Origin of the sequence: Microvirga sp. RSM25 (genome assembly GCF_044784385.1) — a bacterium.
GTDB classification, from domain to species: Bacteria; Pseudomonadota; Alphaproteobacteria; order Rhizobiales; family Beijerinckiaceae; genus Microvirga; species Microvirga tunisiensis.
The window spans coordinates 3,357,414-3,588,099 of sequence record NZ_CP173039.1; the positions used below are offsets into that span (position 1 = coordinate 3,357,414).

The 230,686-nt window shown below is 62.5% G+C and carries 198 protein-coding genes, 1 tRNA gene, 1 other RNA gene and 18 pseudogenes (2 of these 218 only partly in view); 97 read left to right on the forward strand and 121 right to left on the reverse strand.

All coding sequences use genetic code 11. The annotated features are described in order from the left end of the window. The 6 genes and pseudogenes from dapE to ffs all read right to left on the reverse strand — a co-directional run. Positions 1-188 carry the beginning of a succinyl-diaminopimelate desuccinylase gene (gene dapE, locus ACD578_RS16030; RefSeq protein ID WP_404286506.1) on the reverse strand. The gene continues 970 nt to the left of window position 1, outside the view, so only the first 188 of its 1,158 coding nucleotides appear in the window; the start codon lies at positions 186-188; its stop codon lies off the left edge, out of view. 4 nt (positions 189-192) lie between these two features. Then, positions 193-1,034: pseudogene (gene dapD / locus ACD578_RS16035) on the reverse strand (2,3,4,5-tetrahydropyridine-2,6-dicarboxylate N-succinyltransferase). A 312-nt stretch (positions 1,035-1,346) separates the two neighbouring features. After that, positions 1,347-1,952, reverse strand: coding sequence for a recombination mediator RecR (recR, locus tag ACD578_RS16040; protein ID WP_404286508.1), 606 nt, complete (start codon positions 1,950-1,952; stop codon positions 1,347-1,349). Positions 1,953-2,020: 68 nt separating this feature from the next. Next, the gene (locus ACD578_RS16045; protein WP_152713581.1) at positions 2,021-2,341 is read right to left on the reverse strand and encodes a YbaB/EbfC family nucleoid-associated protein; all 321 of its coding nucleotides are present in this window, start codon (positions 2,339-2,341) and stop codon (positions 2,021-2,023) included. Between the two features lie 200 nt (positions 2,342-2,541). Continuing rightward, a pseudogene (locus tag ACD578_RS16050) lies at positions 2,542-4,191 on the reverse strand (DNA polymerase III subunit gamma/tau); the annotation flags it as partial. Positions 4,192-4,218: 27 nt separating this feature from the next. Then, positions 4,219-4,317, reverse strand: an RNA gene (ffs, locus tag ACD578_RS16055) — signal recognition particle sRNA small type. Positions 4,318-4,470: 153 nt separating this feature from the next. Between ffs and ACD578_RS16060 the strand changes: the two genes are divergently transcribed. Both ACD578_RS16060 and nudC read left to right on the forward strand, forming a co-directional pair. After that, positions 4,471-4,881, forward strand: coding sequence for an HIT domain-containing protein (locus ACD578_RS16060; RefSeq protein WP_404286510.1), 411 nt, complete (start codon positions 4,471-4,473; stop codon positions 4,879-4,881). A gap of 4 nt (positions 4,882-4,885) precedes the next feature. Beyond that, positions 4,886-5,788, forward strand: coding sequence for an NAD(+) diphosphatase (gene nudC, locus ACD578_RS16065; RefSeq protein WP_404286512.1), 903 nt, complete (start codon positions 4,886-4,888; stop codon positions 5,786-5,788). A 1,062-nt stretch (positions 5,789-6,850) separates the two neighbouring features. Here nudC and ACD578_RS16070 read toward each other — a convergent pair. From ACD578_RS16070 to ACD578_RS16080, 3 genes are all read right to left on the reverse strand, one after another. Then, complete coding sequence (locus ACD578_RS16070) at positions 6,851-7,387, reverse strand: GNAT family N-acetyltransferase (protein ID WP_404286514.1); 537 nt, start codon at positions 7,385-7,387, stop codon at positions 6,851-6,853. Further along, positions 7,384-8,238, reverse strand: coding sequence for a prephenate dehydratase (locus ACD578_RS16075; protein ID WP_404286516.1), 855 nt, complete (start codon positions 8,236-8,238; stop codon positions 7,384-7,386). Before ACD578_RS16075 ends, ACD578_RS16070 begins: the two co-directional genes overlap by 4 nt. Before the next feature lie 65 nt (positions 8,239-8,303). Continuing rightward, positions 8,304-9,092: a 3-deoxy-manno-octulosonate cytidylyltransferase gene (locus ACD578_RS16080; RefSeq protein WP_404286518.1), complete on the reverse strand. Its 789-nt coding sequence runs from the start codon at positions 9,090-9,092 to the stop codon at positions 8,304-8,306. 276 nt (positions 9,093-9,368) lie between these two features. Here ACD578_RS16080 and ACD578_RS16085 point away from each other — a divergent pair, with 276 nt between their 5' ends. From ACD578_RS16085 to ACD578_RS16155, 15 genes and pseudogenes are all read left to right on the forward strand, one after another. Then, complete coding sequence (locus ACD578_RS16085) at positions 9,369-9,911, forward strand: c-type cytochrome (protein ID WP_404286520.1); 543 nt, start codon at positions 9,369-9,371, stop codon at positions 9,909-9,911. Between the two features lie 155 nt (positions 9,912-10,066). After that, positions 10,067-11,911, forward strand: coding sequence for an extracellular solute-binding protein (locus tag ACD578_RS16090; protein WP_404286522.1), 1,845 nt, complete (start codon positions 10,067-10,069; stop codon positions 11,909-11,911). Further along, complete coding sequence (locus ACD578_RS16095) at positions 11,908-13,770, forward strand: extracellular solute-binding protein (RefSeq protein ID WP_404286524.1); 1,863 nt, start codon at positions 11,908-11,910, stop codon at positions 13,768-13,770. The genes ACD578_RS16090 and ACD578_RS16095 overlap by 4 nt, the downstream gene beginning before the upstream one ends. 61 nt (positions 13,771-13,831) lie before the next feature. Beyond that, on the forward strand, positions 13,832-14,941 hold the full coding sequence (locus tag ACD578_RS16100) for a microcin C ABC transporter permease YejB (protein WP_404286526.1): 1,110 nt from the start codon (positions 13,832-13,834) through the stop codon (positions 14,939-14,941). Between the two features lies 1 nt (position 14,942). Then, a complete protein-coding gene (locus ACD578_RS16105) occupies positions 14,943-16,106 on the forward strand; it encodes an ABC transporter permease (protein WP_404286528.1) in 1,164 nt (387 codons plus the stop codon). Next, positions 16,103-17,730: pseudogene (locus ACD578_RS16110) on the forward strand (ABC transporter ATP-binding protein). Before ACD578_RS16105 ends, ACD578_RS16110 begins: the two are co-directional and overlap by 4 nt. 17 nt (positions 17,731-17,747) lie before the next feature. Further along, positions 17,748-18,731 (forward strand): cation diffusion facilitator family transporter, encoded by a 984-nt coding sequence (locus ACD578_RS16115; protein WP_404293898.1) that lies wholly within the window; start codon positions 17,748-17,750, stop codon positions 18,729-18,731. Positions 18,732-18,799: 68 nt separating this feature from the next. Next, positions 18,800-20,020 carry a phosphopentomutase gene (locus tag ACD578_RS16120; protein WP_404286530.1) on the forward strand — a complete coding sequence of 407 codons (1,221 nt, stop codon included), beginning with the start codon at positions 18,800-18,802 and terminating at the stop codon, positions 20,018-20,020. 257 nt (positions 20,021-20,277) lie between these two features. Further along, a complete protein-coding gene (locus tag ACD578_RS16125) occupies positions 20,278-21,540 on the forward strand; it encodes a GTP cyclohydrolase II (RefSeq protein ID WP_404286532.1) in 1,263 nt (420 codons plus the stop codon). A 235-nt stretch (positions 21,541-21,775) separates the two neighbouring features. Then, positions 21,776-23,029 (forward strand): URC4/urg3 family protein, encoded by a 1,254-nt coding sequence (locus tag ACD578_RS16130; RefSeq protein ID WP_404286534.1) that lies wholly within the window; start codon positions 21,776-21,778, stop codon positions 23,027-23,029. 36 nt (positions 23,030-23,065) lie between these two features. Then, positions 23,066-23,695 (forward strand): uracil phosphoribosyltransferase, encoded by a 630-nt coding sequence (upp, locus tag ACD578_RS16135; RefSeq protein ID WP_152711058.1) that lies wholly within the window; start codon positions 23,066-23,068, stop codon positions 23,693-23,695. Positions 23,696-23,742: 47 nt separating this feature from the next. Beyond that, positions 23,743-24,645: a 2-dehydro-3-deoxygalactonokinase gene (locus ACD578_RS16140; RefSeq protein WP_404286536.1), complete on the forward strand. Its 903-nt coding sequence runs from the start codon at positions 23,743-23,745 to the stop codon at positions 24,643-24,645. A gap of 247 nt (positions 24,646-24,892) precedes the next feature. After that, a complete protein-coding gene (locus ACD578_RS16145; RefSeq protein ID WP_404286538.1) occupies positions 24,893-26,275 on the forward strand; it encodes a leucyl aminopeptidase family protein in 1,383 nt (460 codons plus the stop codon). A gap of 185 nt (positions 26,276-26,460) precedes the next feature. Continuing rightward, positions 26,461-26,808, forward strand: coding sequence for a MarR family transcriptional regulator (locus tag ACD578_RS16150; protein WP_404286540.1), 348 nt, complete (start codon positions 26,461-26,463; stop codon positions 26,806-26,808). Then, positions 26,805-27,655: pseudogene (locus tag ACD578_RS16155) on the forward strand (NlpC/P60 family protein). The gene ACD578_RS16150 and the pseudogene ACD578_RS16155 overlap by 4 nt, the downstream one beginning before the upstream one ends. Before the next feature lie 234 nt (positions 27,656-27,889). Here ACD578_RS16155 and ACD578_RS16160 read toward each other — a convergent pair. From ACD578_RS16160 to ACD578_RS16205, 10 genes and pseudogenes are all read right to left on the reverse strand, one after another. Further along, entirely contained in the window at positions 27,890-28,831 is a 942-nt protein-coding gene (locus ACD578_RS16160; RefSeq protein ID WP_404286542.1) for a 2-hydroxyacid dehydrogenase, read from the reverse strand. After that, positions 28,828-30,150, reverse strand: a complete 1,323-nt coding sequence (deoA, locus tag ACD578_RS16165) for a thymidine phosphorylase (RefSeq protein WP_404286544.1) — start codon at positions 30,148-30,150, stop codon at positions 28,828-28,830. Before deoA ends, ACD578_RS16160 begins: the two co-directional genes overlap by 4 nt. A gap of 1 nt (position 30,151) precedes the next feature. Beyond that, positions 30,152-30,913 carry a deoxyribose-phosphate aldolase gene (gene deoC / locus ACD578_RS16170; protein ID WP_404286546.1) on the reverse strand — a complete coding sequence of 254 codons (762 nt, stop codon included), beginning with the start codon at positions 30,911-30,913 and terminating at the stop codon, positions 30,152-30,154. Then, positions 30,906-31,727: a purine-nucleoside phosphorylase gene (locus tag ACD578_RS16175; RefSeq protein ID WP_404286548.1), complete on the reverse strand. Its 822-nt coding sequence runs from the start codon at positions 31,725-31,727 to the stop codon at positions 30,906-30,908. Before ACD578_RS16175 ends, deoC begins: the two co-directional genes overlap by 8 nt. A 56-nt stretch (positions 31,728-31,783) precedes the next feature. Next, complete coding sequence (locus ACD578_RS16180; protein WP_404286550.1) at positions 31,784-32,188, reverse strand: cytidine deaminase; 405 nt, start codon at positions 32,186-32,188, stop codon at positions 31,784-31,786. Between the two features lie 2 nt (positions 32,189-32,190). Continuing rightward, entirely contained in the window at positions 32,191-33,096 is a 906-nt protein-coding gene (locus ACD578_RS16185) for an ABC transporter permease (protein ID WP_152737930.1), read from the reverse strand. A gap of 3 nt (positions 33,097-33,099) precedes the next feature. After that, positions 33,100-34,203, reverse strand: a complete 1,104-nt coding sequence (locus tag ACD578_RS16190) for an ABC transporter permease (protein WP_404286552.1) — start codon at positions 34,201-34,203, stop codon at positions 33,100-33,102. Between the two features lie 3 nt (positions 34,204-34,206). Beyond that, entirely contained in the window at positions 34,207-34,635 is a 429-nt protein-coding gene (locus tag ACD578_RS16195) for a VOC family protein (RefSeq protein ID WP_404286554.1), read from the reverse strand. Further along, positions 34,635-36,157, reverse strand: a pseudogene (locus ACD578_RS16200) (ABC transporter ATP-binding protein). The gene ACD578_RS16195 and the pseudogene ACD578_RS16200 overlap by 1 nt, the downstream one beginning before the upstream one ends. Positions 36,158-36,282: 125 nt before the next feature. Continuing rightward, positions 36,283-37,287: a BMP family protein gene (locus tag ACD578_RS16205; RefSeq protein ID WP_404286556.1), complete on the reverse strand. Its 1,005-nt coding sequence runs from the start codon at positions 37,285-37,287 to the stop codon at positions 36,283-36,285. Positions 37,288-37,439: 152 nt separating this feature from the next. On the opposite strand from ACD578_RS16205, the gene ACD578_RS16210 reads away from it, so the two are divergent. After that, entirely contained in the window at positions 37,440-38,228 is a 789-nt protein-coding gene (locus ACD578_RS16210) for a HesA/MoeB/ThiF family protein (RefSeq protein WP_404286558.1), read from the forward strand. Between the two features lie 21 nt (positions 38,229-38,249). Here ACD578_RS16210 and pheT read toward each other — a convergent pair whose 3' ends face one another. From pheT to ACD578_RS16240, 6 genes are all read right to left on the reverse strand, one after another. After that, entirely contained in the window at positions 38,250-40,661 is a 2,412-nt protein-coding gene (gene pheT / locus ACD578_RS16215) for a phenylalanine--tRNA ligase subunit beta (protein WP_404286560.1), read from the reverse strand. Positions 40,662-40,674: 13 nt separating this feature from the next. Continuing rightward, entirely contained in the window at positions 40,675-41,757 is a 1,083-nt protein-coding gene (pheS, locus tag ACD578_RS16220) for a phenylalanine--tRNA ligase subunit alpha (protein WP_152711086.1), read from the reverse strand. 178 nt (positions 41,758-41,935) lie between these two features. After that, positions 41,936-42,304, reverse strand: coding sequence for a 50S ribosomal protein L20 (rplT, locus tag ACD578_RS16225; protein WP_213563827.1), 369 nt, complete (start codon positions 42,302-42,304; stop codon positions 41,936-41,938). Positions 42,305-42,348: 44 nt separating this feature from the next. Beyond that, positions 42,349-42,549: a 50S ribosomal protein L35 gene (gene rpmI / locus ACD578_RS16230; protein ID WP_109598789.1), complete on the reverse strand. Its 201-nt coding sequence runs from the start codon at positions 42,547-42,549 to the stop codon at positions 42,349-42,351. 201 nt (positions 42,550-42,750) lie between these two features. Continuing rightward, positions 42,751-43,272, reverse strand: a complete 522-nt coding sequence (gene infC / locus ACD578_RS16235; protein ID WP_244627052.1) for a translation initiation factor IF-3 — start codon at positions 43,270-43,272, stop codon at positions 42,751-42,753. Between the two features lie 135 nt (positions 43,273-43,407). After that, entirely contained in the window at positions 43,408-44,622 is a 1,215-nt protein-coding gene (locus tag ACD578_RS16240) for a glycosyltransferase family 4 protein (RefSeq protein ID WP_404286564.1), read from the reverse strand. Positions 44,623-44,722: 100 nt separating this feature from the next. Between ACD578_RS16240 and ACD578_RS16245 the strand changes: the two genes are divergently transcribed. Continuing rightward, positions 44,723-45,478 (forward strand): alpha/beta hydrolase, encoded by a 756-nt coding sequence (locus tag ACD578_RS16245; protein ID WP_404286566.1) that lies wholly within the window; start codon positions 44,723-44,725, stop codon positions 45,476-45,478. A 24-nt stretch (positions 45,479-45,502) separates the two neighbouring features. Here ACD578_RS16245 and ACD578_RS16250 read toward each other — a convergent pair whose 3' ends face one another. From ACD578_RS16250 to argH, 3 genes are all read right to left on the reverse strand, one after another. Beyond that, complete coding sequence (locus ACD578_RS16250) at positions 45,503-45,769, reverse strand: DUF1150 domain-containing protein (RefSeq protein WP_152711095.1); 267 nt, start codon at positions 45,767-45,769, stop codon at positions 45,503-45,505. A gap of 25 nt (positions 45,770-45,794) precedes the next feature. Beyond that, positions 45,795-46,229: an Hsp20 family protein gene (locus tag ACD578_RS16255; protein WP_404286568.1), complete on the reverse strand. Its 435-nt coding sequence runs from the start codon at positions 46,227-46,229 to the stop codon at positions 45,795-45,797. A gap of 173 nt (positions 46,230-46,402) precedes the next feature. Then, positions 46,403-47,767, reverse strand: a complete 1,365-nt coding sequence (argH, locus tag ACD578_RS16260; protein ID WP_404286570.1) for an argininosuccinate lyase — start codon at positions 47,765-47,767, stop codon at positions 46,403-46,405. A 242-nt stretch (positions 47,768-48,009) separates the two neighbouring features. Between argH and ACD578_RS16265 the strand changes: the two genes are divergently transcribed. The 6 genes and pseudogenes from ACD578_RS16265 (at position 48,010) to ACD578_RS16290 (ending at position 54,333) form a co-directional block, all read left to right on the forward strand. Beyond that, positions 48,010-49,605, forward strand: coding sequence for an ABC transporter substrate-binding protein (locus ACD578_RS16265; protein WP_404286572.1), 1,596 nt, complete (start codon positions 48,010-48,012; stop codon positions 49,603-49,605). A gap of 22 nt (positions 49,606-49,627) precedes the next feature. Continuing rightward, positions 49,628-50,670, forward strand: a pseudogene (locus ACD578_RS16270) (ABC transporter permease). Continuing rightward, a complete protein-coding gene (locus ACD578_RS16275) occupies positions 50,670-51,602 on the forward strand; it encodes an ABC transporter permease (protein ID WP_404286574.1) in 933 nt (310 codons plus the stop codon). The pseudogene ACD578_RS16270 and the gene ACD578_RS16275 overlap by 1 nt, the downstream one beginning before the upstream one ends. Next, a pseudogene (locus tag ACD578_RS16280) lies at positions 51,599-52,434 on the forward strand (ABC transporter ATP-binding protein). Before ACD578_RS16275 ends, ACD578_RS16280 begins: the two are co-directional and overlap by 4 nt. Positions 52,435-52,449: 15 nt before the next feature. Next, positions 52,450-53,229 carry an ABC transporter ATP-binding protein gene (locus tag ACD578_RS16285; protein ID WP_404286576.1) on the forward strand — a complete coding sequence of 260 codons (780 nt, stop codon included), beginning with the start codon at positions 52,450-52,452 and terminating at the stop codon, positions 53,227-53,229. Between the two features lie 36 nt (positions 53,230-53,265). Next, positions 53,266-54,333, forward strand: coding sequence for a dipeptidase (locus ACD578_RS16290; RefSeq protein WP_404286578.1), 1,068 nt, complete (start codon positions 53,266-53,268; stop codon positions 54,331-54,333). Between the two features lie 314 nt (positions 54,334-54,647). Here the strand turns inward: ACD578_RS16290 and ACD578_RS16295 are convergent, their stop codons facing one another. From ACD578_RS16295 to ACD578_RS16310, 4 genes are all read right to left on the reverse strand, one after another. Then, entirely contained in the window at positions 54,648-55,487 is an 840-nt protein-coding gene (locus ACD578_RS16295; protein ID WP_404286580.1) for an ABC transporter permease, read from the reverse strand. Between the two features lie 5 nt (positions 55,488-55,492). After that, complete coding sequence (locus ACD578_RS16300; RefSeq protein ID WP_404286582.1) at positions 55,493-56,362, reverse strand: ABC transporter permease; 870 nt, start codon at positions 56,360-56,362, stop codon at positions 55,493-55,495. After that, positions 56,359-57,444, reverse strand: coding sequence for an ABC transporter ATP-binding protein (locus ACD578_RS16305; RefSeq protein ID WP_404286584.1), 1,086 nt, complete (start codon positions 57,442-57,444; stop codon positions 56,359-56,361). Before ACD578_RS16305 ends, ACD578_RS16300 begins: the two co-directional genes overlap by 4 nt. Positions 57,445-57,620: 176 nt before the next feature. Then, complete coding sequence (locus ACD578_RS16310) at positions 57,621-58,694, reverse strand: extracellular solute-binding protein (RefSeq protein ID WP_404286586.1); 1,074 nt, start codon at positions 58,692-58,694, stop codon at positions 57,621-57,623. A gap of 167 nt (positions 58,695-58,861) precedes the next feature. Between ACD578_RS16310 and pip the strand changes: the two genes are divergently transcribed. After that, positions 58,862-59,806: a prolyl aminopeptidase gene (gene pip, locus ACD578_RS16315; protein ID WP_404286588.1), complete on the forward strand. Its 945-nt coding sequence runs from the start codon at positions 58,862-58,864 to the stop codon at positions 59,804-59,806. A 229-nt stretch (positions 59,807-60,035) separates the two neighbouring features. On the opposite strand, the gene ACD578_RS16320 is transcribed toward pip, so the two are convergent. Next, positions 60,036-60,821 (reverse strand): 3-hydroxybutyrate dehydrogenase, encoded by a 786-nt coding sequence (locus tag ACD578_RS16320; RefSeq protein WP_404286590.1) that lies wholly within the window; start codon positions 60,819-60,821, stop codon positions 60,036-60,038. 185 nt (positions 60,822-61,006) lie between these two features. Here ACD578_RS16320 and pxpB point away from each other — a divergent pair, with 185 nt between their 5' ends. Beyond that, a complete protein-coding gene (gene pxpB, locus ACD578_RS16325) occupies positions 61,007-61,768 on the forward strand; it encodes a 5-oxoprolinase subunit PxpB (RefSeq protein WP_404293900.1) in 762 nt (253 codons plus the stop codon). Next, on the forward strand, positions 61,765-62,799 hold the full coding sequence (locus ACD578_RS16330; protein WP_404286592.1) for a biotin-dependent carboxyltransferase family protein: 1,035 nt from the start codon (positions 61,765-61,767) through the stop codon (positions 62,797-62,799). The genes pxpB and ACD578_RS16330 overlap by 4 nt, the downstream gene beginning before the upstream one ends. 38 nt (positions 62,800-62,837) lie before the next feature. On the opposite strand, the pseudogene ACD578_RS16335 reads toward ACD578_RS16330, so the two are convergent. The 3 genes and pseudogenes from ACD578_RS16335 to ACD578_RS16345 form a co-directional block, all read right to left on the reverse strand. After that, positions 62,838-65,037: pseudogene (locus ACD578_RS16335) on the reverse strand (malate synthase G). Positions 65,038-65,231: 194 nt separating this feature from the next. Further along, a tRNA-Ala gene (locus tag ACD578_RS16340) sits at positions 65,232-65,307 on the reverse strand. 81 nt (positions 65,308-65,388) lie between these two features. Next, on the reverse strand, positions 65,389-65,772 hold the full coding sequence (locus ACD578_RS16345) for a TIGR02300 family protein (RefSeq protein WP_162003353.1): 384 nt from the start codon (positions 65,770-65,772) through the stop codon (positions 65,389-65,391). A 193-nt stretch (positions 65,773-65,965) separates the two neighbouring features. Here ACD578_RS16345 and aroA point away from each other — a divergent pair, with 193 nt between their 5' ends. From aroA to ACD578_RS16365, 4 genes are all read left to right on the forward strand, one after another. Beyond that, positions 65,966-67,315 (forward strand): 3-phosphoshikimate 1-carboxyvinyltransferase, encoded by a 1,350-nt coding sequence (aroA, locus tag ACD578_RS16350; protein WP_404286594.1) that lies wholly within the window; start codon positions 65,966-65,968, stop codon positions 67,313-67,315. Positions 67,316-67,322: 7 nt separating this feature from the next. Continuing rightward, a complete protein-coding gene (gene cmk / locus ACD578_RS16355) occupies positions 67,323-67,955 on the forward strand; it encodes a (d)CMP kinase (protein WP_404286596.1) in 633 nt (210 codons plus the stop codon). 121 nt (positions 67,956-68,076) lie between these two features. Next, positions 68,077-68,880, forward strand: coding sequence for a DUF1194 domain-containing protein (locus ACD578_RS16360; protein ID WP_404286598.1), 804 nt, complete (start codon positions 68,077-68,079; stop codon positions 68,878-68,880). Between the two features lie 12 nt (positions 68,881-68,892). Continuing rightward, positions 68,893-69,270, forward strand: coding sequence for a methylglyoxal synthase (locus ACD578_RS16365; protein ID WP_152716105.1), 378 nt, complete (start codon positions 68,893-68,895; stop codon positions 69,268-69,270). Between the two features lie 46 nt (positions 69,271-69,316). Here ACD578_RS16365 and hrpB read toward each other — a convergent pair whose 3' ends face one another. Together hrpB and ACD578_RS16375 are read right to left on the reverse strand one after the other, a co-directional pair. Continuing rightward, entirely contained in the window at positions 69,317-71,782 is a 2,466-nt protein-coding gene (hrpB, locus tag ACD578_RS16370) for an ATP-dependent helicase HrpB (protein ID WP_404286600.1), read from the reverse strand. Between the two features lie 42 nt (positions 71,783-71,824). Next, entirely contained in the window at positions 71,825-72,436 is a 612-nt protein-coding gene (locus tag ACD578_RS16375) for an HAD family hydrolase (RefSeq protein ID WP_404286602.1), read from the reverse strand. A 189-nt stretch (positions 72,437-72,625) separates the two neighbouring features. On the opposite strand from ACD578_RS16375, the gene ACD578_RS16380 reads away from it, so the two are divergent. Next, the gene (locus ACD578_RS16380) at positions 72,626-73,792 is read left to right on the forward strand and encodes a DUF305 domain-containing protein (protein ID WP_404286604.1); all 1,167 of its coding nucleotides are present in this window, start codon (positions 72,626-72,628) and stop codon (positions 73,790-73,792) included. Between the two features lie 18 nt (positions 73,793-73,810). On the opposite strand, the gene ACD578_RS16385 is transcribed toward ACD578_RS16380, so the two are convergent. Then, on the reverse strand, positions 73,811-76,102 hold the full coding sequence (locus tag ACD578_RS16385) for an NADP-dependent malic enzyme (RefSeq protein WP_404286606.1): 2,292 nt from the start codon (positions 76,100-76,102) through the stop codon (positions 73,811-73,813). Positions 76,103-76,252: 150 nt separating this feature from the next. Between ACD578_RS16385 and mutS the strand changes: the two genes are divergently transcribed. Continuing rightward, positions 76,253-78,979 (forward strand): DNA mismatch repair protein MutS, encoded by a 2,727-nt coding sequence (mutS, locus tag ACD578_RS16390; protein WP_404286608.1) that lies wholly within the window; start codon positions 76,253-76,255, stop codon positions 78,977-78,979. Positions 78,980-78,988: 9 nt separating this feature from the next. Here the strand turns inward: mutS and ACD578_RS16395 are convergent, their stop codons facing one another. Next, a complete protein-coding gene (locus ACD578_RS16395; RefSeq protein WP_152715794.1) occupies positions 78,989-79,459 on the reverse strand; it encodes a response regulator in 471 nt (156 codons plus the stop codon). Next, positions 79,434-80,546 carry a sensor histidine kinase gene (locus ACD578_RS16400; protein WP_404286611.1) on the reverse strand — a complete coding sequence of 371 codons (1,113 nt, stop codon included), beginning with the start codon at positions 80,544-80,546 and terminating at the stop codon, positions 79,434-79,436. Before ACD578_RS16400 ends, ACD578_RS16395 begins: the two co-directional genes overlap by 26 nt. 287 nt (positions 80,547-80,833) lie before the next feature. Between ACD578_RS16400 and ACD578_RS16405 the strand changes: the two are divergent. From ACD578_RS16405 to ACD578_RS16425, 5 genes and pseudogenes are all read left to right on the forward strand, one after another. Beyond that, positions 80,834-81,091: pseudogene (locus ACD578_RS16405) on the forward strand (magnesium chelatase domain-containing protein); the annotation flags it as partial. A 217-nt stretch (positions 81,092-81,308) separates the two neighbouring features. Beyond that, positions 81,309-83,441 (forward strand): hypothetical protein, encoded by a 2,133-nt coding sequence (locus tag ACD578_RS16410; RefSeq protein ID WP_404286613.1) that lies wholly within the window; start codon positions 81,309-81,311, stop codon positions 83,439-83,441. A gap of 8 nt (positions 83,442-83,449) precedes the next feature. Beyond that, positions 83,450-85,855 carry a hypothetical protein gene (locus ACD578_RS16415; protein ID WP_404286615.1) on the forward strand — a complete coding sequence of 802 codons (2,406 nt, stop codon included), beginning with the start codon at positions 83,450-83,452 and terminating at the stop codon, positions 85,853-85,855. A gap of 4 nt (positions 85,856-85,859) precedes the next feature. Further along, the gene (locus tag ACD578_RS16420; RefSeq protein ID WP_404286617.1) at positions 85,860-86,360 is read left to right on the forward strand and encodes a hypothetical protein; all 501 of its coding nucleotides are present in this window, start codon (positions 85,860-85,862) and stop codon (positions 86,358-86,360) included. A gap of 8 nt (positions 86,361-86,368) precedes the next feature. Then, positions 86,369-87,634, forward strand: coding sequence for a hypothetical protein (locus ACD578_RS16425; protein ID WP_404286619.1), 1,266 nt, complete (start codon positions 86,369-86,371; stop codon positions 87,632-87,634). A gap of 150 nt (positions 87,635-87,784) precedes the next feature. Here the strand turns inward: ACD578_RS16425 and ACD578_RS16430 are convergent, their stop codons facing one another. Next, on the reverse strand, positions 87,785-88,645 hold the full coding sequence (locus tag ACD578_RS16430; protein WP_404286621.1) for an EcsC family protein: 861 nt from the start codon (positions 88,643-88,645) through the stop codon (positions 87,785-87,787). Positions 88,646-88,802: 157 nt separating this feature from the next. Here ACD578_RS16430 and ACD578_RS16435 point away from each other — a divergent pair, with 157 nt between their 5' ends. Beyond that, the gene (locus ACD578_RS16435; protein WP_404286623.1) at positions 88,803-89,615 is read left to right on the forward strand and encodes a DUF72 domain-containing protein; all 813 of its coding nucleotides are present in this window, start codon (positions 88,803-88,805) and stop codon (positions 89,613-89,615) included. Positions 89,616-89,952: 337 nt separating this feature from the next. Here the strand turns inward: ACD578_RS16435 and ACD578_RS16440 are convergent, their stop codons facing one another. Then, a complete protein-coding gene (locus ACD578_RS16440) occupies positions 89,953-90,198 on the reverse strand; it encodes a hypothetical protein (protein WP_404286624.1) in 246 nt (81 codons plus the stop codon). A 196-nt stretch (positions 90,199-90,394) separates the two neighbouring features. Between ACD578_RS16440 and ACD578_RS16445 the strand changes: the two genes are divergently transcribed. Continuing rightward, positions 90,395-90,637, forward strand: a complete 243-nt coding sequence (locus ACD578_RS16445; RefSeq protein ID WP_404286626.1) for a hypothetical protein — start codon at positions 90,395-90,397, stop codon at positions 90,635-90,637. A gap of 92 nt (positions 90,638-90,729) precedes the next feature. On the opposite strand, the gene ACD578_RS16450 is transcribed toward ACD578_RS16445, so the two are convergent. Continuing rightward, on the reverse strand, positions 90,730-90,978 hold the full coding sequence (locus tag ACD578_RS16450; RefSeq protein ID WP_404286628.1) for a helix-turn-helix domain-containing protein: 249 nt from the start codon (positions 90,976-90,978) through the stop codon (positions 90,730-90,732). A gap of 193 nt (positions 90,979-91,171) precedes the next feature. Between ACD578_RS16450 and ACD578_RS16455 the strand changes: the two genes are divergently transcribed. Together ACD578_RS16455 and ACD578_RS16460 are read left to right on the forward strand one after the other, a co-directional pair. Beyond that, complete coding sequence (locus tag ACD578_RS16455; RefSeq protein ID WP_404286630.1) at positions 91,172-91,717, forward strand: hypothetical protein; 546 nt, start codon at positions 91,172-91,174, stop codon at positions 91,715-91,717. A gap of 86 nt (positions 91,718-91,803) precedes the next feature. Then, the gene (locus ACD578_RS16460; RefSeq protein ID WP_404286632.1) at positions 91,804-92,220 is read left to right on the forward strand and encodes a hypothetical protein; all 417 of its coding nucleotides are present in this window, start codon (positions 91,804-91,806) and stop codon (positions 92,218-92,220) included. Between the two features lie 51 nt (positions 92,221-92,271). On the opposite strand, the gene ACD578_RS16465 is transcribed toward ACD578_RS16460, so the two are convergent. Continuing rightward, a complete protein-coding gene (locus ACD578_RS16465) occupies positions 92,272-93,048 on the reverse strand; it encodes an antitoxin VbhA family protein (RefSeq protein WP_404286634.1) in 777 nt (258 codons plus the stop codon). Between the two features lie 125 nt (positions 93,049-93,173). Between ACD578_RS16465 and ACD578_RS16470 the strand changes: the two genes are divergently transcribed. Further along, complete coding sequence (locus ACD578_RS16470) at positions 93,174-93,656, forward strand: hypothetical protein (protein ID WP_404286636.1); 483 nt, start codon at positions 93,174-93,176, stop codon at positions 93,654-93,656. Between the two features lie 491 nt (positions 93,657-94,147). Here the strand turns inward: ACD578_RS16470 and ACD578_RS16475 are convergent, their stop codons facing one another. From ACD578_RS16475 to ACD578_RS16490, 4 genes are all read right to left on the reverse strand, one after another. Beyond that, positions 94,148-95,608, reverse strand: coding sequence for a hypothetical protein (locus ACD578_RS16475; protein WP_404286638.1), 1,461 nt, complete (start codon positions 95,606-95,608; stop codon positions 94,148-94,150). A gap of 217 nt (positions 95,609-95,825) precedes the next feature. Then, positions 95,826-97,340 (reverse strand): glucose-6-phosphate dehydrogenase, encoded by a 1,515-nt coding sequence (gene zwf, locus ACD578_RS16480; protein WP_404286640.1) that lies wholly within the window; start codon positions 97,338-97,340, stop codon positions 95,826-95,828. Beyond that, a complete protein-coding gene (gnd, locus tag ACD578_RS16485; protein WP_404286642.1) occupies positions 97,337-98,332 on the reverse strand; it encodes a phosphogluconate dehydrogenase (NAD(+)-dependent, decarboxylating) in 996 nt (331 codons plus the stop codon). Before gnd ends, zwf begins: the two co-directional genes overlap by 4 nt. A gap of 388 nt (positions 98,333-98,720) precedes the next feature. Next, positions 98,721-99,371 carry an ATP-binding protein gene (locus ACD578_RS16490; RefSeq protein ID WP_404286644.1) on the reverse strand — a complete coding sequence of 217 codons (651 nt, stop codon included), beginning with the start codon at positions 99,369-99,371 and terminating at the stop codon, positions 98,721-98,723. A gap of 621 nt (positions 99,372-99,992) precedes the next feature. Between ACD578_RS16490 and ACD578_RS16495 the strand changes: the two genes are divergently transcribed. Continuing rightward, on the forward strand, positions 99,993-100,883 hold the full coding sequence (locus ACD578_RS16495) for an N-acyl homoserine lactonase family protein (protein WP_404286646.1): 891 nt from the start codon (positions 99,993-99,995) through the stop codon (positions 100,881-100,883). Positions 100,884-101,420: 537 nt separating this feature from the next. On the opposite strand, the gene ACD578_RS16500 is transcribed toward ACD578_RS16495, so the two are convergent. From ACD578_RS16500 to ACD578_RS16540, 9 genes are all read right to left on the reverse strand, one after another. Further along, complete coding sequence (locus tag ACD578_RS16500) at positions 101,421-101,645, reverse strand: hypothetical protein (RefSeq protein WP_404286648.1); 225 nt, start codon at positions 101,643-101,645, stop codon at positions 101,421-101,423. A 9-nt stretch (positions 101,646-101,654) separates the two neighbouring features. Further along, on the reverse strand, positions 101,655-102,017 hold the full coding sequence (locus ACD578_RS16505; RefSeq protein ID WP_404286650.1) for a hypothetical protein: 363 nt from the start codon (positions 102,015-102,017) through the stop codon (positions 101,655-101,657). A 246-nt stretch (positions 102,018-102,263) separates the two neighbouring features. After that, a complete protein-coding gene (locus ACD578_RS16510) occupies positions 102,264-102,839 on the reverse strand; it encodes an NADPH-dependent FMN reductase (protein WP_404286652.1) in 576 nt (191 codons plus the stop codon). A gap of 340 nt (positions 102,840-103,179) precedes the next feature. Then, positions 103,180-103,713, reverse strand: coding sequence for a peptide-methionine (S)-S-oxide reductase MsrA (gene msrA / locus ACD578_RS16515; protein ID WP_404286654.1), 534 nt, complete (start codon positions 103,711-103,713; stop codon positions 103,180-103,182). Positions 103,714-104,211: 498 nt separating this feature from the next. Next, a complete protein-coding gene (locus tag ACD578_RS16520) occupies positions 104,212-104,922 on the reverse strand; it encodes a type 1 glutamine amidotransferase domain-containing protein (RefSeq protein WP_404286656.1) in 711 nt (236 codons plus the stop codon). Positions 104,923-105,364: 442 nt separating this feature from the next. Then, positions 105,365-106,033, reverse strand: coding sequence for a response regulator transcription factor (locus ACD578_RS16525; RefSeq protein WP_404286658.1), 669 nt, complete (start codon positions 106,031-106,033; stop codon positions 105,365-105,367). A 31-nt stretch (positions 106,034-106,064) separates the two neighbouring features. Next, positions 106,065-106,448 carry a response regulator transcription factor gene (locus tag ACD578_RS16530; RefSeq protein WP_404286660.1) on the reverse strand — a complete coding sequence of 128 codons (384 nt, stop codon included), beginning with the start codon at positions 106,446-106,448 and terminating at the stop codon, positions 106,065-106,067. After that, positions 106,445-108,937, reverse strand: coding sequence for a PAS domain-containing protein (locus tag ACD578_RS16535; RefSeq protein WP_404286662.1), 2,493 nt, complete (start codon positions 108,935-108,937; stop codon positions 106,445-106,447). The genes ACD578_RS16530 and ACD578_RS16535 overlap by 4 nt, the downstream gene beginning before the upstream one ends. 2 nt (positions 108,938-108,939) lie before the next feature. After that, complete coding sequence (locus ACD578_RS16540) at positions 108,940-109,596, reverse strand: MEDS domain-containing protein (RefSeq protein ID WP_404286664.1); 657 nt, start codon at positions 109,594-109,596, stop codon at positions 108,940-108,942. Between the two features lie 338 nt (positions 109,597-109,934). Between ACD578_RS16540 and ACD578_RS16545 the strand changes: the two genes are divergently transcribed. The 8 genes and pseudogenes from ACD578_RS16545 to ACD578_RS16580 all read left to right on the forward strand — a co-directional run bounded on the left by ACD578_RS16545 (position 109,935) and on the right by ACD578_RS16580 (position 116,300). Continuing rightward, complete coding sequence (locus ACD578_RS16545; RefSeq protein ID WP_404293903.1) at positions 109,935-111,140, forward strand: epoxide hydrolase family protein; 1,206 nt, start codon at positions 109,935-109,937, stop codon at positions 111,138-111,140. Positions 111,141-111,215: 75 nt separating this feature from the next. Beyond that, positions 111,216-111,644 (forward strand): organic hydroperoxide resistance protein, encoded by a 429-nt coding sequence (locus tag ACD578_RS16550; protein ID WP_404286666.1) that lies wholly within the window; start codon positions 111,216-111,218, stop codon positions 111,642-111,644. A 33-nt stretch (positions 111,645-111,677) separates the two neighbouring features. Next, positions 111,678-112,715 carry an alpha/beta fold hydrolase gene (locus tag ACD578_RS16555; RefSeq protein ID WP_404286668.1) on the forward strand — a complete coding sequence of 346 codons (1,038 nt, stop codon included), beginning with the start codon at positions 111,678-111,680 and terminating at the stop codon, positions 112,713-112,715. 5 nt (positions 112,716-112,720) lie between these two features. Next, a complete protein-coding gene (locus ACD578_RS16560) occupies positions 112,721-113,701 on the forward strand; it encodes an alpha/beta fold hydrolase (protein WP_404293905.1) in 981 nt (326 codons plus the stop codon). A gap of 40 nt (positions 113,702-113,741) precedes the next feature. Continuing rightward, the gene (locus ACD578_RS16565) at positions 113,742-114,287 is read left to right on the forward strand and encodes a hypothetical protein (protein WP_404286670.1); all 546 of its coding nucleotides are present in this window, start codon (positions 113,742-113,744) and stop codon (positions 114,285-114,287) included. Positions 114,288-114,298: 11 nt separating this feature from the next. After that, positions 114,299-114,934, forward strand: a complete 636-nt coding sequence (locus ACD578_RS16570) for an isochorismatase family cysteine hydrolase (RefSeq protein WP_404286672.1) — start codon at positions 114,299-114,301, stop codon at positions 114,932-114,934. A gap of 150 nt (positions 114,935-115,084) precedes the next feature. Next, positions 115,085-116,032, forward strand: a pseudogene (locus ACD578_RS16575) (YbfB/YjiJ family MFS transporter); the annotation flags it as partial. Between the two features lie 55 nt (positions 116,033-116,087). Next, the gene (locus ACD578_RS16580; protein ID WP_404286674.1) at positions 116,088-116,300 is read left to right on the forward strand and encodes a YbfB/YjiJ family MFS transporter; all 213 of its coding nucleotides are present in this window, start codon (positions 116,088-116,090) and stop codon (positions 116,298-116,300) included. Positions 116,301-116,415: 115 nt separating this feature from the next. Here ACD578_RS16580 and ACD578_RS16585 read toward each other — a convergent pair whose 3' ends face one another. Further along, positions 116,416-116,919 (reverse strand): winged helix-turn-helix transcriptional regulator, encoded by a 504-nt coding sequence (locus tag ACD578_RS16585; protein WP_404286676.1) that lies wholly within the window; start codon positions 116,917-116,919, stop codon positions 116,416-116,418. 103 nt (positions 116,920-117,022) lie between these two features. Between ACD578_RS16585 and ACD578_RS16590 the strand changes: the two genes are divergently transcribed. The 4 genes from ACD578_RS16590 (at position 117,023) to ACD578_RS16605 (ending at position 120,613) form a co-directional block, all read left to right on the forward strand. Next, positions 117,023-117,697, forward strand: a complete 675-nt coding sequence (locus ACD578_RS16590) for an isochorismatase family cysteine hydrolase (protein WP_404286678.1) — start codon at positions 117,023-117,025, stop codon at positions 117,695-117,697. Positions 117,698-117,927: 230 nt separating this feature from the next. Next, a complete protein-coding gene (locus tag ACD578_RS16595; RefSeq protein ID WP_404286680.1) occupies positions 117,928-118,728 on the forward strand; it encodes an SDR family NAD(P)-dependent oxidoreductase in 801 nt (266 codons plus the stop codon). Positions 118,729-118,821: 93 nt separating this feature from the next. Further along, positions 118,822-119,661: an enoyl-CoA hydratase/isomerase family protein gene (locus ACD578_RS16600; RefSeq protein ID WP_404286682.1), complete on the forward strand. Its 840-nt coding sequence runs from the start codon at positions 118,822-118,824 to the stop codon at positions 119,659-119,661. A 109-nt stretch (positions 119,662-119,770) separates the two neighbouring features. Then, on the forward strand, positions 119,771-120,613 hold the full coding sequence (locus tag ACD578_RS16605) for an SDR family NAD(P)-dependent oxidoreductase (protein ID WP_404286684.1): 843 nt from the start codon (positions 119,771-119,773) through the stop codon (positions 120,611-120,613). A gap of 158 nt (positions 120,614-120,771) precedes the next feature. On the opposite strand, the gene ACD578_RS16610 is transcribed toward ACD578_RS16605, so the two are convergent. The 5 genes from ACD578_RS16610 to ACD578_RS16630 form a co-directional block, all read right to left on the reverse strand. Continuing rightward, positions 120,772-121,845: an NAD(P)H-dependent flavin oxidoreductase gene (locus ACD578_RS16610; protein ID WP_404286686.1), complete on the reverse strand. Its 1,074-nt coding sequence runs from the start codon at positions 121,843-121,845 to the stop codon at positions 120,772-120,774. A gap of 70 nt (positions 121,846-121,915) precedes the next feature. Then, on the reverse strand, positions 121,916-122,152 hold the full coding sequence (locus tag ACD578_RS16615; protein WP_404286688.1) for a 4-oxalocrotonate tautomerase family protein: 237 nt from the start codon (positions 122,150-122,152) through the stop codon (positions 121,916-121,918). A 57-nt stretch (positions 122,153-122,209) separates the two neighbouring features. Then, on the reverse strand, positions 122,210-122,920 hold the full coding sequence (locus tag ACD578_RS16620; RefSeq protein ID WP_404286690.1) for an SDR family NAD(P)-dependent oxidoreductase: 711 nt from the start codon (positions 122,918-122,920) through the stop codon (positions 122,210-122,212). Between the two features lie 357 nt (positions 122,921-123,277). Beyond that, complete coding sequence (locus ACD578_RS16625) at positions 123,278-124,198, reverse strand: LysR family transcriptional regulator (protein WP_404286692.1); 921 nt, start codon at positions 124,196-124,198, stop codon at positions 123,278-123,280. Between the two features lie 390 nt (positions 124,199-124,588). After that, complete coding sequence (locus tag ACD578_RS16630; RefSeq protein WP_404286694.1) at positions 124,589-125,476, reverse strand: LysR family transcriptional regulator; 888 nt, start codon at positions 125,474-125,476, stop codon at positions 124,589-124,591. A gap of 186 nt (positions 125,477-125,662) precedes the next feature. On the opposite strand from ACD578_RS16630, the gene ACD578_RS16635 reads away from it, so the two are divergent. Beyond that, complete coding sequence (locus tag ACD578_RS16635; protein ID WP_404286696.1) at positions 125,663-126,265, forward strand: NADPH-dependent FMN reductase; 603 nt, start codon at positions 125,663-125,665, stop codon at positions 126,263-126,265. A 387-nt stretch (positions 126,266-126,652) separates the two neighbouring features. On the opposite strand, the gene ACD578_RS16640 is transcribed toward ACD578_RS16635, so the two are convergent. Next, positions 126,653-127,024, reverse strand: coding sequence for a two-component system response regulator (locus ACD578_RS16640; RefSeq protein WP_404286698.1), 372 nt, complete (start codon positions 127,022-127,024; stop codon positions 126,653-126,655). A gap of 984 nt (positions 127,025-128,008) precedes the next feature. On the opposite strand from ACD578_RS16640, the gene ACD578_RS16645 reads away from it, so the two are divergent. Beyond that, positions 128,009-128,749: a response regulator gene (locus ACD578_RS16645; protein WP_404293907.1), complete on the forward strand. Its 741-nt coding sequence runs from the start codon at positions 128,009-128,011 to the stop codon at positions 128,747-128,749. Next, positions 128,746-130,065 carry a sensor histidine kinase gene (locus tag ACD578_RS16650; protein ID WP_404286700.1) on the forward strand — a complete coding sequence of 440 codons (1,320 nt, stop codon included), beginning with the start codon at positions 128,746-128,748 and terminating at the stop codon, positions 130,063-130,065. The genes ACD578_RS16645 and ACD578_RS16650 overlap by 4 nt, the downstream gene beginning before the upstream one ends. Positions 130,066-130,545: 480 nt before the next feature. Here the strand turns inward: ACD578_RS16650 and ACD578_RS16655 are convergent, their stop codons facing one another. After that, positions 130,546-130,935: a heme-binding protein gene (locus tag ACD578_RS16655; RefSeq protein WP_404286702.1), complete on the reverse strand. Its 390-nt coding sequence runs from the start codon at positions 130,933-130,935 to the stop codon at positions 130,546-130,548. Between the two features lie 37 nt (positions 130,936-130,972). Next, on the reverse strand, positions 130,973-131,809 hold the full coding sequence (locus ACD578_RS16660; protein WP_404286704.1) for an enoyl-CoA hydratase/isomerase family protein: 837 nt from the start codon (positions 131,807-131,809) through the stop codon (positions 130,973-130,975). A gap of 940 nt (positions 131,810-132,749) precedes the next feature. Between ACD578_RS16660 and ACD578_RS16665 the strand changes: the two genes are divergently transcribed. The 3 genes and pseudogenes from ACD578_RS16665 (at position 132,750) to ACD578_RS16675 (ending at position 136,036) form a co-directional block, all read left to right on the forward strand. Beyond that, the gene (locus ACD578_RS16665) at positions 132,750-134,504 is read left to right on the forward strand and encodes a cytochrome c biogenesis protein DipZ (RefSeq protein ID WP_404286706.1); all 1,755 of its coding nucleotides are present in this window, start codon (positions 132,750-132,752) and stop codon (positions 134,502-134,504) included. Positions 134,505-134,515: 11 nt separating this feature from the next. Further along, complete coding sequence (gene msrA / locus ACD578_RS16670; RefSeq protein ID WP_404286708.1) at positions 134,516-135,253, forward strand: peptide-methionine (S)-S-oxide reductase MsrA; 738 nt, start codon at positions 134,516-134,518, stop codon at positions 135,251-135,253. Between the two features lie 334 nt (positions 135,254-135,587). Beyond that, positions 135,588-136,036, forward strand: a pseudogene (locus ACD578_RS16675) (DUF6130 family protein). Between the two features lie 133 nt (positions 136,037-136,169). On the opposite strand, the gene ACD578_RS16680 reads toward ACD578_RS16675, so the two are convergent. Together ACD578_RS16680 and ACD578_RS16685 are read right to left on the reverse strand one after the other, a co-directional pair. After that, positions 136,170-137,189, reverse strand: a complete 1,020-nt coding sequence (locus ACD578_RS16680; protein ID WP_404286710.1) for a purine-nucleoside phosphorylase — start codon at positions 137,187-137,189, stop codon at positions 136,170-136,172. A gap of 462 nt (positions 137,190-137,651) precedes the next feature. After that, positions 137,652-138,068 carry an organic hydroperoxide resistance protein gene (locus ACD578_RS16685; RefSeq protein WP_404286712.1) on the reverse strand — a complete coding sequence of 139 codons (417 nt, stop codon included), beginning with the start codon at positions 138,066-138,068 and terminating at the stop codon, positions 137,652-137,654. 349 nt (positions 138,069-138,417) lie between these two features. On the opposite strand from ACD578_RS16685, the gene ACD578_RS16690 reads away from it, so the two are divergent. The 3 genes from ACD578_RS16690 to ACD578_RS16700 all read left to right on the forward strand — a co-directional run bounded on the left by ACD578_RS16690 (position 138,418) and on the right by ACD578_RS16700 (position 141,932). Continuing rightward, a complete protein-coding gene (locus ACD578_RS16690; protein WP_404286714.1) occupies positions 138,418-139,470 on the forward strand; it encodes an alpha/beta fold hydrolase in 1,053 nt (350 codons plus the stop codon). A gap of 209 nt (positions 139,471-139,679) precedes the next feature. Beyond that, on the forward strand, positions 139,680-140,297 hold the full coding sequence (locus ACD578_RS16695; RefSeq protein ID WP_404293909.1) for a PAS domain-containing protein: 618 nt from the start codon (positions 139,680-139,682) through the stop codon (positions 140,295-140,297). A gap of 342 nt (positions 140,298-140,639) precedes the next feature. Next, entirely contained in the window at positions 140,640-141,932 is a 1,293-nt protein-coding gene (locus ACD578_RS16700; RefSeq protein ID WP_404286716.1) for an epoxide hydrolase family protein, read from the forward strand. 1,265 nt (positions 141,933-143,197) lie between these two features. On the opposite strand, the gene ACD578_RS16705 is transcribed toward ACD578_RS16700, so the two are convergent. The 3 genes from ACD578_RS16705 to ACD578_RS16715 form a co-directional block, all read right to left on the reverse strand. Beyond that, positions 143,198-143,944: an enoyl-CoA hydratase/isomerase family protein gene (locus ACD578_RS16705; protein ID WP_404286718.1), complete on the reverse strand. Its 747-nt coding sequence runs from the start codon at positions 143,942-143,944 to the stop codon at positions 143,198-143,200. Then, complete coding sequence (locus ACD578_RS16710; protein ID WP_404286720.1) at positions 143,932-144,153, reverse strand: hypothetical protein; 222 nt, start codon at positions 144,151-144,153, stop codon at positions 143,932-143,934. The genes ACD578_RS16705 and ACD578_RS16710 overlap by 13 nt, the downstream gene beginning before the upstream one ends. Positions 144,154-144,538: 385 nt before the next feature. After that, positions 144,539-147,313: a PAS domain-containing protein gene (locus tag ACD578_RS16715; protein ID WP_404286722.1), complete on the reverse strand. Its 2,775-nt coding sequence runs from the start codon at positions 147,311-147,313 to the stop codon at positions 144,539-144,541. 396 nt (positions 147,314-147,709) lie between these two features. Between ACD578_RS16715 and ACD578_RS16720 the strand changes: the two genes are divergently transcribed. The 10 genes and pseudogenes from ACD578_RS16720 to ACD578_RS16765 all read left to right on the forward strand — a co-directional run bounded on the left by ACD578_RS16720 (position 147,710) and on the right by ACD578_RS16765 (position 159,280). Then, positions 147,710-148,318, forward strand: a complete 609-nt coding sequence (locus tag ACD578_RS16720) for a molybdopterin-dependent oxidoreductase (protein WP_404286724.1) — start codon at positions 147,710-147,712, stop codon at positions 148,316-148,318. After that, entirely contained in the window at positions 148,311-149,063 is a 753-nt protein-coding gene (locus ACD578_RS16725; RefSeq protein ID WP_404286726.1) for an FAD-binding oxidoreductase, read from the forward strand. The genes ACD578_RS16720 and ACD578_RS16725 overlap by 8 nt, the downstream gene beginning before the upstream one ends. Before the next feature lie 350 nt (positions 149,064-149,413). After that, a complete protein-coding gene (locus ACD578_RS16730) occupies positions 149,414-151,102 on the forward strand; it encodes an FAD-dependent oxidoreductase (RefSeq protein WP_404286728.1) in 1,689 nt (562 codons plus the stop codon). Continuing rightward, on the forward strand, positions 151,102-151,407 hold the full coding sequence (locus tag ACD578_RS16735) for a UBP-type zinc finger domain-containing protein (RefSeq protein ID WP_404286730.1): 306 nt from the start codon (positions 151,102-151,104) through the stop codon (positions 151,405-151,407). The genes ACD578_RS16730 and ACD578_RS16735 overlap by 1 nt, the downstream gene beginning before the upstream one ends. Positions 151,408-152,236: 829 nt before the next feature. Next, positions 152,237-152,989, forward strand: coding sequence for an SDR family NAD(P)-dependent oxidoreductase (locus tag ACD578_RS16740; RefSeq protein WP_404286732.1), 753 nt, complete (start codon positions 152,237-152,239; stop codon positions 152,987-152,989). Between the two features lie 250 nt (positions 152,990-153,239). Then, the gene (locus ACD578_RS16745; RefSeq protein WP_404286734.1) at positions 153,240-154,847 is read left to right on the forward strand and encodes an aldehyde dehydrogenase (NADP(+)); all 1,608 of its coding nucleotides are present in this window, start codon (positions 153,240-153,242) and stop codon (positions 154,845-154,847) included. 233 nt (positions 154,848-155,080) lie between these two features. Continuing rightward, a pseudogene (locus ACD578_RS16750) lies at positions 155,081-155,206 on the forward strand (IS481 family transposase); the annotation flags it as partial. 95 nt (positions 155,207-155,301) lie between these two features. Then, positions 155,302-155,817 carry a PAS domain-containing protein gene (locus tag ACD578_RS16755; protein WP_404286736.1) on the forward strand — a complete coding sequence of 172 codons (516 nt, stop codon included), beginning with the start codon at positions 155,302-155,304 and terminating at the stop codon, positions 155,815-155,817. An 86-nt stretch (positions 155,818-155,903) separates the two neighbouring features. Then, positions 155,904-158,957 (forward strand): PAS domain-containing protein, encoded by a 3,054-nt coding sequence (locus tag ACD578_RS16760; protein WP_404293910.1) that lies wholly within the window; start codon positions 155,904-155,906, stop codon positions 158,955-158,957. Beyond that, positions 158,957-159,280, forward strand: coding sequence for a response regulator (locus ACD578_RS16765; RefSeq protein ID WP_404286738.1), 324 nt, complete (start codon positions 158,957-158,959; stop codon positions 159,278-159,280). The genes ACD578_RS16760 and ACD578_RS16765 overlap by 1 nt, the downstream gene beginning before the upstream one ends. 186 nt (positions 159,281-159,466) lie before the next feature. Here the strand turns inward: ACD578_RS16765 and ACD578_RS16770 are convergent, their stop codons facing one another. Next, positions 159,467-160,132: an FABP family protein gene (locus ACD578_RS16770; protein WP_404286740.1), complete on the reverse strand. Its 666-nt coding sequence runs from the start codon at positions 160,130-160,132 to the stop codon at positions 159,467-159,469. Positions 160,133-160,720: 588 nt separating this feature from the next. Between ACD578_RS16770 and ACD578_RS16775 the strand changes: the two are divergent. Continuing rightward, positions 160,721-160,867, forward strand: a pseudogene (locus ACD578_RS16775) (IS6 family transposase); the annotation flags it as partial. Positions 160,868-161,031: 164 nt separating this feature from the next. On the opposite strand, the gene ACD578_RS16780 reads toward ACD578_RS16775, so the two are convergent. Continuing rightward, positions 161,032-161,607 (reverse strand): VOC family protein, encoded by a 576-nt coding sequence (locus ACD578_RS16780; protein WP_404286742.1) that lies wholly within the window; start codon positions 161,605-161,607, stop codon positions 161,032-161,034. A gap of 653 nt (positions 161,608-162,260) precedes the next feature. Here ACD578_RS16780 and ACD578_RS16785 point away from each other — a divergent pair. After that, entirely contained in the window at positions 162,261-162,692 is a 432-nt protein-coding gene (locus ACD578_RS16785) for a cupin domain-containing protein (protein ID WP_404286744.1), read from the forward strand. A gap of 201 nt (positions 162,693-162,893) precedes the next feature. Here the strand turns inward: ACD578_RS16785 and ACD578_RS16790 are convergent, their stop codons facing one another. Then, positions 162,894-165,740: an ATP-binding protein gene (locus ACD578_RS16790; RefSeq protein WP_404286746.1), complete on the reverse strand. Its 2,847-nt coding sequence runs from the start codon at positions 165,738-165,740 to the stop codon at positions 162,894-162,896. A 179-nt stretch (positions 165,741-165,919) separates the two neighbouring features. On the opposite strand from ACD578_RS16790, the gene ACD578_RS16795 reads away from it, so the two are divergent. The 8 genes and pseudogenes from ACD578_RS16795 to ACD578_RS16830 form a co-directional block, all read left to right on the forward strand. Further along, a complete protein-coding gene (locus ACD578_RS16795; RefSeq protein WP_404286748.1) occupies positions 165,920-166,696 on the forward strand; it encodes a response regulator transcription factor in 777 nt (258 codons plus the stop codon). Between the two features lie 979 nt (positions 166,697-167,675). After that, positions 167,676-168,914 (forward strand): ABC transporter substrate-binding protein, encoded by a 1,239-nt coding sequence (locus ACD578_RS16800; protein ID WP_404286750.1) that lies wholly within the window; start codon positions 167,676-167,678, stop codon positions 168,912-168,914. A 103-nt stretch (positions 168,915-169,017) separates the two neighbouring features. Then, complete coding sequence (locus tag ACD578_RS16805) at positions 169,018-169,212, forward strand: hypothetical protein (protein ID WP_404286752.1); 195 nt, start codon at positions 169,018-169,020, stop codon at positions 169,210-169,212. 148 nt (positions 169,213-169,360) lie between these two features. Beyond that, entirely contained in the window at positions 169,361-170,170 is an 810-nt protein-coding gene (locus ACD578_RS16810; protein WP_404286754.1) for a carbohydrate ABC transporter permease, read from the forward strand. Between the two features lie 2 nt (positions 170,171-170,172). Next, positions 170,173-171,027, forward strand: coding sequence for a carbohydrate ABC transporter permease (locus tag ACD578_RS16815; protein WP_404286756.1), 855 nt, complete (start codon positions 170,173-170,175; stop codon positions 171,025-171,027). A 321-nt stretch (positions 171,028-171,348) separates the two neighbouring features. Then, a pseudogene (locus tag ACD578_RS16820) lies at positions 171,349-171,591 on the forward strand (IS110 family transposase); the annotation flags it as partial. 79 nt (positions 171,592-171,670) lie between these two features. Next, positions 171,671-172,837, forward strand: coding sequence for an IS110 family transposase (locus ACD578_RS16825; protein ID WP_404286758.1), 1,167 nt, complete (start codon positions 171,671-171,673; stop codon positions 172,835-172,837). A 285-nt stretch (positions 172,838-173,122) separates the two neighbouring features. Further along, positions 173,123-173,929: pseudogene (locus ACD578_RS16830) on the forward strand (IS110 family transposase); the annotation flags it as partial. Positions 173,930-174,546: 617 nt separating this feature from the next. On the opposite strand, the gene ACD578_RS16835 reads toward ACD578_RS16830, so the two are convergent. The 12 genes from ACD578_RS16835 to ACD578_RS16890 all read right to left on the reverse strand — a co-directional run bounded on the left by ACD578_RS16835 (position 174,547) and on the right by ACD578_RS16890 (position 188,456). Continuing rightward, positions 174,547-176,274 carry a recombinase family protein gene (locus tag ACD578_RS16835; protein WP_404286760.1) on the reverse strand — a complete coding sequence of 576 codons (1,728 nt, stop codon included), beginning with the start codon at positions 176,272-176,274 and terminating at the stop codon, positions 174,547-174,549. Positions 176,275-176,574: 300 nt separating this feature from the next. Then, on the reverse strand, positions 176,575-177,546 hold the full coding sequence (locus tag ACD578_RS16840; protein ID WP_404286762.1) for an IS110 family transposase: 972 nt from the start codon (positions 177,544-177,546) through the stop codon (positions 176,575-176,577). A 308-nt stretch (positions 177,547-177,854) separates the two neighbouring features. Next, positions 177,855-179,786 carry a potassium transporter Kup gene (locus tag ACD578_RS16845; RefSeq protein WP_404286764.1) on the reverse strand — a complete coding sequence of 644 codons (1,932 nt, stop codon included), beginning with the start codon at positions 179,784-179,786 and terminating at the stop codon, positions 177,855-177,857. Further along, a complete protein-coding gene (locus tag ACD578_RS16850; RefSeq protein WP_404286766.1) occupies positions 179,773-180,240 on the reverse strand; it encodes a hypothetical protein in 468 nt (155 codons plus the stop codon). Before ACD578_RS16850 ends, ACD578_RS16845 begins: the two co-directional genes overlap by 14 nt. A 165-nt stretch (positions 180,241-180,405) precedes the next feature. Continuing rightward, positions 180,406-181,098: a response regulator gene (locus tag ACD578_RS16855; RefSeq protein ID WP_404286768.1), complete on the reverse strand. Its 693-nt coding sequence runs from the start codon at positions 181,096-181,098 to the stop codon at positions 180,406-180,408. After that, the gene (locus tag ACD578_RS16860) at positions 181,095-182,597 is read right to left on the reverse strand and encodes a DUF4118 domain-containing protein (protein WP_404286770.1); all 1,503 of its coding nucleotides are present in this window, start codon (positions 182,595-182,597) and stop codon (positions 181,095-181,097) included. The genes ACD578_RS16855 and ACD578_RS16860 overlap by 4 nt, the downstream gene beginning before the upstream one ends. Further along, entirely contained in the window at positions 182,594-183,775 is a 1,182-nt protein-coding gene (locus ACD578_RS16865; protein WP_404286772.1) for a universal stress protein, read from the reverse strand. The genes ACD578_RS16860 and ACD578_RS16865 overlap by 4 nt, the downstream gene beginning before the upstream one ends. A gap of 45 nt (positions 183,776-183,820) precedes the next feature. Beyond that, positions 183,821-184,420 (reverse strand): potassium-transporting ATPase subunit KdpC, encoded by a 600-nt coding sequence (gene kdpC, locus ACD578_RS16870; protein ID WP_404286774.1) that lies wholly within the window; start codon positions 184,418-184,420, stop codon positions 183,821-183,823. A 14-nt stretch (positions 184,421-184,434) separates the two neighbouring features. Continuing rightward, positions 184,435-186,492: a potassium-transporting ATPase subunit KdpB gene (gene kdpB / locus ACD578_RS16875; protein WP_404286776.1), complete on the reverse strand. Its 2,058-nt coding sequence runs from the start codon at positions 186,490-186,492 to the stop codon at positions 184,435-184,437. Positions 186,493-186,502: 10 nt separating this feature from the next. Then, positions 186,503-188,212 (reverse strand): potassium-transporting ATPase subunit KdpA, encoded by a 1,710-nt coding sequence (gene kdpA / locus ACD578_RS16880; RefSeq protein ID WP_404286778.1) that lies wholly within the window; start codon positions 188,210-188,212, stop codon positions 186,503-186,505. Positions 188,213-188,224: 12 nt separating this feature from the next. After that, positions 188,225-188,314 carry a K(+)-transporting ATPase subunit F gene (kdpF, locus tag ACD578_RS16885; protein WP_099508427.1) on the reverse strand — a complete coding sequence of 30 codons (90 nt, stop codon included), beginning with the start codon at positions 188,312-188,314 and terminating at the stop codon, positions 188,225-188,227. A 13-nt stretch (positions 188,315-188,327) separates the two neighbouring features. Next, positions 188,328-188,456, reverse strand: a complete 129-nt coding sequence (locus ACD578_RS16890; RefSeq protein WP_404286780.1) for a hypothetical protein — start codon at positions 188,454-188,456, stop codon at positions 188,328-188,330. 205 nt (positions 188,457-188,661) lie between these two features. On the opposite strand from ACD578_RS16890, the gene ACD578_RS16895 reads away from it, so the two are divergent. Further along, entirely contained in the window at positions 188,662-190,572 is a 1,911-nt protein-coding gene (locus tag ACD578_RS16895; protein ID WP_404286782.1) for a potassium transporter Kup, read from the forward strand. A gap of 87 nt (positions 190,573-190,659) precedes the next feature. Here ACD578_RS16895 and ACD578_RS16900 read toward each other — a convergent pair whose 3' ends face one another. The 4 genes from ACD578_RS16900 to ACD578_RS16915 all read right to left on the reverse strand — a co-directional run bounded on the left by ACD578_RS16900 (position 190,660) and on the right by ACD578_RS16915 (position 193,232). Beyond that, positions 190,660-190,923 carry a hypothetical protein gene (locus ACD578_RS16900; RefSeq protein ID WP_404286784.1) on the reverse strand — a complete coding sequence of 88 codons (264 nt, stop codon included), beginning with the start codon at positions 190,921-190,923 and terminating at the stop codon, positions 190,660-190,662. Positions 190,924-191,282: 359 nt separating this feature from the next. Next, a complete protein-coding gene (locus ACD578_RS16905; RefSeq protein ID WP_404286786.1) occupies positions 191,283-192,023 on the reverse strand; it encodes a Crp/Fnr family transcriptional regulator in 741 nt (246 codons plus the stop codon). A gap of 220 nt (positions 192,024-192,243) precedes the next feature. Next, positions 192,244-192,489, reverse strand: coding sequence for a hypothetical protein (locus ACD578_RS16910; RefSeq protein ID WP_404286788.1), 246 nt, complete (start codon positions 192,487-192,489; stop codon positions 192,244-192,246). Then, complete coding sequence (locus ACD578_RS16915; RefSeq protein ID WP_404286790.1) at positions 192,486-193,232, reverse strand: Crp/Fnr family transcriptional regulator; 747 nt, start codon at positions 193,230-193,232, stop codon at positions 192,486-192,488. Before ACD578_RS16915 ends, ACD578_RS16910 begins: the two co-directional genes overlap by 4 nt. Before the next feature lie 371 nt (positions 193,233-193,603). Here ACD578_RS16915 and ACD578_RS16920 point away from each other — a divergent pair, with 371 nt between their 5' ends. Then, positions 193,604-193,837, forward strand: coding sequence for a hypothetical protein (locus ACD578_RS16920; RefSeq protein WP_404286792.1), 234 nt, complete (start codon positions 193,604-193,606; stop codon positions 193,835-193,837). A 185-nt stretch (positions 193,838-194,022) separates the two neighbouring features. Here the strand turns inward: ACD578_RS16920 and ACD578_RS16925 are convergent, their stop codons facing one another. The 7 genes from ACD578_RS16925 to ACD578_RS16955 form a co-directional block, all read right to left on the reverse strand. Then, entirely contained in the window at positions 194,023-194,544 is a 522-nt protein-coding gene (locus ACD578_RS16925; RefSeq protein WP_404286794.1) for a sigma-70 family RNA polymerase sigma factor, read from the reverse strand. A gap of 19 nt (positions 194,545-194,563) precedes the next feature. Then, positions 194,564-194,803, reverse strand: a complete 240-nt coding sequence (locus tag ACD578_RS16930; protein WP_404286795.1) for a NepR family anti-sigma factor — start codon at positions 194,801-194,803, stop codon at positions 194,564-194,566. A 192-nt stretch (positions 194,804-194,995) separates the two neighbouring features. Next, positions 194,996-195,229, reverse strand: a complete 234-nt coding sequence (locus ACD578_RS16935; protein WP_404286797.1) for a DUF2934 domain-containing protein — start codon at positions 195,227-195,229, stop codon at positions 194,996-194,998. A gap of 109 nt (positions 195,230-195,338) precedes the next feature. Continuing rightward, the gene (locus ACD578_RS16940) at positions 195,339-195,728 is read right to left on the reverse strand and encodes a response regulator (RefSeq protein ID WP_404286799.1); all 390 of its coding nucleotides are present in this window, start codon (positions 195,726-195,728) and stop codon (positions 195,339-195,341) included. Between the two features lie 544 nt (positions 195,729-196,272). Next, a complete protein-coding gene (locus ACD578_RS16945; RefSeq protein WP_404286801.1) occupies positions 196,273-196,563 on the reverse strand; it encodes a hypothetical protein in 291 nt (96 codons plus the stop codon). After that, positions 196,560-197,303, reverse strand: a complete 744-nt coding sequence (locus ACD578_RS16950; protein WP_404286803.1) for a Crp/Fnr family transcriptional regulator — start codon at positions 197,301-197,303, stop codon at positions 196,560-196,562. Before ACD578_RS16950 ends, ACD578_RS16945 begins: the two co-directional genes overlap by 4 nt. A 511-nt stretch (positions 197,304-197,814) precedes the next feature. Continuing rightward, the gene (locus ACD578_RS16955) at positions 197,815-199,239 is read right to left on the reverse strand and encodes a PLP-dependent aminotransferase family protein (RefSeq protein ID WP_404286805.1); all 1,425 of its coding nucleotides are present in this window, start codon (positions 199,237-199,239) and stop codon (positions 197,815-197,817) included. Positions 199,240-199,401: 162 nt separating this feature from the next. On the opposite strand from ACD578_RS16955, the gene ACD578_RS16960 reads away from it, so the two are divergent. The 4 genes and pseudogenes from ACD578_RS16960 (at position 199,402) to ACD578_RS16975 (ending at position 202,468) form a co-directional block, all read left to right on the forward strand. Further along, the gene (locus ACD578_RS16960) at positions 199,402-199,836 is read left to right on the forward strand and encodes a DUF983 domain-containing protein (protein WP_404286807.1); all 435 of its coding nucleotides are present in this window, start codon (positions 199,402-199,404) and stop codon (positions 199,834-199,836) included. Between the two features lie 32 nt (positions 199,837-199,868). After that, positions 199,869-200,441, forward strand: coding sequence for a cytochrome c oxidase assembly protein (locus ACD578_RS16965; RefSeq protein WP_404286809.1), 573 nt, complete (start codon positions 199,869-199,871; stop codon positions 200,439-200,441). Further along, positions 200,441-201,667 (forward strand): annotated as a pseudogene (locus tag ACD578_RS16970) (aspartate aminotransferase family protein). The gene ACD578_RS16965 and the pseudogene ACD578_RS16970 overlap by 1 nt, the downstream one beginning before the upstream one ends. 33 nt (positions 201,668-201,700) lie before the next feature. After that, the gene (locus ACD578_RS16975; protein ID WP_404286811.1) at positions 201,701-202,468 is read left to right on the forward strand and encodes an HpcH/HpaI aldolase/citrate lyase family protein; all 768 of its coding nucleotides are present in this window, start codon (positions 201,701-201,703) and stop codon (positions 202,466-202,468) included. Between the two features lie 447 nt (positions 202,469-202,915). On the opposite strand, the gene ACD578_RS16980 is transcribed toward ACD578_RS16975, so the two are convergent. The 3 genes from ACD578_RS16980 to metC (ACD578_RS16990) all read right to left on the reverse strand — a co-directional run bounded on the left by ACD578_RS16980 (position 202,916) and on the right by metC (ACD578_RS16990) (position 205,774). Beyond that, complete coding sequence (locus ACD578_RS16980) at positions 202,916-203,383, reverse strand: helix-turn-helix domain-containing protein (RefSeq protein ID WP_404286813.1); 468 nt, start codon at positions 203,381-203,383, stop codon at positions 202,916-202,918. A 160-nt stretch (positions 203,384-203,543) separates the two neighbouring features. Further along, complete coding sequence (locus tag ACD578_RS16985) at positions 203,544-204,575, reverse strand: amino acid ABC transporter substrate-binding protein (protein WP_404286815.1); 1,032 nt, start codon at positions 204,573-204,575, stop codon at positions 203,544-203,546. 23 nt (positions 204,576-204,598) lie between these two features. Then, a complete protein-coding gene (gene metC / locus ACD578_RS16990; protein WP_404286817.1) occupies positions 204,599-205,774 on the reverse strand; it encodes a cystathionine beta-lyase in 1,176 nt (391 codons plus the stop codon). Between the two features lie 135 nt (positions 205,775-205,909). Between metC (ACD578_RS16990) and ACD578_RS16995 the strand changes: the two genes are divergently transcribed. Then, positions 205,910-206,812, forward strand: coding sequence for a LysR substrate-binding domain-containing protein (locus ACD578_RS16995; protein WP_404286819.1), 903 nt, complete (start codon positions 205,910-205,912; stop codon positions 206,810-206,812). 58 nt (positions 206,813-206,870) lie between these two features. On the opposite strand, the pseudogene ACD578_RS17000 reads toward ACD578_RS16995, so the two are convergent. The 6 genes and pseudogenes from ACD578_RS17000 to metC (ACD578_RS17025) form a co-directional block, all read right to left on the reverse strand. Next, positions 206,871-207,131, reverse strand: a pseudogene (locus tag ACD578_RS17000) (PepSY domain-containing protein); the annotation flags it as partial. A gap of 11 nt (positions 207,132-207,142) precedes the next feature. Next, positions 207,143-207,925 (reverse strand): amino acid ABC transporter ATP-binding protein, encoded by a 783-nt coding sequence (locus ACD578_RS17005; protein WP_404286821.1) that lies wholly within the window; start codon positions 207,923-207,925, stop codon positions 207,143-207,145. 18 nt (positions 207,926-207,943) lie between these two features. Next, positions 207,944-209,053 carry an amino acid ABC transporter permease gene (locus ACD578_RS17010; protein ID WP_404286823.1) on the reverse strand — a complete coding sequence of 370 codons (1,110 nt, stop codon included), beginning with the start codon at positions 209,051-209,053 and terminating at the stop codon, positions 207,944-207,946. Next, positions 209,050-210,201, reverse strand: a complete 1,152-nt coding sequence (locus ACD578_RS17015; RefSeq protein ID WP_404286825.1) for an amino acid ABC transporter permease — start codon at positions 210,199-210,201, stop codon at positions 209,050-209,052. Before ACD578_RS17015 ends, ACD578_RS17010 begins: the two co-directional genes overlap by 4 nt. A 15-nt stretch (positions 210,202-210,216) precedes the next feature. Further along, a complete protein-coding gene (locus ACD578_RS17020; RefSeq protein WP_404286827.1) occupies positions 210,217-211,251 on the reverse strand; it encodes an amino acid ABC transporter substrate-binding protein in 1,035 nt (344 codons plus the stop codon). A 30-nt stretch (positions 211,252-211,281) separates the two neighbouring features. Next, entirely contained in the window at positions 211,282-212,466 is a 1,185-nt protein-coding gene (gene metC / locus ACD578_RS17025; RefSeq protein ID WP_404286829.1) for a cystathionine beta-lyase, read from the reverse strand. A gap of 114 nt (positions 212,467-212,580) precedes the next feature. Here metC (ACD578_RS17025) and ACD578_RS17030 point away from each other — a divergent pair, with 114 nt between their 5' ends. Both ACD578_RS17030 and ACD578_RS17035 read left to right on the forward strand, forming a co-directional pair. Beyond that, positions 212,581-213,492: a LysR substrate-binding domain-containing protein gene (locus ACD578_RS17030; RefSeq protein ID WP_404286831.1), complete on the forward strand. Its 912-nt coding sequence runs from the start codon at positions 212,581-212,583 to the stop codon at positions 213,490-213,492. 122 nt (positions 213,493-213,614) lie between these two features. After that, the gene (locus ACD578_RS17035) at positions 213,615-214,289 is read left to right on the forward strand and encodes a DUF1007 family protein (RefSeq protein ID WP_404286833.1); all 675 of its coding nucleotides are present in this window, start codon (positions 213,615-213,617) and stop codon (positions 214,287-214,289) included. Positions 214,290-214,343: 54 nt separating this feature from the next. Here ACD578_RS17035 and ACD578_RS17040 read toward each other — a convergent pair whose 3' ends face one another. The 14 genes and pseudogenes from ACD578_RS17040 to hemA all read right to left on the reverse strand — a co-directional run bounded on the left by ACD578_RS17040 (position 214,344) and on the right by hemA (position 228,149). Further along, the gene (locus ACD578_RS17040; protein WP_404286835.1) at positions 214,344-215,198 is read right to left on the reverse strand and encodes an ATP-binding cassette domain-containing protein; all 855 of its coding nucleotides are present in this window, start codon (positions 215,196-215,198) and stop codon (positions 214,344-214,346) included. After that, on the reverse strand, positions 215,195-215,791 hold the full coding sequence (locus ACD578_RS17045; RefSeq protein WP_404286837.1) for an ATP-binding cassette domain-containing protein: 597 nt from the start codon (positions 215,789-215,791) through the stop codon (positions 215,195-215,197). The genes ACD578_RS17040 and ACD578_RS17045 overlap by 4 nt, the downstream gene beginning before the upstream one ends. Continuing rightward, on the reverse strand, positions 215,788-216,606 hold the full coding sequence (locus ACD578_RS17050) for an ABC transporter permease (protein WP_404286839.1): 819 nt from the start codon (positions 216,604-216,606) through the stop codon (positions 215,788-215,790). Before ACD578_RS17050 ends, ACD578_RS17045 begins: the two co-directional genes overlap by 4 nt. Continuing rightward, on the reverse strand, positions 216,603-217,538 hold the full coding sequence (locus ACD578_RS17055) for an ABC transporter permease (protein WP_404286841.1): 936 nt from the start codon (positions 217,536-217,538) through the stop codon (positions 216,603-216,605). Before ACD578_RS17055 ends, ACD578_RS17050 begins: the two co-directional genes overlap by 4 nt. Continuing rightward, positions 217,535-219,055: an ABC transporter substrate-binding protein gene (locus tag ACD578_RS17060; protein WP_404286843.1), complete on the reverse strand. Its 1,521-nt coding sequence runs from the start codon at positions 219,053-219,055 to the stop codon at positions 217,535-217,537. Before ACD578_RS17060 ends, ACD578_RS17055 begins: the two co-directional genes overlap by 4 nt. A gap of 235 nt (positions 219,056-219,290) precedes the next feature. Then, positions 219,291-219,542 (reverse strand): hypothetical protein, encoded by a 252-nt coding sequence (locus ACD578_RS17065; RefSeq protein WP_404286845.1) that lies wholly within the window; start codon positions 219,540-219,542, stop codon positions 219,291-219,293. Between the two features lie 438 nt (positions 219,543-219,980). Next, positions 219,981-221,561, reverse strand: coding sequence for a copper resistance CopC/CopD family protein (locus ACD578_RS17070; RefSeq protein ID WP_404286847.1), 1,581 nt, complete (start codon positions 221,559-221,561; stop codon positions 219,981-219,983). Between the two features lie 49 nt (positions 221,562-221,610). Continuing rightward, positions 221,611-222,141, reverse strand: coding sequence for a YcnI family protein (locus ACD578_RS17075; RefSeq protein ID WP_404293911.1), 531 nt, complete (start codon positions 222,139-222,141; stop codon positions 221,611-221,613). Between the two features lie 47 nt (positions 222,142-222,188). After that, positions 222,189-222,539: a hypothetical protein gene (locus ACD578_RS17080; protein ID WP_404286849.1), complete on the reverse strand. Its 351-nt coding sequence runs from the start codon at positions 222,537-222,539 to the stop codon at positions 222,189-222,191. A gap of 432 nt (positions 222,540-222,971) precedes the next feature. After that, positions 222,972-223,562: a cupin domain-containing protein gene (locus ACD578_RS17085; protein ID WP_404286851.1), complete on the reverse strand. Its 591-nt coding sequence runs from the start codon at positions 223,560-223,562 to the stop codon at positions 222,972-222,974. A gap of 408 nt (positions 223,563-223,970) precedes the next feature. Then, positions 223,971-224,900 carry a dihydrodipicolinate synthase family protein gene (locus ACD578_RS17090; protein ID WP_404286853.1) on the reverse strand — a complete coding sequence of 310 codons (930 nt, stop codon included), beginning with the start codon at positions 224,898-224,900 and terminating at the stop codon, positions 223,971-223,973. A gap of 43 nt (positions 224,901-224,943) precedes the next feature. After that, positions 224,944-225,594 carry a LysE family translocator gene (locus ACD578_RS17095; protein WP_404286855.1) on the reverse strand — a complete coding sequence of 217 codons (651 nt, stop codon included), beginning with the start codon at positions 225,592-225,594 and terminating at the stop codon, positions 224,944-224,946. Positions 225,595-225,814: 220 nt separating this feature from the next. Further along, entirely contained in the window at positions 225,815-226,897 is a 1,083-nt protein-coding gene (locus ACD578_RS17100) for a pyridoxal phosphate-dependent aminotransferase (protein ID WP_404286857.1), read from the reverse strand. Then, a pseudogene (gene hemA / locus ACD578_RS17105) lies at positions 226,894-228,149 on the reverse strand (5-aminolevulinate synthase). Before hemA ends, ACD578_RS17100 begins: the two are co-directional and overlap by 4 nt. A 299-nt stretch (positions 228,150-228,448) precedes the next feature. On the opposite strand from hemA, the gene ACD578_RS17110 reads away from it, so the two are divergent. Beyond that, positions 228,449-229,399, forward strand: coding sequence for a carbon-nitrogen hydrolase family protein (locus tag ACD578_RS17110; RefSeq protein ID WP_404286859.1), 951 nt, complete (start codon positions 228,449-228,451; stop codon positions 229,397-229,399). Then, positions 229,392-230,686: the 5' portion of a cytochrome ubiquinol oxidase subunit I gene (locus ACD578_RS17115; RefSeq protein WP_404286861.1), read on the forward strand. 130 nt of this gene lie beyond the right edge of the window; 1,295 of the gene's 1,425 nt are visible here — the first part of the coding sequence; it begins with the start codon at positions 229,392-229,394; the stop codon falls past the right edge of the window. Before ACD578_RS17110 ends, ACD578_RS17115 begins: the two co-directional genes overlap by 8 nt.

Sequence of the window (230,686 nt, forward strand, 5' to 3'; positions counted from 1 at the left end):
CCCGCGCCATAGCGGGCATAGAGGTTCTCGACATCGGGCGTGCCGGGCTCGGAAAAGACCGGCCGATGGACCTCGAAGCCCGCCTCCTTCAATATGCTCTCGATAAAGGCAAGCGCCCCACCCTCGTCCGGTGTTACCGAGGGGCAGCGGAGGAGCGATTGAGCGAGAGAAAGCGGTGAGTGTTCCATCGGATCAGTCGCGCAACAGTTCGTTGATGCCCGTCTTCGCGCGGGTCTGCGCATCGACGCGCTTCACGATCACCGCGCAGTAAAGGGACGGTCCGGGAGTGCCGTCCGGCAAGGGCTTGCCGGGGAGCGAACCGGGGACGACCACGGAGTACGGCGGCACGCGGCCGACGAAGACCTCGCCGGTGGTGCGGTCGATGATCTTGGTCGAGGCCGAGATGAACACGCCCATGGAGAGCACCGAGCCCTCGCCCACGACCACGCCTTCCACAACCTCGGAGCGGGCTCCGATGAAGCAATTGTCCTCGATGATGGTGGGATTGGCCTGAAGCGGCTCCAGCACGCCGCCAATGCCGACGCCGCCGGAGAGATGCACGTTCTTGCCGATCTGGGCGCAGGAGCCAACGGTGGCCCAGGTGTCGACCATGGTGTTCTCGTCCACATAGGCGCCGAGATTGACGAAGGAGGGCATCAGCACCACGCCGGACGCGATATAGGCGCCGCGCCGCACGGTGCAGTTCGGCACGGCGCGGAAACCTGCGGCCTTGAACTCGGTCTCGGACCAGTTGTCGAACTTCGAGGGCACCTTGTCCCACCAGACGGCGTTGCCCGGTCCACCCTTGATGATGCCCATGTCGTTGAGGCGGAAGGACAGCAGCACCGCCTTCTTCAGCCATTGATGCACCTGCCACTCGCCGCCGGTCTTCTCGGCGACGCGGGCCTTGCCGGAATCGAGAAGGCTCATGGCCTCCTCCACGGCTTCGCGCACGGCGCCCGTCGTCGAGGGGTCACGTTGGCCCGGTCTTCCCAGGCGGCGTCGATGGTACGGGCGAGATCAGCGGTGGACATGGGCAACTCGGGGAATGGGGTTTCGTTGCCGCCTGATTAGCAACGGCGCCAGGGCCTGTCACGTCATCATCTGCTTGTTGCTCGATCTGCAAACCCACGGTGTCATTCCCGGCGAGCGGAGCAAGGGAAGGGAATCCATCAACGAGGCGCTTGTTTGTGGATCCTCTTCCAGGGCTGCGGCCGTCGGAGATGACAGCCTCTCACGTCATGGCCGGGCTTGTCCCGGCCATCCCGGTGATATGAAGCACCGCGCTTCACTTGGCGGGATCACCAGCACAAGGCCGGTGATGACGGGAAGGAATCAGGAGCGCCTCAGAACGATGTGCGCTGCCGGATCGCCGCTGAGAGCGTGCCCTCGTCGAGATAATCGAGTTCGCCGCCGACCGGGACACCATGGGCGAGCTTCGTCACCTTCACGGGCAGATGCGCGAGAAGCTCGGTGATGTAATGGGCTGTGGTCTGCCCGTCGACCGTGGCGTTCAGCGCCAGGATCACCTCGTTCACGCCGGGCTCCGAGGCGCGGGCGATGAGGCGCTCGAGATTCAGGTGCTCGGGACGCACGCCGTCGAGCGGCGAGAGCACGCCGCCGAGCACATGATACCTGGCGTTGACCGCGCCCGAACGTTCGAGCGCCCAGAGATCGGACACGTCCTCGACGACCACGAGGATGGAGGGATCGCGCTTGGCATCCCGGCAGATGGTGCAGGGTTCGGAGGTATCGACATTGCCGCAGGACGAGCACACGACAATACGCTCGTTGGCGACGCGCATGGCATCGCTCAACGGGTTGAGCAGCGTGTCCCGCTTCTTGATGAGATGGAGCGCCGCGCGCCTGGCCGAGCGTGGCCCCAGACCCGGCAGGCGGGCGAGGAGCTGGATCAGGCGCTCGATCTCAGGGCCGGCAACGTGCTGAGCCATTCAGGTTCTCTTTTGCTTTTGTCGCATCGTTCGATGCGAAGAACCGGAAACCACTTCTTGCACGATGCTCAGAACAGCTTCAGGCCGGGCGGCAGCGGAAGCCCCTTGGTAAGGCTCTCCATGCGCTCCTGCGTGATCCGCTCGGCCTTGCCGCGGGCGTCGTTCATGGCGGCGACGATGAGATCCTCGAGGATCTCCTTCTCGTCCGGGTTCATAAGCGAGGGATCGATGTTAATGGACTTGAGGCTGCCCTTGCCGGTCACCTTCACGGTCACGACGCCGCCGCCGGCGGTGCCGTCGACTTCGAGAGTGTCGAGCTCGGCCTGGGCGTCCTGCAGCTTCTGCTGCATGGCCTGAGCCTGCTTCATCAGTCCCATGATGTCTTTCATGACCGTATCCTTGAATTAAAACAGATCGTCGTCATCTTCGGCCTCGTGCGCGGCCAGCGCATCGGCCTCGCCGAGAATTTCCGTTTCCGCATCCTCGCCGGGCTTCTCCGCACGCTCGATCACGTTCACGATTTGCGCACCGGGAAACTTCGACAGCACCGCCTGCACCAGGGGATGATTGGCAGCGCCTTCCTTGCGCTCGCGCTCGGCCGCGACCGCCTTCTCATGGAGGGTCGCTCCCCCTCTTCCGAGGACAGGGCCACCATCCAGCGTTCGCCGGTCCATTGCTGGAGAGCACGGGTGAGATCGTTGGCGATGGTGCGGCTGCCGGTCTCGGTGAGGCTGAGCTCGATGCGGCCCTCCTCGAAGCGGACGAGGCGCACATCCCGTTCGAGCTGCGCCTTCAGCACGATTTCGCGCTTCTCGCCGGCGAGCGCCACCACGTCCTCGAAGCGACGCAGGCGCATGGTCGGTTCGGGCTGCGCGGCCTGAGGGCGCGGCTGCGGATGAGCTTGAGAGGTCGCCAGCGCCATATTGCCGGAGGTGGCGGGACCGGAAGGCCTGGGTGCGGGCGCCGACGGGCCGCCCGCGGGAACCGGTGCACCGTCCTTCAGGGCGCGCAGGGCCTCGTCCGGCGTCGGCAGATCGGCCGCATAGGCGAGGCGCACGACGACCATTTCGGCCGCCGCGATCGGACGATTCGAGGACTGGACCTCGGGAATGCCTTTGAGGAGAATCTGCCAGGCGCGCGACAGGGTCCGCACGGAGAGCTTCTGAGCATAATCCAAGCCGCGGGTCCGCTCGATCTCGGAGAGAGCGGGATCCTTCGCGGCTTCGGGGATCAGCTTGAGGCGAGTGACGATGTGCGAGAAGGCCGCGAGATCGGACAGGATCACGGCCGGATCCGCGCCGGAATCGTATTGCGAGCGCAAGCCCGCGAAGGCCGCCGGCACGTCGCCGCGCATCACGGCCTCGAAGAGGTCGATGACTTGGGCGCGGTCGGCAAGGCCCAGCATGTCGCGTACGGTGTCGGGCGTCACCACGCCGGCGCCATGGGCAATGGCCTGATCCATCAGGGACAGGGAATCACGCGCCGAGCCTTCCGCCGCACGGGCGATGGCGGCAAGCGCCTCCTGGTCCGCCTGCACGCCTTCGGCATTGCAGATGCGGCCCAAGTGGGCCACGAGCTTGTCCGCCTCGATGCGGCGCAGGTCGAAGCGCTGGCAGCGGGACAGGATCGTGACCGGGACCTTACGGATCTCGGTGGTTGCGAAGATGAACTTCGCATGCGGCGGGGGCTCCTCCAGCGTCTTCAGGAAGGCGTTGAACGCCTTCTCCGAGAGCATGTGGACCTCGTCGATGATGTAGACCTTGTAGCGGGCCGTGACCGGCGAATAGCGGATGCCGTCGATGATCTGGCGGACGTCGTCGATGCCCGTATGCGAGGCCGCATCCATCTCCAGCACGTCCACATGCCGCGATTCCATGATGGCTTCGCAATGGACGCCGAGTTCGGACATGTGGATGGTCGGGCCGGAAGAATCCTTGGAGCCTTGGCCGTCCTCCCTCTGATAGTTCAGGCCGCGGGCGAGGATGCGGGCCGTGGTGGTCTTGCCGACGCCGCGGACGCCCGTGAGCATCCAGGCTTGCGGGATGCGGCCGGTCTCGAAGGCATTCGAGAGGGTGCGCACCATGGCCTCCTGACCGATCAGGTCATCGAAGGTTTTAGGGCGGTATTTGCGGGCAAGAACGCGGTAGGGCGAGGCCGGCGCTGCGGGAGCGGGCGCGGCGGGAAAGCCCGGCAGGGCCGGCTCGTCGTTCAGGGGCGTGCCGGCTGTGGTATCGTCCATCGACTGCAAGGCTTTGGGGAATCTTGAAGGTGGGAGGCTGGACGAAGACCCGTTCGGTCTCGTTAGGGCTGCTTCCTTCCGGACCTGACCCAGTTGGCGAGTGAGACGTCCCTCGCCAACCTCCCATCGGCTATATGGGCGTATCGCCGAGGAAACGCAAGTTGGAAACGCGCCCCCTTCAACCGCCATCCCCGGTCTTCACCGATCTCTCGCGATCTCTCTCGGGCGCGGAGCGGAACACAGGCTGACACGAAGCCGCAGGCTCGGTTACATAGCGCCATGACATTCAAGCTCGATTCCCGGCTCGAAGCCGACACGCTCCCCATCGGCGACCTCGCCCTCTCGTCGGTCCTGCTTCTGAACGACGCACGTTTTCCCTGGTTCGTACTGGTGCCGCGGATCGAGGGCGCGAGCGAGCTGACGGATCTCTCGGACGAGCAATCCGCTCAGCTGATGCAGGAGATCCGCATCGCCACCCGGGTGATGCTGGAGCTCTCGAAACCCGACAAGGTGAATGTGGGAGCGCTGGGCAACATCGTGACGCAGCTTCATGTGCACGTGATCGGACGCTACCGCTCCGACCCGGCCTGGCCCGGACCGGTCTGGGGCCACGGCACCCGCACCCCCTATCCCGACCATGCGGCGACGGCTCTGATCGAGCGCGCCGCCACCCTTTTCACAGCGGCCTGATCCCATGACCCGACCCATCGCCTACATCACGAACCCGCTCGTCCGCCACAGCGCCGAGCGGGACCCGGAGGCGCTCGCCAAGGCGGCGGGAGATCCGCAGGCCGCCATGGTGATCCTGGCCGGCGACCTACCGGTCCTTCGGGCCGGGGAGCCGGGAACGGGCCTCCTGCAGGCCTCGGTTCTGAGCCGCCTCCCTGCCCATCAGGAACAGGTCTTTCTCGGGACCCTCGGAGATCGCCCCGTTGTGGCGACCCTGGCGGCACCCGAGACCGCGGAGCTGTTTCAGGACGATCCGGCCTTCTCGGTCGTGGATTTGCGCTCCATCGCGGTGCGCGGGCTCGTTCCCGCGGAGGAACTCGGCCTGCTCGCCATGGCGAAATCCCTGCTCGACTGGCATCGGCGCCATCGCTTCTGCGCCAATTGCGGTGCGCCGACGGCCGCCGCCCAGGCCGGCTTCCGGCGCGATTGTGCGGCCTGCGGCGCCCAGCATTTCCCGCGGACCGACCCGGTGGTGATCATGCTGATCACGCGGGGCGACAAGTGCCTCATGGGCCGCCAGCCGCGCTTTGCCGAGAAGATGTATTCCTGCCTCGCGGGCTTCCTCGAGCCCGGCGAGACCATCGAGGATGCGGTCCGGCGGGAAACCTTCGAGGAAGCCGGCATCCGGGTGGGCGCGGTGCGCTACAGGACTTCCCAGCCCTGGCCGTTTCCGTCCAATGTCATGATCGGCTGCATCGGCGAGGCCCTCACCGAGGAGATCGCGTTCGACGGTGAGGAGCTGGAGGACGCCCGCTGGTTCACGAAGGATGACGTGAGGCGCATGCTGGAGGGCACCCACGAGCACTATATGGCTCCTTCGCCCATCGCGATTGCGCACCACCTCGTCCGGGAATGGGTGAAGGATTGAGCGCACTCGTCATCCCGGACGGAGCGTGAGCGGAGATCCGGGATCGGCGGCAGAATGGGATGCGGGATCCGCGACGTACCAGGAAAGGGCGAGCCGCGTGACGTCTCCGTCTGAACCGTCAGCGGTCAGGATCCGGCCTCCGCTCAGGCGGCCACGGGATGACGGTGCCGGACTGGTTTTCACGCTCCCGAATCGGCTTGCGCCGTTCGGCCCTCGCACCCTCAGCCCTCGCACCCTCCGACTGCACCCTCCGCCGTCATCACCGGGCTTGTGCCGGTGATCCCGATGGATCGAAGCTCTGCGCTCGTCCGGTCGGGATGGCCGGCACAAGGCCGGCCATGACGGGGTGGGGATGACGCTTTGCCGGCATCGTGCTGTTTCAAAGAGCCAGCACCTGTAGGCGAGCCAGCACCTGTAGGCCCAGGGCTTGGAAGCCCTGAGCCGTGGGGTCGATCGAGGGTGGCGCGCGGGGCAGCCCGGCTCGATGTGTATGGGAATGGGAAGAGCCGGACGGCGCCTCGCACGCGGGACTTTTAGGCGTTTAGACTTGGACCAGCCCAGGGCTGCCAAGGGCCTCCCGCCAACCGGCGTGCGAGGCCTGCTGCAGGACCGCTCCCCGCCCCACATCTGCGACGCCTCGCGAGCGCGCCCTCGTCGGGCCGGGATGAACAAGGGTATAGCCCGGATGATACACAGTGTTAAGAACAAAGTGAGAACATAGCGTTGCATCCACTCTCCCGTCATCCCCGGGCTCGTCCCGGTGATCCCGATTGGATGAAACGACCGAGCCTCACCGGATCGGGATGGCCGGGACAGGCCCGGCCATGACGAGGGAGGGTGTCGAGGGCGGTGATCCCGATCGTCTCGCTCGGCCTGATCCTGAGGAGCCGCGGCAAGCGGCGTCTCGAAGGAGGAGTTCAGGGCTCTTCCGGACCCTCCTTCGAGACGCAGCCTCACGGCTGCTCCTCAGGATGAGGGCCACGGGTCTGAACGCGGGATGGCCGGGACGGATCCTCATCCCGGCCTGCTGACCACCGGGATGGCATAGCGGCGACGGCGTCCCTAAAGCAGCGGCGTCAGCTCGAAGCGGTAGGCGACCTCGACAACCATCTGGCCGCGCAGGTCGAAGGATTGCTCGGCCCCTGCCGTCCCGCCCAGCGCCTCGTAGAAGCGGCGAGCGGGAAGGTTGTCCTTCAGCACCCAGAGACCTACAGAACGGAAGCCCTGGGCGGCGAGGTGATCGAGAACGCCGCGCATGAGCCTGCGGCCGATGCCCCGGCGCTTGACCTCGTCGAGGAGATAGATCGCAGCGATCTCGGCCTCGGCATCGAGCCAGTCGGAGCCCTCGCCGCGGCGGACCGGCGCGCCGCGAGCAAAGCCGACGATCTCGCCCTCATCCGTTTCCGCGACGAGTAGCCTGGCCCGCGGATTCGGCTGCCTGAATGAGCCCTGCCACATCTGCATCCGCTCCTCGACGGACAGGCCAGCAAGCGCCTCGGGCGACAGGAAATCCTTGTAGGATTCGCGCCAGCCCTGGACGTGGACCCTGGCGATGCCTTCGACATCATTCTCAACCGCCTCGCGGATGAGAATGGTCACTCGGCCGCTTCCCTGATCTTCTCCCGGAACGGGTCGGCCGGATAGACGCCGAGAATGCGCAGCTCGCGGGAGAAGAATTCCAGCTCCTCCAGCGCCCGCTTGAGATTCGCGTCTTCCGGATGGCCGTCCACCTCGGCGTAGAACTGGGTGGCCAGGAACTCGCCTTCGAGCATGTAGCTCTCGAGCTTCGTCATGTTGATGCCGTTCGTCGCGAAGCCGCCCAGCGCCTTGTAGAGCGCGGCCGGCAGGTTGCGGACACGGAAGACGAACGACGTGACGGTCGGCCCCTGTCCGGCGGGGGCCCAGTACGGCGTCTTGGAGAGGATGACGAAACGGGTGGTGTTATGGGCCTCGTCCTCCACGTTCTCCGCCAGGATCTTCAGGCCGTAGATGTCAGCCGCCATGCGGGGCGAGAGCGAGGCGCGGGTCGGATCCTTCCACTCGGCCACCTCGCGGGCGGAACCTGCCGTGTCGCCGGCCACATGGGCCTTGAGCCCGAGCTTGCGGATGATCTTGCGGCACTGACCCAGGGCATGGACATGGCTGTAGACGTCCTTGACGGTGCCGAGATTGGCCTCGGGGATGGCCATGAGATGAAAGTGAATCGGCAGGAAGTGCTCGCCGACGATGTGGAGCCCGGAGGTCGGCAGCAGATGGTGGATATCGGCCACGCGCCCCGCGATGGAGTTCTCGATCGGGATCATGGCCAGGCCCGCCGGACCCTCGTTCACGGCAGCAAACGCATCCTCGAAGGTCGGGCATGGCAGGGCCTCCCAGTCGGGACGCGCCTCCAAGCAGGCCGTATGGGAATTGGCCCCCAGCTCCCCTTGGAACGAAATAAGCTTGCTCATGATGTCCTCCTAGCCCATCGCGCGGAAAAGTGGTCCCGGTTTTACGCCTTGAACGATGCGCCGCGTTAAAGAAGGGGCATCGGATCGCTCCCAAAAGTGGCTTCCACTTTTGGGTCCGAGGCCCTGGCCGCGATGATCTCGCGTGCCCTGTCCAGATCGTGAGGAGTATCGACGCCGAGCGGCACGTCGTCGACCACGACGGCGTCGATGCGCATGCCGGCCTCCAGCGCCCGCAGCTGCTCCAGCTTCTCGCGCATCTCCAGCGGAGACGGCGCGAGGCCGACGAAACGCTGCAACGCCTTGCGGCGATAGGCGTAGAGACCGATGTGATGATAGAGCGGACCATCACCATAGGGCGCGGTCGCGCGGGTGAAGTACAGGGCGCGGAGGCGGCTGGAAGAAATCGGGCTCCCCACCATCTTCACCACGTTGGGATTGGTCTTCTCCTCGTCCCGCGCGATGACCGCGACGAGGGTCGCGATGTCGACCGCCGGATCCGAGAGCGGGACGATGGAGGCCGCGATGGCGGCCGGATCGATGGTCGGAAGGTCGCCCTGGACGTTCACGACCACGTCGTGCCGTCCCTCCGGGTCGAGCTTTTCCACAGCCTCGAAGATGCGGTCGGAGCCGGAGACGTGATCCGTCCGGGTCATGACCGCCCGCCCTCCTGCCCTGGCGACCGCCTCGGCGATGTCGGGGGCGTCCGTCGCCACGGCCACGGGCCCGATCCCCGCCTCTACGGCCCGGCGCCACACATGGACGATCATGGGCTCGCCGGCGATCTCGGCCAGGGGCTTGTTCGGCAGCCGGGTTGCGGCGAGGCGGGCGGGAATGAGGACGAGTGGATCGGACATGACGCGGTTTTTCGGAAATGATCCGGGTCCTTAGAACATCGGACCGAAAAGTGAAAGGCGGAGGCCATTTGTCATGGGGCCGGAAATGGACCTTGGGCCACCTTCAGGAGTTTGAGACCCGTGCTGCGACCACGAGAACGGCGAAAACTCCTGGAAACCCCATTGTCAAAACCCCATCACTACGGCTAAGCAACGGCCCTGTCGCGGGCACCCGCCCGCGGATCCGTTCTGCTGCGCTGATTTCGCCGGTGTACGAAGGCGAGGAGAGCCTAACTGATGAATATCGAGACCAATAAGATCGCGGGCGCCGTTTTCGGTTCGCTTCTCTTCGTGGTCGGCGTCAACGTTATCGCCGGCGGCCTGTTTGCTCCCCATAAGCCCGCTGTCCCTGGTTATGACCTTCCGGCCCCCGAAGAGGCCGCTGCCGGCGGCGGAGCCGCTCCCGCTGAGCCGGAGCAGCCGCTCCCGGTCCTTCTGGCCAGCGCCGATCCGGCGAAAGGCCAAAGCTCCGCCAAGAAATGCGCGGCCTGCCACACCTTCGAGAAGGGCGGCCCGAACAAGGTCGGCCCGAATCTCTACGGCGTCGTCGGGCGCCCCGTCGCCTCGCACGAGGGCTTCAACTACTCCGCGGCCATGAAGGGCCACGGCGGGAGCTGGACCTACGAGGATCTGTTCGCGTTCATCCACAATCCGAAGCAGGACGTCCCCGGCACCATCATGGCCTTCGCGGGCGTCGCCCAGGCCAAGGAACGTGCCGACATCCTGTCCTATCTGCGGACCCTCTCCGACAGCCCGGTTCCCCTGCCGGCCGCCCAGTAAGACATTTGAACAGCATCACATTTCGAAGAGCCGGGCCTGAAGCCCGGCTTTTCTTTTAGGCGCTCGCGGGTTTCTGGCGTTATCTCTTGCGCTCGCCTCGGGACGCACAAAATGTAAGCTGACGACAGACGCCTCGTCCGTTCAGGAGACGCCTTGTGATCCGCACCCTTCTGCCGAGCCTCCTCGCTGCCTGCCTCGCCTTCACTCCCCTCGCAGCCCAGGAAGCGCCATGGCGGCACGGTTCGGCCCTGCTCGACGAGCCCAAATACCCGCAAGGCTTTTCGCATTTCGACTACGTCAACCCGAACGCCCCGAAGGGCGGACTCGTTCGCTTAGGGGCGCTCGGCACCTTCGACAGCTTCAACATTGTGGTCGCTGGCGTGAAGGGTTCCCCCGAGCAGGGCCTCGGCCTCATCTACGAAACCCTGACCACGTCCGCCCTCGACGAGGCGAATGCCTCCTACGGCCTGCTCGCCGAGTCGTTCTCCTATCCCGAGGATTACTCCTCCGTCAGCTTCCGTCTGCGCCCGGAGGCGCGATGGCACGACGGGAGGCCGGTGACGACGGACGACGTCATCTTCTCGTTCGAAAGCCTGAAGGCCAGCAGTCCAACCTACGCCTTCTACTATGCCAATGTCAGCAAGGCCGAGAAGGTGGGCGAGCGTGAGGTCAAGTTCACCTTCGACGAGAAGGGCAACCGCGAGTTGCCGCAGATCATGGGGCAGCTGATGGTCCTGCCGAAGCATTGGTGGGAAGGCACGGCACCCGATGGACGCAAGCGCGATGTGACGCAGACCACGCTCGAGCCGCCGCTCGGCTCCGGCCCCTATCGCCTCAAGAGCTTCGATACCGGCCGCAACGCTTCCTACGAACGCGTGAAGGATTATTGGGGCGAAAAGATCAACGTGAATGTGGGGCAGAACAACTTCGACGAGATCCGCTACGAGTATTATCGGGATGCGACGGTTCTGCTCGAAGCCTTCAAGAGCGACCGCCTCGACTTCCGGACGGAGAACAGCGCCCGCAACTGGGCGGCGGGCTACGACTTTCCGGCACGCCAGGAAGGCCGCGTGATCCTCGAAGAATTTCCGTTCCGCGCAACGGGAGTCATGCAGGCTTTCGTGCTCAACATGCGCCGCGACAAATTCAAGGATCAGCGCGTTCGCAGAGCCTTCAATCTTGCCTTCCCGTTCGAGGAACTGAACAAGACGATCTTCTACGGCCTCTACGAGCGGCCCTCGAGCTATTTCTACGGGCTCGATCTTGCGTCGTCGGGCCTGCCCGAGGGACAAGAGCTGAAGATCCTCGAATCCATCCGCGACAAGATCCCGGCATCCGTCTTCACGACGCCGTACAAGAATCCCATCAACGACTCGCCCGAGACGATCCGCAACAATCTGCGCGAGGCGGATCGCCTGCTCAAGGAAGCGGGCTGGGAGGTGAAGAACGGCCGCCGCGTCAACGCCAAGGGTGAGGTCCTGAGCGCGGAAATGCTCAGCAGCAGCCCCAACGAAGAGCGCGTGTTCCTGCCCTATAAGGCCTCATTGGATCGCCTCGGCATCGCCACCACGGTGCGCACCGTTGACGACGTCCAGTATACCAATCGAACCCGCGCGTTCGATTTCGACATCGCCACCGGCCTCTGGCCCCAGAGCCTTTCTCCGGGCAACGAGCAGCGTGAGTTCTGGGGCTCGCAGGCTGCGACGCGCGAGGGCTCGCGCAACCTTCCCGGGATTGCCGATCCCGGCATCGATGCGCTGATCGACAAGATCATCTTCGCCAAGGACCGCAACGACCTGGTGGCGGCGACGAAGGCCCTCGACCGCGTTCTGCTCGCTCACGATTATGTGGTTCCGCAATGGACCTCGCTGAAGCAGCGTACCGCGCGCTGGAACCGCTACAGCCATCCCGAGGCGATGCCGCGCTACGGCGGGGCCGCCTTTCCGACCATCTGGTGGTACGACGAAGCCAAGGCGGCCAAGACGGGAGCACCGCGATGAAGACCATCAGCCGCCGCAGCATCCTCAAAACGGGAGCGGCAGGTGCCGCTCTTTCCGTCCTGCCGCGCATCGGTCTGGCGCAGGAAGGCGAGACGGAAACGCACGGCCTGTCGAGCTTCGGCGAGTTGAAACAGGCACCGGATTTCAAGCATTTTCCTTACGTGAATCCCGCTGCGCCGAAAGGCGGCACGCTGGCGATCCAGATCAGGCAGACCACCGGCAACCAGAACTTCGACACCTTCAACACGCTGAACGTCTTCGTGCTGCGAGGCGATGGGGCGGCCGGCATGACCGGCACTTTCGACACCCTCATGGCCGGGTCGGCGGATGAGCCGGATGCGCTCTATGGCCTTGTCGCCAAAAGCGTGCGCATCTCCGACGACAAGCTCACCTATCGTTTCACCGTGCGTCCGGAAGCGCGCTTTCACGACGGTTCACGGCTGACCGCGAAGGATGCGGCTTTCTCGCTGAACATCCTGAAGGCCAAGGGTCATCCGGTCTTCTCTCAGCTCCTGACGCAGATGGCTTCGGCCGAGGCGGAGTCCGACGACATCCTGCGCGTCCAGTTCACGCCGCAACGCAGCCGCGACCTGCATCTCACCGTCGCCGGCATGCCGATCTTCTCCGAGAAGTACTGGCGGGATAAGGATTTCGAGGCCTCGACGCTGGAAGCGCCGCTGGCTTCAGGTCCCTACAAGGTCGGGCGCTTCGAGGTCGGGCGCTTCATCGAGTTCGACCGTGTGCCGGATTACTGGGCCAAGGATCTGCCGGTGAATGTGGGCCAGAACAATTTCGACCGCATCCGCTACGAATATTTCCGCGACCGCACCGTGGCCTTCGAGGCCTTCAAGAACGGCATGCTCAACTATCACGAGGAATTCACCTCCCGCACCTGGACGACCGGATACGATTTCCCGGCCGTGCGCGAAGGCAAGGTGAAGAAGGAAGAGATTTCGAACGACTCGCCCTCCTCCATTCAGGGCTGGTACTTCAACACACGCCGCGAGGCCTTCAAGGATCCGCGCATTCGCGAAGCCATCGGCCTGGCCTTCGATTTCGAATGGACGAACACCAACATCATGTTCGGCCTCTACAAGCGCACGGCTTCGTTTTTCGAGAACAGCGACATGAAGGCGGTGGGCAAACCCTCGGCGGAGGAATTGGCGCTGCTCGAGCCGTTCCGCGACAAGCTTCCCGCCTCGGCATTCGGAGAAGCCGTCCTTCCGCCGGTCTCCGACGGTTCGGGACAGGACAGGCAGTTGCTGCGCCGAGCGGATGAACTCCTGCGACAGGCCGGCTGCAAGCGTGACGGGGGCGCGCTGAAGCTGCCGAACGGCCAACCCTTCGCCATCGAATTCCTCGATTTCCAGCCCTCGCTCCAGCCTCACACCCAGCCGTTCCAGAACAACCTGAAGCGTCTCGGCATCGATGCGCGGTCACGCATCGTGGATGCGGCCCAGTATCAGCAGCGCCTGAACGAATACGATTTCGACATGACGAGTCGCGCTCTTGTCGGCTCGACAACACCGGGCGACAGCCTGCGGACGGTCTACGGCTCGCAGGCCGCACGGACGCCGGGCGCGCAGAACCTGGCCGGCATCGCGCATCCCGCCGTCGATGCCCTGATCGAGCTGATCGCAAACGCCAAGTCGCGCCAGGAGTTGAACATCGCCTGCCGTGCCCTGGACCGGGTTCTCCGTTCGGGCCATTATTGGGTGCCCATGTGGTATCGGGCCAGCGAATGGCTGGCCTATTGGGACCAGTTTTCGCGCCCGGAGACCAAGCCCCGCTTTGCCTCGGGTGCGCCGGGTACCTGGTGGTACGATGCCGAGAAGGCGAAGCGGATCGGAAGAGGATAAGGCTTGGACACAACGCTGACGCCCCCCTTGGCCGCATCGGCCTTAAATCCGCAGGCGCTTGATGCTGGCCTATATCGCACGCCGCATTCTTCTCATGGTCCCCACGATACTCGGGATCATGCTCATCTCCTTCGTTCTGGTGCAGTTCGCTCCCGGCGGCCCCGTCGAGCGCATTATCGCGCAGCTGCAGGGGCAGGATTCCGGCGCCTCCTCGCGCATCTCCGGCGGTGGAGGCGATTTCGGAGCGCAGAGCCCCGGCGGCGCGGGCGCGGCCGATGCCTCCTCGTCCCGCTATCGCGGCGCTCAGGGGCTCGATCCGCAGTTCATCAAGCAGCTGGAAGCGCAGTTCGGCTTCGACAAGCCGGCGCATGAGCGCTTCCTCAAGATGATCTGGGATTATGCCCGCTTCGATTTCGGCAAGAGCTATTTCCGCGACATCTCGGTGCTGGAGCTGATCAAGGAGAAGCTGCCCGTCTCGATTAGTCTTGGCTTGTGGATGACGCTCCTGTCCTATGCGATTTCGATCCCCCTCGGCATCAAGAAGGCCGTGCGCGACGGCTCCTCCTTCGACATCTGGACTTCGGCCATCGTCATCATCGGCTATGCGATTCCGGGCTTCTTGTTCGCGATCCTTCTGATCGTGCTCTTTGCCGGCGGCTCGTTCTGGCAGATCTTCCCTCTGCGCGGTCTCACCTCCGAGAACTGGGACTTCATGCCCTGGTACATGCAGATCGCGGATTACTTCTGGCATCTGGTGCTGCCCATCACGGCCATGGCGCTCGGCGCCTTCGCCACCTCGACCCTGCTGACGAAGAACTCGTTCCTCGACGAGATCCGCAAGCAATATGTGCTCACCGCGCGCATGAAGGGCCTGTCCGAGGGACAAGTGCTCTACGGCCACGTGTTCCGCAATGCCATGCTGATCGTGATCGCAGGCTTCCCGGGTGCCTTCATCGGCGCCTTCTTCGCCGGCGCGCTCCTCATCGAGACGATTTTCTCCCTCGACGGCCTGGGATTGCTCTCCTTCGAGTCCATCGTGAACCGCGACTACCCGGTCGTCTTCGCCAATCTTTACATTTTCTCGCTGGTAGGCCTGGCGGTGAACCTGCTCTCGGACCTCACCTATACCTGGATCGATCCCCGGATTGATTTCGAGACCAGGGAGGCGTGAGATGAACGAGACCATTCCTGTCGTCTCGCCGGCCTCCTCGCCCGTCGCGCCTCCCCTGCCGAAGGAGGGTTTCGTCAAGCTCTCGCCGCTCAACCGGCGACGGCTTCAGAATTTCAAAGCCAACCGGCGCGGCTACTGGTCGTTCTGGATCTTCATGGTCCTGTTCGTGCTCAGCCTGTTCGCGGAGCTGATTGCCAACGACAAGCCGATCCTCGCCTCCTACAAGGGCGAGCTACTCTATCCGGCGTTCGTGGACTATCCCGAGGAAAAATTTGGCGGCTTCCTGGCACAGACCGATTACCGCGATCCGGTCATCACCAAGGAGATCCGGGACAACGGCTGGCTGCTCTGGGCGCCGATCCGCTTCTCCTACACCACGCACAATCTCGACCTTCCCGTTCCGGCACCCGCGCCACCCACCTGGATGCTCACTGACGAGCAGTGCCGGCCCATCGCGGAGCGGACCGGCGGCACGGGCTGCAACGACATCGAGTGGAACTGGCTTGGCACCGACGATCAGGGCCGTGACGTCGTCGCGCGCCTCATCTACGGCTTCCGCATCTCGGTTCTGTTCGGCCTGACGCTTGCCGGCATTTCATCCATTATCGGCGTTCTCGCCGGAGCGGTGCAGGGCTATTACGGCGGCTGGACCGATCTGCTGTTCCAGCGCTTCATCGAGATCTGGACCGCGATCCCGTCGCTCTACCTGCTCATCATCATCTCGGCCGTGATCACGCCGAGCTTCTTCGTGCTGCTTGGCATCCTGCTGCTCTTCTCCTGGGTGTCGCTGGTCGGCGTGGTGCGTGCCGAGTTCCTGCGCGCCAGAAACTTTGAATATGTGCGCGCCGCGCGGGCCTTGGGACTCTCCAACGGCACCATCATGTTCAAGCACCTCCTGCCGAACGCGATGGTGGCGACGCTGACCTTCATGCCGTTCATCATCAACGGCTCGATCGCGACGCTCACCTCCCTCGACTTCCTTGGCTTCGGCCTGCCGCCGGGCTCGCCGTCGCTCGGCGAATTGCTCGCGCAGGGCAAGGCCAACCTTCAGGCGCCGTGGCTCGGCCTCGCGGGCTTTTTCGTGATCGCCATCATGCTCAGCCTCCTCATCTTCATCGGCGAAGCGGTGCGCGACGCCTTCGACCCGCGGAAGACGTTTCGATGATCGAGCCCCTCCTGTCCGTCCAAGACCTCTCCGTCGCCTTCCGCCAGGGCGGGGGCGACATGCTGGCGGTCGACCGCGTCTCGTTCGATGTCATGCCGGGCGAGACGGTGGCGCTGGTGGGCGAGTCCGGATCGGGCAAGTCCGTCACCGCCCTGTCCGCGCTCAAGCTCCTGCCCTACCCGTCCGCGCATCACCCGTCGGGGAGTATCCTGTTCAAGGGCAAGGACCTGATCGCGGCGAACGAGGACGAGATGCGAAAGGTGCGCGGCGACGACATCACCATGGTGTTCCAGGAGCCGATGACCTCGCTCAATCCGCTCCACACCATCGAGCGGCAGGTCGGTGAGATCCTCAAGCTCCACCGCGGTCTCTCGGACCGCCAGGCGCGCGCCCGCACGCTCGAGCTGTTTCATCTCGTCGGCATCCGCGATGCCGAAAGCCGCTTGGGCGCCTATCCGCATCAGCTCTCCGGCGGCCAGCGCCAGCGCGTGATGATCGCCATGGCGCTCGCCAACGAGCCCGATCTCTTCATCGCCGACGAGCCCACCACCGCGCTCGATGTGACGGTGCAGGCGCAGATCCTGAAGCTGCTCGCCGAGCTGAAGAGCAGGCTCAATATGTCGATACTCTTCATCACGCATGATCTCGGCATCGTGCGGAAGATCGCGGACCGCGTCTGCGTGATGCTCAAGGGCAAGATCGTCGAGCAGGGCACGGTCGCGGAGGTGTTCGGCAACCCGCAGCATCCCTATACGCAGAGGCTCCTGGCCGCCGAGCCGAAGGGCCGCGCCAATCCGGTTGCGAAGGATGCGCCGGTCATCGTCGATGCCGGGCCGATCAAGGTGTGGTTCCCGATCAAGCGCGGCTTCTTCCAGAGAACGGTCGGTCATGTGAAGGCCGTCGACGGCGTCTCCGTGCGCGTGCGCAGGGAGAGACCGTCGGCGTCGTGGGCGAATCCGGCTCCGGCAAGACGACGCTCGGCCTTGCCATCCTGCGCCTCGTGCAATCGGAAGGCCCCATCGTCTTTCTCGGCAACCGCATCGACGGCATGCGTTCGAAAGAGATCCGCCCGATGCGCAAGGATTTGCAGGTCGTGTTCCAGGACCCTTATGGCTCCCTCTCGCCGCGCATGTCGATCGCCGAGATCGTCGAGGAGGGATTGCTCGTCCAGAACAAAGGCCTTACTTACGCCCAGCGCCGCGATATCGTGGCCAAGGCACTGGACGATGTCGGTCTCGATCCGTCCACCATGGACCGCTATCCGCACGAATTCTCCGGCGGCCAGCGCCAGCGCATCGCCATTGCCCGCGCCATGGCGCTCCAGCCGCAATTCATCATGCTCGATGAGCCCACCTCGGCGCTCGACATGTCGGTGCAGGCGCAGATCGTCGAATTGCTACGCGATCTCCAGAAACGGCGCGACCTTGCCTACATGTTCATCAGCCACGATCTCAGGGTCGTGCGGGCACTCGCGAACCACGTGGTGGTGATGCAGAACGGCAGGATCGTCGAGGAAGGATCCGCCGAAAACATCTTCGCCGCGCCGCGGACCGATTACACCAAGGCGCTCTTTGCCGCCGCCTTCAATCTCGAAACAGCGGCGTCGAGCGCCGTTAGAGAATAGGCTTGAACGCTCCGATCATGCATTCGCACCACCATTCTGCCGGCCATCACCATCACGGGCATTCCCATGCCCCGCAAACCGGCCACGGGCGTGCCTTTGCCATCGGCATCGCGCTCAACCTCGCCTTCGTGGCCATCGAGGCCGGCTACGGTTTCTGGGCCGATTCCATGGCCCTGCTCTCCGACGCCGGGCACAACTTGAGCGACGTGCTCGGCCTCGCCATCGCCTGGGGCGCGGCCCTGCTCGCGCGGCGCGGCCCGACGGAGCGCTTCACCTACGGTCTGCGCTCCAGCTCGATTCTGGCGGCGCTTTTCAACGCCCTCCTCCTGCTGGTGGCGGTGGGCGGCATCGTCTGGGAATCCGTCGAGCGTCTGATCGAACCGACGCCGGTTGCCGCAGGCGCCATGATGATCGTGGCTGGCGTCGGCATCGTCGTGAACGGTTTTACCGCTTTCCTTTTCCTGGGTGGTCAGCACGATCTCAACATCCGCGGCGCGTTCCTGCACATGGTGGCGGATGCCGCCGTGTCCCTCGGCGTGGTTCTCGGCGGTCTCGTCATTCTCTGGACGGGCGCGAACTGGATCGATCCGGTGCTCAGCCTCGTCATCGCCGCCGTCATCGTCTGGGGCACCTGGGGCTTGCTGAAGCAGTCCCTGGCGCTCTCATTGCACGGCGTGCCGCGCGGCATCGCAGTTCCGGAAGTCAGGAAAGCGCTCGAGGCGATGCCGGGCGTTGACCGCATCCATCACCTCCATGTCTGGGCGGTGAGCACCACGGAGACGGCGCTCACGGCGCATCTCGTCATGCCGAGCGGACATCCGGGCGACCGGTTTCTGGCTCAGGCGCAGCAGGAGCTGAAGGCCCGTTTCGGCATCGGGCACTCGACCCTGCAGATCGAGATCCACCGGCCAGGATCTCACGATCATGGCGCGGAATGCCCACTGGACCATCATGACCATGCCCACGAGGGGCACAACTCTGGTGGGCACCACCACCATTAGAGAGCATCGCATCTTTTGCCGTGATGCCGTATCAGTCATGACTCTAGTGGCTTGAAGGACAAGAAGACATGCCTCGCGCTCTACTCATCGTGCTCGATTCCGTCGGCATCGGCGGAGCTGAGGATGCGGACACCTATGGGGATGCCGGCGCCGATACGGTCGGGCATATCGCCGAGGCCTGTGCCGCGGGCCGGGGCGATCAGGCCGGTTTGCGCCAGGGTCCGCTTCACCTGCCGCACATGACGGCACTCGGCCTCGGCCTTGCCGTTGAGGCCTCGACCGGACGCATGCCGCCAAACCTCGCGCCGCAAGGAACGCTGAAAGGTGCCTGGGGCTATGGCGTCGAGACCTCCAAGGGCAAGGACACACCCTCGGGCCATTGGGAAATCGCAGGCGTCCCCGTGACTTTCGACTGGGGCTATTTCCCCAATACCGTCCCGACGTTCCCGGAGGAGCTGACGGCGGCGCTCATTGAACGCGGCGATCTTCCCGGCATTCTCGGCAACAAGCATGCCTCCGGCACTGTCGTCATCGACGAGTTCGGCGCGGAGCATCTTCGGACCGGGAAGCCGATCTTCTACACGTCCGTCGACAGCGTGCTGCAGATCGCCGCGCACGAGGAGACCTTCGGACTGCAGCGGCTCTACGATCTCTGCCAGATCGGGCGCGAGCTCTGCGATCCATACAAGATCGGCCGTGTGATCGCCCGCCCCTTCGTCGGCTCGCCCGAGAGCGGTTTCAGACGAACCGGCAACCGCAAGGATTTCGCCACGCCGCCGCCCGCCGACACCATCCTCGACACGCTCGACGCGGCAGGGCGCTCCATTGTGACCGTCGGCAAGATCGGCGACATCTTCGCCCATCGCAGCACGGGCAAGGAGGTGAAGCCCAACGGCAACGATGCCTGCCTCTCAGCCGCCATCGAGGCCTTGAAGGATCTGCCCGATGGCGGCTTCGTCTTTGCCAATCTGGTCGATTTCGACAGCGAGTTCGGCCACCGCCGCGACATCTCCGGCTATGCCGCTGCGCTCGAGGCCTTCGATCAGCGCATTCCGGAGATCGAGGCTGCGCTTAAGGACGGCGACATCGTCATCATTACCGCCGACCACGGTAACGACCCCTCCTGGCTGGGCTCAGACCATACCCGTGAGCATGTGCCGATCCTGAGCTTCGGGCGGGGCGTGACGCAGGGCGTCATCGGCCGGCGGGAGAGCTTTGCGGATATCGGGGCGAGCGTATTGACGTATCTGAGCGTGCCGCATGGCGGCAAGGGTACTTCGTGGCTCTGATCCTCCAAGTCATGGCCGGGCTTGTCCCGGCCATCCCGATAAGGTGATGCGCCGCGCTCGTCCGATCGGGATCACCGGCACAAGGCCGGTGATGACGTAAGAACAGTTGCAGAAAGTCCCGAGAAAAGGCCAAGCTGCCGCACCCTCCCCCAGTGCCATTGACGGCACCGAAACTTTGGATCAGTCTTCCAAAGATCGTATGGAGGCTCTCCGGCGATCAGTGGGGGAGTCTTCCCGTTTCGCGTGGAAGATCGTTCATGAGCTCGCCTAACCGCTCGACCCATATTCGGCTCACCTCCCATCCCGAGCCGAACGCAGGCACCATCAAGCATCCGATCAAATGGGGGGCCGAGGACCCACAGGTCCGGGGTCCGGTCGTCGGCACCGTCACCAACCCGGCCGACCGCAACGTGATCGGCGCCCATGGCGGCTCCTATTCCCTCTACCGGGCGCTGGCCATCTCCGCCCGGGCGCTCAACCCGCTGGCGCGGCCCGATCTTCACAACACGCACCCGACCGCCGAAATCGGCCCGCATCCGCAATGGTTCGAGCCGGGCAGGATCGTGTCCCTCGACCCCTGGGGCCATATGGTGGGCGAGATCTACAAGGACGAGATCGCCGGCGGTCTCGACATCCGACCCAGCATCGCGGTCACCAAGGCGCGTCTCAACATGCCCGAGATCCTTGGCGCCATGGGGGCGAAGCGCCTCAAGGCGGATGGCGGCTTCCTGCATGAATCGGGCGACATCTCGGTGACGAAGATCGCGGTCGATCCGGTCTGGCATCTGCCCGGCATCGCCCAGCGCTTCGGCTGCTCCGAGGGCGAGCTGCGACGTACCCTGTTCGAGCAGACCGGCGGCATGTTTCCGGAACTCGTCACCCGCCCCGACATGAGTGTGTTCCTGCCGCCCATCGGCAACATCACGGTCTATGTGATGGGTGATGTAGCTCGCCTGAGCGATCCCAAGACCCGCATTGCCTGCCGCGTCCATGACGAGTGCAACGGCTCCGACGTGTTCGGCTCCGACATCTGCACCTGCCGGCCCTATCTCGTGCACGGGATCGAGGAATGCGTCCGGGAAGCTCAAGGTGGCGGCGTCGGCGTGATCGCCTATAACCGCAAGGAAGGCCGCGCGCTCGGCGAGGTGACCAAGTTCCTCGTCTACAATGCCCGCAAGCGGCAGGAAGGCGGCGACCAGGCCTCCACCTATTTCGAGCGCACGGAATGCGTGGCCGGCGTGCAGGATGCGCGCTTCCAGCAGCTCATGCCCGATGTGCTGCACTGGCTCGGCATCCGTCGCATCGACCGGCTCATGTCCATGTCCAACATGAAGTACGATGCCATCACCGGCTCCGGCATCGAGGTGGTGGAGCGCGTGCCGATCCCGGCCGAGCTGGTGCCGCCGGATGCGCAGGTGGAGTTGGAGGCAAAGAAGGCCGCAGGCTATTACACGCCCGACGGCGCGCCCGACTTGGCCGAGCTGAACCAAGTGAAGGGCCGGGACCTGGAGCGGTTCTGACGCCGAGCGCATCGTGCGGACTCGAAGGGCCATGCCAGTGAAAAGTGGCCCCGGTTTTCAACCCTGAGCGATGCGCTCAGGGCGAATTGAAGCATCGGATTGATCCCAGGAATGAAAACCGCTTTTGGGTCCGATGCTCTGGCCTTAACCTTCTCGTCAAACGGCTGAGCGCCGGAATGCTGCGCTCAGCCGAGACTGTGCTATCGCTCTCGGCACGAGAGCAGCGGAGCCCTGCGTGACGGACCAGCCCAACCTTTCTCCAGAAACCCAAGCCGCCCGAAGCCTGTTGTCCGTCGCAGCCGTGCGGGAGCGGTCCCATCAGCTTCTGCAAGCAGGGCTCGAGGGTCGCCTCAAGCATTTCACGGTCGATCTCGACCGGCTTGAGCCCTGTGCCGACGAGGTCGTGGCCACGATCCGCCAGGCCTATCCTTCCCTCGAGATTCCGTTCCATGCCCGCTGGCGCCATTTCTCCGCCGGCGGCCATGACCGCTGGGATGCGGTGATGCACGGCGCCCCCTGGGAGAGCGCCGCTGACATGGCCCGCTCCGCCTTCGATCTCGCCATCGTCTCGGTCCTGCTCGATGCCGGTGCGGGGGCGCAGTGGCGCTACGAGGAGGGCCGCACCGGCGAAACCTATATCCGCTCCGAGGGGCTTGCGGTCGCAAGCTTCGACATGTTCTTGAGCGGTGCCTTTTCCAGCACGCCGGAGGATCCCTTCCGCGTCGATGCGGATGTGCTGATGACGCTGACCGCGGAGGATCTCGCCTCCGGTTTCCAGGTCTCGGCCGATAACCCGCTCGTCGGGCTCGAAGGCCGCGCCGCTCTTCTCAATCGTCTGGGGCGCGTCGTCGCGACGAACCCCGATATTTTCGGGCAGGTCGACGATCCTCGCCCAGGCGGGCTCTTCGACGTCATTGCCGCCACGGCCGAAAACGACAGCATCAGGGCGACCTCGATCCTGGAGGCGCTGCTCACTCATCTCGGACCGATCTGGCCCGGCCGCATCACGCTCGGCGGCATCGATCTCGGCGATACCTGGCGCCATCCTCTGGTCGAGGCGCCGAATGCCACGAAGGGGCTCATCCCCTTCCACAAACTGTCCCAGTGGCTCTCCTATTCGCTGATCGAGCCGCTCGAATGGGCGGGCTTTACCGTTGTCGATATCGACGGTCTCACGGGCCTGCCCGAATACCGCAACGGCGGCCTTTTTCTCGACACGGGCGTGATCGCCCTGAAGGATGCGGCGGACGCCACGCGCGCCCATGCAGTGGATTCGCAACTCGTCGTCGAATGGCGGGCCTTGACCGTGGCCCTTCTCGACCGCATTGCCGAGCCCATCCGCACGAAGCTAGGATTCGCCGCGGAGGACTTTCCCTTGGCCAAGGCGCTGGAAGGCGGCACCTGGGCGACAGGGCGGAGGCTTGCGAAGGAGAAGCGCGGCGACGGCTCGCCCCCTCTCAGCGTGAGCAGTGACGGGACAGTGTTTTAGATGAATCAGCATACGACGATCAAAGAGGGAAGAAACATGCAGGGCGTCACGGTGGTCGATCATCCGCTGGTTCAGCACAAGCTGACCCTGATGCGGGACAAGGAACGCTCGACGAAGGGCTTCCGCCAGCTCCTCAACGAGATCGGCATGCTGCTCTGCTATGAGGTCACCCGCGACCTGCCCATCGAGCGCATCCGGATCGAGACGCCGCTCACCACCATGGAAGGCGCGCAGATCGCCGGCAAGAAGCTCGTTTTCGCCCCCATCCTGCGTGCGGGTGTCGGGTTCCTCGATGGCATGCTCACGCTGGTTCCCGCCGCGCGCGTCGCCCATATCGGCCTCTACCGCGATCCGGAATCGCTCCAGGCCGTCGAATATTACTTCAAGGCCCCGTCCGATCTCGCCGACCGCATGGTGCTGGTGCTCGACCCCATGCTGGCGACCGCGAACTCGGCCGTGGCGGCCATCGACCGGCTGAAGGAGCGCGGCGCCAAGGATCTGCGCTTCGTCTGTCTGCTCGCGGCGCCCGAGGGCATCGAGAAGCTGCGCGGCGCGCACCCGGACGTGGATATCTGGACCGCCTCCATCGACGAGCGCCTCAACGACCACGGCTATATCGTGCCGGGCCTAGGCGATGCCGGCGACCGGATGTACGGAACGCGCTGACGCTTCAGGCGATTTCCTTTCGCAATTCCAATGAGGGATCATCCGCCTTGCGCTTCATCGTCGCCGATTGGGGAACAACCCGCTTTCGTGGCTATCTGATCGAGAACGAAACCGTTCTCGACGAGGTCTCATCGAATGAGGGTGTCTCGGCCCTGCAAAAGGGCCAGCACCGTGACGTTTTCTCGCGCCAATGCGGGAGATGGCTTGAGGCCGAGCCCGATGCACCGGTGCTGCTCGTCGGCATGGTGGGAAGCCGCGAAGGCTGGGTTGAGGCGCCATACGCCACCTGCCCTGCAGGCCCGGCCGAAATCGCCCAGGCGCTCGTGCCGGTGGATCTGGAGAACGGCCGCAAGGGCTACATCATCCCCGGCCTGTTCTGCGAGCCAACTCCCGGCACGGCCGACGTCATGCGCGGCGAGGAGACGCTGGCGCTGGGTGCGGGCGTCGAGAACGGATTGATCTGCTCGGCAGGCACCCATCCGAAATGGATCGAGATGAAGGACGGCCGCGTCGAGCGCTTCGCCACCTACATGACCGGCGAGATGTACGGGCTGCTGCGCGAGCATTCCATGATCGGCCGCCCGGCCACCGAGCCGGAAGACCCGAAAGGCTTTGATCTCGGGATGGACGCGGCCGAGCGCAACAGCGGCGAGAACCGGGTCGGCCTGCTCCATCTTCTGTTCAGTGCCCGCGCGGCGGTCGTCTCGCGCCGCATGGACAGCAATCTGCTCGCACCCTACCTGTCTGGCCTTCTCACGGGCGACGAGATCAACGGAGCCCTCTCCCAGTTCGGTCGCCCCTCCTCCGTCACTATCCTGGCCGAACCGGGCCGCGCCAATCTCTATGTCCACGCGCTCGAGCGCCACGGCATCAAGGCCGAGATCAAGGTTCCGCAGCAAGCGCTGATCGCGGGTCTCGCACGGATCGTGCGGCAGCACGCGTTGGGCTGACCACACGGGTCGTTCCGGGACCGCGCAAGCGGAGCCCCGGAGCCCATGACCGCTGAGGATTCTTCGTTCTGTCAGGACGGTGTTTATGGATCCCCGCCTGCGCGGGAATGACAGTGTTGCGCTTCCTGCGACTCACCCTGCACGCGATCCCGGATCTTCGCTCTGCTCCGTCCAGGATGACATGCGCGGTTTCACCCCTTAAAACCTCACCTCAAGCAATCGTCCTTAACCGTCCAGGTCAAACCCCATGCCCCACCCTCGCCTCGCCTCAGCGACTGATACCTCGAAGCCCATCTGGCTGGTGACCGAACAGACATGGGCGGACATTGCCGGACAGCTGCCCCAGATCGCGCAAGGCTTCGCGAATGCGCAAGGGTTCGAGGGCAAGGCCGGGAGCCACTGCCTGCTCCCGGGTGCCGATGGCGGACTCATGGGCGTCGTCTTCGGCCTCAACGGCGCAGATGCCAAGCACAACGATCCGTTTCTCGTCGGCAAGCTTCCGACGCTGTTGCCGGACGGCGTCTATCGCTTTGAAACGGATGCGCCGAACCCGACGCTGGCGACCCTTGCCTGGCTGCTGGGAGCCTACAGCTTCGACCGCTACCGCAAGCGCAGCGAGAAGACCGTTCGTCTCGTGACGCCGGAGGGCGTCGATGCGGAGGAAGTCTCGCGCATTGCGAATGCGGTCGTGACGAGCCGCGATCTCGTCAACACGCCGACCAACGATCTCGGCCCTGACGGCATCGAAGCTGCCGCACGTCAATTGGCGGAGCGGCATGGCGCCTCCTTCAACAGCGTCGTCGGCGACGATCTTCTGAAGCAGAACTTTCCCATGATCCATGCGGTCGGCCGTGCATCGGCCACGCCTCCGCGTCTCATCGATTTCACATGGGGCAAAGCCGATGCGCCGCGCGTCACGCTCGTCGGCAAGGGCGTCGCCTTCGATACCGGCGGTCTCGACATCAAGCCAGCCTCCTCCATGCTGCTCATGCGCAAGGATATGGGCGGCGCGGCCGCGACGCTTGCGCTTGCCTCCATGATCATGGACGCGAAACTCCCGGTGCGCCTGCGCGTGCTCATTCCGGCGGTCGAGAACTCGATCTCCAGCAATGCCTTTCGTCCCGGCGACATTCTCAGCAGCCGCAAGGGCATCTCTGTCGAGATCGGCAACACGGATGCGGAAGGCCGGCTCATCCTGGCCGATGCCCTGGCGCTGGCGGACGAGGAGAACCCTGACCTCCTCGTCGATTTCGCGACACTCACCGGCGCGGCCCGCGTGGCGCTCGGGCCTGAGCTGCCGCCCTTCTATACCGATGACGATGCACTCGCCGCCGACATCGCCCGCCATGGCATGGCGGTGAACGATCCCGTGTGGCGCATGCCGCTCTGGATGCCCTATCAGAGCCAGCTCGATTCCAAGTTCGCCGACATGAACAATACCGGTGGACCGATGGGCGGCTCGATCACCGCCGCCCTGTTCCTGCGTCGCTTCGTATCGGCTGCGAAGGCGCATGTGCATTTCGACATCTTCGCCTGGAACAGCTCTACCAAGCCTGCGCGGCCCGAGGGCGGCGAGGTCCAGGCGGCGCGCGCGCTGTATTCTCTCCTAAGGGAACGCTACGCGTCTTAAGCATACCAGCAGGCATCGGTTGCACCGTTCGTTCAGGTTCAGACGAATACGGCTCCGAAACGAACGGTGCGGCTCTGCGCATCGTGCGGGAAGTTAGGCCGGTTTTCCGTGCCTACCAATGCGCCGCTAAGGGGTTGAGCATCGGATCAATCCCAAAAGTGGTGTCCATTTTTGGTCCGGTGCTTATGCCTGTCGAATTGCGTGCTCTTCAATCGCTCAAGCTCTGGCACGACGTGCATCTCGGCCTCGTGCATCTGGGCCGCGACCTCTCCTCCCGCCAGATTTCAATTCTGCTGACGATCTGCCTGGAGCCGCCTCCTCATACCGTGCGTGGGCTCGCGAAGAAGCTCGATGTGACGAAGCCCGTCATAACCCGTGCGCTCGACACCCTGGGCAAGCTCGACCTCGTATCCCGAAAGCGAGACGAGGCGGACAGGCGCAACGTCATCATCCAGCGCACGGTCGCTGGCGCTTTGGCGGTGGAACGGTTAGGAGACATGATCATGGCCCGTGCCAAGGAGCTGCCCCGATGACTTTCGACCGCCGCATCACGCCCGTCCGCGCCGATCTCGCCGATGAGCGCCTGCGCGGGCAGGTGGAGGCCGAGCGCTACGCGACGGGCACGGTCAGGCGCGTCATCACAACCTTTTCGCCCCTGCATCGCCACCCCTCCCGCGAGGCCCCCGTGGACACGCAGGCGATCTTCGGCGAAAGCGTGACCGTCTATGACGAGCACGAGGGCTGGGCCTGGGTGCAACTCCACGACGACGGCTATGTGGGCTATCTGCCGATCGCTGCCCTCGGTGAGCCTGGCCCGCAGCCCACCCACAGGGTCCGGGCGATCCGCACCTTCATCTATCCGGGTCCGAACCTGAAGTTGCCCTTTCACGATTTCTGACGCTGAATTCCAAGGTCGCCGTCACGGAGATGCAAGGCGATTACGCGCATCTTGGCACCGGCGGCTGGGTCTTTGCCGCGCATCTGAGCGGGCTCGATGTCTTCGAGACGGATTACGTGAGCGTGGCCGAACGCTTCCTGCACACGCCCTATCTCTGGGGCGGCAAGACGAGCCTCGGCATCGACTGCTCGGGACTGGCACAGACCGTGCTCACGGCGGCCGGCATCAAGGCGCCGCGTGACAGCGACATGCAGGAGCGTGAGCTCGGCACGGCTGTCGAGGTGAAGGCGGATCTGAGCGGCCTTCAGCGTGGAGATCTCGTGTTCTGGAAGGGCCATGTGGGTTTGATGATGGACGGGACGAATTTCATCCACGCCACCGGCCACAGCATGACCGTGATGATCGAGCCGCTGGCGGTCGCCGAGGAACGCATCCGCCGGACGAGCTACGGTCCGATCAGTTCGATCAAGCGGCTGGGTTAAACCTTCGTGGTCATCCCGGGGCTGCACAGCAGAACTCGGGGCCGCTCTCAGGGTAATTCTCGTCATGGCCGGGCTTGCCCCGGCCATCTCGACTCAGAAACGCGCTGCGCTCCTCCCATCGGGATCACCGGCACATGGCCGGTGATGACGGGAAGAGAAGCGTCTCATCCTGTTCGCCATCCCGGATCTTCGCTCTGCCTCGTCCGGGATGACGGAGAAATCGAATCGCGCGTGTCAATAACCGCGCGCCCGATCCACCGTATTCTCGAACGCCTCCCCCGCCTCATGGCGGCGGATCTGCTGCGCGATGTATCGCGCCGTCGCTTCCGGCTCGCTCGTCGCCGAATTGTGTGGCGTGATCGTCACGCGTGGGTGCGTCCAGAGCCGTGAACTTTCCGGCAAGGGCTCGGTCTCGAACACGTCGAGGGTTGCTGCCTGCAGGATGCCGTCGTCGAGGCAGGAGAGGATATCGGCCTCCACCTGCAGCTTGCCGCGGCCCGCATTGATCAGGATCGGTCCGCCGAGCTTGCCGTCACGCGCAAGCTTCTGGAACAGCGAACGGTTCAGGATACCTTGCGTGTCCGGCGTGAGCGGCATCAGGCCGATGAGAATGTCGGTGCGGTTGAGGAAGGACGTTAGGCCCTCTTCGCCCGCATACACCGGAAAGCCTTCGACGGACTTCGGCGTGCGGCTCCAGCCGGCGACATCGAATCCCATCACCTTCAGCTTGCGCGCGGCATCCTGTCCCAGCACGCCGAATCCCATGATGCCGACGCGGACTTCACCGGCAATCGGCGGCGCGCGATCCGGGTTCCAGCGCTTCGCCTTCTGATCCTCGTCGAAGCGGCGCTGCTCGCGCAGATACATGAGGCAGTGAAGCACCATGTATTCGCTCATACGATGGGTGAGATCGTCCTGAGCCACGCGCACGATGGGTGCGGCAGGCAGACCGGGATAGCTCATCAGATGGTCGACGCCTGCACCAAGCGAGAAGATCGCTTCGAGGTTGGGCAGGTTGGACAAGCTTCCCGGCTTCGGACCCCAGGTCGCCACATAGCGGATGGCGTCCCTGTCGAAAGTCTCGCCCAGCACGACGATATCCCGATCGGGCAGATGGCGCCTGAAGCGCTCGACCCAGGGCTGCGTCTCCCAGGTGACGGCGACGAGAAGGCTCATGCGGTTGCTCCGATCCTTTCGAGAATGCTCGGACCCGGAGCAGCCTTCCCTTCACCTATCGAATAGGCGGCACGAACAGCGCGTGCCGCCGCGTCCGCCGCCTCTTCGCTGCGCGCACGCACGATGGCGAGGGGACGTGAGGCGTCGACGGTCTCGCCGAGGGCGGCAAGTTCGGTCAGGCCCACCGCGTGATCGATCGGATCCTGCGGGCGCGTGCGGCCGCCTCCGAGCGCAACGACGGCTACGCCAATGCCGCGCGCGGCAACTTTCCGCACGGTTCCGGAACGTTCGGCATGAATGGCACGGACCACGGGCGCCGCCTGCAGATGCACCTTATGGTTCTCCAGAAAATCGGCAGGTCCCCCGAGAGCGGACACCATGCGCTGGAACACCTCGGCAGCTTTGCCGGACGAAATCGCGTGCTCAATCTTGGCGCGTGCATCATCGATGGTGGCAGCGAGCTTGCCGAGCAGCAGCATCTCGGCGGAGAGCTCCACCGTCACTTCGTGGAAGCGCGTCTCGCGCCGCCGGCCCGTCAGGTAATCGACCGCATAGGCCATCTCGACCGCATTGCCGGCGCTCGAAGCGAGCGACTCGTTCATGTCGGTGAGAAGCGCGCTCGTGGGCAGGCCCGCGCCATTGGCGACGAGGACGAGGCTCTCGGCGAGCTTTCGCGCATCGTCGACATTGTCCATGAAGGCGCCGGAGCCGAACTTCACGTCCATCACGAGGCCCTGCAGCCCCGCGGCCAGTTTCTTCGAGAGAATCGAAGCTGTAATGAGATCGATGGATTCGACCGTCGCGGTCACGTCGCGGATCGCGTAGAGGCGCTTGTCGGCAGGCGCGAGATCGGCGGTCTGGCCGATGATGGCGCAGCCTACCTCACGCGTGACACGGCGGAACGTGTCGATATCGGGCTGCGTGACATAGCCCGGAATGGAATCGAACTTGTCGAGGGTGCCGCCCGTGTGGCCGAGGCCGCGCCCAGAAATCATCGGCACATAGCCGCCGCAGGCTGCAACCGCGGGACCCAGCGCGAGGCTGACCGTATCGCCGACGCCGCCTGTCGAGTGTTTGTCGAGCACCGGACCCGGCAGATCCCAGGTGAGCACCGTGCCGGAATTCATCATGGCGCGCGTCAACGCCACGCGCTCCGGTACGGAGAGGCCCTGGAAGAAAATCGCCATTGCGAAGGAGGCCGCCTGTCCTTCGGTGACACGGCCTGCGGTGAGGCCTTCGATGAAGTGCTCGATATGCTCAGGATCGAGCCTGCCGCCGTCGCGCTTGTGGCGGATGATTTCCTGCGGAAGTAGCGTCATGTCAGTAAGTTCCGGTCGCCGCCGTGCCGGCCCGACCTTCGATGGCGGCAATCAGCGTGTCATAGACGCTGCTCGCGCCGATGCGGAATGTCCGCGGGGTCGCCCAGCCCGGGCCCATGATGCGGTCGGCAAGATCGAGATAGATCTTCGCGTCCGCGACGGTGCGGATGCCACCGGAGGGTTTGATGCCGACGGGCCTGCCCGAAGCCTTGATGGCGTTGAGCATGATCTCGGCGGCTTCGGGCGTCGCCGAAACCGGTGTCTTGCCGGTCGAGGTCTTGATGAAGTCCGCTCCCGCGTCGATGGCGATGCGGCTTGCCGTCTCGATCAATTTCGGATCCTTCAGTTCGCCCGTTTCCAGGATGACCTTCAGCAGGCGCCCCTGATCGACGAGATCGCGCACGGCCTCGACCATCTCGGTGGCAACGGCGAGGTCGCCCCGGCGCAGAGCTTCGTATGGCAGCACGAGATCGATCTCGTTGGCGCCGTCGGAGAGCGCCTCCTGCGCGTCGTCGGTGACGCGGCTCATATCCTCGCCGCCGGCGGGGAAGTTCACCACCGTGGCGATGCGCACGGGCGAGCCTTTGAGGTTCTCCTGCGAACGCTTCACGAATTGCGGCCACACACAGACAGCAGCCACAGGTCCATGCGGGTCGAGCGCCTTCTTGCACAAGGCGTCGATGGCCTGATCGTTGCAGGTCTCGTTAAGATCGGTGAGATCGAGACTGCGCAGGGCGCGAGTCGCTATAGGCGCATCAGACATGAGACATCTCCGCAACGAAGGACCGGATGAGACGCTTGAACTTCTCTGACGCTTCCGCCGCCGTGTCCTTGGTTTCCTGGTGCGAGGGCGAAGCGCCTTCGATCCCGGCAGCGAGGTTTGTGACGACGGAGATGGCGGCGACCTTCAGGCCGTAGTAACGCGCGAGGATGACCTCCGGCACCGTGGACATGCCGACCAGATCGCCGCCGAGAATCTGCACCATCCTGATTTCGGCCGGCGTCTCGAAGCTCGGGCCGGACAACCAGGCATAAACGCCTTCAGGCAGTTCGATGCCGCTCTTCTCTGCGGCCCGTTGAAGAACCTGGCGAAGATCCGCGTCATAGGCGTTGGTGAGCGAGACGAAGCGTCCCTCGGTGTGATCGCGCAGCAACGGATTGCCGCCCGAGAGATTGAGGTGATCGTTGATGGCAACCAAGCTTCCCGGTCGAATATCGGCGCGCACCGAACCGGCCGCGTTGGTGGCGACCAGCACCGGAACGCCGAGCTCCTTCACGAAAGCGATCGGCAGGCGCATGGCGCCGGCATCGCCCGTCTCGTAATAATGCGCGCGGCCCTGGAACAGAAGCACCCGCTTGCCTTCGAGCGTGCCGGCGACGAGCTTGCCCGCATGGCCGGAGACGCCGCTTTTCGGAAAATGCGGAATAGCGGCATAAGGCAGGCTCACCGCATCGCTGACCTCGTCGACGAGAGTGCCGAGCCCCGTGCCGAGCACGAAGGCTGCATCGAAATGGCCGTCGAAGCCGCGGGCGCGTACGAACTCGGCCGCTTCTTGAATCAACTGGTGCATCGTCATCGTTTCAGGCCTGAATTGCAGGCCTTCCTTTCGTTATCGCAATGGTTCGGACCGATTTATCGATCCGTCAAATTGTCCGGCCCGAAGGAGAAGGGCAACAGTTCGTCGAGCGTGAAGCGTTTCCGAATTCCCTCAGGCCCTGCGATGTGAATGGGCGTATCGGGAGCGGCAAATTCGCGGATACGCTGGCGGCAGCCGCCACAGGGGGTGACGAGATGCTCCCCCTCACCCATCACCACGATCTCAGTGATGCGGCTTTCGCCGGCAGCGACCATGGCCGAGATGGCGCCGGCTTCCGCACAGGAGCCGACCGGATAGGCAGCGTTCTCCACGTTGCATCCCGTGAAAACCCGACCGTCCGGCGTGACGATCGCCGCACCGACCTTGAAGCGCGAGTAAGGCGCATAGGCCTTGGCCTGGATGGCCTTGGCGGCCTCGAATAGGGTATCCAACGATGCCATGCTCAGCGCTCCTTCACATAGGGCACGCCGGCAGCTCGGGGCGGGATCGCCTTTCCGATGACGCCTGCGAGCAGGATGACGGTCATGAGATAGGGCAGTGCCTGGATGGCCTGTACCGGCACCTCGCCGATTCCCGGCAGGGAAATGCCCTGCAGGCGAATGGCGATGGCATCGAGCAAACCGAAGAGGAAGCAGGCACCGAGCGCCGGCCATGCCCGCCACTTGGCGAAGATCAGCGCAGCGAGCGCGATGAAGCCCTTGCCGGCCGTCATGTTGGGGAGGAAGCCCGCCGATTGCCCGACCGAGAGATAGGTCCCACCGATGCCGCAGAGAACGCCGCCGATAACGACCGCGGTGTAGCGCAAGCCTGTCACCGAAATGCCTGCCGTATCGACCGCGGCCGGATTTTCACCGACGGCGCGCAGGCGAAGACCGAACCGGGTCCGCCCCAGCACGAACCAGGTGAGCGGCACGGCCAGAAGAACGATGTAGACGAGGGCCGAATGGCCGAAGATCGCATCGCCGAAACGCTGCACGCCCTCCAGCGGCGGCGTCCGCCCGCCTTGGCTGTACCAGGCATTGCCGACGATGGCGGTCAGCCCAGCGGCCAGCATGTTGATGGCGACACCGGATACGATCTGATTGCCGCGCTGGCTGATGGAGGCGAAACCATGGATGAGGCCGAAGGCCACCGATGCGCCGATGCCGGCCATCAGACCGATCCAGGCCGAACCGAAAGCGTAAGCCGCCGCCGCTGCCGCGAAAGCCGCTACCAGCATCTTGCCTTCAAGGCCGATATCCACCACGCCGGAGCGCTCGGACCAGAGACCGGCCAGGCAGGCAGCGAGAAGCGGGACCGAGAGCCGCAGGGCCGAGTCGAAAACCGTGACGAGAAAGCTGAGATCCATGACTCAGGCCCTCGCCAGTTTCTGGCGCGTCAGCACATGCGCCACGGCCCGCCGGAACAGCCCGTCGAGAGCGCCGGCAAACAGGATGATGATGCCGCCGATCACCACCACCATGTCGCGGGTGATGGCCGGCTGCTCGAAGGCGAGCTCCGCCCCGCCCTGATAGAGAATGCCGAACAGGAGCGAGGCCAGGATAATGCCGACGGGATGCGCGCGCCCCATGAGCGCCACCGCGATGCCCACGAAGCCGTAGCCGGAGGTGAATTCGAGCAGCAGGCGATGCTGATAGCCCATGAGCTCGTTGACCGCGAGACCGCCCGCCAGCGCGCCGGACAGCATCATGGCGATGATGGTGATGCGCGCGGGAGAGATGCCGGCATAGACCGCCGCCGCGGGATTGGAGCCGACGACGCGGATCGCATAGCCGAGGCGCGAGCGATAAATGAGGAGCCAGACGAAATAGGACGCCGCCAGCGCCAGCACCAGCGTCAGGTTGAGCTGCGACGCTGGAATTTCGATGCCGAAGGCGGCGAACACCTCATGCATGAACGGGATATACGATTGCTCCGGGAAGGCGCGCGTTTCCGGGTTCATGGATTGCGGCTCGCGCAGCACGTTCACCAGCAGGTAGACGATCAGCACGCTGGCGAGCCAGTTGAACATGATCGTCGTGATGACGATGTGGCTGCCGCGCTTCGCCTGGAGATAGCCCGGAACGGCCGCCCAAGCGGCGCCGAAGGCAGCGGCTCCCAGAATGCCGAGCGGAATGAGCAGGAAGCCTGGCAGGAAGGTCAGGTTGTTGAGCACGAGCGCGATGCCGAGACCCGCGAGCGTCGCCTGCCCCTCGCCGCCGATGTTGAACAAGCCTGCATGATAGGCGACGGCAACCGCCAACCCGACGAAGATGAAGTCGGTCATGTAGAACAAGGTGAAGCCGAGCCCCTCACTGGTACCGAGGCTGCCTTGGATCAGATAGCGCGTGGCGGAGAGCGGATTCTCGCCGATCCCGAGCACGACGAGGCCGGCGACAAGAAAGGCCGCCACCACGGAGATGGCGGGTACGAGAACCGTGTCGGCCCATCGGGGCAGGTGGAGAGGAGCGCTCACGTCTTAAGCATCCGGCAGGAACATGTGGCCCTGCTCATCGAGAGGAAAGAACGGGTTCCAGGCGACTTCCCAGAGATGCCCGTCCGGATCGGCGAAATAGCCCGAATAGCCGCCCCAGAAAACATCCTGCAGCGGCTTGAGAGGACGCGCGCCAGCCTTCACGGCAAGAGCATAGACCTCGTCGGCCTCCTCTTTGGAACGGGCATTGTAGGCGAGCGAAATGGCGGCAAAGCCGGTGGGCGTGTCATCGACGCCTGCATCCTTGGCGAGATCCGCACGGCCGAACAGGGCAAGTGCCAAGCCGTTCGCCTGAAAAAAGGCAACGCCGGGCTGACTGGCAGAAGAGGCCTTCCAGCCCCAGGCCTCATAGAACGCACGGGATTTCGCGAGATCGGCAACACCCAGGGTGACGAGGGTCAATCGCGGTTGCATCAGGCAGCCTCGTCCGTCACGCCGGCCATGAGCAGGCCGAGATCCTGTTCGTTCGTCTCGGATGCCTTGCGCTCGCCCGTGATCCTGCCGCCGCACATGGTGAGGATGCGGTCGGACAGGTTCATGATCTCGTCGAGTTCCACCGAGACGAGCAGGATGGCGACGCCCGCATCGCGCAAGCTGATCAGCCGGCGGTGAATGAACTCGATCGCGCCGATATCGACACCGCGTGTCGGCTGTCCGACGAGCAGCACCTTCGGATTGCGCTCGATCTCGCGCGCCAGCACGATCTTCTGCTGATTGCCGCCGGAAAAGTTCGATGATTTCAGCCGCGGCGCCGGCGGACGCACATCGTACTGCTCCATCTTCTTCGCCAAATCCGCAACCAGGCGGTTATGGTCGAGGATCGGTCCGCGGCCGAGATGGGGCTCGTCGCTGAACCCGAGAATGGCGCTCTCGAAGGCCGGGAAGGCCGGAACAAGTCCCATGCGTAGCCGGTCTTCCGGAACGTGAAGCAGGCCAAGCTGGCGCATGCGATGCGGGTTGTGCTCTGAGGAAGGAATATCGCGCCCCTCGAGACGGATCGAGCCGCGCGCGGGATGGCGCATGCCGGCGATGGCCTCCAGCAACTCGCTCTGGCCGTTGCCGGCCACTCCCGCGATGCCGACGATCTCGCCGGCACGAACGCTGAAGGAAGCATTCGCCACGCGCACCACGCCGCGAGAATCGACCACGGACATGGTGTCGATCTCGAGCAGCGGCGCACCGGGCGCCTTCTCGGCCTTCTCGACGCGCAGGAGCACGCGCCGTCCCACCATCAACTCCGCCAGTTCCGGCGGCGAGGTGTCGGCTGTCTCGACACTCGCCACCATCTCGCCACGGCGCATGACCGAGACGCGATCCGTAATCGCCATGATCTCGCGCAGCTTGTGCGTGATGAGGATGACGGTCTTTCCCTGCTCCTTGAGCGAACGGAGCAGATCGAACAGTGCATCGGCTTCAGCCGGCGTGAGCACGGCGGTGGGCTCGTCGAGGATGAGGATATCCGCACCGCGATAGAGGGCTTTCAAAATCTCGACGCGCTGCTGCAGGCCGACGGAGAGATCGCCGACGATGGCGTCCACGTCGATCTCGAGGCCGTAATCCTTGGCCAGCCGCGCAAGCTCGGCGCGCGCCCTGGCCTCCCCGCGCGCAGCATGGCGCCGCCCTCGGCACCGAGCATCACGTTATCGACCACGCTCAAGGGCTCGACCAGCATGAAATGCTGATGAACCATGCCGATGCCAGCATGAATGGCGTCGTTGGGGGAGCGGATGGAGATCGTCTTGCCGTTGACGTGGATCTCGCCGGAATCCGCCTCGTAGAAGCCGTACAGGATCGACATCAGGGTCGACTTGCCCGCACCGTTCTCGCCGACGATGCCGTGGATCGTGCCGCGCTCGACCCGCAGGTTCACATCCCTGTTGGCGTGGACGGTGCCGAAGCTCTTGTTGATGGCAATGAGTTCAATGGCTGGGGACATCGGCCTCGAATGGTCTGCCGGCAATGACGAAAACGAGCGCCGGATCTTATCGGAAAAACAAAACTCGGTCGAAAAAAGATTCGACCGCAGACCTTTGCAGACCTGCGGTCGAACCATGTCTCATCTTACATCGGGCACTTCGAATCCGACATGTAGTCGTGCACCTTGATGGAGCCGGACTTGATATCGGCGGCAGCCTTGTCGGCGGCTGTCTTCATGTCGGCGGTGATGAGCGACTTGTTGTTGTCGTCGAGGGCCCATGCCACGCCGTCCTCGGCCAAGCCGAGATTCGAGACGCCGGCCTTGAAGGTTCCCTTCTTGGCCTGATCGAAGGCGTTGTAGGTGGCCACGTCCACGCGCTTGACCATGGAGGTCAGGATCTTGCCGGGATGCATGCCGTTCTGGTTCGAGTCGACGCCGATGCCGAGTTTACCCGCATCCGCAGCGGCGCGCATGACGCCCACGCCCGTGCCGCCGGCCGCATGGTAGATCACATCGGCGCCGCGATCGATCTGGCTCTTGGCGAGTTCGCCGCCCTTCACGGGATCATTCCAGGCTGCACCCGTGGTGCCGGTCATGTTCTGGAACACCTCGGCGTCCTTCTTGGCGTATTTCACACCCTGGAGATAGCCGCAGGCGAACTTGCGGATGAGCGGAATGTCCATGCCACCCACGAAGCCGACCTTATTGGTTTTGGAGGCCTGGGCCGCCAGGAGTCCGACCAGGAACGAGCCCTCGTGCTCCTTGAACACGATGGATTGCACATTCGGCTTCTCGACGACGGAGTCGATGATCGCAAATTGCGTCTTCGGGAACTCCTCGGCGACCTTCTTCAGCGCAGTCTCCTGGCTGAAACCGACAGCCACGATGGGCGAGAAGCCGTCGCGGGCGAAGCGGCGCAGGGCCTGCTCGCGCTGGGCGTCGTTCTGCGGCTCGAAATCGCGGTAATCGGTGCCCGTATCCTTCTTGAACTTCTCGGCACCCGTGTGCACGCCCTCGTTGAAGGATTTGTCGAACTTGCCGCCCAGATCGTACACGACGGCGGGCTTGAAGGCCGCCTGCTGCGCAAAGGCAGCCGAGGCGGAAAAGGCGAGGCCCGCGAGTGCGAGACCGAACTTGGTAACTGTCATCGGCTTTGTTCCCTGTTAGACGCCGGCTTGTTGCCGGTTGCCCCTTGACGATGGCACGGCAAGGGCCACACCGCCAAGGCCTCTGTCAAGGCGGCATGTTATTTCCTTCAAGGAATGGTTGATAGCCGAGACCAATCCCGTAAGGTCATGACATGTCTCTCACATCGGACGAAATCGACCGCTATGCCCGCCACCTCGTTCTCCGGGATGTGGGCGGGCCGGGACAACTGAAACTGAAGGCCGCTCGCGTGCTCGTGATCGGCGCCGGCGGCCTGGGCGCGCCCCTGATCCAGTATCTCGCCGCGGCAGGTATCGGCGCCATCGGCATCGTGGACGATGATGCAGTTAGCCTCTCCAACCTGCAGCGACAAGTGATCCACGCCACCCCGGATCTCGGCAGCCTGAAGGTCGAGAGCGCTGCGGAGGCGATCGGACGGCTCAATCCGCATGTGACGGTTGAGCCTTTTTCCATTCGGCTGACGACTGAGAACGCGCGGGAACTGATCGGCCGCTACGACCTCGTCGCCGACGGCTCGGACAATTTCGAGACCCGCTATGCGGTGTCCGATGCCTGTTTCTACGAGAAAAAGCCCCTGGTGACGGCGGCCTTGAGTCAGTTCGACGGCTCGCTCACCACGATCCGGGCTCACGAGACAGGCCCGGACGGCAAGCCCAACCCGACCTATCGCTGCATCTTCCCCTCTCCGCCTCCGCCCGGCGCGATTCCGACCTGCGCGGAAGCCGGCGTCCTCGGTGCGCTTGCCGGCGTCATGGGCAGCCTGATGGCCATGGAAGTGATCCGGGAGATCGTCGGCTTCGGCGAGAGCCTCGTAGGGCGCCTGCTGATGGTCGACGCGCGCGCGATGCGGTTCGATACGGTTCGCTATGGCTGGGATGAAGCAAACCCATTAAACGGAAGAAATCGCCCGAACGTGGCCTGAGCCACGTTCGGGCAGTCATTTTTATCCCCTTAGAACCGCTCCGGTCTTCTTCGACACCTCGCCGACGATCTTGGCCGAGACGGCCTCGATCTCCACATCGGTGAGCGTCTTTTCGGTCGGCTGCAGGGTGACCGCGATGGCGACGGATTTCTTGTGCGGGTCGATGCCGGTGCCCTCGTAGATGTCGAACACGTCGACGCCCACGATCAGCTGGCGCTCGGCCCCTTGGGCCGCCTTCACGATGTCGCCCGCCGCCACGTCGCGGCCGACCACGAAGGCGAAGTCGCGGGTGAGCGGCTGGAAGTCGGGCAGATTGAGCTTCGGCTTCATCTTGGTCGGCTTCGCCTTGGGCGGCGGAAGCGCATCGAGGTTGAGTTCGAAGGCAACCAGCGGCCCTTTCAGATCGAGGGCCTTCAGCACCTTCGGGTGCACCTCGCCGAAGGCCCCGACCACGTTTTTCGGGCCGAATTGCAGCGTTCCCGAGCGTCCGGGATGGAACCAGGCCGGGCCGCCGGCCACCATCTGGAGGCCACCCGAGGGAATGCCGAGCGCCGCCAGCAGCGCCAGCACGTCGGCCTTGGCATCGAAGGCATCGACGCTCTGCGCGCCGCCGTCCCAATGACGGCCGACACCCTCGGCTCGCGCCGTTCCGCGACGGACCGCAGCGGCCCTGATCGACTGGCCTTCCGGCTCGTCGGACGCGAAGGTCTGGCCGACCTCGAAGAGAGCCACATCACTGAGCCCGCGATCCGCATTGCGCTGCGCCGCCTTCATGAGACCCGGCAGCAGGCTCGGACGCATGTCGGAGAGCTCTGCCGCAATCGGGTTGGCGAGCGCCAGCCGGCCATCGCCGCCGCCGAACAGCTCCGCCTCGCTCCTGGCGATGAAGGACCAGGTGACGGCCTCCACCAGCCCGCGCACGGCGAGTGCCCGGCGGGCGAGGCGCGTGCGCTTCTGGATCAGGGTCAGAATGGGCTTTGCGACCGTGTCCTCCAGGCGCGGCAGGGGCTTGGGCTCGATGCGGTCGACGCCGGCGATGCGGATGACCTCCTCGACCAGATCCGCCTTGCCTTCGATGTCCGGGCGCCAGGACGGAGCCGTGACGCTGACGCGCTCGCCCGCGCCCTGGAGGCCGAAGCCGAGCGCCTTCAGGATCTGCTCCGACTCGGAGGGCTGAACGTCGAGACCCGACAGGCGCGGAACCTCGGACCAGGGGAACTCGATGACGCGCTTGTCCTCAGGCACCTTTCCGGCCACCACGGCCTCGCTCGCCTCACCGCCGCACAGGTCGATGACCAATGTGGTGGCAAGATCGAGACCCGGCACGGTGAAGGCCGGATCGACGCCGCGCTCGAACCGGTAGCGGGCATCGGTGATGATCCCGAGCTTCCGGCCGGTCTGCGCGATGTTGAGCGGATCCCAGAGCGCCGATTCGATCAGCACGTCGGTCGTGTTCTCGTCGCAGCCCGAATGCTCGCCACCCATGATGCCGCCGATGGACTCGACGCCGTTGTCGTCGGCGATCACCACGATGCTCGGATCGAGCCTGTAGGTGCGGGTATCGAGTGCCAGCACCTCCTCGCCCTCCTTCGCGCGGCGGACAGTGAGGTTGCCCTTCACCTTCCTGGCATCGAAGACGTGGAGCGGCCGGCCGCGGTCGAAAGTGACGTAGTTGGTGATGTCCACCAGCGCATTGATCGGGCGAAGTCCGATGGAGAGCAGACGGCGCTGCATCCATTCCGGGGACGGGCCGTTCTTCACGCCGCGCACGAGGCGGAGTGCAAAGGCCGGGCAGAGCTTCGCGTCCTCGATCGTCACTGAGATCGGGCAAGCGCCCTTAGTCACAACGGCCGGCACGGCATCGCCCTTGAGCGTACCGAGGCCGGCGGCGGCAAGATCGCGGGCGATGCCGTGGATCGAGGTGCAGTCGGGACGGTTCGGCGTGAGGTTGATCTCGATCACCGGATCGTCGAGCCCGGCATAGGCCGCGTAGGGAACGCCGACCGGCGCATCCTCGGCCAAGTCGATGATGCCGTCGTGATCGTCGGAAATTTCGAGTTCCGCCGCCGAGCACAGCATGCCCGCGCTCTCGATGCCGCGGATGGTGCCGATTCCGAGCGTGATGTTCTTGCCGGGAATATATGTGCCGGGCGGCGCGAACACGCTCTTCATGCCGGTGCGGGCATTCGGGGCGCCGCAGACCACTTGGATCGGAGCGCCCTCGCCCGTATCGACCATGCACACGCGCAGGCGATCGGCGTTGGGGTGCTGCTCGGCGGAGATCACATACGCCACTTTGTAGGGCGCCAGCGTCTTCGCCTTGTCCTCGACCTCTTCGACTTCCAGGCCGATGCGGGTGAGCGTCTCGACGATGTCGTCGAGGGAGGCCGAGGTGTCGAGATGATCCTTCAGCCAGGAGAGGGTGAATTTCATTGTTGCTCTCCGCTTAGGAAGTGAGGCCGCTGACGAGGCTCGGGATGTCGAGCGGGCGGAAGCCGTAATGGTTCAGCCAGCGCACATCGGCCTCGAAGAAGGGACGCAGGTCCGGCATGCCGTATTTGAGCATGGCGATGCGGTCGATGCCCATGCCCCAGGCAAAGCCCTGGTACTCGTCCGGATCGAGCCCGCAATTGCGCAGCACGTTCGGGTGGACCATGCCGCAGCCCAGGATCTCAAGCCAGTCGGTGCCTTCGCCGAAGCGGATCTCGCCGCCCTTGCGCGAGCACTGGATGTCGACCTCGGCGGAAGGCTCGGTGAAGGGGAAGAAGGACGGGCGGAAGCGCATCTTCACCTGCTCGACCTCGAAGAAGGCCTTGCAGAACTCCTCCAGGATCCACTTCAGGTGCGCGATGTTGGCCTGCTTGTCGATGACGAGGCCTTCCACCTGGTGGAACATCGGCGTGTGGGTCTGGTCCGAGTCGTGACGATAGGTCCGGCCGGGGATGATCACCCGGATCGGCGGCGCCTTGGACATCATCGTGCGGATCTGGACCGGCGAGGTATGGGTGCGCAGCACCTTGCGCTCGCCCTTCTCGTCGGGAGCGAGGAAGAAGGTGTCATGCATCTCGCGGGCCGGATGGCCCTCGGGGAAGTTGAGCGCCGTGAAGTTGAGGTAATCCGTCTCGATGTCCGGCCCCTCGGCCACGGAGAAGCCCATATCGGCGAAGATCGCCGTCAGCTCCTCGATCACCTGGCTGATCGGGTGGATGCGGCCTCGGCTCTCGGGCGCTTCGGGCACGGGAAGCGTCACGTCAATGCGCTCGGCCGAGAGCCGGGCCTCGAGAGCAGCTTCTGCGAGCGTGTCCTTCTTGGTCGTAATAGCGCCCTGCACCTTGTCGCGCAGGCCGTTGATGAGCGGTCCGCGTTCCTTGCGCTCCTCGGGCGTCATGGTGCCGAGGGTCTTCAGGAGTTCGGAGACGGAGCCCTTCTTGCCGAGTGCGGAGACGCGCACGGTTTCCAGGGCCGCTTCGTCGCCGGCGGCTTCGACCTGGGTGAGCAGGTCACGTTCGAGTTGATTGAGATCGGTCATCGGTCCCTTGCCAGATGCAAGCGCTTTGAGTGAAGCGCGGCGCGGGAGCCGTCAAGTCTTCCGAGCCGCGTAATGGCGATCGACAGCCTTCGGGTCGTCAGCGCGGATGGTCTCGGAGAAGAGGGAGTAAGGCGGTGCGGCTGACGGTTCAGCCGCACCGAAGCTAGTCTATCCGACCTTAGGCAGCCTGCTGCGGCAGGGCGGCCTTGGCGCTCTCCACGTAAGCGGCGAAAGCCGCCGGCTCGTGGATGGCCAGTTCGGACAGGACCTTGCGATCGACCTCGATCCCAGCCTTGCCGAGACCGTCGATAAATCGGGAATAGGTCAAGCCATGCATACGGACGGCAGCGTTGAGGCGCTGGATCCAGAGAGCGCGGAAGGTGCGCTTCTTGTTGCGACGGTCACGAGTGGCATACTGCATGCTCTTCTCGACCGCCTGCTTGGCGATACGGATGGTGTTCTTGCGGCGGCCGTAGAAACCCTTGGCTGCCTTGAAAACCTTCTTGTGCTTGGCGTGGGCGGTAACGCCCCGTTTGACGCGGGCCATTTAAAAAACTCCTTCAAAATCAGGGATGTGGTGGAAGAACCGCCTTAGCCGTTCGGCAGGAAGTACTTCTTCACGTTGTACGCATCACCTTCGAACATGGTCGTGGTGCCGCGCAGGTTGCGGATCTGCTTCTTGGTCCGCTTGATCATCCCGTGGCGCTTGCCGGCCTGGGCGTAAACGACCTTGCCGGTGCCAGTGATCTTGAAGCGCTTTTTCGCGCCAGACTTCGTCTTCAGCTTGGGCATTTGGCTCTCCTTTGGACAGGCTTCCGGAGCGGCTTGAACCGCACCTTGGCCTTTTCATTGCTGCATTGAGCAAAACGAACCGCCACGGCAGCCCTAACAGCCGGGCGGTTCAATGAAGGGCGGCTTATGGCAGAAGCCCGCCCAAAAAGCAATGGCCGCCGGTACCCCGACGGCCATGAATTTCACTGTACCGGGAGCCTCTTAGCGCGGCGCCAGGACCATGACGACCTGACGGCCTTCGAAGTTCGGCTCCATCTCGACCTTGGCGAGATCGCCCACATCGGCTTTGACCCGGTCCAGAACCTTCAGGCCGAGGGATTGGTGCGCCATCTCGCGACCGCGGAAGCGCAGGGTGATCTTCACCTTGTTGCCTTCCTCGAAGAAGCTCTTCATCGCCTTCATCTTGACCTCGTAATCGTGGTCATCGATGCCGGGGCGCAGCTTGATTTCCTTGACCTCGACCGTCTTCTGCTTCTTGCGCGCCTCGGCGGCCTTCTTCTGCTCGAGAAAGCGGAATTTGCCGTAATCGAGGATCTTGCAGACGGGAGGAGTTGCGTTCGGCGAGATCTCCACGAGATCAAGGCCTGCCTCTTCGGCAACCTTGAGGGCATCGAAGAAGGGCACTACGCCCCGGTTCTGCCCTGCATCGTCGATCAGCTGCACGTCGCGAACACCGCGAATGTCTCGGTTGGCGCGCGGTCCGTCCTTTTGCGGCACCGGCATGGCTCTCATTGGTCTGCGAATGGCTCGTATCTCCTGTTAAGGGCTAGGCCGAGAATGGGAGACCCTAAGGGACTCCTGTTGGTATGCTCAGCCTTGCCACGAATGAATCGACATTTCGCGCAAATGCGCGGGAAGTCAACTTGTTCTATGGGTAAAACGGCCCTCCAAGAGGGACGAATACACATCGAGGGTGCTCGAAACCATGCGCTCGAGCGAGAAATGACGCTCCACATGGGACCGGGCCCTGGCCCCCAGGGCGATCCTGGCGCTGGCACCCAAATTCAGCGCCGCCCCGACCGCTTCGGCCAATGCATCGGCGTCTCCGGCCGGAATCCGCCAGCCTGTCCGCTCGTGCGGCGGTACGGCCGGCGGGGCCAGAACCGTCTCGGGCACGGCCCCGAGATCAGACACGACGACCGGCGTTCCCATGGCCTGCGCCTCCACGGCCGAGCGCCCGAAGGCCTCCGGCTCCGTCGACGGCACGGTGACGACGGAAGCCGCCAGGAAGGCCGCCGGCATGTCGGTGCAATGGCCGACCCGGCGCACGATGCCCTTCAGCTTGCGCGCCGCGATCAGGCTGTCGAGATCCTTCACGTAAGAATCCCTCCCCTGCGGATCCCCGGCCAGGATATAGGCCACGTCGGTGAGGCCTGCATCGCGCAGCTTGGCCGCCGCTTCGATCAGCACCTTCTGGCCTTTCCAGCCGGTCAGCCGAGCCGCGAGCAGCACCACCCGTTCGTGCGGAGCCACCTCCCAGGCCTTCCTCAAGGCCTCGATCCGCTCCGGCGCGATGGCCTGGGGCGAGAAGATCGAAAAATCCGTTCCCCGGTGGATGACGCGGATCCGGTCCGCGGACTGGGGATAGACCGAGCGGATCAACTCGCCCGTGTAATGGGAATTGGCGATCACCGCATCGCCCCGTGCCATCACGGAGTTATAGAGGACCTTCACCGAAGAACGGCCGGAATAGCTGCCGTGATAGGTGGTCACGAAGGGGATGTTAAGGGAGCGCGCGGCCCCAAGGCCTACCCAGGCTGGCGCCCGCGAGCGGGCATGCACCAGGGAGACCCGCTCGTTGTGGCAGATCCGGGCGAGCTTTCGCACGTTGACGAGCATGGAGAACGGGTTCTTCGTCGCCGCCGGGAACGGGATCCATACGCCGCCCTTGGTCTGGAGCTCACCGACGAGTCGTCCGCCCTCCGTGGCCACAAGGGCACGGGCCCCGGCATGGATCAGGCCTTCGGCAATATCGACGGTGGTGCGCTCGGCTCCGCCGGCTTCGAGTTCCGGCACGATCTGAAGGATGGTCCGGCCCTCCAGCGGATGCACATGAGAGGACGGAAAAGCCATCCCTCCGCCGGGTCGTGTTGAAAAACTCACGGATATAAGAGCCTTCTCAAAAGAATCGTCTAGAAACGGTTGCTTCAAAGCAGTTGAGGATGAGTTAACCATGCCGCAAAGCGTCACGGCTGGCCAGGATGCCCGCCCCATCGCCGTGTTGTCCCGCGAGGGCAAGGGTCCCCCCGTCGTCTGGCTCGGCGGCTTCAAGTCCGACATGCGTGCGACCAAGGCGACCGCCCTCGATGACTGGGCTGCAGCGAACGGCCGCGCCTTCGTGCGCTTCGATTATAGCGGCCATGGCGAATCGGGAGGAGCCTTCGAGGACGGGACCATTTCCCGCTGGCTCGAGGATGCGGTGACCGCGATCGAGCGGTTCGTCGACGAGCGTCCAATCTTCGTCGGCTCGTCCATGGGGGGCTGGATCGGTCTGCTGGCGGCCCGGCATCTCATGGACAAGCGGCCTCAGATTGCTCCCGTGGGGATCGTCCTCATCGCCCCGGCGGTCGACATGACCGAGCGGCTGATGTGGGACCGTTTCCCCGAGGATCTCAGGAAGAGCGTGCAGGAGACTGGCGTCTACCACCGGCCCTCGGCCTATTCGGACGATCCCTACCCGATCACCTGGAAGCTGATCGAGGACGGACGCAAGCACCTCCTGCTCGACCAGCCGATCCAGACCGGCTGCCCGGTTCATATCCTTCAGGGCATGGAGGATCCCGACGTACCCTGGAACCATGCGCTCCAGCTTGTCGAGCACCTGCCGGGAGACAGCGTGTCGCTGACCCTGATCAAGGACGGCGACCACCGGCTCTCCCGGCGCGAAGACATCGAACGCCTGATCGCGGCCGTCGAAGCGATTGCCTGAGAAATCTTCAGAAAGGGGTGAGCCTTAATGCAGGCTCACCATGGTCAGATCATGCGCCCAGGCATTGGCGATGGCCGCATCGTGATTGTCGGTCAGCAGAATGGGCTCGCCGCTGGCAGACAGAAGCGCGAACAGCCGCATGCCGGGCTGAAGCTTGGGGGCCTGCGGAAACAGCCGGGCAACCTCATCGGCTTCCACTGGCTTTACATAGGCCACCTGCCCCAGACCGAAATTCGCCAGCTCGGCAACGTCCAGAGCCGGCTCGGCATGATTCTTGATATCGAAGTTCATGGACATCTCCTTTTTGCGGATGCCGTTACACCTTGTCCGACCCAATGATGTCGATCTTGCGGACGATCCGTTCCGGCTCCGGCCGGACGAGATCGATCGACAACAAACCGTTGGACAAGTCCGCGCCCATGACCTCCATGCCATCGACAAGGAGGAAGGTGCGCTGGAACTGACGGGCGGCGATGCCGCGATGAAGGAAGTGCCTTGTCTTGTCGTCGGACTGGCGCCCCCGGATAACGAGCTGGCTCTCCTCAAGGGTCACCTCCAGCTGGTCCCGGGTGAATCCGGCGACGGCCAAGATGATGCGGAGACGCTCGGGGGCGTGTTCGGTGCGAGCCAGACGCTCGATATTGTAGGGCGGATAACCGTCTCCTGCCGCCTTAGCGACGCGGTCGAGCGCCTGCTCGATCTCATCGAAGCCTAACAGGAACGGGTGCCCAAAGGGCGACTGACGCGACATGTTCGAAGCCCAAGGTTAGAGGCACTTCGGTGGTTTTGAGCCCGCTGATGCGGCACTCAAGTGGCCCCGGAAGGAGCCGCTGTCAGCAATATGGCGACGGCACCCTGCCCTATCAAGGCCCTGCCAGATCGCGCCGGCAGGGGTTCAAGATCGAGGGTTAACGGAAGGACAGTTCAGACCCGCTCGCGCCACCAGGCGACCTGCTCACCCACGCGGACGGGCGACGTTCCGCCGAAGCTCGTGCGAGAGCGGACGGAGTTCTCGACGCCGAGCACATCGTAGATGCCCTGATGGATCTTCGGCTCGACGGCCTGCATGACCTCCAGGGGAAGTGCCTCGAGGGTGCAGCCGCGCTTCTCCGCCTCCGAGACGATCCGCCCCGTGACGTGATGGGCATCGCGGAAGGGAATGTTGAGGCTGCGCACGAGCCAGTCGGCCAAATCGGTCGCCGTGGAGAACCCAGCTCCGGCCACCGCTGCCATGCGCTCCGGCACCGGCTCCAGGTCCTGGATCATGCCGGTCGTCGCGGCGAGCACGATTTCGAGGGTGTCGGCGGCGTCGAAGAGCGGCTCCTTGTCCTCCTGGGTGTCCTTCGCATAGGCGAGAGGCAGTCCCTTCATGACGGTCAGCAGGGACACCAGCGAACCGACGACCCGTCCGCTCTTGCCGCGCACCAGTTCGGCGGCATCCGGATTGCGCTTCTGCGGCATCATGCTGGAGCCGGTGGTCCAGCGGTCCGGCAGGCGGACGAAGCCGAACGGAGCCGACATCCAGATGATAGTTTCTTCCGCCAGACGTGACAGATGCATGGCGCAAATGGAAGCCGCCGCCATGAACTCCAGAAGGCTGTCCCTGTCCGAGACGGTGTCCAGCGAATTGCGGGTCGGCCCGTCGAAGCCGAGCGCCTTGGCGGTCATGTGCCGGTCGATGGGGAAGGACGTTCCTGCGAGCGCACCGGCGCCGAGCGGGCACTCGTTCAGGCGCCTGCGGGAATCCTGGAAGCGGCTGCGGTCGCGGCCGAACATCTCCACATAGGCCATGAGATGATGCCCGAAGGTCACCGGCTGGGCGCTCTGGAGATGGGTGAAGCCCGGCATCACCGTGGCGGCATGGGCCTCGGCCTTGTCGAGGAGAGCTTTGATCAGGATGGTCAGCTGCTCGTCGGTCCGGTCGTGGGCCTCGCGCACCCAGAGGCGGGTATCGGTGGCGACCTGATCGTTGCGGCTGCGGGCCGTATGCAGGCGGGCCGCCGGATCGCCGACGATCTCGCGCAGCCGGCTTTCCACGTTCATGTGGATGTCTTCGAGCGCCGTGGAGAAGGTGAACGAGCCGGACTCGATCTCGCCCAGGACCCGCTGGAGCCCCTGGTGGATGGCGTCCCGGTCGCTCTCGGCGATGATCCCCTGCTTGGCCAGCATGGTGCTGTGGGCGATGGAGCCCTGGATGTCCTGAGAGGCCAGTCGCTTGTCGAAGCCGATGGAGGCGTTGATGGCTTCCATGAGCGCGCTGGGCGAGGACGAGAACCGCCCGCCCCACATGGTGTTGGCACCCGATTTTTGGCTTCTTCAGACACTGTCGTTCATCCGGAAAGAGGGTCGGAGAGCCTTTGCCACAATTTGCCCCTCAAGGCCAACCCGGATCGCCGCCTGCCCTCCCTTTGGGCACCGTGCGCAATGTTTGCCAGTTTAAAACCAGTTGCTAGAACTCGACATCGCTTGTGTGATTTGCATTCATACTGGCGCAACAACAAGCGCTCCCAGCGCTGCAAGGGAACTGGCCAATGAAGCGACTTCCGAAATTCCTCCTATCCGCAGCCATGGTGGCGACCATGGCGACCTCCTTCTCCGCAGTCATGGCGGCGACCCCGCCGGATACCCTCGTCCAGGCCTGGCAGAGCGACGACATCATCTCGCTGGATCCGGCAGAGGTGTTCGAGCTGAGTGCCTCCGAGATCCTGGGCAATACCTATGAGCGCCTGATCACCTACGATATCAAGGACGTGTCCAAGATCTCCGGGCAGGTTGCCGAGTCCTGGACCGTTTCTCCGGACGGCAAGACCTATACCTTCAAGATCCGCCCGAACCGGAAATTCGCCTCCGGCAATCCGATCACCGCCGAAGACGTGGTCTACTCGCTCCATCGTGCGGTAGCGCTCGACAAGTCCCCGGCCTTCATCCTGGGACAGTTCGGCTTCACGAAGGACAACGTGAAGGACAAGATCAAGCAGACGGGCCCGCTCGAACTCTCCATCGAGGTCGACAAGCCCTATGCTCCGACCCTGGTGCTCTACTGCCTCGGCAACTCGGTCGCCTCGATCGTCGACAAGAAACTGGTCGTCCAGAACGAGAAGGACGGCGACTGGGGCTATAACTGGCTGAAGACCAAGTATGCCGGCTCCGGCCCGTTCATCATGCGCGACTGGAAGGCCAATGAGGTCACCGTCCTAGAGCGTAACCCGAACTACGAGAAGAAGACTCCGCTCGCCCGCATCATCTACCGCCATATTAAGGAGACCGCGAGCCAGCGCCTGCTGCTCGAGAAGGGCGACATCGACGTGGCCCGCAGCCTGAACCCGGAAGAGATCACTGCGATGTCCAAGAATCCGGACGTCAAGGTTCAGAGCGCTCCCAAAGGAACGATCTACTATCTCGGCCTGAACCAGAAGAACCCGAACCTGGCCAAGCCCGAGGTTCGTCAGGCTCTGAAGTACCTCGTGGATTACTCGGCCATCGCCGACACGATCATGAAGTACAAGGGCGACGTTCACCAGAACTTCCTGCCCAAGGGCTTCCTCGGCGCCGAGACCAGCAACCCGTACAAGCTCGATGTCGCCAAGGCTAAGGAGCTTCTCGCCAAGGCCGGCCTGAAGGACGGCTTCTCGGTGACGATGGACACCCGCTCCACGGCTGAGATCACGGGCGTCGCCCAGGCGATGCAGTCGACCTTCGCTCAGGCCGGCATCAAGCTCGAAATCCTGCCGATGGATTCGAAGCAGGCTCTGACCAAGTACCGCGCCCGTCAGCACGATATCTATATCGGCAACTGGGGCTCGGATTATCAGGACCCGAACTCCAATGCCGACACCTTCGCGGCGAATGACGACAACTCGGACAACGCGAAGGCCAAGCCCCTGGCGTGGCGCAATGCGTGGGATCCGGGCCCGCTGACCGCAAAGACCCGCGCTGCCGTCATGGAGCGTGATGCGGAGAAGCGCGCACAGATGTACAAGGAACTGCAGAAGTCGGTTCTCGACGACAGCCCGTTCGTGATCTTCCTGCAGCAGACCGAAGTCGCTGCCGTGCGCAAGAACGTGGACTACTTCGTCCTCGGCCCGTCGTTCAGCGACAACGACATGTCACAGGCGAAGAAGAACTGAAATCTCGATGGTCTCAGCTGTCATGAACCGGAGCGGAGGGCATGCAAGTGCCCTCCGCTCCTCCCTTAAGAACGTCGCCCAGTTCGTCATCGTCCTGGCGACGACGCTCCTCGGCCTTGCCGGCGTCACCTTCTTCATCGGCCGCGTCGTGCCCATCGATCCCGTGATCGCCATCGTGGGCGATCGGGCCCCCCACAGGTTTACGAACGCGTCCGCCAGGAACTCGGTCTCGACCTGCCGCTGGTGCAGCAGTTCTGGATCTACCTGAAGAAAGCCGCGACCGGCGATTTCGGCAATTCGGTTCTCACCACCAATCCGGTGATGATGGATATCGCCAACACATTCCCCGCAACGCTGGAGCTTGCCACCCTCGGCACGCTAATCGGCGTCATCCTCGGTATCCCGCTCGGCATCCTCGCCGCCGTCAAGCGCGGCAGCTTTATCGACCAGTTCGTGCGCGTACTGGGCCTTGCAGGCTACTCTATCCCGATCTTTTGGCTCGGCCTCATGGGCCTGCTGGTCTTCTATGCCAAGCTCGGCTGGGTCGCAGGGCCAGGCCGCATCGACGTGACCTATTCCTATCTCTATACGCCGGTCACCAACATCGTGCTCCTCGACACCGCCATGCAGGGTCAGTGGGATGCGTTCTGGGATGCAGTCTCGCACATCATCCTGCCCGCCTGCCTGCTTGGCTATTTTTCGCTGGCCTATATCAGTCGCATGACGCGTTCGTTCATGCTCAACGAGCTGGCGCAGGAATACGTGATCGCAGCGCGTGTGAAGGGCCTGTCCGAGATGCGCGTGATCTGGCGCCATGCCCTGCGCAACGCGGCCGTGCCGCTCATCACGGTGATCGCCCTGTCCTATGCCAATCTGCTCGAAGGCTCAGTACTGACTGAGACGATCTTCGCATGGCCGGGGCTCGGCCAGTACATCACCAATTCCCTGCAGAACGCGGACATGAATGCGGTGCTGGGCGGAACCCTCGTGATCGGGACCGCCTTCGTGCTGCTCAATCTCGTCTCCGATCTGCTCTATCGCTTGCTCGATCCGAGGACCCGTTGATGGCCGGCGCCCCTCTCGCTGAACAACCCGCAGGCCTTCGGGCCTGGCTGCTCTCAGCCGAACCGCATTCCCGCTGGCAGGCCCGGCTCGGCCGCTTCTATCTCGGCTGGCGCGCCTTCTCCCGGAACCCGCTCGCGGTGGTCGGCCTCGGCATCGTCATCCTGCTGATCCTCGTGGCGATCTTCGCCGCTGTCATCGCGCCCTATTCGCCGGTCGCGGGCGGGGACCTGCGCACGCAACGCCTGCTGCCGCCGAGCGAAACCTACTGGTTCGGCACGGATGACCAGGCGCGGGACATCTTCTCCCGCGTGGTCTACGGCTCTCGCATCACGCTCTTCGTCGTGGTGCTGGTGGCCCTGATCGCGACCCCTATCGGGCTTCTGGTCGGCACCGTCTCCGGCTATCTCGGCGGATGGGTCGACACGGTTCTGATGCGGATCACCGACATCTTCCTCGCCTTCCCGCGCCTGATCCTGGCGCTGGCCTTCGTGGCGGCCTTGGGTCCCGGCATCGAGAACGCCATCATCGCCATTGCGATCACATCCTGGCCGCCTTATGCCCGCATTGCGCGCGCCGAGACGCTGATGATCCGCAACAGCGATTTCATCGCGGCCGTGAAGCTGCAGGGCGCATCGACGCCGCGCATCATCCTGGGGCATGTGGTGCCGCTGTGCCTCTCATCGCTCATCGTGCGCGTGACGCTCGACATGGCGGGCATCATCCTGACGGCCGCGGGCCTCGGCTTCCTCGGTCTCGGCGCCCAGCCGCCGATGCCGGAATGGGGCGCGATGGTCGCCACCGGCCGTAACTATCTCATCGACCAATGGTGGGTCGCCGCCATGCCGGGCCTGGCCATCTTCGTGGTGAGCCTCGGCTTCAACCTGCTCGGCGACGGCCTGCGTGACGTTCTCGATCCGAAGGCAGCCAAATGACGAAGCCGCTTCTCGACGTCGAAGATCTGCGCGTCCGCTTTCATCTGCGCACCGGCATTGTGGAAGCGGTGCGCGGCGTGTCCTTCCAGCTCGGTCGCGAGCGCCTCGGCATCGTGGGCGAGTCGGGCTCGGGCAAGTCGCAGACGGGCCGCGCGATCCTGGGCCTCACCCCTCCCCCGGCGAGGTCACGGCCAAGCGCCTCGCCTTCGACGGGATCGACCTGCTCACCGCCTCGAAGCGCACCCTGCGTACCTTGCGCGGCGGGCGCATCAGCATGGTGATGCAGGATCCGAAATATTCGCTGAACCCGGTCATGACGATCGGCGAGCAGATCATCGAGGCCTATCAGGCGCATGCCCGGGCCGGCCGCGGGGAAGCCCGCGACAAGGCGCTTGCCATGCTGGAAGCGGTGAAGATGCGCGATCCCGGCCGCGTGTTCTCGCTCTACCCGCACGAGGTGTCGGGCGGCATGGGCCAGCGCTCCATGATCGCCATGATGCTCGTGACCGATCCCGACCTGCTCATCGCCGACGAACCGACCTCGGCGCTCGACGTGACTGTGTCGATGGAGGTGCTGCGCATCCTCGACGAACTCGTCACCGAGCGCGGCATGGGTCTCATCTTCATCTCGCACGACCTTAAGCTCGTCTCCTCCTTCTGCGACCGGGTGCTGGTGATGTATGCCGGCCGCGTGGTCGAGGAGCTGGAGGCGAAGAACCTGCGCGAGGCGAAGCATCCCTATACGCAGGGGCTGATGCGCTGCCTGCCGACGCTCGCGAACGACGTTCGTCCGCTTCCCACCCTGAACCGCGACCCCGCCTGGGCGCTGTGACCGGTGAAAGATCCGATGCTCGATATCCAGAATCTTCAAGTCGTCTTCGGCACCGGCCGGCTCAGGGTCGATGCGGTCAAGGACGTGAGCTTCCACGTGGAGCCCGGCGCGGCCTATGGGCTCGTCGGCGAATCCGGCTCAGGCAAGTCGACCGTGCTGCGCGCCATCTGCGGCTTGGCGCCGATCACCAGCGGACGTGTGCTCGTCGAGGCCAAGGAAGTCACCACGCCGCGCGGCAAGGCCTTCTACCGCACGGTGCAGATGGTGTTCCAGGACCCTTACGCCTCGCTCCATCCGCGCCATACGGTCGATCGCACGCTCTCCGAACCGCTCGCCATTCACGGCGAGAAGGATGCCGAGGCGCGCATTCTCCAGGCCCTGCGCGAGGTGGGCCTCGGCCCCTCCTTCCGCTTCCGCTATCCGCACCAGCTCTCGGGAGGCCAGCGTCAACGCATCGCCATCGCCCGTGCGCTGATCCTGCGCCCGAAGGTTCTGCTGCTCGACGAGCCGACCTCGGCGCTCGACGCGTCCGTGCAGGCGGAGATCCTGAACCTACTCGACGATCTGCGCCGCAGGCTGGGGCTGACCTATATCCTGGTCAGCCACGATCTCGCGGTTGTAGCCCACCTGTGCGAGCGTCTTCTGGTCATGCGCCATGGCGAGGCCGTCGAAGAGACGACCTCGACGGCCCTGCGCTCGGGCGCGGCCTCGAACGATTACACCCAGTCCCTGATCCAGGCGAGCCAGGGCTTTACGAGAGATGCGAAACAGCCGACACAAGCTCTGGTCGGTTGAACTTCAATTTAAATCCTAACCGTTTGGCACGAATCCATGTCCCGCTCTTCCCTGATGCCCGTCTTCGATGGCCACAACGACGTCCTTCTCCGCCTCATGCGCGGCAAGATCCAGCCGGAGCAGGCTTTTCTGGAAGGCGACAACATCGGACACCTCGATTGGCCGCGCATGAAGGAAGGCGGCTTCGTCGGCGGATTCTTTGCCGTCTACGTGCCGTCCGACAGCGTCGGCGTCGATGTGGACGCGCTGATGACGCAGTCACGCTATGACGTGCCCCTGCCCGCGACGCTGGCGCTGGCGCCGAGCCAGCAGGTCACCCTGCACATGGCCTCGCTGCTCATCCGCATCGAGCGCGCCTCGAAGGGCGAGGTGAAGATCTGCCGCACGGCCGCCGACATCCACCAGTGCATCGACAACGGCAGACTCGCGGCCATCCTGCACATCGAGGGTGCGGAAGGCATCGATCCCGACCTGCACATGCTGGACGTGCTCTATGAGAGCGGGCTGCGCTCCATCGGTCCAGTCTGGAGCCGCCCCAACATCTTCGGCCACGGCGTGCCGTTCCGCTATCCCTCGTCGCCCGACACCGGTCCCGGCCTGACGGATCGCGGCCTTGAGCTGGTGCGCGCCTGTAATCGCCTGAAGATCATGATCGATCTCTCGCACCTGAACGAGAAGGGCTTCTGGGACGTGGCGCGCCTCTCGGATGCGCCGCTCGTCGCCACCCATTCCAATGCGTGGGAGATCTGCCAGCACTCGCGCAACCTGACCGACAAGCAGCTCGCCGCCATCCGCGAGAGCCGCGGCATGGTGGGCGTGAACTTCGCCACCTCCTTCATCCGCCCCGACGGCCAGCGCAACGACGACACGCCGCTCGAAGAGATGATCCGCCACATGGATCACCTGATCGCGCATGTGGGCGTCGACGGCGTCGGTCTCGGGTCCGATTTCGACGGCGCCACCATCCCGGCGGAGATCGGCGACGTGCGCGGCCTACCGCGCCTCGTCGAGGCCATGCGCCGCCACGGCTACGACGAAGCGACCCTGCGCAAGCTCTGCTACGAGAACTGGGTGAACGTGCTGGAGCGCACCTGGGGACGGTGAGGCTGCTGGGCGGAGCATCTGCCAATCGTCATCCCGGAGCTGCGAAGCAGAACCCGGGATCGTTTGACGAGAATGGTCCCTGAGCCTCAACACAGTCCTTCCCACGCAGGCGGGAATCCATGGCCGTCGACGGTGCCAGATGAAACAGCCCCGTGGTCATGGATCCCCTGCCCTCGCTACGCTCGCCGGGGTGACATCCAGACCATCATGGCCGGCCTTGTGCCGGTCATCTCGATACGAAACAGCGCAGCGTTTCAGATGATCGGGATGATCGGGATCACCGGCACAAGGCCGGTGATGACGAGGAAGATAACTTACCGCTCCGCCTTCGCCGTCAGCGCAAAGATGCTCGCGATCCCGCCGACGCCGAGCATCAGCAATAAGCTCACCGCGTTGATGGCCGGCGTCGCGCCCTCGCGCATCTGCCCGTACATGGTGATCGGCAGCGGGGCGTCGGATCCGACGAGCATCAGCGTCGTGTTGAAGTTCTCGAACGACATGAGCAGAGCCACGAGCCCTGCCCCGATGAGCGCGGGGCTCAAGAAGGGCAGCGTCACGGTGCGCAGCACCCGCGCCCGGCTCGCACCGAGATCGAAGGCGGCTTCTTCCAGAGACCGGTCGAATTTGCGCAGACGGGCGGCGATGATGAGCGTCGAGATCGTGAGGATGAAGGACAGCTGTCCCAGGATAACGAGCGGCAGGCCGGGACGCAGGAAATCGAGATCGGTCTGAAGCCAGTCCTCGAGCCCGTTCGCCACCCGGGAGAAGAAGGCGAGGATTGAGATGCCGAGCACCACGCCGGGAATGACGAGCGGCCAGAGCATCATCATTGCAAGAACCGTCTTGCCGCGGAATTCGGCCCGCTCCAGCACCCAGGCATTGACGGTGCCGAGGAGGACGGCGAGCAGGGCCACCGGCACGGCGACCTTGAAGCTGTTGCCGATGCTGTCGAGCCAGATCGGGTCCGTCAGCACGCCGGGCTTGCCGAAGACGGTGCCGGACCCGGTGAACCATTCGAGCGTGAAGCCGCGCCAGGGCGGCGACGGGAACGGGCTCGCATTGAAGGCGAAGATCGCCACGATGAGCAGCGGCGCGAACAGGAAGATGTAGAATGCCGCGATGTAGAGCTTCCAGGCGATGGTCGGTCGGTTCATGGACTTCAAGCCTGCTTCAAGGTGGTGCCGAGGCTCTGGCCGGTGAGGCGCAGGCCCAGCCACACGATGGCGGAGGAGAGCAGCAGGAGCAGCATGCCGAAGGCTGCCCCTTGGGGCCAGTTGAAGCGCGTGATGAACTGCGCGTAGATCTGCTCGGTGAACCACAGGCCGTTCTTGCCCCCGAGCAGCACCGGGGTCGCGAAATTGCCGACCGTCAGCATGAACACGATGATCGAGCCTGCGACGATGCCGGGCATCGCATGGGGAATGACGATGCGGCGCAGGACGGTCCAGCGGCTGCCGCCGAGATCGAAGCCGGCTTCGACCACGGAGGGATCGAGGCTCTCCAGCGCATTGGCGAGCGGCACGATCATGAACAGCAGCCCGCCATAGACGAGGCCGAGGATCACGGCGCCGTCGTTATAGAGGAGTTCCACCGGCTGGTCGGCAAGACCGACGGCCCGCAGCATATAGGAGATCACACCGGTCTCGCGCAGCAGCATCATCCAGCCGAGCGTCCGCACGAGTTCCGACACCCAGAACGGCAGCAGGCAGAGCAGCAGCAGCATCGCCTTCATGCGGCCCTGGGCGACGCGGGCGATGTAGAGCGCGATCGGAAAGGCGAGCACGAGGGTGAGAGCCGTGACCAGGATCGACATGAAGGCGGTGCGGGCGAAGGTGCGCCAGTAGAGCGGCTCGGTAAAGAATTCGAGGTAGTTGCCGAGGCCGAAGGCATAGACCCGCGGCGCCACCCGCTCGCTGAAGGACAGGATGAGGATCTCCACATGCGGCAGCACGATGAGGAGCCCGAGCCACAGGATCGCCGGAGCGAGCAGCAGGAAGAGCGTGAGGCGCTGCGCCGGCTTCGTCATCATGCGGCAAAGACCTTCATGGCGTCCGCCGTCCAGCCCACATGGATCGGCGCGCCGACCTCGATGCCGGCGAGCGGCCCGGCCTGCGGCAGCACGGCGCGCACGGGCTGTTCGAAGCCGAGCGTTTCAATGAGCAGGCTGGAATTGGCGCCGTCGAATAGAACGGCCGACACCCGCCCCTCGAAGCGGTTCGGCAGGTCGCGCAACGCCGGCTGGCTCGGGGCCAGAGCAATCGCTTCCGGCCGTACGAATGCGACGGCCGCCTTCTGCGGAACACGGCCCGTCCCTTGTGTCACCATTCCCGAGGGAAGTTGCAGGGCAACGGTTCCATCGGACGACGCCATGATCTCGCCCTGCCAGCGATTCGTCTCGCCGACGAAGCTCGCCACGAAAGGCGTGGCAGGGTTGTGATAGAGCTCGCGCGGGCTTCCCACCTGCTCGAACCGACCTTGATTCATCACGGCGATGCGATCGGACATGACGAGCGCTTCGGACTGGTCGTGCGTAATGTAGGCGAAGGTGGTGTTGAACGTGCCCTGCAGCTGCTTCAGTTCGATCTTCATGTGTTCGCGCAGCTTGAGATCGAGCGCGCCGAGCGGCTCGTCGAGGAGTACGAGCGTGGGCTCGAGCACGAGGCAGCGGGCAATCGCCACGCGCTGCCGCTGGCCGCCCGAGAGTGCCGTCACGCGACGCTCGCCGAAGCCTTTGAGCCCGACGCGCTCCAGCATTCGGTTGGCGCGCTCCTCCGCGTCCGCGCGAGATACGCCACGGCAGGTGAGCCCATAGGCCACGTTCTCGCCCACGCTCATCATGGGAAAGAGCGCAAGGCTCTGAAACACCATGTTGACGGGGCGCCTGTTGGCCGGAACGCCGATCATCGATTGCCCGCGAATGCGGATGTCTCCGCTCGTCGGATGCTCGAACCCGGCGATCATGCGCATCAGCGTGGTCTTGCCGCAGCCGGACGGGCCGAGGATCGAGAAGAACTCGCCGGGAGCGACGCTGAACGTCACGTCATCGACGGCCGCATGGCTGCCGAAGCGCTTGGTGACATTGACGATGTCGAGATCGTTTGAAGAGGCCATGACGCTGCCGATACAAAAAGTCATCCCCCGGCAAGCGCATCATGCGGAAAAGTGGGGCCGGTTTTCCGCCCCGAACGATGCGCTATTCAGAATCGAGCATCGGATGGATCCCAAAAGTGGTGTCCACTTTTGGGTCCGATGCAGGCCGGGGGATGATAATACACGACGATGGGCTCTTACGAGCCGGCCTTCAGGCGGTCGAGGACCTTGCCCTCGATCTCCTCGATGCCGGCCGGTACGGCCGGATACCACTTGATATTGTCGATGGCGGCCTTCGGGAAGCTCTCGGCGAACTGATCCTTCAGCTTGCCCTGCATGAGCTTGTCGGCACCGTTCGAAGCCGTGAAGTTGCCGGCGGTCGCAGCGACCTTCGCGGCAATCTCGGGCTTCATGTTGAAGTTGATCCACTTGTAGGCGGCGTCGTCGTTGCGGCCCTTGGCGGGGATCGCGAAGGTGTCGACCCAGCCGAGCGCGCCGGACTTGGGCGCGATGAACTTGATGTCGGCATTCTCGGAGTTGAGCTTCCAGCCGCCCGTGTCCCAAGCCATGGCGGCCACCACTTCGCCGGAGCGGATGGCGTTGAGGAGCTGGTCCTTGCCGTCCCAGAAGAACTTTACGCTCTTCTTGCACTCGGCGAGCTTGGCGCCGACCTTCTCCATCATGGCGGTGTAGGCCTTCGGGTCCTTGTAGGACGCGAACGGGTCCATGCCGTTGGCGAACGCGAAGGCGATGAGCGCCGGCCGCTTGGCGCGGAAGCTGGCCTTGCCGGCAATCGCGGCATCGCAGAGATCATTGTAATCCGCGACCTTCGGGGCCGCCTTGGTGTTCACGATGAGACCGTCGGTGCCCCAGATGTGGGGAACACCGTAGACCTTGCCGTCGACGGTGGTGTTCTTCTTGGTCGCTTCCAGCATGGAGGCGATGAAGAGGTCGGACTTGAGCTTGGACAGATCGAGCGGCTTGTAGATGCCGAATTCCGTCTGCGGGCCGGCGATGCGGTCCTGGCTCGGCTGGACGAGGTCGAAGCCCGCACCCTGAGTGGCGCGCAGCTTGGAGATCATCTCCTCGTTGTTCGAGAGGGTGACCTCGACTTCGATGCCGGTCTCCTTGGTGAACTGCTCCATCACGTCTTTCGGAACGTAATCGGCCCAGGTCAGGAGCCGCAGCTTCTCGGCGGCTTCAGCCGAACCGACGACCATGAGAGCGGCAAGAGCCGTAGCCAGCTTCAGGCTGGCGCGTTTGGTCAACATCCTAGTCCTCCAATGTGGTTGGGCTTTTACCCGTGTTCCCCAGTTGCAAAACTATATGACAGTTGAACGACGCGCTAGAGGGTTCGAAGCCGGCTTAGGAATTCATAGGCTGGCTGACACGGCCTCCTCCCCCGGCTATGGATAGCTTCCTTTGCTGGAGCCCGAAGATGCGCACATTCTACCCCGAAATAGAACCTTATAATCACGGTATGCTGGACGTCGGAGACGGCCACAGGATCTATTGGGAATTGTGCGGCAACCCGCAGGGGAAACCCGTGGTTTTCCTTCATGGCGGCCCCGGCGGCGGCTGCACACCGACCCAGCGCCGGCTGTTCGATCCCGAAAAGTACCGCATCCTGCTCTTCGATCAGCGCGGCTGCGGACGCTCGACGCCTTATGCGAGCCTGGAAGCCAACACCACCTGGGATCTCGTGGCCGACATCGAGCGCCTGCGCACGATGATCGGTGTGGACAAGTGGATGGTGTTCGGCGGCTCCTGGGGCTCGACCCTGGCCCTGGCCTACGCCGAGACCCATCCGGAACGCGTGACCGAACTGGTGCTGCGCGGGATCTTCACCCTCCGCCGCGCGGAGCTGCTCTGGTATTATCAGGAGGGCGCTTCCTGGATCTTCCCGGACAAGTGGGAGGGTTTTCTCGCCCCGATCCCGGAGGAGGAGCGCGGCGACCTGATGGCGGCCTATCGCAAGCGCCTGATCGATCCCGATCCCGCCGTCCGGGCCGAGGCTGCGCGCGCCTGGAGCCTCTGGGAGGGGGAGACGATCACGCTCCTGCACAACCAGGAATACAGCGATCAGTTCGGCGATGAGCACTATGCCATCGCCTTCGCCAGGATCGAGAACCACTACTTCGTCAATGAAGGCTGGTTTGAAGAAGGGCAGCTCATCCGCAACGCCTATCGCCTGAAAGCCATTCCAGGCGTGATCATCCAGGGCCGCTACGACATCGCCACGCCGCCGAAGACGGCCTGGGAGCTGCACAAGGCCTGGCCCGAGGCCCAGTTCATCATGGTGCCGGATGCGGGCCATGCGGTGAGCGAGCCGGGCATCACGCATCATCTCATCGAGGCGACGGATGCGTTTGCGCGATTGTAGCGCCGAACCAAGCCGTCACCCCGGAGCTGCGTCACCGGAATCCGAAGCCACTCTCAAAACTCTCCCTGTCATGGCCGTCCCCGGACTTGATCCGGGGATCAGTCCCGGCCATCTCGATCAGGAGAAGCACCGCGCCTAACGTTCGGGATCACCGGCACAAGGCCGGTGATGACGTGAGAGGGCCACTCCGGCCGGAGCAAAGCCGAACGCGGGACGACGCTGGTGTAACTTACTTCGCCGTCCAGCCGCCATCCATCGACAGGTTGGCGCCGGACATCTGGCTTGCCGCATCCGAGCACAGGAACACGGCGAGCGCCGCCACCTGATCGACGGTCACGAACTGCTTGGTGGGCTGGGCCTCCAGGAGCACGTCGTTGATCACCTGCTCCTTGGTCATGTTGCGCGCCTTCATGGTGTCGGGGATCTGTTTTTCGACGAGCGGCGTCCAGACATAGCCGGGGCTGATGCAGTTGACGGTGATGCCGTCGGTGGCCACTTCGAGCGCCACCGTCTTAGTGAGGCCCGCGATGCCGTGCTTGGCGGCCACATAGGCCGATTTGAACGGCGAGGCTACAAGGGAGTGAGCCGAGGCCGTGTTGATGATGCGGCCCCATTTGCGCGCCTTCATGCCTGGCACCGCGGCACGGATGGCGTGGAAGGCGGACGACAGGTTGATGGCGATGATCTGATCCCACTTCTCGATCGGAAAATTCTCCACCGGGGAGACGAACTGGATACCCGCATTGTTGACGAGGATGTCGACGCTGCCGAATGTCCGCTCAGCAAGGCGGATCATCTCCTCGATCTCGTGCGGCTTCGACATGTCGGCCGGCGAATAGATCGCCTTGACGCCATACTCGCTCTCGATGCCGGCGCGCGTCTTCTCGATGTCGCCCGCATCGCCGAAACCGTTGATGACGACATTGGCGCCTTCCTTGGCGAAAGCCCGGGCGATGGCAAGGCCGATGCCGCTGGTCGAGCCTGTCACGACGGCTGTCTTGGATGTCAAAGTCATGATCTACTCCGTTCAAGCCTGGGCACCAGGCATCATCTTAGGGGAGGGATAGCACGAAGGGCGCTGCCAGGGTGAGCCTAGCAAAAAGAAGCATGGAAGGATGATCCCGTAGCAAGGCCCTCACCTGCTTCCGATGCATGGCCCATTGGATCGAGGCCCCGTTGCCGGATCGGCAGCAATATGAGATGCGGGATCTCTGGCTGTTCCGGATCGTCAACAGGTGCATCGTGCCGACACCGAAAATACTCCCCTGCGGCGACAGCGCCGTGACCATCGAGTTCGGCGATACGATCGATCCGGACATCAACGGCATGGTTCTCGCGCTGGACGATATTGTCCGGGCACGCGCCCCGGCCGGCCTGATCGAAACGGTGCCGACCTATCGCTCCCTCACCATCCAATTCGATCCGGTGGCGACCGATTATGACGCCTTGGTCAGGCTCCTGAACGAAGAAACGCAGAACCTGCCCCCTCGCAATGCCGTTGGCCGGCGCTGGCGTGTGCCGGTCGTCTACGGCGGCGAATACGGCATCGATCTCGAGGAGGTGGCGAGCCTCCACGGCCTGACGCCAAACCAGGTAGTCGAAATCCATTCGTCGGCCATCTATCGGATCTACATGATCGGCTTCCTGCCGGGCTTCACCTATCTCGGCGGCCTCGACAAGAGGATCGCCACGTCCCGCCGGCTCCATCCGCGGGCCAAGATCCCCGCAGGCACGATCATGATCGGCGGCGAGCAGGCCGGCATCGCGCCCATGGACATGCCGAGCGGTTGGCACAACCTCGGCCTGACACCCGTTCGTTCCTATGCACCGGGCCGCGATCCGGTCTTCCTGTTCGCGGCCGGCGACGAGATCGTCTTCGAGCCCGTCGACGCTTCGCGCTGGGAGGCGCTGGAGAAGGCGGCGCTGGCCGGCGAACCCGTCGCCGAGGAGGTGCATCCATGACAGATCTCGTGGTGAAATCCTGCGGCCCGATGACCAGCCTGCAGGATCGCGGGCGTCTCGGCTACCAGGGCTTCGGCGTCTCGCCCTCCGGTGCCATGGATCGCCGTGCGCTGGCGATGGCCAACGCTCTCGTCGGCAATGCCCCCGAGACGGCGGCCGTCGAATTCATGAATCTCGGTGGCGCCTTCATCTGCGAGGGCGGCGATCTTCACCTCGCGCTCGTCGGGGCAGGATGCGCCCTGAGCATCGATGGGGCACCTGTAGATCCTCAGACCTCTGTGGTTCTCAAGGAGGGACAATCTCTTGAAGTAGGGCATCCGCGGACCGGTACCTTCGCGTACCTCGCGGTGGCCGGAGGCTTCGCCGTCGAGCCGGAACTGGGGAGCCTGTCCTTCCACCTGCGCTCCCGGCTCGGCGGGCTGAAGGGAGCCCCCCTGAAGGCGGGGGACCGCCTTCCCTGCCGGCCTGAATCGCAGGATCGCGAGCCGATGCAGCTTGCCCTCGATCCACCGGAGGAGAGCGGCCCGATCCGCGTGATGATGGGGCCTCAGGACGATTACTTCACGCAAGAAACGATCCGGACGTTTCTGGAGAGCGAGTTCGCCATCAGCCCTCAAGCCGACCGCATGGGCTTTCAGCTCACCGGCCCGCGCCTCGAACATGCCAAGGGCTTCAACATCGTCTCGGACGGTATCGTGGACGGCCATATCCAGGTGCCGGGCAGCGGCCAGCCCATCGTGCTGATGCGCGACCGGCAGACGGCGGGCGGCTATCCGAAGATCGCAACGATGATCAGTGCCGACCTTGCCCGCTTCGCACAGATGCGCCCCGGTATGAGCGTACGCTTCAAGGCCGTGGAGCGGGATGAGGCCGTCGCCGCGGCGTGCCGCCTGAAGGAATGGATGGGGTCACTCCCCTCAAGCCTCACGCCCGTTCGCTTCGCCCTCACGACCGAGCATCTATTGAGCCGCAACCTGATCGGTGGCACGGTCGATGCGCTCGCTCCCGCAACAACCGATCCGAACGATTGAACGAAAAGGGCGCCGCACCGGCGACGCCCTCTCTCATACTATTTCGTTTTGACGCCGCTCTCCTCGCTGCGGTCCGGCGCCCCTGCGGCCTTCGCCTCGCGGCGGCGTTCGTGCAGGATCCATTCGGTATAGCCGTTGGGCTGCTCGCCCCCTTGAAGATCAGGTCGCAGGCGGCGTTCCAGGCCGGACCCTCGAATTTCGGCGTCATGGGACGATAGAGCGGATCAGCCGCATTCTGCCGGTCCACCACCTCCGCCATGCGGCGCAGGGTCTGCATCACCTGGTCCTTCGAGACGATGCTGTGGCGCAGCCAGTTGGCGAGGTGCTGGCTCGAGATGCGCAAGGTGGCGCGATCCTCCATCAGGCCGACATCGTGGATGTCCGGCACCTTGGAGCAGCCGACGCCCTGATCGATCCAGCGCACCACGTAGCCGAGAATGCCCTGGCAATTGTTGTCGAGCTCCTGCTGCACCGCATCAGGCGCCCAGTTCGACTGCGATACCGGAATGGTCAGGATGTCGGAGAGCTTCGCGCGCGGACGCTCCTTCAGCTCCTCCTGACGGACCTGCACGTCGATCTGATGATAGTGGAGCGCATGGAGCGTCGCTGCGGTGGGCGACGGCACCCAGGCGGTGTTGGCGCCGGCCTGAGGATGACCGATCTTCTGCGCCAGCATGTCGGCCATCTTGTCGGGCGCCGCCCACATGCCCTTGCCGATCTGGGCCTTGCCGGGCAGGCCGCAGGCGAGCCCCACATCCACATTGTTGTCCTCGTAGGCCTTGATCCAGGCGGTCGACTTCATGTCGTTCTTGCGGACCATGGGGCCGGCTTCCATGGAAGTGTGGATTTCGTCGCCGGTGCGGTCCAGGAAGCCCGTGTTGATGAACACGATGCGCTCGGACGCTGCCTTGATGCAGGCCTTGAGGTTGACGGAGGTGCGCCGCTCCTCGTCCATGATGCCCATCTTCAGCGTGTTGCGGGCAAGGCTCAACATATCCTCGACGGCGCCGAAGAGATCGTTGGCGAAAGCCACCTCGTCCGGACCGTGCATCTTGGGCTTCACGATATAGACCGAACCCGCGCGGCTGTTGCGGATCGGTCCCGAGCCCTTGAGATCATGGATGGCGATCAGCGAGGTAACGGCGGCATCGAGAATGGTCTCAGGAATCTCCTGGCCGTCCTCGTCCAGCACCGCGTCGGTGAACATGTGGTGGCCGACATTGCGCACCAGCATGAGGCTGCGCCCGTGCAGGCGCAGCTCGCCGCTGTTCGGCATGGTGTAGACCCGGTCCGGGTTGAGACGGCGCTCGACGGTGCGTCCCCCTTCTCGAAGCTCTCGACGAGGTCGCCCTTCATGAGCCCGAGCCAGGTGCGGTAAATCTGGACCTTGTCCTCGGCATCCACCGCCGCAACGGAGTCCTCCAGGTCCATGATGGTCGAGACCGCCGATTCCAGCACCACGTCGGCGATGCCGGCCGGATCGTCGGCGCCGATCGGATGCGAGCGGTCGATCCGGATGTCCAGGTGCAGGTTGTTGTGGCGCAGGAGCACGGAGGACGGATTGGCAGCCTCGCCCTGGTAGCCGACGAACTGGGTCGGATCCATGAGGCCGGTCTCGGTGCCGTCCTGCAGCGTGACGAAGAGGGCGCCGCCCTGATCGGCGTAGGCCACGGCATCCCGGTGGCTGCCGCTGGCCAGGGGCGCCGCCCGGTCCAGCACCTCGCGGGCACGCTCGACCACCTTGGCGCCCCGTGCCTTGTTGTAGCCGCCGGAGCGGGCGGCACCGTCCTCCTCCGGGATGGCGTCGGTGCCATAGAGCGCATCGTACAGGCTGCCCCAGCGGGCGTTGGCGGCATTGAGCGCGTAGCGGGCGTTGGAGACCGGCACCACGAGCTGGGGACCGGCGATGCGGGCGATCTCGTCGTCCACATGCTGCGTCCCGACGGAGAAATCCTCCGGCTCGGGCAGCACATAGCCGATGTCGCGCAGGAAGCGCTCGTAATCCGCCTGATCGAAGGCCTTTCCGGTCCGGGCGCGATGATACTCGTCGATCTGGGCCTGGATCTTGTCACGGACGGCGAGCAGATCGCGGTCGCGCGGCGCGAAATCCCGGACGAGCCCGGCCAAGCCGCCCCAGAAGACAGCACTCGACAGCCCCGTGCCGGCAATCGCCTCCCGCTCGATGAAATCGTGAAGAACCGGTGCAACCTGGAGGCCGTTCGTCTGGACGCGCGTCATCGTTCCCGCTTTCGGTGGCTAAAGGACACTGCCTTAGCTTAAGGCGCTGCGACTAAAAATGAAGATCGACAGCCCTTCGATGAGAAAAAGGATGAACGATCGGCCGGAATCCTATGCTTTAGAAGTAGATCCGGCTTCCCGGATAGGTTCTTGAAACAAAAAAGCCGCCTGAGCGGCGGCTGTTTTTGAGGAATTGGTGGAGCCGAGCGGGATCGAACCGCTGACCTCTTGAATGCCATTCAAGCGCTCTCCCAACTGAGCTACGGCCCCTTGAAAACCGCGGCATTTGGGGTGCCGCGGCGGTTTCTGTCTTCAGCAGAGGCGTCTCTATAGTCGCCTCCGATCCGAGGTTCAAGCCTCTTCGTCGTCTTCCAGATCGCTGTCGATCAGATCCGACACATCGTCGTCGCCCTCTTCCTCGTCCTCGAGGAAGGTGTCGTCATCGGGAGCATCATCGGCCACGTCGATATCGTCGTCGACCGGGACGTCCTTCTCGTTCTCGCCAGCCTCGACCTCGTCGAGGGAGACCATCTCCGGTCCGGTCGATTCGATTTCGGTCTCGTCATCGTCGGCGACAGCCGCACGGGCGACCACGGGGGCGGCGACCCGGCTCAGGGCGGTTGCCTGGAACACCGTGCCGCATTTCGGGCAGACCGCCGGGTCCCTGTTGAGATCGTAGAATTTTGCGCCGCAGCTCATGCACTGGCGCTTCAAGCCGAGTTCCGGTTTGGCCACGGGTGATTGCCTTTGGAAGTGAATGGTCGGGAACGCTCCGTTAGTCGTGAGGGAATGGCTTGTCAAATAGGAAATTGCAAGAATTGCAAGAGAGGGCGGACCTTGAGCCAGCTTGCGCGTGACGGCGGGAAAACCCCGTGTTAGGAGCCCGCCCGGATAAGAAGTCCCAAGGAACCCGAGCAAGGAACCGAGAATGTCGCACGCGCACGGATCGCCGTCCCCGGTCGCCAGCAGGTCTGGAACGCCCCTGAAAGGGCGCATCCGCGTCCCCGGCGACAAGTCGATTTCTCACCGTTCCATGATCTTCGGGCTGCTGTCGATCGGCGAGACCCGGGTCGAGGGTCTCCTAGAGGGAGACGACGTGCTGCGCACCGCCGAAGCCTGTCGGGCCCTTGGCGCCACCATCACCCGCGAGGCACCGGGCCGGTGGCGGATCGTCGGCGCCGGCATCGGCGGGCTGAAAGATCCCTCGGATATTCTCGATTTCGGCAATGCGGGCACCGGCTCGCGCCTCATGATGGGCGTTGCCGGAAGCCACCCCATCACGTCGACCTTCGACGGCGACGCCTCGCTGCGCAAGCGTCCCATGCGCCGGATCCTCGATCCGCTGACCCAGATGGGCGTGACCGTTGTCAGCGAGGCCGAGGGTGGACGGGTTCCCCTCACCCTGCGCGGTCCGAAGGAGACGATCCCGATCACCTACGAGACCCCGGCGGCTTCGGCTCAGATCAAGTCGGCGATCCTGCTCGCCGGTCTCAACTCCCCCGGCAAGACCACCGTGATCGAACGCGAGGCGACCCGCGATCACACGGAGCGGATGCTGCAGCATTTCGGAGCGAGCGTGGAGGTCGCCCTCCACGGAGCCGATGGCCGCGCCATTACCCTCCAGGGCCAGCCCGAGCTGCGCGGAACCGAGATCGTGGTGCCGACCGATCCCTCCTCGGCGGCCTTCCCCCTGGTCGCAGCGCTGATCACCCCCGGTTCGGACGTGGTTCTCGAAGGCGTGATGATGAATCCCCTGCGCACAGGCCTCATCACCACGCTGATCGAGATGGGGGCCTCCATCGAGCGCCTGAACGAGCGGGACGAGGGTGGCGAGACGGTCGCGGACCTGCGCGTGCGCCACAGCCGCCTCACCGGCGTGACCGTTCCCCATGCCCGGGCCCCGGCCATGATCGACGAGTACCCGATCCTCGCGGTCGCGGCCTCCTTCGCCGATGGCACGACCTGCATGCAGGGGCTCCATGAGCTGCGCGTGAAGGAATCCGACCGCCTCGCCGCCGTCGCCGCAGGTCTCGCCGAGGCCGGCGTCGAGCACGAGATCCAGGGCGACGACCTCCTCGTCCATGGCTCGAACGGCAAGGTTCGTGGCGGCGGCAATCCGGTGGCGACTCATCTCGACCATCGCATCGCCATGTCGTTCCTGGTCATGGGCCTGGCAACGGCCCAGCCGATGACGGTCGATGACGGAGCGATGATCGCGACGAGCTTCCCTTCCTTCCTCCCGCTCATGCGCGAGCTTGGCGCCACGATCCAGGATTGAGCCGCCCATGATCATCGCCATCGACGGTCCTGCCGCATCGGGCAAGGGTACCCTGGGCAAGCGCCTGGCTGAACATTACGGCTTCGCCCATCTCGATACCGGCCTGCTCTACCGGGCGGTTGCCCGTGTCCTCATGGACCGGGACATTCCGCTCGCCGATCAGGCCGCCGCAACAGAGGTGGCGCAGAACCTGGACGTCAGCCATCTGGAGGACGATTCCCGCCTGCGGGGGGCGGCCATGGGCGAGGCCGCCTCGGTGGTGTCCGCCTATCAACCGGTCCGGGATGCCCTTCTCGCCTTCCAGCGCCAGTTCGGCGCGAAGGCCCCGGGCGCGGTGCTCGACGGGCGGGACATCGGAACGGTGGTCTGCCCCGATGCGGAGGTGAAGCTCTTCATCACCGCTGCCCCCGAGGAGCGGGCGCGACGCCGTCACCGGGAACTGCTGAGCCGGGGCGAGCAGGCGGAATACGAGACCATCCTCGTGGATATCCGCCGCCGCGACGAGCGCGACATGACCCGGAGCACCGCTCCGCTGAAAGCCGCCGCCGACGCCGTAACCCTCGATACGACGCATCTGGATGCCGACGGTGCCTTCCGGGCGGCGCTCGCTCTCGTGGAGCGCAAGCGCACCTCGAAATGAGCAGTGGAAGCCCATAATTTCCTGGGCTCTGAGAATACCCCTAGTCCCCGCCTGACCTTGCCTTAGTTTCAGAAGCTGGCACACTTCAAAGACCAATCCGGCTCCCGACACGGAGATACCGATGGTTCGTTCCGGCTTCATCCGCCTTGCCGCAGGACTGGCTTGTCTCTGGGCGCTTCTGGCCCTGCCCGCCCAGGCACAGACCGAGACGGAGGTCGACTTGGCCCTCGTCGTGGCCGTCGACATCTCCTTCTCCATGGACACGGACGAGCAGGCCCTGCAGCGGGAGGGCTTCGCCCAGGCCTTTCGCTCCAAACTCGTCCACGATGCGATCCGCGGCGGGATGCTGGGCAAGATTGCCGTGACCTACATGGAATGGGCCGGTTCTCCAGATCAGAAGGTGATCGTTCCCTGGACGGTCCTGGACAACTCCGAGAGCCTCATGGCCTTCGCGGACAAGATCGCCTCGACGCCCCTGCGTCGGGCGCAGCGGACCTCGATTTCCAGCGCCATCGATTTCAGTGTGAAGCTTCTCGAGGAAAGCGGCGTCAGCGCGACGCGGCGGGTCATCGACGTCTCGGGGGACGGCCCCAATAACCAGGGCCGGCTCGTGCTCGAAGCCCGCGATGCGGCCTTGGCCAAGGACATCACCATCAACGGCCTGCCGATCATGCTGCGCCAGCCCGGCTACCTCGACATCCCGGATCTCGACATCTATTACAAGGATTGCGTCATCGGCGGCCAAGGCGCGTTCACGGTTCCGGTCCGCGAACGCGATCAGTTCATCGAGGCGATCAAGACCAAGATCCTGCTCGAAGTCGCCAACCTCACGCCTCGGCCGTCCCTCATCAACCGTATTCAGACCACTCCGCGCACCAACTGCATGGCCGGCGAGATGCAGTGGCGTGACCGCTGGAGCAATTGAGCTGTCTCTCCCATGAAGCAATTGACGTTGGCGCTCGTGGCTCACGACGCCAAGAAGGACGACATGGCCGATTTCGTGGCCATGTACGAAAACGACATCCGCCCCTTCACCCTCTTCGCGACCGGCACGACCGGCGGGCGCGTAATGGAGCGCTGCCCGTCTCTGTCAGTCACGCGGTTGAAAAGCGGACCGCTCGGCGGCGATCAGCAGATCGGCGCGATGATCGCGGAAGGAAGGATCGACGCGCTGTTCTTCTTCGTCGATCCGCTCTCGCCGCATCCGCATGACGTGGACGTGAAGGCGCTGATGCGCCTCGCCCTCGTCTACAACATCCCGATGGCTCTCAATCCCGCCACGGCGGAACGGCTGATCGAGTCGTTCAGGGATTAGCCTCTCCGCGTGCCAACGATATCTGCTGACTTGTTGAGGCTTGAGCCTATGTCCCGCGCGGCTTGGCGCGCCGCGTCGGCGGCGCGGTGAGCGGATCCTCCGGCCAGGGATGCTTCGGGTATTGTCCGCGCATGTCGGCCCGCACCGCCGCCCAGGAGCCGCGCCAGAATCCCGGCAGGTCGCGGGTGATCTGAATCGGACGCTGCGCCGGCGAAAGCAGATGCAGAATGAGCGGCACGCGCCCGGCTGCGATGGTAGGATGCTTGTCGAGGCCGAACAGCTCCTGCACCCGCACGGCGAGGACGGGCCCCTCCTCCGTGCCGTAATCGATCGGGATCTGCGATCCGGTCGGCACCTCGATATGGGTCGGCGCCTCCGCATCGAGGCGCCGCTGCAAATTCCAGGGCAGCAGACTGCGCAGGGCCTCGCTCAACAAATCGGGACCGATCTCGCCAAGGCCGCTCTTGCCGACAAGATGAGGCGCCAGCCACTCGTCCGCGCCTTCGATCAGCGCCTCGTCGGAGAGGTCCGGCCACTCGTCTCCTTCGGCCTGTCGCAGGAACATCACGCGCTCGCGCCATTGCGCCAACGCCTTCGACAAGGGCAAGGCATCGAGGCCCAGCGCGACGAGACCTTCGGCAAGCGCCTGCGCCGCCTCCTCCGTTGCCGGGACTTTCAGGGGGCGTTCGTTCAGGAGCAAGGCACCAAGGCGACGAACCCCACGCGCCCGCAGAGCCTTTGCCTGCCGGTCGAAGGCGATCTCGTCGCGCTGCTCGATGGCCTCCCCGAACAGGCTTTCGATCTCATCCGACGATATGGAAGCCGCGGCCAGAATGCGTGCCGAGGCGGCACCGCCTGCGATCTCGGCGATGGCGAGGTAAGGCTCCTTCGCCAGCCGCTCGTGCGCTTCGAGCACGGCACCGCGCCCATTGGCCATGAGATACTCGCCCGTCTTGCCCCGAGCCTTCGCGAGCCTGTCGGGATAGGCCAGCGTCAGCAGCGCGCCGATGGAATGCGGTTCGTCGGTGGATGCGTGGGCCCCGCCCTTGGCCCAGCCCTCCGCCATGCGCCGCATGTCTTGCGCCCTGCCCGACCGGTCGCGTCGGAAGCGCTCGACGCGCTCGGCGAGATCCACCGCATCGCCACCCAGCCCGCGCTCGACGAGAACGGCTGCAAGATCCGCGGCATCGCGTGCTTGCCCGCTTTCACCGGCAAGCAGCACCATCCGCGCGAGACGTGGTGGCAAGGGCAGATCGCGCAGGCGGTGGCCCACTTCCGTGATGCGTCCCTCGTTGTCGAGCGCGCCGAGTTGCTGCAGCAGCGTTCGCGCCTCTTTCAGCGCCGGTGCGGGCGGTGGATCGAGGAATGCGAGCGACGTCGGATCGGTGACGCCCCAGGCGGCGCAATCGAGCAGCAGGGGCGCGAGATCGGCCGACAAAATTTCCGGCCGTCCGAACGGCTCGAGCGCGCCGTTCGCGGCTTCTTCCCAGAGCCGATAGCTCACGCCCGGTTCGGTGCGGCCCGCGCGGCCCCGGCGCTGATCGGCGGCGGCACGGGAAACGCGCACCGTTTCTAGCCGCGTGAGGCCGATATTCGGCTCGTAGACTGGCACGCGGGCAAGCCCTGAATCGATCACGACCCGCACACCCTCGATGGTGAGCGACGTCTCGGCGATCGAAGTGGCGAGCACCACCTTGCGGCGTCCGGGTTTCGCAGGGCTCACCGCAAGGTCCTGCTCGCCCCGTTCCAGAGCGCCGTAGAGCGGCGCGATATCGACCATAGGATCGGCGATGCGCTCGCGCAGAAGAGTCTCGACCCGGCGGATTTCCCCCTGACCGGGCAGGAAGACCAGCAGGGAGCCGGTCTCGGCCCGCAGGGCGCGGGTGACCGCATCCGCCACCTGCTCCTCGATGGGGCGGTTGGGATCGCGCCCGAGATAGCGGGTCTCGACCGGATAAGCGCGGCCTTCCGACTCGATGACGGGCGCCTCGCTCAGGAGCCTGGCCACGCGCGCACCATCCAGGGTCGCGGACATGACGAGGAGGCGAAGGTCCTCCCTCAAGCCCGCTTGAGCATCGAGCGCCAGGGCGAGGCCGAGATCCGCGTCGAGGGAGCGCTCATGAAACTCGTCGAAGAGAACGGCCGCGATGCCGTCGAGCGACGGGTCGTCCAGGACCATGCGGGCGAAGACGCCCTCGGTCACCACCTCGATCCGCGTCTTGCGGCTGATCTTAGACCCGAGGCGGACGCGCAAGCCCACCGTCTCTCCCACCGCCTCGCCGAGCGTCTGCGCCATGCGCGCCGCAGCCGCCCGCGCGGCCAGGCGTCGAGGCTCCAGCACGATGATCTTGTTGCCATTCACCCAGGGCTCGTCGAGCAGCACCAGGGGCACGCGCGTGGTCTTGCCCGCGCCGGGAGGGGCAACGAGGACGGCATTCGACCGAGCACGAAGGCTCGCCGTCAGATCGTCGAGGACGGCATCGATGGGAAGGGAGCTGTCGAAAGCACGCATGCCGCCTGATGGCTCAAGCGGCCCGAGAGAGCAAGCTGTTCATCACACCGGAAATCCATACCCCCGCAGTTCCGCTGCAAGATCGATGGGCTCGACGCAATGGATCGCATGCATGCCGACGGCGCGGGCCGCTTCCACATTGGCCTTGGAATCGTCGATGAACACGCAGTCTCCGGCCCTGAGCCCATAGCGGTCGAGCAGGAGATGGTAGATGGCCGGATCGGGCTTCAGCAGGCGCTCGTCGCCGGAGACGATGATGCCGTCGAAGCCCGACAGGAACGGGAAGCGCTCCTGCGCCAGAACGAATTTGGGGCCGGAGAAATTCGTGATGCAGTAGTTCGGCACGCCCGCTTCCCTCAAACGCAGCAGCAGGGCTACGTGATCCTCGAAGACGCCGGAAACGGTCTCGTCCCAGCGCTCGTGGAAGGCGCGGATCTGTGTCTCGTGTTTCGGGTGATCCTTGACCAGGAGAGCCACCGCCTCGTCCCAGTCGCGACCTCGGTCCTGCTCCACGTTCCAGTCAGGGGTGCAGACATGGGCAAGGAACCACTCCATCTGCTTCTCGTCGTCGAAGATCCGGCGGTAGAGATTGCGCGGATCCCACCGCAGCAGAACATTGCCGATATCGAACACGACTTTGGTAGGCTTGGTCATGGCCAGAGCTTTTTCCTCGATGATCCTCTCAGGCATTTAGCTTCTGGAAAGCCGCCGCGCCACTCTCAAGATCGATGGGCTCTCGTCGTGGCCTGGGGATCGGGCCTGGAGCCAAGTTGAAGCTTGGCGGGATCAAGAGCGCTCCTCCAGCGTTTGTGTCCTTGCTTGAGGCAGCAAGATGGGGGCGGGATGGCCGGTTTACTTGGGTCCCAAAGGCGGTTGAATTGGCGCGCCGCTGCGCTTCTCGGCCTGATCTCCAGCACCTTTTCGACCCTTGTCAGCCAATTCCTCGCAGGCAGGATCGGCCGCGATGCGGTCGTCGACTGGATGGTTGTCGCGACCATTACGCTTCGGGACGGGATGCTACAGAGCGAACCCTCCTGGCCCGTCATCGCGGCTGGCATCCTTTTCCATCAATGGGCGGATTTCACCTGGGCCGTCATCTTCTTTTGGCTACTCGGGCGGTGGACCGCAGGATTGAAGCCTCGGAGCCTTCTCTTCATCGCCCTGCCCTGGGCCCTGTTCACCTCGGCCTTCGAATGGTTTGTCCTGGTGCCGCTCATTCCCTTCTGGCAGCCGATATTCACCCTGAACCAGCCCTACTGGATCGGCTTCCTGGTTCACGCGGTCTCCGCCTCCATGTACCCGCTCTTTCCCTGGCTGCGCGATTGGCTCAGAGGTCGGCTCCCCTCGCCGCACGGGCGTTTCACGGCCGCCTGGACGACGCTCGCCGCCACAGGCCTTCTGGTGCTCGGCTTCATCGCCTTCCTGGGCTGGCAGAACCGGGAACTGCCCTGGATGGGAGAGAGCCCGGCCTTCGACCAGAGCTATATGCGGCGCATGGCGGCTCATCATGCTCAAGGCGTCGAGCTCGCCCAGACCGCCATCGAGAAGGCTCGGGATCCGCATCTCAAAAATCTTGCCCGTCTGATGGCATCCGACCAGAAAGGCGAAATCGCCATCTTCCAGCAATGGTGGCGCAGCTGGTTCGGCTGTGATCTGCCGCCGGCCGCTCCCGAGGAGCACGCCACCATGCCCGGCATGCTCTCGCCGGAGCAGATCGACGGCCTGCGCCGCACGAACGGCGACGCCTTCGATCTGCTGTTCATCACGCTCATGACCACGCACCACCAGGGCGCGATCGCCATGGCGGATGAGGCCCTGCGCGAAGCCGGCGACATCCGTCTCCGGCTCATGGCGCACGGGACCCGCCATGCGCAGCGCGGCGAGATCGAGCTCATGCATGGCAGCGAAGGCTTGGCGGCGGTGGAAGCAGCGACCTTTTCGCTCCTCGTTCCTGCCGGAGATGCAAGCGCGGATCGACGAGAGCAGGCCCCCTCAACGCATCGGCATTGAGGGAGCTGCCCGGAGGATTTATCCGCCGATATTATAGGCCGCGAGCGCCGCCATGTTGACGATGTCGCTGTCGGTCGCGCCGAGGGAGACGATCTGCACCGGCTTGTCGAGACCCACCACGAGCGGCCCCAGCACCATCGCGCCGCCGAGCTCCTGCAGCAGCTTGGTCGAGATCGAGGCGGAGTGAAATGCCGGCATGACGAGCACGTTCGCCGGCCCTGTAAGACGGCAGAACGGGTATTGCGCCATCACGTCCCGGTTGAGCGCCACGTCGGCGGACATCTCGCCGTCGTATTCGAAATCGACGCGCAGCTCGTCGAGGATCTCGACGGCCTCCTGGATCTTCTCCGCGCGTTCCGCCTTCGGATGTCCGAAGGTCGAGAAGGACAGGAGTGCCACCCGCGGCTCGTAGCCGAGACGGCGGGCGACACCGGCGGATTCCATGGCGATCTCGGCGAGTTCCTGCGCGCTCGGCATCTCGTGGATGGCCGTATCCGCCACGAGAACCGTGCGGCCGCGGGCAAGGCAGAGCGAAACGCCGATGACGCGATGACCAGGCTTCGCGTCGATCACGTGGCGCACGTCGGCAAGCGCCGTCGAGTAATTGCGCGTCGCGCCCGTCACCATGGCGTCCGCATCGCCGAGCGCCACCATGGAAGCTGCAAAATGGTTGCGGTCCTGGTTGATCATGCGCTGGCAGTCGCGGAACAGATACCCGTTACGCTGCAGGCGCTCATAGAGGAATTGCGCATAGGTCGCGTTGCGGTGCGACAGGCGCGCATTGTGGATCTCGATGCCCTCGCGGCCTTCGAGCTCGATGCCCGCCTGAGTGGCCGTTTCCTGGATGCGATCCTCGCGGCCGACGAGAATGGCCTTGCCGAGTCCCTGGTTGACGAAGGACAGGGCGGCGCGAATCACCTGCTCCTCCTCGCCCTCCGCGAACACGACACGCTTCGGGAACTTGCGCACGCGCTCGAAGATGCGGTTGAGCGTGCCGGCCACCGGATCACGCCGCGCCGAGAGCTGCGCCTTGTAGGAGCGCATGTCGACGATGGGGCGGCGTGCAACTTCCGTCTCCATGGCGGCCTTCGCCACCGCCATGGGAATCGTATGGATCAGGCGCGGATCGAAGGGCACGGGGATGATGTATTCCCGCCCGAAGCGCGGACGCGAGCCCTGATAGGCTGCCGCCACCTCATCGGGGACATCCTCGCGGGCGAGTTCCGCCAGCGCCTGGGCGGCCGCGATCTTCATCTCCATGTTGATCGTGGTCGCCTGGACGTCGAGCGCGCCGCGGAAGATGTAGGGGAAGCCGAGGACGTTGTTGACCTGGTTCGGATAATCGGAGCGGCCCGTGGCGATGATCACGTCGTCGCGGATCCGGGCGACTTCTTCCGGCGTGATTTCCGGGTCGGGATTGGCCATGGCGAAAATGATCGGATTGGGCGCCATGGAGCGGATCATCTCGTCCGTGAACGCACCCTTGGCCGAGAGGCCGAACACCGCGTCGGCCCCGTTCAGGGCGTCCGCCAGGGTGCGGGCATCCGTCTCGGCGGCATGGCCCGATTTCCACTGGTTCATGCCCTCGGTGCGGCCCTTGTAGATCACGCCTTTGGTGTCGCAGAGAATGACGTTGTTGGGCGCAAAGCCCATGGCCTTGAGAAGCTCGGTGCAGGCGATGCCGGCGGCGCCCGCGCCGTTCACCACGAGCCTGGTCTTCGCCATGTCGCGGCCGGTCAGATGAAGCGCATTGATGAGGCCCGCCGCCGCGATGATCGCCGTGCCGTGCTGATCGTCGTGGAAGACGGGAATGTCCATCAGTTCCCGCAGGCGCTCCTCGATGATGAAGCATTCCGGCGCCTTGATGTCCTCCAGGTTGATGCCGCCGAAGGACGGACCGAGATAGCGCACGCAGTTGATGAAGGCGTCCGCATCCTCCGTATCGACCTCGAGGTCTATCGAATCCACATCGGCGAAGCGCTTGAACAGGACCGCCTTGCCCTCCATCACGGGCTTCGAGGCGAGCGCACCGAGATTGCCGAGGCCGAGGATCGCGGTTCCGTTCGAGATCACCGCCACCATGTTGGAGCGGGTGGTGTAGTCGAAGGCGCAGGACGGGTTCTCGGCGATGGCCAGCACCGGCACCGCGACGCCCGGCGAATAGGCCAGCGACAGATCGCGCTGGGTCGCCATGGGCTTGGTCGGGACGACCTCGAGCTTGCCGGGTCTTCCCTGAGCATGGAACTGCAGCGCCTCCTGATCGGTGAAGGTGGGGCGTTTGCTGCGGATCGGGCGCTGATCGTCGGTCATGAGATATGGTTTCTTTTTGATACGAGGCGTTTCCAAAGGGGGATGCGACCTTAAGGCATAGGAGGCGCCTTCCTCAAGACTTGTCCACATCCGCCCTTTGGACCGTATGACACGGATGAAAGGGGCCTCAGGCTTTGCTAAACAGGGCGGATGTCGACCCAAACCGCCTATAAGTCTCCCGAGACCGTCGATTCGAGCGCCGCACCTGCACCCACGCTCCCGCAGGACAGCCGCGTCACACCCATGATGGCGCAGTATATCGAGATCAAGGCGGCCAACCCGGACAGCCTGCTCTTCTATCGGATGGGCGATTTCTACGAATTGTTCTTCGAGGATGCGGAGATCGCGAGCCAGTCCCTCGGCATCGTGCTGACCAAGCGCGGCAAGCATCAGGGGCAGGACATCCCCATGTGCGGCGTGCCCGTGGAGCGGGCGGACGACTACCTCCAGCGGTTGATCGGCCTCGGCCACCGGGTCGCCGTCTGCGAGCAGACCGAGGATCCGGCGGAGGCGAAGAAGCGCGGCTCCAAATCGGTCGTGCGCCGCGATGTGGTCCGCCTCGTCACCCCCGGCACGATCACCGAGGAGCGCCTGCTCGAGCCCGGCCGGGCCAATTACCTGCTGGCCATCGCCCGCCGCCGCGCCTCCGATACGCAATGGTGCTACGGGCTTGCCGCCGTCGACATATCCACAGGTCATTTCGTCCTGAGCGAGACGGACGGCACGGGCCTTTCCGCCGAGATCGCCCGTTTCGAGCCGCGAGAGATTCTGGTGCCCGACGTCATCCACGACGATCCAGAGCTCAGGAGCTTCTGGCAGGAGACGCGCGCCGCCATTACGCCCCTGTCCCGCGAGGGGCTCGACCCGGCCTCTGCCGAACGGCGGCTGAAGGATTATTTCGGGGTTGCGACGCTCGATGCCTTCGGGGCTTTCAGCCCCGCCGAGGTCACGGCGGCGGGCAGCGCGCTCTTCTATGTCGAGAAGACGCAGATCGACAGCCGCCCGGCGCTCAACCCGCCCTCCCGCGATACCTCCGGGGCGGCGCTCGCCATCGATGCGGCGACCCGCGCCAATCTGGAACTCACCCGCACCCTCTCAGGCGAGCGGGCGGGGAGCCTGCTCGCCACCATCGACTGCACGGTGACGCCGGGCGGCGCCCGGCTGCTCGCCGAGCGGCTCGCCGGCCCCCTCACCAATCCGGGCCAAATCCGCGAGCGGCAGGATTCCGTCACGGCTCTCGTCGAGAACAACGATCTGCGCGACCGTCTGCGGCGCATCCTCAAGCGCTCGCCCGATCTGGCCAGGGCGCTCTCGCGCCTCAGCCTCGGACGCGGCGGCCCGCGGGATCTGGCCTGCGTCCGTGACGGCCTGTTCGCGGCACGTGAGTTGGGCCTCGAATTGGCCATCGCACCCAATCTGCCGAAGGAGCTATCCGGGGCCGCGCAGGTGCTCCAGGGCCTTCGCACGGATGTGCCGGACCACCTTGCGGCCTCCCTGGCGGACGAATTGCCGTTGCTCAAGCGCGATGGCGGTTTCATCCGTACGGGCTTCGATCCGGGTCTCGACGAGCTGCGCGAGCTGCAGCAGGATTCGCGCCGCTTCATCGCCGCCCTCCAGGCGCGCTACGCCAATGAGACCGGCTGCAGGTCCTTGCGCGTCAAGCACAATCACATGATCGGCTACTTCGTGGAGGTGCCGCAGAATGTGGGCGAGGACCTGCTGAAGGAACCGTGGAAGGACACCTTCGTCCACCGCCAGACCATGGCGGGCGCCATGCGTTTCTCGACCATGGAACTCGGCGAGCTCGAATCGAAGATCGCGTCCGCGGCCGACCGGGCGCTGAAGATCGAACTCGCGCTTTTCGACGAGATGGTGCAGGCGCTTCTCGATCTCGCCGGCGACGTGGCGGCTGCCGCCGAAGCGATCGCCGTCATCGACGTGACCGCGGCCCTTGCGGATCTCGCCATGCGGCTCGATTGGACCAGGCCCGTCGTCGACACCGGCCTCGCCTTCACCATCAAGGGCGGCCGCCACCCTGTTGTCGAGGCGGCCCTCAAGCGCGAGGGCACTCCGTTCATCGCCAACGACTCGGACCTCTCGGGCAAGGATGCGGGCCACATCCTGCTGATCACCGGCCCGAACATGGGCGGCAAGTCCACCTATCTGCGCCAGAACGCGCTGATCGTGGTGCTCGCGCAGATGGGGTCCTACGTTCCGGCGAAAGAGGCCCATATCGGCATCGTCGACCGGCTCTTCTCCCGCGTCGGTGCCGCCGACGATCTGGCGCGCGGCCGCTCGACGTTCATGGTCGAGATGGTGGAGACCGCCGCCATCCTCAACCAGGCAACCGCCCGCTCGCTGGTCATCCTCGACGAGATCGGCCGCGGCACCGCCACCTTCGACGGTCTCTCCATCGCCTGGGCGGCCATCGAGCACCTGCACGAGACAAACCGCTGTCGCGCCCTGTTCGCGACCCATTTCCATGAGCTGACGGCACTTGCCGAGCGCATGCCACGGATCTCCAACGCGACTCTGAAGGTCACCGAGTGGCATGGCGAGGTGGTGTTCCTGCATGAGGTGGTGCCTGGCGCCGCCGATCGCTCCTACGGCCTGCAGGTTGCGCGACTTGCCGGCCTGCCGGCACCTGTCGTCGACCGGGCGAAGACCATCCTGAGCGAGTTGGAAAAATCGGATCGCGAAGCGCCGAAGCGGGCACTCCTGGACGACCTGCCCCTCTTTGCCGTTCCCGTTCGTGCCGAGCCCGCACCGGCTCCGAAGCATGATGCCTTGCGGGACGCGCTCGATGCTCTGGATCCGGACGCCATGACGCCGAGAGAGGCGCTCGATGCGCTCTACCGGCTCAAGGCCCAGAAATAGAGCGAAGCGTCAGGACACCTGGGAGCTACGCTCGCGAGGGGCTGCGCCGAAAGGGACGAAGGTCACCGTCCGGGCGTCATCAGGCTCGCGGGACTGCCCGGCCATAACATAGCCCAAGGCCTCGCGGACGCCACGTTCCGTATAGGGCTTTGCGATGACGCCCCAGGCTCCGGCAAAATCCTCAGGAATGCGCTTGGTGTTCGCCGTCATGAACAGCACGGTGACCTGATGCTGGGCTGCGAGATGGCGCGCCACGTCGACGCCGGTCGGCCCGTCGGCCAGATGAATATCGACGAAGGCGAGATCCGGCTTGAGTTCCTGGCCGAGGGAGAGAGCGTCCCGGGACGAGGCTGCCATTCCGACGACGTCGTGGCCCAGATCCTGCAGCAGGCTTTCGAGTTCGAGCGCGATCAGGATCTCATCCTCGACGATGAGGATGCGCAACGGCTTCTCGCTACTCAAACTGGGTCTCCTCCGCATCGACGGGCATCACGATCTCAGCGCGTGTACCTGGCTTCCTGTCGTGCCAAGTCAACCGCCCCTTCAACTGATGGACCAACATCGTGATCAAGGTTTTTCCAAAACTTCCTTCAGGTGGGGGTGAATGATCGAGCCCCACCCCGTCGTCCTCGACGGCGATTTTCAGGCCGTTTTCGGCCCGTCCAATCTCAATTGTCAATTGCCCCTGGCGCCCATTCGGGAAAGCATGCTTAACGGCGTTGCCGATGACCTCGTTCAGCAGAAGAGCAAGCGCCGCCGCCTTGGAGGCCGGAACGCCGAGAGGCTGGATATTGAGGTTGAGATCGACCTGCCCGTCGGGCAAGGCCATGACCAATTCCCCGGCGAGTTCCGCAGTGAATTCTTTCACGTTGAGACGGCTCACATCGCCTGCCGTGTAGAGAAGCCGGTGTGCTGCCGAGAGCGCGCTGACCCGCTCGGCGGTCTCATGCAGGACCTTTCGCGCCTCCGGGTTCTGAAGGCGGCGCGCCTTCAGGAGAACCAGAGAGGCCGTCATCTGGAGGCTGTTCTTCGCCCGGTGCTCGACCTCGTGGAGAAGCGCCGTCTTCTGTTCAAGCGCCGTCTGGAGGTCCTGGGTCCGGCGCTCGATCTGCTCCTCCAGGAACTGCTTCGTCTCGATAAGGTCCCGGTCGACCTGCTTCTTCGCGCTGACGTCGTTCAGCAGCACGGTGACCGACCGGAGATGGCCGGCCTCGTCATGGACCGGCGAGAGAGCCAAAGAACTCCAGAACGAGGATCCGTCCTTCCGACAGATCAAGAACTCGGTCTCGAAAGCTTCCCCACGGTGCAAGGCGGCATCGACAACGTCCAGGGAAGACATCTCCGCGCCAGGGACCTGAAGGAACTGCCAGCTCTGGCCGAGCACCTCGTCAGGGGAATAGCCGGTCAGATCGAAAAAGGCCTCGTTGGCGAAAATGACAGGGGCTCGCACCCGGTTCGGATCGACCATCAAGATGGACATGGGCAAGGATCGGAAGGCGGCCCTGAAGGGAGCCTCCGCGAGGTCTGACGTTCGTTGCGAAGGAGACACGTGGGTTTCGGCCAGCATTACGATCTCTGGACGCCACTCGAGATCTCATGGACCAACCGTGCTTGCTCGATTGAGAAGAGAATTCGCCCCATGCCAGGTACTGCCCCGTCGATGATAGAACCCTTGTGCTTGCGCGAGTTTTTTCGAGATGCCGCCCGCGACACAGTGGAACTCAACGCGACGATGGCGGGAGGGTTCCGCTATCGGCTTGCCAAGTCGCACCACCCCTGCGGAATAGACATAGCAACACTATCGCGTTTCAAATGACCGCGCTAACATCGAATCTCTGCGGGAGGTTCAACCGGATGGTCATGCGCGTTTCCACTGTTGCGTTCGAAGGGATCGAGGCGCGTGCTGTCGATGTGCAAGTGCAGATTTCACCCGGGGCGGTCGCCTTCATGATCGTTGGCCTGCCCGACAAGGCGGTGGCGGAATCCCGCGAGCGTGTCCGCTCTGCCCTGATCGCCTCAGGCCTTGCCTTGCCGGCGAAACGCATCACGGTCAACCTTGCTCCTGCCGATCTGCCGAAGGAGGGTAAGATTTTGACTCTTACCCACGCTATCATCTGAACTAAGCATTTGTTTTGTTTGAAATTTTCTCGGCGATCTAAAAAGTAGGCTATTCGTAACCCCTCGATGTTGCCCGCGTCAAAATGCCCCGATTCTGCCTTACATAGATAAAGACGTTCTATGACTCTATTCTCACTAGAGGTTTATGAACTTAGTATCTTTTTAAGGAATGCCTCAAAGGATTTAGGCCTCCCTACGTCAGGAGGCTAACGTGAACAAAGCGGTCGCGACTGAATTACCGGCGCACGTCCTACTCAACCAACCATCTACAGACCCCCGGGAGCGTCCAGGAGTGCCGGGTCAGTCCCTTCGCTTGAATGGTAAGCTACATGATTTCAGCGCGTTGATCCCTCTCTATGGAGCTTCGTTTACAGAGCGATTACTCGATGCGTTCGCCCGAAAATACGTCCACGACACAGCATCCACAACCGAAAAGCGTTGCGGAAATTTACGCAAGTTTCTCCTCTACCTAGCAGGTTTTGCGGCAGAAGCGTCGAACCAGAACACGGCGGCCGCACAAACCTATAGAGCTCTCGTTGAGAACCAACCGGAATCCATTACGTCGACTCAATGGATCGATACGGTTGACGTGTTCGTCAGCCGACTCAGGGATCTCACTGACCATTCAGTCGTCAGGAGCAGTAATCCACTCACACGACAGAACATCATTGAGAGCTTATCAATCCCACTGCAGCATTTAGCGCAGGAGGGGCTTTGGCCCGATATCGGCGCTCTACGCGGGCTTTCCGGATCGCGCGTGTCACGCGGAGCGAACATTCCATCGCTCGGAGAACTCCAGAGCTCGACAGAGGCATCCGAAACCAATTCCAAGAACGCGGCCACCTATGGGGCAGTCAACGAGCGCAATCGAGAGCGCCTGCTCCGCCTAAGATCCCTCTGCGAGGACGCATTGCTTGAGGAAGAAGCGGCCTTCGACCGCCGGCTCAAGTTGTTGGCAGCTCCGGGCCAGCCCTCGCTTAGAGAAATCCGCGCAGCCATTCCTCTCATCCCCTCCTCCTACGCCAGATCTGATCGGGATCCTGTGTTGCATCCAAAGGTCCAGACGTGTTTTCCCCTGGACGACGATGATCGCCGGCTTGGCTCACTCCTTCGTTACATTATCTCTGATCACGAAGGCGTCTTCAGGCTGCAGGAGCTTGACTATCCGCTTCAACTCGTCGTCTCCCGCTGCGGTGGCACTGCGAGGGTGATGAGCCACCTTGAGGGCGGAGGACGAGCCCTCCTCGCAGCCTATACGCTCGTCCTTATCGACACCGGCATCAACATTCAGCCCTGCGATGATCTCGCTGCGGACCCATTCGTTGGGAAGGCCCGATACGGCAAGATCCAACTCCGCCAAATTGGCTCGGTGAAAAGCCGCGCACGCTACAAGGCAGTGACAGGCAACATCATCGAGATCACCCCGGGAGAGGAAGACGAGTCGAACGACGAGATCCTGGAAGTTCCCACTATTGTGCCCAACTCTCGCATCTCATCCGCAAAGGCAATCGAAGTATGGCTGAAGCTCTCAGAACCCCACCGGGAACGAGCGCGACGCGCCGGCAATTCAGATGCAAACTACCTTTGGATTGTACGCAATGGCCACTACCCCAAAGAAGTCCGACGGTATCTGGAGCATGCTTGGAAACGATGGTGGACTGAATTCCTTGAGGAGCATGCCAAGGACCCCGTCATTGGGGGCCTTCCTATCCAAAGGCGCATGATCAGGACGACTGTCCTCCAACTGCGTGATGCTCATCACGGCGGTGACGCGGAAGTTGTTGCTCTCCTTTCGGGCCAAAGCGGAGGACGCGCTGCCTCGCGTCACTATCTGAACCGAGCGCACATCCAACGAATGTTGGACGAAAGGATTCGCGAGTTTCAGAACCTGTTTGAGGCTAGTGTGGCCGGCGATAGCCCCGATCGCCCAGCTCAATTAGAGCTCTCGCCCGATGAGTTTCACGAACGGCGCACCCGCGCTGTTGAAACAGGGCTTGGTCTTACCTGTTTAGATCCTACCGCTGGTGTGCAACCCGGAACCAAAGATTCGATTTGTACGCGGCTGGACGCCTGCAGCACATGCCCGCTGCTGCGCTTCATTCCGACACAACAATCGATCGAAGCGCTTACTCTCTTCCACGATTCCCTCAAACACGCAGAAGAGGAGTTTATTGCAAAGAATCCTGAACGCTGGATTCGCGTCTGGCTCCCCGCCCTTGCACTCTGTACGGCCCTCTTGAACCTCCTCATGTCTGGCCCGAAACAGGTACTTGTGCAGCAGAGTGTCGAGGCTGTGAAGAATGGGCTGGATCAAGGCTCTCTTGTACTCTTTCGCCCTTGGTAGGATCCACGATGGCTCCCCGTACAACACGTTTCATTGCTTCTGGCTCACCTGGCACTCTGCACGACCAAATCATTGGTGGCCTAGCAGCGCCATCCTGGTTGCGCGAAGGCTCATTGCTCGACAACCGATGGATCATTGGAACCGAAGATCCCCAGAAGCGGCGCAACACAGATATCGCGCTGCGCTTCGACAGCGTCCTAGCACCAGGCTTGCGACTAAGTGATCCTCGTTGTGAGCACGATTCTATAACTGCGAAGCTGCTCGTCTACTGGTCTCTTTCGCCGAGTGAAGGATCGCACTCGTCCGGCGCCTCAGTTGCAATTCTTCACAGAAACTACCTTCAGTTCGTGCGATGGAGGTTATCCTGCGGACTAAAGAGGAATGCCAGCCTTACGCCTGAGTGGATCGAAAAGTTCTTTGAGACCCTTCGTGATTGCGGCGTTCGAGGGCTGCTCCCGCTAGAAGAGCGCGCAGTCGCATTCGCCAATGCCATTCGCGCGGGAAAGCGCCGACCTCCGACTTACAAGAAAGGCAAGCATACGTATTTTGACTTTGATACTGCCGCGGAGAAGCTAGGGGTTCCGAATGGCCGCCTCTTAACTGACGCGGCTCGCCGCATCCTCATTGCGCTCGCGGCAGAATTGGGTTACCCGCTCCGCCCCGATCAAGCACGGTCGTCCGGTTTTGCGATCGCTTGGACACCAGATAGTCAGGATACAGAGATTAATGACGGCTCATACCACGAGAGTAGTGCTGAGAACCCAATGGGGAGGCCTACATCTCGTTCGGCGGGCCGCATCGGCGGCTTCCTGCGCCCGCTTGCCTATCTGTGGCAGTTCCGGGGTCGCCTCTCCCATGATCCCATCGGATGCAACCCGTTTCCAGGGGACCGCACCGTAAACAGTGTCGCACGGGCGATCGCGGACGACAGTGATGGCCGAACATTCACGGTCCCTCCGTTGCAGGCCTGCACGCTAATCGATCGGGCTCTTTGCTGGGTTCTGGACTATGCGCCGGACCTGCAACGCTATGTTGAAGAGGTCGAGCGCGTACTCACGACAGAGGAGGTCAGAGCGCACTGGTATCCCTATCAAGCGGCTGCAACACGCGTGAACATCGCCTTCGTTGAGCACAAGAGTTGCACGCAACCGGGATCGCCTTGGCCGATCCGTCCAGCCTACTATCCTGGTCAAAACGCCATCAAGAACTTTGCAGAGATCCGTCCTAGCCTTCGTACAGTGCTGTTTGAGTACCTCGCTGTCGCCTGCATGATCGTGATTGCGGCGTTCTCGGCACGTCGTCGTGAAGAAATTGAGTCGTTGCGCTTCCCAGCAATCCACCACATCGATGGCGACCCATGGTTGGAAACGTGGATTGAGAAAACAATTCGAGACTTGGATAAGATCCCAGTTCCAAAGTCTGTCGAAAAGGCCGTCGAAGTTCTATCCTGGCTCTCGTCCATGTACCGCCAGCGCACGAAAGAACGCTGGCTTTTTCAATTCGACGATGTCGCCCGGGCTGATCCCTCGACTAAACCGAAGACCGCCCGCTTCGATGTATACCGCAGTCTCTCGCGGTTTGCAGAGTTCGTGCAACTGCCTCCACTTCCCGACGGGACACAGTGGGATCCAAAGCCGCATCAGTTCCGACGCTTCTTCGGTATTACATATTATCATAGATTCTGCTATCCGCATTTGACAGCACTTTCCAATTTCTATCGTCACTTTGATCCCGATCAAACTAGACGGTACGTCACGGAGGCGGCGCGCGGCGGGTTTCTTCGCCAGGCGGAAGATAAGCGCGTACAGGCCCGGAGATCAGAACTCGAAATTGCTCGTTACCACGCCCAACGCTTAGAAGACTTCGATGTGGAAGGTGAATCCTTCCGGCTCGCGCGATTCAGGAATGTTGCTCTTGGCAAGGATCGCATCTCGGGATGGGGCGGTGAAGTCATCAAACGACAGCTCGATGACTTGGTCCAACAAGCCAAGGCTCAACTGGACATTGCTCCTGAAGATGATCTTCCTGGCGCAACACTCGACTCCTTACTTCTCACCTTCGTGAAAGATAAGCGACTTGAGCCCAACAGCCTCGGTCACAGCTACTGCAAGTGCACCTCGGAGCCACAAGATCTTCGCTCAGCGGCGTGTCTGACCGCTCGAGAGGCCGAGCGCGATGAGGCAGCATTCTTCAGTGCGCCGGACCCCGCCTTTGCCGCCGATCACATCTGCTCAGGTTGTCCTCACAACGTGCAATTTGCCGAGTGCGAGCCTTACTGGGCCGAAACGATCGCCCAAGCACAACAGCAGCTCTCCTGCTCATTCGCGCCGTTGCTGCGAGTCCTCACACAGGAACGGCTCGATATGGCGCAAGCACATTACTCCAGGTGCTTTGGCACGAAGACGGGAGGCTAGGGACATGGCGAGGAACCAAGAGCGCCAGGAGCGCATTCGACCGGCGCGATCAGCGCTTGCGGCTAAAGTGACCTTGTTGGAGGAGTGGATCGCCAACGAATTAATCCCCTCAGATGCGCCGGTCCTTGTTACCATCAAGGACGTCCAGCAATGGTCCGACCCGGCTAGAGGGCTTACGACCTGGACCAGCTATTCCATCGCAGCTCCCGGCGGCCCGAATGCAGATTTGAGATTGCGCCTTGACCACGCATTGAAAGGGCTGCAGCGCATACGGGAAGGAAAATCTGCACAGCAGAGAAAGCCGCGCCGCGGGCGAACAATTTCGCAGAACCAAGTTTCCCAAGAGAGAGATCGGTTGGCTTGGCAAAACGTTGAGCTACTGGCAGCGCGAGATGCACTCAGCTCAGAGGTTAAGCGTCTACGTCACCTTCTCCGGGAGAAGGATGATCAACACCGCGAGTTACTGACCAAGCTCGAGAAAATCGTCCCATTTGGAAAAAGGTAATCAGGCTTATGCAAGAATTAGCTCGCCAGCATGACAATTTCCACTGTGTCGTTGTGTCGGAGCCGGTAAAGATCACTAAGCGCTTGAAGCTCTCCAACTACCCTATCATTCTGCATCCGGCCTATGGAGTGTTCGAACCTGCAGATGTGTTCATTCGTGAGCTAGCTGCCTGGCGTTCACAGCGCAGTGGCAGCCTTCAAGATATAGCTCGCATTATCTGTATCTGGTGCAATTATCTCCAAGATCATAATATCTCCTGGAACGAACCTGGAGAGCATCACTATCACTGGTGGCTGACGGAGGCACTGAACACCGATAAGATTGGACGCAATCGGCAAGCTCGCTGCGCAGGTGTGGTCATGCGCTGGTGCCATTTCCTGGCGTCGCGCAGTATTGGCGGCCCGCTTCTGCGCTCCTTCGCGGCCTCGATATCAGCATCACCTTTAAGTGTAGAAATCTTGGAGCCCGAACCTCGCTTCAAAGCTCAACGGGGTCCAAAACTCAAGAATGGCAAGCGTCCGATTCCTGATGAGGACGAGGCAGTTCGTGTAATTCGGGCGCTGATGAACCATCCCAATGCCTTTATCGCAGAGCGCAACTGGCTTCTTGGTCGCACTGTTTATGAGACTGGCCTACGTGCCATGGGCGTTGCGGCATTGAGCTGTGACACTCTAAATCAGCTCCTTCGGGGCGATAACCTCATTGGTCCTTCTGATCGTGTTGAGTTCCTCGCCGGCGACCGAGTTGCGAAAGCGAGCATCCGGGAGAGAGTCTACCACCTTGCGAACACCGGTCGCGAGAACTTAATTGTCGGCGTTAGGGAGAAAAGGGGAAAGGTCCGCAATGTGCCCTTTCCGATTCCGCTCGTCATTGCTCTCCTTCAACATCTATGGGGGGAACGTGCCCGCTTTCTACGCGTTTCACGCAGCTCAAGTCGGGAGAAGTTGTCAGGTGGACTTTGGCTATCTGACAGGAACGGTAACTCTCTGACCATCACCGCCATAAAAGACATCATCAAGGTGCGCGGCTTCGAAGCTGCTGGCGTCAAGGGCAGCATTCATTCGCTTCGAGCGACGTTTCTCACTCAGTATGCGTGCCGCCTTTTAAGAGAAGCCAGAAAGAAGTTCGGCTATGATTATGATACCCGCGGCATCCTTCTCACGCTTGCAGAGATTGCAGGACACGAGGACCCAGACACATTGGAACACTACCTGGATGAGGCTCAAATCAGAGAAGCGCTGGTAGGGGAACGGGAGTTTCTGCGCGGCGTCTAGTCTGCTTGGAATTTGCCGCGCTTGCTGTTCGATCTTATGCCGCAGCAAAAGCTTCCCTGAGCAATCGCTTGCGATGCTGTCTATTCCAATTGGTAGGCGCTGGCTCGAAGCAACGGCAGGTCCACGCAGTCCCTCAAGTAGGGGATCTACTTATAGTTTAAGAGTTTGCCGGATCTGGTTGTAAGCGCAATATACCGTTCCCTTACCATAGGTCCGCTCCAGTCGGCGCACGGTGAAATGCCCGCGGGCCAGCGTCTGGAAATGATCGACGAAGGCCGCGTTGACGGCCGCGCCGCCGATCGCCCCGAGCACCGGCACAGCCTGGGCGGCGACCTTCTGCGACACGACCAGCCCGAACCGGGATCCGATCTGGGCCAGCAGGCGCACGATGGCCGAGGTGCTCTCGTCGACGACGCCGCGCCCGGCCATCTGCTGCAGGGCGCGGGTGACGGACTTCGCCATGGCGGCGCGCACGGCGAAGTAGCCGGCCTCGTGCAGGTTGTCGGAGCCGGAATGCCCGCCCAGGGCAAAGACTTGGACGCAGGCCAGCGCCGTCTCGGAGTCCTCGAGGTCTTCGCCCTCGCTCTGGGCGATGCGAGCGATCGAGCGCAGCATGATCGTGGTCGAAACCGGGAGCTCCACCAGCACCGCCGAGATGCCGAGCGCTCCACCCGTGGCGCCGGACAGGACCGCAAGCGCCTTGTGGATTCGGGTTTCGGGATCCCTGCCCTCCTTTGGGATCGTCCTCAGCGCGTAGCGTAACGCGCGGGTCAGCGCCGCCTGCGTGGCCTTCGAGATTATATCAGAGACCGGTCTGGGAAGCGCCTGCCCGAGCAGCTCGATGGGTCGGCCCGCCAAGGCCGACAGGCGGGCCACGTAGCTCGCTCCCTCGAGCGCGAGCACAGCCTGCCGCAAGGCCTCGCGATCCTCGTCCGAGAGGGCGATCTCGGGTGGCGCGGCGTGGCCCGCGGTCGCAGGAAGCGGTTCCTGGCGGCGTAGTTCCTGGCTCATGCAACCTATTTGGGGATCCGGAGCAGCCACTGACAGGCCCGCCTCCGGAAAGTGCACTGTCTTGCCCCGCGTAGCCGGCGAACGCCAGGGCTCCACGGCCGGAACGCCTGATTGGCAACCTGCGTTGGCACAGCGAGGCCGTTGCAGTGAGAGGAGCATGCAGATCCTTCCAGATAGACATCGCCTGATATCCCGCACACCACGCTCCTCCACGGACAATGTCGCTGCCCCGGTGCGGATCGGCACTGCGGCGTGGAGTATCCCGAAAGAGCACGCCGCCCGCTTCCCCGCTGCGGGATCCCACCTCGAGCGCTATGCTGCTGTCCTCAATGCGGTGGAGATCAATTCCTCGTTCTACCGTCCGCTTCGGACAGCCACTTATGAGCGGTGGGCCACCTCGGTGCCGGAGGATTTTCGCTTTGCCGTGAAGATCCCGAAGGCGATTACCGATGAGCGCCGGCTGAAGGACATCGATGACCTGCTGGACCGGTTCCTGTCCGAGGTAGGCGGCCTCGGGCCCAAGCTCGGGACACTGCTCGTCCAACTGCCTCCGAGTCTGAGCTTCCAGGACGGCATCGCCGATCGGTTCCTGAGCGGTTTGAGAGGCCGGGTTCCTGGCAGCATCGCCTGTGAGCCGCGCCATCCCTCCTGGTTCACGCCGCAGGTCGACACCCTGCTCGACATGCTTCGGATCGCCCGTGTCGCGGCCGACCCGGCCCCAGTTCCAGGAGCTGACGAGCCAGGTGACTGGCGCGGTCAGTCGTACTATCGCCTGCATGGCTCGCCCCGGATCTACTACTCGGCCTACAGCGCGGGGTATCTGGCAGTCATCTCGGAGGTGCTCGCTAGGGATTTGGCCGCGGGCATCGAAACGTGGTGTATCTTCGACAACACAGCGGCCTTCGCTGCGACCGGTGATGCGCTCACCACCCGAAGCTTGATGATCGCCGCCGATCGTTCGCGCGCGTGAGCGACCCGAGCCTACTTGATATCGAGACGGCTCACTCACCGCTCAAGCGTTCCGACACGGTCTGAGCCGCGCACGCTCCTGGGATACAGCTGGCCTCTTTAATAGACGGCCGGCACAGACGCGTGCGGGGCCGCACTGCCGGCGGGTGGCCGCTGCAGTATCCCCACCCTGCACGTGATCATGCAGGAGGGTGCCATGCAGGACGACAGAGAACGGTTTTCGTTAGCAGCGGCCATCACCGCTGTCTTCACGTTGGGCTGCACCATCGGTGTTCTCTACCTGCCGCTCTTCCTGCGTTGAGCGCCTGATTGAATACGGCTCCTGCTTGGCCCTTGTCCTATCCGGTCGGCATCGTCACCGTCACGTCCGTTCGACCCATCCGTCGCTGCAACTCATTGCAGTCCCGGGCCCGAAGACCCTGGAGATGCTCTAGGCCCTGCGCCTCCTGGCCCGTGATGACATGGACCACGAGACCGTCGGCCTCGCGCGCAACCGTGGCAATCGTCACAAGCCCGGTTGGGGTCTCCCGCTCGATCCGACCGCCCAGTAGGTCGTCACATTGCAGGCGCAGTATGACCTCCATCGGAACCTCCTCGAAGCTTGCCCCTATCGAATCAACGGAGCAGAACCAGCACAGGTCCTCGCAAACGACGGGAGACCATCCCGACCATCCACCGATGGATTTCCACGCATTCCACAGACCTAGAACAAAATAGGAACATTTCTGTGGTCGCTGACGGCTCGAAGCAGTACCATTGCGGCGTCCAAAGGAGATGACGATGACTGAGCGGGAACAGGCGGTACGCGATGCGGATCCGATGGAAGCGAATGTCTCGGCCGTGATCGAGGCCTGCGGAGGCGATCCCAGAACTGCCATAAGAGCCCTCCTCGTAGAGCAGTTCATTCAGAAACAACGAATCGAACGGTTGGCGGCTGCCCTGTCGTTCGGATATGTGCGCGGACAAATTGGCGTGATGTATGGGCGGCCCCAATCCCCACCTCTTGATGACCGCCATTCGTGATGATTTGGCTGACGTCTGTAAGATCGGCCCGGACGGTCCTGGGACAGCAGCCGCGCTTTGGTGACGAGTTGCCGGTGTTCGGCGACACCCCCTCAACGAGCGGACGTCGCTGTCTTTGGCGCGGACCGCCTTCGCGGCCTGACAAGAAGATCGGACGCCTCCACGCCCAAAGCCTTGGCAAGCCGATCCACCACGTCAATGGTTGCCGCGTAGACACTGCGCTCGATCGAACTGATGTAAGTCCGGTCAATCTCCGCCCGGTGGGCAAGCTCCTCCTGCGACAGGCCGGCGGCCTTTCGGTACTTTCTTACATTCTTAGCGAGCACATCCCGGATCGACATGCCCGGGATCGCACCGCCTTGTAGAGTATTCCTCCACGGAGTATACTCTACAAAATGATCTTACCCGCTGGAATTCGTGTTCCTCACTCTTCAGCCCAATCCCTTCCCAGTCGGCCAAAGTCGCTGCCCCATCACCCAAGGGCAGGTCACGATGGCCATCTCAGGTTGCGTGAAGGAGACGCAGGATCGGACGATGCTTAGGCCGCCCATGAAATGTGTTGACTACACTCTGCCCGACTATCCCACCCTGATCTTCCGCAGTTCGATTCAACCGTCCGATCAGCAACGACAATCATACGAGGTCACCATCTCCGCCGAAGGGCCGAACCGTGACCGCGACGATTGGCAGTATGACTTCGAGCGCTGGTGTCGGGGCCGTGGCCGGGTCGTGGAACGGAAGCGCCCCAACCGAAACGGAACAACCAGGATCGCATCCTTCGAGGGAACGCCAGCGCTTGTCGCCTTCATCGTCGATTGGATCGGGCTCGAATGGCTGGAGCGCGCCATGCATGGCTCCGTCGGCATGCAGGCGCCAACGGACGTGTCAGCCGTCTTCGTTCAGCTTCAGGAGCTTCTGAGTCTGACGCACAAGATCGATGCCCGGACGAGAATAGCGGATTTCCGGTTTTGGGCGGCGGCGCGGGCGACACTGGGTCTCGACGTCCCTTCCACCGAACTCAAAACCGGCAACTGGGATCACCTCTTCGATCAGGACCAGACGAACGCTGTCCGGGAGTGAGGCGATGCACCGCCGGCACAGGCCGATTGGAATGCGGGCGCCCATCCGGTCCTGTACTGGGCGCGAGCAAGCGTGGATGCCTCGGCATGATCCGTAGGTATGCTCTCGGGTTCCTGATCCCCCCGGCCATCATGGTGGCCATCGGCTGGTACCTGGTGCAAACTGGAGACTTCAACGGTCTCGAGTTCTTGGCCTTTCTCGGCACGCCCGCCGCCGTGCTGATTCTGGCATGGGCCGCGGTCGTGGCCAATGAGATCGCCAACCGGCGGAGTGAAAGGCGACCGCAGCAAGTCCGTTCAACCAGGTTCCTGTTCTACTATCCTCTTGCGCCAGCCTTCTGTCTGCTGGTCGGCGGCGGCGCCCTGTGGGCCGGCTATATCAATGAGGCGTATTTTCTCGCCGCAGCGGGGGCTCCTGCGGCAGTCCTGACCCTCGCCTGGCTCGCCGTGCTAGCCAATGAAGTCGCCAACAGACGCAGCACACGACGCCAGCGCGACGAGTGATGGCAAGCCCCTGTGATCAGATCGAGAACCGCAGCGGGCCGAATGCCCCATTCATTCAGTGTCAGTATCAAGGCTCCTGAACGCCGGCAGAATATCCGTTATGTCGATGTCACCACTGATGAACGCCTCAAAAATCGGATCAGTTGTTGGGTCCCGTTCAATGCCGGCCATGAGGTTATTGTGATGGGCAGCCTCGACGATCTTGCGCCGGCGTTCGACCTCCTCCGGCGGGGTCCGTGGCGTTCCAGCTTTTTTCACTGCGATCTCCTTGAGAAAGGCTCTCACTCTCTCAACACGGATCTGTCCCTCGGCCGACCAGAATGGATGCTCGGGCGTTGCGGTATGCGCCGGCTGACCCTCACGGGCTGGGAAGATGATGCCCGTGATTGCAGAATTCTGCTTAAAGATGTTCGCAAGGAGCCGATCCACCCGCTGCGTATAGCCGCTGGGATAATCCCGCACCACCAGGCCTTCGCCCCATGCAGTCTGCAGGGTCAGGAACGAGACGGACGGAAACAGCTCGAAAATCTCCTCAATGCTTCGGGTCACCTCAGACGTGAGCGCGAGGCTGCCCTCCCCAGTCGCCAGGAGCTTCCAGGGGCGCTTGGGCAAGAGGCCCTCGAGGACGGAGATCGCCTCGGCCGAGTATCCACCAGGTGGATCGGCTGGCGCTGTGGGCTCATCGAGCTTGTCTCGCAAAGCATCCTTGATCAGGCCTTCAATCGCCGGAAGGCCCATCCCTTCGTCGGCAAGTTGCTGGATCAACCTGGTGATTTCAGGATTGCGCATGAGGTCCTTCGGGCCGTCCGGATCTTCGTCCTTGGTCATGTCCGATCTCCATCTCAGGCGCCGTTCCGAGTTCTTATAGCAGGCAAGAGCCAAAGGAATCGCAGAGTTCGTCGGGATCTTTGGAAGAGCCAGTTGAAGACGATCGAGTCATTCAGGAGAAAGCGATGAATGTGCAGACCCGCTTGGAGGCCAATGCGATCCTCGATCGTCTCCTTGCAGATGGATCGACCTTCTCCCGAAATGACGCGCGCCGGCTTATCGACTTGATCCCTGTTGCTCCGTCTTCCCGTTTTTCGTTCAAAGGCATTTTTAAGGGATCGGGTTCCAGCTTCCGAGGACATGCGGCCGGTCTTGGCAATGTCGAGCTTAACGGAGAGGCCAAGGAGAGGACACTCACGTTCAACGTTCCGGCGTCGCACAAGATCGGCGGCTATGTGGTGACGCACACACCCGGCTCAATCAACATCGAGTTAATGTGGGCTGAAACCAAGGCAGATCAGACCGGATTGAGCTGCCTGCTCGTGTACGATGCTCCGACAAATGAACCTGAGGAACTGCGCATCGCCGCGCAGACGTCGCTGACGCTGCTCATTTTCACCTTCAACTATGTCTCTTACGTCCCCTGGAAGAAGCCTGGGCTGGCGTAATGGCGTCGCAAACTGGATGAGCACTACCGCTGATGGAGAACTTGGCTTGAGCAACATTTCAGAGAAGGTAAGGAAACTGGCTAAGAGCGATCATGAGAACAGTGAACTGTTCCGTCAGGTTGTGGATCGTCTCAATGAGCTCGAAGCCACGAAAGCGACCCTGGAGCGGTGGCGCACCCGCTTGGAGTGGTCCAGTTTTCGGCAGGGTCAAGGCAGTGGCTACATGTCGTCAGGGGGTGACGGCCCCCTCATTCCGGCTTGCCCATTCTGCGGTCAGCTGAAGCCCAGCGCGAGAGCTGAAAGCAACTTCATTGCAGAAGCCATAGGCCACAAACCCGATTGCGAGCTCCGGCAGAAGAGATAAGGGAGTCTGTCGTCGATCCAGTCTTGTGGCGTAGGAATGGGCATACTCCACGCTGATTCTTGTGCGATAGGAATGCGCCATAAGAAGGCCGTGGGGCTCCTAGCGACCACGGTTCGCTTCAACTCGGTCACATGCAGCGGTTGAAAACGGCCGGTTTGTCATTTGGGTCGGCACCGACGACGGAGCGATCGACCAGGCGACCCTTCAGTACCTGGAAGCTTACCCGAGCCGGCGCCGAGGCTACTCCTTGGGTACAGATGCCACTAGCTGCCCAGCCCTGCTGCGAACGTTGAAGCGGCGGATTCAGCGCGCAGGATCCCAGTCCGGCTGTCACCGCCTTGGCGGAGATCACGAGCCGTCTGGGGTTGTTCGGATCCCCACACCCCGTTCCAGGCTGCACCCACTCGCCAAATGGCGTTTCCACGGCTGGGATGACTTGAGACTGTTGCATGGCCTGTTCGACACTCCCGTCCCAAATGTCATCTGGCGGGAGATTGTTGGCAACTTTGAAGTCGGTCAGGGCAAAGCGGGATGCCAGGCCCCAAACCCCGTCGCCTGTTTTGCGATAGTACCCGAGCTCAAAGAGCCGGGCCTGGATCTTCAAGGCATCTCCTGGATTGAGCGGGTGCAGCGAGGCTCCGTGTCCGGCAGCAAAAGGCATGAAGAGCCCTGCCACCTCCTGCTCGGGATTGGCCGGCACATACGCCGCAGGGGCCGCCGGGTAGCGGTCGTCAAAGACCGCCAGTTGCGTTTGCAGATCCCATCGGTCATCCGCCCCGAGCCCGTTGCGGATCTTGAAATCCCGGAGGGCAATCCGCGACCGCCTTCCCCAAACCCCATCAACGAGCCCATGGAAAAAAGCCCGCTCCTGAAGGCGGCGCTGAACCTCTGCGGCTGCATCCAGGTTCGTGAGGTCAAGGACCTGAGGCTTCATCTCCGGCTCGGTGGGCCGCCACACCGGTGGAAGCCCGGCAATTTTGGTTTCCGCAGGCTGCGTGGGATCGGCTGTCTCTGGGTTTGGTGTCCTCGCATTGGGATCGTAGTAACGGGCATCTGGCTCAGCAGACATTAAGGGCTTTGACGTCTCTGGCTCGGCCTTGGTTGCGGCCTGCTGGGGCTCGGCCCCCGTGCCGAACTGCTTCACGGCGATGCCAAGGGTCTCCGCCTTCTGGAAGCTCAGGAATTCGGCATCATCCGGGGCTGCGCTGGTGATGAAGACAATGGCCTCGTCCGTCAGCCCAAGGGTGTTCAGGTACGCGCCGACAAGGGCATTCCCGGATCCAGTCTCTTGCTTCTTGCCGTCTCTGAACATCCAAGCCGCATGGACTGCAATTTTCGCCCGTGGCGCTGCCCACCGCGTCTTGCCTCCGAGCCAGGCCAGCGCACAGGCGGAGGCACACAGCCTGTCGTTTAAAACAAGGGTGTTGAACCCCTTGAGCCGGATGGCCTTGCCGATCTCAATTCCGGCAACGAGGTTGCCGCCGACACTGTCGAACACCACCACAGCCTCTCTGAGGCGTAGCACTTTATCTGTGAAGGCTTCCTCATCCCGGAAATCGAGTTCGCCCTCGACAGTCACAACCGTCAAATCCTTAGTGGATCTTACCTCAATGGTGGCCGCCTGCGCAGAGGTCCAAGCAGCAAGCAGCACCAAGAGTAATCCGAATCCCCTGAGAGTCCCCATCCGTCTAGCCCAGCCCTTCCCGTACTAAGGTTAGGGCGGGATCGTTGGAGGCGCTATGATGATTTCGTAGAGGAGCTCTGGGCCAAAAGGCTACTGTGATGGGCTGAGGTACCTCAGTCCATCACTCGATGGTTCTCCACCGCCGTCCATCGCGGGCCAGCAGAAAGCCCGCCTCCTCTGGCCCAGACGAACCGGCGGGATAGAACTCCAGTCCTTTGGCTCCCGCCTTCGACCAAGCGTCCAGGAACGGCTGAACCACAGCCCAACCCGCTTCCACACCATCCGCCCGTTGGAAGTGCAGGGCGTCTCCCGTCATGCAGTCATAGATCAGCGTCTCGTAGCCGGTGCTCGGGGCAACGTCGAAATGATCCTTGTACTTGAAGGTCATGTCGACACTCTCCGCAGCCAGCACAGGTCCTGGCACCTTCGCATTGAAGCGGAGTGTGATGCCCTCATTGGGCTGAATCCGTAAAACCAGGAAGTTCTGTCCCAGCCGATCGACGGAGGTTTGCTCGAACATCGAGATCGGCGCCTGCTTGAACTTGATCGCCACCTCCGTCCGGCGCTCTGAGAGAGCCTTGCCGGTTCTCAGGTAGAACGGCACTCCGGCCCAGCGCCAGTTGTCGACCTCCAGCCGAAGGGCCGCATAGGTCTCGGTGACACTGCCGGGGGCCACATGCTCGGCGTCCCGGTAGGCCACCACTGGCTCATCGTGGACACGACCGGCGCGATACTGCCCGCGCACCGAGTTCGCAAGCGCTTCAGCCTCGCTGGGGATCCGGATCGCCGCCAGGGCTTCGGCCTTTGCATTCCGAACCCGCTCCGCCTCAAAACGGGCGGGCGGCTCCATGGCAATCAATGCCAGCAGCTGGAACAGGTGGTTGGGCACCATGTCCCGCAAGGCTCCCGTCCGGTCGTAGAAGCGCCCTCGCCTCTCGACGTTGACGGTCTCCGCCACGGTAATCTGCACGTGATCGATGTGGTTGCGGTTCCAAATCGGCTCGAACAGGCCATTGGCAAACCGCAACAGCAGGATGTTCTGGACGGTTTCTTTGCCGAGGTAGTGATCGATGCGGTAGATCTGGTCTTCGGTCAGGACCTCCAGAAGGGCACGGTTGAGCGCCCGGGCCGAGGCCAGGTCTGTCCCGAACGGCTTCTCAACAACCACCCGCCGCCACGGGGCGCCTGAGGCTTCCTCCTGGGACAGCCCAGCCCGAGCCAACTGGCGCGCAATGGGCTCGAACGTGTCCGGTGGCATGGCCAGATAGAACAGCCGGTTACCCTGTGTCCCGGCCGTCGCTTCGATCTCCTCCAGGGTCGCCCTGAGCTTGGAAAAGGTCTCCGCGTCATCGATGCTGCCGGACACGTAAGCGGCATGAGCCACCAGCCGCTGCGCCAGTTGTGGATCCACGGCCCGGGTTGCATGCACCTGCAGGGCATCGAGCAGATCCTGGCGGAACTCATCCGCCGTGTGGACGCTGCGCGCCACTCCGACGATGGCGAAGCGCTCCGGCAGCAAGCCCGTGGCGGCGAGATTGTAAAGCGCCGGCAGGAGCAAGCGGCTCGTCAGATCACCGGATGCGCCAAAGATCACAAAGCAGCACGGGTCAGCGGCGGGCGCGGGCGCTTGCGTCATGACCGGTCTCCTTCCGGCCTCTTGGCCTCGACATGGCCACCGAAGCCCTTGCGCATGGCCGAGAGCATCTTCTCGGCAAAGGTATGCTCCTGACGCGAGCGGAAGCGGGCGTAGAGGGCGGCAGTGAGGACTTCGGCCGGGACTGCCTCATCGATCGCGGCCTGGATGGTCCAGCGCCCCTCGCCAGAGTCTTCGACGTACCCTGAGTAGGTGCTGAGATGCTCATCCTCGGCCAGGGCGGTGGCGGTGAGATCAAGCAGCCAGGAGGTGATCACGCTGCCTCTGCGCCAGACCTCGGCAATATCGGCCACGTCGAAGTCAAAGCGGTGCTCGGGCGGCAGGGCTGGGCTTGCGGCATTGCGCAGGATGTCGAAGCCCTCGGCGTAGGCCTGCATCAGGCCATACTCGATGCCGTTGTGGATCATCTTGACGAAGTGGCCGGCACCGTTCGGCCCGGCATGGATGTAGCCCCGTTCGGCCTGGGGATTCCTGCCCTCGCGTCCAGGGGTAATCGGCAGGTCACCCCGGCCGGGCGCCAAGGCGGCAAAGATCGGATCCAGGCGTTCGACGATGGCTGTCTCCCCGCCGATCATCAGGCAGTACCCGCGCTCCAGTCCCCACACCCCACCGCTGGTGCCCACATCGATGTAGTGCAGCCCGCGGCTGCGGAGCTGGCCAGCCCGCCGGACATCGTCCTGCCAGAAGGTATTGCCGCCATCGATGATGGTGTCTCCGTCCTCCAGAAGGTCGGCAAGCTGCTGGATGGTGGCCTCAGTGATGTCACCGGCAGGCAGCATGACCCAGACAACCCGTGGTGCCTCCAATCTTGCAACAAGATCTTCCAGGCTCTCGGCTCCCGTAGCGCCCTCGCCTGCCAGACCTCTGACGGCTTCTGGATTGTGGTCATACACAACGGCCACATGTCCGGCTCGCAGGAGGCGGCGGACGATGTTGCCGCCCATCCGGCCGAGGCCAACCATTCCCAGCTGCATCTCCATCTCCAGTTTTTACTGGCGCCGCCTCGATTATGCTCCGCACAGTCAAATACGCTCCAATGCCGAAGATCAAGCAGATCTAGACCACTGATTGGCGAACGAGACTGTTTGATGGCTTTAGTGAACTATGAGAGCCCGCGAAGCTCCACGTGAGGGAAGGCTGGAAGATCCAGAGGGAGCTGACAAGCAGCTCATGATCGAACCTTTGAGATAGATCAAGATCACACACAATCCCAAGTCTGGCATCACCTGCCGAGCGATCACCGCCATGTCCTCATGGGCAAGCGTCACGCGCCGGAACGATACGGCGCTGGGCCGGTTGTTCGCCGATGGAAACTGGCAGCGTCAGCAGGACGTTGACTCAATTGTTTCAATCTCGTGCGCCTCAATCGATCTCGTCAGTGATCCTGTTGACAGGACCCAGCTGTACGATGGCAAAATTCCCGTCCGAGGTAAACGACCACTCAACGCTTCCACCTAGATCCGCCACAAGCGATCGGATTAAGCGCAGTCCACGCCCCGGTTTCATGTCAACCGGCGGGCGGCCAGTATCGCCCACCAAGCATGTTAACAGACCAGCCAGTTCGACGAACTGCACTGAGATTCTGCCCTCTTTGCCTTGCAATCCATGACGTGCCGCGTTGCGGATGAGTTCGGCGACCACGAGGCCAATACGCCAGCAACGCTCGGCAGGAAGCACAATATCAATAGTATCGAGGGTCAGCAGAACGCCCCGTTCCTCAAGTGTAGCCTTCGTGAAGGCCTTGCAAATCCGCCCAATATGAACGGCGAGGTTTGTTGTGTCTCCGACTGGTGGAGGCATTAGCGCACAATGCGATGCTGCATGATCGCGCAATCGCTCGGCGGCCTTCGCCAGCTCGGCTCTTGTCTTGTCATCACCTGTGCGCAAAGCCGCTAGGGAAAGGGAGGAGATCGCCTCCGAATATTCATTCACAACGCGGTGGTGGATCTCCTCGATCAAGTTGACGGTTACTGACGGAGTTGTCGGCTCTAAGGTCGTACCATGTGCGAACATCTTGGCCTCCCACAAAGTAGCGCCCGGATGGATCCGAGTGCCGATGTCCGAAATCTGATAGAAGGCGCGAGTGAGTCGCTATTGCACGTTGGTGTTGAAGAGACCTAAGTATCAGCTGTGTCGAAGCCAGAGACAGGTGTAGTACCGATCCTGTGATCGGGTCCGTCACTCATCCTGGTAAAAATCGAAGCGCCCAAAGTCAGCGACGCGCAGATCCCCTTGCTCCGAGTTGAAGATGCACCTGTTGCGTGTGGGCGCAAGTGAAGCTTGCCTCTTGAACTCGTTAGAAGACGACATGGTGTATTTTTCCCACGCGTAGCACGAGCCATTCTGAGACCGCGGCGGCGGCAGCGGCAATACCATAGTGCACTTACGCAGTACGGCTGTGAAGGATATGTTTTCGTCCATCGCCGGCAAAGATCTGGCAAATCGAACGAGCGCTTAACCTCTCCAGCGTCCTCCTCTCCGCTGGAGTTTGCGGATCGTTCAGATCCGCGCAGGCCGTCTCCCTGTATGTGAGGCGGCCTGCCCCTTCTGTTTAGACATCGCCTGACGATCGCGTCACCTGCGGACCGCCTTCGACTTCGTCGTGAAGCAACACAGAACTTTGGAGGCCTTGCCATGATTTCCCGTTCTCATCTCCTGGCGGCTGTTGCCCTCATCCTGTACTGGTCTTCTGCAGTCGCAACTGCTACCGCGAGTCCCAGTGCTACACCGGCGAATGCGGAAACGGTCGATCGGCTGTACCGCTTGGACTGTGGTCGCTCTGTTGCCAATGACGAATCCGTGTGGACGCCTGGTGAGAACGTCGGCAAATCCATCGAATTCTCCTCGACCTGCTACCTTATTCGGCGTGGCAAGGAGGTGCTGATGTGGGATACGGGGGTTCCGGAGCAAACGATCGGAGACCCCAAAGGATGGTCGACGCTTCCAAACCTCATCGTCTATCATCTCGATAAGACCATCTCGTCGCAACTTGCCGAGATCGGACTCTCGCCCAATGACGTCAACTACCTCCTCGTGTCACACACCCATGGGGACCATATCGGCAATGTCGGTCTCTTACCGAATGCGACGGTGGTTATGCAAAAGGCTGAGTACGACTGGATCTACGCGCCGCCGCCTTCGGACCCAAACCTGAACACACTCGTCATCTTCGCCCGGACGCTCCTCGGCCATCCCAACCGGCTGGAGCTAATCTCCGGTGACGTCGATCTGTTTCGCGACAGCAGCGTGATACTTCTCTCAACGCCTGGACATACACCTGGCAGCCAGTCTCTGATGGTTCATCTGAAAAACACGGGATACGTCATCCTGTCTGGGGACGTCGCCCATCTGGAGGATAACTTCAACCGTGACATCGTTCCTGCGCTGAACGTCGGCAAGGCGGCGTCCATTGCGTCCATGGAACGTATCAAGGGTCTCATGGCAAAGTTCCATGCAATGCTCTTGATAAATCACGACAAGCGGCAAACCGACCTGCTCAAGCTCCTACCTGACTATTATGACTAGAGCGCTTCTGTAAGGCCAGGAACCGGCTCACTGGTCAGCCCTGGACTATCATGTCCATCGGCTTGCACAACTGGGCGCATCAGTTCCGATCAGTGGGACTCGCCACGAGAGTTCCGATGGGCACGAGCGGCGCAGTCGCTCCTGCTCCAATATCCCATGGTCAGCTTAGGTGGTACCTGTTCGCGCGGGCCGACACCAAGGTACAAATGACGAGGAGGCGACGCCGCCTGCATGGTCAGCCGCAGTGCCCGCATAGTTCAGCTATGGATACCGACCTCAGCCGACTGATTGATACCCTTTCTGGACCAGTTTGGACGACCATGCCTTACGGAACCGGCGGCTTCGTGAACGCCAGCTAGCGCGATTACGCAAGCATGACCCTCGAGGAGGCTCGAGCCGTTGGATGGATGTCAATCATTTATCCGGACAATGCTCCGGTCGTGCGGGCGGCCAGGGACGCCGCCATGGGCGCTGAAAGGCCTGTCGAGATTGAGGCGCGCCATTGTCGCTTCGATGGTGCAAATCGACGCTTCAGCATCATGGCCCTTCCGCGACGGCGCGGGCCTGATTTCCAGCTGGTGCGGAATCAACTCCGATAACGAAGACCTGAAGCGCCCGGAAGAACAGTTGGCTGCCGAGAAGCGACTGCTTGAGCTGGTTGCCCGCGGGGTCGTCCTCCCCAGGATACTCGATGAACTCTGCTTCCAAGTCGAGAGGCTGGGCCCAGGGTCCCCCTCCAGCCTTCACCACCGTTGGAGCCATCGGCGCGCACTAGCTCTGACGATCCGGTTCGGGCTTGAGGGCGGTGGCAGCTGCAAGTGCCGAGGAATCCGCCTTAGACAAAAGATAGTTGAACATCGCCCCCAGGCTATCATCAGTCAGCTTCGCGGGCATGAGAACTCCTGTCGCGTTCATTTCGTCCCGCGTGATCATTGTGTCGGCATCCCGATCCATCGCTGTACTGTAGTCGACCGTTGGACGCCCATCGTTGTCAACGGCAATACCCGGCTTCAGGACTTCGTTGAAGTTCCTGAACTCCTCGGCATTGAGCTTACCGTCGCCATTTCGGTCGAACTTCGAGAACGCATTATTTAACATCCCTGCCAAAGGGTTTGAGCTGCCAACAGTCGTCACGGTCCCCTCCAAAGTGTCTCATGTCAAGGGAGCTTCTCCGCTCCCTAGTGACAAGAATATATTCTGAAGATTGCCCGAGGCTGTGGATGATACTCATGGCCTTTTCGGGAGCCATGGTCGTCTGCGGGGCAGGTGGTAATAAGTTGAAATCAGGCGTCACCACTCGCCGCACGACAACTATCCCATCGGCGAAGGCTGCCCCTAAGAGCGCATAGCAGCCTCTTACACCCCGACCCGCGCTAAGGCCTATGCCTCACGCGCGGTCTTCAGGGCGTTTGCCCACCAGACGAGTTCGTCAAGCATATCTTTGACGTTCGTCTCAAGGTGTGTGAGTTCCGTCAAGTCTCTGCCCTGCTGCAGCGTGGTGATGAAATCAGTGCCTTGGATGTGCACGCCTGTGCGGGTCGGGGCCATCTGCAGCTCAATAGCGATGGTCCGTAGGTGCTCGACTGCTCGAGCTGCGCCGACACTTCCATATCCGACGGCAGCGGCGGGTTTACGATTCCATTCTGGATACGCAAAGTCGAGAGCGTTCTTCAGCGCTGCTGAAAGCGAACGATTGTATTCTGGCGTGACAAAAATATAGCCGTCGAACTCGGCCACTTTTCGCTGCCATCGCTGCCCGACTTCGTTTTGCGTCGGCACCCATGCATTCGACGCCTTCTCATTGAAGAAGGGCAGCGGGAATTCCCTCAAGTCAACAAGCTCTACGTCGATGTCGGTGCGCTTGGAAGCCGTATCATAGATCCACCGGGCAGGTTTGATGCCGTAGCGCACGTCGCGGGTGCTACCGATGATGATGGCGATCTTGGGATTAGCCATAAATGTCTCCAGTGGCTGGTAAGTTGGATTGGGCTCCTGACGGCCGAAATCAACGTGTGTCGATTCCGCTCACGCTATCTGCTTCAGGATGCCCATGGACCGGCTTAGAGAGTCCATCTGGCCTGCCACGCGGCCGCGCAACGCGGTTCCGGCGCAAGTCAGGGGCGTCACTGATGCTCTCTTCGTTCATGCTCACCTCAACTCTCGTTGAAGAGCGCTCATGCCCTTCCCGATAAATCTTTCGAGGGGTAAGTTGAATAAGCGCTGAGCAGCCAAGTCTCGATCACTATCCCGTTAAACGCATATCCGCCTGTCTTTGCTAGCGCCTCAGAATCTGGTCTCAACCTGTCACGGTCATTTGGCTCTGGTCAGTCAATCCGCGCACCGGCAATTTCCAGTTTGGCCGGACGAAGTGGCACGTGTAGCCTTCAGGGTACCGTTCGAGATAATTCTGATGCTCGGGCTCGGCCTCCCAAAAGGCGCCGGCCGGAATGACCTCGGTCACTACCTTGCCCGGCCAGAGACCTGAGGCGTCGACGTCGGCGATCGTATCTTCTGCAATCTGCCTCTGCTCGTCGTTGGTGTAAAAGATTGCCGATCGGTAGCTCGCACCCACGTCGTTGCCCTGGCGGTTGAGCGTCGTCGGATCGTGAATCTGGAAAAAGAACTCTAATAGCTGACGGTAGCTGATCCGCGATGAATCGAAGATAATCTCAATGGCTTCGGCATGGGTGCCATGATTGCGATACGTGGCATCCGGAACTTCGCCGCCAGTGTAGCCGACACGCGTAGAGATCACCCCATCATAACGCCGGATCAGATCCTGCATACCCCAGAAGCACCCACCGGCAAGAACCGCACGTTGTTGTGTCACTGAACCCACTCCTCTTGAGCGAAACGACGTCGTATGTCTGAGCCTCTATTCAACCGCAATCGCTAAGGCTGATTAAAGCCAAGTAGATGTAGGAATGTGGCTCACCTCGGTCTTCCTACTACCAGCCCATATGTAGGCGCAGTGGCTGTCGCCAAGTCGCGTGCCAAGATGGCTGTGAATCAAATTATCGACGCTTCGGGCAGACGTCGCCACCAGTACACTAAGTTATCCAGCGAAGCTTGGATGGCCAGTTTTCCCGTGTGGCACAAACCCCTGACTCTTGTTGTGGGACGAACTACCGAAGATAATGACATCGACGTCTGCTAGATCGTCTGAGCACGTCTAAGCCTCTTCCGATACTATACAAAGCGCTGACGCTCCACAGATCGTCACGACGCCAAACAAAACCATGTTGACGCGCAGTTTATCTATAGCCCCTGTGAGTGTTGGTGACGCCCTCGACTTACGTTGCCAAGAGCATTTGGAACAGCATAATCATCACGCCGCAGTTGAGTCACGCGTGGCGGGCTGCATGTGGGATAGCAGCTCTAGCAAGGCTTGGGCCCCCGCAGTTGATGAAGCTGGGTTCTGGCCTGTAATCAGGCGGCCATCGGTGATGACAAAGCTCTGCCAATTCGGCGCTTTCTCGAAGATTCCGCCAAGCCGCTTCAATTCATCCTCGACCAGAAACGGCACGACATGCGTGAGCTGGACTTCTTCTTCCTCACTATTAGCGAAGCCCGTCACGCGCTTGCCCTTAACGATTGGCGCACCTTGGTACATGACTCGGTGCAGCGCTGCCGGAGCGTGGCAAACGGCGGCCACTGGCTTCCCGGAATTGTAGAAGGATTCAATCAAAGCGATCGAGTCACGGTTGTCGGCGAGGTCCCACATCGGCCCATGGCCTCCGGGATAAAAGACTGCGTCACAATCTGCGGACGATAGTCCCGCGAGCTTTACGGTGTTCGCTAGGTCTTTTTGTGCCGCCGGATCCATTTTGAACCGCGTCATTGCGGGGGTCTGGTTCTCGGGGAGATCACTCTTGGGATCGATTGGGGGCTGCCCACCCTTAACAGAGGCGAGGGTAAGATCGATGCCAGCGTCGCGGAACACGTAATACGGCGCAGCAAACTCCTCAAGCCAGAAGCCGGTTTTGCGGCCAGTGTTGCCGAGTTGGTCGTGCGATGTGAGCACCATCAGGATCTTCATCTCACTTCTCCTTGGACTAGCAGTTGAAATCCGGAACATTAAGCGCGCATCGCTGAAGCATGTCACTTGCACCTTGGTACCGACGATACTTACGTATCAAGCATAGATGGTCAGACGGCTGGAGCATCAGTTCCGTCGCGCTCGGTTTGAAACTGGCAAGAATCGATACCAGACTCGATCTCACATTGGCGTAAGAACGACCCAGATTGACTGACTGTGCCTATAGCCTCCGCCACGGATGTTTCATCCTGTTCTCACAGGATGCGGCAGACGTGAATGCTCAGCGGGAGGAACCGTGGAGCTCGAACAATGCAGCTCCAGCCAGAAATGGGATCTTTGCGCCGGACGTGTCGATCAGTCCTTGCCGGACGCTGGGCCAACTTCTGTAGGACTAGGATGATGAATTCAAACTATGAACCAGGGTCCTAATGATACCAAGGAGTCAGTTACCGCAGGAGCTTCCCAACTTTGCTGCAATGTTCACCAGGTCGGCCAGTGATGTCGCGCCCATCTTGCGCATGACTTGGCCCCTGTGCGCCTTGACAGTAATCTCGCTGATGCCGAGTTTGCCGCCGACCTGCTTGTTCATCAAACCGGTTACCACAAGTGCCATCACTTCACGTTCCCGTGTGCTGAGCGATGCATAGCGCTTCTGGAGGAGTTGCAACTCCGCCTCTTGGCCGAGGGCCGTGGTGCTGCGCTGAATTGCGTCGCGTATAGTATCCAGCAATGCTTCGTCGCCAAACGGCTTTGTCAGGAACTCGATCGCGCCAGCCTTCATGGCGCGCACCGTCATCGGTACATCCCCATATCCGGTTATGAAAATAATCGGCATGTCGTTCCGCGTTGATGCGAGCTGTTGCTGCAGATCAAGGCCGTTGAGATCGGGGAGCGAAACATCGAGCACTAAGCAGCTCGGCGTGGCAGTTCGTGAATGAGATAAAAACTCCTGTGCCGAACCAAAAACCCGGGGCTGCCAGCCTGATTCACGAATGAGAGCCTCGAGTGCCTCTCGCACCGAAATGTCATCATCCACGACATACACAATCGGCGCGCCTTCGCCCATCGGATTGGAACCCGCTTTGCCACTCGTTGTGCTTGACAGTTGCATGTATAGCTCCACTCTTTCATAGCCGCAAGCTTTAGGCCGATGCCCCTGGGCGAAGTACAGCATCGAGAGCATCGTGCAGTGCAGTATCCGTGAAGGGCTTCAGGAGGCATTCGACTGACCCGCTCTGGCGCAGACGATGACACACCTGTTCGTCTCCGTGCGCCGTGATGAAGACAATCGGGACCGTCCGCCCTTCGCGCGCCAGTTCGCGCTGGAGCTCGATTCCCGACATTCCCGGCATGGCGATGTCGAGCACCAGGCATTTTACCTGATCAACGATGTCTGATGCTAGGAATTCATTCGCAGACGCGAATGCCACAGCCTTGTGACCGAATACCCCGATGAGATCCGGCAGCGACTCACGAACAGACTCGTCATCATCGACAACTGCAATATACTCGCGCTGTTGCATCATAGTTTTCCGATCACATCCGCCAGACGTGGCGGAAGGTACATAGGGGCTTTGGCAGGCTCGACTGCTAGTGTTGAGGGAACGGAGAAGCAAAACGTTGAACCCGAGCCATCGTTTGGCTCGGCCCAGAGGCGGCCCTGATGCTGCTCAACAATGGTTCGGCTAACTGAAAGGCCGATACCCATGCCATTGCTTTTAGTCGTGTAGAACGGGGCGAAGAGCCTCTCCACCAATGCCGGATCGAAACCGCTGCCTGCATCTTTGACCGCTACTCTGACATTGCCACTTGCTTCGACCTCGGTGGAGACCACAATCTCCTTTGCCCGATTCTGCACTTCAGCCATGGATTCGGCAGCATTCAGGATGAAGTTGAGAACTACCTGCTGAAGTTGAACGCGATCGCCTATTACGTAAGGCAGATTGGCCGCGAGACTCACACGAATACTGGTACCGTTTCTCTGTAGCTCGTTCAACGATAATGCGACGACTTCATGTACTGCCGTGTTCAGGTCAACAATCTCCGAGGCTGTATCCCGCTTGACGAAAAGCGCGCGGAGCCGGGCGATCACTTCAGAGGCGCGTTGGGCGTCCCTGATCGTTCTGCGTGCCGTTTCGCGAGCTCCGCTAACGTTCGGTGGCTCGGCAGTCAGCATGCGTAGCCCTGTCCCGGCGTTCGTCATGATGCCAGCAAGAGGTTGGTTCAGCTCATGCGCGATTGACGCCGTGAGCTGACCCATAGTCATGACCCGCGTGACGTGAGCAAGCTCGGCCTGTGTCTCGCGTAGTTCGTCTTGCGCTTCCTTCCAATCGTGCATGTCGACGCAGACACCGTGCCATTTCAGAATCCGCCCTTCCTCATCACGCAGTGGGAGCCCAGTTGTCAGACACCAGCGATACGATTGGTCGGCAGCGTGGATGAGACGCGCTTCGACTTGGTAGGCCGTGCCGGTCGCGACACTCGTAATCCAGGCCAGCGCAGCTTGGTCGAGATCGTCCGGATGGATCAGCTTCTGCCAGCCATCGCCCATGACCTCGTTTACCGTGAATCCAGTATAATCCAGCAACCGTGAGTTACAGTAATCGATCGTCCCGTCCGGATTGGCGCTCCACAGCATTTGAGGGATGGTCTCTGTCAGACGCCTGAGATTCCACTCGCTAGCCCGCAACGCTTCCTCGGTTCGTTTGAGATCGTCGATATCGGTGTTGACGCCAAACCACTTGGTGACCTGACCGGATTCGTCATGGAGCGGATTGGCCCGGAATAGGAACCAGCGATACCCGCCGTCGAAGCGCCTGAGACGCGCCTCCGCCTCGCCCGGCCGACCTGAGGTCAGTATGTTGCTCCATGTCGCAAGCAATCCCGGCACATCATCCGGATGGACTGACTGCATCCACCCTGCGCCACACGCCTCATCTAGGGAGATCCCGAGATAGTTGAGGAAATGGTGGTTGAAGAACTCAGCGGAACCATCGGTCTGGGCTGACCATGCAAGACCCGGGATCGTGTTCACGATTTGCGCAAGGTTGCTTTCGCTCACAGCGAGCGCCTCTTCCGCGCGCTTTTGATCGTCTATGTCAATGATGAGATGAAACCAGCGGAGAATCTTCCCTCGTGGGTCACGCAGCGGCAAACCGAGGACGTTGAACCAACGAAAGGTCCCATCGTAGCGGCGATGTCGGCTTTGCACGTTGTAACTCTGTCCAGCTTCATGGGCAGCGCGCTGCGCGCGGATCGTCCTTTCGAGGTTGTCGGGATGAACAAGCTCTGAAACCTTCCATTCTTTTAGCTCATCGAATGTCCTGCCGAAATAGTCCATCGTCGGCCGGTTGACGCCTTCGACTTCACCCTCCGGCGTTGTAACAGCGACCTGCACGGGAATACTGTCGACCACTAACTGGAAATCGAGCTCTCTTCGCCGCAGTTCTTGGTTGGCTTCGAAAAGCTCCCGGGTTCGTGCGTGGACCCGCTGATCGAGTTCTTGGGCAAGCCGCTTCTGCTCGCTTAACTGCCAGGACGATTGTAATCCGATCGCTGCCTGGTTGGCAGCGACATTCAAGAGGAGGTTCTCAGTCACGTTCGGAAAATCGGATCGGCATGCCCCAACCAGCAGTAGTCCGAACTCTCCGAGCAAGCCGAGACGCACGGCTTGGACTGCGAGACTCCTGCCTCCTACTGTAAGCTGCTGCGGCCAGTCGTGTGCTTCGGTGCTGGCCCAAGGTTTAAACAGCGATCCAAACCCCGCCTGAGAGTCGATGCTTCTTGCCCAATTCGATAGGCGTGCCGCTTCGACTGGCCCCTCGGTGTCCACGCTCATGAGGTGCAGGTGGGCAAAGTCGAGATCGAGCATACTGAAAACTGAGTCAAGCAAGCTCTCGGCGATTTGAGCGGGATCCCGGCCGACCCACATTGCCGGTAGCGCCATGAGACTAACCAGGTCGCTGATGCAGCGCTGCAGTCGCTTGTTCTCGTTACGATGAACGTCAGCGTGCATGATCATCCTACCGTTGAAGAATGTCGTGCCTGCTCGGCCCGTCGCTGATACAGCTCCTGAAGAAACTCCTGTGGGGGCACGAAGAAGGGGTTCTGCTGAAGAATGCCGCCAACGATGATCATGGGATGGGTTCGTATCACGTCCATCACGGTGTCGCCGCTGAACTTCGCGAGATCATAGACGCAGATAACGGCGTCGTCATGCTGGCACCAGACATCATTGACCCGTGCTTCAAACTCGATCAGGTCGTGGATGCACGACGGATGACAGTTGGCCCATTCCATCTGGCAAACAATCCGGCTGATGGGATATGTGCCATCAGCCGAGCCTCCAGCGATGCTCTTGAACGTCTGAAGCATACGGTTTTGATCGAACCGACCGTCGGAAAGATAGGTTTGGGTGCTGTCGCGAAGTTCGAGCTGGCCGCTAACCTGTGCTGCCGCGGGGTCGATACCGACAGCAGCCAAATGCTCGACATGGCGATCGCGACGGCCGGGGCTGAGAACATGGACTGCTTTGTGGCCGCAGTCGAAGCCGTCCTTAATGAATGGCAGGAGAACACGATACTCTTCATCTTCGCTATTGAAGAAAGCACAGACGTGGCGTGCCTGCGTCAGCTCGGCACCTGCAAATGGGATCGGCTGCGTTAGCTTTGCCATGTTATTTCCCTCAAAGTGAGCGCCGTTCCCTGCTTATGGGTAGAGAATACGCCGCTCGGCCACCGGAGACGCATAACACCTTGGTATCGGTTTGATCGATTTCTGGACTTGTCAAGCCGGTATTTGGCCAGAGAACCGCAGGTGTCGGCCGATATCAAGGTATCGGCGATACCATGGTGCAATAGGCTCCCAGCCAACCATGACCGAGCATAATCGCGTTGATCAGCCTCACCCAGACAGATCTTTGGTTTTAGAGGAGAACGATTATGTCGGAAAGCGATAGATCCTCCACCCGCCGCGATGTCCTTGTGGCCGCCGCCGCCGCGGGCGCTGCGACGATGATGCCTGTGTCGCTTAGGGCGGCATCGGGCGAGATCCGCCCATTTCAGGTCTCGTTTCCTGATGAAGCGCTTGCCGATCTTCGCCGGCGGATTGCTGCTACAAAGTGGCCAACGAAAGAGCTGGTTACCGACGCGACGCAGGGTGTTCAGCTCGGGACCATGCGCAAGCTCGCTCAGTACTGGCAGACCGATCACGACTGGCGGAAGGTTGAGGCACGGCTGAACGCCGTGCCGATGTTCCTTACACAGATTGATGGATTGGATATCCATTTCATTCATGTCCGCTCGAAGCATCCGAATGCTTTGCCCATCATCATCACGCATGGTTGGCCTGGCTCGCTGATCGAGCAGCTCAAAGTCGTGGGGCCGCTGACGGATCCGACCGCGCATGGCGGAGCGCCGGAGGAAGCCTTCGATGTGGTGATCCCGTCACTTCCGGGTCATGGATTCTCGGCAAAGCCTACGGCGACCGGCTGGGATCCTCAGCGGATTGCTCGCGCCTGGACGACGCTGATGAAGCAACTTGGATACACGAAATTTGTCGCCCAGGGAGGCGACTGGGGTGATGCCGTCTCGGAGCAGATGGCGTTGCAGGCCCCACCGGAGTTACTTGCCATCCACACGAACATGCCGGCAACCGTGCCGGACGATATCGCTACAATCCTCGCCGCTGGCGGCCCTGCACCGGCCGGCCTGTCCCCAGACGAGAAGAATGCATTTGATCAGCTCGACTTCTTCTACAAGCATGGTCTGGGCTACGCCCAGGAAATGGCAAACCGCCCACAGACCCTGTACGCGCTCGAAGACTCGCCGGTGGGACTGGCGGCCTGGATGCTCGACCACGACGCGCGCAGCTATGCGCTTATATCCCGGGTCTTCGAGGGCCACACCGAGGGCCTGACCCGAGACGATATCCTCGACAACATCACGCTCTATTGGCTGACGGGGACGGCAGTCTCGTCGGCCCGCCTCTACTGGGAGAATAAGCTCGCCTTCTTTGCGCCGAAGCTCATCAAAATTCCGGTCGCCGTCAGTGTCTTTCCGGACGAAATCTACGCGGCGCCGAGGAGCTGGGCGGAGAAAGCCTTCCCGAAGCTCATTCACTTCAATCGGCTCCCAAAGGGCGGGCACTTTGCGGCCTGGGAGCAACCGGAGCTCTTCAGCGCCGAACTGCGTGCCGCGTTTCGCTCCTTCCGTGCCTGATAACAGCGTGGGTGGCCCACCAACCCAGTGCCACCCATCCGTTGCCGACCTGCCATTGTCCGTGGAGAGAACATCATGAACCAGCACCAGCAAACCAAGCTCATTTACACCGCCAAGGTTCATACGACGGGTGGGCGCGAGGGCGGATCCTCCCGGAGTTCGGATGGCAATCTCGACATCCGCCTGTCCCCGCCCGGCGGACACGGCACCGGCACGAACCCTGAGCAGCTGTTCGCGGCAGGCTGGTCCGCATGCTTCGAAAGCGCAATTGGTATCGCCGCTCGACGAAGCAAAGTCACCCTTCCGCCTGGTTTCGCGATCGATGCGGAAGTGGATCTCAGTCTGGTGAACGGCTTTTACACCCTTGGCGCTCGGCTGAATGTCAGCCTTCCCGGTTTGGCCCGCGATGTGGCCCAAGCGCTTGTCGACGAGGCTCACACCCTCTGCCCCTACTCGCGGGCAACCCACGGCAACATCGACGTGAGGACTACCCTCGCCGTCTAGCATCCATCCCGTTTCAGTCGAGGAGTAAGGACGATGAAGTGCATCGCGCGAGCGCAATCCAACGATCTCGATCGTCGACGGTTTATCAGCACCGCCGCAATGTTCGCTGCTGCGGCCGAACTCGGCATCCCCACCACGGCAGCGGCACAGCCCGCATCACCGCGAACTGACACCTCGTTTCGTCAGCTGAAGCAGATCGATGCCGGACCGCTCAACATCGGCTATGTCGAGGCAGGTCCGGCCGGCGGCATACCGGTCGTTCTGCTTCATGGCTGGCCCTACGACATCCACAGTTATGCCGAGGTCGTGCCTCTGCTGGAAGCCCAAGGCTTCAGAGTGATTGTACCGTATCTGCGGGGTTACGGTTCCACACGGTTCCGTGCAAGCGAGATCCCGCGAAATGGCCAGCAGGCTGCGTTGGCCAGTGATGTCCTCGCGCTGATGGATGCCCTGAAGATCCAGAGCGCAGTCATCGCGGGCTACGACTGGGGTGCTCGGACCGCGAACATCGTGGCAGCACTCCGCCCGGATCGTTGCAAAGCCATGGTCTCGGTCAGTGGCTATCTGATTGGCAGCCAGGCCGCCAACCGGAAGCCTCTCCCTCCGCAGGCAGAGTTGTCCTGGTGGTACCAATACTACTTCGCAACGGAGCGCGGGCGGGCCGGCTACCAGGCTAACACGCGCGACTTTGCACGTTTGATTTGGCAGACTGCCTCCCCGGATTGGAAGTTCACCGACGCTACATTCGAACGCAGTGCGGAAGCCTTCAACAATCCCGACCATGTGGCGATTGTGATCCATAATTACCGGTGGCGTCTCGGCCTCGCAGATGGCGAGGCGCAGTACGATGAGATGGAGAAATTCCTGGCCGCGGCGCCGGCCATCTCGGTTCCAACGATTACGCTCGAAGGCGACGCAAACGGCGCCCCGCACCCGGATCCCATGGATTACGCCCGGAAGTTCGCCGGCAAGTACGAGCATCGGACAATCCGCGGCGGCATCGGACACAACCTGCCGCAGGAAGCGCCGCACGCCTTTGCGCAGGCCCTTATCGATGTCAATCGGATGTGATCGTGATGAGCTACCCAACGATGTACCGCACTGTCAGCGTGGATGGGCTTCCCATTTTCTATCGCGAGGCCGGGGACCAGAACGCGCCCGTGATCCTGCTTCTTCACGGGTTTCCGTCGTCGTCACGCATGTACGAGCCACTGCTGACACGCCTCTCTGACCGATACCGCCTCATCGCGCCTGACTATCCAGGCTTCGGCCATAGCGCCTGCCCGGCACCGACGCTGTTCCCCTATACCTTCGACCATCTCGCCCAGGTGATGGCCCGGTTCAGCGAGGTCATGGCGCTCTCCCGCTATAGCCTCTTCATGCAAGATTACGGTGGTCCGGTCGGCTTTCGAATGGCGATGGCTCATCCTGAGCGATTGGACTCACTGATCGTGCAGAATGCCGTCGCTCACGAGACGGGCCTCAGCAATCTTTGGGGCGTTCGCCGCGCTTTTTGGGCCAATCGGGCCGAGCATGAGGAAGCACTCCGTCAGAATTTCTTGTCACTTGAGGCCACCCGCCGGCGTCATGTTGGCAGTGACCCACAAGTTGAGCTGTACGATCCCGATCTTTGGACGGATGAGTTTGCGTTTCTCAACAAGCCCGGCCAAGCGGACATCCAAGTCGAACTGTTTTACGATTATCGCCACAATGTTATTTCCTACCCCGAGTGGCAGGCCTGGATGCGCAACACTCATCCCAGGCTGATGGTTCTATGGGGCAAATACGACCCGTCATTCGAGACATCGGAGCCAGCCTCTTACCAGGCTGACGTGCCAACCGCCGAAATCCACATGCTTGAAGCTGGGCACTTTGCCCTCGACACCGCAGCGGATCAGATCGCGGATCTCGTTCGCAGCTTCCTCTGGAGTGCCGACCACCATCGATCTGGGGGCGGGAGTGGGGCTGCATCCTTCAATACCATGGTCACACGGTCAGGAATGGCCGAGGGGTACCTCGGCAGCCCTCCTCCAGTGGCACACCCGTTCAGCGCTTAAGCCGTACTTCGAGTCTGTTCCCAAAACCGAGGAGTCCATCATGGAAGATTATGAAGTCGTCAACTCGAGTTTCACGGCAACAATCAATGCGCCCATCGACAGGATCGACCTCCCTGAGTGGTGCTTCTCCCTCAGCGAGAAAGAGTATCAGGGGTGTTCTCCCGCCCATATCACGGCGGGTTTCACGACAGCGCCCGACGGAAGGCGTATGTCGATCAACGTTGAGATCATTGGTGGCAGTCTTATGGTCCAGCATTATGTGGAGACCTTGGGGAACAAAGATCACCTGGTCCTGGAGTCGATCTCCGACATCTTTACTCCCACGGGAAGGACCACGATCAAGGTTCTCTGGGAAATGAGCGTCAAAGCGATTGATGGTGAACGGTGCGAGTTCACGAATCACGTCCGGACCACCGCGACGGACGACTTCAAGTCATTCCTTGATCGTCAGGGCATCCCGTTCGACGTGTTCCGCGCGCAGCGCCAGCCCATGTCGATCGCCCACAATCGGGGTGAGACGCCGCTCTTCGCTGCAAGCATCGAGCGCGCGGCATTGCGAAACCGCGCTCCCCGGCTGGTAGGTTGATGGAGGTTGCTATGTCCCAGCCCACCTATAGCAAACAATCGACGGCGCTCTTGTTCGTTGATCCGTATAACGATTTCCTGTCCGAGGGCGGGAAGATTTGGCCCAGGGTGAGAGAGGTTGCGGAGGAAGTAGGCCTTATTGAGAACCTGAAGCGCATCAATCAGGCGGTGCGAAGCGCTGGCATGAAAGTCTTCATCGTTCCGCACCGCCGCTGGGAGCCGGGCGATTATGAGTGTTGGTGCCATCCTAACCCGACTCAGATCGGGATCATGAAACGGCACTCATTCGCCCGTGGAGAATGGGGTGGTGAATGGCATCCGGACTTTGCGCCACGCGCTGGAGACATTGTCGTCAAGGAGCATTGGGCGCAGAGCGGATTTGCTAACACCGATCTCGATCAGCAGCTGCGGCAGCATGGGATCACCCACGTCATCGTCGTCGGGCTGCTTGCCAATACCTGCATCGAGTCGACCGGCCGTTATGCAATGGAACTCGGCTTTCATGTCACCTTGGTGCGGGATGCGACGGCCGCATTCACAAAGGAAATGATGCATGCGGCGCATGAATTAAATGGCCCGACGTATGCGCATGCCATACTGTACACCCAGGAACTCATCGCGGCTCTACCAGCTGACCAGGGCAGATGATGCCTCTTACGGCGGGTGGCGTCACGAAAGGTCACCTGAGCATGGCGCCCTGCCGAAGCCAAATATGAATAGTCCAAAGCCGACTTGATCCTAACGTTCCAGGTCCAGCGTCTGGAGGCTGATCAAGGGTCGGCCATGGAGGACGTCAAGATGTCCAAGATCGTTGCCAACAGCGCCAAGCAGCGAGCACCTGGGAACTGGCCCCTGATTCTTGCTGGTCTCTGTGCCAGTCTTGTGGGCATCGGCTTGGCTCGGTTTGCCTACACGCCGCTGTTGCCGGCAATTGTCGCTGGTGATTGGTTTACCGCTTCGGATGCCGCTTTTCTCGGCGCGGCCAACCTCACGGGGTACCTAGCCGGTGCGTTACTGGCGGGTCCACTGGTCGCGCATGTGCCCGCTGCTGCCGCGCTACGCGGAGTGATGGTGCTGGCGACCCTGACCTTCTTTGCTTGCGCCTGGCCGGTTAACTTCGTTTGGTTCTTCGTCTGGCGCTTCGTCTCTGGCCTCTCCGGCGGAGTGCTAATGGTTTTGGCGGCTCCGACGGTCTTGCCGCACGTCCCGCAGTCACGCCGCGGGATCGCCAGCGGTGCCATCTTCATGGGGATTGGCCTCGGAATTGCGGCTTCAGGCACGCTTGTTCCTCTGCTCTTGCGGCAGGGATTGCCCCACGTTTGGATCGGTCTCGGGGTGCTCTCACTGATCCTGACACTCGTCGCTTGGACTGGTTGGCCGGGACACGCTGCCGATATGTCCCCTGGGCAGAAGGCGATCCATCCTGTCCATGCAACGACGACCTTGCGGGCGCTCTATACGTCATATGCGCTCAATGCGGTGGGCCTCGTGCCGCATATGATCTTCTTGGTTGACTTCGTGGCCCGGGGGTTGGGTCAAGGTTTGGATGCTGGAGCCCAATTCTGGGTCCTTTTCGGACTGGGCGCTGGCATTGGCCCAATTCTCAGTGGGCACCTGGCCGATCGTACCGGCTTCGGACCTGCGCTTCGCCTCGCCTACCTCATTCAGGCGATGGCTGTCGCATTGCCGGCCTTTGGCCTTGGCTCGACTTGGCTGATCATATCGAGTGTCATTGTTGGTGCGTTTACGCCAGGGATCGTTCCTCTCGTTCTGGGGCGCATCCACGAGTTGCTGCATTCTCATGCGGCTGCTCAGAAAAAGTGCTTGGAGCAAAGCGACAGTTTGCTTTGCGATATGCCAGGCGCTCGCCGCCTACGGCATGTCGCTCCTCTTCAACCACACGGGTGGAAATTATCGGGTCCTTTTCGGCTTGGGAGCGGGCTCCCTTCTGCTCGCCCTCGCAATCGATCTCGTCGCAGGATTGGTGAAACCACGGGATCTAAAGGATGCATAAGAACGCGGCAGACCAGACGATCCGATGGGAGAGGACCATCCATCGCCCTCGTGGAAGGGAAGCGGTTTGCTCGCAGTTCGTGCGCGGCCATCCGCCTCCTCCACTCCGGTGGGCTTCACCGGCGGCTCTTAAATGCCTCCCACCGCGCTTTGCGCTCTCCTTGGTATGCGGGACTCTGCTCGGCAATCAGGTCTTCGCGCTGCAGTGGCTGACCGCAAGCCTCACAACTCGGGCCCAGCCCAGCGGGCTTGCCGCACACGCGGTGTGTGAGATGAACGGCCAAGCTCTCACCGGGAGCTTTGCACCAAGTCTCGCCCCAAGCACGCAGTGCGAGGATCACGGGATTGAATGCCCTACCCTTTTCGGTGAGGTGGTAATCATAGCGCAGCGGCCGTTGGCTGTAGGGCCGACGCTCGATCAGGCCATCGGCCTCCAGCTTCTTCAGGCGGGCCGTTACCATCTGTGGCGTTGCTCCGGTTTGCGCCTGAATCTCGTCGAACCGGTGGCTGCCTATGAAGAGTTCCCGCAGCACCAAGACGGTCCAGCGATCCCCGACAATTGTCTCTGCTCGGGCGACCGGACAAAGGGTATCCAGCTCGGTGTGGTTCTCCATCGTCATGTTACTCTCTTTTTCATAGGGACTTGACACTATGAATTTCATAGTCGTATACAGCCTCAACGCGACAGGAGCAATACTGTGTCCTGCTTTCAGGAGGCGCACCATGCCTGATACCGGCTATCCTCTTGAGCGCACCGCTTATTTGCTGGTTGATCCATACAACGACTTCCTATCGGAAGGCGGCAAGATTTATCCCTCTGTTGAGCCCATCGCCACCGAAGTGGGCCTCCTCGACAACCTACGCGCACTAGACCGTGCCGTGCGTAGCGTCGGCATTCCGGTCTTCATCGTGCCACACCGCCGCTGGGAGCCAGGAGACTATGAGGATTGGGATCACCCGAATCCGACCCAACGCCTCATCATGCGACGCCACAGCTTTGCGCGCGGTGAATGGGGTGGTGAGTGGCATCCTGATCTCGCGCCCAAAGAAGGCGATATTGTCGTTCAGGAGCATTGGGGCCAGAGCGGCTTTGCCAACACCGACCTCGACTTCCGCCTGAAGCAGAAGGGGATCACACATGTGATCGTCGTCGGCCTGTTGGCGAACACCTGCATTGAGTCCACCGCCCGTTTTGCGATGGAACTCGGTTATCACGTCACACTCGTGAAGGACGCTACCGCCGCTTTCCACCCTGACATGATGCACGCTGCCCATCACCTGAACGGTCCCACCTTTGCCCATGCCATCGTAACGACAGGTGAGCTGATCGCGACCCTGGTCAAGGAGGAGGGATCATGCGGCCCCACCTCACCTTCCTCAATCGGGAGCGTGCAGTGATGCCAGCAATGCTCGATGGGGGTCATGGCACGCGCTGGGAGGCTGGCACAAGCAAGCTCGCTACGTCTGCCAACTCTACATCAGATCGGGACACCGTCGTCTTGCGAAGACAGGCGGTGAACATCGCAACAACATCGTTCAGATGGTGCCGTCCTAACCTGTGGTTCGGCCGGATCAGCGCCCACAGCGCACAAATTCTGGTGTCATCATCAAGCTAGAAGGATCTCGCCATGCGACTGAATGGAAAGACGGCTCTCATCACGGGCGGCAGCAGCGGCATCGGTCTTGCAACGGCACGGCTGTTCGTTGCTGAAGGTGCGAGGGTGGCGATTACCGGCCGTAATCAGCCATCGCTCGCCGCTGCTGTGCACGAGCTTGGGCCAAACGCCGTGCCGATTCGGGTTGACCTCAGGGAGATCTCATCCATCGATCGAGCGATCGCTGACATCGTGGCGGCTTTTGGAAGCCTCGATATCGTCTTTGCGAATGCCGGCATCGGCCGCCCCACACCGGTGGGCGAAACAAGTTTCGACACGTTTCAGGACATCATCACGACCAATCTCACCAGTGTTTTCTTCACCGTCCAGGCGGCCGCTCCCCATCTGCGGGAAGGAGCATCGATCATTCTTAATGGATCAGTCCACGCGGCTCTGGGCGTGCCAGGCTACTCGGCCTATGCCGCCACCAAGGGCGCGGTTCGCTCCATGACGCGCGTGCTGGCTGCGGAATTTGCCCCAAAGGGTATCCGGGTCAATCAAGTCACGCCCGGAGGAACTCAAACGGCAATCTGGAATCCGCTGGCACCGGACGCTGGCGCGATGGCTGAACTTGAGAGACGAATCGGCAATACGATCCCACTCGGCCGCATGGGGAGACCTGAGGAAGTTGCGGCTGCCGCTCTCTTCCTTGCTTCCGCCGACTCGTCGAACATGATGGGTGCTGAAATTGTCGTCGACGGCGGAGCAACTGGTGCTCCTCACGGAGCGCCCATCTACCGCTCGCAACCCCGACCACAAGCGAATTTTGGCTAGGCTTTTTTCTTCCGAGTCACCGCACCATGACGTCGGCGGGTGCTCACAAAGCTGATAGGTCGATCACGGAGCCGTCACAGAAGGGAGAATTCTATGTCATTCCGACAGATACGCGTGGCGCGCCATACACCAAGCTACTGGCGCGTCAGTTTCAGCAACCCGCCGATCAATTTGATTGATCCAGACACGATTCTGGACCTTTCCGACCTCGTTAAACAGCTGGAGTCCGATACCGAGGTCAAGGTTGTTGTATTCGACAGCCTTGATCCCGACTTCTACCTGGCGCACTACGACGTTCTCGTCGACAAGGCGAAGACGATCGGAATGGCGCCTGGACCTTCCGGGATGCATCCGTGGCTTGACGTCATGGTTCGCTTGAGTCGGGCACCAGTTGTATCGATCGCGGAAGTGCGCGGTCGGGCGCGCGGTGCGGGAAGCGAGTTCGTCCTTGCTTGTGACATGCGTTTCGCCAGTGCGGAACGTGCAATTCTGGGTCAGTTCGAGGTCGGAATCGGAGCAGTGCCGGGTGGCAACCCCATGGCCCGCCTGGCCGGTTTGGTTGGACGAGGGCGTGCCTTGGAGATCGTACTTGGGGCAGATGACTTCCCCGGGATCCTCGCGGAACGCTATGGGTATGTGAATCGTGCTCTTCCGGACGCTGAACTCGCCGGGTTCGTGGACACTCTGGCAGCCCGTCTCGCGAGCTTCGACAAGCGCGCCATTGCAGAGACGAAGGGCTTTGTCGACGAACTCTCGCTTCCGGATGACGCTGTTTTTCCGCGCGCGCTAGAGAGCTTCTTCAAGTCGGTTGGTCGACCGGAAACACGTGCACGAACGATTGCGTTGGTGGAAGGGGGCCTGCAACAGAGATCTGAGACGGAGTTATCATTAGGCATGCGCATTATCGGTGCCGGATCTGCGGAGCGCGGGTGACCGCTCTCAGGATGGTGTCAAACTCTAAAAATCGGCACGAATGCTTACTGATAGTCGATACGAGTCCGAGCAATCTCTGCCTTGACTACGAACCAATGGGAGACCACACATGAGCACATTGATCGCGCAGGGCACTGCCCTGATCACCGGCGCCTCGTCCGGCATTGGCGCCATCTATGCCGATCGCCTGGCCCGGCGTGGCCACGACCTGATCCTAGTGGCGCGCAACCAGAGCCGTCTCGAGGAGCTTGCGGCCCGGCTGCGAGGCGAGACTGGCCGCTCGGTCGAGATCGTGTCGGCTGATCTGAACAACGATGCCGATCTGCATCGGGTCGAAACGATCCTGCGGACGAACAGCACAATCGCAATGCTCGTGAACAACGCCGGCGTTGGCGGGGCGGCCCCGCTCCTGGCCTCCGATGTCGACGCGATGGACCGGATGATCCGGCTGAACGTCCTGGCGTTGACCCGCCTGACGTACGCAGCCGTACCGGCCTTTGTGGCACGCGGCGGCGGTACGATCATCAACATTGCGTCCATCGTGGCCATCTCGCCGGAAACCCTCAATGGGGTCTATGGCGGATCCAAGGCTTTCGTCCTGGCCTTCAGCCAGTCGCTCCAGCACGAACTGGCGGACAAGGCCGTGCGGATCCAAGCGGTTCTGCCCGGCGCGACCGCCACGGAGTTCTGGGATATCGCCGGACTGCCGGTGAGCAATCTCCCTGCGGAGATCGTGATGTCGGCGCAGGATGTGGTCGACGCTGCGCTCGCAGGCTTGGACCAGGGCGAGACGGTCACCATCCCCTCGCTTGAGAGCAAGGCCGAGTGGGACGCCTATGACGCGGCGCGCCGGGAGATGGCTGGCAGGCTCTCAAGAACCAAACCTGCCACCCGGTACAACGTCGTGGCCGTAAAGGCGGATCGAGCGTCCCGGGAGCCAACCCGGGTCTAGTGCCCGCTTGGCCATCGCGGAGCGCAAAGAGTCCGGATCCCTTCTGGATGGCAGAGCGTCTACCTGTTCGGCCTCCTTGCGGTGCCATTCGCCCAGCATTGACGGCTCGGCGGCTCGATCAAGCCGCCGGTGCTTCAAGCGGCTTCCAAGCAGGCAGATCAGATCACCTTCATTTCGGCCGCGAGGGTTGTCACGAGGTTTGCCGCTGGCAGGACGCGCGCGAGCGGTGCTCCCTGACCCGCCCACTGAGCCCCAAAGCCCGGCTCGCCTGCCGACTTGCCGGCACCATTGAGGGCCTTCCCGGCATCGTATGCAATGGGATAAGCGGGGATCTCATGAGCGGGAATGACCTGTCCGAGTGCGGTGAAGCGATTGGAAAGGCACCGCGCCGGTCGGCCCGAAATGGCTCGGGTCATCACCGTGTGATGGGCCGCATCGCTGGCTAAGGTTGCTCTGTAGCCTGCGTCGGCCAGCGATTCCGGGCACGCGACAAAGGCCGTGCCGAGTTGAGCCGCAGCAGCTCCGAGACGCAGGGTGGCCGACACGCCAGCGCCATCCATAATGCCACCGGCAGCAATCACCGGCACATCGAGCTGACGCACCAGCAGGCGCGTCAGTGCCATTGTGCCGAGCCTGTCGTCGGGAGCGTCAGGATCAAAGACGCCCCGATGGCCGCCTGCCTCGTAGCCCTGCGCCACCACGGCATGAACGCCGGCCCTCACGAGCATGCGGGCCTCGTCAACGCTGGTCGCCGAGCCGAGGAGGACGATATCGGCATCTCGCAGGGCTCGCACCCGATCCGGCGGCGGAGCGCCGAAGTGGAAGCTCACGACCTTGGGTTTGTCGGCCAAGAGTGTGGCCAGCATGTCATCGTCCTCGACGAAGCTCTTGTAGATTTCCGTCAGGGCCGTCGGAGGCTCGGCACCAAGGCGATTGAATTCGGGACGCAGCCGCTCGATCCAGGCGGCTTCGACGGCAGGATTCGACTTCGCGGGCTGATGGCAGAAGACATTGACATTGAATGGACCGCTGGAGCGTTCGCGGACCTCTGCCATCATCTGCCGGGCACCCGCGGCGTTCGTGGCCCCAATCCCGATCGAACCCAGCGCACCGGCGTTTGCGACGGCAGCAGCCATGGCCGGAGACGACACACCGGCCATCGGCGCCTGGATGATCGGCACCTCAATACCAAGCAGTTCGAGCAGCGTCTGGGGTGAGGCTGAGGATGGCATAGTGGCACTCCCGTCCGGTTGACTGCAAAGCCTTCACCCGCGAAGGCGAACTTCGCCGAATCGCTGCATCTTACTCCGCCGCGCCCCTCCTTCGCTTGCGAAACTCCAGAACCGGCAGCCCGCCCCAACCCCAGTTATCGGTCTCCACCTCCTCGATAACCACAAACGTGGAGTCGAGAGGCTTGTTCAGGACATTAAGCAGCACCTCGCTCACCCCCTTGATCAGAGCGGCCTTCTCCTCGGCGGTCACGGCATTCGCGCCGGGCTTGGTACCCTCGCGGGTGACCTGAATCGTTACGATCGGCATTGTCGTTCTCCTTGTAAATGCCCGGAGCGGAGCCAGAGTCCCCGCTCCGGTGTTGGATCAATGACCAGCGCTCTGGCCGCCATCGACGTGGAGTATTTCGCCCGTTACGAAGCCGGCGGTCTCAAGATAGAGGACCGCCTCGACGATGTCGGACACCTCGCCCATATGCCCGACGGGGTGCAGAGGCCCGAAGGCTGCGTGGGTCTCGACCGGGTGCATTGAGGACTTGATGATGCCTGGCGAGACGGCATTCACGCGGATGCCACGCTTTGCATACTCAATGGCGAGGGACTTGGTCGCCGCATTGAGGCCGCCCTTCGTCAGCGAGGCGAGCACCGATGGCACGCCGTCGATCGCGTGATCGACGAGACTCGTTGTGATCTGTACAATATGACCACTGCCCTGTTTCTCCATCTCGGCGAGAGCAAGCTGGGTGATGTGGAAGAAGCCGGCGGTGTTGGTTCGCAGAACCGCCGTGAAGTCGGCTTCGGTATACTGGGTGAAAGGCTTGGCGATGAAAATGCCAGCGTTGTTGACCAGTGTGTCGATGCGCCCGAAACGAGCCACGCCTTCGGTGATTGCCCGCTCTGCCGTCTCCCGGTCGCCGATGTCGCCGGGGATGACGAGAACGTCGGGGTTGTTCGATGGCTTGACGGACCGTGCTGTTGCGATCACCCGGTAGTTGCGATCAAGATAGCCGTTGACGAGAGCAGCGCCGATGCCTTGTGACGCGCCCGTGATGATAGCGACTTTTCTATCGATGCTCATAGTAAGTTCCTTAGCTTTTCGTGAAAGGGATGCTGCTACCCATCGGGCCACCAGCGTCGTGGGCATAGAAATAGCTTCGCGCAATGCGCGTGCGAATAGCCGCTCATCGGGAGACACTCTTTCACGCCGCGATTGAGTGCAGACGGTCGCGGCGCGGGATGATTGCTCGCAGCTCGCCTCATCGACTTCAGTCCGATCCCGCGCCATGACCAGCAGATTGGGCGGGTCGCAACCTTTGCCATAACCGAACAAGCAGGAAAAATGGGAGGAGCGCTTGTCGCCAACGCGCTCTATGGGGTCGCACGTCGGTAGATTGAAACCCTGTTGGCCCTTCGCAGCAAGAGGGCCGCCACCCGCTCACACGACGTCGCGGCTCGTGGCTGCGAAATGACTGCGGAGCCGCGGAAGCGCCATGTCGACAAACGCGCGGACCTTCGGCACTGTAAGACGTCCGTGCGGCGCAATCAGATGCACAGGCAAGGGCGGTGGCTCATGGTCCTTGAGAACGATCTCCAATGACCCATCGCGGACCTCCTGTGGGAGGTGGTAAGAGAGCACGCGTGTCACTCCCCGACCGTTCACGGCAGAGACGATAGCTCCCCGGATACTGTTGACGATGAGCCGCGGCGTAAAATTCACCATATGCGGCACGGACGATCCATTGACTGGTGGAAAGCTCCACGAGTCGATCCCAAGGTCTGCAAATGTGATGATCTGATGCTTTGCCAAATCCGCCGGCTCTGTGATGCGGGGATTTTGCGCGAGATACCTTGGCGCCGCCGCCACGACCCGGCGAACCTCGCCGACCCGGGTCGCTACCAGGCTCGAGTCGGAAAGATGCGCGATGCGCAGGGCAACGTCGATGCCCTCATCGATGAGGTTGACGAACCGATCCAAAAGGTACAATCGCACCGACACCCCTGGATAAGCATCCAGGAAGGCGTCAATGATCGGGGACAAGATCGTTTCGCCGGCAAAGGCCGTGGCGGTCACAGTCAGCGTCCCACGCGGCGCCGAACGCTCACCGGCCGCCATGATGTCGGCTTCCTCAAGATCGATGAGCACGCGCCGGCACGCGGCAGCATAACGCTCGCCTGCCTCGCTCAGTTTGATCGAGCGCGTCGTTCGATGCAGGAGTTCCGTGCCGACATGCTCCTCCAGAAAGGCAATGGCCCGGCTGACTGCGGCTGGCGAGCGACGGAGTTTGCGGCCGGCCCCGGCGAGGCTGCCCTCATCCAGCGCCGTGACGAAGACTTTCATGGCATCGAGGCGGTCCACGTCGTCGTCCTTCCTCAATCCTTTCGAGCAGAGGAACAATCTCGCTTAAATCATAGACATTCATCCTCGATACGGCAATTCCCAGAACTCGCCGCAGAGACAGTTCCACGGTGAATAGCAGCATGGCTAGCCGAAAGACCCTTTGTGCCACCCTCTCTTGAAGATCGCGCGGGCCCGGGCACTAGGCGAGGTATTGCAGGAGCACAGCAGGATCAGCAAGCGGACGACATGACCGATTGTAATCATCCGGGTCTGTGGCGACTTAGATCGAACGGAGGTAGCGTTCGGTCTGCGATGGAATCTGACGAAGTGCCCCTGTTGCAATGCTGCCGTGTGTCAATGTTCCCCCAGGAAGAGATGGTCGCATCACCACCCTGTGAGCGCAGTCGCCTAGGGTTTGGCAAACCGCTCGACCAACCACTGACCGGCCGGACCAGGTGGGGTATCGGTCTTGTAGGCGATCTGGAGAGGATACTCACCACCTCGATAATCCGGCAAATCGAGTGGCGAGAGGCGCCCGGCTTCGATGTCAGTCCGCACCATCGGCTCAGGCATGCCGCCCCACCCAAGGCCGGCCAGCAGCAATGCACGCTTGGTGGGAAGGTCCCCAACCCGCCATACATCCCCCGCCACGACTCCATAAGTCCGCCTGTCGATCTCTACAGGCTCGGAAAGAACAATCTGAAGATGGTCGCGGGCAGCTCCTACCTTGGAGCGGCCCGCCAGCGCTAGCGGATGATCCGGCCGGGCCACGGGAATGATCGGTACGCCTCCAATCTGGATAAGCGTTAGACCGCTGCCATTCATGTGCAGCGGACTGCCAATACCTATACCGCAAGAACCGCTGCGAATGAGGCGCTCGACCTCGCCCATGGCTGCCGTGCACAATCGCAGGGGCACCGTCGGGAAAACAGTATGGAACACCCTGAGAATTGCCGTCAGATGGTCCGTGGGAACCATCTGGTCAATGACCAAGGACACCTCTGCCTCCAACCTTTCGAGCAGTCCCCGCACCCGGGCGCGCAGCCTGTCCACATCGTGCGTGATCAAGCGCGCTTCTGCCACGACAGCCTCACCCGCCGGCGTCAACTTCGGCTTACGGGTGCCTCCGCGATCGAACAGCGCGACGCCGAGCTGATGCTCGAGAGTATCAATGGCATAGCTGATGGCGGATGTCGCACGGTTCAAACGTCTTGCCGCCGCCGCAAAGCTGCCGGTCTCAGCCACAGTCAACAGGACCTGAAGTTGGTCGAAGCTGAGGGCCGGCGCGATGGACATATCGAAATTCCTGAATGAACTTCTCGGATTTATCCAACTTCCGATAGCATACATCACCAATTAAGTAACTACCATCCAAGCTGCCCTTGCAGCCGTTCAGGGACTATCGATCTGGTAAGCGTGCTCTTGTAAGCCGGCACATTAGTGCCGGTGGTTGCAGCGCGCGGTTTAAGAAAGAACTGACTTATGGCTACAACAAAGATCGGAATCATCATCAGCACCACCCGTGAGGGCCGCTTCGGCGATCGGCCAACGCAATGGCTCTTTGATCTCGCGACAACCCGCGGCGGGGCGGTATTCGAGGTTGTCGACCTGCGGGATTATCCACTGCCGTTCTTCAACGAACCAGCCTCGCCAGCATATGTGCCGCCTGAGAACGCAATCGCGCGGAGTTTTGGATCGAAGATCGCCGAGTTCGATGGATACATCTTCATCACGGCTGAATATAACCATGGGATCCCGGCCGTCCTGAAGAATGCGCTTGATCACGTCTATTCTCAGTTCACGCGCAAGCCAATCGCATTCATCGGCTATGGCGGTGTCGGCGCGGCGCGAGCAGTTGAACAGCTCCGTCTCGTAGCCATTGAGCTGCAGGCGGCACCGCTCAGAAATGCTGTCCACATCGGGCTAGCCGAATTCATCGGCTTACTGCAGCAGGGCAAAGCGTTCTCCGACTACCCTTACTTGGAGCAGTCGGCCAACCTGATGCTCGACGATCTGATCTGGTGGACGCGTGCACTGAAGAAGGCGCGCGAGGAAAATCTCGTAGACTCTTCGAAGGCTGCTTAACTCCTTGTTTCCGGAGCACTGTAAACCTGTATGAGAGATCTCTCCGTTAGATCTCTCGCGGGCTTCTGCCCTAGGACACTGGTTGGGTGGTGGGCCGTGGATGCTTCACTGCGGCGCACCACCAAGGTAACGGCATCGGACATTGACCACGCCACCTAGGACTCGCCCGTGCCTCGGTCTCAGGCGTTGGACCTAGCCCAAACACTGATCCATTGGACAGAGATGCCCTAGTGGTCTCTTTGACCCCTGAACTGAGGCCTCCATGTCCGGCTATGGCATTAGTCACAAGCCAACCAGCTATACCCGCAACGGGAGCGTTGTCGCACCCTAAGGGGTGCCGGCAGTGACGCTAGGGGAATGGAGTCGCTGCAATCTGCATTTCTGTAGCTATCGTTGCGAAGCCGAGGAAACGGCGCCGATGATGGCCTCGAAAGCCGTGGGGGGCATCGGCTGGGTTAGGATGATGTTGCCGCGTGATGACCCTCGGGCTTCGGAGCTGGATATGACAACTGCTCGGTTCCAGTGCGTCTCATGATACTCGTCGGCAAGAATCCAGCCGTCAATCAGGCCGGGCAGAGAGGCCCGCGTGTAGAGCCAGTCAATGGGGTGCTCTCGATCACGGAGCACCACGAAGGCCCGCTCTCCAGTTTCTGCGGTGATGACTTCATGGCCTTGGTCGCGCAGGCAATGTGCGAGCCTTTTCCGGAAGTCTGGGTTATCATCCACGATGAGAATTCGTTGTGGACTACCGATGCTCATGCTGTTTCTCCGCAATCATTCAGTGCTAACTTGGGTGCATCGAAGCCGCTCCCTTGGCATACCACTGGCCGGGACCTTCATTCTCCGGGGTGGCTCGCTTTCGACCTGGCGCTCGTCGTTTGGTGCGTAATCAGGCTGATATTCCGCCAAGCCAGTCGATCGCGATCACGCCTCAAAGCTCAAGCACGCTCCCCGGGAATGAATGCATTTCGGGTTTTCATCATCGCCCGAATATCGCGCTTCTTAGCAATCCCCTGTTCCGATCAACCAGCGCAGGAGCAACTTAGTGGCGGTGGGCCCGTCCAAGAATGCCTGACGCTGGCACGAGACTCTTACGGAATGAGGAATAATCGCAGACTGCACTGTCTTCGGTGATCCGGGCCTCCCGGCGGTTTTTGCCCAGGCACTCATGCTCCTGCACGGAGACGAGAGGCTGCGATCGCAGACGGATAAGCCGAGGATTTTGCTTCTGGCGACTGCATCTTTGCACTCCTTCGCTAATGGGAACACTGAATGCCGACGCTCAGGCCTTTAGGGGAACAGCACTATGGTCTAGGATCGTTCGTGACCCAATTCTGCACCGCGTGCCTTACGAGGAGCAGCCGGACGTTTCGGGCAAACGGTCATGGGATTCACCGATATCGCTTCTGTCCTCGTCGGAGGCGGACGGAAACAGTTTGGGGATGCTATGGACGCTGACGACTGGAAGAGCTTCATCACTGTCGACCGGCACATATTCGCTGGCCGGAGCCCCCCATCCGCTCAGAAGTCTCTCAAGGCTGGGCTGATGCCGAACTTTCGGATGTCTCATGAGGGTGGACTACCGATACCACTGGTAGAGGCAGAGAGTTGACGAGAACTTTGTCAGCCTCTGTAGTACTCAAGTGGGCAGATACATAGTGATACAAATCTCCCATGGCTGGTAGGTTTGCGGTATCGACCGACCTGATATGGAAAGATGGGCTCAATACAAGGGTGACGGGTATGGAGGGTGTAGACCACATTCTGATCGTTGATGATGATCGAGAGATCCGGGAGCTGGTTTCCGGTTATCTGAAGAAGAATGGCCTGCGGGTGACCGTCGCTGCCGATGGGCGGCAAATGCGGTCATTTCTCGAGTCCAACCGGGCCGACCTAATCGTCCTCGATGTGATGATGCCGGGCGATGATGGGCTCGTGCTCTGCCGTGAGCTCCGGGCGGGCAAGCACAAATCCACACCGATCCTGATGCTCACTGCCCGGAGCGATGAGACGGACAGGATCGTCGGCCTAGAGATGGGAGCTGACGACTATCTGATCAAACCCTTTGCCGCACGCGAACTGCTCGCCAGGATAAAGGCGGTCCTCCGCCGCACGCGCATGCTGCCGCCCAACCTGCAGGTGACAGAAGTTGGGCAGCTGCTGACTTTTGGCGCGTGGCAACTCGATACGACGATGAGGCATCTTCTTGACCAGGATGGAACCGTGGTTGCCCTGAGCGGTGCTGAATACCGCCTACTTCGCGTTTTCCTCGATCATCCACAACGGGTCCTCTCTCGCGATCAACTCCTCAATCTGACCCAGGGGCGAGAGTCCGAGCTGTTCGACCGCTCAATCGACCTGCTCGTCAGCCGGCTGCGGCAGCGCCTGCGGGACGATGCACGCGAGCCGGCCTACATCAAGACCGTTCGTGCCGAAGGCTATGTCCTCGCGATGCCGGTTGAGATCACCACGGCCCGGCCATGAACTCAATCGGCTGGCTTCGCAGACTGCTTCATCCTCCGCGGACTTTGCGGTGGCGGCTGTTTCTGATCCTCTTCGCCGGACTGGCGGCTGCGCACGCCCTTTCCTTCGGGGTCCTGTTTCTCGAGCGCTACATGACCGCCAAGACGATGATGCTCGGCAATCTGGAAAAGGACGTCGGCACCTCGATCGCCCTACTTGATCGCCTCCCCGCAGATGAACGCCAACAATGGATCACGATGCTGGAGCGGGGGAACTACCGGTATGAACTCGGTCCAGGTCTTCCTGGCCTTCCCGAGCTCAGCGCTCTGGGCACCGAGATTGCCGAAACCATCAATGAGGCGGCGGGAAAGCGCTTTCCGGTTACGGTTGAAACCATCCCCGGCAGCCCACAGCGTTTACAGGCCCATGTGACGCTCAGCGACCAGACCCAAGTCACGATCGACCTGAGGCCAAGGGTTATGCCACTGGCAGCATGGCTCCCCTATGTTCTGATCGCACAGCTCCTGCTCCTCATCCTTTGCACCGGGCTCGCGGTGCGTCTGGCAATCAGCCCCCTTCTGAGGCTCGCCAATGCCGCCGAGGCCTTGGATCCCGGCAAGACGGCGGATCGGCTGGAGGAGACCGGCCCGAAGGAAGTTGCCTATGCCGCGACGGCGTTCAACACCATGCGGGACCGCATTGCCCATTACCTGGAAGAGCGCGTGCAGATCCTTGCAGCCATCTCCCACGATCTTCAGACGCCCATTACGCGCATGAAATTGCGTGCCGAGATGGCGGAGGACGGTCCGGAGAAGGACAAGCTGATCAGCGATCTTTCGGAAATCGAACGGCTCGTGCGCGAGGGCGTCACCTATGCCAGAACCGCCCACGGCACTGTCGAGAAGCCGGCCCGCATTGACATTGGGTCTTTCGTGGAAAGCATCGTCTTTGATTATCAGGACACCGGAAAGGCTGTGACAGCTCTAAAGACGATTGACGCTGTCGTGGTAACACGACCTCATGCGCTCCGGCGCATCGTGACGAACCTCATCGACAACGCCCTCAAGTTCGCTGGGGAAGCAGAAGTCATCGTCCGGAGAACCCCTGAGGGGCGGACCTGCATCACCGTGAGCGATCACGGGCCTGGCATCCCGGAAGACCAGCTCGAGTTTGTCCTGCAGCCCTTCTATCGTCTCGAACAGTCCCGCAACCGCAATACCGGTGGAACCGGCCTCGGTCTGGCCATCGCGCACCAGCTGACATTGGCCATCGGCGGCTCGCTTCATCTCAGGAACAGGTCCGAAGGAGGACTTGCCGCGGAGATAGTCCTCGGATGACCCATGTATCGGGCACCGGCAGAACATTAAGGGCACTCAGCAACGACCTTTGTCATTGTCAGGATTGTTTGGTAGCGCAACGTTGTTGGGATAAGGTGCGTCGCGCGATTGAGTTCATTAGAGCTGCAATGATCCCGGCCGCACGAGGCTTGAGCCGGTTCGGGATCAGCCGCGAATTGTGCCTGGCGGCCCCACAAGCAGCGTGGTCATCGCATCAGCTGCAGCTCCAAACGGGCGATTGCGTGAGAGCCGCTCATCTGCGTTCATGTGCCTAATCATCCCGTCAATGGCTGATCGCCGTCTCAGCTCGCGCTCCATCGTAGGCGTGGGGTCGCCGCGGTGACCGACGATGAACACCTGCCTCCGTTGAGTGGTGTTTGGGGTGTCAGGTGTGCTGAGACGAGGCCCTTCGGAATCGCGGCCAGCGCGCTGAGCTCCGGCTAGTCCGCCGACCGCGATCCCATTTTGGAGCTTTCGACCCTAGCGGAGCGCCGCCTCGACGATGGTGACGTCCTCCTCGGCCGTGCCGCCGCTGATGCCGATGCCCGCGTAGATCTCACCGTCTTCGGCGAGTGGGATGCCGCCGCCCATTGGACAAAAGCGTCCGCCAGCTACCGAGGGGAGCACGTAGAGCGATTGGCCCGGCTGCACGAGAGCGAGTAGGTCGGCCGTACGCATCCCTACCAAGGCAGAGGTATAGGCTTTCCGTTCGGAGATCTCGAGCGCGAAGAGCGGCGCGCCGTTCATGCGGTGTTGCAGCACCAGGTTACCGTGCACGTCGACAATGCAGACCGCCACAGGTACTTTGGCGTTCGTCGCCTCGGTCTCGACGCGCTCAGCCAGAGCCTTCGCCTTCGTGGGCAGATCCATCTGTTGCTCCTTCTAATAGCGGCGAGTCGCGCGACGATTAGCGCCGCAACTCGCCCAGGTAGTGGCCGAGTCGCGTCTCGACGTCGCCGGGCTTCTGAAACCCCTGCGCGGTGAGCGCCCTGATCCCCTCCTGCGCGGCCGGCCGGCCGAGAGAGGCTACGCAGGCGTCCCAGCCAGCGCCAAGTTCGACATCCGGCGGCAGGCTCGTGTTGACCAAACGTTTGGTCTGGGCAATCGCCCACTTGTCAAACCTGGAGATCCGCGTCGCCAGCGCGTCGACATAGGTGTCGAGGTCGGCGTCTGGGAGTGCCCGATTGATGTAGCCCCAAGCCTCAGCCTGATCCGCTGGGATATCGTCGGAGCTAAGCAGGACCTCCAGGGCACGGTTGCGCCCGATCTGGCCCGGTAGCCGCGCCATGGGGCCGCCGCCGGCCACCATGCCGACGCCGACTTCCCATTGGGAGATAACAGCTTTCTCGCGGCTGGCGAAGGTCATGTCGCAGGACAGCAGGATCTCGCTGCCGTTGCCTGTCGCGCGACCTCGGATCTGGGCAATCGAGCAGACCGATGCTCGGGTCAGGCGCACCAGGAAGTCGGGCCACGGCGGCAGGCCAGTCGGACCGTTGGGCAAGGAGGTCATATCTTCCAACCGGCCGGTAAAATCGGAGTGGTTGAGGAAGAATCCGTCGACCGCGCTATCGAACACCACGACGCGCACATCGTCGTCCGCCTCGATGGTCTCTATCAACGTCTGGAACTGACGGACCATATCTGGGCCCATGACGTTGAGCGGCGGATTGTCGAACGTGATGCGCCAGTAAGCGGGGGTACGGCGGGTCAGTCGGATCTGAGTTGGGGTTGTCTTGGCGTCCACGCGAGCCTCCTTTGGCGAGTGGTCGGACTCCTAGAAGGTGTCTCGGGTGCCCTGAGGCTTCTATTGAACGATGGTATCGCCGACACCAAAGTGTGGACCTGGCGCTCACAGCCTCTAGGTCTTTCCAGGATCTTTCCCATCCGTTTTTCGCTGCTCATTTTTCAGCAAGGACGACACGTCGCCCCAAGCGCCGAAGCTGTGTGCCGGAAAGTCAGGACGGTTGGATTTCGTGCTTCGCCCTCCAGGCCGCTGATATAAGGCCGGTCGACAGCCATCCGCACTGTGAGCTCTGCTCGCGATATGCCCGTAGCCGTACCGTAACGTCGCAGGTCCTTTGACATCCAGCGAGTACGGTCGGATTGTGCACCTTGATGCGACGCATTGTAGGGCACATCTGAAAGCGAAAGGCTATGTGCTTGCGGCGCCTACTTTTTGGAATGGATGCTCGTCTCAGACGCACCTTTTGGTACAGACGAATAGCTCGGATCTGAAGGGGCCATATGAGTGAGCCGATTTTTTTGGGGAAGCTAGTTTGGAGCACCAGTGCCGCCACTGCGAAGCCGATTACCGATGAACACTTGGGCGCCTCATTGAACGAACAACCCAAGGCGCTTGTCTCTTCGGCACTGCGGAGGCCGTCTCTACCCACTTGTGAGACCATAATAGCGGCTGCCACATGAAAGTGCGGAACGCGCAATTGTCATGCCGATCCTGACAGGCTCTGGTGCAGCCACGGGCACTCTTGCGGCTGATTGGTCGATTGTACCGGCTGCCATCAACAGTTCGCGCTCAATGCACTGATGGGCTGCTTCCCCTACATTTGGTTACATTTCTGCCCGGCCAGAAAACATTCTGGATACTTTGTGGTGATCACATGCTCATGGAGTTCCGATAACGGCCAAATCAATGGACGGCATTGATTGCGCTAAGGGGATCAGCCATGACCGTGTTTGTAGTATCCTATCTGGCGGGAGTGCTGACCATTGTCAGCCCCTGTATTCTTCCAATACTCCCATTCGTCTTTTCCCGGACTGGCCAGCCCTTCGTGCGCGGCGTTCTGCCGATGGTGATCGGCATGGCGGCTACCTTCGCTGGGGTTGCGACGCTCGCTGCCGTGGGCGGAAGCTGGGCGGTGCACGCCAACGAGATCGGACGCTCCACTGCCATTGCGCTGCTGGCGGTGTTCGGCCTGACGCTGATCTCGTCCCGGGCCGCGGCCATCCTAACCCGCCCGATCGTCGCCCTCGGCGGACGGCTCGCTGGTACAGGAGCCCCAGACAAGCCGAGCGTCGGCGGATCGCTTCTGCTCGGTGCGGCGACGGGCCTGCTGTGGGCGCCCTGCGCTGGTCCGGTCTTGGGATTGGTTCTGACGGGCGCCGCGCTCCAGGGTGCCAATCCGCAGACCTCCTTGCTCTTGGCAGCCTACGCCGCCGGCGCGGCGACATCCCTGGCTCTGGCCGTCCTGGCAGGGGGACGGGTGTTCGCAGCGATGAAGCGCTCACTCGGGCTCGGCCATCGCATACGCCAAGGCATGGGAGCCGCCGTTCTTGCAGGTGTTGCGACCATCACCCTTGGCCTCGACACCGGCCTTCTGGCGCGCCTGTCCTATGCGAGCACAGTCGGAATCGAACAATCCCTGCTGAACCGGGTTCATGACAACTTCAACGCCGCTTCGACGAGCATGCAACTGGCCGCACACGATGCTCGCCAGAGCTACCGCAGCAGCCTGCCGATCGAGGGAACATTCCCGTCGCTCGATGGTGCCGTTCAGTGGCTGAATTCCGCTCCCCTGACGGCCGAACAACTGCGCGGCAAGGTCGTTCTCGTCGACTTCTGGACGTATTCCTGCATCAACTGCGTCCGGACAGTCCCCTACGTGCGGGCCTGGGCCCAAAAGTACAAGGATCAGGGTCTGGTCGTAATTGGCGTCCATACCCCCGAGTTCGCGTTCGAGAAGAAGATCGACAATGTGAAGCGCGCGATCCAGAACTTCGGGATCACCTACCCGGTAGCGGTCGACAACGACTTCAAGATCTGGCGCGCGTTTGGGAACAGCTATTGGCCTGCCCACTATTTTATCGATATGGACGGGCGGATCAGGCACCATCACTTCGGTGAGGGTGACTACGAGGAATCCGAGCAGGTCATCCAGGAGTTGCTGGCCGAGGCAAAAGGCGACCGCAGAACCGATGGCGGCTTCGTGACCCCGGACGCGCAGGGCGCGGAAGCCGCTCCGGACCTTGCCCGGGCGAGATCCGGCGAGACCTATGTCGGCTACCAGCGAGCCTCCGGTTTTGCCTCGCCTGACCCGATCGGAGCCGATGAGGCGCGCGACTACACGGTGGGCCGGTTGCGGCTCAACCAGTGGGGTCTCAGCGGAAACTGGACGGTGGGAGCCGAGCAGGCTCTGCTCAACCAGGCCGGAGGGGCAATCTCCTACAGGTTCCAGGCAAGAGACTTGCATCTCGTTCTCGGCTCCGGCTGGGATGGTAAGCCGGTGCGGTTCCAGGTGACTATCGATGGCAAAGCCCCGGGAGCGAGCCGTGGCGCCGACATTGACGCCGGCGGCAACGGGACAGTCACTGAAACCCGGCTGTACCAATTGGTTCGCCAGGAAGGTGACGTACGTGAGCGTACCTTCGAGGTCCGGTTCCTCGACGCCGGCGTCGAGGCTTACGTGTTCACGTTCGGCTAAGGAGAAACGCAATGTTGATTGATGATCGGCATCCTCTCAGACCTCGCCGGAGAAAAGGCAACGCGGTTGTGATCGGCGCAGTGCTCGGACTTCTCGGCTTTGCCATTGCCGGCCAATTGCCGTCGGCCGCGGAGGCTCCCCGCCTGGTGCCAGCTGCCCTGGTCGACGTGCCGAAGGAGAGCGGCTTGCAGACGGCGGTGCTTGCCGGAGGTTGCTTCTGGGGCATCCAGGGTGTGTTTCAGCATGTCCAGGGCGTCGTCAGCGCAACAGCCGGATATGCCGGAGGAAGTGCCGAGACTGCCACCTACGAGCAGACGGAAACCGGCCTGACCGGCCACGCTGAAGCGGTTCGTGTCGTGTTCGATCCTCAGACGATCAGCTATGGAACGCTGCTTCGCATCTTCTTCTCGGCCGCCCACGATCCCACACAGCTCGACCGTCAAGGGCCAGACATGGGTCCGCAGTATCGCTCCGCGATCTTTGCTGTCGACGAGCAGCAGGCGAAAGTCGCAAACGGGTACATCCAGCAATTGGACGAGGCCACGGCGTTCAAGTCAGCGATTGCAACGACGGTTGAGCTCGGGAAAACCTTCTATGAAGCGGAGGGCTATCACCAGGACTACATGCACAACAATCCCGAGCAGCCTTACATCGCCGTCCATGAGCGGCCGAAGATCGAAGCTCTGAGGCGTTTATTCCCCAACTTCTACCAAGCGCAACCCGTACTGGATGCGAAGACTGCAGGCTGATCCAAGTGCGGTTGAGGGATTGGCGATCATGGCCCCTCCCCGCCACAAGCATGGGACTGTGCATGGCATTCGGGAGAGCGGCGCTGCAGCTTGGTGCAGCGATATGGGTCGGGAGAATGCGGACAGCCCTTCTTCTACATGGCGATACAATTTGCGAGCAACCGAACACATTCGGAATACGAACGGGCGTCAGGATTAACCTGACGATCCGAGAGCAACGGCGCGCCGCGGCTATTCGGTTCCCTCCGATTGCTCCAATGGGCATGCCCGTCGAGGGCCGTCCCATAAGTCAACATAAACTCCTATAGGACCCAACCGGGAGACTGCAATGACCATGCTCATCAAGACGCTCGCCACGGCCGCCGCCGCCGTGCTCGCCACAGGCGCTCTCGCCCACAGCACCGGCAATGCTGACAGTCCGCCCGTGTTCTTCCCCATCAAGGACGAGCCTACACCCAAGCTGGTGGTCGATTCCCCGCTTCCTGGGCCGCTGGCCCGGGGCGCCGCCCTCATCCCGTAACGAACGGAGAACTTCCGCATCCTGCCGGTGTTCGGGGAGGCTGCCAGCCAAGCCTCTCCACGGGTTAGGCACCTGCATGTCACGGTTGACGACTCGCCCTGGCGCTGGGCGGACACGGGGAGTGGGATCAATACGATCGTTGTGGTTGGGCTGCCGCCCGCCCACACAAAGTGAAGCTCGAGTTGGCCAGCCCCGAGCACCAGATCTTCACCGGGCAGACGGTGACGTTCACCGTGCCTGAGACTGTGTCTCACAGGCACTAAGGGGTGCGAAACCTACGCATAAGAGCTTTGGCGTGAGGGCGTCCGAGGGAGCCCTCACCAAGCAACACATTATCTTCTCTGAGGCGCCTCGGCCTCATGGCTTCTTACTGGGGATGGAACTCGATGCAGCCTCTTACTGCCGTGGCAGCGGGGGAACACCGGGCTTCCACTCGGACCAATGAGACACAATGTGATCGACCATCCGGCTGCCGATCACCGCGATGTTGTCGACGGTCTCGGCAAAGCCACCGGCCGTCTGGCCCGGAGCTGGATCGAGATGCTGGAGGGTCGTCTCGTTCGGATTGCCCTGATCGAAGTTCACGGCACCTCGCAAGCTCATGAGCCTTTGGTCTCCCAGCGTCCGCTGAACCACCTGAGCGATGCCGGCTGCCTCCATCTCGGTGATGAGATAGTCGTCGGCCCCATAAAGCTTGGCAATGTACTGCGCCTGGGCGGACATGCCTGGGCCATGGAAGAAGGTGTCGCCGGTCATGTGGGTGCCGGTTTTTACCGCCGGAGCCCGCCGAGCGGCCTCCTGCGGGTAGCGCAGGCGATAGGATCGGGCTGACTCCGAGTCCTTCAGGTTTGTCTGACCTGTGAGGTGCATCGCCCAGCCAACGAGATTGGGATTGAGCGGGAATAGCCGGGCCTTCTCATAGCCTTTACGAGGCATGAAGGTTGGGGCGCCTGGCTCCCCCTCCTCCGGTGCCCAGCGGTGGCCGAGATCGTAGTCGACGAGCCAGGTCGCCCAGCTGACGTCCGCAATGGTTCCGCGCTCGGGCGGGGTGCCCGCGACACCACTGACGATGACATAGGCTTCCGACATGTCGAATTGCGAGTTCAGGATGACTGCCTGAAGCGATGACGATGACGCAACCTTACCCATCCCAAGCACGGATCCACACACGCCGTCCGCGTTGCAATACACCGGGTTGAGGGCCCCTTTGACAGAAATTGGCGCACTTTGGCTGAAGTAGCGCTCGTACCAGTGCTGGAACTCACCAGCACGATCGCCGGTGTTCTGACCGATTTCGAACATTGCTCCGATGAAGACCTTTACCTTTACAGGCTCGTCAGCCGAGGCCGGCGATGCGACCGCAAGTGTGAGCGAAAGGGCTGCGGCGGCAATTTGGGCGTGTTTGCGAAATGGCACTAGGAAACTCCTTATACGGTGAGCCTCACGGATACGCTCTTCCCCATCCTGAGGCCAATAGAGGAGCGCGCATCTCTCCAATCGTTGACTATAGAACGGCGGCGTTTCTGCGAGGCATCCTCCCAGAGCATTGTGTTCAGACGACCAAGCATGCTTCCTGTTCTGCCGCTTGGAGACGCGACAAGGACGAGATCCTGTCCGCATTGTTCAAGTGATACTCGCTGTGCCGAACGCCCAGCAGAAGGCAGCGCTGACCAGAGGAGATCACTTCGCGAACAGAGCGACAATCGCGGGCAATTCCTGCGGGTTAGTATCCCAGGCACATGGCGCCACGGCAAGCGCCAGCGCGACTATTGTTGCAACGAGAATGCGCATTGAGCTTCCCTTCTTCGGTGGCTCTGGCTCGGCAGCTGGGAGCCGCGTTTGGGGACAGTCCGGGGTGGCACCCAAACGCGGGGTGACCTAGGCGAGCATGATCGTGACGTTAATGTTGCCCCGCGTCGCCTTAGAGTACGGGCACGTCTGGTGGGCTTCATCGACCAGGGATTGTGCTGTTGCGGCATCGATGCCAGGCAGGCTCACGTTGAGGCGGGCCTGGAGCAAATAGGCATCGCCGGTCTTTCCCAGGTCAACCTCCGCGTCAACTGCGTGGTCCTTGGGAAGAGCGATCTTCCTTTTGGCGGCCGCGAGGCCGATCGCGCCGATGAAGCAGGCCGACCACCCGGCGGCAAACAATTGCTCCGGATTGGTGCCGCCTCCCGCGCTGCCGGGAGAGGACAGCTTGATGTCAAGGCGGCCGTCGTCGCTTCGGGATGCACCGTCGCGTCCGCCGGATGTGTGCGTCTTCCCGGTATAGAGAACCTTGTCGATTGTTGTCATGGTATCGGCTCCTTGCTGCAACGCTGATGATCGTGTTGTCAGCGGAGGCACGAGATGCCCGATCCCCGTGTCCGGCATGTTTTCAGTCCGGCCGGAAATGTATGCGAGAGTTGCTTTCAGCGCGCCTGATACATAATGCTACAAAACTGTTCACTCACAGGGATAGCACCACGCGCTCTCACCACGGACTATGATCCGACACGCTGGTGCGAAAGGCATATCTCCGTATTTCAGTGTATCTACGTGGCTGGTTGTTACACGACTTTTCAAAAATGCCCGATGCGGACACAGCAGAGATACATTCATATCGCCTCCTGCAGCTGTGACAATTCAGCCAGGGAAGAGAGCGATGATAGAGGAGATCAATACTTACCGACGGCGCCTGGTGGGAGCGGCCGCACTGTCCGTTGCCGCGGCTCAGCTCGGCGTGGTGGGTGCCGCACGTGCCCAATCGGGCCACCAGGTGCCGTCCCGCCTTCCGGCGGTCTCACCGGGCACCCATACATCATTTGCCTCGCTCAAGCAGGTTAACGCAGGCGTCCTGAATGTCGGCTATGCCGAGGTTGGCCCCGCTGATGGCAAACCAGTCATCCTCCTGCACGGCTGGCCTTACGATATCCATACCTACGTGGATGTGGCGCCGCTGCTCGCCGAGGCTGGTTATCGGGTGATCGTTCCCTATCTGCGCGGGTACGGGATGACCCGCTTCCTGTCCGACGATACGCCCCGGAACGGCCAGCAGTCGGCGATCGCTGCCGATGTCATCGCCCTGATGGACGCCCTCAGGATCGAGAAAGCCGTTATCGCCGGCTGCGACTGGGGTGCCCGGACCGCCAACATCCTGGCGGCGCTCTGGCCGGAACGCGTGAAGGCCATGGTCTCGGTAAGCGGTTACCTGATCGGCAGCCAAGAGCTCAACAAGATGCCCTTGCCGCCCAAGGCCGAACTGCAGTGGTGGTATCAGTACTACTTCGCGACGGAACGCGGCCGCGTCGGATACGAGAAATACCGGCGCGACTTCGCCAAGCTGATCTGGGAGCTCGCTTCGCCGAAGTGGAACTTCGACGATGCCACCTTCAACCGCAGCGCGGCGGCCTTCGACAATCCGGATCACGTCGCGATCGCGGTCCACAATTACCGCTGGCGGCTCGGACTGGTGGAAGGCGAGGCCAAATATGATGACCTCGAGACGCGGCTCGCCGCGTTCCCGATAATCAGCGTCCCGACCATCACCCTGGAAGGAGATGCCAATGGCGCACCCCACCCAGACCCAGCCGCTTATGCCAAGAAGTTCTCCGGCAAGTATGAGCATCGGCTCATCACCGGCGGGATCGGCCACAACTTGCCGCAAGAGGCGCCACAGGCCTTCGCTCGTGCTGTGGTGGACGTCGATCATGCCTGATCGACGGGCTGCAATCCCTCCGGGGAAGCGACCCGTGGGAGTTGGCAGCGATCAAAAAGAAATATGGTATCATTAGTATGATCATTGGCAAAACATGGGGGCATTGTCCGCATCCGCTGATAGAATTGGCACTAAGGCACCATGGACGTTTCCTCCGGCTCGGCCCAAACTCGCCCACACGCGGTTAGCGTGAAAGGACGGCAACGAGGATCGATCTTGGTCGCGTTTTCTCAACGCTTCCCGGACTGGTTTGGGTCACATCGCCCGACGGACGCATCGACTTCGTCAATCGGGAGTGGACGAAGTTTACCGGTCTCGGCTGGAACGAGGTCAGCGGCAGCGAGTGGTGGGCTGTCGTTCACTCGGACGACCTGCCGGACCCGCTCGATCGCTGGCGGGCCATGTCGGCGTCCGAAAGGCCGTGGGAGATCGACGTGCGCGTGCGCCGTTTCGATGGCGTCCATCGACGCTTCCGTATTCAGGGCAGCCCAATATTCGGCGACGCTGGGCTGCTTGAAGGGTGGTGCGGCGTCGGCATGGACGTGGAGGATTTCGGCCACGCTGCAACGGTCCGGCATAAGCAGGAATTCGACGTTCAAGCCATCGTTGACACCATTCCGATTCCGGTCCTCCTGACTACGCCGGAGGGCGAAATAGAGCACCTCAACCACCCGGGCCTCGACTTTTTCGGCAGCTCACTCATGGAGCCAAAGAGCTGGATGGATCCTGATGTATTGCATCCCGATGACCTCGCGAGGGTAAGCGCCACGCAGGCTGAGGCCCTCAGGAACGCGCTCCCACAGCGGCAAGGGTCGTGCCTTTCCTGAACTTTTCAGCCGGGAGGTGAACAATGGAGTCTTCGACCTCATCGCGTCAGAGCTGCCCGGAAGCAAGTATAAGCATGTTTTTTCTTCTCCCATGTTAAGAGCGATAGGAGGCCATCAGTAGAGAACTGCTGATCCGAGGTCGTTCCTAGCATGCCGACGATAAGTTTGTTCGACCCTGCCGTCTATTGTGCCTTGGTGTGGGTCCATTGCCAGGATCAACGCCGAAACGTGCATGCCCAATACAAACGTGTCGCCGATACCATCGTACAATCGATTTTACCTGTACTCCCTGCCGATGTGTAAGCCGTGTCCGCTCAGCGCGGAAAGATAGTGGAGGACATCATGCCAGAGTTTGTACGTACTCCCACGCGACGCGAGTTGCTTGTTTCCACTGCGGCCGCTGGTGCCGTCAGCCTGATCCCCGGGACGCTACGCGCAGCGGCCGCAGATGCATCCATTCGCCCCTTCCGCATCCACGTGCCAGAAGAGGCACTCGTCGACATGCACAAGCGCATTGTCGCAACGCGCTGGCCGGATCGCGAGACTGTTAGAGACCGCACTCAGGGCGCCCAACTATCCAAGCTTAAGCCACTCATGGAGCATTGGGGAAAGGCCTACAACTGGCGAAAGATCGAGGCGAAGCTGAACGCAATGCCTCAGTTCATTACCGAGATCGACGGGCTGGATATCCAGTTCGCGCACATCCGCTCGCCACACAACGGCGCCATGCCAATGCTCATGACGCACGGTTGGCCGGGCTCAATCATCGAACTCCTCAAGGTGATTGACCCACTCACCAACCCGACCGCACATGGCGGTACTGCCGAGGACGCCTTCCACTTGGTGCTTCCAACAATGCCCGGCTATGGCTTCTCGGGCAAGCCAACAATGACAGGCTGGAATCCAGCTCACATGGCGAGCGCATTTCACGAACTAATGCGCCGCGTCGGCTACTCTCGCTATGTTTCCCAAGGTGGCGACTGGGGCGCGATCATCTCACAGCTGCTTGCAGTTCGGGCTCCTGACGGGCTCATCGGCATCCACGTCAACATGCCGGGAACAGTGCCACCAGACATCCTCAGGCGTCTACGGAACTTCGACCCGGCACCGGCCGAGTTGTCAGATCGTGAAAAGATTGCCTACGAGCGGCTTTTGCACTTCTACCGGGACGGCTTCGGCTATGCCGCGATGATGAACCAGAGCCCGCAGACGATCGGCTATGCGCTAGCCGATTCGCCGGTCGCAATGGCAGCGTACTATTATGACAAATTCGCAGAGTGGACCGACAGCGGAGGAGAGCCCGAAAAGGTGCTCACCCACGACGAAATGCTTGACGCCATTTCTCTCTACTGGCTAACCAACACTGGCACATCGTCGTCGCGCTCGTATTGGGAAGGTGCGCAGGCTGGCGGTGGCCCCTTCAACGCCTTCTCCATCCCGACGCTCCCGGTCGCGGTTACCGTATTTCCGGCAGAGATCTACCGTGCGCCCCGGAGTTGGGGTGAAAAGAGCTTTGGCAACCTTATCTACTGGAACGAGGTTGACAAAGGCGGTCACTTCGCAGCCTGGGAGCAGCCAGAGCTCTTTAGCGTCGAGCTCCGACAGGCGTTCCGACCGCTGCGCTCGCAGATCTGAATCGAGCGCGGCGGCTTCGCGGGTTGATCTCCTCCCAAGGTAGACCGGGTGCCGAACCCGGTCTACCGCACTTGGGCATATCGCTCGTGACCAGGGCGACTGATCCGGCCTTCATCGGATGCGTTGCAGTTACATGGATTGAGCGCGACAAACCCCATTGAAAGGGCCACTCGGCAACTAAGCCAGCCATCTGAGCAACCAGAGACTGTTATGAATGGGGGCATAGTCTGCGGTCTGTCGCAGTATAATCCAAACAAGAGCAATCATATGGAGGTCAGTAACCATCGGAGGTAAGCGCTCGTAATCGCGCAGCAGATGGGGAAAGCGTGTGCCCACTCGTCGATTCGCTCGGCCCCACATCGGTGCGGCAGCAGAACGAGCCCTCCCCGATCCAAAGCCAGGTTGCCACCTCCGGCTCGATCCCACGATTGCGTGGCCGCAGCCGCCGCTTTCACGCCTCTCTAGCCATAACCGACCTCGGCCAAATTCTCGGTGTCACCGGTAGCAATCTCAAAGGCTTGGGACAGCTGACCACCTCGGCCTGGTCATCGACGGTGATAAGTGTGACGTGAGCCGCCAAAAAATTGGCCGAGGATGTCCACGGCCATGGTCAGCTTGGCGTCTCTCTTGCGCTTGGCACCAACGCAACCCACTCGTGGGCCGCTCAACGGTGTGAAACGTAAGGTACGGCTGTCGAGCACCGCGTCCGGCGGCCCGGCGCAGCACGGCCTGCAGGCTATGCGCCAACTGCGGGAGGCAATCCCTCTTTAACCAGCACTGTGCCTGTTGATAGGTAGCCGCCTACGATGGCAGATCACTGGGCATACAGCCCCAGCGAGGTCCCGTTCTGACGATGGAGCACAGGTTATTGCCCACCGCGCGCCGGGAACGCTCCCGCTGGTCGACGTCTCGAGTTAGAAGTGTCTGATACGGTGCTCCCAGTGCTAATTCTTATCAAACGCGTCGGACGAGTAAAGCTCGCGATCGGAGGTCATCTCCCGCCGACGGGAACGACCTTACGAGGGGTCCATGACAGTCTCTAGTGCGCCTTCGCTCTTCGACCCAGCCGTCACTCTGGCGCTTGCATCGGCAGTCACACTGAGCTTGGAAAGAGGAGCGCACCTGTCAAGACCTCCCGTTGGGGGCGCTCGGACAAACAGCCCGGTGCGATCATTCCCGAGAATGGATGGATGTCTGCCCTGCATGAATCGGCAACGTCATCATCTTTATCCTCAAAGGAGTTAGGGGAGCCCCAGCCCCCATTTCTACTGTTTGCCGACCTGATTGCTGACCTCGCCGGTATACTTGGCCAAGTTCGTTTCTACAGCTGGATCCCTCTGCAGGCCAATGTCCAGCAGCATCTTAATTCTCTGCTGGGCCGCCGGTCGCTGCACCGACGCGAGGAATCCGCGCCACTCCGCCGCGAGTTCACTGTCTGTCGGTAAACTGACATTATTGACGAGCGTCTTGATCTCGGCGATTGATTGCTTGTCAAACGTCGAGATGCGCCGTGCCAACGCATCGACAAAGTGATCCAGTTCCGCATCGGGAACCGCCCGGTTGACATAACCGTAGCGCTCCGCCACGTCGGCAGGAATATCGTTGCCACTCAGCAGTATCTCAAGCGCCCGACCTCGTCCCACTAGCCTGGGGAGGCGCGCCATAGGACCGCCGCCCGGGACGAAGCCCGCCCCAACTTCAAATTGCGATAGAACGGCCTTCTCACGACTGGCGAAGCGCATGTCGCTGGCGAGCGCCAGTTCGCTGCCGACCCCGGTTGCGCGCCCACGAATTTGCACAATCGACACGACCGGCGCGCGGCTCAACCGCACCAGCATGTCAGGCAAAGGCGGAAGACCGGTCGGGCCTGGCGCCATTCGGATCGTGAGATCGAGCGGGGCAGTAAAGTCATAGTGAGTCAGGAAGAACCCGGGAACTGCACTATCGAACACGACTACCTTTAGTTGCGGATCACTCTCAATCTGCGCAATGACCGTGCTCAGCTGCGGCATCGAGTCTGGGCCGAAGATGTTGAAGGGGGATGATCAATGGTCACGCGCCAATATTCGGGCGTGACCTGAGTAATCTTGAACTGCTCATCAGCAGTTAGCGTTTCGGCGCGATCCCCTGTTGCCGCAGCGCGGAGTGGCTGACCGTCGGCCGCGTGGCCTAAAAGCAATGTGCAGAGGGCGAAGCCGACTGCAACGACAATCTTTCGCATCGAATATCCTCCGTTCTGTCGATCACAAACGATTGAGATCGTTTGAGAAAAGTAGACGATGCAGCGAGTGCGACCAATTGCACTTTGGTGTCGCCAGATTGCAGAACGTTGCACGGACCATCGCAATGTTAGAGAGACTGCCGGTACAATCTAAATCTTGCAGCAGAGACGTGACCGGAGTGTACCTGGGGCAAGACAGCCAGAGCAGTCAATGGGAGCTATTTCAACGATTAGGGCGAGGAATCTAATCAACCTTGGCGCCGGACGGCACAGCTATTGCCGTGCCGCTTAAGCATCGATGGCCGCTGCATCACACTTGGTCGGTCCCATCAGGAGCACTTGGCAATGTCCGCCGGAACGAGATGGCCAGGAAGCGAGCGTGCCTCTACGGCTTCGATGCCGCGCGAGGCAAGCATGGGATTGAAAACGAAAAGGTTACACCGTGCCCATCATTGGCCGTAGCCCACAATTGGCCTTTGTGGCTTTCAACAATGGAGCGGCTAACCGACAAACCCACGCCCATCCCATTTGCTTTGCTCGTGTAGAATGTATCGAACAAGTTCTTGATTGTCTGCTCGTCAATGCCAACGCCGACGTCCTTGACGGACAGTCGCACGTTTGCTTCACCGTCGGGGCTTGTTTCGATAGAGATCGAACGGGGTCTATCATCGACCTCAGCCATGGACTCCGCCGCATTCAACAGGAGATTTAGGATCACCTGCTGCAATTGGACGCGATCGCCTGCAATGGTAGGTAATTCCTCTGCAAGATCCATGTGCACCACTGTGCGGCTGCGATGGAGTTCGGCGGAGCACAAGGCTAGAATTTCCCGAGTAGCATCGTTGAGGTCCACCGCCTCGAGTGTCGTGGGCTTGCGAGAAAACAGTGCACGCAAACGCTTGATCACCTCGGTAGCGCGATTTGTATCACGGAGTGTCCTGCGGGCCGTTTCGGCCGCACCTTCAATATTCGGTGGATCCGCCGTGAGCATCCGCAGGCAAGTGTTCGTGTTATTGAGAATGCCGGATAGAGGCTGGCTGACCTCGTGCGTAATAGACGCTGTCAAGGCGTTCAACGTTGTAACGCGAACCACATGAGCTAGCTCCGCGCGCGCATTACTGAGTGCTTCTTCGCCGCGCCTGAGCTCCGTCACATCTTGAACCGCGCCCACGAACACGGGTTGGTCTGAGGTGCCGTCGAGAGGATGCGCGACGACGTGCAGGTTCTTGATCCCCTCACCGGGAACTATGATCCGAAACTCGCCATCGACATCCTGCCCGTTGCGGGCGCGCTCCATCAGGCTGTACACTGTCGTGAGGTCATCAGCATAGATCAGGTCACGGGTTGTGACGTTAAGGCTGATGTTTTCAGCGCTCAGACCGAGAATGCGATTCATCTCATCTGACCACTGCCGCTGATCAGTTCCTGGGTCCCAAGTGAAACTGCCCGTCTTGCTGAGTCTTTGCGCTATCGTGAGATAACGATTCGCACGTCTCAGTTCGGTTTCGCTCGCAGTCAGCGCTGCCTCCGCGAGTTCCGCCTCGGTGATGTCCTGAACTGAACCCATGAATATGGGGCGGTTGTCGATATGCTCAATCAACCTGGCGAAGCCGCGCAGGTATTTCAACTTGCCGCTTGGGGTCACAATCCGAAACTTGAAGTCGGCACCACTGCCGGAGGTCCCGCGTGCCATCTCGCGATTGAACAGATCCAGGTCGTCGGGATGCACGCGGTCACGGACGGCCTGAACACTAGGCCTCGTTCCGGGATCTAGTTCAAAGATGGAATAGAATTCATCCGACCATTCATGCTTGTCCATCAGTAGGTCAGAGGTAAAGCTACCTGTCTTGCTGAGCCTCTGGCCTTCGGCCAACTGCGCGTGTGCTTGGCGGAGCCCTCGCTCGCTGTCCCGCAAGGCCTCATCGGCTTGGGCCCGCTCAATTGCGATGCCTGCGATCTTTGTGAAGCGGTCGATGAGCTTCTTCTCGTCGTGAGTTGGGGCTAAGGGTTCGCGACGATAGATGGCGAATATGCCTGACGCTTCGCCCGAACTGGATGTAATCGGCATCGACCAGCAGGATGCATAGCCGTATTCCTTCATCAGCGGCGGCCACACCGATCCTGCCCATCTCGGATCATTGGCAAGATCCGCGGTGATAATCGGCACCTTGTCGATCACAGCCAGCGAACAGGGCCCATAGCCGCCATCGATGGTCTTGCCATCTAAAATTTGGTTGTACGCACTCGGTAGGCTTGGTCCAGCGCCAACGCGAAAATGCTTTCGATCGTTTGCCACGATCAGGATACTGCAGAAGCAACCGGCGGAGAGTTCTTCCACTAAGCGGCTCAGAGCGTCAAGAACTTCGAGCAATGGTCTCCCGCGCGCGACCATCTCAAGTATCCGCACTTCTCCGGCGAGCAGATCCTCAGCCTGCTTCAGGTCGTGGACGTCGGTTTGACACGATACATAGCAGGTAATCTTGCCTTCGTTGTCACGCCACGGCACGGCGCGCGCGCGAAGCCATCGATAGACACCATCACTGCGCAACATTCGGTGCTGAGCATCATATATTTCCCCTGTCGTCAACAGGCGATTCAGATGATCATACACCTCAGGGTGGTCATCAGGGTGGATTGCGCCACTGGTTGACCACTGCTGCAACTGCTCAGCCGACATTCCATAGTAGTCGCGAAGTTCCCTATTCCAGAACACAGGTACGCCATCCGGGCTGAGGAAAACCACTTGCGTTGGCAGCATGTCCAAAAAACGAAGCAAACGTCCGTCGGGCCCCCATCCATCTTCACCTGCTGCTTCGTCTGCAGAGAGGCCGAGCCAGCACCATTGGCGCTTATGGTCCGACAATCCTGAGAGCGCTGATGGGTGAAAGGCGAACCAGCGGTACTTTCCATCCGAACGCCGCAAGCGGCCTTTTACTTCCTTGGTGGTTCCCGACTGAACAATGGTGCCCAAAGCTTCCAATATTGATGGCAGATCATTCGGGTGGAATATGGCCTGCCATTTATGGTCGCGAGCTTCCTCTATTCCGAGACCGGTATAGCTTTGCCATTGGCTATCGACGAACTCACAGCATCCATCATCCAGCGTGGTCCAAACCAGCCTACGCGGCGCATCCGTCGTTCCGCCGAGGTCGATCTTCATTTGGACACTCTCCTCGCGGCCCATAGTCGTTATCCCTCCGTCGGAATGAGTGCGTCGATTGTACTTTGGTGTCGGTGCTGGCGTAGCCGCCTAATGAGTTCAGGCTTCTAAGAGAACCAGCAATCGTGCGGCTCGGGAGCGGTGCTGGCACGGTTGCTGGTCGAACGTGGCCCCTCGGAGTTCAAGTCCAGCCGCAAGCCCCCCGCGAGCGATACATCAGTACCATTGCCTTCCTTGTCTCTGGTGGGCAGGATCAATTCGTGGCTTTCCCAAAAAGGCCGATGTTGTCTCTATTGAACAGGCACCGCTGCAACCCCGATGGCGTTACATCGTACAGTGCGATGCTGACGTCCGCAGGAGCGGGGTGAACCCGATGCAACTGCGAGGAGAGAGTCGATGGTGACGCGAGGCTTCACAGGCAAGGGGCGAACAGGTGGAGAGGACGTACGCATTCCTCCGGGCCAGCATCTGGTTGATGACTTTCCAGTTCTCTCAGCAGGACCGACCCCGAAGGTGACACCGGAGCAATGGTCCTTCACGCTGAAGGTGGGCCCAAAGCCAGTCAAGAAGTGGGCCTGGGACGAGTTCAACGCCCTACCACAGACAAAGATGACGCGCGGCATTCATTGCGTCACGGCTTGGTCAAAGCTCAACACGGCTTGGGAAGGCGTCCTGATCGATAACATTCTGGCCGATGCCGGGATCGGCGAGCCGCCCACACCCTACATGCTGGCGCATTCCTTCGATGGCTACTCAACCAACGTACCGGTCAAAGATTTGACCAATGGGAAGGCCATGGTCGCCCTTCGTTACGAAGGGAAGCCCCTCTCCCCTGACCATGGCGGGCTAGCGCGACTGCTCGTGCCGCATCTCTATTTCTGGAAATCGGCCAAGTGGATCAATGGGCTGCAATTCACACAAAAGGACGAGCCCGGCTTTTGGGAGCTGCGCGGCTACCACATTTACGGCGATCCGTGGCGCGAGCAGCGATATACCCATGACTGACCAGGCCGCTCCGGCGTTGAAGAGTGACTGGCGGACGGCAACGATTACCCGGATCATACCCCGCACAGAGACAATCAAAAGCTACTTCTTGGCCCTGCCGCAGCCCTTCATCCATCGTGCTGGCCAGTATGTCGACCTGCGCCTGACCGCACCAGATGGTTATCAGGCTATCCGCAGCTACTCGATCGCATCCGCGCCCAGCCATTCCGGTGAAATCGAGCTTGCCATCGAGCGGCTGGAGGATGGGGAGGTCTCCCCATTCTTCCACGATGTGGCGGACATGGGCGACGAGATCGAGTTGCGCGGTCCTCTCGGCGGGCATTTCGTCTGGTCTACGGTCGACGGCGGACCTCTGCTTCTGATGGGCGGGGGATCGGGCCTGGTGCCATTGATGGCGATGGTGCGCGATCGGCAGCAGGTCGGATCGACTGTGCCGACTGTCCTGTTGCTCTCGGCCCACGCCTGGGACGATGTCCTTTACCGAGAAGAGCTCCTGGAGCTGCATCGGCTCGCCAATGGCTTTGTGCTTGTGCTGGCACTGACGCGGGATCTCTTAAGGCGGGAGGGTGACTACTCCCGGCGGATTGATGCCGCGCTTGTCGCCGAGGTTCTTGGTCGCTTGCCTAGCCCGCCGAAGCACGTTTTCATCTGTGGCTCCAATCCCTTTGTCAATGCGGCGGCGGAGGCAGCGCTGGCGACGGGCCTGCCGGCAACGGTGATCAAGACCGAGCGCTATGGTTCCTGAGACACGCGATCGGAGGCTGTCGTGCTGGCAGCATTGCAAGTACCCCATGATGCCAAGACCATCACGAAGGTTTGCCTCCCCCACAGGTTCCGACCTTTGGTCTACTTCAGCGTGTTCCCAAAAGCGGCCCTTCGTGCCGCCCTATGCAACGCCAAGAAGTAAAGGTCTTAACTTGTGACAGGAAAGGCTGCCAAGGCGCATTGCCTCATCGGCAGGGGGCTGTCAGCGACCGTGAGCGAAGCAAGACAACCGGCCTCTGTTCAAGCCAAGCCATGCAGGTTAGGCTGCACCACGCAACCTGAGCGGAAGGACGACCCACCTTCTCCGTTCCGAGCAGAATGGCGGGAACCATGCCTCTGTCTGCCACGTACGCGGCCCGTCGCGATCAGATGTTTCCGATTTTGCCTCCGGACGATATCGCCCGGATGCGCCGTTTCGGCGAGGCTGCGACGTTTGCGGCCGGCGAGCGCGTCGTCAGGGCTGGGGACGTCGCACCAGGGCTCATCGTGATCGTGTCCGGCCAAGTCGAGGTCAGCGAGGACGGCGGTGGTGACCGGCACGAAACGATCGTCGTTCATGGCCCCGGCAGTTTTGCGGGCGAGTTGGCGCAGCTCTCGGATCGGCCCTCGCTCGTGACGGCTGAGGCCATTGAGCCGGTCGAGGCGTTCGTCATCCCCTCGCGACGGCTGCGCGACCTGATGGTCCAGGAGGCCAACCTCGGCGAGCGCGTCATGCGAGCGCTCATCCTACGCCGCGTCGGTCTCCTGGAAAGCGGCGGCATCGGACCCATCATCATCGGGCACCAGAACAGTGGCGACCTGCTGCGGCTGCAAGGCTTTCTGGCCCGGAGCGGCCACCCGCACCGCGCGCTGGATGCCGACACAGATTCTTGCGCCAAAACCCTGGTCGAGCGGTTCCATGTCGACCCCCACCACCTGCCGATTGTGCTGTGCCCGGATGGACAACTCCTGCACAATCCCGGCGAGCGGGAGCTTGCCCGGTGCCTCGGGCTCGTGGGGCCGATCAACGGATCGAAACTCTATGATGTGGCTATTATTGGTGCCGGTCCAGCCGGCCTGGCGGCTGCCGTCTATGCGGCCTCTGAGGGGCTATCCGTCATCGTGCTCGACTGCCGAGCCTTCGGTGGTCAGGCCGGGGCCTCCGCCCGTATCGAGAACTATCTCGGGTTCCCAACCGGAATCTCCGGCATGGCGCTGATGGCGCGGGCCTACAACCAGGCGCAGAAGTTTGGCGTGGAGATGGTCATTCCCAATGAGGCCGAACATCTGAGCATCGCCGCCGGTGATGGCGGCAGACAGTATCGCCTCAGGACGGGTGGTGATGAGACTGTACACGCGCGAGCGGTGATCGTGGCCAGCGGCGCCCGCTACCGTCGCCTTGAGGTGGCCAACCTGGCGCAGTTCGAGGGATCAAGTGTTCACTACTGGGCCTCCCCGATCGAGGCGAGGCTGTGCACCGGCCAGGAGGTCGCGCTGGTGGGGGCCGGCAATTCGGCCGGGCAAGCGGCCGTCTACCTGGCGAGCCAGGTGAAGACAGTGTGGCTTCTCGTGCGAGGTTCTGGGCTGGAGGCCAGTATGTCGCGCTACCTGATCGAGCGCATCGAGGCTCAGCCCAACATCAAACTTTTGCCCGAGACGACGGTCACGGCGCTGGTCGGACAGGGAGAGAACCTCGAATCCATCCGTTGGTGCAACCGCCAAGGGGAGGAAGGGGAATGCCTGATCCGCCACTTGTTCCTCTTCATTGGGGCCGATCCCAATACCGACTGGCTCGCCCACAGCGATATCGCACTGGATGAGAAAGGCTTCATCAGGACCGGGGCCACGGCAGGCCAGGAGCGGCACCTGCTGGAGACCAGTCGCCGCGGCGTCTTCGCCATCGGCGACGTGCGCTCTGGCTCGGTCAAGCGGGTAGCGGCCGCGGTCGGGGAAGGGGCCCAGGTCGTGGCAGCTTTGCACGCCTACCTTGCAGGGCAAAGTCGGCAGCCCAGTGTGCCGCAATCGATGAGGACGACCTGATGAGTGGTCCATGCAGCCATGTCGCGAGTATCCGGGATGTCGAGCCGAGCGCCCTCGGTTGCGAGGAATGCCTGAAGAGCGGCTCACCTTGGGTGCATCTGCGCCTGTGCCGGACATGCGGCCATGTCGGCTGCTGCGACGACTCGCCCAACCGTCACGCGACAAAGCATTTCGAGGCGACCGGCCACCCCATCATCGAGGGTTATGATCCTCCCGAGGGCTGGGGATGGTGCTACATCGATGACACCGAGGTCGACCTGCCCGATCAGACACTACAACGGGGTCCGATCCCGCGCTTCGTTTGAGTTCCTCCGCTCACGTGGAACTGGCACATATACGACTGGCGACAGCGGGCGCGGCCCTCCTGCATGAGCCGCGTACCGTATTTGGTCAGGCGGCAACCATGTGACCAGGATCGAACCATGGAAGATTGGTGCCAGTCCTGGCGAGGGGCACGGGATCGGCTGAAGCTGGCAATGGGCAGCGTCGGCCCACCATCCGCGGGCGGAGGTCGTAAGCTTGCCACCTGGATACAGTGGGCTGGGTCAGGACGCGAGGATCCATGACACATCCTCTGTTGACAAGCGTATGGCACAAGCCGGCTCTCCTCATTGATGGAGAACACATTGACCGGAACAATCCGCCGCCGGAGAATGTGCCATCCTGACCTTCTGCCAAGTCCAAACCGGCATGTTGCCGGTTGCCTTTCCTCCCGCATCACTAAGAGGGAAGAACCACACGCGCGGGATCGGGCAGGATCCCAAAGGGTTAGGAACCGAGATCCAGTGTGTTTTCGAAATGCCCGGTTCGATGAGGATTGCTGCCTTCGAGCTTAGGTCTCGAGCATGCCATTTGGAGACGTTGCAGGTCTATGATTCATGCTCAACTCCACATATGCCTGAGTGGGGTGGCGCCTATGTTGATGAAACACCGTCGGCAGTGAGTGAGCTGGTGTGATTGCACTTGGACAAACGCATGGAACGGCTACCGAATAAACCATGCGCCGTGCCCGGCACATCGATACATAGGTATCGCCCACACCTTCGTCCAATGGATCGTGGACCGGATTCCTCCAAACTGGTGTAAGCGCCACTGCATCTGCGGTGTAGATGTGACCTTGTGAAGGGAAGCCACATGGGACTGCTCAATGGTAAGGTTGCTGTGATTACAGGAACCGCAGGTGGCCAAGGGCGCCTCGCCTCCCTCGCCTTTGCCCGTGAGGGCGCAAAGGTTGTCGGTTGTGATCTTCGTCGCCTTGACAATGAGGAAACCGTGCGGGAAGTCCGCGCGGCCGGCGGCGAAATGTGGGGTCTCGCGCCAGTCGACCTCACCGATCCCAACCAAGTGAAAGCCTTTGTCAGGGAGGCGGCCGACAGGCATGGCGGTATCGACATCGTCTACAACAATGCTGGCGGCCCTCGCTTCGCTCCCGTGGCGGATATGTCCGTCGAAGACTGGCGGAGAACCATATCCGTGGAACTCGACACCGCATTCTACGTCACAAAATACGCGTGGCCCTACCTTGTGGCACGCCACGGCGGTGTCATCATCAACGTCGCATCCATGGCCGCGCTGATTGGCGCCCCTCGGCCGCCAATGGCGGCCCACGTCGCAGCCAAAGCTGGTCTCGCAGGGCTGACCCGGCAGCTCGCCGTAGAGGGTGGTCCGTTAGGCATTCGTGCGGTAACTATCAGCCCCGGACCGATCGTCACCCGCGAGGGCGATCTCGACGACGTCACGCGCGAAATGATTTCCCAGCGCACTCTACTTAAACGCTGGGGCCGTCCGGAGGAGGTTGTTGAAGTGGCCCTCTTCCTCGCTTCTGATCGAGCCTCCTACATCACCGGCGCCAACATCCCGATCGAGGGCGGAGCTACCGCTTGGTAAATCGCCGTCGACTGAGGATCTCGTACGAGCCACAAATTGTAACAGTTGACGTCGTGGTTTCGCGAGGCAATGGGATCGGGCGCAACGGAGAGCGATCATGTGCGATAGCGCTGAAGCTGCCATCTACGCCGGCAGCCGCTTCTGGGGTGATCGGGAGCAGACAATATCCACCACCTTCGCTCTCATCTGAGCCAAGGTAAGGCGCGTTTGGATAGGAATTAGACCTAGATTTATTCGGTTCAGGTGGATCATGGAGATCACAGGACATCTTCTCATCGGCAGCCGCTCCCAGTTTGGATCCGGCGGCGAGTTCCAAGGCATCAATGCAGCATCGGGCGAGCCGATTGAGCCGGTCTTCGGTGGTGCATCTCCAAACGAAGTCGACGAGGCTTGCCGTCTCGCCGAGGCGGCATTCGACACCTATCGCGAGACGGGCCTGGACACGCGAGCTCACTTCTTGGAGCAAATTGCCTCTAACATCCTGGACCTGGGAGAGGCGCTGATCGATCGATGTGCTATGGAGACTGGCTTGCCGCGAGCACGGATTCAGGGGGAACGTGACCGTACGGTGAATCAGCTTCACCTGTTCGCAGGAGTGGTTCGGTCAGGTAGTCTCTTTGGTTTGCGGATCGATCCGGCGCAGTCAACTCGCAAACCCATTCCCCGCCCTGACCTTCGCCTACGCCAAGTCCCATTGGGACCGATTGCGGTGTTTGGCGCCTCCAACTTTCCCCTCGCCTTCTCAGTCGCTGGTGGGGACACGGCCTCTGCATTGGCGGCCGGCTGTCCAGTCGTGGTGAAGGCCCATTCAGCTCATCCTGGAACCTCTGAACTTGTTGGCCGAGCGGTTCAGGTTGCTGTGCGGGACAGCGGATTGCCGGAAGGAGTTTTCTCGCTGCTGTTTGACAGTGGGTTTGCGGTCGGTCAGCGTCTCGTTAGCCATTCCCGCGTTAAAGCCGTCGGGTTTACCGGATCGCGCGCCGGAGGAACGGCCTTGATGGCGATTGCGGCGGCACGCCTGGAGCCAATCCCGGTCTATGCCGAGATGAGCTCAATCAATCCTGTTTTATTGCTTCCCGGTGCACTTTCTAGGCGTGGTTCGGAGATCGCCCGTTCTTTTGTAGAGTCACTGATGATGGGAGCGGGTCAGCTCTGCACAAATCCTGGTCTCATTGTAGCTCTTGAGGGCAACGACCTTGCCGAGTTCACCCGAGATGTTGCCGATCTTCTTATGTCGGCTCCAGCCGGCACGATGCTGACACCCGGAATTCACCGAAACTATTGTGCAGGGATTTCTAGACTTGCCAGTCACCCGCTAGTGGAGAAGGTCGCTATGGGTTGTTCTGGAGAGAAATACCAGGGGCAGGCAGCCCTTTTCCAGACAATGGCTGAGAGCTTCCTCTCGCACCCCGAACTCCACGAGGAAGTGTTTGGAGCGTCTGCCTTGATCGTCCGGTGTCGTGATGAGCAGGAGCTTGAAGCCGTTGCACGGTCGTTCGAGGGCCAATTGACGATCGCACTTCACATAAATCCGGAGGATTACGCATTCGTACGCAGGCTCTTGCCGATGCTTGAGAAGAAATGCGGGCGCCTCATCGTTAACGCCTTTGGAACCGGTGTGGAAGTTGGGCATGCGATGGTCCATGGAGGTCCGTATCCGGCCACATCCGACGGCCGTTCGACCTCCGTCGGCAGTCTGGCGGCTGCACGCTTCCTACGTCCCATATGTTACCAGGGCTTCCCCGAGGATCTTCTGCCGCCTGCATTGCGCGATACCGGACCAACGGCGCTTCCAAAGCATATCGACGGAAAGTACACCATTGCACATCAACAACCGCCGGAAAACGCATGGACGTGAATCGACAGCTAAAACATGGCGCGCGTTACCATGGCGCGTGGTCAAGTTAAATACTAAACGTAAAGTCTATTCGTGCACATCGCTCGATTGGGCATCAATCAAGGTGCACTAGAATTCTATAACCTCAGCTTCGTTGGCTAAGCGGTTCAATATCGCAGGCAAAGCCGCAACCGCTAGGTGTTTGATCCCGTGCTTGATGGTGCATTCTTTTCCGTGGCATGGAGGGAAGCACTATGGGCCAAGTTCTTTACGGCAGCGCCCCTACGACTGAGGCTGTCCGTCGCGCAATCCAGAACAGTCAAGAAGGCTTGAGAGCCTTGGCCGCTCGCCATGGCGCCACTCAAAAGACGGTCGCCAAAGAAGTCCCGATGCTGCGATCGATACCATAGCACAATATGATTTGCCGGCGCGTCGACTTAGGCTCTACCTCGACGTCGGGTGCGAAAGGATGGCTATGGAAATTGAGCTCCATCGCGTCTTGGATGCGCTGCCAAGCATGGTCTGGACCGTGCTGACAAATGGGAAAGTCGAGTTCGTCAATCGAAGGTGGATGGAGTATACCGGCCTCTGCCATAATGACCGCGATAGCTGGGAATGGCAGCACGCTGTCGAGCCCGAGGGCCTGCAGGATCTCATTGAGCAATGGCAAGCGATCGCAGCTTCAGGCGAGGCTGGCGACATCAAGGCGCGCATCCGCAGCTGCAGTGGCGGCTGCAGGTCTTTTCGTATTGAGTGTATCCCTGTCCGTAATGACGCGGGGTCGATCTCTGGATGGTGCAACATTGCGACAGATATCGAGAGCATCGATAACGACAGGACAAGCGCGCTGGAACATGCCGAATCAAGCTCCGGCCAGCAGAAGCTGACCGGCTCAAGATTATCAACGCCCTTCCCACCGCCTCTTGGTCCACCCGCCCGGGTGGACATTGCAATTTCGTCAGCGACCGCTGGCTTGAATTCACTGGGCTGAGCTCTGAACAGGCGGAGCGCTGGGGCTGGATAAGTATCGTCCATCCGAGGGATATCGAAGACCGCAAGCGAGCCGAGGAAGCGCTCATCGAGGGCGAGCGTCAAGCTCGCCTAATTGTCGATAGAATACCGGCCCTAGTAGTGGTCATGGGGCCGAACGGCGAAACAGAATACCTGAATGCCCAGTTTCTTCAATATATCGGGCTTCCGCGAACGGAGGCGATGAATTGGGAGACGAACGAGACGGTACACCCAGACGATCTCGCCGGATCCATGGAGTTCTTTGCAAGATCGCTACAGACGGGAGAGCCATACTCCTTCGAAAACCGGCTCCGCGGTGCTGACGGGGTTTATCGCTGGTTCCAAGTCCGCGGCCTGCCGCTCACAGACGCGGATGGACGGGTCATACGGTGGTATGGTGTGATCACCGACGTCGACGATCGCCGACGCGCCGAGGAGAACCTTCGCGAGAGCGAGCGTCAGTTGCGGCTGATCGTCGGCACGATCCCAGGGCTGGTAGTCGTGTTTGGACCGGATGGCCTACTCGAAAGTGCTAACCAGCAAATGCTTGATTATGTCGGTCAAACTTTCAATGGGTTTAAGGACTGGGCAACGAACGGTTGCGTGCATCCCGATGATCTGCCCCCCGGCATCGCGAAATTCACCAACTCCTTGGTTTCGGGGGATCCCTACGAGTTCGAGGCAAGAATAAGGCGTCGCGACGGGGTCTATCGCTGGTTCCAGGTTCGCGGAAACCCAGCGCGAGACGCCGACGGCAATATAATCCGCTGGTATGGCCTGTTGATCGACATCGACGCTCGAAAGCAAGCGGAGGACGCCCATGCAGATAATGAGCGAGAATCCCGGCTAATTGTTCATACCGTTGCTGGAATGATCGCGCTCTTCACGCCTGACGGCCATCTTAATGGCGGCAATCAACAACTCCTTGACTACTTCCAGTTGCCACTTGAGGAAGTAGCGAATTGGGCGACGAACGGGATAACTCATCCCGACGATCTTCGGTATTGCATCGACACATTCAGGAGTTCGGTGGAGACCGGCGAACCCTATGACTACGAGACCCGTTTTCGGCGCCACGACGGCGTCTATCGCTGGTTCCAAATCCGAGGCCATCCTCTTCGCGACGCTGACGGGAAAATCGTCCGCTGGTATGGCCTGTTAACAGATATCGATGACCGCCGGCACGCCAATGAGGCTCTTCGACAGAGCCAGCGCGAACTTCATTCAATCGTCAATACAATACCCGGGCTGATCGTAGTTATCGCGCCAGATGGTACTGTTGTCGGGGTCAACGACCAAGCTCTCAGCTATGCAGGCTACACGCTCCAGCAATTCAGGAATTGGCAAGCAAACGACATTGTCCACCCCGATGACCTGTCAAGAGCCGTCGCAGCATTTAGCCGGTCGATTGCTTCGGGCGATGCATATGAAATCGAGGAAAGGATTCGGCGTTGGGACGGGATTTATCGCTGGTTTCAGGTTCGAGCAAACCCAGTACGCGACATAGACGGCAATATCGTGCGCTGGTACTTTCTGCTGATTGATATTGATGACCGCAAGCGCGCCGAGGTTGCCCTCGCAGACAGTGAACGCGAATCCCGTTTGATTGTCCACACTGTCGCCGGCATGATTGCTCTCTTCACGCCTGAAGGCAAGCTCAACGGCGGCAACCAACAGCTTCTGGACTATTTCCGGCTTCCACTCAAGGAGGTGGCACACTGGGCAACCAACGGAATAACCCATCCAGACGATCTGCAGAACTGCATTGATGAATTCACCAGCTCGCTTTGCACCGGTGAACCTTACGCGTTCGAGACCAGATTTCGACGCTATGACGGCGTTTACCGCTGGTTTCAAATTCGGGGGCATCCCCTTCGCGACGAAGACGGTAGAATCATTCGATGGTATGGCCTGTTAACGGATATAGATGACCGGAAGCGCACAGAGGATGAGCTACGGCGGAGCGAAACATTCCTGGTAACCGGCCAGCGCATCAGCCAGACCGGCACATTCTCCTGGCTGGTGGATTCAGACAAGTTAACCTTTTCCGACGAGCTGCTCCGCATTTTCGAATTTGAAAGTGACGATGTCGTCACTGTTGAGAAGGTTCTTGAGCGAATACATCCAGACGACATGGCATTGCAGAGAGAGAGAATTGCTGGGGTACGGAATGGGGTTCCAAGCACAGAGTACGAGGTCAGGCTCGCAACTCCGGCTGGCGGTCTCAAATATGTACGAGTTAATGGCCAGGTCATAGAGCACAAGAACGGCCGCAGAGAAGACTTGGGAGCTGTCCAAGATGTGACGCAACGACGCTTAGCGGAGGAAGCTAGCGACCGGTTGCGGACCGAGCTCGCTCGTGCAACCGGCTTCATGAGTCTTGGGCAGATGTCCGCTTCGATAGCACACGAGGTCAATCAGCCGCTTTCCGGTGTCATAACAAACGCAAGCACGTGTCTTCGTCTGCTGTCATCTGACCCACCGAATATCGACGTTGCCCTGGAGGCTACGCGCCGGACAATTCGCGACGGAAATCGCGCCGCTGACGTAATAGCGCGCCTGCGGGCGCTTTTCGGCAAACGGAAGATCGCCTTCGAAGCGCTCGACCTCAACGAAGCCGTGCAAGAGGTGATTACCCTTTCGGCCAGTGACCGACAGCGGAGCGGAATCATTTTGCGAACCAATTTCGGCAAGGCGTTGCCTATGGTGATTGGAGATCGCGTTCAGATTCAGCAAGTCATCATGAACTTGCTCCGGAACGCGACCGAGGCTGTGAACGCTGTTAGTGGTAGACCGAGGGAAATCACTATCCAAACGGATGTCGACCAAGATGGAGATGTTTTCTTCTCGATGCACGATAACGGCATCGGCTTCGGACAAAACGGGAGACAACGTATTTTCGAAGCCTTCTACACGACAAAGAGCGATGGGATGGGCATCGGCCTGTCGGTCAGCCGCTCAATCATCGAAAGCCACAATGGGCGGCTATGGGCCGAGATCAATGATGGGCCTGGCGTTACGATGTGTTTTTCGATTCCACAACCTTTGAAAGCGGAGCTAGAAGACTTGCCATCGTCAAGCGGCATTCAGGGGACCGCCGGGAGTGAGATGAGGACCTGATGAATGATACGCGCCCGCTTGTGTCTATCGTCGATGGTGATGTGTCGATACGCGAGTCGCTGCCCGATCTGCTGAAATTCTTTGGCTTCAGCGTTGCTACATTTGCGTCGGCGAAAGAGTTCCTGGGCTCAAACTCCACAGGCGAGACTCAGTGCCTCATTCTATATGTAGTGATGCCGGGAATGACCAGCCCAGAGCTACATCGTGAATTGTCGATCCGTAGTACGGCGATACCAACCGTTTTCATGACTGCAATCGGGGACGACGCCGCGCAATCGGTTGATCAAATTGGGTTCGGTGGATTGTCTGTACAAGCCATTTAGTGACGAATCCACTCATGAGGCGGTGAAGACGGCCTTGCGACGCTCCTAAGAGTGCGACCAAGCCGACACGAGGGCATCACCGACCTTGGGATCTAGGTCCGGCAAAAGTGGATAGAGTAGCGCTGCGATCCCGGGCGCGGCAAAGGTCCGAGACGAAGCGACTTTTGGCGAGCCGCGCCACTCTGCTCAACCTGCCTTTCGCTTGGCCAAAATCATCGCCAGCGGATTGGGCTTCGCTTCACCGACCCGCTGGAGCGTGTTCCGGTCCTGATGGGCAAATGGCACGTTCCGGCCATGCACCAGCAACTCAGTATCGGTCACGTAGCTCCAGCTCCCGTCCGGATGGAAGGTGATCGTGATCTTGTAGTGGTCCGTGCGAAACGCCTGCTCCAGAAAACTTGTCGAGCAGATGCCATATTCGGTCTGCCCGCGGGTTGCCGTCACGACGATCTCGTTCGCATCGGGTGTCGCCTGGCCCGCCGCGATGGCGACTTGCCCGCGCGGGATGGCAATGGTCTGCATGACGAGGCCGGTGGCTGGCTCCCACAGCCAATAGCCGACCTGATCATGGAAGGTGATGTCCTCCTCCTCGGTCGTGATGTGGATGTGGTAGCGAAGGCCATAGAGCAGTTGTGGCCCGTTGGCTTGGGGGTCGATCGCCTGAAAATCGATACTTTCGATGAACGCCCGGCGCTCCGGGCCTTCGGCCTTGGGGTTGAGGTCGACGCCCTTGCGCGCGCGCCAGCGCCCCGCCAGTCGTCGCAACGGGCCTAGATTGTTGAGGGTTTCCGGATCGACGTCGCTGGGCTCGGTGAAGACGTCCGTGAGGGCCGTCATAGGAAAAGGAGTCATGGCGGAACCCTTTTTGCAGATAGAGCGACTGACGGACACCGACGCTGCTTGTCGGCCGTGGCTGCGGAGACGACCATGCTGCAACGATGTCTAAGGTAGCATAATAACGATGAAGAATAATTTGGGCATTGGAATGAAGATAGAGATTCTTGCCCAATTGAGGATTTCCCTCGATCACGACCTCTCCACGCAGTGGAACATGCGTCCAGCTACCAACGCTTCTGATGATTGAGACGGCATAGACGCCAACCCCTGTCGTGTCATCAGGCTGCGAGGCGATCAGGTTTTCCAAGACCTGATCGCTGCCATGTAGATTACGGTTACCGAGACGAAGCCGCTCAATCCCCTACAGGAGGCGATTGCACGTTTGGGCCGGAACAAGATCTCGGCCCAGCGATACGGCAACGAATTACATGGCAGAACGCAGGCTCCGGAATCGAGGGAGGGATCCCTGTGACAGCTGCATATGCCTCGAATCCAAGTCTTTGATGCCTCAAAGCGAACCAGCGGACAGCGAGGGTTACTGCTCTCTAAAACTACGTCGGTGAGAGTAGCGCTGCCCCACAAGTTCCACGAAGCAGGTTATTGCAATTGCTCGGGTTCAGGGCCACAACCAGTGCCCGTGTGATCCTTGGCGGCATCGAGATGATCCACACGATGCGCAATAGACAGGCGAGTTACGTCCGCAATTCGCCGCTGTCGCTGGCCGAGCAGCTAGAACTGTTTGCTACCTGAATGCGCTAGCAAACAATTGTCCTTTTCGCAGATACTCTCCGAATTGCGACACAAGCGCTCTGGCAGCCCGGCTGGAGGCCTTGTTCCTTACATGACAAGGAGACTACCATGATCGAGAACGGCGTGGCTCTTGTCGCCCGCGTGGCTGCACGACTCCTTCAGCTTTAGATTGTCGCGATGCTGGACGCTTTTCGCAGCACGTCAGCAAGCTGGGCGCTGAAATCGATGTCCCAAGTCTCAGGGTTGCCCGGCAATCGCACAGTCACCTCCTGGATAAGCCAGCCATTTCCGTCCGGATCTTCGAATGAGGCGTATGAGGCGTAACTTCGGCGTTGCGGACTTGGGCCGCTGAGGCGACATTCAGAGCCGGCGTGGTGAAACACGCCGCCTGCGTCGTGAAAAAGCTCACTGATTTCCACGCCGCGGCGGCGGAGTTCGTCGCGTGTGGCTACGATGTCTGAGACGACGAGGTGCAAACCCTGGGCAGAGCCTGGCACAGCGGCGGTGACATTCGTGCCTAAGATGACTGAGCATCCGGAGCTTGGTGGGGTGAACTGGACGACACGAAAGCCTTCCCCTTTGGCAAAGTCGAGATCGAGCCTCCACCCTAGACGGCTGTAGAAACTCTTCGCACGATCAACATCCGAAACTGGAATGACAACGACCTCAAGCTTCATATCCAATGTATTTTCGGGCGGTGTGCCAGGAGCCAATTTGCTCAACGAATGAGTGTCATGCATTGTTACCTCCCTGTGTGCGGGTTGCCGATCTGGGCTCTGATATGATGAATGGCGAACCTTAGTTGGCGTAGAGGACTAGCAGATGAGAAGGAGCACCGTGCCTCGATTTCTGTCACTGCGGGCAAGCTGAAGGTTCGCAGCGTGGTTTGAGAGAGCTCGAGTACAGTTCCGACTTTCACGCCATGCGAGGCGTCGAATACGCCCCCCTTCACGGGTACTTGGTAGCGGTAATCTGCTAACGAAGGGTGGAGAGCGCTCCTTCGCGAAGGCGGGCCGGAACTCCACGGATCTCCTTCGGTGCAGAGCCGAGTGACACATCTGCCGGTGCGGTTGCACTGACAGCCACAGACTCCTGGCGCAAGGCTGAGGGTAGATTACAATCCGCCATAGTTGTCATCTCCTGGGGCCGTCGATCCAGTTGGATAAGGCTGATTAACTTCTTTATGCTCCGCCATATTCCGCTACATGACTATTGCACGAAGGTATCGTTGATACCTTGGCATCGGTTTGCAACCGCATCGCTTCGACGGTGGCGGTGCCTTAGCAGTTTATAAGTGTTGTCATGTCTGGATGGCGCCCGACACCAACGTACAATGGACGAGGAGGTGACGTCGACGGCAAGGTAAGTCGCCGGGTCTTCAGGAGAGCTGCCGATGACCACGACCCACTTTCCTGGCCAAGAGATGTTTCGCGCAATAAATCCAGAGGACATCGTTTGGCTATCCTTCCCAGCTTTTCCTCCGGCCGCGCGGCTGGCCATTCTCGTTGGGCAACCGCTCGAAGCGAGCCCCTACGTTATCAGGGTGAAAATACCGAGGGGGACTAGATTGATGCCTCACCGCCATCCAGAGGACAGGGTCTACACGGTCATCTCGGGCGTCTTCTACATCGGCCTGGGTGAGCGTTTCGACGAACAGCTTCTAAAGGGGTATCCGCCCGGATGTGTGGTGGTTCTGCCAGGGAACACATGGCACTTCCATTACGCGAGATCCGGAGAATACGTGACCCAGGTGAATGCTATTGGACCCTTGGGGCTCGAGTACCTCGACCCCGCGGACGATCCTCGGTCTGGCAGCAATCACTAAGCACCGGCGGCAACAGACGACTTTACTGCTCATTCTATGGTGGCGGATGGTGCGTCCGACCTACTCCATCTCTTCGACAGATAGATGCTGTTCAGCCGGATCATACGTGAAGTACCGAGTCTTCCCCTCGGCGGGCCAGCCGAGGTTGAGGTCATCGTGGAGGCGTATCACTGATCGGGCGGCAGTTGCAGACCTCGCCCGCTACAGGTTTTCGAGCAAGGCGGACGCGGCGCGTAGGTCCTCAGTTTGGAAACCCTCGTTGAACCGGCCATAGGTCTGCCGCAGGAGGCTCCGCGCCTCTCGAGTCCGTCCGTCCGAGCTCCAGATTCGGGCGACGCTGGTTGCAATCCGGAGCTCCCATGACAGCGCAGAGTGACGGCGCGCGTGTTCAAGAGCATCGAGCAGTTTAGCCTCCGCAGACGCAAATGCGCTGCGCCCCTCGCGCCAAATCAGGATCTCAGCGTCGACGCGGAGTACCTCGGGCAGACTCCACGGAGCGTCGCAGGGAAGACTTTCGGGATAGGGAACAGGCAAGGTCGGTTGCTCAATCAACTGATGGACCTTGGCCATGGTAGCGTACTGAATTCGAGGCTCGATATAGGCAGCCTTCAGCCGATCCGCTTGCCCCCCCCGGCGAAGCTCCAAAGCCGCAGAAAAGATCTGGGCATACCGGGTGAAACCAGGATTGCCGCCTGTGCGCTCTCTCAGCATTCCAATCCGAAGCTCCGCCTCAGCCTGGTCGCCGGTCCAGAGTGAGACGGGGCATCCAGCCAGAAAGAGTACGTAACAAACCGAGAACCAATGATCCATTTTCAAAGCGGCGTCGATGGCGCCCTGCACGGTCGCCTTGGCTTGGTCTGGCAGCCCCTGCACCCACTGTATGCGTGCTAAGGTGGTCAGCATCGCCACGTGCGCATCGACCTGCAAGTCGGTGTCGGATTCACTATCCACGATGGGCGTTCGATCGATCACAGCTCGGGCGTGACGACCGGCGTGAATGTGATCTCCAAGATCATGCAGCGTCAGGGCCAGCATTCTGTCCGCGAGCACTCCGTGGCGCTTATCGCCAGTGCTTCCGGCGACCTCGGCGTACTGGTCGGCGGCTGCACGCGCTCGATCATGTTCTCCCGCGCCTCGAGCAGCCGCCCAAGTTCCCCAAAGAGATTGGAGCAGGATATCCGCATCTCCAACCTCTTTTGCGAGCTTGCCGGCAAGGTCGAACGACCGTTGCATTCGGGCTGGGTCGGTGTCTGGGCCACTGTACCAAAGGGAGTAGCCCAGAGCAGCGTGCAAACGCATTTCCAGGCGGAGGTCCCGCGTCGGCAGGTCCCTGAGTCGATCGAGCGCTCGCTCGACCCTCTGGCGGTACTCGAACATCAGGGAGAGTCGGAACCAGAGCGGGGCCGAATAGGCTGTCAGCTCTAGGCCAATCATGAGAGTGTCGGGCGAGGACAACGCCCGATCGATGGCCCAGCGGACGTTGTCGATGTCCCGGCGGTCGGCGGCGATCCTGTCTGGGGAGCCGGTAACGGTGGCACCTTGGGAATCAGACTTGAAGGCGTCCCGGAGGAACTCCAATGCCAAGCGGGTCACATGGTGGATTTCTCCGTTCTCAACAAGCTTCTCGGTCGAGTAGGCCCGCGTCGTCTCAAGTTGGCGCCACCTACCCGAACCTGATGATCCATCGAAAGTGATAAGCGATTTCGCGACGAGGTTCCCAATCCCGTCGAGCATGGAAAGGTCTGGCCGATCGAGATCTCTGGTGACCGCCATCGCTCCACCGGCCGTAAATCCCGCCGGGAAAATCGCGGACCGGCAGAGCAATTGCCTTTCCCACTCCGTCAGCAGGTCATAGCTCCAGTCGAGTGTGGCTCGGAGAGTCTGGTGCCGAGGCAGCGCCGTGCGGCGGCCGGTGGTAAGGAGGCCGAAGCGGTCGTCGAGCCGCGCCGCTACTTGGTTCAGCCCGAGGGTTGCGGCTCGGGCGGCGGCGAACTCGATCGCAAGTGGAATACCATCGAGTTGCCGGCATATAGCGGCAATATCCACTACTGCCCGGGTCTCTGGAACGAATGCGGGGTCTTGCGAGGAGATCCTTGCGATGAATAGCTGCACCGCGCTCTGAGCAAGGACCGCATCGGGATCCTGGTCGTGCTCCTGTGGAAAGCTTAAGGGGTTCACACGGTATACGGTCTCTCCCTCGACGCGAAGGTCTTCACGGCTCGTCGCCAGAAGTGTCACTCCGGGGCAGATTCGGATGATCGACACGGCGGCCTCCGCGGCCGACTCGATGACGTGTTCGCAGTTATCTAACACCAGCAGCATCTGCCGCATCACCAGAGCACGGGCGACTGAGGCGGCGTTCGCATCCTCGCCGCCCAATCGAACGTCAGTGACGCCGGCAATGGCGGAGGCGACGAGGTCGGGGCTGGAGACGGACGCTAGGTCGACGACGTACGCGTCGCCTGCGGCGTTCGCGAACAGCGTGCGCGCTACCTCAAGGGCCAATGCGGTCTTACCGATCCCGCCCGGGCCCGTGAGGGTCACAAGGCGATAGGCTGATAACAGCTTCGCCAGTTGCGCAGCAGCGAAGGACCTGCCGAGAAGCGGCGTTATGGCGGCTGGCAGGTTGGTCCGACGGTCATTCCTGCCAAACCCAGCCTGCGATGGACCGACCGCCGGCTGCAACTCGGCCCCCTGGCGCTTAGTCCACGCTCCATGCAAGCGATATCCGCGTCCTGACACGGTCTGTACCCGAGGTCCGTCAGGGCCGAGAATCCGCCGAATTGCTGAAATATGAACCTGCAGAGTGTTCTCCTCGACAATGGCGCCCGGCCAGACGCGGTTCATCAAAGTATCCTTAGTAACCAGTTCGCCAGGTCGCTCCGCGAGGACGGCAAGAATCTCCAGCGCCCGCCCCCCAATCGGGACTGGAACGCCATGAGCTCTCAATTCTCCACGACCGAGGTCTAACTCCCAGAGACCTGATGCGTCGGTCAGAATGGGGACTGGCGCCGTCATGTCGCTTCCTGTGGGTGGCCTTCCACGCATTAACCCGAAATGACACGGGCTCTGCAACCGGCGTTTCGCCTTCCATTGCTTGCCAGAGGCGCGGCGGCGGGTCTGTCGAAGAAGGCGGCCTTCAGGAAAATTCAGGACACGCTCAGGGAATCGCTGACTCTGACCTTCTAGTCTCAAGGTCGAGACGAAGCCGAGAAGGAAATCTCCCGATGATCTCGCAACATGATTCCCAGGCGACCTTATGTAATGATGTGACACCAGCCTGCCACATCAGGCGGGTACCTTCGGCAGCTTTTCAGCTAGCCTCTTTGGGCGGGCTCGGCGGCGTCTCCGATATTGACCCGACAGTCCTTCCGCCAGGCCGCATCGTTGTTGTCGATGAGGACCTCGGTACCCGTGAATCCTTCGCGCGGCTCTTCGCTCGCGTTGGCCGTGATTGCGCCGGCTTCTCGGCGGGAGCCGAGTTCCTTGCCGATGGCCAGGGCACGGAGCCGACCTGCGCAATCGTCGGGTTCCACCTCGCTGATGGAACGGGCCTCGAGTTTCAGAGAACACTTTCCAAGGAGCGGACCGCAACATCCGTGATCTTCCAAACGGCGGGTAACCCTGTTGAAGCAGCGGTCCATGCCATGAAGGCGGGCGCACTGGACATCCTGACCAAGCCGTTTCGCGATGATGCGGTGCTTGCAGCAATTGGACCTGCGCTGGAACGGAGTCGCATGCTGATCGAGGACGCAAAGCATCTCCGCGTCCTAGCGGACCGCCACGCCTCCCTCACTCTGCGAGAAAGACAGATCTTCGTCTTGGTAGCGTCGGGCCTCATGAACAAGCAGGTCGCTTTCGCTCTCGGTCTGAGCGAGATCACCGTGAAAGCTCACCGCGGGCGCGTGATGAGGAAGATGCAGGCGAGATCCCTCCCAGATCTCGTCATCATGGCGGGCAGGCTCGGTCTCAATCAGGCCGATCCCGTTGTGACAATGCCGTGAAAAGAGGGACACACCGTCGGCGGCCGTCATAGGGATTGCGCGCCTCGCAGGCACGTAGGATTCCGAGATATTCTTTCATTGTGCGGATGATCGGCATCGAAGACAATCGAACTTCACGGTCGACCGGAATGAGATGCCTGAATCGCCACGCCTTTTCACCTATGGTCGCGATGAGCGGACTAGATCACCACGTCCAGGTGGAGTTCGAAGTCGAAATCCTCGAGCTTCCGGGCGGTATCGGGGTCGAGTTCTTGGCCCGGAACCTCGCAATTAGTGCGCTATTCTGCGTGCTCGCGGCCCGGCTTGCGCGCACTCCCGTTTGTAATATATCTTGCGCCTCAATTGACCCATCAGATTACCTCGTCTGAAAACAGAGGCGGTATGGAAGGCGCGGATGAGGATCGAGGGCTTCAAGCTGACGCGCTTCCAAGACAGGCGCGACCGGATCACTGGTGATAGCCAAGTCCTTATAGCCTGCGGTCGTCATTTCGGACTCAAACTCACCTCCGATTCCAGCGACGTGGAGCCCGGGATCAGGGCGAGCCTCTCTTACCCCTGTCCGTTGCGCGATGAAATCGTCCGCACTTTTGAGGAAGAGGCCTGGCCGGGCCTCTTCGGGAAGGCCCCGGCAGGGATCGTCTACAGGGTTTCAGGGCCTCGCACAGGCAATGTGCGGCGCATGTCGCTACCCTTTGAGGAAGTCGTCAACCACGCGTGCTGGGATTTGGCGGCGAAGCAGGCCGGGCTACCGCTCCGGCACCTCCTAGGAGGCACGGAGCCACAAGTCAGCATCCATGAACGGCCGGGGCACGGGCTCACGCTGAGCGAGACGGCGTGCAGAGAGCATGCTCGCCGTGACGTGAAGCGGCCGGACGACCTGCCCCACCGCCTAAATCGGCTCCAGTTGTCTTGGCGTCCTGAAAACCACGGGAAGGGTACGCCGCACGTCTAAGCACCGTCAATCAATGGGAGGACTGAGATGCGTATCGATCGCCGACAGATCCTGGCTGGCCTCGGCGCCGTGCCTCTGGCGGGACTGGCCCCTCGTCTCGCACTGGGCCAAAAGGCGAGCCTGAACTACTGGCATCACTTTACGTCAACCACGGAGTTCAAAGGGCTGGAGAGAGTTGTCGCCACCTTCGGCCAGAAGAGCCCCGGGATCACGGTGATCCAGGAGAACATCCCCAACCCCGAATACATGTCCAAGATGACCGCCGCTGTTATCGCTAATGCAAGGCCGGACACGTGCATGATCACTGCTGAGCGCGCCAACGATCTCGTGGCCATGGGCGCGCTGGCCGACCTGACCGACCGAATTAAGGCTTGGCCCCACTACGGCGAGTATCCCGACCAGGCTTGGGCTGGCTGCACGGTGCGCGGCAAGATCTACGGCATCCCCGCGTTCACCTTCGTGGACTGGATGTATTACCGCAAGGACTGGTTCGCGGAGAAAGGCCTCAGGCCGCCAACAACCATGAAGGAGTTCATGGAAGCCGCCGTCAAACTAACGGACACATCGAAGAACCGCTACGGCTTCAGCATGCGGGGTGGCGCGGGCGGCCACAAACACGTCATTGACCTCATCGAGGCTTGGGGTTCCCCGCTCGTCGTCGACGGGAAGATGGCTATCGACAAGGCGAAAGCCACGGAGGCCGTCGCGTTCTACACGGACCTCCTCACCAAGCAGAAGGCGGTGCCGCCGAGCGCCCCCAGTGACGGGGTCCGTCAGATCATGGAAGCGTTCAAGGCGGGCCAGACCGGCATGGTCTGGCACCACACAGGATCGTTGATGGAAATCCAGGCGGCCATGAAGCCCGAGCAGTACGGCACCCTGCCGATGCCAGCAGGGCCCACCGCCCATATCGCGCGCATGGCTTATGCGTTCAATGGCATCGCCAGTCCCGCCAAGCTCGACGCCAACTGGGCGTGGATCTCCTTCTGGGCCGATCCGGAGGCGGCGACTGCCTTCCTGGAGGAGACCGGCTACTTCCCGTCGTCACCCAAGGTCGCTGCTGACGAGCGCATCATAAGAAACCCGCTCTATGCGGCCGCCGTGGAGACAACGAAGTTTGGTCGCCTGCCGCCCACGTTCGTTGGCATTGCCGGCTGGTCCGAGACGGTGGTCCTTCCGGAATTCCAGAAGGCGCTGGTGGGCCGCTCCACGCCGGGCCAGGTTGTCGACGCCATGATGGTGGGGCTCGAGAAAGCTTTGAAGTGAGCGTGCTCGCTCTCGTCCATGGCGCGGCCACGTCTGCCTGAAACGGCCCAATCCGCTTGGCGACACTTGCTGCCCCTCTTGTCTCAGGTCTCGCGAGGCTCCCATGTGCATCACCGAAATCCGCTGCTTAGTCGTCTCTTTAGGACAGGTCGTCATTAATGCCGAGCACAGCGCCGGGTTCAAGCGCTTCGGCAAGTTGGCCATCCAGGGCTGTGTCCTGACCGTATCGAGCGAGCCCGGGCCAGTGGACGACTTCGCCCGGGAGCATTTCAAGCGTATCGCCGTGGCTTCGGCCTGAGCGGAGCGAGGGCGTGACGCTAGCGCGCAACATGATCCAAGCGGAAAGGCTGAAACCCACGTGGCGGCGCGGGCTCGAAACCCTTTCAGAGACGAAGGGCTGGGCCTATTGGCTGCTCGCCCCTAGCCTCTTCCTAATCCTCGTTGTCGTGCTCTATCCGACAGTGTGGGGCGTCGCGCTCAGCTTCCGCGAAATGCGCCTGAATCGCCTCGATCTCGGCACCGGCTTCGTTGGGATGAAGCACTATACGGCGATCGCGTCCGACCCCGTGTTCTGGCTCGCGTTGCGCAACACCGTCGTGTGGACGTGCGGGTCCATCGTGGGCGAACTCGCGCTGGGGCTTTCGGCCGCGCTCCTTCTCAATCGCGATCAACGAGGATTCCGCTTCGCGTTGGTGTTGCTGCTGCTGCCGTGGTTTCTTCCGAATGTCGTGGCGGGCCACATTTGGGCGCTCATGCTCGATTCGCGGCTCGGCGTCCTGAACGACATGCTCGTCCGAGCAGGCATCCTCACCACCTCCAAGGCGTGGTTCGCCGATCCCAGCACAGCGCTCGGCGCGGCGATGCTCGTCGAGATATGGCACGGGTTCCCCTTCTTCACGCTGCTGCTGCTCGCCGGGCTCAAGGCCATTCCCGGCGACCTTTACGAAGCGGCCGCGATTGACGGGGCGGGATTCCTGCGCCAGCTTCGGTCGATCACCCTGCCGCAAATTAAGGCGATCATTGTAGCCACCGTCGTTCTCAGGGTGATCAGCCTCGTTAATTCGCCAGATATCATCCTCATCCTGACGGGCGGCGGCCCCGGCCGCTCGACCTTAGTGCTGTCGCTGCACGCCTTCTTGAAGGTCAACAAGGAGTTCGACTTCGGCCAAGGCAGTGCTCTGGCCGTGGTGCTGTTCGTGCTCCTGATGGGGTTCTCCTACCTGTATGTCCGTCTCTCCAACGTCATGAAGGACTGACCATGGCCCGCTACTTGACCGGTATTACTGCGCGGAAGCGGTTCGCCGACGCCCTTGCCAACGTTGCCATCCTGGCCATCGTGGCCTTCGCCGTCTTCCCGATCCTTTGGGCGTTCCTGGTGTCGCTCAAGCCCGAGGCAGAAATGGTGACCGCGGACATTCAATACCTGCCGCAGCGCATCACGTTTGAGAACTACGAGGCCATCTGGACACGCTCTAACTTCCCGACGTTGATCACAAACAGCGCTGTAGTGTCTCTGACAACAGTTATCATCTGCACCGTCTTCGGCACGCTCGCGTCCTATGCCGTCGCCCGCTGCCGTTTCACCGGCCGCCAAGCACTGATGCTGTTCTACTTAGTCATCCGCATGTTTCCGGCTGTGATGATCATCATCCCACTCTTCATCCTGATGCGGAATGTCGGCCTCCTTGATAGTCGCTTCGGCCTGGCGCTCGCCTATACGACTTTCCTTCTTCCTGTGTTCATCTGGATGATGAAAGGCTTCTTCGAGAGCGTGCCGGGCGACCTGGAGGATGCCGCCCGGATCGACGGCGCGAGTCGTCTCGGCGCCATGGTGCGCGTCGTGCTGCCCCTCGTGCTCAGCGGACTTGTCGCGACGGCAGTGTTCGTCGCCATCGGCGCCTGGAACGAGTTCCTGTTCGCCCTCATGCTAACGACCAGTATGGGATCAAGGACCTGGCCGGTGGGACTCCATCTGATGGTCGGCGAGTTCCAGCTATCTTGGGGGGCGCTCGCGGCCGGTGGGATCATGTCTATCGTCCCAGTCATAGTGCTCTTCGCCATTGTGCAGCGCGCGCTCGTGCGCGGCCTAACGGCCGGCGGCCTCAAGCCCTGAACAACCTGGGAAAGCTGAGTGCCCATTCGCTCGCACCTTGAGAAGGACTCGTTTGCGGGAGTAGAGCGGGGGCACGGTCACGAAAGGCGCTCGATGAACTCTCTCGTCGCCCGAGCGAGGTCGACTCGACGTTTGCGTCGCGTTGCGGACCAAGGTCGAGCATAGCCTTGCTCCGCCGCTGTGCGGTCGGGATGCCCGACTTGGCCGCGTGTGAGTTCGGCAAGATGGGGCTGGAGCAAGAGCTGATGGGGTAGACGCCCCCCAACGGCCTCGGTGTGCCACAGTGGAGGTGTTGATCAGCACCACTTAAGGGAGGCGTCCATGGGAGAGGTTAGCACAATCGGTTTGGATCTGGCGAAGAATGTCTTTCAGGCGCATGGGGCTGATGCATCCGGAGCGGTCCTGTTCCGCAAGAAGCTGCGGCGGCACCAGGTGCTCACCTTCTTCGCGGCCCAACCGTCTTGCACCGTGGCCATGGAGGCCTGCGGCAGCTCGCATCACTGGGCGCGCGAGATCGGCCGGCTTGGTCATCAGGTTCGATTGATCCCGCCGGCTTACGTGAAGATGCCATGAGGAGGTGAGCGGCGCCCAGCTCTCTGCGAGAGTAAGGACGCCAACTCTTTCTTCCTGGAGGCGATAGGCCATGCAAGCGACCAACCCCACGTCCACTACCTGGAGCCCTTCCTCGGACCAGGCCGCAATCGTTGTTTCTCTGGAACTCAGTCGCGCCGTCTGGCTCGTGACGGCCTTGCTGCCGGGCGGAAGCCAGAAGATGTCGCGGCATCAGGTGCCAGGCGGCGATCTGGCTGAGCTGCTGAGCCGCTTTGCGGAGCTGCAACGCAAGGCTCACGCCCGCACGGGCCAGCTCGCCCGGATCGTGGTGATTCAGGAGGCGGGACTGGACGGGTTTTGGATCCATCGTGTGCTGGAGAGCGAAGGCATTGAAAGCCATGTTGTGGATCCCGCGTCGATTGCCGTCTCACGCCGGCGGCGACGCGCCAAGACCGATCGGATTGACGGCGAGGCGCTGGTGCGCACCTTGCTGGCCTACAAGCGCGGCGAGCCGCGCGTCTGCGCCATGGTTCGTGTCCCAACCCCTGACGAAGAGGATCAACGATGCCTCTGCCGTGAGCTGAAGACGCTCGTCAGCGAACGGGTCCGGCATGTCAACCGGCTCAGGGGACTGTTCTTCTCGCAGGGCATTGCCGATTACGATCCACGGCGTCCGGACCGGCGTGCAAGACTCGACGAGCTGCACACCGGCGACGGACGTGCCTTGCCGCCGCATCTCAAAGCTGTGGCACGGCGCGAACTCGAGGTCATCGAGCTGCTGGATCGGCAAATCGAGGCCGTGAAGGCCGAACGCGATGCTCTTCTGGCCGCAGCGCAAACAGCGGAGGTCCCCTCAAAGGCGGTTCAGATGCTGCTCGGCCTCAAGGGGATTGGATCAGGGTTTGCGGGTGCGCTGTGGTCGGAAGGCCTGTTTCGGCACTTTGACAACCGGCGGCAGGTGGCAGCCTATGCGGGCTTGGCGCCGACACCCTGGAAGAGCGGCAAGATCGATCACGAGCAGGGCGTGTCGAAAGCCGGCAATCCCCGGCTGCGCGCCATCCTGGTCGAGATGGCGTGGCTCTGGTTGCGGCATCAACCGGGATCGGCCCTTGCGCGGTGGTACCATGATCGCGTGCGCCTGGGCGGGCGGCTGAAAAAGGTCACGATCGTCGCGCTGGCGCGGAAATTGCTTGTCACGCTCTGGAAGTATGTGACCCACGGCGTGGTCATCGAGGGGGCGGCCTTGAAGGTCGCTTGATCCTGCGCATCCGGCACATGCTCAGCAATTCCACCAAGGCCTGATCAGCTTTGGCGGATCCGGGTGGACGAACCGCGGTAAAGGTATGGCCTGACCGGCCGTAGTTAAGAATGGTCCCGTCCTCCCGAGCCCTGCCCGCAGAATGCGGGATGGTGGTGCAGCCGCTGCGAGCGGCGACCGTATGTGAGCTTGAGCGCGCAGTGCAAAAACGTGCTTGAAGGACGGGCTCGGACCTGTGATCCGGAAACCGGAATGGAGAACTACATGAACTGAAGCATTTCGACCTTGATCCGATGCTCCTCATGTGAGCCTTTCGTCAAGCGCCAGAAGAACGATGCGGCCGATGCGGAAGCCATCTGCGAGGCGGCCCAGCGCCCGACCATGCGCTTTGTGGCGCCTAAGAGCGAACAGGCTCAAGCCGCAGCGATCGTGTTCCGGGCCCGCGACCTCCTGGTGCGGCAGCGAACCCAGATCATCAATGCCCTGCGCGGGCATCTGGCCGAGTTCGGGCTCATCGTGGCCAAAGGCCCGGCTCACGTTCCACACCTGTTGCAGGCTGTCGAGGATGAGGCAGAGCCGATCCCGGAACTCGCCCGACCGATTCTCCGGATGCTCGTCGAGACGCTCCATCGGCTGGATGAGCAGATTGCAGGTTTGGACCGCGAGGTTGCCCGGCGGGCCAAGGAGGATGAGACGGCGCGTCGGCTGATGACCATCCCCGGGGTCGGGCCGGTCACCGCAGTGGCCCTGGCGGCGCTGGCCCCTCCGGCTGAGACCTTTAGGTGCGGGAGGGACTTCGCAGCGTGGGTCGGCCTTACCCCGCTCCAACGCTCCACAGGCGGAAAGCAGAAGCTCGGGGCTACCTCGAAGATGGGCGAGCGAACGCTGCGCCGCCTGCTCATCATCGGCGCGAACAGTGTTTTACTCCAGGTCGCCCGCAACGGGGCGCCGTCTGGATCATGGATTGCACGGATGGTGGCACACAAGCCGCCGATGCTGGTGCGAGTGGCGCTGGCCAATAAGATGGCTCGCATCGTCTGGGCGCTACTGGCACGCGGTGAAGTCTATCGAGCTCCTGCCGCGGCTGCGTAGGCAGTTGCGGCTGTGAGGCTGTTGGGGCGTAGGAAGGTCGAAGGAGAGAGATGGCGCAACGGTCATTGAGACGGGATCAGATAAACCAGCTTGAGCACGAGAGCTTCGAGCGCGTAGAACTGATTGGGACCTGATCCGCGTACTCCCATCCGGGCCCGCGGCATGTGAGCCGCATTAAGGCCGCACACATGTCCGCATCCGACCTGCGCGCTGTACCAAACCTGAAGATTCTTCTTGCGTTACCAGGGGCGTCTACACATGTGCTCAATGACACGAATAGCTAGGACGGATCGGCAACCTACCTGAAAAGGCGTGAGGATTGCCTTCTCCAGGAGAGGTGGTCTCTGTTCTCTTATTCCGGGAGTTTTGGTCAAGCCCTTTGAGCGGCCCTTTCCGTCAGTTCGGCTGATATCACCTGTTGGGTCATGGTTCTCTCCGCGGTCAGCAGACACCGCCGCATGATGGGGTCGGAAGCCTCAGCCTCGCCATGTTGCATACGCGGTCAATCTGCTCCCTGAGGTTCAGGTCTCAGGCCGCAACGGTGCCCACGCGATGGCTGCTGCCTCGTCCCGACAAGGGACATCGTACCGCCAAACCTGGCGGATCTCTTGGGGTGTCTATCTCATGCGGGCTGCCCTTCCTGGCGCGACCACCGAAAGTCCGTGTTGTCGCGCCACATCCGGTGCAGGATCACGACGTGTTGGACAATGGTGCAAAGTTCGGCCTGTCTCAGGTGGACCTGAGACGCTGGGATCAACCCGGAAGATCACCCGAACAACATCATCGGCAACCTCGATCCGCTTGACGAGAGTACAGATGATGTCGCGCTTCGTCGCCCAATCCGCAGCCCCGAGCCGCTCGCGCACCATGGCGGCAAACAGGTCCAGCTTACCAATGATGAGATGCAGCGAGCGGACTTGCTCATCCGCTTCCTGGTGAGCCTTGGCTTCAGCCTCCAGCCGGGCTGTCCGGCGCCGCAACGCGGTCAGGCGCGGCTCGAATTCGGACTTCTCGATCAGTCCCTCGGTGTAGCTGTCAATCAGTCGCTCGACCGCGCGGTGTGCCTTGGCCAATTGACGGTCGAGGACCTCGAGCTCGAGCCGATGCGGCGTGGCCTGCACGGCGTCAAGGCGCCGCTGATACTCGGCGATCACCCGTGCCGGATCGTCGAGCAGCCGGCAGACTTCGGTCCACACCGCCTCATCGAGCAACTCCGTGGCGACCAGCCGGGCATCGCACCGGAACGCACCGTGGAAGCGGCTGCGGTCGGTGCCGCAACAGCGATAGTAACGCCACTGCCCACGATGGTGATGGCCGGTGAACCCATAGCCGCACTTCTGGCAGACCAGCAGGCCGCGCAGCAGATACTGGACGCCCGCAAGCCGCTCGCGACTGCGTCTGCGGTTCTCCTCCAGTTGCTCGGCGACACTCGCGAAGAGGTCTTCGCCGACAATCGCTGGCACCACGATGCCGATGTGCCGCTCAGGCGGAGCGAGCACTTGCCGCCACGGCCGTCGTGGTAGGCCATCGTGGCCGCGCGGCGGATGAAGCGGCGGCCGCCATGGCACGCTCTGGCGGCGACCATAAAGCGCCTGTCCCGCGTAGGCAGGATTGAGCAGCATGCTATGGATCATCGCCCGGCTCCAGTGTCGCCGCCCCATTGGGCTTGGAAGTCCGCTGTCCTGCAGGCGCCGGCAGACCCCAGCCAGCGTCAAGCGCTCGTGCCCGACCCAGGTGAAGATCTGGCGCACGATCTGGGCAGCCTCTTCATCGATCTCGTAGCGGGCGTCTCCTCCGCCAGCCTCACGCGTGATGTAGCGGTAGCCGAAGGGCGCACGAGACAGAACACTGACGGCACCAGTGTGGGCGCGGTGGCGCTTGCCGCGCCGACTGCGCTCCAGCACCTTGGCTCTCTCGTACTCGGCGAACATGCCCTGCAGTTGCAGCAGCAAGCTGTCCTCGGGTGTGGTCCCGATCGGATGATTGAGGAAGATCACCTGCGTGCCGGCGTGGGCGAATTCTTCGAGCAGCAGAACCTGATGCGCGTAGCTGCGGGCGAGACGATCCGGGGCATGGACGTAGACGAGATCAATCGCCGACAGCGCCACGAGATCGCGCAACCGCTCCAGGGCCGGGCGGATCAGGCTGGCACCGCTGTGGCCGTTGTCGATGAACCGCAGATCATCCCGGATACAATGACCCTCCTGTTGCGCACGTGCGATCAACTCCGCCAGTTGGCTGTCGATGGTGTGATGCTCAGCCTGCTGGTCGGAGGAGACCCGGGCGTAGAGGGCGACCTGCAGGGTCTGCGGCGGGGAAACGGCTCTCAGATGCGGAGTTCTCATCGCATGCTCCCTCGGAAATGCCGGCCTGTGCCCGTGATGGCAGCGAACAGCGGCGCAGGGGCAGGAGGCGCTCGTAGGCGCGTCCCAAGGCGTCCCGACTGCCCCGTCTGACCTCGAAGCCGACCTCAAGGCGCAAGGGGCGACGCCGCATGCAAAGCTTGGCCATGGCGGTCCTCGTCCTTCATCGGTCTGGTTTGTCCAGAGCCGATGAAGGGTTTAACGCAAGACCAGTTGTGTGACGCCGGAGAGCCTCGCGAGCGACTGTATGGACAAAGCTGATCGCAAACTTTGCACCATTGTCTAACACGTCACCGCCAACTTACGCGCGACCGCGACGGTCGCCTTCTTGCCGCCCACCTTCTTGGCGAGCCGGGTGCCCCAGGCCTTCAGCGCAGACCAGCGCGAGACCCGGTTCAGCAGGATCCCGGCCGCCTCAAACAGATACATGCGCAGCAACGGATCGCCGCACTTGGAGATCCGACCGCTTCGGTCGATCTCGCCTGACTGATACCGTCGTGGGGTCAGGCCAAGGTAAGCCCCTACACTGGACGAGTTCGAGAACCGGTCTGGTGTGTCGACGACACTGATATAGGCCAGCGCGACCAGAGAGCCGACACCGGGAGCCGTCATGAGCCGCCGAGCCGCTTGGTCCTGGCGCGCCAGCCCCATGAGGCGGCGGGAGAGGATGCCGATTTGTCGGCTGACCTCCTGCAATGCTGTCAGGAGGGCCTCAACAGCATCCTTCAGTGGCCCATCGGCCACCAGTTCGCGCACGCGGTCGATGAAGGGCTGACGGCCTCCCTTGCCAGCGACCAGACCAAAAGGCTTGAGCATGCCTCGGATCTGGTTGATCAGGTCCACGCGTACCTCCACTAAGCGAGCGCGTGAGCTGAGGAAGCTACGGATCACCTGGCTGTCGAGGCTCTTGACGGTGACCTCCCGGTACCATCCCGTACGCACGATCTGTGCCAGCCCAAGGGCATCATTCGGGTCGGTCTTGTTCATCTGCAGCGACAGCGCTGCCTTGGCATGGCGCGCATCCAGGCAAATCACAGGCAAGCCGCGCTTCTTCAACTCATGCCAGTGCCAGGTCGACAACGGGCCGCTTTCCAGGCCAATGCGCTCCACATGCGGCGCTCTCACTTCGACGACTGCCGCAATGGCTTCCGGCGTCGAGGCGCATTTGCCACGCCAGAGCGCCTTCCCGTGCTCGTCGACAATACAGACGGCTGTCTGCTCCAGCGATACATCTAACCCGACATACTGCTTCATGAGGATACTCTCCGTTGGCTTCCAGTTTGGGCCCGATCCCATCAGACCCCAGTTTGCCGTCGAAGGGCACCAGGCCCGGAATAACCCCATGTTGCATTAACCTGTCAAGTCACAGGATGTAGGACCTTCAGAAGCGGGCGAGCACGCTACGAATTGTGGCTCCTGAAGTTATTGCAACAGAGCCCCAGAATGTCCGGTGCTTCTGCCCTAAGCAGACATCAGGCTTTCTTCCGGAAAGTGCCAGTTCCGGACCTCCACCAGTGCGAGTTCGTGCCTTGCTCCGTGAGGTTTCCCAAGTCGATCTGAGCTCACACCGTCACTTGGGTTCCGACCTCGACCACGCGACCTGTCGGGATTTGAAAGAAGTCAGTGGCGTCGCTCGCTGACTTGGCGAGACTGATGAACAGCTTGTCCTGCCAGAACGGCATCCCGCCGTGCACCGACGGCCTGATGGAGCGCCGCGAGACGAAGAACGACGTCGTCATGATGTCGAACTTAAACCCCTGCTTGCGCAGGAGGGCGAGACCCCGGGGAATGTTGGGAGCCTCCATGTAGCCGAAGCTCATGGTCGCTCGCCAGAACGAGTCCCCGAGAGACTCGATCCGAACTCGCTCGTTATCCGCAACGCGCGGCGCATCCTCGGTCTTCACGGTCAAGACCACGTTCTGCTCATGCAGGATCTTGTTGTGCTTGAGATTGTGCAGCAGGGCAGCGGGGGCGGTGTCGGGATCGCTCGTCATGAACACAGCGGTGCCTCTCACCCGATGTGGCTGGCTCTTCTCCAGCATGCCAATGAGCTCGAGCAGTGGCACGTCCACCTTCCGGGTCTTCTCGAACAGGATGCGCGTCCCACGCCGCCACGTCATCATGAGCGTGACGAGCAGCGCACCGACCAGGAGTGGCATCCAGCCCCCCTGCGGGATCTTGAGGGCATTGGCCGCCAGGAAGATCATGTCGACAAGGAGGAAGGGCACGATCACGGCGACAGATGCCCAGAGCGGCCATTTCCAGAACCGCCAAACCACGAAGAAGGCCATGATGGCCGTCACCACCATGGTGCCCGTCACGGCGATGCCGTAGGCGTGTGCCAAGGCGCTTGAGCTCCTGAACATGATGACCAGGAACAAGACTGCCAGCAGGAGAAGGAAGTTCACCTTCGGCACATAGATCTGGCCCTTCTCGGTCTCGGAGGTCCAGCGAATCTCCATCCGCGGCAAGAGGCCGAGCTGGATCGCCTGTTGAGTCAAGGAGAAGGCGCCTGTGATGACCGCCTGACTGGCGATGATCGTGGCGATGGTCGCCATCGCCACCATGGGAAGCAGCGCCCACTCCGGATAGAGCAGGAAGAAGGGGTTCTCGATCTTTCCCGGATCCGCGAGCAGCAGCGCGCCCTGACCGAGATAGTTCAGGGCAAGGCAGGGCAGCACAAAGCCGAGCCAAGCGGTCTGGATGGGCCGCCGGCCGAAATGGCCCATATCGGCGTACAGCGCCTCGGCACCCGTGACTGCCAGGAACACGGCTCCAAGAGCGAGAAGCCCGGGCGTGCCGTGGGTGGCCAGGAATGCGATGCCATACGTTGGACTGATCGCAGACAGGATGCTGGGATCGTCGGCCAGATGAAGGATTCCGCCAAGAGCCATCAATGCGAACCACACGGCGGTGATCGGTCCGAACCAGGCCGCGACCCGAGCGGTCCCGTGGCTCTGCACCGCGAAGAGACCGATCATAATCACGAGGCTGAGCGGCAGAACATAGTGCTCGAAGGCTGGGCTCGCGAGCTTGAGCCCTTCGACGGCCGAAAGCACCGAGATGGCCGGGGTGATGATGGCGTCTCCATAGAAGAGCGCCGCGCCGACCATGCCGAGAAGCGCGATGACGAGGATATTGTGGCCCATGGCCCGCTGCGCCAGCGCCATGAGGGTGAGCGTACCACCCTCGCCGTTGTTGTCGGCGCGCAGGATGAAGAGCACGTACTTGATCGTCACGATGAAGATCAGCGCCCACAGAATGAGCGATACGATCCCGAACACCATCTCGCGCGTGACGGTACCTCCGCCAGCCGCTGCGGAGAGCGATTCCTTGAGGGCATAAAGAGGGCTCGTGCCGATGTCGCCGTAGACGACGCCGAGCGTGCCGAGCGTCAGCATCCAGAAACTGGATCGATGCGGTTGAAGTTGGGCTCCAGGGTCCACCGAATGGGATTGGCTTGGAGCCGTCACGATCAGGTTATCGTTCTGCATCACGGCTCATGCGGTTGGCCAGTGAATGTCCGATCCTCCTGAAAGGGGTGACATTACTGGGAGCGAGACCTTGGGCCTTTCGGAGCTGGGCCTGAACAAGGGCGCCGAGGATTGCGAGCGCCGGGTTGTCGTGCTGAAACTCGGCCACGTCCTCAATCCAGTTGATGGCCAGGCCGCGAACGCAGATCGCACAGTTCCAGCGGCTGTCATCGCAGGACAGGCGATGAATGGCCCAGTCGGGCAGTTCCCAACCGATCAGCCAGAATCCCAGGTCGACCCAGGCCTCTGCCGCGACCAGACGCTGCACGAGATCGTTGAGCCTGATCGCCGATGTGAGCCGCGGACACGCGTATTGCAGCACGTCTGACACGAGGCCGCCCGTCGGCTGGGAACCCGCCTCGATCCGCGACAGGAGGGAGCGGAGCTCCCGTTCCAGATTTTGCTTTGGCCACATCTCGACTGTCCAGACGGGTCGGGACCATGGCCGGCCATCCGTGCACCAAGGCCAGTGAGCCGTCCCATCCCTTCGACCAGACATGGCCAGGGCCGCATAAAAAATCGATTGGGAAGTGAGAGGCCGGATATAAAGACCGTATAAAGACGTCGCCTCAGGCGCAGCCTATTCCGCATCCAGCAGACGATAGCCGATGCCCGGTTCGGTCAGGATGAAGTGGGGATCGGATGGATTCGGTTCGATCTTCTGCCGGAGTTGGCCGACATAGACCCGCAGATACTGGGTATCGTTCTCGTGGGCGGCGCCCCAGACGGCGGTGAGGATCTGCTTGTGCGTCACCACCTTGCCCGCATGGCTCGCCAGGAAGGCGAGAAGGTCGAACTCCCTCGGGCTCAAGTTCACCTCCGTCCCCTGCCAGGAGACCCGACGCCGAGGAACGTCGATTTCCAGTCCTCCCACGCTGACGACAGGCGTCTCGCCCTTGCGCTGCATGCGGTGGCGCAGGGCCGTCCGCAGGCGCGCCATGAGTTCCCCCATCCCGAACGGCTTGTTGACGAAGTCATCCGCGCCGAGATCGAGGGCGGCGATCTTCTCGGCTTCTCTGTCACGGGCCGAGAGCACGATGATGGGGACATCGGACCACTCGCGGACTCGGACAATGACATCCTTGCCGTCCATGTCCGGCAGCCCGAGATCGAGCACGACGATGTCAGGCGCATCGGCAGCGATGCGCTTCAACCCGTCAGCCGCTGTTCCGGCGCTGATCGTCTGGTAGTCATTCGCTTCGAGAGCCGGCTTGAGGAAACGGTAGATCGCCGGCTCATCGTCGATGACGAGCACACGTGTCGGCACAGTCATGGCGCCTTCCCCTCAAGCGACAGCCGGATCGAGATGCGCGTGCCGTGCCCGTTCGCCACCGGGCTCTCCGCCGCGATCGATCCGCCATGCGCGTCCACGATGCCTTTGGCGATGGCCAATCCCAGCCCCGTGCCCTCGCCCCCGTCACCGACCTGCTCACGGCCGCGGGCAAATTTCTCAAAGACCTTGGAGAGAAGGCTTTGGGAGATTCCTGGCCCGTCATCAGTCACCGACAACACGATTTCATCACTCTCGCGATAGGCCTCAAGGTCGACTCGCGCATCGGAGCCCGCATAGCGAACTGCATTGCCGACGATGTTGGCCATGGCCTGATCGATCAGGGATGGATCAGCGAGAACGAAGGGAAGGTCCGGACTGATCTTGATGTGGAAGGTTTGGGTTGCCCCTCGCCGCCTGACGAGGGCGACCACCCGGTCGAAAGCCTCCCGGATATCGACCCAGTCGCGGCGAAGCTCCAGGGCTCCAGCCTCGACGCGCGTCATCGACAGCAGGTTGCGCACCATTCGGTCGAGATGCTCAGCTTCGTCCTTCACCTGCTCCAACAGGTCCTGGCGCGCGAGCTCCGGCAGTTTCGGCCCATAGTCGATCAGGCTGGTCGCCGCCCCGAGAATGGAGGCAAGAGGGGTCCGGAAGTCATGGCTGATTGAGGCCAGCAAGGTATTGCGGACCCGTTCGGTCTCGGTGGCCGTGTTGGCTGCTGTAATCTCCCGCGCCAGCCGAGCCCGCTCCAAGGCCGCGGCCGTCAGTTCCGCTACGGTCTCCGCCAGGGTGCGGATGTCCCCGTCAAGCGCAGCCCCGTCCACGGCGATGCCCAGCACTCCGACGCGGCCATGGGACGACCGCAAGGGAAGGAAGAGCCAGCGCGCCGATGGCAGCGTTCCCGTTCCGGCGCCGGCGGCCTCGTCCTTCTCGTAGGCCCAGCGGGCCGCCGAGGCGGAAGCCGTATCGAGCTGGTCCTCCGGCGGCCAGGAGGCTGCAAGCTCAAGGTTATCGTCCCCAGGGAGGAGGATCGCAATGGGACGATTGAGATAGCCGTTCAGTTCGATGACCGCGCCCTCGGCTACGGCCCTCGCATCAGGGAAGCTCGAAAGCCGGCGGGTGAATTCGTAAAGGCGCCGCGTGGCTCGGGCCCGGCTGAGAGCGGCGGCTGCCTGCTCCCGGGCCCGTCCGGCCAGGGCCGAAGTCAGAACGGCCGCACCGAGAAAGACGAACAGGGCCAGCAGTTCGTGTGGGCGGGCGACCGTGAAGGTGTAGACCGGATCGATGAAGAAGAAATTGTAGCCCAGGAATGACAGGATCGAGCTGACAACGGCAGGCCAGATCCCGAAGCGCACGGCTGCGAACAGGACGGCCACCAGGAAAATCATGGAAATGTTCGGCAGCGAGACAATGGACGTCATCGCCAGTCCGACCGCAATCGCCGCGGCGACGGCGAGCGCCGACCACAGGAAAGGCGCCCAGGGCTGATCCGGCTTCATTCGTGGCATCCAGTCCCGCCACCAGGCGCCCCGGGGTTGCCCCCTTTGGCAGTCACGACGTGAATGGCGATGTCCTCGGAGTGGTGAACCAGTTGGTGCGGCAGCGAGCGCCCGAGGAGTTCGGACCACCAGCCGCCCCGGGACCGTCCTACCACGATCTGAGTGACGTTCTCAAACCGGGCGAAGCGCAGAAGCTCCTGGACGAGGTCGGCAGCAACCAGCGTCTTTGCTTCGTCGGCACCCAGTTGGGTTGCAAGCTGAAGCGTCTGGTCAAGGCGATGCCGCCTTTCACTGCCCAGGCTCTCGCCAGGACGTTCGACGGTCACGACCAGCCAGGGCGCACCGATGGCATCCGCCAGACGCTTTGCATGGCGCACGACCGCCGGGGAGATGTCATCGGCGCCGACACAGACGAGGATGCGTTCCCCTGCCGCCCACGGGCCCTCGACCCCGCCGCCCTGCATGCGTTCGAGCAGGTCGCTGTCGATGCGCTCGGCGGCCCGCCGCAATGCGAGTTCCCGCAACGCCACGAGGTTGTTGGGCCGGAAGAAGTTGTCGACGGCGCGCACCGCTGTGTCCTGCACATAGACCCTTCCCTCCGCCAACCGCTTGAGGAGCTCATCCGGCGGCAGGTCGATCAGGACAAGCTCGTCCGCCTCGTCGAACACCGCATCGGGCACGGTCTCGCGCACGCGGACCCGGGTGATGCGCTGGATGACGTCATTGAGGCTTTCGAGATGCTGGACGTTGAGCGTCGTCCAGACGTCGATCCCCGCCGCCAGCAGTTCCGCAATATCCTGCCATCGCTTCGGATGGCGGCTGCCAGGGGCATTCGTGTGGGCGTATTCATCAACCAGGATGAGCCGTGGGTGGCGGTTCAGGGCAGTGTCGAGATCGAACTCCTGCACCATCCGTCCCCGGTACGGTACCGACAGGCGGGGCAGGATCTCGAAGCCGTGCAACAGGTCTTGAGTTTCCTGACGCCCATGGGTCTCGACAAGACCGATGACGACGTCAACGTCGCCCTCCAAAGCCGCGCGGCCGGCCTGGAGCATGGCATAGGTCTTCCCGACGCCGGGAGCCGCCCCAAGAAAGATCTTGAGACGGCCCCGCCCTTCTCGGTTGGCCAGCGTGAGCAGCGCATCCGCCGATGCGCGGGGCGTCCCGGTCAGGGCCATCAGGATGGGGCCTCCATTGCCTTCGGGTAGATCATCGTCATCCTCTCAAGAACCCTGCCGGTCGAGGGCCTGGTTGACCCGCAGAACATTGACCCGAGGCTCTCCGAGGATCCCGAAGGTCCGTCCCTCGATCGAGGCCTCGATCAGTTGCCTGACCTGAGCTTCGGGAAGGTTTCGAGCGGCGGCAATCCGGGCCGCTTGCGCCTGCGCGTAGCCAGGCGAGATGTGTGGATCGAGGCCGCTGCCGGACGTGGTGACGGCATCGCCGGGAATGGGTGCCGTCAACCCGGCCCCACGCCAGGCCTCGGAGGAGGCCGCCAAGCGCTCCGCCAGCCTCGTGGAGGTCGGCCCGAGATTGGAGCCGGTCGATGCCGCCGCGTTATAGGGCGCATCCACGATCCTGGACGGATCGGCCGGATCGGGTGCGCTCGTGGCGGAGGGGCGTGGCCAGAGATTACGGTCAGACGTGAACGCCTGCCCGATCAGCGCGGAGCCGATGACATGGCCATCCTGTACGACCAGGCTGCCATTGGCCTGCGCGGGGAAGAGAGCCTGACCAATGCCAGCGACGGCGAAGGGATAGGCGAGCCCCGTCAGGGCCGTGAACAGCAGGAGCAGAACGAGCGCGGGACGAAGATGGGACATGTTCGGTTCCTTGTTTAAGCCCAGCCGATGGCTGTGACAGCGAGGTCGATGATCTTGATGCCAATGAAGGGCACGAGGAGCCCGCCAAGGCCGTAGATCAGAAGATTGCGCCGCAGCAGGGTTGCCGCGCCAAGCGGACGGTACGGGATGCCGCGCAAGGCGAGCGGGATCAGCGCGATGATGATGAGGGCATTGAAGATCACAGCCGACAGGATGGCACTCTGCGGGGTCGACAACCCCATGACGTTGAGCGCCCCAAGCTGCGGGATCGCGGCCACGAACAGCGCCGGGATGATGGCAAAGTACTTCGCCACGTCGTTGGCGATGGAGAAAGTGGTCAGCGACCCGCGCGTCATCAGGAGCTGCTTGCCGATGCCAACAATTTCGATGAGCTTCGTCGGGTTGGAATCGAGATCCACCATGTTGCCGGCCTCGCGAGCCGCCTGCGTGCCGGACTGCATGGCAACTCCCACATCCGCCTGAGCCAGGGCCGGCGCGTCGTTCGTGCCGTCGCCGCACATGGCCACGAGACGGCCTTCCGTTTGAGCCCGACGGATGTAGTTGAGCTTGTCCTGGGGCGTCGCCTCGGCAATGAAGTCGTCGACGCCCGCTTCTGATGCAATCGCTGCCGCCGTCACGGGATTGTCGCCGGTCACCATGACGGCGCGGATCCCCATGCGACGCAGTTCCGAGAAGCGCTCCTTGATGTCGGGCTTGACCACGTCCTTGAGGTGGATGACGCCCAACAGACGGCCTCCGTCGGCAAGCCCGAGCGGCGTGCCGCCCGAGCTGGCGATCCGGTCCACGGCGGCCGCGAAGCCCTGATCCGCCACACTGCGCCCGCTGGCATCGCGCACGAAGCGAAGCACGGCGTCCACCGCTCCCTTGCGCAGCTTCCGGCTCGCGCAATCCACGCCGGAGAGACGGGTCGTGGCGGAGAACTCGATGAAGCGAGCGCCCTCCGGGACCCGGTCTGGTGCTTGCAGCCGATACTTGTCCTGCACCAGAGCCACAATGGAACGGCCTTCCGCCGTCTCGTCCGCCAGGCTCGCCAGCAGCGCGGCCTCCGCTGCTTCACGCTCCGTGATGCCGGAGATCGGGATGATCTCAGCCGCCATGCGGTTGCCGAAGGTGATGGTCCCCGTCTTGTCGAGGAGCAACGTGTCGACGTCGCCCGCGGCCTCGACGGCACGGCCCGACATGGCGAGCACGTTGAAGCGGATGAGGCGATCCATGCCGGCAATGCCGATGGCCGAGAGAAGTCCGCCGATCGTCGTTGGGATCAGGGTAACAAGCAGAGCCACCAGAACGGGCACCGGAACGTCCGCTCCGGAGTAGCGCCCGAACCCTGCGAGCGTCACCACAGCGATCAGGAACACGATGGTCATGCCGGCCAGCAGGACATTGAGGGCAATCTCGTTCGGCGTCTTCTGCCGCTCGGCCCCTTCCACGAGAGCGATCATCCGATCCAGAAACGAGGAGCCTGATGCCGCCGTGATGCGGACAACGAGCCAGTCGGAGATGACAGTCGTGCCCCCGGTCACGGCGGAGCGATCGCCCCCGGATTCCCGAATGACGGGAGCGGACTCGCCTGTGATGGCCGCCTCGTTCACCGAGGCGATGCCTTCCACAACTTCACCGTCACCCGGGATCAGGTCCCCGGCTTCGACGAGCACGAGATCGCCGACCTCGAGATTGAGAGCCGGCACCATGGCATGGAGTTCCTTGCGCTCCCGATTGTAAAGGCGCTTGGCGACCGTCTGCGTCCGTGCCTGGCGCAGCGTGTCGGCCTGCGCCCTGCCCCGGCCCTCAGCGACGGCTTCGGCGAAGTTGGCGAAAATCACCGTGAACCAGAGCCAGGCCGCGATCTGCCCCGTAAAGAAGGCAGATGCACCTGTCACAAGATCGCGCACGAAGAGAATGGTAACGAGCAGGGCCACCACCTCCGTGACGAAGATCACCGGATTATGAATGAGCTTTCCAGGATTGAGTTTCTTGAACGAGTCGAGGATCGCCTGACGCAGGATCGCTCCGTCGAACATCGATACGGTCGGTTGAATATGTTTGCTCATGGAGCACCTGTCAGAATGTTTTGTCGGCCAGCATCAGCATCTGCTCGGCGATGGGGCCGAGAGCGAGAGCCGGGAAGAACTGAAGACCACCGAGGATCAGGATCACGCCGATCAACAGGCCGATGAACAGCGGCCCATGGGTCGGAAACGTGCCTGTCGAGGATTCAAGCCTCGTCTTCGCCGCGAGCGAACCTGCGATGGCCAGCATCGGCACGATGTAGGCGAAGCGACCGAGCAACATCGCTAGCCCCAGGGTCGTGTTGTACCAGGGCGAGTTGGCTGTCAGCCCGGCAAAGGCGGAGCCGTTGTTTCCCGCTGCCGACGAGTAGGCGTACAGGATCTCGGAAAGGCCGTGCGGTCCGGCATTGAGCAGACCTGCGAGGCCCTGGGGAATGATGGCTGCGGCCGCCGCGAAGCCCAGGATCGCGGTCGGCAGGATCAGGACGGCCAGCATCGCCATCTTGACCTCCTTCGCCTCGATCTTCTTGCCCAGGTATTCCGGCGTGCGACCGACCATGAGGCCCGCCACAAACACGGCAATGATCGCCATGACGAGGATGCCGTAGAGTCCGGATCCGACGCCGCCCGGCAGGATCTCGCCGAGCTGGATCAGGAACATCGGGATCAGGCCGCCGATAGGCGTGAAGCTCGCATGCATGGAATTGACCGCACCCGTGGACAGGCCGGTAGTGACCGCGGCCCATAAGGCAGACAGCGCAAGCCCGAAACGAACTTCCTTGCCCTCCATGTTGCCGTCGGCCGGATTGATACCCGCCGCGTGCAGCATCGGCGTGCCGGCCGCTTCCGCCGCGTAGGTGATCGCGATGGCTGCCACGAGCAGGACACCCATCACCCAGACGAGGGCGCGCGCCTGCCGAGTGTCGCCAACCAGACGACCGAAGGCGAAGACGACAGCCACCGAGACCACCAGCATCTGCCAGACCTGCACGAAATTCGTGAGCGCCGTCGGGTTCTCAAAGGGATGAGCGGCATTCACGTTGAAGAAGCCGCCGCCATTGGTGCCAAGCTGCTTGATCGCGATCTGGCTCGCGACGGGACCGATAGCAATGGTCTGCTTGATGCCCTCCAGGGTCGTGGCATCCGCCGAGGCGAGTAAGGTCTGCGGCAGTCCAAGTGCCACGAGCAGAATGGCGGTAATCAGGGCCAGCGGGAGAAGAATGTAGAGGGTCGAGCGGGTCATGTCGGCCCAGAAGTTGCCGACTGTGTTCGCGTTGGAACGGGCAAAGCCGCGGACCAGCGCGACCGCGAGAGCAAGCCCCGTGGCGGCGGAGAGGAAATTCTGCACCGTCAGCCCGGCCATCTGCGAGAAGTGGCTCATGGTGGTCTCGCCGCCATAGGATTGCCAGTTGGTGTTGGTGACGAACGAGACGGCGGTGTTGAAGGCGAGATCGGGCGAGAGGGCCGCAAAGCTCTGCGGGTTGAGGGGCAGAAAGCCCTGGAACCTCAGTATCCCGTAGAGCAGCGCAAAGCCTGCTGCATTGAACAGAAGCATCGCCAGCACATAGGCGCGCCAACCCTGCTCCCGGGTGGGATCGACGCCCGCAAGGGCATAGAAGCCGCGCTCGACGGGACCGAATACAGGCGAGAGGAAGGTGGGCTTGCCGGCGTAGACCTTGGCCATGAAGGTACCGAGCGGCAAGGCCGCCAGCAGGACGGTTGCGAGAATGACGGCGATTTGAAGCCAGCCATTGAGGGTCATGGGATCGGCCTCCTAAAAGCGTTCCGGCCGGACCAGCGCCAGGACCAGGTAAGCGGCAAGACCAAAGGCGACGGTGCCGCCCAGGATAAGATCAAGGGACATGGATCAGCCTCCCTCAAAGCCGCTCGGCCATGCGGGCATACAGCGCCATCAGCGCAAAGAACCCAAGGCCGGTGAAGAGATAGACAAAATCGGACATGACAGCACCCTGTTGAGAGTGCCGAAGGCTACGTCCAAGCCTCATCAAATCTCGATTGGGAAGTGGGGTCTCGAATATAAAAGCGGCATAAAGAACCACCGACACTGGCTTGCTCGATGAGGGGACGGCTTCGGCCGAAAGCCCCGCCGGGAGCCTATATTCCAGGTTCCGCCTAAGGTGAAACCCTCCGGGGCACGGCCACGTTAGGCCACCGAAGCCGGGTACGTTCATCGGCATGGGAGGGCTGGTCATGGCCACCACCGGAATCAGCGCAGGCGCCGCTACAGGCTCTCCGGATTACGCCCATGCCGCCCGGACCTCCTTCTGGGCCCTGGCCCTCGGCACCATCGGCGTTGTCTACGGCGACATCGGCACCAGCCCCCTCTACGCCCTGAAGGAAAGCCTCGCCGCTGCGACCGCCCATGCGGGCCACGCCGCCCTGACCCGCGAGATGGTGGTCGGGGTGGTGTCCCTGATCCTGTGGGCACTGATCATCATCGTGACCCTCAAGTACGTGGTCCTGGTTCTGCGGGCCGACAACAACGGCGAGGGCGGCACGCTCTCGCTCGTGACCTTGGCCCAGCGCGCCCTCGGGCACAGCACCGGGTTCACCATCATCCTCGGTATGGTCGGGGCCTCGCTGTTCTACGGCGACGCCATCATCACACCGGCCATCTCGGTGCTGTCCGCTCTGGAGGGCCTCAAGCTGGTGACGCCCGCCTTCGATCCCTACGTGGTGCCGCTCAGCCTCGTGATCCTGATTGCCCTGTTTGCCGTCCAACGGTTTGGCACGGCCAGCGTGGCGACATTCTTTGGACCGATTACCGCCTTCTGGTTCGCCGTCATGGGATTTGGCGGCCTGATGCACATCCTGGACGATCCCGGCATCATTGGTGCCATCAATCCGATCCATGGCCTCAGCTTCCTGATCCACCACGGCACGGCGGGGCTGTTTGCGCTCGGCGCGGTGTTCCTGTCCGTGACTGGGGCCGAGGCGCTCTATGCCGACATGGGTCATTTCGGCCGTTCTCCGATCCGCACCGCCTGGCTCGGGTTCGTCCTGCCGGCACTGGCCCTGAACTATCTCGGCCAGGGCGCCATGCTGCTGGCTCATCCCGAGCATCTGGAGAACCCCTTCTTCCTTCTGTATCCCTCCTGGGCGCTGCTGCCGATGGTGATCCTCGCCACCATCGCTACCATCATCGCCAGCCAGGCGGTGATCACGGGGGCGTTCTCGATCTCGCAGCAGGCGATGCAGCTCGGCGTGCTGCCCCGCTTTCGCGTGCTGCGCACCTCCGAGACCGAGAAGGGCCAGATCTACATCCCGATGGTCAATTGGCTCCTGCTTCTCGCGGTCATCGTGCTCGTGGTGTTCTTCAGGACGTCGAGCAATCTGGCGGCTGCCTACGGTATTGCCGTGACCGGCGACATGGTCATCACCTCATGCCTGCTGTTCATCGTGGCCTGGAAGTTCTGGCGCTGGTCCCCGTTCGTCACAGCCTTGGTGATCGCGCCGTTCTTCGCCATCGAGTTGATCTTTCTGGGAGCGAACGCGCTCAAGATCCCGCAGGGCGGCTGGTTCCCCTTGATGACCGGTGCCGGACTGTTCACCCTGATGTGGGTGTGGCGCAAGGGCTCGCGCCTGCTGGCCGAGATCACGCACCGCGGCCGACCGCCGCTCCCGGAGTTCATCCGCATGTGCGAGACCAGCTCGGCACCGCGGGTACCCGGCACGGCCATGTTCCTGACGGGCAACGCCAACGATGTCCCGGCCGCCCTGCTGCACAACATGAAGCACAACAAGGTCCTGCACGAGCAGAACGTCATCCTGACGGTGGTGACCGAGGAGGTGCCGCGCCTTCCAGACGAGGGCCGTGTCAGGGTCGAGAAGCTCTCGGACCGCTTCTCGCGGGTGACGGTGCGGTTTGGCTTCATGGAGAGCCCGAGCGTGCCCAAGGCGCTGCGGGAGGCGGGCTTCGACCTGAAGGACGTCTCGTTCTTTCTGTCGCGGCGGGCGCTGCAAGCGTCGGCCCAGTCCGGCTTGCCGTTGTGGCAGGACTACCTCTTCATCCCGATGGCGCGATCCGCCAGCGACGTGTCGGACCACTTCTGCATCCCGGAGGATCGTGCCGTCGAGGTCGGCTCACGCATCACGATCTGAATGACGAGGGAACGAACCAGGTCCGCAGGGCGCAGCCCCGTGCTAGACCTAGTCCTTGCGCCCGCCCGTCCGATCGCGCGGGGCGGATCACGGGGAGAGCAACCTGGAAAAGAGCCACAGGATGGAGCAGAGGATCGACAGCCCGGCCGTCCATAACCCGATCCCGTGCCAGTACCTGACATCCCAGTCCCGCTGGTAGAGCCTCTCACCGGTATCGCGGGTCTGGGCATCGACCAGAGCTGATTTGAACCTCCTCCAGGCCCGCCACGCATGCACACGAGCGACGACGGACAATCCGCCGGAGAGCAGTGCCCCGTTCCACATCAGGTTCTGCAAATCCTTGATCGCCACGTCGCACCCTCGGAAGGCGAGCCTGGGCCCGCGGCACCCCTGATAACGAGAGTGGGGGCTGGAAAGTCCCCGTTAATGAGACGCCAGATGGGCTGCTGAAGGTCGGCTGAGGGTCAGGAACAGAGATTCCCTGCGCTTTGGGAACGTCCGCTTCGATGAGGATTACTGCCTTCGAACTTAGGTCTCAAGCGTGCCATTAGGAGACCTTCTGAGCCCCGCGCTATCCCTCACATTGAACAATCAACGGCTCACAGATGAATGGTATGTCGCGGAAGGTTGTTTGTGGAATGGTATCGAGGGCGCCCCACGCCAAGAGCGGCAGGATCATCGGCCGGGTATGGTGAACCTCATGATGCCGCTTACAAGGCCTCTTTCTTCGCCAGATGCAGGTAGGTTGGATCGAACTCACCGGCCCTCTGCAATCCCTCCCAGTCCAGCACCTTCAGGGAGCCGCCTTGCAGGGTAATCAGGCCGTTGCCCCGGAGATCCTGCAACACTCGGTTGACGTGCACCGTCGAGAGCCCGAACGCGTCGCCCAGCTCCGCCTGGGTCACCGGCAGCGTGAAGGCATGATCCTCCACCAGCTCGACAGCCCGCAGCCGCACCAGCAGCTCGCACAGCAGGTGGGCGATCCGGCCATAGGCGTCGCGTCGCCCGAGCCCCACCATCCATTGGCGGAACACGGCCGCATCGATCAAGGTGTCGCGCCAGAGCAGGTCACCGAGACGGGGGTGGTGACGCGTCAGGCTGCGCAGGTCATCGTGCGGGATGAAGGCGAGATGGGACGGGACCAGCGTCGCCAAGCTGTGATCCATCACGTCGAGGTGCAGGCTCTGGAGGTCGGGGATGTCGCCGCTGATGTGGAAGGAAAGGATCTGCCGCTTGCCTTCGGCGGTGACGATGTAGCGATAGGCGAAGCCCGCGACGATGAGGCAGCTCTCGGAGGGGCTGTCACCCGCCCGCACGATGTCCTGGTGCGTCGCGACGGTTTTCAGCCGCAGCGGTAGGCGCAGCAGGGCGGCCTTCTCCTCAGGCGCGAGCGGAGCGGTACTCTCCAGCTTGCGGATCAACGCGGCCGTGTGGTGGTGAAGGGCATCCAAGACAGCCTCCCCTGGTCATCAGGCGGGAGCGCAGGTCTCTCAGTCGTCAGCGCCTCAGGATCGGATGCTGACAATCTCCAGATTATCCTATGTTAATGCAGCGGGAGTGAGGCGGCTGAGTTTGGATCAAACTGGCTGCCGAAGGATGACAGCCGTGAGGTCATGGTCTTGGTCAGGAACAAGCGTCAGAGGCTGGAGCTGGTTGAAAGCACAAGGTCGCCTAGCGCCCTCGGGCCAGATGCTGCCTGATGCTCACTTGAGCTGCATCCAGATCGGCATAGGTGGGATGATCCAGGCCGTCCAGCAGAGCGAACTTGGCTTCCAGATACCAATGCCCGGACACCTCGCCATACTGGTCGCTGAGGTGGGTCAGCACCGCCACCAGCCGTTGGTCCGCATCGAAGACCAGCATGCCTTCTTCGTCGCTGCCGGTGCCAACCCGCACCGGCTGAAGAGTGAGGCTCATGCGGCTGCATCCTCCCGCACCAGATGCAGGTAGGTCGGGTCGAACTCGCCCACCTCTTTCAACCTGTCCCAGTCGGGAATCCTCAGCCGTGTTCCCTGGGTTTCGATCAGGCCCTCGGCCCGCATCTGCTGAAGCACCCGGTTGACGTGAACCGGGGTAAAGCCGAGCGCGTCGGCAAACTCGCCTTGGGTGATCGGCAGGTCGCAGACATGATCCTCGACAAGGTCCACCGCCCGCAGGCGCACCACCAACTCACACAGGACATGGGCCATGCGGCTGACGCCTTCGCGCTGTCCCACATTCATCACCCATTCCCGGAAGATGGCTGCATCAATCAGGGTTTCGCGCCAGAACGCGGCGCCGATGCGTGGATAGCCGAGGCAGATGTCGTGCAGGGCCTCGTGCTGGATAAACCCCACCCGGCACTGGCTGATGGTGCTGACGCTGTTGTCGAGCACCTTCAGGTGCAGGCTCTGGAGATCAGGGATGTCACCGGCGATGGTGAAGGAGACGATCTGGCGCTTGCCGTGGGCTGTCATCTTGTAGACGCAGGCGAAGCCGCTCAGGATCAGACAGGCCCGGGAGGGGCGATCGCCCTCGCGCACGATGTCCTGATGGTCCTTGAGCACCGCCACCTGCATCGGCAGGGTCTCGAGGGCTTGGCGCTCGTCATCGGTCAGAGTGAAAACGCTCTCGAGCTTGCGGATGAGCGGATTGTAGCCGGGGTGAAACGGTGAGGACATGGGACGCTCCCCTGATGTGCAGGCGGGAGCGCGCGCATCTCTCAGTCATCAGCGCCTGAGATCGATGGCTGATGGTGAAACCAAGATCGCATACGCAGAAGTGTCTGTCGCAGGCCTATGTTAAGTTCAGAGATTAACATCGCCGATCAAAGCAGACGTGTCTGTGACGGCAGTAATTCGCACAAACCACAGTATCGAAGAGGCCAAGGCAACTTATGTTAGTGATCGAGCCACTCCTAGTTGAAGGACTCGGGGGGGGGGGTGCTATGAAGGCTGTCTTGTTTCCCCTGGGTGTCCGGCCACTTGGCATTGACCTTTCGCCCCAACATGGAAGGCGAAGGCTATGCTCCCCCCACATCTCATTCCAACCTATGCGCGTGCTCATCGACGGCCATGACAGCGAGGGCCGTCTCATCCTTGCAGATAGCCAGCTCGCGGCCGTGATCGTCCGCCTCGATGGCGAGACGCATAACCCTGAGCACAAGGGGCAATGGTATCTGGAAGCCGGGTTCGGCAAGTGCAGCACCCGGGACGCACCCCTGTTCAAGACACCCGAAGAAGCCGGTGCCTGGGTTGAGCAAACCCTGACGCGCAAGGCGGCATAACTCGCTGACGCTCCACGTGATGGAACAAGCTCAATGCCCGTCACTTCTCATGCCGGCAACTGGAATTCCTGGGGTCTCGGCTTGCCTGGAACGTACTCCATTGAGAGAACATCCAGACGATCCATCAGCTCAGGGCCGTCGCTCGCCAGCTTGAGCAGTTCGCAGGCTTGAGCGTCCATACGAGACTACGAGGCGGAATGCACGAACAGCGCGGCCTTGACCAAACGGTCGGGGCCGAGATCCTCTTCGGCATCGAGGGCCAGGAGTTCCGCCAGGCGGGTGCGGGCGCGGTTGATGCGGCTCTTGATCGTGCCGATGTTGACACCGCAGATCTGGGCCGCCTCCTCGTACGACACGCCCTCGGCGCCCACCAGAAGCAGCGCTTCGCGTTGCTCGACGCTCAGCTTGGCAAGAGCCACCTGCATGTCGGTGACATCCAGGCGTGCGCCCTGCTCCGGCAGGACCGCGAGCTTACCGGCGAGTGCCCCTTCCGGGTCGTCCACCTCCCGGCGGCTGCGGCGCATATCGGTGTAGAACTGGTTGCGCAGGATGGTGAAGAGCCACGCCTGCATGCTCGTGCCGGGCTGGAACTTGTCGAGGTTCTCAAGCCCGCGCAGCAGCGCCCCCTGCACGAGATCGTCCGCATAGGTGATGTTGCCGGTGAGCGAGATGGCGAAGGCGCGCAGATGCGGAATAGTCTTCAGCATCGCCTGCCGAACAGGATCCTCATTCGCCATCGCGGCCGCTTTCGATTCCATCCAGTTGCGTCAGAAGCTGAACGAAGCGGTCGGGCACCGGCTCGCTCATCAGGTGGGAATAGAAGGCCTGGAGTTGCTCACCCAGAAAGGTCGCGACATGGGGCGGCAGGGCCAGCTCCGGACCTGGATCGCCGTTGACGTTCAGGATCTCCTCAAGCGTATCCGGCTCTTCCAGAATGGTGCTGTTGTCGGTGTTATTGGTGGACACGTTTGCTTCTCCAGACACAGACAGGCTGCCCTCGGGGCTTGCTGCGGGTGGAGGACACCCTGCCTTTACGTCACTGAAGAAGCTCTGCCATTAACCTGAGATAACCATCCGTGGCGGCATGGAGACTGGAGAGCACGCTGACCGCATCAGAGAGAAGCGATCCCCCATGGCTGCTACCCGGCAAAGTGCTTGTCAGGGCTCGCCGCTGGCAGCAGAGCTTGCTTCGGCCGCAGCGGCCGGCTGGGCATCCTCCACCGTTGCATTCGAGCGTTCCGGCCCCTGGTCATCCAGTTCCCGCTGCGCTCTGAACCAGTGGTCCTCAGGATTGCCGGTGCAGCCTTCGCTCTCCCAGATCTCGTAAGCCCGTTGCCGGATTGTCTCATCCTGGCTGGTGGCGATGGTTGCGGCAGACACTGTATCAGACATAATCGTCTCCCTTTGCCCCGATCGCCGGATCAATGATCCAGTGAGAATTGGGACGGGTTGGCAGAGATAGCGGAGATCGGTCCGAGCGACCTGCTCCTTCGTTGATAGTTCACGAACCGCAACGATTGGCGGCTTGCTTGCGGCACGCACCCGCGATTGCTTCAGCAAAATCCTGCTGGCTGAAGGGCTTTTGCAGTGTCGGGCAGTCGCTGAACCTGTCCGGCACTCCATCCGCGCCATAGCCTGTTGCAAAGATCACAGGAATGCCGCGCTCGCGGATCACCTCGGCAATGGGATAGCTGAGGGTGCCATTCAGGTTGAGATCGAGAACGGCGACCCCGAACTCCGCTTTGCGCGCAAGCGCGAGGGCATCATCGAACCTGGCGACCGGCCCCACGAGTTCACCGCCGCAGTCCAGGACCATGTCCTCAAGCAACATGCTGATCATCGCCTCGTCCTCGACAACGAGGATGCGATGCTTGCGCTCGCGGGCCAGCATGGATGAGGGGCCGAGGCTATTCATCACCGTGCCTCCTGAGTTGGCATGCTTAGGCGAGGCACACTGGAGTTAAAGGATCGTTAATTTTTACTTGGACGCTGAATTCCGGCATTAACTTATGTGACCGAGGCTCGGGTTTTCTTGGCGGGCGTTCACGGCTGAACAACAACGACCCGGCTCATTTTGAGAAGAGGTCCAAGACTCGATCTGCGCTGAATGTCCTGTCACGTTTAACTTAGATGATAGGGAGCGCCCCTAAAGCGAGCTATCCAGAGCATGGATCTCATGAGGATCCGCTCCTGGAACTGAAGTCCTCCTGTTCTTCCTTCTGAGACTGTTGCGTATCATCTCCAAGGCTCCCTCGCTGGCACTGGCGGGGGAGTTTCTTTGTGTGCCCTGAAGAGCCGGGCGCAAATGACCGTCGCAGATCGCAGCGACAGAATCGCAGCTTGGGGTGATGTCATCGCGGCCCTCAGAAGGCGCCGAGTTCGACCCGACGTTTCTGAACCTGGGAAACGAACCGCTGTGACCGCAGCAAGCCGGATCAATCGGCTGACCCTGCCGGGCCTGTCAGGTGTCGGGTGATCCATTCTTTCGCTGTGCCGAGATCTCTGAACGTGGGCTTGCGTGGTCCCTCCAGCCGGCCAAACCCCGCCTCAAGGTACCACCGCCCGGCCAACTCCTCATGCAGTGGGGACAGGCGGACCAGAACGGCCACCAGCCGGTCCTCCGCGAAGATCAGACAGCCCTCCTCGTCATCACAGCCCACAGCGACCTGCACCGCTTGCTCTGTGAGAGACAGGCGGCCGCCATCATCGTGCTCGGCCGAGGTCATGGTTTCGTCTCCCGCCCATCGAGGTGGAGGTAGAGCGGGTTGAACTTGGCGCGCTGCCGCAGGCGCTCCCAGTCATTGATGCACAGAGAGCCTTTGCCCAGGGTGATCAAGCCATCTCGTCGCAGATCCTGGATCACCCGATTAACATGGACGGTGGTCAGGCCGAGCGCATCGCCCAGTTCCGTCTGGGTCATGGGAAACGCACACGTGTGCTCATCCTCGGCCAAGCCAACCGCCTTGAACCGCACCAGCAGCTCGCACAGGAGATGGGCGAGCCGCTCATGCGCCGATTTCTGGCCCAGGCTGACCATCCACAAGCGGAACATCGCCGCATCGACGATGGTGTCCCGCCACAAGGCATTGGCGATGGTGGGATGGCGCGCGTTGAGATCGTTGAGGCTCTGATGCGGGATGAACGCCACCGTGGTGGGCACCAGGGTGGCGACGCTGTGGTCCATGGTCGTGATATGGAGGCTCTGTAGGTCGGGGATGTCGCCCGGGATGTAGAAGCCCATGATCTGACGGCGGCCATCGTCCAGGACCAGGTAGCGGAACACCATGCCTTCAAGGACGAGGCAACACTCCGCCGGAGTGTCGCCTTCGCGAACGATGTCCTGATCCGCCTTGTAGGCTTTGGTGGTCCTGGGCAAGCCATGCAGGGCCTGCTTCTCCTCGTCTGAGAGAGCGGCCAGGGTCTCCAGCTTGCGGATGAGCCTGTCGACATGCTGCGGATCGTTCATGGCGTCTTCCCTTGCGGTGCAGGCGGGAGCGCGTCGAACTCTCAGGCATCGGCGCCTGTGATGGAACGGCCGATGCTTCCAATAAGATAGCTCTGGTTCGGGCCCGATGAAAGGCGGGCATGGCTCGCTTTGACCTCATCTCTGGTTGATCGGCATCCCTGCTCGGCCGGACAGAGCCTGAGCCTTTCACCCTTCGGCGTGGCGGCTTGCTCCCGGTGTGGGCGCTCAGAGGTAGGGCCAAACAGAACTGGGCCGCCTGTTCGGGAATGGCAGCTTGGGGTCAATCTGAGCCGTTGGGCGTAGCCTTGTGAAGGTCAGCTTACCTGGCAATTGCGGGCCCTCGGCCTACTTCGGCTCCGTGCCATTTGACGACATTCTGGGTTGAGTAATCTCTGCCCCTTTCGGCGAGGCTGTTAGCCCGTCAGAAAAGATGGAAGCTAGTTCGCTCTCGCCTTGTCCTATTCCTGCTCGTATCGACCAAAGACGCCACGGCGCCTGTACTTCGATGAGGTCACACGATCGAGGACAGGGCACTGGGCCCATGAGACAGCACCGTTGCCAGCAGCCCCAAGCCCCTCTCCAGCACGGCTTGGTTCTGCGCCGCGCCGAGGGAGACCCGAATGGCGTCCGGGGCAGCCCCCACCGCGAAGGCCTCGCTCGGCACCAGGGCGAGGCCTGACTGTCGCGCGTACATGTTGAGATCGACCCGCCGCCAACGCTCCGGCAGGGTCAGCCAGAGATGATGCCCCTCCGGGTGCGCCTGGAACTCGAGGCCCTGCAATGCCCGGCTCGCAATGGTCTGCCGGGCGGCGCTTTCCTCGCGGATCGCCGCCGTGATGGCGTCGAGCGTGCCGTTGAGGATCCACCTCGAGGCCAGCGCCGCCATGAGGGGCGGCATCATCAGGGACATGGCGCGGATCTCCGCCGCGAGCCGCAGGGTGCAAGACAGGCTCGGCGTGACGACGTAGGCTGTGCGCAGGGCGGGCGTCACGCACTTCGACAGCGTGGAGATGTGCCAGGTGAGGTCGGGCGCGATCGCCGCGATCGGTGCCGGAGCTTGCCGAGGCAGCGCGCCGTAGGCATCGTCCTCAATGATCGCGATGCCGCGGCGACGCACCACCTCGGCGACGGCTTCGCGCCGCCTGGCCGACATGGTCGCGGTCGTCGGATTGTGGATGGTCGGAACGCAGTAGACCGCCTTCGACCTCTCGCGCCCGCACGCCTCCTCGAGGGCCGCGGGATCAAGCCCCTCCCCGTCCATGGCCACCGGGACCAGCCGCACCTTGAGCTGCTCGGCGATCGCCCGCAGGCCAGGGTAGGTGAGGTCCGGAACGCAGATGGCGTCGCCGGGTCCTGCCAGGACCCGCACGATGGCATAGAGCGCCGCCTGGGCTCCTCCGGTCACCACGACCCGGTCGACCGGAACCGGACCCAGGCGCGCGCCAAGCCAGCGTGCGGCCGCAGTTCGGTCCGGTCCGGCTCCCACGCTCTCCTGGTAGTGCAGGTGCATCAGCCCGTGGGGTGACGAGAGCACGCCCGCGATCCCCTCCTGGATGCGCTCGCGCAGCTTCGCCGCCGCGGGCTGTGGCGGCATGTTCATGCTCAGGTCGATGATCGGGGATCCGGCAGGCGCGACGTTGTCCTGCTCCGGCGCCTTTCCGCGCACGTAGCTGCCCCGTCCCGTGTTGGCCTCGATCAGCCCCATCCGGCGGGCCTCGTTGAAGGCGCGGGTGACGGTGGTCAGGTCAACCCCGAGCTCCTTGGCGAGCTGGCGCTGCGGCGGCAGGCGGTGGCCCGGCTTGAGCCGCCCGGACTGCACGTCGGCCAGCAGCGCCCCGGCAATGGCCAGGTACTTGGGCCCGCTCTCGTTCTTGATCTGCGGCATCCAGGACAACACGTTTCCTTGACCTTCTTGTCTTGTGAATGTATGGCTCATGTACGACATACATAATGTGCATAGCGGGCTGACGCAAACCGCAGCCTACGTCGCAGACGTGATCAACCTAGGCACTAAGCTACAGCCTAATGTATGGATAGTCAATCCATACATGCGAGAGCGCCGATGGAGTTCCCAAGGCGCACACCGGAAGGATCCGACATGACCACTGCTCTCACCGCAACAGAAACCATCCTCAAGTACGGCCTCAAGTGCCGCTGCCCCCGCTGCGGCAAGGGCCGCCTGTTCAACGGCTTCCTGACCCTCGCCCCGCGCTGCGAGTCGTGCGGCCTCGACTTCTCCTTCGCCGACACGGCAGACGGTCCGGCCTTCTTCGTCATGATGACGATGGCCATCCCAGCCACCGCGTTCGGCGTGTGGGTCGAGCTGGCCTACGAGCCGGGCCTGTTGGTGCACCTGCTCACGACGCTGCCGGTCCTGCTGCTGAGCTGCGTGCCGACGATCCGGCCGTTCAAGGGCATGCTGGTGGCCAGCCAGTACTTCTACAAGGCCGAGGAAGGACGCTTCGATACCTCGCAGCAAGCGGCCACAAGGAATGGGCTGCCATCGGTCGGCACCAGCGACCATCGCCGCTGACCTTTCGGCCCCCTCCCCTGAAGGCTTCCGCCATGTCCGACACAAACCAGTCGCCTACGGGACGAACCCGCAACACGGCCCTGACCTGCCTTGGCATCGCGGCCGGCATGCTGGGCCTCGCCTATGCCTCTGTCCCGCTCTACGACATGTTTTGTAACCTCACGGGCTTCGGGGGCACGCCGATGCTCGCCTCCGGGCCGGCCTCCAAGGTGCTCGACCGCACGATGACCATCCGGTTCGACGCGAACGTCGCGCCCAACCTCGCCTGGCGCTTCACCCCTGAGACGCCGTCGATCAAGGTCAAGGTCGGCGAGACCCGGAGCATCACGTACAGGATCGAGAACAAGGGCGACGCCCCGGCCACGGCGATGGCGACCTACAACGTCCTGCCGGAAATGGCGGGTGGCCACTTCATGAAGCTGGAATGCTTCTGCTTCCAGGAGAGCACCCTCCAGGCGGGCGAGACCATGGAGGCGACGATCGTCTTCTTCATCGATCCGGCCATCGCTGACGACCCGAACATGGCCGACGTGCACGCCATCACCCTCTCGTACACGTACTTCCCGTCGAAGAACGGCAAGGTCCAGGAGGCATCGGCCAAATGATGGATCAACCCGTCCTCCCGTTTGCCCCGCCTTCCGCGACATCGCCGCTGCTGCCGACCTATGCCCGCGCGGAGCTCTCCTTCGAGAGGGGAGAGGGTGCCTGGCTCATCGGCGGCGACGGCATGCGGTACCTGGATTTCGGCTCCGGCATCGCGGTGAATGCCCTCGGCCATGCCCATCCGCACCTCGTGAAGGCGCTCACCACGCAGGCCTCCAAGGTCTGGCACACCTCCAATCTCTATCGGATTCCCGAAGGAGAGCGGCTCGCGCAGCGCCTCGTGGAGAACACCTTCGCGGACGTGGTCTTCTTCTGCAATTCCGGCGCCGAGGCGAACGAGGCGGCGATCAAGATGGCCCGCAAGTACCACGCCTCGAATGGCCATCCCGAACGCTTCCGCATCATCACCTTCGAGGGCGCCTTCCACGGCCGGACGCTTGCCACCCTCGCGGCGGGCGGCCAGGCCAAGTACCTTGAGGGCTTCGGCCCCAAGGTCCAGGGCTTCGACCAGGTTCCCTTCGATGACATGCCGGTGCTGGAAGCCGCCATCGGACCCGAGACCGCGGCACTCATGATCGAGCCGATCCAGGGCGAGAGCGGCTTGCGTCCCCTACCCCCGGGCCGGATGCGCCAGCTTCGGGACCTCTGCGATCGGCACGGGGCTGCTTCTCATCGTGGATGAGGTCCAGACGGGCGTCGGGCGCACGGGCAAACTGTTCGCCTACGAATGGACGGGCGTCACGCCCGACATCATGTCGGTGGCCAAGGGGATCGGCGGCGGCTTTCCCCTGGGCGCGTGCCTTGCCACGGCCGATGCCGCCAAGGGAATGACGGCCGGCACCCACGGCACCACCTTCGGCGGCAACCCGCTCGCCATGGCCGTGGGCAACGCCGTGCTCGACGTCATCCTGGAGGACGGTTTCCTCAGGAACGTCAGGGGGTGAGCGAACTGCTCCGGGAAGGGCTTGAGTCCTTGAGGGAACGGCACCCCACCATCATCGCCGAGATCCGGGGGGACGGCCTCCTGGCAGGCTTCCGGACCCATGTGCCCAACACCGAGTTCATTGCCGCGGCCCGCGACGAGGGCCTCCTCGTGATCGGCGCCGGCGGGAACGTCGTGCGCCTCCTGCCGCCGCTCATCATCGACGAAGCGGAGGTCTCGGAGGCCATCGCCCGGATCGAGGCCGCCTGCATCGCGATCACGTCCCGCCTATCCGCGTCAGCCTGACAACGCCGGGCATTGAACAGCACAGAGGATTCCATGACCACTATCAGCATCCTGGCCGACCAGCTCCGGTCGGGCTCGCCCGTCCTGTCCGCCTGGTGCGGCTTGCCCGACCCCTCCGTTGCCGGCCTGCTCGCCCGCGAGGGGTTCGACGCCATCACCATCGACATGCAGCATGGCGCGATCGACTTCGCCGTCACCGTGCGGGCGATCCCGCTCGTCGCCGCGGCAGGCAAGCCCACGCTCGTGCGGATCCCCGTCGGCGAGTTCGCCACCGCCTCGCGGCTGCTGGATGCGGGCGCGTCGGCCGTGATCGCGCCCATGATCAACGGCGTCGAGGACGCTCGCCGTTTTGGCAGCTTCGTGAAGTACCCGCCGCTCGGCCAGCGGAGCTGGGGGCCGCACGCCGCCGTGCCCCTGTCCGGCCTCCAGCCGAAGGACTACTTCGCGCAAGCCAACGGGTTCACGCTTGCCCTGGCGATGGTGGAGACGCGGGAGGCCCTGGCCGCCGTCGACGACATCCTTGCGGCGCCCGAGATTGATGGCATCTTCGTCGGTCCATCGGATCTGTCGATCGCGCTCTCGAACGGTGCGGAGAACAACCCGACGGGCCGCGCGGCCTCGGCGGCGCTCGATCACCTGCTCGCCCGGGCCAAGGCCGCCAACAAGGTCATCGGCGTCTATGCGCCCTCTGGCGAGCGGGGCGGCGAGCTGGCGAGGAAGGGCTTCGACCTGGTCTCCATCGGAACCGACACGGGCTTCCTGCGGGCGGGCGCCCAGGCTGCGCTCGCGGCGGCGCGCTGAAGGTCCGAAGTCGAGGGACGGTCTCCGTGTCTGTCTCGGCCGATGTCCGTATTGGGCCTCGAGGCGGATGTTCGGCTTACTTCAGCTCAGTGCCAGGACCAGACCTTACGCAGGTCTCATCCACTTCAGCCGATTGAGCATCTCGCTAGGCACGGGAATGAGCAGGTCCTCGCGGAAGCGATTTCGCAGTACCTGTCCAATGTGCTCGATGACGTATCGTGCTCCTGACCTTACCGGCTCCTAAGTTCGCAGATCGCGGTCAGACGTGTATGGCTCGAGACCGTCATTGTGCCTCTCCCTACGCAAGCTTGCGGCCGGACCTTCCGTAAGCTCTTCATCGGGCTTCGGGACACTCTTCTTGAGATCCCGCAGGACGATCTCCTAGACCAATGGCCGCCAATGATCAGTTTCCTAGGACGTTGACCGAACAATGCCGCCCTACGGTCATCAGTACGTTCTCTCGTGCGGGAAGCTGACGGATGGCCGTTGCGCCCTCGCACGCCTCCATGCGCCTGGGCTCGTGCCGACGAATCGGGTGAAGACGCGCGTGAAATAGCTCTGATCCCCGAACCCGCAGATGATCGCGATCTCGGCCAGAGACAGGGTCGGGGACAGGAGAAGGCTCTTGGCTTCCTGCACGCGAAGACCCGTCAGGTACTGGTGCGGGCTCATTCCCGTCGTGCGGCGGAAGGCCTTGGCGAAATAGCTCGGCGTGAGGCGGCATTCGCGTGCCACGTCGGCGATGGTGAGGCGTGTGGCGAGGCGAGCCTGCATGATCTCCCTGGCGCGACGCTCCTGCCAGGGTGCGAGGACGCCAGTGGCAGCGGCGGCCGGGGGATTCACGCGGCTCGCGTGCGGTGCCTCGTGTCTCCGATGATCCTCGTTCGAGACCTGACGGATGATCTGACCGATCATCTCAAGCTGCTGCTTGAAACGATGGCCGAACAGATCAGAGGCGGATTCTGCTTGGACGGGGATCATAGCAACGTGTTCCGTTAGGGACGCTCCCGCAGGTGCAGGGCGGGAGCGTCGATGCGATCGGGTCTTGTCCGGTTTCCGCCTGAACGGCTGCCGGCTATCGCATGGGCGGGGCGTACATGATCCCGCCCTTCGACCAGGGTTTGTTCAAGCCCCTGTCCAGGGCGAGCTTGGTCTTCGGACCGAGATTGCGGTCGAAGATCTCGCCGTAGTTGCCCACGCTCTTGACGATGTTGAAGGCCCAGTCCTTGGAGAGTCCCAGCGCGGGACCGAACTCACCCTCCTGTCCCAGCAGCCGCCGCACGTCCGGGTTCGTCGATGCACGCATGGCCTCGGCATTATCCTTCGTCACGCCGGCCTCCTCAGCGTTGACGAGCGCGAACACCGTCCAGCGGACGATGTCGAACCACTGGTCGTCACCCTGGCGAACCCATGGCCCCAACGGCTCCTTCGAGATCACCTCGGGCAGGATGACGTAGTCGTCGGGATTGCCGAGGGAGAGCCGACCTGCCGCAAGGGCCGAGATGTCCACCGTGTAGGCATCGCAGCGGCCCGTCTCGAAGGCCTTCAACGTTTCGTTGACCTCTTGGAAGGTGACGGTCTGGACCTTCATATTATTGGCGCGGAAGTAATCCGCCGCGTTCAGCTCGTTCGTCGTGCCCTGCGAGATGCACACGGACGCGCCGTCCAACTGTTTCGCCGAAGCGATCCCCGCAGACTTCCTCACCATAAATCCCTGACCGTCGTAGTAGTTGACGGCCGTGAAGTTCAGGCCGAGTGCTGCATCGCGTTGCAGCGTCCATGTCGTCGTGCGGGACAGGACATCGATCTCGCCCGCCTGAAGCGCCGTCAGCCGGTCCTTGCTCGACAGCGGAACGAACTCGGTCTTGTTAGGATCATTGAAGATGGCTGCGGCCAGCGCGCGGCAGAAATCGATGTCCAAGCCCGACCATACGCCCTTGGCGTCGGGAAGCGAGAATCCGGCCACGCCCTGGCTGGCCCCGCATCGCAGGACACCGCGCTCCTTCACCTTCTGGAGTGTCGTCGTGCCGCCTCCCTGGGCCTGGCTTGGGAGAGCCATGAACGCGGAGACCAAGACGGTCGCGGCAGTGAGAACGAACTTTTGCATGACAGGAACCTCTGGACGCCGCGTCATGTGTTTGGTGTCGCGCTGAGAGCGGCGAAGAACCCAGCGAGATCATCCTTGAGATCGGCCTCATCCTCGAGGCCAATGGAGAAGCGCAGGAGCGGCCCCGTGACGTCGGGCCGTGTGACGGTGCGCTGTCCGGTCAGGTCCACGGGAGCCGCGAGGCTGTGCGCCCCGCCCCAGCTCGCACCGATCTGGAACAACCTCAGTGCGCCCAGGGCGTGGTCGAGCCTCTCGGAGAAACGAGATGAAAGGGAGACGCTGAACACGCCGGCCGCCCCCGCGAAGTCCCTCGCCCAGATCTCGTGCCCGGGCGAGCCCGGCAGGGCGGGATGCCAGACCCGCTCGACGCCTGCCAGCTCGGACATCCAGCGGGCCAGCCTGATGCCGGCTTGCCCCTGATGCCTGAGGCGCACCGACAGGGTTTGCAGTCCCCGCAGCGCCAGGAAGCAGTCGTCCGGCGACACACCAAGGCCGAACCCCCGCACAAGGGTCCGGATGCGGCCGAGGACCGCCTCCTCATTGGCGGTGACGCTGCCCAGGAGGAGGTCCGAGTGGCCTCCCATGTGCTTCGAGACGGCCTCGATCGACACGTCGGCACCGACCGCGAGCGGATTGAACAGCAGAGGCGTCGCCCAGGTGTTGTCGCAGGCGACGAGGATGCCTCGATCCTTGGCGACCTTCACGATGGCCGGCACGTCCTGGACCTCGAACGTCCCGGAACCGGGGGACTCTACCCACACCAGGCGGGTGGTTTGCCTCAGGTGCCGGCCAATTCCCTCGCTGATCATTGGATCGCAGTAGCTCGCCTCGATGCCGATCTGCTTCAGGTAGCCGTCCGCGAGCGAGCGGACTGGGGCATAGACCGTGTCCGGTAGGAGGAGGTGGTCACCCGGCTGCAAGAGGGCCAGCAGGGTTGCCATGGCGGCTGCCTGCCCCGAAGGCACGAGCACCGTGCCGGCCCCACCGGACAATGACGTGAGCTGTCCCTCCAGCGCGCGGGCGGTCGGCGTTCCGTAGAGCCCATAGCTGTAGGATTGCGGCCCGTTCCGGTGCCGATTGTGGAAGGCCTCAGCCGTCGGGAAGACGATGGTTGAGGCCCGCTCAACGGGAACCGTCAGGCTGGCGAAGCCCTCCCGGTCGACGGCGGGGACATGGACGCACCGGGTGGCTTCTTGCATCGGAAGGGTCTCGATCGGGCTGTGAATGGCACCCAGCCTAGAAAGCCCCTGCCATCAAATCCAATGCCGACTACGATGCAGTCCATACCAAAACCTTATAAGGTCCGATGCTGATCGGAACAGGGAGGATGGACAGTGCAGTTCAAGCAGGTCGAGGCGTTCCGAACGGTCATGATCTGCGGCACGGTCTCACGGGCCGCGGATGTCCTGGGTGTCACGCAACCTGCGGTCAGCCGCCTGGTGGCCGAACTCGAACGATCGACCGGGCTCACCCTGTTCGAGCGGATCAAGGGAAGGCTTGCACCCACACCGGAGGCCCAACTCCTGTTCCGTGACGTCGAGGCCTCGTTCAAGGGACTCGAAAGCCTTCGGGCCTCCGCCGGCCGCATCCGCGACTTCGGCTCCGGAGACATCCGGATTGCCAGCCTGTCGTCCATGGGATCGACGCTGGTTCCCGCAGCCATTGCCGGCTTCGTCGCTTCCCATCCGAAGGTGTCGGTAACATTGCAGGTGCATCCATCCCTGACGGTCAGGGATCTCGTGGCCGCGGGAGGCTTCGACATCGGTCTGGCAGCCGATGAGATCGATGTCTCCGGTGTCGAGCATCAGGTCTTTGCCACGCCGAGGATGCTCTGCGCCATTCCGGCGGGACATCATCTGGCTGAGAGATCCGTCATCCGCGCGATCGACCTGCACGAGGAATCCTTCGTTGCCCTGGCGCCCGAGGACACCGTCCGTCGCGCCATGGATGCAGATCTCAAGTCGGCTGGATCCCGGCCGCGGATCGTCGTCGAGACGCCCTATTCCCTGACGGTTGCCGCACTGGTGGGCCGGGGGATCGGCGTAGGGCTCGTCAATCCGTACTCCCTGGGAGACCTCGACCGCAGCAAGGTCATCTTGCGGGCCTTTGAGCCAGCCCTGCATGCCAGGACATTGCTTCTGCTTCCGCCGGGACAGCAGAAGTCGGGCCTTGTTCGAGGTTTCATCGATGCCTTGATCACGGCTCGCAATAGATGGCATCTGAACCAGGACGACTGATGGGGCATTCCTGAGACCAGGAAGGTGCCGCCGCCCAGGATGGTGGCACCCCATGGGTTCAGGCGGTCCTGGCCTTGCGCCCGGCGAAGGCCCAGTCGATCAGCAGCGAGACGCCCACGAGTGGGAACACGATGCCGCTTATGAGCAGGATGGCCAGGAGTCCGCGCAGCACCCGCCGATCAGTCGGCGCCGGCGGGATGCCGAGGGATCCGGCTGGCCTGCGCTTCCATCACGTCACGCCAGCCGAGACCGCCAGCACCACGATGGCCATGCAGATTGCGAGCAGGAAGAGCTGGTTCGCCAGGCCGAACTGCCATTGAGCGGGAACGCTCAATGCAGGATCTGGGACAGGAAGAGCTTGGTGCGCTCGTGCTGCGGGTTCCTGAAGAACTCGTCCGGGGTGTTCATCTCGACGATCTGCCCGTAATCCATGAAGATCACCCTGTCCGCCACCTGTCGGGCAAAGCCCATCTCGTGGGTGACGCACAGCATGGTCATGCCCTCGTCGGCCAGCCCGACCATGGTGTCGAGCACCTCCTTCACCATCTCCGGATCGAGCGCCGAGGTCGGCTCGTCGAACAGCATGATCTTCGGGCTCATGCAGAGCGAGCGGGCGATCGCCACGCGCTGCTGCTGTCCCCCGGAGAGCTGGCCGGGATACTTGTTCGCCTGCTCGGGGATCTTGACCCGCTTCAGGTAGTGCATGGCGATCTCTTCCGCTTCCTTCTTGGGCATCTTCTTCGCCCAGATCGGAGCCAGCGTGCAGTTCTCCAGGATCGTGAGATGCGGGAAGAGGTTGAAGTGCTGGAACACCATGCCGACCTCGCGACGCACCTCATCGATGCGCTTGAGGTCGTTGGTGAGCTCGGTGCCGTCGACGATGATGCGGCCCTTCTGGTGCTCCTCGAGGCGGTTGATGCAGCGGATCATCGTGGACTTGCCCGAGCCCGAAGGCCCGCAGATCACGATGCGCTCGCCGCGCCGGACATTGAGGTTGATGTCGCGCAGAACGTGGAACTCGCCGAACCACTTGTTGACAGCCATCATCTGAACGGCGGGTTCAGCTCGCGAGTCGATGGTTGGGGACGTTCGGATCTTCTGAGCCACTGACATCGGTTCATCTCCTTGACGTTACGCCCTGGACTCGATCGCCATCCGCTGCTCGAGCCAGCGCGAGTACCGCGAGATCGCGAAGCAGATTAGGAAGTAGACCACGGCGACGAACAGGTAGGTTTCCTTGTAGGGAGCTGGCCATGCCGGATCGGTGGCCGCTGCCCGCCCCGAACTCAAGAGGTCGAACAGGCCCACCACAAGGACGAGGCTCGTGTTCTTGACCATGACGATGACCGTGTTGGTCAGAGGCGGGATCACCTTGCGGATTGCCTGCGGCAGCACGATGAGGCGCGTCGTGGCAAGCCAGCCAAGCCCCAGTGATTGCGCTGCCTCACGCTGGCCCGGCGGGAGGGCCTGGAGGCCGCCCCGAAGCACCTCGGCGATGTAGGCAGCCGAGAAGATGGTGAGCGCAACGAGCGCCCGCACGAACTTGTCGATCGTCATGCCGTCTGGAAGCATGATGGGCAGGACGATGGAGGCGATGAACAGGAGGCTGAGGAGCGGGAGACCGCGGATCACCTCGATGACGCCGACGCTCATGAGGTGGATGCCCTTCAGGCTGGACTGACGCCCGAGGGCTAGGGCAACGGCAAGCGGAAAGGCCGTCCCGAGCGAGATCACCGTGAGCAGTATCGTGATGGGCAGGCCGCCCCACGAAGACGTTGGAACCTCCGAAAGGCCAAGGATGCCACCCGCCATGAGGACGATGGATCCGCCCAAGCCGAGGAGCCAAAGAACGAGTGTTCTAACGGTCCAATGGGCGGGCGGCAGGGACCAGAGCGTCAGCCCGAAGAAAATCAGGACCACGCCGGCCGGACGCCACTGCTCGTCCGGGGGATAGATCCCGAACAGGATGAAGCGGTACTTTTCCCGCAGGAAGGCCCAGCAGGCTCCCGCGTCCTGGCATGCGGAACCATCGCCCAGCCAGACCCCGTTCACCACGGCCCAGGACAGGAGCTTGGGGACGATCGCAATCAACATCGCCCCGGTCGCAACCGTCACGCAGACACTGAGCAGGTCACCGAGAAAGACATGGGTGAGCGAACGCCGCTGGCGTGGTGGCGACGGCTGGGCTGCCGTGGCGTCCAGGCGGACGAAGGCTTCCGTGGGAGAGGCAATTGTGGTCATCGCTGCACCAAGGCAACCTTGCGGTTGTACCAGTTCATGAAGAGGGAGATGGCGGCGCTGATCGTGAGGAACACGGCCATGAGGATCAGGACGCCCTCGATCGCCTGGCCCGTCTGGTTGATCGTCGTCGCGACCACATAGGAGATGTCGGGGTAGCCCACCACGAGCGCCAGCGTCGTGTTCTTGACGATGTTGAAGTACTGGCTGGTCATCGGGGGGATGATCACCCGCAACGCCTGCGGGATGACCACCAGGCGCAGGGACTGGCGCTCGCTCAGGCCGACCGATCGCCCTGCCTCCCACTGACCCTTGCCGACGGCATCGATGCCGCCCCGGATGATCTCGCCGATGAAGCAGGACGAGTAGAGGACCATGCCGACGACGAGGCTGGCGAACTCCGGTGTCAGCGCCGTTCCGCCGACGAAGCTGAATCCTTGCAGCCGGGGCGTGTCGACGGACACCGACCAGAGCCCTGCGATCCAGGTCGCGCCGAGGCCGGTTGCCATGGCTGCCGCGGCTATCGAGCCATACGGGAATCCATGGCCCGTCCGGACCCGCTTCCTACGGCCCACGGCACTGGCAATGACGATGACAACGATGCCAACGAGGAGAATGGTCCACAGGATTGCCGGGCTTCCTCCGACATGGAGCGAGGGCACGAACAGGCCGCGCACGGAGAGGAAGGTGCCGGGAAGCGGGTTGAGCGCCTGGCGTACATTCGGCAGCCCCACGGTCACGAGGGCGTACCAGAACAGGAGCTGCACGACGAGCGGCGTGTTCCTCATGGTCTCGACGAAGACCGTGGCGATGCCAAAGGCCAGGGGATGCTGCGAACGCCGGGCCAGACCGACGAAAAGTCCGAGGATCGTGGATCCCACGACGATGATCCCAGCGATGAACAGCGTGTTGACGAGTCCGACGGCGAAGGCGCGGGCGAAGGTGTCGCTGGGTGCGTAGGCGATCAGGCTCTCGGAGATCGGGAAGCGGGCGACGCGACTGAGGAAATCGAATCCGACCGCGATCCCGCGCCGGGCAAGGTTCTCCGCCGTGTTGGTCGCTAGCCACAGGGCGAGCAGGCCGGCCAGCCCGAGGACCGCGATTTGGATGGTCGCGGCCCGGAGCCTGGCATCATACCAGAGGCGTGCCATGACAGGTGCCCTTGATCAGTTGAAGGCCAGGGGGAACATCAACCCGCCGTCCCGATACAGGCGGTTTGGGCCGCGCTCGAGCTTGAGGGGGCTGTCCTTGCCGACGTTCCGGTCGAAGATCTCGGCATAGTTCCCGAGCTGCCTCACGATGTTGTAGGCAAACCGTTCATCGAGCCCCAGCGCCTTGCCATTGCCGACCTCGACGCCGAGGAAGCGGCGGACGGTCGGGTCATCGGACTCGAGCCTGTCGTCGACGTTGGCTTGGGTGAGCCCAAGCTGCTCGGCCATGATCAGGGCCTGAAACGACCATTTGACGATGTCGAACCAGCGGTCGTCCCCATGGCGCACGGCAGGCGTGAGCGCCTCCATCTTGTCGTTGGCCGGGATGATGACGTACTCGTCAGGGTTCTTGGCCTGCGTCGCGCGCACCGAGGCGAGGGCTGACGCATCCGTGATCAGCGCATCGCAACGCCCGGAGAAGAAAGCCTGGCGGGTGGACGAGACGGTGTCGAAGACCACGGGCTTGAGATCAAGGGCATGGGTCTTGGACATGTCCGCGACCGTCACCTCCGTCGTGGAGCCGGTCTGGACGCAGACGGTCGCACCCTTCATCTCCTTGGCGCTCGTCACGCCGAGATCCTTCCGGAGCATCACGCCGGGATACTCGTAGTAGTTCGGGACGGTGAAGTTCACCCCGTTCGCGTCCCGCTGGAGGGTCCAGGTGGTCGTGCGGGGCAGCACGTCCACCTCCCCGGTCTGAAGGGCCGTCAGCCGCTGCTGGCCCGTCAGCGGCACGAAGCGTGCCTTGTCCTTGTCGCCGAAGACCGCGGCGGCAATGGCGCGGCAGGTGTCGACGTCGAGACCGCGCCAGTAGCCGTTCTGATCCGGGGCACCGAAGCCAGGCGTGCCCTGGCTCGCCCCGCAGCTCACGAACCCGCGCTGCTTGATGGCCTCGACCGTCTGCTGGGCGGATGCCGGGGTCGCGATGGCCGCTCCCGTCAGGATGGCTCCGAGGAGCGGGATGGTGAGAGTATGCTTGATCGATGACATTGTCGTTCCCTCTGTTTTTAGTTGGAAATGTCAGGCGACCTTCGCGGCGGGCTCCCGTTCGAGCTTGGCGAAAAGGTCGGTGAGATCGGCCCAGAGATCGTCCGGATCCTCAAGGCCGATGCTGATCCGCAGGACCGTCCCCTCGGATCTCCACGGGTTCACGGTGCGGTCACCCTTGATGGCCATCGGGGCGATCAGGCTGCGGGTACCGCCCCATGACGCACCGATGGCGAAGATGCGCAGCGCCGTGAGGGCGGGACCCAGGTTCTCCTCGCAACCGGGCCTCAGGACGACACTGAAGACGGCGCTGGAGCCCTTGAAGTCCCGCTTCCAGAATTCGTGGCCCGGGCACGATGGCAGGGCCGGATGCAGGACACGGTCAATGGCCGGATGCGGCTCAAGCCTGCGGGCGAAGTCCTCGGAGATGTGCCCCATGTGAGCCAAGCGCACGCCCATGGTCTCGATGCCGCGTAGGGCCAGGGCCGCCTCGTCCGGCGATACGCCGATGCCGACCATTCGCAGAGTATCCTTGAGACGCTGCCGCAGGTCGAGGTCGCTAACCGTAATCGAGCCGAGCAGCAGGTCGGAATGACCGCCAACGTATTTTGTCAGAGCCTCGATGGCGAAGTCCGCTCCGTGGGCGAGCGGCTTGAACAGCAGGGGCGAGGCCCAGGTGTTGTCGCATCCGACGAGTACGCCCTTGGCCTTGGCTGCGCGCACAATGGCCGGCACGTCCTGGACCTCCATCGTTCCGGAGCCGGGCGACTCGATCCAGACGAGCTTGGTGCGCGCGTCGATGAGGTCGGCGATCCCGTCACCGACCAGCGGATCGTAGACATGGTAATCGATACCGCGAGGCTTGAGGTAGTTGGCGCAGAAGCCCCGCACGGGCGGGTAGACGCTGTCCGGGATCAGGACCCTATCGCCTGGCAAGAGGACGGAGAGCATCACCACGGTCACGGCCGCTTGGCCCGACGGAACGAGAACCGTCCTGACGCCGCCATGAAGCTGCGTGAGCTGGGCCTCGAGCGTCCGCGTCGTGGGGGTCCCATGGAGACCGTAGGAGTAGCCGTCCGCTCCCCGGCACTTGCGCTGAGCGAACGACTCGGCGTCGGGATAAACAATCGTCGAGGCACGGTAGGTCGGCACGGCGAGGCTGGAGAAGCCCTCGTGGGAGACGGCCGGGTGGTGAACGCAGCGGGACAGGTCTTTCATGGGATATCCTTGGGCTTGTAAGAGCCAGGATACCAAGCGGCCTCATAGAAACAATTGACTGAGCCGTATCAGTCTATGCATAAAACCTATGGATCTCTGCCGTTCGGGTGAACCATGAATTTCCGCCAGCTCGAGACTTTCCGCGCCGTCATGCACTCGGGTTCGGCGTCCCGGGCGGCGGAATTGCTCCAGATCACCCAGCCGTCTGTCAGCCGCTCGATCGCCGAACTCGAGGAGACGGTGGGGTTCGCCCTGTTCAACAGGGTTCGCAGCCGTCTCGTGCCGACCCCGGAGGCCAAGCTGCTTCTCAGGGAGGTCGACCGCAGCTTCGTCGGCCTCGAGCGCCTGAGGGCGGAGGTGGCCCGCATCCGTGACTTTGGCTCCGGCAGCATCCGCATCGCCAGCCTTGCCGCACTCGGGAACACGATCGTGCCGCGCGCCATACGGGTATTCCAGGCCAAGCACCCGGATATCGCCCTGACCCTTCAGGTTCATCCGACCACGCGTGTGCGCGAACTCGTCGGATCGGGCGAGTTCGACATCGGGCTGGCGGCCGACGAGGTGGACCTGTCCGGGGTGGAGCACCGGACGTTCGGCAGCTTCAGGGCCGTTTGTGCGATCCCGTCTGGTCATCCGCTGTCCGCCAGACCGACGATCACGCCTGAGGATCTCGAGGGTGTGCCCTTGGTGGCATTGGCGCCCGAGGACCGCGCCCGTCAGCGGTTCGATGCCGTTCTTGAAGCAGCGGGGGTACGCTCCAAGATCGTGGTCGAGACGCCCAGCTCCTCGACGGTCTGCGCCCTCGCACTCGAGGGCGTGGGCGTAGGCCTCGTCAATCCGGCCGCCACCGACGGTTTCCCCGAGCGGGGGCTGGTCTTCCGCCCCTTCGAACCGGCTGTCTACTTTAAGAGTATTCTGCTCTTCCGTCCTGACGCCCAGCAGGCGCGCCTCGTGAGGGAGTTCGTTGCTGCCCTCCTCCAGGCCCGCGACACGCGTCACTCCCTGGCGGAAAGTCCGGCGCAATAGGAAGACGCACCGAGTGGGACGATCCAAACCTTTTGCCGATGCTGAAGTTAACTTCCGAGGCGGCCAGGCATCGGACGGGTCCCTTCCTGCCCAATCGATGCCGACCTGAATGGAGCGCACACGTGGAGAGGCAATGGCTCGCCCGCACCGGATGGCTTTCGGGCCTCCTCGCCGGGCTGGCAACCACGGCGCCAGCCGTCGCGCACCCTCATGTCTGGGTCGAGGCCCACGCCGAGATCGTCTTCGACGCGTCCGCACGGGTTGCCGGCATCCGGCACACATGGACCTTCGATCCAGCGTACTCGGCATATGCGACCATGGGCCTCGACATGGATCGGGACGGCAATGCCGATCCCGCCAAGCTCGCGGACCTGGCCGAAACGAACCTCGCCTCGCTCGCTGAAGCCAACTACTTCACGGCCGTGAAGGTGGGTGGCTCACCTGCCGCTTTTGCTTCCTCCAGCGATCACCAGGCCACAGTTGCGAATGACCGCCTCGTGCTGCGGTTCCTGCTGCCCCTGAAGTCTCCCGCAAAGGCGGAGGAGATGACGATCCGCATCGGTGACCCGACCTTCTTCACGGCATTCACGCTTCCTGAGGCTGCTGACCCCACAATGCTGGATGGGGCTCCCGAGTCTTGCAGGGTGTCGATCAGTCACCCAGCCGCAAGCGGATCTGAGGGCGTTGAACGTCTGGCTCAAGACATTGCGGCTGCCCTGCGGGGCCAACTCGATGACCCCGCGCCGATGAGCGCCGATCCGGATGGTCAGATCGTTGTTGTCTGCCGCCAGGATTGATCCTGCCCGACTTCTACCCGCGCCAGGAACGCCCGTGAGGAGCCAGACCTCGGTCTATGCCAGGGCAACCTCCGGCGTACGCTGGTTCTTGGGCGGGTTTTCCGACCTCTCGGCTTCAAACCGGATCTGCCGGTCGCTCACCTTGCGGATCAGCTCGGCATCGTGGCTGACGATCAGGACCGCGCAGTTCTGTTCCCGCGCCAGCTCGACGAGGAGCTCAATCGTCTCCTGCTGCGTGATGAGATCGAGCCGTGAGGTCGGCTCGTCGGCGAAGAGGAAGACAGGATCGAGCAGCAGGACTCGCAGCAGGGCAAACCGCTGCAACTCGCCGCCGGAGACCTCGCCTGGCAGGCGGCCGAGGAGTTCGGGCGCCAATCGCAGCCGCGCCATGAGGGAGTCGATCCGTGCCGCATCCAGCCCGTGCCGCTTGATCAAATCGCTGATTGCCCGGCGCAAGGTGATCCGCTGCGGGAACGCTGCGGGCGGGTCTTGATATAGTTTCTGGAACTTGATGGCCGGGAGGTCGTCCCCGCGCCGGACCGTGCCCTCGTCCGGCGGGAGCAGACTGAGCAGGATGTCCCCGAACGTGCTCTTGCCGCAGCCGCTCGGGCCCGTGACGCCGATGATCTCGCCCGGGTGGACGGCGAGGTTCTGCCCGCTGAACAGCCGCTGTCCACCACGGGACTTGCCGAGCCCCTCCGCCACCAGGACAGGCTTGCCCGCTGCCTTTCGGGAACTTCCAGCAGACCAGTGAGCCGGATCGGCCTCGATCAGGCATCGCGTATAGGCATGCTGCGGATTGCCGAGCACATCCTCGGCTGGTCCCTGCTCAATGATGACGCCGTTGAGCATCACCGCGAGATCGCCACCCATGCGGCGGGCCAGTTCGAGGTCGTGCGTGATGGTCAACAGGCCGCCCCCTCTGCCACCTCCCGCATGAGGAGAGCGATGACGTCGTCGCGGCGGGCGACATCCAGACCCTTCGTCGGCTCGTCCGCGATGACGATCCGGGCACCACCAGCGCGTGCCGCCGCGAAAGCCACGCGCTGAGCCATGCCGCCGGAGAGCTGCGAAGGCAGCTTGCCTCCGGCCTCGGCAAGACCAAGGTTGGCCAGGTCGTCTTGCGCTTGACGGGTTGCATCCGCCTGGCTCACTCCCCGCACGAAGCCATAGCCTTCGGCCACCTGCTCGCGTGCCCGCATGGTGGGATCGAGCGCGAGCCACGGCTCCTGCGGCAGCACGGAAATCACGCGGCCCCAGAGCGGACGGTGTCCCTGCCCTGCCGTGAGCGATAGCCGCTGGCCCGCAATGGTGACGCTGCCCTCGGCGCGAAGGCCTGCCGGCAGGGTGCCCATGATCGCCTGGGCTAGCAGGCTCTTGCCCGAGCCGGTCTCACCCAGGATCGTGAAGGGGCGGCCGGCGTGAAGCGACAGGGATGCCGGCTCCACGATCCGCTCCTTGGCAAAAACGCAGACGCCGTCGGCGACAAGCAACGCGGTCATCGGGCTTTCCTTCCGGCAATGAGATTGAGGCTGAGGACGAGAAGGAACACGACGATGATCGGTTGCAGGAGGGCGTGAGGCGCCTCCTCGTAGTAGGGGAGCAGCTCGGTCATCATCAGGCCGAGCTCCGGCGTGGGCGGGCGCACGCCGACGCTGACGAAGCCAAGAGCCGCGATGGCCATGATGGCCGTTGCGGCCCCGAAGGCTCCCACCGTCACGGTCATCGGCGCGATCTCGGGCCAAAGGTGACGGCGGACGATGTAAGCCGGCCCGAAGCCAAGGAGTCGTGAGGCCTGCACCGCCGGGGACGTGATGAGCGTGCGGGTGGTGGCGCGGGTAAGACGGAAGTACTCGATCCACAGAACCAGCGAGATGCCAACATACAGCGCCCAGGGCGAGTTAGGTGCGATGGCCGTGAGCATCAGCACCAGCAGCAGACCCGGCAGCGCCAGGAACACGTCACCAAGAACCGACAGGGCCCGGTCGACGATCCCGCCCTTCCAGGCCGCGAGGATGCCGAGCAGGACGCCGGGAATGGCGGCCGTCAGCATGCTGAGGAAGGCCAGGCCCAGTGACAGCCGCAGGGCTGCCGCGAGGCGTGCCAGCATCGAGCGCCCCAGATGATCGTATCCGAGCGGCTCGCTCCAGCTCGGTGCGCCCAGGACATTGCGCAGGCTCTGCCGCGTCGGGTCCACGGGCCAGAAAAGCGGCGTGAGAAACGCGAAGAGCACGATTGCGCCCAGGATGATGAAGCCGATGGTTCGTCCTACCGGAAGACGCCGTGGCTCTGAGGCAGTCATTGCGATGCTTGTCATGCCGTCTGCCTCCGCGGATCGATCAGGTAGCAGGCAAGGTCGACGACCGCGTTGAGCAGCACGAACAGCAGTCCCATCACGAGGGCCGTGCCCTGGATCACCGGAACGTCACGCGCGAAGATGGCATGGACGAGCGCATGCCCGATGCCAGGCCAGGCAAAGAGGGTTTCCACCACCACGACGCCTTCGATGAGGTAGATGAACTGCACGCCGAGATAGGTGACGATCGGCACGCTCACGTTGCGCAGGCCGTGGCGGCGGAAAACCTGCATCTCGGATAGTCCCTTGGTGCGCCCAAAGGCGTAGTAGGGTGAGCTGGCAACGCCCGCCATCGCGTCCCGCGCCACGCGGCTTGAGACGGCGGCGAGCCCGAGTGCCAGCGTCAGGGCTGGCAGGATCAGGTTCTGCGGCTCGCCGTGGCCAGCGGCAGGCAGAACTCCCATGCTGGTGGCAAGCACGATGATGAGCAGGAGACCGACGACGAAGTGCGGCAGGGCGCGAAGGGTGCTCGACACCAGAAGCAGTCCCCGGTCGATCACTCCTCCCGGGCGCAATCCGGCGAGGATGCCAAGAGGCGGGCCGATCAGGAGCGACAGCAGCACCGCCACAAGTGATAGCTCCACCGTGTGGCCGAGCTGGTGGCGCACCTCATCGATGACCGGCTCGCCCGAGACGACGGACTCACCAAGGTCGAAGCGGATCAGGTCCCAGAACCATTGGCCGAGTGCCGTTGCCCCACTCCGGTCCAGTCCGAGTTCCGTTCGGACGGCGTTGGCGGCCTCTGTGTTGACCATGTCGTAGCCATAGCGGCCGGCGGCGATGCGATAGGCCATGTCGCCGGGCAGCGCGCGGACCATGATGAAGGTCAACACGCCCACCGTCAGGGCGACGAGGAGCGCCTGGAAGAGGCGGTAGCCGAGGACCCTCGTCATTGCGCCCACCGCATCTTCGCAAGGCCGAAGTCGCGCTCGAAGGGATCAAGGCGCACGTTCTCCAGCCTCTTCGAGACGGCAGCCGTCTGCTGGTACCAGGCAATCGGGATCACCGGCAATTCTGCCTGGAGGATCGAGACCGCCTTCTCGCGCAGGAGCTGGCCTTTAGCCGCGTCCGAAACCTTGGAGAGGTCCTTGATCGCCTGCTCGAACTCTGCATTCGACCAGTTCATGGAGCCCCAGTCGCCGCCCTGGGGCGGGTAGTCCTGCAACATCGTGCCGATGGGATCGGGGACAAGGGCGAAGTTGCGTGCGGCCAAGCCCATTTGCAGCGTGCCGTCCTGGTGCTTGGCCGGAATCTCGCTGGAATTCGTGGAGTTGATGGTGATCGCGACGCCGATCTCCTTGAGCTGTTCCTGGAGGACGGCTGCCACGAGCGGCAGCTCCGGACGGTCGGGATAGGTCACCAGGGTCATGGCAAAGCGCTGGGCGTCCTTCGCCAGAATGCCATCAGTTCCAGGCTTCCAGCCGAGTTCAGCCAGCAGCGCCTTGGCCTTCTCCAGATCGTAGGCCAGCGGCGGGACGCTCGCATTGTGCCAACTTGCGACGCTGGGCGGAAAGAGCTGGTTGGCGGCAGCCGGATAGCGCAGGATGGCGGCAGCGATGCCCTCGCGGTCGACGGCAAGGCTGAGCGCCTGCCGAGCACGCGTGTCCTTCAGGAGCGGATCACCGGCATTGAGCTTGAGCAGGATGCTGCGTGGGATCGAGACGGAGAGCACATTGACCTTCGGGCTGCGGCCGAGGCGCGTGCGGCTGGCCGGGTCGAGGTTGAACACGAAGTCGGCATCGCCGCTCTCGGCCATCAGGGCGCGGGTCTCGCCGCGACCGACTGCCAGATAGCTAGCGGCGCGGATCGAGGGCTTCTCGCCCCAGTACCCGTCGAAGCGCTCAACCGTCATCTTCTGCGGCGCTTGCAGGAGGGTAATCCTGTAGGGCCCGGTCCCGATGACCTGCGTGACCCTTCCCCTCACGTCGTAGGCGGCAGGCGCCAGGATCATCGTCGTGTTCTGGGCCAGGAACGCGAGCAGCGGCGCGAAGGGTTCGGAGAGGCGGAGGACGACATCTTTTCCGTCCGCCGCGATGGCCTCGATGGGGGCCTTGTTGAGGATGCCGGGCTTGCCCTTCGCGAAGGTCAGTGCGGAGACGACAGCCGGAGCCGTCAGGGGCGTGGCGTCGTGGAACATCACGTTCGGGCGCAGCTTGAAGCGCCAGACCTTACCGTCGTCGGAGAGTTCCCAGGACGCTGCCAGCGCCGGAACAGGCTTCCCAGCCTCGTCAGCGCCGACAAGGGTCTCGGCCACGCCCATCTTCAGGAAGAGATCGCCTGCCGTGGAGGGATCGGTGCCGTTGATCTCGAAGGGAGCCACGATGTCGAGGACATCGTCTCCGGCGGCGGCCTGGGCATGGCCGATGCCCAGCATGAGGCCGAGGGCCAGGATGGAAACGGTGCGCAGCATGGTGAGGAGTTCCCTTCGGCTATGGCGTATAGTATACTATACGCCATAGCTTCGGATTCGAGTGCTGTCCAGCCCCGGTTTGGCGCGCACCACGTGAACCACTGGGTGCCTCGGCTCAGTGACAAGATGACGACAGGGAGATGATCGCGCTCACGTGCGGGCTGGATGTCATCATGGCGGTGCTGCGCCCCATCCCGACATCAAACAACTGAAAGCAAAACCGCTGCGAGAGCGCTTACCAGCCGCGCCGCCAGTACCAGCCCGGTGGACCATATCGATATGGGTCATCGAGGCGCGCCCGTCGATCGGCTGCACGGTTCAGGTCCAGATCGAGCAGGCAATGCGAGAACGCATTCGTCCCTGGGCGAAATCCATAGGACCGACACTGCGCCTCGTCCGCGCGGCGGCGGTCCGCCGGGGTCGTCGTGGTACAAGCGGCCAGAAGGAACGCTCCGGATACCGCCGCAACAAGCTTGACCGAAACCACGGCACGGTCCTTTCCTCGTCTCGCCCCAGTTTCCCAACAGAGCACATCGCGCAGGCGTTTTACTGGCCTTCGCGCGGTTGGCCTCGCCGGTCGTGACGGTCAGGTGCGGGCCTTCCGCAACCAGAGCCAGAGCAGCAAGGCCGTTTCGATGGTCGTGACATGCATGCTCCAGTAGACGACGTCGCTACGGAGCGTCGCGTCGTACGATCCCGGCAGGCAGGTCCCCGATTCCCGATCGCATACGGGATGGGAACGGCGACCAGAACCGCGATGAGCCCGGGATCGAGGTTCCAGACCAGGTTCCCTGGGACCGGAGGGACGCCCCAGTAGGGAACGTATGAAGCGGCGTTCATGGATGTCCGATCCGGCCGAGCGATGCCCCGGCCAACGTGTGGACGGAGACGGATGTACCCGCCGTCTGGGAACGCCGAGAGCGTCCTACGGATGGATCTCGACGGTGTCCTCGAGCGTGGCCTTCTCGAAATCGGAAACCAACACGTCGACCCGCACCTGCCACCGCCCGGGAACCGGCAGGACCAGGCCCTCGACCCGCCAGGTTCCGTCCGGAGTCCTGGCAGCGCGCCGCTGCATGGGCTCGATCCCGGCATCCGGCTTGGCCAGCGTCACCGTCACCTCCTTGGGATCGAGGGCCCCGAAGTCGCCGGTCATCAGCGACAGGGACGCCGTCGCGGGCCCGATCCGTCCCGGCGCGAGCGTCAGCTCGACCATCGCCGCAGGCGCATGGATGTGCATCTTCACGGGTTCGGCCGGCAGCACCGCGAGTGCCCGAGGCGGCGGGGTGAAGCGCCAGGTCGCCACCAGCCCGAGGATCACGACGGCCAGACCGATCTCGCCGACGATCGAGCGCAGCAGGTGGCGGGGTCCTGCTTCCTTCAGGCGAAGCATGGGGGTCAGCCGCTGCCGGTTGAGGGCAGCCAGCCCCACCAGACCCATTACCGCGAGCATCTTGGCCAGGAAGACGCGGCCGTAATCCGTGGTCAGCAGGGCGGCCGGGGTCTCAAGCTGCACGACGCTCAGGATCACGCCAGCCGAGACCATGAGGCCGACGGCCCGGACAGCCCAATCCGAGAACCGTTGCACGATGGGAAGCGATGCGCCCCGCTTCTCATGGACGATCAGCGCCAGCGGCACCAAGGCACCCACCCAGAACGCGGCGGCCATGCCGTGCACGAACACGGACGGGCGGGTGAGCCACTGCGGCGAGGCGGCGCTGGCATGGCCGCTGAGCGCCAGGGCAAGGCCGGCTCCGCCGAGACCGATGAGTGCGACCGTCTTCATGTCGCCACGGAGCGCGATCCAGGCGCATGCTAGGGCCAGGATGGCGGTGACGGCCGTGAGGCCGAAGGATGTCCTGAAACCCTCGTGCCAGGGATGGAGCGACGCGAGCGTGGGAAGTTGCTCGCCCAAAGCGTCAAGGCCCTGCAACCCGACCGATAGAACGGCCGCGGCGATGCCGATTCCGATGGCGGCTCGTACGATCGTGCGGGAGGAGGGCGTGGTCGCCTCGCGCCCGATCCAGGCGGCGAAGAAGGCGCCGCCCGCGCCGGCGAACAATCCGACATATAGGGCAAGTCGCGCCAGCCAGATCGCGACTGCCAGGGGCGAGCGGGTCCCCGTTGCCTGTGGCGCGGGTTCGGCGGTGGGAGCGCCGATGGAGAACACGAGGGCGCCACCGACCGGATGGCCATCGGACGAGGTCACCCGGTAGCTCAGCACCTGCGTGCCCTGGGGAAGTCCGTCCGGCAGGTGGATCGTGATGGCCTGGTCGCGCGCCTCGTGATGCAGGTCGCCGTGCGTCACGCCCTTGGCATCGATCAGGCGAATGACCAGCAAGGAGACAGGCTCATTGAAGCGCAGACGCACGCTGGAGGGAGCGGTGGCAACGACCGCGCCATCCGCCGGGACCGCCTCCACCAAGGCAGCATGCGCCTCGGCCTGCCCCGTGGGGACAAGGCAGGCCAGCGCGAAACAGATCAGGATGCGGGAAAGCCACGTCATGACGGCAGGTCGGGCGCGCCGCCACTGGGCCGGCGCGCCCTCTCCAGGATCAGTTCGTGGCCTTGGGGAGCAGCTTCAGGCCGGGCGCCGGAGACTTGTAGTCATCTGCCTTCCTGCCCTCGGCCGGGATCTCGATCCAGCGCTCGGCCTTGTTGCCCTCGCATTCCTGCACGGCCGGGAAGTACAGCATGGCGTCGGGCTTGAGGCTGTCGGTGAAATAGGCTCGGAAGACGAACTCGTCGTAATGCTTGTCGAGCAGCTTGCCCGTCCAGACGATCTCCCGCACGCCCTGCGTCATGGGGGTGCCGTAGTAGTCATAGGACGCTTTGTAGGGCGCCTCGACGGTATCGAGCTCCCAGCCCGGCTTGGGCATCGGCTTGACGGCGATGACGCCCTCCGGGATCTGGACGCGGACCTTAAGGGTCGGCGAGCCCTCGCAGCCGTGGCCGACCCGCATGACGGCCTTATAGGTCGAGCTGACCGGGGCGCTTTGGGTTTCGAGGGTGATGTGGGCGAAAGCCGAGGTGGCGAGAAGGCAAAGGGATCCGGCAGCGCCAAGCGTGCCGAGGCGACGGATCATTGTCATGGCAGTTGTCCTGTTTGATGGTTGTCGGGTGGCGGAACCAATCAAACCGGACGGGGAGGAGCACGTGCGCCCACGGGCAGGCACGATGGCCGTCTTGCACCGAGCTCCTCGCAGATCGACGCGAAGGAGACGAGAACGGAAAGGGCCAGCGGCGCAAAGGGGACGAACGTGGGCGGCGACCCAATGGCGACCCCGAGGACGCTGCCCAGGATGCAGCACCCGCTGGCATGATGAGGCTGCTTGTCGGGCGCGGCCGGACTGGCCGGCCCGTGGTGCTCGTGGTGATGGTGAGCCTGCTCTCCCTGGGGCTGATCCTGAATGCGCAGAGACGGCGCTGAGCCGAGGCCGACCAGAACGGCTTGCAAGACAAGAGCCAGGATCGCCGCCAGCATGGCAGCATGTCCTGCATACCCTTGGGCTCTGGCTGCGCTTCTCATGGCAGCGATATCTACAGTCCAGTCTGAAGAATTCTACGGACGAAGGTGCGAATTGTGGCGGAAACCCACCACCTTTCATTAACCATGGCTCTGCCGAGCTGCGACGTCCCACCAAGGCAGTATGAACCGATCTCGCCTTAGGCGCGTCACAGGGTTTCACCTCAGCCGCGCCTCAGGAGAAACCCTAATTTCTGCGCCGGGGAACCGGGGCCATAACAGCGCCATCACATGCGAGAGCGGTCCGCTCAAAGGTCAGTAAGGGTTAGGCTCTGAAACGTCCCTGCTCTCCCTGAGGGCTGGTGTAGGTCTGAAGGGTGGATGAAAGCCCTGCTCCCGACAGGAACAAGCCGCGAGGCTCCTCTCCTTGGCCCGACTTCAAGAGCCGGATCAGGGCAAGGGTGCCGGCGACGAGAACGGCTTGCTGGCATCGACGACGAACAACGCAAACTCGCGCAGATCCTCGGAGCCGCTGTTCGACACCACCATCGGCGTGTCTGTCCCATGGCCGACCATGCTCTGGCCAGCCGTAAGGCGAGCCACTCCGTGCGGGGTCTTCTGGGACAGCTCTCCCTTCAGTACGTAGAACGCCTCCGAGCCAGGGTGCGTGTGCGCAGCCGTGGCGCTACCCTTCGGGCCGCCGGCCTCATTCACCCGCAGGAGATACTCCTGAGCCGCAATCCGAGGAACTGGTCCAATCTCGGCGACCTTCATGCCGCCCATGGTGCTTTCACCCCCGCGACCAAGCGTGAAGAGCCAGACCTTACCGTCGTACTCGGCCACAAGGCCCAGGGAACCGGCCGCTGCCTGCGCCTGCTCCTTGGACTCGAAGGTGTCGATGCGCCAGAACAGGTCGCCGGGCGGCAATTCCGTCACCTTCTTCTCGGCCAAGGGCTTCACGAAGAAGCCTTGCTGCGCCAAGGCTGGCACGGACAGGATCAGCAGTCCTGGGATCAATGCTGCGAAGAGCTTGCGTTTCATCTCACGACCTTCCCATGCCGGAGGAGCCGTGGTGCAAGCTGGCGGCTCCATCCGGAAGCCATTTGCTCCATGCATACTCAACCGCCGCGTCGCCACGACGGCGTGGCCCTAGAGTGCGCCTTCCCGGCCCAGAGATCCAGTCGAAACCGGAGAAGGTCTCTGGTCCCCGCTCGCGTTGAGAGCTTGCTGGATCAGCCGCAATCTCACCTCCGTTACGAACTGGTGCTGCGCGGACTCTCAATGGACTGACGGCGCACTACGTGCTCGGAACAGGTAGAGTCTGCTCTGGGTCAGGAACCGAGATTCCGTGCGTTTTCGGAACGTCCGGTTCGATGGGGATTGCTGCCTTCGAGCTTTGGTCTTAGGCGTGCCAGAAGGCGACCTTCCGCGTTCACCAACGGAAGCCTTTTATGGAATGGAGCTGCCTGTACCCTTCAAGGTTTGCAAAGCTCCTTCCACGCGACTGCGGGCTTCTTGGGATAGCGGCAGGATCGGACGCGGCGGCTCGATCCTGGCGAGACCGAGAAGGTCTGCCATCACGTACATCACGCGGAAGCTGCCGAACGCCCTGAACAGTTCCCAGAGGGGCTGAAAGGCATCGTTGATGCGGGCAGCCTCTGGATGATCCCCCGCTTGCGCCGCGCGTGTGAGGGCCAAAGCCGGAGCGGGCAGTAGGCCCGCGGCCACGCTGTACCAGGCATCACAGCCGGCCAGCAGGGCATCTGCTGCTCCCCAGTCCCCACTGTAGCCGATGGCAAACCCGTCGGGGGTGATCGCCCGCAGCCGCCCCATCTCGCCGCTGAAGTCGCCATTGCCGGGCAGCGGCATCTTCACCGCCGCCACGTTCGGGAGCTTCGCCAGACGGGCGATCAAATCATCGCCGAAGGCGAATCTCGTGGTGCTCGGGTTGTTGTAGATGCACAGGGGCAGCCCGCCCGCCTCGGCCACGGCCGCGAAGTGCTGGAACACCTCCTCGTCGGTCAGGGGCGTATAGGACATTGGGGCGAGCAGCAGGCCATCGGCCCCTGCCGCTTTGGCGTCCCGGGCGAGCGTCGCAGCCTCGTCGGTCCGCAGTGCGCCCACGCCCACGATGATCGGGATCTTGCCGCCGACGCACTCCACCGCAACCCGGACGGCGCGCTGGCGCTCCTCCCGGCCCAGGTAGGCATAGCCGCCCGTACTGCCGAGCAGGCCGATGGAGTCCGCCCCTGCCGCCTGGATGCGCTCAAGGAAGCGGCCCAGCACGTCGGCTTGCAGATGCCCCGCCGCATCGGTCGGCGTCAGGGGAAAGGCCGACAGGCCGCTGAACAGCTTCGATACTGGTTGTTTGGTCATCATGTGCGAACCTCAAGGCAGGCGCAGTCCTGCACGATCCAAGCCATCACGTTGAAGGACGTCCGGCCAGGGCAAGGCCCAGGCCGAGCATGATCATGGCGGCTCCCGAGCCTTCACGCAGGCGGCGGATCAAGCCGGGACGCGCCGCGGCCCCATCTCGGATGCCGCCCGCCGCGAAGGCCACGACGACATCGGCGAGGGTGTTGAGGGCAACGGAGATGGAGCCGAGGACGGCGAATTGCAGGGCCACGTTGCCAGCGGCCGGGTCGACGAACTGGGGCACGAAGGCCAGGAAGAAGGCTGCCGTCTTGGGGTTCAAGGCCTCCACCAGCACCCCTTCCCGGAAGGCCCGGCGCGCCCCGACGGGCGGTGCCGCCGTCTCACCCGCCAAGGCCGCCATTCCATCACGGCGCGCGGCCTGGAAGGTCCGAAAGCCAATCCAGACCAGATAGGCCGCACCCAGCAGCTTCAGGACCGTGAACAGTTCTGCGCTCGCCAGCACGATGGCAGAGACCCCCAAGCTGCCTGCGAGGACGTGGACCATGCCGCCCAGGCCCGTACCGAAGCTGGAGGCGATGCCTTCCGCCCGACCGCCCGCGAGGGTACGGGCAGCAACGTAAAAGATGCCGGGTCCAGGCGTGATGGCGAGGACGAAGGCTGCGACGAGGAACAAGGCGACTTGGGTGATGTCCGGCATTGATGCCTCTTTGGTTGTCGGTGGCTCGGCGACCGGGAACGGAGCCTCCGGAGGAGTGGGACCACCGCGCCGATTCAGGTCGGCGCATGCTTGGGCCTACGCTCCAGATTAGGACAGTTAAACTTGCTGTTCCCGATTTAGAAATCCTAATTCACGTCCGGCTGCGCCCACCTCCTTGCCCTGTCGGCCGTTGTCCGGACTGGCAGCTTCGACGGAGCTTTCAGACGTCCCATGGTACACGGACGAGGGCTGCCAGCAGCGCATCGTTCTCGGCCGTCGTGCCAATCGTGATGCGCAGGCTGTCGCGAAGCCGATCCTGGTCGAACCACCTGACGAAGATCCCTGCGTCCGCCAGTCCCCGCAGCAGGCGCGGTGCCGTCCCGGAAGGCCGTGAGGTCATCGTCGCGAGCAGGAAGTTCGCCTGCGAGGGAGCGCAGGCAAACCCGCGTGCGGAGAGTTCCCGCGCCATGCGGCTCCGCTCCGCACGGACGAACTCCCATGAGACGGCTGCCTCCCCTCGTTGGCGCAGGGCCGCCTCTCCCACCCGCTGGGCAACGACGTCCACGTTGTACGAATCCTTGGTCTTCGACACCATCGGCGCCACGAGACCGGGCGAGCCGATCCCGTAGCCCAGGCGCAGCCCGGCCAGGGAATAGCCCTTGCTCATGGTGCGCAGGAGCAGGACGTTGTCGCACTCTCGCACCAGGGCGATGCCGTCGTGCGCCATCCCGGGATCGACGAAGTCGACGTAGGCCTCGTCGATCACCAGCACGCCCTCGAACGCCCGCGCGATCGCCGCCAGTTCGCCCACGGACGTCAGCCGTCCCGACGGGGCATGCGGGTTGACGAGGATCGCCAGCCTGGCCCCGGCCCTGTTCCATCGCCGGGCGATGTCGGCCGGGACCGACCAGTCATCGGCCAGTGGCACCGGGCAGAGCGGGCTGTCATGAACCGCCGCCAGCACCGGATAGAGGGAGTAGCTCGGCTCCGCCAGGCCGAGCGGGGCGCCCGGCGGCAGGAACGTCGTCAGTGCCAGCCGCAGGAGCTCGTCGCCGCCGTTGGTGGCGACGATGTGGTCCGGCGTGAGCCCATGCAGGCGGGCGGCCGCGCTGCGGAACTCCCAGGCCGTGGGATCGGGGTAGCGGCGCAGCATCTCCGCATCGATGCCGGCCAGGGCGGCGAGAACCGTGCCGCAGGGCGGGAACGGGTTCTCGTTGGTGTTCAGCTTGGCCACCGCCCGGCCCGGCTGCTCGCCCGGCACGTACCCCGCCATGCGCCGCACGTTCTCCCGCTCGAACGTCATGCCGCCTGCTCCATCGCGAGCCCGTGCGCCCGGAACACCGCCGTCAGCGCCTCGACCAGGTGCTCCACCTGCTCGCCCGTGTGAAGCGGGCTCGGCGTGATCGAAGGCGCTCCGTGCCACGGGGCACGGTGGGGTAGTTGATCGGCTGGATGTAGATCCCGTGCTGTTCCAGCAACTCGTCCGAGATGCGGCGCACCAGATGGGCATCGCCCACGAACACCGGGACAAGGTGGGTCTCGGACGGCATCACGGGAATTCCGGCTTCCTTCAGGCGCCTCTTCACGTAGGTCACGATTTCCTGGTGGTACTGGCGCTCGGACCTGCTGGCCTTGAGGTGGGCCACGCTCGCCCGGGCCGCAGCCGCGACGGCAGGCGGCATCGACGTGGTGAAGATGAAGCCGGGGGCATGGCTGCGCACGAAGTCGATCAGGGGAGCCGAGGCCGCGATGTAGCCGCCGCCGCAGCCGAACGCCTTGCCCAGCGTTCCCTGGATCACCGTCAGGCGGTGCATCTGGCCCTCGCGCTCGGCCACGCCGGCCCCGCGCTCGCCGTACAACCCGACCGCATGGACCTCGTCGAGGTACGTCATGGCGCCGTAGCGCTCGGCCACGTCGCAGATCGCCTTGATCGGCCCGACGTCCGCGTCCATCGAGTACACGCTTTCGAAGGCGACGAGCTTCGGCCGCGCCGGATCGTCCGCTGCCATGAGTTGCTCAAGATGCTCCACGTCGTTGTGGCGGAAGATGCGCTTCTCGGCCTTGGAGTGGCGGATGCCCGCGATCATGGACGCGTGGTTCAGGGCGTCCGAGTACACGATGCAGCCCGGGATCATCCCGGCGAGCGTGGAGAGCGCCGCCTCGTTGGTCACGTAGCCGGTGGCGAAGATGAGGGCCGCCTCCTTGCCGTGCAGGTCGGCGAGCTCGCGCTCGAGCAGGACGTGGTCGCGGGTGTTGCCGGAGATGTTGCGGGTTCCCCCGGCTCCGGTCCCGACACGGTCGATGGCCTCGTGCATGGCGGCCAGTACCACCGGATGCTGGCCCATGCCGAGATAGTCATTCGAGCACCACACGACGACGGGGTCCGACCGCCCTGGCGCATCGGCGAGCGGGAACTGCCCTGCCCGGCGCTCCAGCTCGAGGAAGGTCCGGTAGCGGCCGTCCGCCTTCAGCTCGGCCAGGGAGCTTCGGAAGAAGCGATCCGGATCGAAGGCGTTCCGGGATGTGTCGCACTCTAGGCCGAAGGGGGTGTCCATCTTTCTCTCCTGACATTCAGGGGGGCTATTTGTATGGATACTACATACATACAAAATGAGTGCCCATAGCTATAGCCACTCCCATGTCGGATTGCCAGAGGCAGAGCCAAATGCCGCATGTGCGCAGAGAGCAATGCTCTGTTGTACCTTGCCGCCTTTACATCCAACCTCCCGATATGTATGTAACTTGCATGTATCAGCCGAGCCAGACAATAAGGCTCAAGCCCCGCCGCGCGGAGCGGCTTGCCAGGGTGGCGCACCACCCTCGACCCCAACGGTCGCAGCCTCGGAGCAGAACGATGGAGAGCACCCCGGTCACCGCAGCCGTCGTCCAGGCCAGTCCGGTCATGTTCGACACGCCCCGCACGCTGGAGAAGCTGGCCGACCTCGCCAGCGACGCCGCCGGACGCGGGGCGAACCTCGTCGTCTTCCCCGAGGCGTTTGTCGGCGGCTACCCGAAGGGACTCGACTTCGGCGCCCGGCTCGGCCTGCGCCTTCCCGAGGGCCGCGAGGACTTCCGCCGCTACTTCGAGGCGGCCATCGACGTGCCCGGTCCGGCAACCAAGGCGATCGGCGCCGCCGCCCGCGCGGCCTCGGCGCACCTGGTCGTCGGCGTAATCGAGCGCGACGGCGGCACCCTCCACTGCACCGCCCTGATGTTCGGTCCCGACGGCCGCCTGCTCGCCAAGCACCGCAAGCTGATGCCGACGGCGATGGAGCGCCTGGTCTGGGGCTTCGGCGACGGCTCGACCCTCTCGGTGGTCGACACGCCCCTGGGGCGGCTCGGCAGCGTCATCTGCTGGGAGAACTACATGCCGCTGCTGCGCATGGCGATGTACGCCAAGGGCATCCAGCTCTACTGCGCCCCGACCGTCGATGACCGCGACACGTGGCTGCCCACCATGCAGACCATCGCGCTCGAGGGGCGCTGCTTCGTCATCTCGGCCTGCCAGTACCTGACCCGCGGCGACTGCCCGCCGGACTACCGCGCGATCCAGGGCGACGACCCGGCCACGGTGCTGATCCGCGGCGGCTCCTGCATCGTCGGCCCGCTCGGCAACGTGCTGGTGCGTCCGAACTTCGACGGCGAGCTGATCCAGGTCGCCGAGCTCGACCGCGGCGACATCGCCCGCGGCAAGTACGACTTCGACGTCGTGGGCCACTACTCCCGTCCCGATGTCTTCCGCCTGCATGTGAATGAACGGGCCCAGTCAGCCGTCTCCCTGTCCGGTGGAGAGCCTCATGTTTGACCAGTTCGATGCCCTGCTGCTCGCGCGTTTCCAGTTCGCCTTCACGGTCTCCTTCCACTTCATCTTCCCGTCGTTCTCCATCGGCTTGGCGAGCTACCTCGCCGTGCTCGAGGGGCTGTGGCTGTGGACCGGGCGCGAGGTCTACCTCAACCTGTTCAAGTACTGGCTCAAGATCTTCGCCTTGGCTTTCGCCATGGGTGTGGTCTCGGGCATCGTCATGTCCTACCAGTTCGGCACCAATTGGTCGGTGTTCTCCGACAAGGCCGGTCCGATCATCGGCCCGCTGATGGCCTACGAGGTCATGACCGCCTTCTTCCTGGAGGCAGGCTTCCTCGGCATCATGCTCTTCGGCATGGGGCGGGTCGGCCGCAAGCTGCACTTCGCCGCGACGCTCGCGGTCGCCATCGGCACCTTCATCTCCGCCTTCTGGATCCTGTCCGCCAACTCGTGGATGCAGACGCCGGTCGGCTACGCCGTCAACGAGGCCGGGCAGTTCGTGCCGCAGGACTGGTGGGCCATCGTGTTCAACCCGTCCTTCCCCTACCGCCTGGTGCACACGGTGATGGCGGCCTACCTCACCACGGCCCTGGTGGTCGGCGGTGTCGGGGCCTGGCACCTCCTGCGCGAGCGCAGCAACAAGGGCGCCCGCGTGATGTTCTCGATGGCGATGGGCATGATCTCGGTCGTCGCCCCGCTCCAGATCTTTGCCGGCGACATGCACGGCCTCAACACGCTCGAGCACCAGCCCGCCAAGGTCATGGCGATGGAGGGGCACTTCCAAAGCCATCCCGAGGGCGCGCCCCTGATCCTGTTCGGCATCCCCGACCAGGAGGCCGGCACGGTGCGCTATGCCGTCGAGATCCCGAAGGCGTCCTCGCTGATCCTCAAGCACGAGCTGAATGCGCCCCTCAACGGGCTCGACACAGTCGACCGTGCCAACTGGCCCTACGTGCCCGTGGTGTTCTGGTCGTTCCGCATCATGGTGGGCCTGGGCTTTGCCATGCTCGCTCTCGGAGCGCTCAGCCTGTGGGCACGCTTCCGCGGCCGGCTCTACGATTGGCGCCCGCTGCACTGGCTGGCACTAGGCATGGGACCCGCAGGCTTCGTGGCCGTGATCGCCGGCTGGCTCACGACGGAGGTGGGTCGGCAGCCGTTCACCGTCTACGGCCTGCTCAAGACCGCGGCCTCGGCGTCGCCGCTCGAGGCTCCTGCGGTGGCGGCGTCGCTGCTGACCTTCATCGTCGTCTACTTCATCGTGTTCGGCGCGGGCACCGGCTACATCCTCAA

Coding starts and splice junctions, on each gene's coding strand:
- ACD578_RS16935 (WP_404286797.1), bottom strand. CDS start 195,229: ATGTCTGATACAGTGTCTGCCGCAACCATCGCCACCAGCCAGGATGAG.
- ACD578_RS16960 (WP_404286807.1), top strand. CDS start 199,402: ATGACCACTGCTCTCACCGCAACAGAAACCATCCTCAAGTACGGCCTC.
- ACD578_RS16755 (WP_404286736.1), top strand. CDS start 155,302: ATGGAAATTGAGCTCCATCGCGTCTTGGATGCGCTGCCAAGCATGGTC.
- ACD578_RS16470 (WP_404286636.1), top strand. CDS start 93,174: ATGAATGTGCAGACCCGCTTGGAGGCCAATGCGATCCTCGATCGTCTC.
- ACD578_RS16640 (WP_404286698.1), bottom strand. CDS start 127,024: ATGAGCATCGGTAGTCCACAACGAATTCTCATCGTGGATGATAACCCA.
- ACD578_RS16840 (WP_404286762.1), bottom strand. CDS start 177,546: ATGAAGCAGTATGTCGGGTTAGATGTATCGCTGGAGCAGACAGCCGTC.
- ACD578_RS16115 (WP_404293898.1), top strand. CDS start 17,748: ATGCATTCGCACCACCATTCTGCCGGCCATCACCATCACGGGCATTCC.
- ACD578_RS16415 (WP_404286615.1), top strand. CDS start 83,450: ATGGCTCCCCGTACAACACGTTTCATTGCTTCTGGCTCACCTGGCACT.
- ACD578_RS16940 (WP_404286799.1), bottom strand. CDS start 195,728: ATGCTGGCCCGCGAGCGCAAGCATCGCATCCTCGTTGTCGAGGACGAG.
- ACD578_RS16310 (WP_404286586.1), bottom strand. CDS start 58,694: ATGTTGACCAAACGCGCCAGCCTGAAGCTGGCTACGGCTCTTGCCGCT.
- ACD578_RS16765 (WP_404286738.1), top strand. CDS start 158,957: ATGAATGATACGCGCCCGCTTGTGTCTATCGTCGATGGTGATGTGTCG.
- ACD578_RS16920 (WP_404286792.1), top strand. CDS start 193,604: ATGCGCGTGCTCATCGACGGCCATGACAGCGAGGGCCGTCTCATCCTT.
- ACD578_RS16635 (WP_404286696.1), top strand. CDS start 125,663: ATGGCTACAACAAAGATCGGAATCATCATCAGCACCACCCGTGAGGGC.
- ACD578_RS17020 (WP_404286827.1), bottom strand. CDS start 211,251: ATGTCATCGATCAAGCATACTCTCACCATCCCGCTCCTCGGAGCCATC.
- pxpB (WP_404293900.1), top strand. CDS start 61,007: ATGCGGGATCTCTGGCTGTTCCGGATCGTCAACAGGTGCATCGTGCCG.
- ACD578_RS16400 (WP_404286611.1), bottom strand. CDS start 80,546: ATGCTGGCCGAAACCCACGTGTCTCCTTCGCAACGAACGTCAGACCTC.
- ACD578_RS16450 (WP_404286628.1), bottom strand. CDS start 90,978: ATGTCGATCCGGGATGTGCTCGCTAAGAATGTAAGAAAGTACCGAAAG.
- ACD578_RS16895 (WP_404286782.1), top strand. CDS start 188,662: ATGGCCACCACCGGAATCAGCGCAGGCGCCGCTACAGGCTCTCCGGAT.
- rplT (WP_213563827.1), bottom strand. CDS start 42,304: ATGGCCCGCGTCAAACGGGGCGTTACCGCCCACGCCAAGCACAAGAAG.
- ACD578_RS16360 (WP_404286598.1), top strand. CDS start 68,077: ATGGTTCGTTCCGGCTTCATCCGCCTTGCCGCAGGACTGGCTTGTCTC.
- pip (WP_404286588.1), top strand. CDS start 58,862: ATGCGCACATTCTACCCCGAAATAGAACCTTATAATCACGGTATGCTG.
- ACD578_RS16595 (WP_404286680.1), top strand. CDS start 117,928: ATGCGACTGAATGGAAAGACGGCTCTCATCACGGGCGGCAGCAGCGGC.
- ACD578_RS16145 (WP_404286538.1), top strand. CDS start 24,893: ATGCCCCACCCTCGCCTCGCCTCAGCGACTGATACCTCGAAGCCCATC.
- ACD578_RS16080 (WP_404286518.1), bottom strand. CDS start 9,092: ATGTCCGATCCACTCGTCCTCATTCCCGCCCGCCTCGCCGCAACCCGG.
- ACD578_RS16500 (WP_404286648.1), bottom strand. CDS start 101,645: ATGGCTCCAACGGTGGTGAAGGCTGGAGGGGGACCCTGGGCCCAGCCT.
- ACD578_RS16395 (WP_152715794.1), bottom strand. CDS start 79,459: ATGCGGAGGAGACCCAGTTTGAGTAGCGAGAAGCCGTTGCGCATCCTC.
- ACD578_RS16770 (WP_404286740.1), bottom strand. CDS start 160,132: ATGACTCCTTTTCCTATGACGGCCCTCACGGACGTCTTCACCGAGCCC.
- ACD578_RS16610 (WP_404286686.1), bottom strand. CDS start 121,845: ATGCCATCCTCAGCCTCACCCCAGACGCTGCTCGAACTGCTTGGTATT.
- ACD578_RS16290 (WP_404286578.1), top strand. CDS start 53,266: ATGTCCCGCTCTTCCCTGATGCCCGTCTTCGATGGCCACAACGACGTC.
- ACD578_RS16180 (WP_404286550.1), bottom strand. CDS start 32,188: ATGGCATCGTTGGATACCCTATTCGAGGCCGCCAAGGCCATCCAGGCC.
- ACD578_RS17010 (WP_404286823.1), bottom strand. CDS start 209,053: ATGACCACAATTGCCTCTCCCACGGAAGCCTTCGTCCGCCTGGACGCC.
- ACD578_RS16455 (WP_404286630.1), top strand. CDS start 91,172: ATGCTTAGGCCGCCCATGAAATGTGTTGACTACACTCTGCCCGACTAT.
- zwf (WP_404286640.1), bottom strand. CDS start 97,340: ATGACGCAAGCGCCCGCGCCCGCCGCTGACCCGTGCTGCTTTGTGATC.
- ACD578_RS16945 (WP_404286801.1), bottom strand. CDS start 196,563: ATGACCTCGGCCGAGCACGATGATGGCGGCCGCCTGTCTCTCACAGAG.
- deoA (WP_404286544.1), bottom strand. CDS start 30,150: ATGACGCTACTTCCGCAGGAAATCATCCGCCACAAGCGCGACGGCGGC.
- ACD578_RS16585 (WP_404286676.1), bottom strand. CDS start 116,919: ATGACGATGGAGAACCACACCGAGCTGGATACCCTTTGTCCGGTCGCC.
- ACD578_RS17110 (WP_404286859.1), top strand. CDS start 228,449: ATGGAGAGCACCCCGGTCACCGCAGCCGTCGTCCAGGCCAGTCCGGTC.
- ACD578_RS16535 (WP_404286662.1), bottom strand. CDS start 108,937: ATGCACGCTGACGTTCATCGTAACGAGAACAAGCGACTGCAGCGCTGC.
- ACD578_RS16300 (WP_404286582.1), bottom strand. CDS start 56,362: ATGATGACGAAGCCGGCGCAGCGCCTCACGCTCTTCCTGCTGCTCGCT.
- ACD578_RS17030 (WP_404286831.1), top strand. CDS start 212,581: ATGAATTTCCGCCAGCTCGAGACTTTCCGCGCCGTCATGCACTCGGGT.
- ACD578_RS16980 (WP_404286813.1), bottom strand. CDS start 203,383: ATGATCGGTCAGATCATCCGTCAGGTCTCGAACGAGGATCATCGGAGA.
- rpmI (WP_109598789.1), bottom strand. CDS start 42,549: ATGCCCAAGCTGAAGACGAAGTCTGGCGCGAAAAAGCGCTTCAAGATC.
- aroA (WP_404286594.1), top strand. CDS start 65,966: ATGTCGCACGCGCACGGATCGCCGTCCCCGGTCGCCAGCAGGTCTGGA.
- ACD578_RS16700 (WP_404286716.1), top strand. CDS start 140,640: ATGCCAGAGTTTGTACGTACTCCCACGCGACGCGAGTTGCTTGTTTCC.
- msrA (WP_404286708.1), top strand. CDS start 134,516: ATGTTGATTGATGATCGGCATCCTCTCAGACCTCGCCGGAGAAAAGGC.
- deoC (WP_404286546.1), bottom strand. CDS start 30,913: ATGTCTGATGCGCCTATAGCGACTCGCGCCCTGCGCAGTCTCGATCTC.
- ACD578_RS17080 (WP_404286849.1), bottom strand. CDS start 222,539: ATGCTGGCGGCGATCCTGGCTCTTGTCTTGCAAGCCGTTCTGGTCGGC.
- nudC (WP_404286512.1), top strand. CDS start 4,886: ATGACCCGACCCATCGCCTACATCACGAACCCGCTCGTCCGCCACAGC.
- ACD578_RS16375 (WP_404286602.1), bottom strand. CDS start 72,436: ATGACCAAGCCTACCAAAGTCGTGTTCGATATCGGCAATGTTCTGCTG.
- ACD578_RS16490 (WP_404286644.1), bottom strand. CDS start 99,371: ATGTTCGCACATGGTACGACCTTAGAGCCGACAACTCCGTCAGTAACC.
- ACD578_RS16440 (WP_404286624.1), bottom strand. CDS start 90,198: ATGGAGGTCATACTGCGCCTGCAATGTGACGACCTACTGGGCGGTCGG.
- ACD578_RS16915 (WP_404286790.1), bottom strand. CDS start 193,232: ATGTCCTCACCGTTTCACCCCGGCTACAATCCGCTCATCCGCAAGCTC.
- ACD578_RS16910 (WP_404286788.1), bottom strand. CDS start 192,489: ATGAGCCTCACTCTTCAGCCGGTGCGGGTTGGCACCGGCAGCGACGAA.
- ACD578_RS16925 (WP_404286794.1), bottom strand. CDS start 194,544: ATGCTGAAGACTATTCCGCATCTGCGCGCCTTCGCCATCTCGCTCACC.
- ACD578_RS16720 (WP_404286724.1), top strand. CDS start 147,710: ATGGTGACGCGAGGCTTCACAGGCAAGGGGCGAACAGGTGGAGAGGAC.
- ACD578_RS16590 (WP_404286678.1), top strand. CDS start 117,023: ATGCCTGATACCGGCTATCCTCTTGAGCGCACCGCTTATTTGCTGGTT.
- ACD578_RS17005 (WP_404286821.1), bottom strand. CDS start 207,925: ATGTCAGTGGCTCAGAAGATCCGAACGTCCCCAACCATCGACTCGCGA.
- ACD578_RS16205 (WP_404286556.1), bottom strand. CDS start 37,287: ATGACAGTTACCAAGTTCGGTCTCGCACTCGCGGGCCTCGCCTTTTCC.
- ACD578_RS16890 (WP_404286780.1), bottom strand. CDS start 188,456: ATGAGGCTTGGACGTAGCCTTCGGCACTCTCAACAGGGTGCTGTCATG.
- ACD578_RS16105 (WP_404286528.1), top strand. CDS start 14,943: ATGAACGAGACCATTCCTGTCGTCTCGCCGGCCTCCTCGCCCGTCGCG.
- ACD578_RS17070 (WP_404286847.1), bottom strand. CDS start 221,561: ATGACGTGGCTTTCCCGCATCCTGATCTGTTTCGCGCTGGCCTGCCTT.
- ACD578_RS17015 (WP_404286825.1), bottom strand. CDS start 210,201: ATGGCACGCCTCTGGTATGATGCCAGGCTCCGGGCCGCGACCATCCAA.
- ACD578_RS16580 (WP_404286674.1), top strand. CDS start 116,088: ATGCGGCTGCTCAGAAAAAGTGCTTGGAGCAAAGCGACAGTTTGCTTT.
- ACD578_RS16530 (WP_404286660.1), bottom strand. CDS start 106,448: ATGATGCAACAGCGCGAGTATATTGCAGTTGTCGATGATGACGAGTCT.
- ACD578_RS17075 (WP_404293911.1), bottom strand. CDS start 222,141: ATGATCCGTCGCCTCGGCACGCTTGGCGCTGCCGGATCCCTTTGCCTT.
- recR (WP_404286508.1), bottom strand. CDS start 1,952: ATGGCTCAGCACGTTGCCGGCCCTGAGATCGAGCGCCTGATCCAGCTC.
- ACD578_RS17055 (WP_404286841.1), bottom strand. CDS start 217,538: ATGACGAGGGTCCTCGGCTACCGCCTCTTCCAGGCGCTCCTCGTCGCC.
- ACD578_RS17100 (WP_404286857.1), bottom strand. CDS start 226,897: ATGACGTTCGAGCGGGAGAACGTGCGGCGCATGGCGGGGTACGTGCCG.
- ACD578_RS16550 (WP_404286666.1), top strand. CDS start 111,216: ATGAACCAGCACCAGCAAACCAAGCTCATTTACACCGCCAAGGTTCAT.
- ACD578_RS16185 (WP_152737930.1), bottom strand. CDS start 33,096: ATGGATCTCAGCTTTCTCGTCACGGTTTTCGACTCGGCCCTGCGGCTC.
- kdpB (WP_404286776.1), bottom strand. CDS start 186,492: ATGAGCAAACATATTCAACCGACCGTATCGATGTTCGACGGAGCGATC.
- ACD578_RS16245 (WP_404286566.1), top strand. CDS start 44,723: ATGCCGCAAAGCGTCACGGCTGGCCAGGATGCCCGCCCCATCGCCGTG.
- ACD578_RS16250 (WP_152711095.1), bottom strand. CDS start 45,769: ATGAACTTCGATATCAAGAATCATGCCGAGCCGGCTCTGGACGTTGCC.
- ACD578_RS16100 (WP_404286526.1), top strand. CDS start 13,832: ATGCTGGCCTATATCGCACGCCGCATTCTTCTCATGGTCCCCACGATA.
- ACD578_RS16275 (WP_404286574.1), top strand. CDS start 50,670: ATGGCCGGCGCCCCTCTCGCTGAACAACCCGCAGGCCTTCGGGCCTGG.
- ACD578_RS16615 (WP_404286688.1), bottom strand. CDS start 122,152: ATGCCGATCGTAACGATTCAGGTCACCCGCGAGGGTACCAAGCCCGGC.
- ACD578_RS16460 (WP_404286632.1), top strand. CDS start 91,804: ATGATCCGTAGGTATGCTCTCGGGTTCCTGATCCCCCCGGCCATCATG.
- ACD578_RS16445 (WP_404286626.1), top strand. CDS start 90,395: ATGACTGAGCGGGAACAGGCGGTACGCGATGCGGATCCGATGGAAGCG.
- ACD578_RS16075 (WP_404286516.1), bottom strand. CDS start 8,238: ATGAGCAAGCTTATTTCGTTCCAAGGGGAGCTGGGGGCCAATTCCCAT.
- ACD578_RS16800 (WP_404286750.1), top strand. CDS start 167,676: ATGCGTATCGATCGCCGACAGATCCTGGCTGGCCTCGGCGCCGTGCCT.
- infC (WP_244627052.1), bottom strand. CDS start 43,272: ATGCCGGTGCCGCAAAAGGACGGACCGCGCGCCAACCGAGACATTCGC.
- ACD578_RS16730 (WP_404286728.1), top strand. CDS start 149,414: ATGCCTCTGTCTGCCACGTACGCGGCCCGTCGCGATCAGATGTTTCCG.
- ACD578_RS16985 (WP_404286815.1), bottom strand. CDS start 204,575: ATGCAAAAGTTCGTTCTCACTGCCGCGACCGTCTTGGTCTCCGCGTTC.
- ACD578_RS16860 (WP_404286770.1), bottom strand. CDS start 182,597: ATGAAGCCGGATCAGCCCTGGGCGCCTTTCCTGTGGTCGGCGCTCGCC.
- ACD578_RS16285 (WP_404286576.1), top strand. CDS start 52,450: ATGCTCGATATCCAGAATCTTCAAGTCGTCTTCGGCACCGGCCGGCTC.
- ACD578_RS16240 (WP_404286564.1), bottom strand. CDS start 44,622: ATGGCTTTTCCGTCCTCTCATGTGCATCCGCTGGAGGGCCGGACCATC.
- ACD578_RS16705 (WP_404286718.1), bottom strand. CDS start 143,944: ATGCCGCAGCTGAGCACGGTCATTGCGCAGATTGAGAGTGATCCGCAA.
- ACD578_RS16305 (WP_404286584.1), bottom strand. CDS start 57,444: ATGGCCTCTTCAAACGATCTCGACATCGTCAATGTCACCAAGCGCTTC.
- ACD578_RS16845 (WP_404286764.1), bottom strand. CDS start 179,786: ATGCAGAACGATAACCTGATCGTGACGGCTCCAAGCCAATCCCATTCG.
- ACD578_RS16525 (WP_404286658.1), bottom strand. CDS start 106,033: ATGCAACTGTCAAGCACAACGAGTGGCAAAGCGGGTTCCAATCCGATG.
- pheS (WP_152711086.1), bottom strand. CDS start 41,757: ATGACCGATCTCAATCAACTCGAACGTGACCTGCTCACCCAGGTCGAA.
- ACD578_RS16605 (WP_404286684.1), top strand. CDS start 119,771: ATGAGCACATTGATCGCGCAGGGCACTGCCCTGATCACCGGCGCCTCG.
- ACD578_RS17050 (WP_404286839.1), bottom strand. CDS start 216,606: ATGACAAGCATCGCAATGACTGCCTCAGAGCCACGGCGTCTTCCGGTA.
- metC (WP_404286829.1), bottom strand. CDS start 212,466: ATGAAAGACCTGTCCCGCTGCGTTCACCACCCGGCCGTCTCCCACGAG.
- cmk (WP_404286596.1), top strand. CDS start 67,323: ATGATCATCGCCATCGACGGTCCTGCCGCATCGGGCAAGGGTACCCTG.
- ACD578_RS16955 (WP_404286805.1), bottom strand. CDS start 199,239: ATGAGCCATACATTCACAAGACAAGAAGGTCAAGGAAACGTGTTGTCC.
- ACD578_RS16620 (WP_404286690.1), bottom strand. CDS start 122,920: ATGAGCATCGATAGAAAAGTCGCTATCATCACGGGCGCGTCACAAGGC.
- metC (WP_404286817.1), bottom strand. CDS start 205,774: ATGCAAGAAGCCACCCGGTGCGTCCATGTCCCCGCCGTCGACCGGGAG.
- ACD578_RS16150 (WP_404286540.1), top strand. CDS start 26,461: ATGCCTGTCGAATTGCGTGCTCTTCAATCGCTCAAGCTCTGGCACGAC.
- ACD578_RS16175 (WP_404286548.1), bottom strand. CDS start 31,727: ATGACGATGCACCAGTTGATTCAAGAAGCGGCCGAGTTCGTACGCGCC.
- ACD578_RS16385 (WP_404286606.1), bottom strand. CDS start 76,102: ATGACCGACGATCAGCGCCCGATCCGCAGCAAACGCCCCACCTTCACC.
- ACD578_RS16495 (WP_404286646.1), top strand. CDS start 99,993: ATGATTTCCCGTTCTCATCTCCTGGCGGCTGTTGCCCTCATCCTGTAC.
- ACD578_RS16560 (WP_404293905.1), top strand. CDS start 112,721: ATGAGCTACCCAACGATGTACCGCACTGTCAGCGTGGATGGGCTTCCC.
- ACD578_RS16365 (WP_152716105.1), top strand. CDS start 68,893: ATGAAGCAATTGACGTTGGCGCTCGTGGCTCACGACGCCAAGAAGGAC.
- ACD578_RS16060 (WP_404286510.1), top strand. CDS start 4,471: ATGACATTCAAGCTCGATTCCCGGCTCGAAGCCGACACGCTCCCCATC.
- ACD578_RS16710 (WP_404286720.1), bottom strand. CDS start 144,153: ATGCGAAAGATTGTCGTTGCAGTCGGCTTCGCCCTCTGCACATTGCTT.
- ACD578_RS16690 (WP_404286714.1), top strand. CDS start 138,418: ATGATAGAGGAGATCAATACTTACCGACGGCGCCTGGTGGGAGCGGCC.
- ACD578_RS16835 (WP_404286760.1), bottom strand. CDS start 176,274: ATGAGAACTCCGCATCTGAGAGCCGTTTCCCCGCCGCAGACCCTGCAG.
- ACD578_RS16570 (WP_404286672.1), top strand. CDS start 114,299: ATGTCCCAGCCCACCTATAGCAAACAATCGACGGCGCTCTTGTTCGTT.
- ACD578_RS16160 (WP_404286542.1), bottom strand. CDS start 28,831: ATGAGCCTTCTCGTCGCCGTCACCTGGGAGACGCAGCCCTGGGTCGAG.
- ACD578_RS16795 (WP_404286748.1), top strand. CDS start 165,920: ATGATCTCGCAACATGATTCCCAGGCGACCTTATGTAATGATGTGACA.
- ACD578_RS16085 (WP_404286520.1), top strand. CDS start 9,369: ATGAATATCGAGACCAATAAGATCGCGGGCGCCGTTTTCGGTTCGCTT.
- ACD578_RS16975 (WP_404286811.1), top strand. CDS start 201,701: ATGACCACTATCAGCATCCTGGCCGACCAGCTCCGGTCGGGCTCGCCC.
- ACD578_RS16965 (WP_404286809.1), top strand. CDS start 199,869: ATGTCCGACACAAACCAGTCGCCTACGGGACGAACCCGCAACACGGCC.
- ACD578_RS17085 (WP_404286851.1), bottom strand. CDS start 223,562: ATGAAACGCAAGCTCTTCGCAGCATTGATCCCAGGACTGCTGATCCTG.
- ACD578_RS16805 (WP_404286752.1), top strand. CDS start 169,018: ATGTGCATCACCGAAATCCGCTGCTTAGTCGTCTCTTTAGGACAGGTC.
- ACD578_RS17095 (WP_404286855.1), bottom strand. CDS start 225,594: ATGCCGGACATCACCCAAGTCGCCTTGTTCCTCGTCGCAGCCTTCGTC.
- ACD578_RS16855 (WP_404286768.1), bottom strand. CDS start 181,098: ATGACTGTGCCGACACGTGTGCTCGTCATCGACGATGAGCCGGCGATC.
- ACD578_RS16425 (WP_404286619.1), top strand. CDS start 86,369: ATGCAAGAATTAGCTCGCCAGCATGACAATTTCCACTGTGTCGTTGTG.
- ACD578_RS16545 (WP_404293903.1), top strand. CDS start 109,935: ATGATGCCTGTGTCGCTTAGGGCGGCATCGGGCGAGATCCGCCCATTT.
- ACD578_RS16510 (WP_404286652.1), bottom strand. CDS start 102,839: ATGGCTAATCCCAAGATCGCCATCATCATCGGTAGCACCCGCGACGTG.
- ACD578_RS16380 (WP_404286604.1), top strand. CDS start 72,626: ATGGCCGGTTTACTTGGGTCCCAAAGGCGGTTGAATTGGCGCGCCGCT.
- ACD578_RS16815 (WP_404286756.1), top strand. CDS start 170,173: ATGGCCCGCTACTTGACCGGTATTACTGCGCGGAAGCGGTTCGCCGAC.
- ACD578_RS16520 (WP_404286656.1), bottom strand. CDS start 104,922: ATGAAGATCCTGATGGTGCTCACATCGCACGACCAACTCGGCAACACT.
- kdpF (WP_099508427.1), bottom strand. CDS start 188,314: ATGTCCCTTGATCTTATCCTGGGCGGCACCGTCGCCTTTGGTCTTGCC.
- ACD578_RS16555 (WP_404286668.1), top strand. CDS start 111,678: ATGAAGTGCATCGCGCGAGCGCAATCCAACGATCTCGATCGTCGACGG.
- ACD578_RS16715 (WP_404286722.1), bottom strand. CDS start 147,313: ATGAAGATCGACCTCGGCGGAACGACGGATGCGCCGCGTAGGCTGGTT.
- ACD578_RS16735 (WP_404286730.1), top strand. CDS start 151,102: ATGAGTGGTCCATGCAGCCATGTCGCGAGTATCCGGGATGTCGAGCCG.
- ACD578_RS16950 (WP_404286803.1), bottom strand. CDS start 197,303: ATGAACGATCCGCAGCATGTCGACAGGCTCATCCGCAAGCTGGAGACC.
- ACD578_RS16045 (WP_152713581.1), bottom strand. CDS start 2,341: ATGAAAGACATCATGGGACTGATGAAGCAGGCTCAGGCCATGCAGCAG.
- ACD578_RS16865 (WP_404286772.1), bottom strand. CDS start 183,775: ATGGCCCTGACCGGGACGCCCCGCGCATCGGCGGATGCGCTGCTCACG.
- ACD578_RS16655 (WP_404286702.1), bottom strand. CDS start 130,935: ATGGATCTGCCCACGAAGGCGAAGGCTCTGGCTGAGCGCGTCGAGACC.
- ACD578_RS16745 (WP_404286734.1), top strand. CDS start 153,240: ATGGAGATCACAGGACATCTTCTCATCGGCAGCCGCTCCCAGTTTGGA.
- hrpB (WP_404286600.1), bottom strand. CDS start 71,782: ATGCGTGCTTTCGACAGCTCCCTTCCCATCGATGCCGTCCTCGACGAT.
- pheT (WP_404286560.1), bottom strand. CDS start 40,661: ATGAAATTCACCCTCTCCTGGCTGAAGGATCATCTCGACACCTCGGCC.
- ACD578_RS16665 (WP_404286706.1), top strand. CDS start 132,750: ATGACCGTGTTTGTAGTATCCTATCTGGCGGGAGTGCTGACCATTGTC.
- ACD578_RS16725 (WP_404286726.1), top strand. CDS start 148,311: ATGACTGACCAGGCCGCTCCGGCGTTGAAGAGTGACTGGCGGACGGCA.
- ACD578_RS16125 (WP_404286532.1), top strand. CDS start 20,278: ATGAGCTCGCCTAACCGCTCGACCCATATTCGGCTCACCTCCCATCCC.
- ACD578_RS16850 (WP_404286766.1), bottom strand. CDS start 180,240: ATGTGGCCAAAGCAAAATCTGGAACGGGAGCTCCGCTCCCTCCTGTCG.
- ACD578_RS16095 (WP_404286524.1), top strand. CDS start 11,908: ATGAAGACCATCAGCCGCCGCAGCATCCTCAAAACGGGAGCGGCAGGT.
- ACD578_RS16540 (WP_404286664.1), bottom strand. CDS start 109,596: ATGGCAAAGCTAACGCAGCCGATCCCATTTGCAGGTGCCGAGCTGACG.
- kdpC (WP_404286774.1), bottom strand. CDS start 184,420: ATGTCCCATCTTCGTCCCGCGCTCGTTCTGCTCCTGCTGTTCACGGCC.
- ACD578_RS16565 (WP_404286670.1), top strand. CDS start 113,742: ATGGAAGATTATGAAGTCGTCAACTCGAGTTTCACGGCAACAATCAAT.
- kdpA (WP_404286778.1), bottom strand. CDS start 188,212: ATGACCCTCAATGGCTGGCTTCAAATCGCCGTCATTCTCGCAACCGTC.
- ACD578_RS17060 (WP_404286843.1), bottom strand. CDS start 219,055: ATGCTGCGCACCGTTTCCATCCTGGCCCTCGGCCTCATGCTGGGCATC.
- ACD578_RS16420 (WP_404286617.1), top strand. CDS start 85,860: ATGGCGAGGAACCAAGAGCGCCAGGAGCGCATTCGACCGGCGCGATCA.
- argH (WP_404286570.1), bottom strand. CDS start 47,767: ATGTGGGGCGGGCGGTTCTCGTCCTCGCCCAGCGCGCTCATGGAAGCC.
- ACD578_RS16295 (WP_404286580.1), bottom strand. CDS start 55,487: ATGAACCGACCGACCATCGCCTGGAAGCTCTACATCGCGGCATTCTAC.
- ACD578_RS16740 (WP_404286732.1), top strand. CDS start 152,237: ATGGGACTGCTCAATGGTAAGGTTGCTGTGATTACAGGAACCGCAGGT.
- ACD578_RS16825 (WP_404286758.1), top strand. CDS start 171,671: ATGCAAGCGACCAACCCCACGTCCACTACCTGGAGCCCTTCCTCGGAC.
- ACD578_RS16195 (WP_404286554.1), bottom strand. CDS start 34,635: ATGCAACCGCGATTGACCCTCGTCACCCTGGGTGTTGCCGATCTCGCG.
- ACD578_RS16600 (WP_404286682.1), top strand. CDS start 118,822: ATGTCATTCCGACAGATACGCGTGGCGCGCCATACACCAAGCTACTGG.
- ACD578_RS17090 (WP_404286853.1), bottom strand. CDS start 224,900: ATGATGACCAAACAACCAGTATCGAAGCTGTTCAGCGGCCTGTCGGCC.
- ACD578_RS16430 (WP_404286621.1), bottom strand. CDS start 88,645: ATGAGCCAGGAACTACGCCGCCAGGAACCGCTTCCTGCGACCGCGGGC.
- ACD578_RS16685 (WP_404286712.1), bottom strand. CDS start 138,068: ATGACAACAATCGACAAGGTTCTCTATACCGGGAAGACGCACACATCC.
- mutS (WP_404286608.1), top strand. CDS start 76,253: ATGTCGACCCAAACCGCCTATAAGTCTCCCGAGACCGTCGATTCGAGC.
- ACD578_RS16265 (WP_404286572.1), top strand. CDS start 48,010: ATGAAGCGACTTCCGAAATTCCTCCTATCCGCAGCCATGGTGGCGACC.
- ACD578_RS16320 (WP_404286590.1), bottom strand. CDS start 60,821: ATGACTTTGACATCCAAGACAGCCGTCGTGACAGGCTCGACCAGCGGC.
- gnd (WP_404286642.1), bottom strand. CDS start 98,332: ATGCAGCTGGGAATGGTTGGCCTCGGCCGGATGGGCGGCAACATCGTC.
- ACD578_RS16650 (WP_404286700.1), top strand. CDS start 128,746: ATGAACTCAATCGGCTGGCTTCGCAGACTGCTTCATCCTCCGCGGACT.
- ACD578_RS16785 (WP_404286744.1), top strand. CDS start 162,261: ATGACCACGACCCACTTTCCTGGCCAAGAGATGTTTCGCGCAATAAAT.
- upp (WP_152711058.1), top strand. CDS start 23,066: ATGCAGGGCGTCACGGTGGTCGATCATCCGCTGGTTCAGCACAAGCTG.
- ACD578_RS16330 (WP_404286592.1), top strand. CDS start 61,765: ATGACAGATCTCGTGGTGAAATCCTGCGGCCCGATGACCAGCCTGCAG.
- ACD578_RS16465 (WP_404286634.1), bottom strand. CDS start 93,048: ATGACCAAGGACGAAGATCCGGACGGCCCGAAGGACCTCATGCGCAAT.
- ACD578_RS16780 (WP_404286742.1), bottom strand. CDS start 161,607: ATGCATGACACTCATTCGTTGAGCAAATTGGCTCCTGGCACACCGCCC.
- ACD578_RS17045 (WP_404286837.1), bottom strand. CDS start 215,791: ATGACCGCGTTGCTTGTCGCCGACGGCGTCTGCGTTTTTGCCAAGGAG.
- ACD578_RS16435 (WP_404286623.1), top strand. CDS start 88,803: ATGCAGATCCTTCCAGATAGACATCGCCTGATATCCCGCACACCACGC.
- ACD578_RS16120 (WP_404286530.1), top strand. CDS start 18,800: ATGCCTCGCGCTCTACTCATCGTGCTCGATTCCGTCGGCATCGGCGGA.
- ACD578_RS16210 (WP_404286558.1), top strand. CDS start 37,440: ATGTCTCTCACATCGGACGAAATCGACCGCTATGCCCGCCACCTCGTT.
- ACD578_RS16630 (WP_404286694.1), bottom strand. CDS start 125,476: ATGTCCATCGCGCCGGCCCTCAGCTTCGACCAACTTCAGGTCCTGTTG.
- ACD578_RS16645 (WP_404293907.1), top strand. CDS start 128,009: ATGGAGGGTGTAGACCACATTCTGATCGTTGATGATGATCGAGAGATC.
- ACD578_RS16790 (WP_404286746.1), bottom strand. CDS start 165,740: ATGCGTGGAAGGCCACCCACAGGAAGCGACATGACGGCGCCAGTCCCC.
- ACD578_RS16255 (WP_404286568.1), bottom strand. CDS start 46,229: ATGTCGCGTCAGTCGCCCTTTGGGCACCCGTTCCTGTTAGGCTTCGAT.